The 230,686-nt window shown below is 58.6% G+C and carries 204 protein-coding genes, 4 tRNA genes, 3 riboswitches and 1 other annotated feature (1 of these 212 cut by a window edge); of the genes, 126 read left to right on the forward strand and 82 right to left on the reverse strand.

All coding sequences use genetic code 11. The annotated features are described in order from the left end of the window. Positions 1–169 precede the first annotated feature (169 nt). Positions 170–1,195: an ABC transporter permease subunit gene (locus tag G5171_RS07900; RefSeq protein WP_337073556.1), complete on the reverse strand. Its 1,026-nt coding sequence runs from the start codon at positions 1,193–1,195 to the stop codon at positions 170–172. A 740-nt stretch (positions 1,196–1,935) separates the two neighbouring features. On the opposite strand from G5171_RS07900, the gene G5171_RS07905 reads away from it, so the two are divergent. The 8 genes from G5171_RS07905 (at position 1,936) to G5171_RS07940 (ending at position 11,085) form a co-directional block, all read left to right on the forward strand. Next, complete coding sequence (locus G5171_RS07905) at positions 1,936–4,491, forward strand: TonB-dependent receptor (protein WP_337073555.1); 2,556 nt, start codon at positions 1,936–1,938, stop codon at positions 4,489–4,491. 108 nt (positions 4,492–4,599) lie between these two features. Beyond that, a complete protein-coding gene (locus tag G5171_RS07910) occupies positions 4,600–5,364 on the forward strand; it encodes a DUF3450 domain-containing protein (RefSeq protein WP_100654455.1) in 765 nt (254 codons plus the stop codon). Next, the gene (locus G5171_RS07915; protein ID WP_216979404.1) at positions 5,361–6,734 is read left to right on the forward strand and encodes a MotA/TolQ/ExbB proton channel family protein; all 1,374 of its coding nucleotides are present in this window, start codon (positions 5,361–5,363) and stop codon (positions 6,732–6,734) included. Before G5171_RS07910 ends, G5171_RS07915 begins: the two co-directional genes overlap by 4 nt. A 10-nt stretch (positions 6,735–6,744) precedes the next feature. Then, positions 6,745–7,272 (forward strand): MotA/TolQ/ExbB proton channel family protein, encoded by a 528-nt coding sequence (locus G5171_RS07920; protein WP_005338936.1) that lies wholly within the window; start codon positions 6,745–6,747, stop codon positions 7,270–7,272. A gap of 67 nt (positions 7,273–7,339) precedes the next feature. Then, entirely contained in the window at positions 7,340–7,747 is a 408-nt protein-coding gene (locus G5171_RS07925) for an ExbD/TolR family protein (RefSeq protein WP_005338933.1), read from the forward strand. Between the two features lie 16 nt (positions 7,748–7,763). Next, positions 7,764–8,399, forward strand: coding sequence for an energy transducer TonB (locus tag G5171_RS07930; RefSeq protein ID WP_005343441.1), 636 nt, complete (start codon positions 7,764–7,766; stop codon positions 8,397–8,399). Between the two features lie 11 nt (positions 8,400–8,410). Further along, positions 8,411–9,652: a tetratricopeptide repeat protein gene (locus tag G5171_RS07935; RefSeq protein ID WP_421260032.1), complete on the forward strand. Its 1,242-nt coding sequence runs from the start codon at positions 8,411–8,413 to the stop codon at positions 9,650–9,652. A 512-nt stretch (positions 9,653–10,164) separates the two neighbouring features. Then, positions 10,165–11,085 (forward strand): L,D-transpeptidase family protein, encoded by a 921-nt coding sequence (locus G5171_RS07940; protein WP_421260033.1) that lies wholly within the window; start codon positions 10,165–10,167, stop codon positions 11,083–11,085. Between the two features lie 92 nt (positions 11,086–11,177). On the opposite strand, the gene sppA is transcribed toward G5171_RS07940, so the two are convergent. Then, on the reverse strand, positions 11,178–13,022 hold the full coding sequence (sppA, locus tag G5171_RS07945) for a signal peptide peptidase SppA (protein ID WP_421260034.1): 1,845 nt from the start codon (positions 13,020–13,022) through the stop codon (positions 11,178–11,180). Positions 13,023–13,340: 318 nt separating this feature from the next. Here sppA and G5171_RS07950 point away from each other — a divergent pair, with 318 nt between their 5' ends. Next, positions 13,341–15,380, forward strand: a complete 2,040-nt coding sequence (locus G5171_RS07950; protein WP_421251354.1) for an FAD-dependent oxidoreductase — start codon at positions 13,341–13,343, stop codon at positions 15,378–15,380. A 114-nt stretch (positions 15,381–15,494) separates the two neighbouring features. Continuing rightward, positions 15,495–16,043 carry an NAD(P)H nitroreductase gene (locus tag G5171_RS07955; RefSeq protein WP_216977101.1) on the forward strand — a complete coding sequence of 183 codons (549 nt, stop codon included), beginning with the start codon at positions 15,495–15,497 and terminating at the stop codon, positions 16,041–16,043. Between the two features lie 383 nt (positions 16,044–16,426). Here G5171_RS07955 and G5171_RS07960 read toward each other — a convergent pair whose 3' ends face one another. From G5171_RS07960 to G5171_RS07970, 3 genes are all read right to left on the reverse strand, one after another. Beyond that, positions 16,427–16,981 (reverse strand): sugar O-acetyltransferase, encoded by a 555-nt coding sequence (locus G5171_RS07960; RefSeq protein ID WP_421251353.1) that lies wholly within the window; start codon positions 16,979–16,981, stop codon positions 16,427–16,429. Positions 16,982–17,143: 162 nt separating this feature from the next. Beyond that, positions 17,144–18,022, reverse strand: coding sequence for a 50S ribosomal protein L11 methyltransferase (prmA, locus tag G5171_RS07965; RefSeq protein ID WP_421251352.1), 879 nt, complete (start codon positions 18,020–18,022; stop codon positions 17,144–17,146). 537 nt (positions 18,023–18,559) lie between these two features. Continuing rightward, positions 18,560–19,576 (reverse strand): zinc-binding alcohol dehydrogenase family protein, encoded by a 1,017-nt coding sequence (locus G5171_RS07970; protein ID WP_421251351.1) that lies wholly within the window; start codon positions 19,574–19,576, stop codon positions 18,560–18,562. Between the two features lie 100 nt (positions 19,577–19,676). Here G5171_RS07970 and G5171_RS07975 point away from each other — a divergent pair, with 100 nt between their 5' ends. After that, positions 19,677–20,549: a LysR family transcriptional regulator gene (locus G5171_RS07975; RefSeq protein WP_005358412.1), complete on the forward strand. Its 873-nt coding sequence runs from the start codon at positions 19,677–19,679 to the stop codon at positions 20,547–20,549. 1 nt (position 20,550) lies between these two features. Here G5171_RS07975 and G5171_RS07980 read toward each other — a convergent pair whose 3' ends face one another. The 14 genes from G5171_RS07980 to torC form a co-directional block, all read right to left on the reverse strand. Further along, positions 20,551–21,978 carry a PTS transporter subunit EIIC gene (locus tag G5171_RS07980; RefSeq protein WP_421251350.1) on the reverse strand — a complete coding sequence of 476 codons (1,428 nt, stop codon included), beginning with the start codon at positions 21,976–21,978 and terminating at the stop codon, positions 20,551–20,553. Between the two features lie 89 nt (positions 21,979–22,067). Continuing rightward, positions 22,068–23,525 carry a sodium/pantothenate symporter gene (panF, locus tag G5171_RS07985; RefSeq protein WP_288727386.1) on the reverse strand — a complete coding sequence of 486 codons (1,458 nt, stop codon included), beginning with the start codon at positions 23,523–23,525 and terminating at the stop codon, positions 22,068–22,070. Then, positions 23,515–23,778 (reverse strand): DUF997 family protein, encoded by a 264-nt coding sequence (locus tag G5171_RS07990; RefSeq protein WP_227341303.1) that lies wholly within the window; start codon positions 23,776–23,778, stop codon positions 23,515–23,517. Before G5171_RS07990 ends, panF begins: the two co-directional genes overlap by 11 nt. 207 nt (positions 23,779–23,985) lie before the next feature. Then, positions 23,986–25,326, reverse strand: a complete 1,341-nt coding sequence (accC, locus tag G5171_RS07995) for an acetyl-CoA carboxylase biotin carboxylase subunit (protein ID WP_216951972.1) — start codon at positions 25,324–25,326, stop codon at positions 23,986–23,988. Between the two features lie 15 nt (positions 25,327–25,341). Then, complete coding sequence (gene accB / locus G5171_RS08000) at positions 25,342–25,797, reverse strand: acetyl-CoA carboxylase biotin carboxyl carrier protein (RefSeq protein ID WP_216979391.1); 456 nt, start codon at positions 25,795–25,797, stop codon at positions 25,342–25,344. A 36-nt stretch (positions 25,798–25,833) separates the two neighbouring features. Beyond that, positions 25,834–26,283 (reverse strand): type II 3-dehydroquinate dehydratase, encoded by a 450-nt coding sequence (gene aroQ / locus G5171_RS08005; RefSeq protein WP_216979390.1) that lies wholly within the window; start codon positions 26,281–26,283, stop codon positions 25,834–25,836. A 284-nt stretch (positions 26,284–26,567) separates the two neighbouring features. After that, the gene (gene acs / locus G5171_RS08010) at positions 26,568–28,514 is read right to left on the reverse strand and encodes an acetate--CoA ligase (RefSeq protein ID WP_216979389.1); all 1,947 of its coding nucleotides are present in this window, start codon (positions 28,512–28,514) and stop codon (positions 26,568–26,570) included. Positions 28,515–29,002: 488 nt separating this feature from the next. Beyond that, positions 29,003–31,441, reverse strand: coding sequence for an EAL domain-containing protein (locus G5171_RS08015; RefSeq protein ID WP_421251359.1), 2,439 nt, complete (start codon positions 31,439–31,441; stop codon positions 29,003–29,005). Positions 31,442–31,633: 192 nt separating this feature from the next. Then, positions 31,634–32,257, reverse strand: coding sequence for a hypothetical protein (locus tag G5171_RS08020; RefSeq protein WP_421251348.1), 624 nt, complete (start codon positions 32,255–32,257; stop codon positions 31,634–31,636). After that, a complete protein-coding gene (locus G5171_RS08025; RefSeq protein WP_421251347.1) occupies positions 32,247–33,386 on the reverse strand; it encodes a hypothetical protein in 1,140 nt (379 codons plus the stop codon). Before G5171_RS08025 ends, G5171_RS08020 begins: the two co-directional genes overlap by 11 nt. A 170-nt stretch (positions 33,387–33,556) precedes the next feature. Then, the gene (locus tag G5171_RS08030; protein ID WP_227341296.1) at positions 33,557–33,925 is read right to left on the reverse strand and encodes a hypothetical protein; all 369 of its coding nucleotides are present in this window, start codon (positions 33,923–33,925) and stop codon (positions 33,557–33,559) included. 7 nt (positions 33,926–33,932) lie between these two features. Then, positions 33,933–34,601: a molecular chaperone TorD gene (torD, locus tag G5171_RS08035; protein WP_337073545.1), complete on the reverse strand. Its 669-nt coding sequence runs from the start codon at positions 34,599–34,601 to the stop codon at positions 33,933–33,935. 99 nt (positions 34,602–34,700) lie between these two features. After that, positions 34,701–37,193, reverse strand: a complete 2,493-nt coding sequence (torA, locus tag G5171_RS08040) for a trimethylamine-N-oxide reductase TorA (protein ID WP_421244664.1) — start codon at positions 37,191–37,193, stop codon at positions 34,701–34,703. A 27-nt stretch (positions 37,194–37,220) separates the two neighbouring features. Next, entirely contained in the window at positions 37,221–38,387 is a 1,167-nt protein-coding gene (gene torC, locus G5171_RS08045) for a pentaheme c-type cytochrome TorC (protein WP_337073543.1), read from the reverse strand. Positions 38,388–38,532: 145 nt separating this feature from the next. Here torC and torR point away from each other — a divergent pair, with 145 nt between their 5' ends. After that, entirely contained in the window at positions 38,533–39,246 is a 714-nt protein-coding gene (gene torR / locus G5171_RS08050; protein WP_337073542.1) for a two-component system response regulator TorR, read from the forward strand. Positions 39,247–39,282: 36 nt separating this feature from the next. Here torR and G5171_RS08055 read toward each other — a convergent pair whose 3' ends face one another. Then, positions 39,283–39,687, reverse strand: coding sequence for a GFA family protein (locus tag G5171_RS08055; RefSeq protein ID WP_337073541.1), 405 nt, complete (start codon positions 39,685–39,687; stop codon positions 39,283–39,285). 37 nt (positions 39,688–39,724) lie between these two features. Then, the gene (torT, locus tag G5171_RS08060; protein ID WP_337073540.1) at positions 39,725–40,771 is read right to left on the reverse strand and encodes a TMAO reductase system periplasmic protein TorT; all 1,047 of its coding nucleotides are present in this window, start codon (positions 40,769–40,771) and stop codon (positions 39,725–39,727) included. Between the two features lie 70 nt (positions 40,772–40,841). On the opposite strand from torT, the gene torS reads away from it, so the two are divergent. After that, positions 40,842–43,667 carry a TMAO reductase system sensor histidine kinase/response regulator TorS gene (torS, locus tag G5171_RS08065; protein WP_216949583.1) on the forward strand — a complete coding sequence of 942 codons (2,826 nt, stop codon included), beginning with the start codon at positions 40,842–40,844 and terminating at the stop codon, positions 43,665–43,667. A 48-nt stretch (positions 43,668–43,715) separates the two neighbouring features. Here the strand turns inward: torS and G5171_RS08070 are convergent, their stop codons facing one another. Then, complete coding sequence (locus tag G5171_RS08070; RefSeq protein WP_201938297.1) at positions 43,716–44,000, reverse strand: hypothetical protein; 285 nt, start codon at positions 43,998–44,000, stop codon at positions 43,716–43,718. A 324-nt stretch (positions 44,001–44,324) separates the two neighbouring features. Here G5171_RS08070 and glyA point away from each other — a divergent pair, with 324 nt between their 5' ends. The 14 genes from glyA (at position 44,325) to G5171_RS08140 (ending at position 58,463) form a co-directional block, all read left to right on the forward strand. Further along, positions 44,325–45,578: a serine hydroxymethyltransferase gene (gene glyA / locus G5171_RS08075; RefSeq protein WP_040068624.1), complete on the forward strand. Its 1,254-nt coding sequence runs from the start codon at positions 44,325–44,327 to the stop codon at positions 45,576–45,578. A 79-nt stretch (positions 45,579–45,657) separates the two neighbouring features. Beyond that, positions 45,658–46,134, forward strand: a complete 477-nt coding sequence (locus G5171_RS08080; RefSeq protein ID WP_337073539.1) for a hypothetical protein — start codon at positions 45,658–45,660, stop codon at positions 46,132–46,134. Between the two features lie 135 nt (positions 46,135–46,269). Continuing rightward, entirely contained in the window at positions 46,270–46,719 is a 450-nt protein-coding gene (gene nrdR, locus G5171_RS08085) for a transcriptional regulator NrdR (protein ID WP_005338880.1), read from the forward strand. A 199-nt stretch (positions 46,720–46,918) separates the two neighbouring features. Beyond that, positions 46,919–48,028, forward strand: a complete 1,110-nt coding sequence (gene ribD, locus G5171_RS08090) for a bifunctional diaminohydroxyphosphoribosylaminopyrimidine deaminase/5-amino-6-(5-phosphoribosylamino)uracil reductase RibD (protein ID WP_005343507.1) — start codon at positions 46,919–46,921, stop codon at positions 48,026–48,028. 55 nt (positions 48,029–48,083) lie between these two features. After that, on the forward strand, positions 48,084–48,737 hold the full coding sequence (locus G5171_RS08095; protein ID WP_005358459.1) for a riboflavin synthase: 654 nt from the start codon (positions 48,084–48,086) through the stop codon (positions 48,735–48,737). A gap of 148 nt (positions 48,738–48,885) precedes the next feature. Then, a complete protein-coding gene (ribBA, locus tag G5171_RS08100; protein WP_216979379.1) occupies positions 48,886–49,995 on the forward strand; it encodes a bifunctional 3,4-dihydroxy-2-butanone-4-phosphate synthase/GTP cyclohydrolase II in 1,110 nt (369 codons plus the stop codon). Between the two features lie 203 nt (positions 49,996–50,198). Next, complete coding sequence (gene ribE, locus G5171_RS08105; RefSeq protein WP_005338866.1) at positions 50,199–50,669, forward strand: 6,7-dimethyl-8-ribityllumazine synthase; 471 nt, start codon at positions 50,199–50,201, stop codon at positions 50,667–50,669. A 14-nt stretch (positions 50,670–50,683) separates the two neighbouring features. Continuing rightward, positions 50,684–51,097, forward strand: a complete 414-nt coding sequence (nusB, locus tag G5171_RS08110) for a transcription antitermination factor NusB (protein ID WP_005343514.1) — start codon at positions 50,684–50,686, stop codon at positions 51,095–51,097. 57 nt (positions 51,098–51,154) lie between these two features. Continuing rightward, positions 51,155–52,114, forward strand: a complete 960-nt coding sequence (thiL, locus tag G5171_RS08115) for a thiamine-phosphate kinase (RefSeq protein ID WP_026034998.1) — start codon at positions 51,155–51,157, stop codon at positions 52,112–52,114. Further along, positions 52,111–52,605, forward strand: a complete 495-nt coding sequence (locus G5171_RS08120) for a phosphatidylglycerophosphatase A (RefSeq protein ID WP_421251343.1) — start codon at positions 52,111–52,113, stop codon at positions 52,603–52,605. Before thiL ends, G5171_RS08120 begins: the two co-directional genes overlap by 4 nt. A gap of 487 nt (positions 52,606–53,092) precedes the next feature. Beyond that, entirely contained in the window at positions 53,093–54,817 is a 1,725-nt protein-coding gene (locus G5171_RS08125; protein ID WP_245132875.1) for a dipeptide ABC transporter ATP-binding protein, read from the forward strand. Positions 54,818–54,887: 70 nt separating this feature from the next. Further along, the gene (locus G5171_RS08130) at positions 54,888–56,444 is read left to right on the forward strand and encodes an ABC transporter substrate-binding protein (RefSeq protein WP_164536188.1); all 1,557 of its coding nucleotides are present in this window, start codon (positions 54,888–54,890) and stop codon (positions 56,442–56,444) included. 99 nt (positions 56,445–56,543) lie between these two features. Next, positions 56,544–57,518 carry an ABC transporter permease gene (locus G5171_RS08135; RefSeq protein ID WP_005343520.1) on the forward strand — a complete coding sequence of 325 codons (975 nt, stop codon included), beginning with the start codon at positions 56,544–56,546 and terminating at the stop codon, positions 57,516–57,518. A 3-nt stretch (positions 57,519–57,521) separates the two neighbouring features. Continuing rightward, complete coding sequence (locus G5171_RS08140; protein WP_019445927.1) at positions 57,522–58,463, forward strand: ABC transporter permease; 942 nt, start codon at positions 57,522–57,524, stop codon at positions 58,461–58,463. 73 nt (positions 58,464–58,536) lie between these two features. Here the strand turns inward: G5171_RS08140 and dxs are convergent, their stop codons facing one another. The 3 genes from dxs to xseB are packed head-to-tail and all read right to left on the reverse strand — an operon-like array spanning position 58,537 to position 61,569. Further along, positions 58,537–60,405 carry a 1-deoxy-D-xylulose-5-phosphate synthase gene (gene dxs / locus G5171_RS08145; protein WP_421244659.1) on the reverse strand — a complete coding sequence of 623 codons (1,869 nt, stop codon included), beginning with the start codon at positions 60,403–60,405 and terminating at the stop codon, positions 58,537–58,539. Between the two features lie 21 nt (positions 60,406–60,426). Beyond that, complete coding sequence (gene ispA, locus G5171_RS08150) at positions 60,427–61,317, reverse strand: (2E,6E)-farnesyl diphosphate synthase (protein ID WP_005343523.1); 891 nt, start codon at positions 61,315–61,317, stop codon at positions 60,427–60,429. Further along, positions 61,318–61,569, reverse strand: a complete 252-nt coding sequence (gene xseB / locus G5171_RS08155) for an exodeoxyribonuclease VII small subunit (RefSeq protein ID WP_005338838.1) — start codon at positions 61,567–61,569, stop codon at positions 61,318–61,320. It abuts the gene before it with no gap. A gap of 211 nt (positions 61,570–61,780) precedes the next feature. Between xseB and pomA the strand changes: the two genes are divergently transcribed. From pomA to greA, 3 genes are all read left to right on the forward strand, one after another. Then, the gene (gene pomA / locus G5171_RS08160) at positions 61,781–62,539 is read left to right on the forward strand and encodes a flagellar motor protein PomA (RefSeq protein WP_005358490.1); all 759 of its coding nucleotides are present in this window, start codon (positions 61,781–61,783) and stop codon (positions 62,537–62,539) included. 8 nt (positions 62,540–62,547) lie between these two features. After that, positions 62,548–63,441, forward strand: a complete 894-nt coding sequence (locus G5171_RS08165) for a flagellar motor protein MotB (protein ID WP_421251342.1) — start codon at positions 62,548–62,550, stop codon at positions 63,439–63,441. A gap of 156 nt (positions 63,442–63,597) precedes the next feature. Next, entirely contained in the window at positions 63,598–64,074 is a 477-nt protein-coding gene (gene greA, locus G5171_RS08170; RefSeq protein WP_041207974.1) for a transcription elongation factor GreA, read from the forward strand. A gap of 50 nt (positions 64,075–64,124) precedes the next feature. Here greA and G5171_RS08175 read toward each other — a convergent pair whose 3' ends face one another. Both G5171_RS08175 and yhbY read right to left on the reverse strand, forming a co-directional pair. Beyond that, positions 64,125–64,709: a hypothetical protein gene (locus G5171_RS08175; RefSeq protein WP_041207975.1), complete on the reverse strand. Its 585-nt coding sequence runs from the start codon at positions 64,707–64,709 to the stop codon at positions 64,125–64,127. Positions 64,710–64,812: 103 nt separating this feature from the next. Beyond that, complete coding sequence (gene yhbY, locus G5171_RS08180; protein WP_033114153.1) at positions 64,813–65,109, reverse strand: ribosome assembly RNA-binding protein YhbY; 297 nt, start codon at positions 65,107–65,109, stop codon at positions 64,813–64,815. Positions 65,110–65,206: 97 nt separating this feature from the next. On the opposite strand from yhbY, the gene rlmE reads away from it, so the two are divergent. The 15 genes from rlmE to pnp all read left to right on the forward strand — a co-directional run bounded on the left by rlmE (position 65,207) and on the right by pnp (position 80,610). Continuing rightward, positions 65,207–65,836 carry a 23S rRNA (uridine(2552)-2'-O)-methyltransferase RlmE gene (gene rlmE, locus G5171_RS08185; protein WP_033114154.1) on the forward strand — a complete coding sequence of 210 codons (630 nt, stop codon included), beginning with the start codon at positions 65,207–65,209 and terminating at the stop codon, positions 65,834–65,836. Between the two features lie 45 nt (positions 65,837–65,881). Then, complete coding sequence (ftsH, locus tag G5171_RS08190) at positions 65,882–67,834, forward strand: ATP-dependent zinc metalloprotease FtsH (RefSeq protein ID WP_041207977.1); 1,953 nt, start codon at positions 65,882–65,884, stop codon at positions 67,832–67,834. A gap of 60 nt (positions 67,835–67,894) precedes the next feature. Continuing rightward, entirely contained in the window at positions 67,895–68,740 is an 846-nt protein-coding gene (folP, locus tag G5171_RS08195; protein ID WP_421251341.1) for a dihydropteroate synthase, read from the forward strand. Positions 68,741–68,755: 15 nt separating this feature from the next. Further along, a complete protein-coding gene (glmM, locus tag G5171_RS08200; RefSeq protein WP_005338823.1) occupies positions 68,756–70,090 on the forward strand; it encodes a phosphoglucosamine mutase in 1,335 nt (444 codons plus the stop codon). A gap of 131 nt (positions 70,091–70,221) precedes the next feature. Further along, positions 70,222–70,986, forward strand: a complete 765-nt coding sequence (gene tpiA / locus G5171_RS08205) for a triose-phosphate isomerase (protein ID WP_421251340.1) — start codon at positions 70,222–70,224, stop codon at positions 70,984–70,986. Beyond that, a complete protein-coding gene (gene secG, locus G5171_RS08210; protein WP_005343541.1) occupies positions 70,987–71,313 on the forward strand; it encodes a preprotein translocase subunit SecG in 327 nt (108 codons plus the stop codon). It abuts the gene before it with no gap. Positions 71,314–71,320: 7 nt separating this feature from the next. Beyond that, positions 71,321–71,405: transfer RNA gene (locus tag G5171_RS08215), tRNA-Leu, on the forward strand. Positions 71,406–71,496: 91 nt separating this feature from the next. Beyond that, positions 71,497–71,573 (forward strand) — tRNA-Met (locus tag G5171_RS08220). A 166-nt stretch (positions 71,574–71,739) separates the two neighbouring features. Continuing rightward, the gene (gene rimP, locus G5171_RS08225; protein WP_005343544.1) at positions 71,740–72,198 is read left to right on the forward strand and encodes a ribosome maturation factor RimP; all 459 of its coding nucleotides are present in this window, start codon (positions 71,740–71,742) and stop codon (positions 72,196–72,198) included. A 14-nt stretch (positions 72,199–72,212) separates the two neighbouring features. Beyond that, on the forward strand, positions 72,213–73,712 hold the full coding sequence (nusA, locus tag G5171_RS08230; protein WP_005343546.1) for a transcription termination factor NusA: 1,500 nt from the start codon (positions 72,213–72,215) through the stop codon (positions 73,710–73,712). Between the two features lie 24 nt (positions 73,713–73,736). Next, a complete protein-coding gene (gene infB / locus G5171_RS08235; protein WP_005343549.1) occupies positions 73,737–76,442 on the forward strand; it encodes a translation initiation factor IF-2 in 2,706 nt (901 codons plus the stop codon). Positions 76,443–76,497: 55 nt separating this feature from the next. Then, positions 76,498–76,935: a 30S ribosome-binding factor RbfA gene (rbfA, locus tag G5171_RS08240; protein ID WP_005338799.1), complete on the forward strand. Its 438-nt coding sequence runs from the start codon at positions 76,498–76,500 to the stop codon at positions 76,933–76,935. Position 76,936: 1 nt separating this feature from the next. Further along, positions 76,937–77,887: a tRNA pseudouridine(55) synthase TruB gene (gene truB, locus G5171_RS08245; protein ID WP_005343551.1), complete on the forward strand. Its 951-nt coding sequence runs from the start codon at positions 76,937–76,939 to the stop codon at positions 77,885–77,887. Positions 77,888–78,031: 144 nt separating this feature from the next. Further along, the gene (rpsO, locus tag G5171_RS08250) at positions 78,032–78,301 is read left to right on the forward strand and encodes a 30S ribosomal protein S15 (RefSeq protein ID WP_005338797.1); all 270 of its coding nucleotides are present in this window, start codon (positions 78,032–78,034) and stop codon (positions 78,299–78,301) included. A gap of 167 nt (positions 78,302–78,468) precedes the next feature. Beyond that, entirely contained in the window at positions 78,469–80,610 is a 2,142-nt protein-coding gene (gene pnp / locus G5171_RS08255) for a polyribonucleotide nucleotidyltransferase (protein ID WP_337073533.1), read from the forward strand. A gap of 226 nt (positions 80,611–80,836) precedes the next feature. Here the strand turns inward: pnp and G5171_RS08260 are convergent, their stop codons facing one another. Next, positions 80,837–81,925, reverse strand: coding sequence for a ketoacyl-ACP synthase III (locus G5171_RS08260; RefSeq protein WP_184234440.1), 1,089 nt, complete (start codon positions 81,923–81,925; stop codon positions 80,837–80,839). Positions 81,926–82,150: 225 nt separating this feature from the next. On the opposite strand from G5171_RS08260, the gene G5171_RS08265 reads away from it, so the two are divergent. The 3 genes from G5171_RS08265 to G5171_RS08275 all read left to right on the forward strand — a co-directional run bounded on the left by G5171_RS08265 (position 82,151) and on the right by G5171_RS08275 (position 85,785). Next, entirely contained in the window at positions 82,151–83,092 is a 942-nt protein-coding gene (locus tag G5171_RS08265) for a LysR family transcriptional regulator (protein ID WP_337073532.1), read from the forward strand. A 127-nt stretch (positions 83,093–83,219) separates the two neighbouring features. After that, positions 83,220–83,828: a LysE family translocator gene (locus G5171_RS08270; protein WP_421260035.1), complete on the forward strand. Its 609-nt coding sequence runs from the start codon at positions 83,220–83,222 to the stop codon at positions 83,826–83,828. A 97-nt stretch (positions 83,829–83,925) separates the two neighbouring features. Then, the gene (locus G5171_RS08275) at positions 83,926–85,785 is read left to right on the forward strand and encodes a U32 family peptidase (RefSeq protein ID WP_337073531.1); all 1,860 of its coding nucleotides are present in this window, start codon (positions 83,926–83,928) and stop codon (positions 85,783–85,785) included. A 67-nt stretch (positions 85,786–85,852) separates the two neighbouring features. Here G5171_RS08275 and G5171_RS08280 read toward each other — a convergent pair whose 3' ends face one another. Continuing rightward, positions 85,853–86,326, reverse strand: a complete 474-nt coding sequence (locus G5171_RS08280) for a methylated-DNA--[protein]-cysteine S-methyltransferase (protein WP_227341259.1) — start codon at positions 86,324–86,326, stop codon at positions 85,853–85,855. Further along, positions 86,323–87,867 (reverse strand): AlkA N-terminal domain-containing protein, encoded by a 1,545-nt coding sequence (locus G5171_RS08285; RefSeq protein WP_421260067.1) that lies wholly within the window; start codon positions 87,865–87,867, stop codon positions 86,323–86,325. The genes G5171_RS08280 and G5171_RS08285 overlap by 4 nt, the downstream gene beginning before the upstream one ends. 408 nt (positions 87,868–88,275) lie before the next feature. Here G5171_RS08285 and G5171_RS08290 point away from each other — a divergent pair, with 408 nt between their 5' ends. The 6 genes from G5171_RS08290 to G5171_RS08315 all read left to right on the forward strand — a co-directional run bounded on the left by G5171_RS08290 (position 88,276) and on the right by G5171_RS08315 (position 92,141). Beyond that, a complete protein-coding gene (locus G5171_RS08290; RefSeq protein ID WP_005343572.1) occupies positions 88,276–88,665 on the forward strand; it encodes a type IV pilin protein in 390 nt (129 codons plus the stop codon). 1 nt (position 88,666) lies between these two features. After that, positions 88,667–89,086, forward strand: a complete 420-nt coding sequence (locus G5171_RS08295; protein ID WP_337073529.1) for a GspH/FimT family pseudopilin — start codon at positions 88,667–88,669, stop codon at positions 89,084–89,086. Further along, on the forward strand, positions 89,083–89,475 hold the full coding sequence (locus G5171_RS08300; RefSeq protein ID WP_159143122.1) for a type IV pilus modification PilV family protein: 393 nt from the start codon (positions 89,083–89,085) through the stop codon (positions 89,473–89,475). The genes G5171_RS08295 and G5171_RS08300 overlap by 4 nt, the downstream gene beginning before the upstream one ends. Next, positions 89,469–90,017: a PilW family protein gene (locus G5171_RS08305; RefSeq protein ID WP_216979366.1), complete on the forward strand. Its 549-nt coding sequence runs from the start codon at positions 89,469–89,471 to the stop codon at positions 90,015–90,017. The genes G5171_RS08300 and G5171_RS08305 overlap by 7 nt, the downstream gene beginning before the upstream one ends. Next, entirely contained in the window at positions 90,014–91,645 is a 1,632-nt protein-coding gene (locus tag G5171_RS08310) for a DUF7305 domain-containing protein (protein WP_337073528.1), read from the forward strand. The genes G5171_RS08305 and G5171_RS08310 overlap by 4 nt, the downstream gene beginning before the upstream one ends. A 94-nt stretch (positions 91,646–91,739) precedes the next feature. Continuing rightward, positions 91,740–92,141, forward strand: coding sequence for a VOC family protein (locus tag G5171_RS08315; protein ID WP_159143128.1), 402 nt, complete (start codon positions 91,740–91,742; stop codon positions 92,139–92,141). 118 nt (positions 92,142–92,259) lie between these two features. Here the strand turns inward: G5171_RS08315 and G5171_RS08320 are convergent, their stop codons facing one another. From G5171_RS08320 to G5171_RS08335, 4 genes are all read right to left on the reverse strand, one after another. Further along, positions 92,260–93,738, reverse strand: coding sequence for a carboxypeptidase M32 (locus G5171_RS08320; RefSeq protein ID WP_201944365.1), 1,479 nt, complete (start codon positions 93,736–93,738; stop codon positions 92,260–92,262). 138 nt (positions 93,739–93,876) lie between these two features. Continuing rightward, a complete protein-coding gene (smrA, locus tag G5171_RS08325; RefSeq protein ID WP_005338734.1) occupies positions 93,877–94,458 on the reverse strand; it encodes a DNA endonuclease SmrA in 582 nt (193 codons plus the stop codon). A 189-nt stretch (positions 94,459–94,647) separates the two neighbouring features. Next, positions 94,648–94,827, reverse strand: coding sequence for a DUF3149 domain-containing protein (locus G5171_RS08330; protein ID WP_005338733.1), 180 nt, complete (start codon positions 94,825–94,827; stop codon positions 94,648–94,650). 121 nt (positions 94,828–94,948) lie between these two features. Next, a complete protein-coding gene (locus tag G5171_RS08335; protein ID WP_040068559.1) occupies positions 94,949–95,851 on the reverse strand; it encodes a TraB/GumN family protein in 903 nt (300 codons plus the stop codon). Positions 95,852–95,939: 88 nt separating this feature from the next. Here G5171_RS08335 and G5171_RS08340 point away from each other — a divergent pair, with 88 nt between their 5' ends. Next, the gene (locus G5171_RS08340) at positions 95,940–96,272 is read left to right on the forward strand and encodes a DUF1904 family protein (protein WP_139739995.1); all 333 of its coding nucleotides are present in this window, start codon (positions 95,940–95,942) and stop codon (positions 96,270–96,272) included. Between the two features lie 82 nt (positions 96,273–96,354). Here G5171_RS08340 and G5171_RS08345 read toward each other — a convergent pair whose 3' ends face one another. The 5 genes from G5171_RS08345 to G5171_RS08365 all read right to left on the reverse strand — a co-directional run bounded on the left by G5171_RS08345 (position 96,355) and on the right by G5171_RS08365 (position 102,482). Next, positions 96,355–97,182 (reverse strand): SDR family oxidoreductase, encoded by an 828-nt coding sequence (locus G5171_RS08345; RefSeq protein WP_421251337.1) that lies wholly within the window; start codon positions 97,180–97,182, stop codon positions 96,355–96,357. A 140-nt stretch (positions 97,183–97,322) separates the two neighbouring features. Beyond that, complete coding sequence (locus G5171_RS08350; RefSeq protein WP_005343605.1) at positions 97,323–98,771, reverse strand: OprD family outer membrane porin; 1,449 nt, start codon at positions 98,769–98,771, stop codon at positions 97,323–97,325. A gap of 500 nt (positions 98,772–99,271) precedes the next feature. Then, complete coding sequence (locus G5171_RS08355) at positions 99,272–101,209, reverse strand: methyl-accepting chemotaxis protein (RefSeq protein ID WP_421260036.1); 1,938 nt, start codon at positions 101,207–101,209, stop codon at positions 99,272–99,274. Between the two features lie 106 nt (positions 101,210–101,315). Then, a complete protein-coding gene (locus G5171_RS08360) occupies positions 101,316–102,200 on the reverse strand; it encodes a DMT family transporter (protein WP_337073524.1) in 885 nt (294 codons plus the stop codon). 205 nt (positions 102,201–102,405) lie between these two features. Continuing rightward, positions 102,406–102,482, reverse strand: a tRNA-Arg gene (locus G5171_RS08365). Between the two features lie 482 nt (positions 102,483–102,964). Then, a riboswitch (cyclic di-GMP riboswitch) is annotated at positions 102,965–103,052 on the forward strand. A 98-nt stretch (positions 103,053–103,150) separates the two neighbouring features. On the opposite strand from G5171_RS08365, the gene G5171_RS08370 reads away from it, so the two are divergent. The 5 genes from G5171_RS08370 to G5171_RS08390 all read left to right on the forward strand — a co-directional run bounded on the left by G5171_RS08370 (position 103,151) and on the right by G5171_RS08390 (position 115,085). Then, a complete protein-coding gene (locus G5171_RS08370; protein ID WP_216979362.1) occupies positions 103,151–105,748 on the forward strand; it encodes a glycosyl hydrolase family 18 protein in 2,598 nt (865 codons plus the stop codon). A gap of 621 nt (positions 105,749–106,369) precedes the next feature. Continuing rightward, positions 106,370–106,457: riboswitch (cyclic di-GMP riboswitch) on the forward strand. A gap of 99 nt (positions 106,458–106,556) precedes the next feature. Next, positions 106,557–109,169: a glycosyl hydrolase family 18 protein gene (locus tag G5171_RS08375; RefSeq protein ID WP_421260037.1), complete on the forward strand. Its 2,613-nt coding sequence runs from the start codon at positions 106,557–106,559 to the stop codon at positions 109,167–109,169. Positions 109,170–109,242: 73 nt separating this feature from the next. Continuing rightward, complete coding sequence (locus tag G5171_RS08380; RefSeq protein ID WP_337073523.1) at positions 109,243–112,224, forward strand: M66 family metalloprotease; 2,982 nt, start codon at positions 109,243–109,245, stop codon at positions 112,222–112,224. Between the two features lie 79 nt (positions 112,225–112,303). Beyond that, positions 112,304–114,220 carry a glycoside hydrolase family 19 protein gene (locus G5171_RS08385; RefSeq protein WP_421213548.1) on the forward strand — a complete coding sequence of 639 codons (1,917 nt, stop codon included), beginning with the start codon at positions 112,304–112,306 and terminating at the stop codon, positions 114,218–114,220. 789 nt (positions 114,221–115,009) lie between these two features. Further along, positions 115,010–115,085 (forward strand) — tRNA-Ala (locus tag G5171_RS08390). 171 nt (positions 115,086–115,256) lie between these two features. Here the strand turns inward: G5171_RS08390 and G5171_RS08395 are convergent. Next, positions 115,257–117,440: an ExeM/NucH family extracellular endonuclease gene (locus tag G5171_RS08395; RefSeq protein ID WP_421260038.1), complete on the reverse strand. Its 2,184-nt coding sequence runs from the start codon at positions 117,438–117,440 to the stop codon at positions 115,257–115,259. 294 nt (positions 117,441–117,734) lie between these two features. Then, positions 117,735–117,823, forward strand: a riboswitch (cyclic di-GMP riboswitch). Between the two features lie 116 nt (positions 117,824–117,939). On the opposite strand from G5171_RS08395, the gene G5171_RS08400 reads away from it, so the two are divergent. Continuing rightward, positions 117,940–120,966 carry a glycosyl hydrolase family 18 protein gene (locus tag G5171_RS08400; protein ID WP_421251331.1) on the forward strand — a complete coding sequence of 1,009 codons (3,027 nt, stop codon included), beginning with the start codon at positions 117,940–117,942 and terminating at the stop codon, positions 120,964–120,966. Between the two features lie 139 nt (positions 120,967–121,105). Then, a complete protein-coding gene (locus G5171_RS08405; protein WP_216979357.1) occupies positions 121,106–122,050 on the forward strand; it encodes a chemotaxis protein CheV in 945 nt (314 codons plus the stop codon). A 76-nt stretch (positions 122,051–122,126) separates the two neighbouring features. On the opposite strand, the gene G5171_RS08410 is transcribed toward G5171_RS08405, so the two are convergent. Next, positions 122,127–123,281, reverse strand: coding sequence for a flagellar assembly protein FlgT (locus G5171_RS08410; protein WP_005343626.1), 1,155 nt, complete (start codon positions 123,279–123,281; stop codon positions 122,127–122,129). A 218-nt stretch (positions 123,282–123,499) separates the two neighbouring features. On the opposite strand from G5171_RS08410, the gene G5171_RS08415 reads away from it, so the two are divergent. Together G5171_RS08415 and G5171_RS08420 are read left to right on the forward strand one after the other, a co-directional pair. Beyond that, a complete protein-coding gene (locus G5171_RS08415) occupies positions 123,500–124,120 on the forward strand; it encodes a FlgO family outer membrane protein (RefSeq protein WP_337073767.1) in 621 nt (206 codons plus the stop codon). 10 nt (positions 124,121–124,130) lie between these two features. Further along, positions 124,131–124,556, forward strand: coding sequence for an LPP20 family lipoprotein (locus tag G5171_RS08420; RefSeq protein WP_005338717.1), 426 nt, complete (start codon positions 124,131–124,133; stop codon positions 124,554–124,556). 73 nt (positions 124,557–124,629) lie between these two features. On the opposite strand, the gene pheA is transcribed toward G5171_RS08420, so the two are convergent. Beyond that, positions 124,630–125,802 (reverse strand): prephenate dehydratase, encoded by a 1,173-nt coding sequence (gene pheA, locus G5171_RS08425; RefSeq protein ID WP_021230338.1) that lies wholly within the window; start codon positions 125,800–125,802, stop codon positions 124,630–124,632. Positions 125,803–125,840: 38 nt separating this feature from the next. Further along, positions 125,841–125,962 (reverse strand) — a sequence feature (Phe leader region). Positions 125,963–126,132: 170 nt separating this feature from the next. On the opposite strand from pheA, the gene G5171_RS08430 reads away from it, so the two are divergent. From G5171_RS08430 to G5171_RS08510, 17 genes are all read left to right on the forward strand, one after another. Beyond that, positions 126,133–126,744 (forward strand): HAD family hydrolase, encoded by a 612-nt coding sequence (locus G5171_RS08430; protein ID WP_005343633.1) that lies wholly within the window; start codon positions 126,133–126,135, stop codon positions 126,742–126,744. An 18-nt stretch (positions 126,745–126,762) separates the two neighbouring features. Then, positions 126,763–127,041 carry a DUF6482 family protein gene (locus G5171_RS08435; RefSeq protein WP_421212695.1) on the forward strand — a complete coding sequence of 93 codons (279 nt, stop codon included), beginning with the start codon at positions 126,763–126,765 and terminating at the stop codon, positions 127,039–127,041. A gap of 79 nt (positions 127,042–127,120) precedes the next feature. Continuing rightward, positions 127,121–127,957 (forward strand): hypothetical protein, encoded by an 837-nt coding sequence (locus G5171_RS08440; RefSeq protein WP_319919339.1) that lies wholly within the window; start codon positions 127,121–127,123, stop codon positions 127,955–127,957. A 107-nt stretch (positions 127,958–128,064) separates the two neighbouring features. After that, a complete protein-coding gene (locus tag G5171_RS08445) occupies positions 128,065–128,637 on the forward strand; it encodes a DUF3157 family protein (RefSeq protein WP_421260039.1) in 573 nt (190 codons plus the stop codon). Positions 128,638–128,825: 188 nt separating this feature from the next. Continuing rightward, positions 128,826–129,476: a porin family protein gene (locus tag G5171_RS08450; protein WP_216979351.1), complete on the forward strand. Its 651-nt coding sequence runs from the start codon at positions 128,826–128,828 to the stop codon at positions 129,474–129,476. Positions 129,477–129,656: 180 nt separating this feature from the next. After that, positions 129,657–130,604, forward strand: a complete 948-nt coding sequence (locus G5171_RS08455; protein WP_005343644.1) for a YbgA family protein — start codon at positions 129,657–129,659, stop codon at positions 130,602–130,604. Between the two features lie 69 nt (positions 130,605–130,673). Next, the gene (locus G5171_RS08460; protein ID WP_421260040.1) at positions 130,674–131,561 is read left to right on the forward strand and encodes a MerR family transcriptional regulator; all 888 of its coding nucleotides are present in this window, start codon (positions 130,674–130,676) and stop codon (positions 131,559–131,561) included. After that, a complete protein-coding gene (gene phrB, locus G5171_RS08465) occupies positions 131,558–132,979 on the forward strand; it encodes a deoxyribodipyrimidine photo-lyase (RefSeq protein WP_421260041.1) in 1,422 nt (473 codons plus the stop codon). Before G5171_RS08460 ends, phrB begins: the two co-directional genes overlap by 4 nt. 1 nt (position 132,980) lies before the next feature. Next, positions 132,981–133,409 carry a nuclear transport factor 2 family protein gene (locus G5171_RS08470; RefSeq protein ID WP_139410959.1) on the forward strand — a complete coding sequence of 143 codons (429 nt, stop codon included), beginning with the start codon at positions 132,981–132,983 and terminating at the stop codon, positions 133,407–133,409. Beyond that, complete coding sequence (locus tag G5171_RS08475) at positions 133,406–134,140, forward strand: SDR family NAD(P)-dependent oxidoreductase (protein WP_421260042.1); 735 nt, start codon at positions 133,406–133,408, stop codon at positions 134,138–134,140. The genes G5171_RS08470 and G5171_RS08475 overlap by 4 nt, the downstream gene beginning before the upstream one ends. Continuing rightward, positions 134,137–135,396 (forward strand): NAD(P)/FAD-dependent oxidoreductase, encoded by a 1,260-nt coding sequence (locus G5171_RS08480; protein ID WP_421260043.1) that lies wholly within the window; start codon positions 134,137–134,139, stop codon positions 135,394–135,396. Before G5171_RS08475 ends, G5171_RS08480 begins: the two co-directional genes overlap by 4 nt. Then, complete coding sequence (locus G5171_RS08485; protein ID WP_319919345.1) at positions 135,393–136,175, forward strand: DUF1365 domain-containing protein; 783 nt, start codon at positions 135,393–135,395, stop codon at positions 136,173–136,175. Before G5171_RS08480 ends, G5171_RS08485 begins: the two co-directional genes overlap by 4 nt. Next, positions 136,175–137,431 (forward strand): class I SAM-dependent methyltransferase, encoded by a 1,257-nt coding sequence (locus tag G5171_RS08490; protein WP_421260044.1) that lies wholly within the window; start codon positions 136,175–136,177, stop codon positions 137,429–137,431. Before G5171_RS08485 ends, G5171_RS08490 begins: the two co-directional genes overlap by 1 nt. Positions 137,432–137,433: 2 nt before the next feature. Next, positions 137,434–137,910, forward strand: a complete 477-nt coding sequence (locus tag G5171_RS08495) for a DUF2878 domain-containing protein (protein ID WP_421260045.1) — start codon at positions 137,434–137,436, stop codon at positions 137,908–137,910. Beyond that, complete coding sequence (locus G5171_RS08500) at positions 137,907–138,128, forward strand: TIGR02450 family Trp-rich protein (RefSeq protein WP_005338671.1); 222 nt, start codon at positions 137,907–137,909, stop codon at positions 138,126–138,128. Before G5171_RS08495 ends, G5171_RS08500 begins: the two co-directional genes overlap by 4 nt. Further along, on the forward strand, positions 138,085–138,627 hold the full coding sequence (locus G5171_RS08505) for a chalcone isomerase family protein (RefSeq protein ID WP_421260046.1): 543 nt from the start codon (positions 138,085–138,087) through the stop codon (positions 138,625–138,627). The genes G5171_RS08500 and G5171_RS08505 overlap by 44 nt, the downstream gene beginning before the upstream one ends. A 14-nt stretch (positions 138,628–138,641) precedes the next feature. Beyond that, the gene (locus tag G5171_RS08510; protein WP_421260047.1) at positions 138,642–139,181 is read left to right on the forward strand and encodes a DUF3833 domain-containing protein; all 540 of its coding nucleotides are present in this window, start codon (positions 138,642–138,644) and stop codon (positions 139,179–139,181) included. Positions 139,182–139,256: 75 nt separating this feature from the next. On the opposite strand, the gene nqrM is transcribed toward G5171_RS08510, so the two are convergent. The 9 genes from nqrM to G5171_RS08555 all read right to left on the reverse strand — a co-directional run bounded on the left by nqrM (position 139,257) and on the right by G5171_RS08555 (position 147,136). Further along, positions 139,257–139,481, reverse strand: coding sequence for a (Na+)-NQR maturation NqrM (gene nqrM, locus G5171_RS08515; RefSeq protein ID WP_216951909.1), 225 nt, complete (start codon positions 139,479–139,481; stop codon positions 139,257–139,259). A gap of 9 nt (positions 139,482–139,490) precedes the next feature. Further along, positions 139,491–140,531 (reverse strand): FAD:protein FMN transferase, encoded by a 1,041-nt coding sequence (locus G5171_RS08520; RefSeq protein WP_421260048.1) that lies wholly within the window; start codon positions 140,529–140,531, stop codon positions 139,491–139,493. A gap of 3 nt (positions 140,532–140,534) precedes the next feature. Next, positions 140,535–141,758, reverse strand: coding sequence for an NADH:ubiquinone reductase (Na(+)-transporting) subunit F (gene nqrF, locus G5171_RS08525; RefSeq protein WP_005343670.1), 1,224 nt, complete (start codon positions 141,756–141,758; stop codon positions 140,535–140,537). A 32-nt stretch (positions 141,759–141,790) separates the two neighbouring features. After that, on the reverse strand, positions 141,791–142,387 hold the full coding sequence (gene nqrE, locus G5171_RS08530; protein WP_005343672.1) for an NADH:ubiquinone reductase (Na(+)-transporting) subunit E: 597 nt from the start codon (positions 142,385–142,387) through the stop codon (positions 141,791–141,793). Between the two features lie 3 nt (positions 142,388–142,390). Beyond that, a complete protein-coding gene (locus G5171_RS08535; RefSeq protein ID WP_005343673.1) occupies positions 142,391–143,023 on the reverse strand; it encodes an NADH:ubiquinone reductase (Na(+)-transporting) subunit D in 633 nt (210 codons plus the stop codon). Continuing rightward, complete coding sequence (locus G5171_RS08540) at positions 143,016–143,804, reverse strand: Na(+)-translocating NADH-quinone reductase subunit C (RefSeq protein ID WP_005343676.1); 789 nt, start codon at positions 143,802–143,804, stop codon at positions 143,016–143,018. Before G5171_RS08540 ends, G5171_RS08535 begins: the two co-directional genes overlap by 8 nt. Further along, positions 143,794–145,023: an NADH:ubiquinone reductase (Na(+)-transporting) subunit B gene (locus tag G5171_RS08545; RefSeq protein WP_005343679.1), complete on the reverse strand. Its 1,230-nt coding sequence runs from the start codon at positions 145,021–145,023 to the stop codon at positions 143,794–143,796. Before G5171_RS08545 ends, G5171_RS08540 begins: the two co-directional genes overlap by 11 nt. Before the next feature lie 3 nt (positions 145,024–145,026). Next, positions 145,027–146,370, reverse strand: a complete 1,344-nt coding sequence (locus tag G5171_RS08550) for a Na(+)-translocating NADH-quinone reductase subunit A (protein ID WP_005343681.1) — start codon at positions 146,368–146,370, stop codon at positions 145,027–145,029. Positions 146,371–146,821: 451 nt separating this feature from the next. Further along, on the reverse strand, positions 146,822–147,136 hold the full coding sequence (locus G5171_RS08555) for a BolA family protein (protein WP_216979343.1): 315 nt from the start codon (positions 147,134–147,136) through the stop codon (positions 146,822–146,824). A gap of 203 nt (positions 147,137–147,339) precedes the next feature. Between G5171_RS08555 and G5171_RS08560 the strand changes: the two genes are divergently transcribed. From G5171_RS08560 to G5171_RS08580, 5 genes are all read left to right on the forward strand, one after another. Then, positions 147,340–148,473, forward strand: coding sequence for a methyltransferase (locus G5171_RS08560; RefSeq protein WP_421260049.1), 1,134 nt, complete (start codon positions 147,340–147,342; stop codon positions 148,471–148,473). Positions 148,474–148,490: 17 nt separating this feature from the next. After that, positions 148,491–149,075, forward strand: coding sequence for a YajG family lipoprotein (locus G5171_RS08565; RefSeq protein WP_005343685.1), 585 nt, complete (start codon positions 148,491–148,493; stop codon positions 149,073–149,075). A gap of 2 nt (positions 149,076–149,077) precedes the next feature. Then, positions 149,078–149,653, forward strand: a complete 576-nt coding sequence (locus G5171_RS08570) for a peptidylprolyl isomerase (protein ID WP_337073776.1) — start codon at positions 149,078–149,080, stop codon at positions 149,651–149,653. Between the two features lie 173 nt (positions 149,654–149,826). Then, positions 149,827–151,206, forward strand: a complete 1,380-nt coding sequence (locus G5171_RS08575) for an AmpG family muropeptide MFS transporter (protein WP_421251319.1) — start codon at positions 149,827–149,829, stop codon at positions 151,204–151,206. 156 nt (positions 151,207–151,362) lie between these two features. After that, positions 151,363–152,205, forward strand: coding sequence for an outer membrane protein OmpK (locus G5171_RS08580; protein WP_204385165.1), 843 nt, complete (start codon positions 151,363–151,365; stop codon positions 152,203–152,205). Positions 152,206–152,312: 107 nt separating this feature from the next. Here the strand turns inward: G5171_RS08580 and G5171_RS08585 are convergent, their stop codons facing one another. Continuing rightward, complete coding sequence (locus G5171_RS08585) at positions 152,313–152,795, reverse strand: YajQ family cyclic di-GMP-binding protein (RefSeq protein WP_421260050.1); 483 nt, start codon at positions 152,793–152,795, stop codon at positions 152,313–152,315. Positions 152,796–152,995: 200 nt separating this feature from the next. Here G5171_RS08585 and G5171_RS08590 point away from each other — a divergent pair, with 200 nt between their 5' ends. After that, positions 152,996–153,949: a ketopantoate reductase family protein gene (locus G5171_RS08590; RefSeq protein WP_421260051.1), complete on the forward strand. Its 954-nt coding sequence runs from the start codon at positions 152,996–152,998 to the stop codon at positions 153,947–153,949. A 37-nt stretch (positions 153,950–153,986) separates the two neighbouring features. Beyond that, positions 153,987–154,547: a DJ-1 family glyoxalase III gene (locus G5171_RS08595; protein ID WP_421260052.1), complete on the forward strand. Its 561-nt coding sequence runs from the start codon at positions 153,987–153,989 to the stop codon at positions 154,545–154,547. A gap of 110 nt (positions 154,548–154,657) precedes the next feature. Here the strand turns inward: G5171_RS08595 and G5171_RS08600 are convergent, their stop codons facing one another. Next, on the reverse strand, positions 154,658–154,864 hold the full coding sequence (locus tag G5171_RS08600) for a hypothetical protein (protein ID WP_005338629.1): 207 nt from the start codon (positions 154,862–154,864) through the stop codon (positions 154,658–154,660). 131 nt (positions 154,865–154,995) lie between these two features. Here G5171_RS08600 and dinB point away from each other — a divergent pair, with 131 nt between their 5' ends. The 6 genes from dinB (at position 154,996) to rlmM (ending at position 161,611) form a co-directional block, all read left to right on the forward strand. Further along, positions 154,996–156,051 (forward strand): DNA polymerase IV, encoded by a 1,056-nt coding sequence (gene dinB / locus G5171_RS08605; RefSeq protein WP_421260068.1) that lies wholly within the window; start codon positions 154,996–154,998, stop codon positions 156,049–156,051. Positions 156,052–156,117: 66 nt separating this feature from the next. After that, positions 156,118–158,259, forward strand: a complete 2,142-nt coding sequence (locus G5171_RS08610) for a methyl-accepting chemotaxis protein (RefSeq protein ID WP_421260053.1) — start codon at positions 156,118–156,120, stop codon at positions 158,257–158,259. A gap of 284 nt (positions 158,260–158,543) precedes the next feature. Continuing rightward, on the forward strand, positions 158,544–159,464 hold the full coding sequence (locus G5171_RS08615) for a transcriptional regulator GcvA (RefSeq protein ID WP_005338622.1): 921 nt from the start codon (positions 158,544–158,546) through the stop codon (positions 159,462–159,464). Then, positions 159,457–160,086 carry an alpha/beta family hydrolase gene (locus G5171_RS08620; RefSeq protein WP_421251317.1) on the forward strand — a complete coding sequence of 210 codons (630 nt, stop codon included), beginning with the start codon at positions 159,457–159,459 and terminating at the stop codon, positions 160,084–160,086. Before G5171_RS08615 ends, G5171_RS08620 begins: the two co-directional genes overlap by 8 nt. A gap of 51 nt (positions 160,087–160,137) precedes the next feature. Beyond that, complete coding sequence (locus G5171_RS08625; protein WP_421251316.1) at positions 160,138–160,524, forward strand: DUF423 domain-containing protein; 387 nt, start codon at positions 160,138–160,140, stop codon at positions 160,522–160,524. After that, positions 160,517–161,611, forward strand: coding sequence for a 23S rRNA (cytidine(2498)-2'-O)-methyltransferase RlmM (rlmM, locus tag G5171_RS08630; RefSeq protein ID WP_139405780.1), 1,095 nt, complete (start codon positions 160,517–160,519; stop codon positions 161,609–161,611). The genes G5171_RS08625 and rlmM overlap by 8 nt, the downstream gene beginning before the upstream one ends. A gap of 80 nt (positions 161,612–161,691) precedes the next feature. On the opposite strand, the gene G5171_RS08635 is transcribed toward rlmM, so the two are convergent. The 7 genes from G5171_RS08635 to queF form a co-directional block, all read right to left on the reverse strand. Then, complete coding sequence (locus G5171_RS08635) at positions 161,692–162,150, reverse strand: hypothetical protein (RefSeq protein WP_421260054.1); 459 nt, start codon at positions 162,148–162,150, stop codon at positions 161,692–161,694. Positions 162,151–162,267: 117 nt separating this feature from the next. Next, positions 162,268–163,275, reverse strand: coding sequence for an isocitrate dehydrogenase (locus G5171_RS08640; protein ID WP_005349723.1), 1,008 nt, complete (start codon positions 163,273–163,275; stop codon positions 162,268–162,270). A gap of 159 nt (positions 163,276–163,434) precedes the next feature. After that, positions 163,435–164,235, reverse strand: coding sequence for a flap endonuclease Xni (gene xni / locus G5171_RS08645; RefSeq protein WP_421260055.1), 801 nt, complete (start codon positions 164,233–164,235; stop codon positions 163,435–163,437). A 135-nt stretch (positions 164,236–164,370) separates the two neighbouring features. After that, entirely contained in the window at positions 164,371–165,726 is a 1,356-nt protein-coding gene (gene ppnN, locus G5171_RS08650) for a nucleotide 5'-monophosphate nucleosidase PpnN (RefSeq protein WP_236279851.1), read from the reverse strand. Between the two features lie 148 nt (positions 165,727–165,874). Continuing rightward, entirely contained in the window at positions 165,875–167,485 is a 1,611-nt protein-coding gene (locus G5171_RS08655) for a GGDEF domain-containing protein (RefSeq protein ID WP_005343715.1), read from the reverse strand. Between the two features lie 79 nt (positions 167,486–167,564). Then, the gene (locus G5171_RS08660; protein WP_421251315.1) at positions 167,565–169,844 is read right to left on the reverse strand and encodes a hypothetical protein; all 2,280 of its coding nucleotides are present in this window, start codon (positions 169,842–169,844) and stop codon (positions 167,565–167,567) included. A gap of 177 nt (positions 169,845–170,021) precedes the next feature. Continuing rightward, positions 170,022–170,870, reverse strand: coding sequence for an NADPH-dependent 7-cyano-7-deazaguanine reductase QueF (gene queF, locus G5171_RS08665; protein WP_421251314.1), 849 nt, complete (start codon positions 170,868–170,870; stop codon positions 170,022–170,024). 204 nt (positions 170,871–171,074) lie between these two features. Between queF and syd the strand changes: the two genes are divergently transcribed. Further along, positions 171,075–171,623 carry a SecY-interacting protein gene (syd, locus tag G5171_RS08670; protein WP_421251313.1) on the forward strand — a complete coding sequence of 183 codons (549 nt, stop codon included), beginning with the start codon at positions 171,075–171,077 and terminating at the stop codon, positions 171,621–171,623. Positions 171,624–171,715: 92 nt separating this feature from the next. Here the strand turns inward: syd and G5171_RS08675 are convergent, their stop codons facing one another. The 5 genes from G5171_RS08675 to G5171_RS08695 form a co-directional block, all read right to left on the reverse strand. Beyond that, positions 171,716–172,501, reverse strand: coding sequence for a Zn-ribbon-containing protein (locus G5171_RS08675; RefSeq protein WP_216979331.1), 786 nt, complete (start codon positions 172,499–172,501; stop codon positions 171,716–171,718). Positions 172,502–172,504: 3 nt separating this feature from the next. Beyond that, positions 172,505–172,801, reverse strand: a complete 297-nt coding sequence (locus G5171_RS08680; protein ID WP_216979330.1) for a DNA-binding protein — start codon at positions 172,799–172,801, stop codon at positions 172,505–172,507. Positions 172,802–172,884: 83 nt separating this feature from the next. Further along, positions 172,885–173,121 (reverse strand): DUF2789 family protein, encoded by a 237-nt coding sequence (locus G5171_RS08685; protein WP_337072508.1) that lies wholly within the window; start codon positions 173,119–173,121, stop codon positions 172,885–172,887. A gap of 74 nt (positions 173,122–173,195) precedes the next feature. Further along, the gene (locus G5171_RS08690; protein WP_337072509.1) at positions 173,196–173,495 is read right to left on the reverse strand and encodes a DUF3301 domain-containing protein; all 300 of its coding nucleotides are present in this window, start codon (positions 173,493–173,495) and stop codon (positions 173,196–173,198) included. A 105-nt stretch (positions 173,496–173,600) separates the two neighbouring features. Next, complete coding sequence (locus tag G5171_RS08695) at positions 173,601–174,641, reverse strand: DUF3549 family protein (protein WP_005343761.1); 1,041 nt, start codon at positions 174,639–174,641, stop codon at positions 173,601–173,603. Positions 174,642–174,917: 276 nt separating this feature from the next. Between G5171_RS08695 and G5171_RS08700 the strand changes: the two genes are divergently transcribed. The 6 genes from G5171_RS08700 (at position 174,918) to ptsG (ending at position 181,332) form a co-directional block, all read left to right on the forward strand. Continuing rightward, positions 174,918–175,253, forward strand: coding sequence for a YqcC family protein (locus G5171_RS08700; RefSeq protein WP_124930029.1), 336 nt, complete (start codon positions 174,918–174,920; stop codon positions 175,251–175,253). Next, positions 175,250–176,023 (forward strand): tRNA pseudouridine(65) synthase TruC, encoded by a 774-nt coding sequence (truC, locus tag G5171_RS08705; protein WP_041234083.1) that lies wholly within the window; start codon positions 175,250–175,252, stop codon positions 176,021–176,023. Before G5171_RS08700 ends, truC begins: the two co-directional genes overlap by 4 nt. Positions 176,024–176,113: 90 nt before the next feature. Next, a complete protein-coding gene (locus tag G5171_RS08710; RefSeq protein ID WP_421260056.1) occupies positions 176,114–176,554 on the forward strand; it encodes a flavodoxin in 441 nt (146 codons plus the stop codon). A 541-nt stretch (positions 176,555–177,095) separates the two neighbouring features. After that, entirely contained in the window at positions 177,096–178,415 is a 1,320-nt protein-coding gene (locus tag G5171_RS08715; RefSeq protein ID WP_288728294.1) for a maltoporin, read from the forward strand. 91 nt (positions 178,416–178,506) lie between these two features. Then, positions 178,507–179,478 carry a MalM family protein gene (locus tag G5171_RS08720; RefSeq protein WP_216979326.1) on the forward strand — a complete coding sequence of 324 codons (972 nt, stop codon included), beginning with the start codon at positions 178,507–178,509 and terminating at the stop codon, positions 179,476–179,478. A gap of 423 nt (positions 179,479–179,901) precedes the next feature. Then, complete coding sequence (gene ptsG / locus G5171_RS08725) at positions 179,902–181,332, forward strand: PTS glucose transporter subunit IIBC (protein ID WP_005338586.1); 1,431 nt, start codon at positions 179,902–179,904, stop codon at positions 181,330–181,332. A 168-nt stretch (positions 181,333–181,500) separates the two neighbouring features. Here the strand turns inward: ptsG and G5171_RS08730 are convergent, their stop codons facing one another. The 4 genes from G5171_RS08730 to map all read right to left on the reverse strand — a co-directional run bounded on the left by G5171_RS08730 (position 181,501) and on the right by map (position 186,524). Then, the gene (locus G5171_RS08730) at positions 181,501–181,884 is read right to left on the reverse strand and encodes a DUF3461 family protein (protein WP_005343775.1); all 384 of its coding nucleotides are present in this window, start codon (positions 181,882–181,884) and stop codon (positions 181,501–181,503) included. Positions 181,885–182,012: 128 nt separating this feature from the next. After that, complete coding sequence (dapD, locus tag G5171_RS08735; protein ID WP_033116099.1) at positions 182,013–182,840, reverse strand: 2,3,4,5-tetrahydropyridine-2,6-dicarboxylate N-succinyltransferase; 828 nt, start codon at positions 182,838–182,840, stop codon at positions 182,013–182,015. A gap of 173 nt (positions 182,841–183,013) precedes the next feature. Next, the gene (gene glnD / locus G5171_RS08740) at positions 183,014–185,650 is read right to left on the reverse strand and encodes a bifunctional uridylyltransferase/uridylyl-removing protein GlnD (protein WP_421260057.1); all 2,637 of its coding nucleotides are present in this window, start codon (positions 185,648–185,650) and stop codon (positions 183,014–183,016) included. Positions 185,651–185,735: 85 nt separating this feature from the next. Then, the gene (gene map / locus G5171_RS08745; RefSeq protein ID WP_005343779.1) at positions 185,736–186,524 is read right to left on the reverse strand and encodes a type I methionyl aminopeptidase; all 789 of its coding nucleotides are present in this window, start codon (positions 186,522–186,524) and stop codon (positions 185,736–185,738) included. Between the two features lie 372 nt (positions 186,525–186,896). On the opposite strand from map, the gene rpsB reads away from it, so the two are divergent. The 17 genes from rpsB (at position 186,897) to accA (ending at position 206,180) form a co-directional block, all read left to right on the forward strand. Continuing rightward, entirely contained in the window at positions 186,897–187,625 is a 729-nt protein-coding gene (rpsB, locus tag G5171_RS08750) for a 30S ribosomal protein S2 (protein WP_005343780.1), read from the forward strand. A 104-nt stretch (positions 187,626–187,729) separates the two neighbouring features. Further along, positions 187,730–188,611, forward strand: a complete 882-nt coding sequence (tsf, locus tag G5171_RS08755; protein ID WP_005343781.1) for a translation elongation factor Ts — start codon at positions 187,730–187,732, stop codon at positions 188,609–188,611. Between the two features lie 71 nt (positions 188,612–188,682). Further along, the gene (pyrH, locus tag G5171_RS08760) at positions 188,683–189,417 is read left to right on the forward strand and encodes a UMP kinase (protein WP_005343782.1); all 735 of its coding nucleotides are present in this window, start codon (positions 188,683–188,685) and stop codon (positions 189,415–189,417) included. Between the two features lie 48 nt (positions 189,418–189,465). Then, positions 189,466–190,023: a ribosome recycling factor gene (gene frr / locus G5171_RS08765; RefSeq protein WP_005343783.1), complete on the forward strand. Its 558-nt coding sequence runs from the start codon at positions 189,466–189,468 to the stop codon at positions 190,021–190,023. A gap of 72 nt (positions 190,024–190,095) precedes the next feature. Beyond that, positions 190,096–190,872 carry a polyprenyl diphosphate synthase gene (gene uppS / locus G5171_RS08770; protein ID WP_005343784.1) on the forward strand — a complete coding sequence of 259 codons (777 nt, stop codon included), beginning with the start codon at positions 190,096–190,098 and terminating at the stop codon, positions 190,870–190,872. Positions 190,873–190,899: 27 nt separating this feature from the next. After that, positions 190,900–191,757: a phosphatidate cytidylyltransferase gene (locus tag G5171_RS08775; protein ID WP_041234088.1), complete on the forward strand. Its 858-nt coding sequence runs from the start codon at positions 190,900–190,902 to the stop codon at positions 191,755–191,757. Next, entirely contained in the window at positions 191,757–192,950 is a 1,194-nt protein-coding gene (gene ispC, locus G5171_RS08780; RefSeq protein WP_005343786.1) for a 1-deoxy-D-xylulose-5-phosphate reductoisomerase, read from the forward strand. Before G5171_RS08775 ends, ispC begins: the two co-directional genes overlap by 1 nt. Continuing rightward, positions 192,950–194,302, forward strand: a complete 1,353-nt coding sequence (rseP, locus tag G5171_RS08785; RefSeq protein WP_005343787.1) for a sigma E protease regulator RseP — start codon at positions 192,950–192,952, stop codon at positions 194,300–194,302. Before ispC ends, rseP begins: the two co-directional genes overlap by 1 nt. A gap of 34 nt (positions 194,303–194,336) precedes the next feature. After that, entirely contained in the window at positions 194,337–196,868 is a 2,532-nt protein-coding gene (bamA, locus tag G5171_RS08790; protein WP_337072516.1) for an outer membrane protein assembly factor BamA, read from the forward strand. Between the two features lie 149 nt (positions 196,869–197,017). Beyond that, positions 197,018–197,530: an OmpH family outer membrane protein gene (locus G5171_RS08795; protein WP_005338563.1), complete on the forward strand. Its 513-nt coding sequence runs from the start codon at positions 197,018–197,020 to the stop codon at positions 197,528–197,530. Positions 197,531–197,533: 3 nt separating this feature from the next. Beyond that, a complete protein-coding gene (gene lpxD / locus G5171_RS08800; RefSeq protein WP_337072518.1) occupies positions 197,534–198,553 on the forward strand; it encodes a UDP-3-O-(3-hydroxymyristoyl)glucosamine N-acyltransferase in 1,020 nt (339 codons plus the stop codon). Positions 198,554–198,577: 24 nt separating this feature from the next. Continuing rightward, positions 198,578–199,039, forward strand: coding sequence for a 3-hydroxyacyl-ACP dehydratase FabZ (gene fabZ / locus G5171_RS08805; RefSeq protein WP_005338559.1), 462 nt, complete (start codon positions 198,578–198,580; stop codon positions 199,037–199,039). Positions 199,040–199,062: 23 nt separating this feature from the next. Further along, positions 199,063–199,854, forward strand: coding sequence for an acyl-ACP--UDP-N-acetylglucosamine O-acyltransferase (lpxA, locus tag G5171_RS08810; RefSeq protein WP_421260069.1), 792 nt, complete (start codon positions 199,063–199,065; stop codon positions 199,852–199,854). Continuing rightward, positions 199,847–200,986 (forward strand): lipid-A-disaccharide synthase, encoded by a 1,140-nt coding sequence (lpxB, locus tag G5171_RS08815; protein WP_216979322.1) that lies wholly within the window; start codon positions 199,847–199,849, stop codon positions 200,984–200,986. Before lpxA ends, lpxB begins: the two co-directional genes overlap by 8 nt. 119 nt (positions 200,987–201,105) lie before the next feature. Next, the gene (rnhB, locus tag G5171_RS08820) at positions 201,106–201,696 is read left to right on the forward strand and encodes a ribonuclease HII (protein WP_227341172.1); all 591 of its coding nucleotides are present in this window, start codon (positions 201,106–201,108) and stop codon (positions 201,694–201,696) included. A 38-nt stretch (positions 201,697–201,734) separates the two neighbouring features. Continuing rightward, positions 201,735–205,214: a DNA polymerase III subunit alpha gene (dnaE, locus tag G5171_RS08825; protein WP_337072519.1), complete on the forward strand. Its 3,480-nt coding sequence runs from the start codon at positions 201,735–201,737 to the stop codon at positions 205,212–205,214. A 15-nt stretch (positions 205,215–205,229) separates the two neighbouring features. Next, positions 205,230–206,180 (forward strand): acetyl-CoA carboxylase carboxyl transferase subunit alpha, encoded by a 951-nt coding sequence (gene accA / locus G5171_RS08830; RefSeq protein ID WP_005343800.1) that lies wholly within the window; start codon positions 205,230–205,232, stop codon positions 206,178–206,180. Between the two features lie 288 nt (positions 206,181–206,468). Here accA and G5171_RS08835 read toward each other — a convergent pair whose 3' ends face one another. Further along, complete coding sequence (locus G5171_RS08835) at positions 206,469–206,651, reverse strand: DUF3545 family protein (protein WP_337072520.1); 183 nt, start codon at positions 206,649–206,651, stop codon at positions 206,469–206,471. A 159-nt stretch (positions 206,652–206,810) separates the two neighbouring features. Further along, positions 206,811–207,761: a transaldolase gene (gene tal / locus G5171_RS08840; RefSeq protein WP_139443195.1), complete on the reverse strand. Its 951-nt coding sequence runs from the start codon at positions 207,759–207,761 to the stop codon at positions 206,811–206,813. 701 nt (positions 207,762–208,462) lie between these two features. Between tal and G5171_RS08845 the strand changes: the two genes are divergently transcribed. Then, on the forward strand, positions 208,463–209,893 hold the full coding sequence (locus G5171_RS08845; protein WP_041234090.1) for an alanine/glycine:cation symporter family protein: 1,431 nt from the start codon (positions 208,463–208,465) through the stop codon (positions 209,891–209,893). A 62-nt stretch (positions 209,894–209,955) separates the two neighbouring features. Here G5171_RS08845 and G5171_RS08850 read toward each other — a convergent pair whose 3' ends face one another. The 3 genes from G5171_RS08850 to G5171_RS08860 are packed head-to-tail and all read right to left on the reverse strand — an operon-like array spanning position 209,956 to position 213,882. Further along, on the reverse strand, positions 209,956–211,971 hold the full coding sequence (locus G5171_RS08850; protein ID WP_421260058.1) for a transglutaminaseTgpA domain-containing protein: 2,016 nt from the start codon (positions 211,969–211,971) through the stop codon (positions 209,956–209,958). Beyond that, the gene (locus tag G5171_RS08855; protein ID WP_421251309.1) at positions 211,958–212,953 is read right to left on the reverse strand and encodes a DUF58 domain-containing protein; all 996 of its coding nucleotides are present in this window, start codon (positions 212,951–212,953) and stop codon (positions 211,958–211,960) included. Before G5171_RS08855 ends, G5171_RS08850 begins: the two co-directional genes overlap by 14 nt. Then, on the reverse strand, positions 212,953–213,882 hold the full coding sequence (locus tag G5171_RS08860; RefSeq protein WP_421251308.1) for an AAA family ATPase: 930 nt from the start codon (positions 213,880–213,882) through the stop codon (positions 212,953–212,955). Before G5171_RS08860 ends, G5171_RS08855 begins: the two co-directional genes overlap by 1 nt. 360 nt (positions 213,883–214,242) lie before the next feature. Here G5171_RS08860 and G5171_RS08865 point away from each other — a divergent pair, with 360 nt between their 5' ends. The 3 genes from G5171_RS08865 (at position 214,243) to dtpB (ending at position 218,612) form a co-directional block, all read left to right on the forward strand. Continuing rightward, positions 214,243–215,415 carry an MFS transporter gene (locus G5171_RS08865; protein WP_421260059.1) on the forward strand — a complete coding sequence of 391 codons (1,173 nt, stop codon included), beginning with the start codon at positions 214,243–214,245 and terminating at the stop codon, positions 215,413–215,415. A gap of 18 nt (positions 215,416–215,433) precedes the next feature. Beyond that, positions 215,434–216,396: an HTH-type transcriptional regulator YidZ gene (gene yidZ, locus G5171_RS08870; RefSeq protein WP_421260060.1), complete on the forward strand. Its 963-nt coding sequence runs from the start codon at positions 215,434–215,436 to the stop codon at positions 216,394–216,396. Positions 216,397–217,106: 710 nt separating this feature from the next. Beyond that, a complete protein-coding gene (dtpB, locus tag G5171_RS08875; protein ID WP_058058896.1) occupies positions 217,107–218,612 on the forward strand; it encodes a dipeptide/tripeptide permease DtpB in 1,506 nt (501 codons plus the stop codon). A 62-nt stretch (positions 218,613–218,674) separates the two neighbouring features. Here dtpB and ruvX read toward each other — a convergent pair whose 3' ends face one another. The 7 genes from ruvX to metK form a co-directional block, all read right to left on the reverse strand. Beyond that, entirely contained in the window at positions 218,675–219,097 is a 423-nt protein-coding gene (gene ruvX, locus G5171_RS08880) for a Holliday junction resolvase RuvX (RefSeq protein WP_005343821.1), read from the reverse strand. A gap of 43 nt (positions 219,098–219,140) precedes the next feature. Next, on the reverse strand, positions 219,141–219,695 hold the full coding sequence (locus G5171_RS08885; protein WP_236344878.1) for a YqgE/AlgH family protein: 555 nt from the start codon (positions 219,693–219,695) through the stop codon (positions 219,141–219,143). 203 nt (positions 219,696–219,898) lie between these two features. After that, positions 219,899–220,849, reverse strand: coding sequence for a glutathione synthase (gene gshB / locus G5171_RS08890; protein ID WP_042055145.1), 951 nt, complete (start codon positions 220,847–220,849; stop codon positions 219,899–219,901). 182 nt (positions 220,850–221,031) lie between these two features. Further along, positions 221,032–221,763, reverse strand: coding sequence for a 16S rRNA (uracil(1498)-N(3))-methyltransferase (rsmE, locus tag G5171_RS08895; RefSeq protein ID WP_005343824.1), 732 nt, complete (start codon positions 221,761–221,763; stop codon positions 221,032–221,034). 119 nt (positions 221,764–221,882) lie between these two features. Further along, entirely contained in the window at positions 221,883–222,587 is a 705-nt protein-coding gene (locus G5171_RS08900) for an endonuclease (RefSeq protein ID WP_421260061.1), read from the reverse strand. A gap of 74 nt (positions 222,588–222,661) precedes the next feature. After that, positions 222,662–223,189, reverse strand: a complete 528-nt coding sequence (locus tag G5171_RS08905) for a SprT family zinc-dependent metalloprotease (RefSeq protein WP_279497899.1) — start codon at positions 223,187–223,189, stop codon at positions 222,662–222,664. Positions 223,190–223,257: 68 nt separating this feature from the next. Beyond that, positions 223,258–224,409 (reverse strand): methionine adenosyltransferase, encoded by a 1,152-nt coding sequence (gene metK, locus G5171_RS08910; protein WP_421260062.1) that lies wholly within the window; start codon positions 224,407–224,409, stop codon positions 223,258–223,260. 349 nt (positions 224,410–224,758) lie between these two features. Here metK and tkt point away from each other — a divergent pair, with 349 nt between their 5' ends. Together tkt and G5171_RS08920 are read left to right on the forward strand one after the other, a co-directional pair. Further along, positions 224,759–226,750, forward strand: coding sequence for a transketolase (gene tkt, locus G5171_RS08915; RefSeq protein WP_005338517.1), 1,992 nt, complete (start codon positions 224,759–224,761; stop codon positions 226,748–226,750). 179 nt (positions 226,751–226,929) lie between these two features. After that, positions 226,930–227,556, forward strand: a complete 627-nt coding sequence (locus G5171_RS08920) for a hypothetical protein (RefSeq protein WP_216949510.1) — start codon at positions 226,930–226,932, stop codon at positions 227,554–227,556. A gap of 219 nt (positions 227,557–227,775) precedes the next feature. Here G5171_RS08920 and G5171_RS08925 read toward each other — a convergent pair whose 3' ends face one another. Beyond that, a complete protein-coding gene (locus tag G5171_RS08925) occupies positions 227,776–228,804 on the reverse strand; it encodes an NAD(P)H-quinone oxidoreductase (RefSeq protein ID WP_216949509.1) in 1,029 nt (342 codons plus the stop codon). A 135-nt stretch (positions 228,805–228,939) separates the two neighbouring features. Between G5171_RS08925 and G5171_RS08930 the strand changes: the two genes are divergently transcribed. Then, entirely contained in the window at positions 228,940–229,812 is an 873-nt protein-coding gene (locus G5171_RS08930) for a LysR family transcriptional regulator (protein WP_219263312.1), read from the forward strand. A gap of 145 nt (positions 229,813–229,957) precedes the next feature. Beyond that, positions 229,958–230,686, forward strand: the 5' portion of a protein-coding gene (gene hchA, locus G5171_RS08935; protein WP_421260063.1) for a glyoxalase III HchA. Its footprint extends 135 nt past the window's final position; only the first 729 of its 864 coding nucleotides appear in the window; it begins with the start codon at positions 229,958–229,960; its stop codon lies off the right edge, out of view.

The following is a 230,686-nucleotide window of genomic DNA, read 5'->3' on the forward strand; positions in this document are numbered from 1 at the left end:
GATATCGGAGACGATATGGCGTGATATCAGCATCGGCATGGCAATAGAGGTCTGGTTCATGGTCAGTCTCCAAACCGCACTCGGGGATCAACAGGAGGCGCAACGCAGATATCGGAGACGATATGGCGTGATATCAGCATCGGCATGGCAATAGAGGTCTGGTTCATGGTCAGTCTCCAAACCGTACGCGCGGATCAACCAGGGCCACGCAGATATCGGAGACGATATTGCCTATCAGCATCAGCATGGAGGTGATGGCCAGAATGCCCATGACGGTGGGGTAATCCCGCTCGACGATAGCCTCGTAACCGAGCAGGCCGATGCCGTCGATGTTGAAGATGGTCTCGATGAGGAAGGAGCCGCCAAAGAAAACGGTGAGCACAGACCCCAGGTGACTGGCGATGGGGATCAGGCTGTTGCGCATGGCATGGTCGGTGACCGCCTTGCGAAACGGCAGTCCCTTGGCTACGGCGGTACGCACATAATCGGCCGACAGGTTCTCCATCAGGCTGTTTTTCATAGTCATGGTGAGGATGGCGAAATCGCCGATGGCGTAGGCGATAAGCGGCAGCAGGGCATGGGCAAAGACAGTGCGGATCTGATCCCAGCTGCTCTCCATGTACTCAAAGTCGTCCCCCGGAAAACCGCCCATTGGCAGCCACTCCAGATGGAAGGCGAAGACGGTGATGAGGAAGATCCCCACCACGTAGGCGGGCAGGGCATAGGCCATGTAGATAAGCATGGAGCTTAACGAGTCGAAGCGACTGTTGTGCCTGAGCGCCTTGGCCACCCCCAGCGGAATGGAGACCGCATAGCTCAGCAGAAAGGTCGCCAGTCCAAAGAAGGCGGTGACCGGGAGCCGCTCCTTGATGAGACCCCACACCGGCTCGTAGTAGCGGGTCGATTCGCCCAGATCCAGCACCGCCAGCTTCTGCAGCCACTCCCAGTAGGCGACCAGCATCGGCTTGTCGAGACCATAGAAGGCCTTGAGCTCCTCGATCTGCTCATCTGAGAGGGCCTGCGCCCCCTTACTGCCGCTGGAACGGCCGGATTCATTCTGGGAAACCTGGGCTTGCAGCAGCATGCGTTCGACCGGTCCGCCCGGCACGAAACGGGTGATGGTGAAGACGAGCAGGGTGATACCGAGAAACGTCGGGATGATCAAAAGCATCCGGCGTAGGAAATACGACAGCATGGTGGAACCTCGTCCTTGTTGTTCTTTTTTGCGGCCAGTCAAATCCGGTGACGGGCCTGTCCTTCCTGGCATTACGCGCTGGATTGGTTGCCAAACAGCAGACAATCCGCTTGGCCACTGTAAAAGCTCTGCAACAAAAATCAAGTACAAGGAAATGGAAAACTGGGACAAATGACCCGCTGAGACCAAAAGCACCGAAAAATGACGTTTTTTCTCTGAAAAGTGAAAATCAAAACAAAACGCTACTGCTCAACATTATTTTAAAAAATATAAACAGCTGTTTGTTTGAATCTTGTGTTTATTTATGTGATTGAATTTTAAGTGCTTTTCTTTCTGCTGCCAAAGAAGGGAAAACGATATCATCTCGACAAATTTATCTATCTCCCCCATCGGAGTGGTCAGTCACAATAATAATTAAAATAGAGTTTTATTCTTATTTTTGCCAATAAATCGAAATAAGATATAAAGAGACAGCACGTAAACAAATAAGTTCATCAACTTTTAATTCAGCGTCTTTTACATGTTTTAACAACGATTTCACATTGCGCGGGATGTTTTTGGCAGAATTATTCACTAATTATGCCGGTCAAAATTAATACACTCCGCTTATTCCACATCTCACCCTCCCGATCCCCCCACTCCATTGACGTCGCCAGTCAAAGATTGATAAGCCTTACGCATCGCTCCAAAGAGGGCGGTATCAGGAAGCAAACAATAAACAACCAGGAAGGATATAAGCGATGCTTAGGAAGAGCAGAATCTCTGCTGCGATTGCGTTCGCCTTGGCGAGCCTTGCGGCGGCCCCATCCGTATCTGCCGAAGAAGGGCAGAACGTCGAAAAACTGCAGAAAATCAAAGTCACTGGCTCCCGTATCTCTCGTGTTGATGTTGAGGGGGCGACTCCGGTTGTCTCTGTCAGCAAGGCCCAAATTGAACAGTCTGGCCAGCAGACTGTGGCTGATTATCTGAAACAGGCCTCCTACAACTCCTTTGGTGGTTTCTCCCCATCCTCCGGTAGCTCTGCCCAGTCACAAGCCACCGTAGGGCTGCGTGGCCTTGGTGAAGATCGCACACTGGTGCTGCTCAATGGCAAGCGTATCGCCGGTTCTCCCTCCATGGGGGGCACCGCCATCAACCTCAACACCATCCCCATGGCGGCCGTTGAGCGGGTGGAAGTCAACCTGGACGGTGGCTCTGCCCTGTATGGTTCTGATGCCATCGGTGGCGTTATCAACGTGATCCTCAAAGAGGGTTTTGAAGGCTTGTCATTCCAGGGGCGCGTCGGTTCACCGACCGAGGAAGGTGGTGACGAACAGAGTGGTTCCATCGTCAGCGGCATTTCGGGTGAGAAAGGTTCCCTGATGATGGTCTACGAGCATGATGTCAAAGACGAAATCTATTACAAGGATCGTGATTATCTGGCCAAGCAGGGGGCTGAGTCTCCTAGCCTCTATGGTCGCAATATCAAGGGAGTAGACGCGGCAACTGGCAAGACCGTAACCCATACTCTGAATGGGGTCGACTGTGAAAGCACCGGCGCCGGTTTTGTCACCAAGGGTACGGCTTGCCGCTTCGACTTTGCCCAGGTCGCAGCCAAGACCGCCTCGCGTACTCGCGACACCGTCTATGTCAACGGCCGTTACCATATCAACGACAATGTGGATTTCGTGCCACAGATGATTGGTTCCCGGGTCACCAGTTTTGGTCGTTTCGCCCCTGCTGCCGGTGCCTTCACCGTGGATGGCTCCACCCCTGAAAGTGCTGCAGTCCTGTCTGCCAACAACTTCAGCACCGCCAAGGCTGCGACGGTTTACTACCGCTTCAACAACGTCGGTCCCCGTGACAACGAAGTGACCGACTTGACCGGTACCCTGAACCTGGGTTTTGAAGGGGTGGTTCCGACCGAGGCGGTTGGCGATCTGGAGTGGAATGCCGGTTACATGTACTCCAAAACAGATAACCAGAGTATTGGTAATGGCTATGTATTGGAGCCGGCAGTTCAGACTCAGGTAAACAGTGGAAACTTCGTCAACGGCAGCTTCTCCGCTGATGCCACCAAGGATCTCTCTTATACCACCAGCCGCAACTCCAAGATGGATTTCTTCCAGTGGTATGGCGGTCTGGGTTGGGAGATGGGCGAACTGCCTGCTGGCCCGGTCAGCTGGTATCTGGGTGCCGAGTATAACGATTGGGTTTACTCCGACACCTACGACAGCCAGTCCGAAGCGGGTAACGTACTGGGTTCATCCGGCAACTCTGGTAGCGGTGTGCGCGATGTGTTTGCCACCTACATCGAGAGCCTGATCCCCATCACCGAGCAGATCGAGCTGAACCTGGCGGGTCGTTACGACAAGTACAGCGACTTTGGCAGCGCCTTCTCGCCCAAAGCGAGTCTGCGTTATCAGCCGCTCGACCAGCTGATGTTCCGTACCTCCTGGTCCCAGTCTTTCCGTGCGCCGGGTCTGAATGATCTCTATGCGGCGGATGCCCAGTCAGCGGACTTTGCCAAGGACTATGTCTACTGCCAGGCCAATGGTATTGCCAACTGTTCCGAAGAGCAGTACGAGACAACGCGCCAATCCAACAAGAACCTGAAGGAAGAGACCGCCAATACCTTCACTATCGGGGCGGCCTACAATCCGCTGGACAATCTGAACCTGTCGCTCGATTACTACTACATCAAGATTGATGACGTGATCCAGCTGGCTACCACCCAGACCCAGTTCTATCAGGAGCTCAATACCGGCAGCAACCCGAACGTCATTCGTGACGCCAACGGCGATGTCGAGAAGGTCTATGCCGGCATGGTCAACCTGGGGCAACTCAAGACCAGTGGTATCGACTTCAAGGCGGACTACAAGTACGACTTCAACTCCTTCACCCTGCGTTACGACTTTGGCAGCAGCTACATCCTGAAATATGAGGAAGGTCTGTTTGCTGGTGGCCCAATGGTTGACAAGAAGGGCTGGAATGGCAAACCCGACTTCCGTTTCAACTCCGGGATCGGTGCCAACTTCCCGCAGCTGTGGAATCTGGATACCTACCTAAGCACCAACTATATCGACTCCCAGAGCCAGGACTATGTGGATGGCAAGGAAGAGGGCCATATCGCTTCCAACACCATCTGGAACCTGAACGTCGCGGTCGATACCAGCTGGAATGCCAAGATCCAGACCGGCGTGAAGAACATGTTCAACCGCGGACCTTCCCTGTCAAATGATGGTTACACCTACGATGAATACCTCTACAGCATTGACGGACGGGTCTACTACATCGACTACACCCAGAAGTTCTAATCAACCCCGTTGATATACAACCTCAGCCGGCCCGGTCGGGCCGGCTGTGCCCAACGTCCAAGGAAGTTACGGAGATAGGGTAATCCTATGAAGACAAGGACCATTACAATGAAGAAAGCGCTCCTTGGCAGCCTGGTTTCGGCCGCCTTGTTGACCAGCTTCAATCTGAGTGCCGCCACTGCCGGTCAGGCCGTGGACGCTCAAGCCGCCACCGACAACGCATCCAAAGTTTCCCAGCAGAAGATCGACAGCTATGCCGAATCTGCCGAATCCGCACTGGCCCAGTACAAGGCTGCCCTGCGTCAGGTCGACAGTCTGCGCACCTACAACGAGCAGGTGAGCAAGATGGTCGAGTCCCAGAGCGCCGAGCTGGCGTCGATGCAAAAGCAGATCGCCCAGATTGATCAGACCAGCACCGAAGTGGTGCCCTTGATGCTCAAGATGATCGACTCCCTTGAGCAGTTTGTGTCACTGGATCTGCCGTTCCAGAAGGTCGAGCGCGAGGACCGCGTGGCGGCTCTGACCGACCTGATGAACCGGGCCGATGTCACCATCTCCGAGAAATACCGCAAGATCCTGGAGGCCTACCAGATCGAGGAGGGCTTCAGCCGCACCATTGAGGCCTACAAGGCGAGCCTGGACAAGGATGGCAGCGAGAAGACCTACGAGTTCCTGCGCGTTGGCCGCATCGCGCTGCTTTATCAATCCCCGGATGGCAATGAAACCGGGATGTGGAACAAGAAGACTCGCCAGTGGGAAGAGTTGCCCCAGGAGTATCGCAGTGCGGTTGAACAGGGCCTTCGCATCGCCAAGAAGCAGGCGCCTCCCGCGCTGATCAAGCTGCCGGTTCAAACTGCGGAGAAAGCATCATGAAAGGAATCAAACTTGCTATTGCCTCCCTGATTGCGGGAGCAACCCTGGTCACCCTGCCGGTGACCGCCGCCGAAAAACCGGTGGATCTCAATGCGCTGCTGAACCAGGTCAAGGCCTCCAGCCTGAGCGAATCCCAACTCAACAAGGAGCGGGAAGCCCGCTTCCTGGCTGACAAGAACGAGCAGGGGGCGCTGCTGGCCAAGGCCAAGGCCGAGCTGGCTGCCGAAACAGCCAAGGGCGAGCAGCTCAAGGCGACCTTTGATGCCAACGACAAGCAGCTGACCGAACTGACCGAAACCCTGCGCCAGCGTTCCGGCAACATGGGCGAAATGTTTGGTGTGCTGCGTCAGTTTGCCGGGGAGTTCAAGGGGATCTTCAACGCCTCCGCTCGTCGGGTCGAGCATCCGGAGCAATCCGCCCTGCTAACCCGTCTGGCCGAGAGTAAAGAGCTCCCCTCCAGCGATGATCTGGAAGCGTTCTGGACCACCACCCTCAGCCGCATGGTGGACGGTGGCAAGGTGAGCCAGATCCCGGCGACCGTGGTCTATGGCGAAGGCAACCAGGCCGAGAAGACCGTCACCCAGATCGGCGAGTTCAATACCGTCTCCGAAGGCAAGTACCTCACCTTCGTGCCGGAGACCGGCAAGTTCGAGCAGCTCTCCCGGCAACCGGAGAAGAGTGTGCTCGCTCCCATCGCCGAGTTTGAACAGGGCGGTGGCGGGGTCAAGCCCATCTTTATCGACCCGTCTCGCGGCGTGATCCTCTCCCTGCTGGTGCAGTCACCGACCCTCAAGGAGCGTATCGATCAGGGTGGTTCCGTGGGTTATGTGATCCTGGCATTGGGGGTCATCGGTACCCTGCTGGCCATCTTCTGCGGTATCCGCCTGTCGCTGATCGGCTCGTCCATGCGCAAGCAGCTGAAATCCGATCAGATCATCAAGGGCAACCCCATTGGTGACATGCTGGGGGCTTACCAGAACCATCGCGGTGACAATATCGAGGATCTGGAGTCCAAGCTCGACGAGATCATCCTGCGCAACGTGCCCAAGTTCGAGAAGGGCATCAGCCTCATCAAGCTGATCGCCTCCGTCGCGCCGCTGCTGGGCCTGCTCGGTACCGTAGTGGGGATGATTGCCACCTTCCAGGCCATCACCCTGTTCGGTACCGGCGATCCCAAGCTGATGGCGGGCGGTATCTCCGAGGCGCTGGTGACCACCATGCAGGGTCTGGTCGTCGCGGTGCCCATGCTGTTCCTCTACACCATTGTGCAGACCCAGAGCCGTCGTCTGATCCAGGTGCTGGAAGAGCAGAGCGCCGGTTTCGTTGCCCGTTATCAGGAACGTCTGCACGCCTCCAAAGCCGCAGCGTAAGGAGTCACCCATGTGGTTCTGGTTGATTGAAGAAGTCGAGTCGGTCCGCCGGTTTTTGGGATTGGGGGGCGATGTACTGGTCGCCCTGTTCTTCCTGACCCTGATGATGTGGGCCCTGTTGCTGGAGCGCTGGTTCTATTTCATGGCGGTCTACCCCAAGCAGGTGAAGCAGACCAAGGCGACCTGGCTGGCCCGCACCGATCATCTCTCCTGGTCTGCCAAGCAGATCCGGCGCGAGCTGGTCTCTCGGGTTGCCATGGCGGTGGACAAGGGGATGCCGGTCATCAAGGTACTGATCGCTCTCTGCCCGTTGATGGGATTGCTCGGTACCGTGGTCGGGATGGTGCAGGTGTTTGACACCCTGGCCATCACTGGCACCGGTTCGCCGCGGGCGATGGCATCGGGGATCTCCAAAGCAACGGTACCGACCATGGCGGGCATGATCGCCGCCCTTTCCGGCCTGTTTTTTGTCAACCAGCTCGATCACAAGGCCAAACTGGCGGTGCAAAAGCTGGAAGACAACCTGAAACACGGTTGATGCAGGATGCATACCCCCGGCGAGGCATGGCCTGCCGGGGGCACAGAACAAGCAAGGAGTTTCTGCTATGAGAAAACGTTACAGCGACAGCGGTGCTGACGAGGCGGCTATCGATTTGACCCCCATGCTGGACATAGTGTTCATCATGCTGATCTTCTTCATCGTCACCACCTCCTTCGTCAAGGAGTCCGGTGTCGAGATCAACCGTCCCAGTGCCAGCACGGCCGAGACGGTGAAGAAGGGCAATATCATGGTCGCGGTGCGCGAAAACGGTCAGGTCTGGGTCGACAAGCGGGTGGTCGAGGTGGGGGCGGTGCGCGCCAACATCGAGCGGCTGCGGGCCGAGAACCCGGAGAGCGCCGTGGTGATCCAGGCCGATAACGAATCCCGTTCCGGTCTGGTGGTGCAGGTCATGGATCAGATCCGCATGGCCGGTGTCCAGAACATCTCCATCGCGGCAGACAAGAGCAGCTGATGCCGGAGAGAGACCTATGAGATACCTGATATCGTTGGCGGTCTCCTGTGTGGTGGTGTTCTTTCTGTTTCTGGGAATGAACAAGCTGATCACACCGGATCACCGGGAGCTGGTGGAGAAGGATGACGTCACCATGACCGATTTCATCCGCCTCAAGCCCCAGGAGACCCTGCAAGAGAAACAGCGGGAGCTGCCCAAACCGCCGCCGCCCAAGCGTCCGCCGCCGCCTCCCGAGATGGAGGTGGCTAGCACGGATCGGCCGAAGATGGAGAGCGCGCCGATGGACATGCCCAAGCTCGACATCCCGGTCAATATCGGTGGTGGCAACGCGCTGGGTGCCTACAGCACCGGCGGCGGTGGTGGCGGCGTCGGTGGCAACAACGGCGCCATTCCGCTGGCAACCTTCGAGCCCATGATGCCCCGCAAGGCGGCACTGGCGGGGCTGGCCTCTGGCAAGGTGCTGGTGGAGTTCACCGTCACCGAGCGCGGTACCGTCAGCAACGTGCGGATCGTCAAGGAAGAGCCGCGCAGTTATGACCTCGGCAAAGAGGCGCGCAAAACCATCGCCAAGTGGACGTTCAAACCGGCCATGGTGGATGGCAAGCCGCAGGCGAGCCGTATGCAGCAAGAGATCGAGTTTGCGGTCAACTAAGGAAGGTGGCGATGAACAAGTTACACAAGATGATCCTCGCCCCGGTCGCCATGGCGGTGCTGCTCAGCACCGCCAGTTGGGCCGCCGAGCAGCCGGCCCTGTCGGATCGGGCCTATCGGGCGGTCAACAAGGCGCAGGAGCTGATCACTGACAAGCAATACGGTCTGGCGAATGCCAGATTGCAGGAGGCACTCTCCAGCGTGGGTGATCGGGTCTACGACAAGGGGGTCATATTGCAGACTCTCGGTTTCGTAGCCGCCCAGCAGGAGAAATACGGTCAGGCGACCAAGTACTTTGCCGATGCCATCGCGACAGGCGGCCTGCCGCCACCGGTGGCCCAGCAGGTGCGCTACAACCTGGCCCAGCTCTATATGGCTGAGGGTAATTATCAGGGCTCGATCAAGACCATGAAGGAGTGGTTTGCCAACCAGGGCAAAGATGACAAGCCCAACTCCCATGCCTATATCACGCTAGCCAACGCCCACGTGCAGCTCAAGCAGTACCGTGACGCGATCCCGGCGGTGGATCAGGCGATCAAGCTGTCGGCAGGTAAAGCGCCGGAGTCCTGGTATCTGCTGAAGATGGGGGCTCACTACGAGCTGAAACAGTACAAACCGGCGACCGAGGTGCTGACCTCTCTGGTCAACATGTTCCCGGAGAAGAAGAAGTACTGGACCCAGCTGTCGGCCATGCATATGCAGGCAGGCAACGATACCAAGGCGCTGGCTGCGCTGGAGTCTGCCTATAACCTCGGCATGTTGACCGAGGCCGCCGAGCTGCAGCGCCTCGCCAACTACCTCGCCTTCACCGGTATTCCCCATCGCGCCGCCCGGGTGATGGAGAAGGGGATGAAGGACGGGGTGATTGAGCAGAGCGCCAGCAACTACAAGACCCTGGCCAACTACTGGCATCAGGCCAAGGAGCTGGATCCGGCCATCGACACCCTGGCCAAGTCCTACCAGCTGGCCCCGAGCGCCGAATTGCAGCTGAAAATGGCGCGCATGATGATCCAGAGCAAACGCTATCAGGATCTGGTGGCGCTGGCCGCCAAACCGGCAGCCAATGCCAATGGTGAACAGCGGGCGGATCTCAAGTTCCTGACCGGTGTCGCCTATTTTGAGCAACAAAAGCCGAAGGAGGCCCTCAACGCCTTCACCCAGGCGGCTCAGAATGGCAACGTCAGCGGTCGGGCATCTCCGTGGATCAGCTTCCTCAAAGAGCAGAGTGGCACCGGAGAGGCAGCCGTCCAGTAATTCCAATGACAACTACCTGTAGTCCCTTTTATGGTTGCCTGGTGGCTCCATTAACCGCTCTTCGGAGCGGTTTTTTTATGGTGGCAGCCAGCACCGGCGGGTGGCCGACGCACGGTTTTATCCCTCTTCATCCCAATAAAGAGCCTCCGTCGACATTGGTCTATCTCCCCGGATGCGACAAACGTTTTAACCACTGCTGCAACCGTGAAGCAAGGTGGCGCTGCGCTGTGGTTGACTGGGGCTGGAGTGGCTCGCTGCCCGGCGGGCCGTGCCATTCATCTTTCACTCAGCTGCGACTTGCCAGTGTGGCTTTTGCCCTGTTGATAAGCGTCACATCGAAAACGGCTACTTTTAACAAGAAAAGCAACATATGGAAGTTGAAATTTTGGCCGACTCGGGAAAGAATGCGCGCTCGGTTATTTGGCGCCGTGGTGCAGGTTGACCCGCCACCGGCAGACCGAAGATAAGATGGCCTCCGGCCCATTTGGTACAGGAAACCACACAGGAATTTTATGAACCCCCTTCGCACTGCCGCTTCGGCCCTTTTATGCACACTTGCGCTGATCAGCCAGCAGGCTGCCGCCGTCGAGTACCGTCTGCCTGCTGCCAACAGCCGTCTGATCGGTGAGAATCTGGAATATGTGGTGCCTGCGGACAATCGTCCGCTGGAGCAGATTGCCTCCGAGTTTCAGTTGGGTTTGACCAATATCATGGAAGCCAACCCGGGCGTTGATCCCTATCTGCCGAAGGCGGGTAGCACCCTGATCATCCCCCACCAGCTGATCCTGCCCAACGCGCCCCGCGAAGGGATCGTCATCAACGTTGCCGAGATGCGCCTCTACTACTACCCGAAAGGGAAGAACGTGGTGGAAGTACTGCCCATCGGCATCGGTCAGCTGGGGGTAAACACCCCGGAGAACTGGATCACCAAGGTAGAGCGCAAGCGCGCCAACCCGACCTGGACCCCGACCGAGAACATCCGTCGCCGCTATGCCGCCCAGGGCAAGACCCTGCCGGCAGTATGGCCAGCGGGTCCGGACAACCCCATGGGTCTGCACGCCCTCTACATTGGCAACCTCTATGCCATCCACGGCACCAACGCCACCTTTGGCATTGGTCTGCGGGTGAGCAGCGGCTGCGTACGTCTGCGTGCCGACGACATCAAGTATCTGTTCGACAACGTGCCGGTCGGTACCCGCGTCCAGTTCGTCAACCAGCCGGTCAAGACGACAGTCGAGCCGGATGGTGGTCGCTACATGGAAGTGCACGAGCCGCTGTCACGCACCGAGGAGGAGTTCAACTCCACCGCCTCCGTGCCGCTCCCGATGACACCGGCCATCACCCGCTTCATTGCTCACGCCGAGTCTGACTCCTACGTGGTCAAGCAGGTGCTGGAACAGCGTACCGGTATGCCGACCCGCCTCAATCCCTGATTGGGCAAATTGGCAGTGCCGCGCGCACTGGCTGAATAAAGAAAACGGCGACCAGATGGTCGCCGTTTTTTTATGGGGGAGTCACCGCTTGCTTACTGCACGCAGACCGGGCAGAAGGCGTAGGTGCCTTGCGGATCGTTGAAGCGGGTGAGCGGGTCGAGACTGCGGTTCACTTCCACCAATGCTTTGCCAAATCCAGCCGGCAGCCAGCTTTGCAACTGGGGGGCCAGCACTTGGGCACTGCTGTCAAACAGCTGGCGCAGGAACTTGTCCTTGGTGGACTCCTCCTGCTCGATGGGGGTCACCTGCCACTCCTTGAGGTTGGCCAGTTCGGCGGCGGCCTTGATGGCGTCATCCAGATTGCCGAACTCGTCCACCAGACCCAGGGCCTTGGCATCCTCACCAGTCCAGACACGACCTTCGGCCGCTTTCTCGGCCTCTTCCGGGCTCAGACCACGACCCTTGCTGACCAGACCGATGAAGCGCTGATAGGTATCTTCCACGCTCAGCTGGATTGCCTGACCGACGTGATCCGGCAGGGCGCGGGTCGGGCCGACGCCGACGTAATCTGTGGTGCCAACCCCGTCGGTATGCACGCCGAACTGGGCCAACGCCTTGTCGATGGTGGCGAACATGCCGAATACCCCGATGGAGCCGGTGAGGGTGGTCGGGGAGGCGAAGATCTTGTCCGCATCGGCGGAGATCCAGTAGCCACCGGAGGCGGCATAGCTGCCCATGGAGACCACTACCGGTTTGCCTGCCTGTTTCAGGGCCAGCAGCTCGGCGCGGATCTGCTCGGCGGCGAAGGCGCTGCCGCCCGGACTGTCGACCCGCAGGACCACGGCTTTGACCTTGTCATCGCGGCGGGCATCGGCCAGCAGGTCGGAGAGGCTGTCGCCACCGATGGTTCCGGCAGGCTGGACGCCATCCATGATGGCGCCGCTGGCGACCACCAGACCCACCTCATCCTTGCCGCTCTGGGGATATTGTTCCGGAATGGCAGCCAGATACTCTTTCAGGCCGACCCCTTTCCAGCCGTGGTCGTCCGCTTCACCCACCTCTTTAATGACCGCCTGGGTCATCTCGTCGCGGGTGGCCAGCTGATCCACCAGACCGTTGTCGAGGGCGTAGTTGGCGGCATTGCCACCGGCCTTGCGCAGCAGCTCGAGGAAGCGCTCCTTGCCCGGCGCGACCGCATCGGGTTCGATCTCCCGCTGCTCGGCTACGTCAGTCACATAGGATTGCCACAGCTGATCCAGCCAGCGCTGGTTCGCCTCTTTGCTCTCGGGGGACATCTCGTCACGGGTATAGGGCTCGACGAAGGATTTGTAGGTGCCGACCTTGAATACATGCGGGGTGATGTTGAGCTTCTCCAGCGCCGACTTGAAGTAGGTCTGGTAGACCCCAAGCCCCTCTATTACCACGGCTCCACTCTGGTTGAGCAGCACGTGATCGGCGTGGGCCGCCAGCAGGTACTGGCCTTGAGTGTAGAAGTCGGCCATGGCGATCACCGGTTTGCCGCTCTCCCGGAAGGAGTCGATGGCACTCGCCACCTCCTGCAGTTTGGTGAAGTTGGCTCCCTGCAGCCCTTGTGGCTTGATCACCAGCGCCTTGATGCGCTCGTCATCCTTGGCACTCTTGATGGCCCACAGCAGGTCGGAAAGAACGATCTCGCTCGGCTGCTCGTCGCTGCTGTCCATCTGGCGCAGCAGTTGTACGGTGGGATCTGTCTGGGAGCGTTGCTCCACCAGCACGCCGTTGAGATTGAGGGTCAGCGCCCCTTCGATGGGCGCCTTGGGAGCCTCTTTCTGGCTGACGCTGAAGACGATGACCAGCACTACGATGAGAAACAGCAGATTGACCAGCATCAGCCGGGTGAAATTGAGCAGGCGCCACAGGCTGCGGAACAACCAACCCAGACCTTTGAAAATAGACATAGTCGCGTTATCGCCCTGTTAATGGGTAGAGAAGAGCCATTATTAACCAGTTGCGGGCGAAATTGCCATTTCCGACTGGCGGATCCCGCCTATCTTCGTTCAGGGCACGGCTGTTCGCTGAAAAATTGTCCAAACATTTGTTTGAAAAAGAATTTTCGATTCTTTACTCTAGCCTCAGTTTGATAACAAAAAATTAACTGGAGGCATCGTGAGCCGCTATCCGACCCTGCTGACCCCGCTCGACCTTGGCTTTACCCAGCTGCGCAACCGGGTGTTGAGCGTTGTTCCATGCACCCTGGCCTTAAAGAGGAAGGCATCATGAGTCGCTATCCCCATCTGCTGACGCCCCTTGACCTCGGTTTTACCCAGCTGCGCAACCGTGTGTTGATGGGCTCCATGCATACCGGCCTCGAAGAGGAGAAGGGCGGTTTTGACAAGCTGGCTGCCTTTTATGCCGAGCGCGCCCGTGGTGGAGTAGGCCTTATCGTCACCGGCGGCATTGCCCCCAATCTGCGCGGTCGGTTGGTGCCTCACGGTTCCCAGCTGAGCTTCCCCTGGCAGGTGAGCAAGCACAAGAAGGTGACCAGCGCCGTGCATCAGGAGGGGGGCAAGATAGCGCTGCAGATCCTCCATGCCGGTCGTTACGCCTATCATCCGTTCAGTCTGGCACCGAGCGCCCTCAAAGCCCCCATCTCCCCGTTCAAGCCACGCGCCATGAGCGAGCGACAGATCCGCGGTACCATTCGCGACTTCGCGGCTACAGCCGCGTTGGCCAAGGCGGCCGGTTATGACGGCGTCGAGGTGATGGGCTCGGAAGGCTATCTCATCAACCAGTTCATCTGCGAGCGTACCAACAAACGCACCGATGGCTGGGGCGGCAGCAGCGAAAACCGGATGCGCTTTCCGGTGGAGATTGTCCGCGCCATTCGCGAGCGGGTCGGCACCGACTTCATCATTATCTTCCGCCTCTCCATGCTGGATCTGGTGGAGCAGGGCTCGACCCTGGAAGAGGTGATTGCCCTTGGCAAAGCGCTGGAAGCGGTGGGGGTGACCCTCATCAACACCGGTATCGGTTGGCACGAAGCGCGTATTCCCACCATCGCCACCAGCGTGCCGCGCGGCGCCTTCAGCTGGGTGACAGCCGAGCTGAAAAAGCATCTCAAGGTGCCGCTTATCACTACCAACCGGATTAACACCCCAGAGGTGGCCGAGCGGATTCTGGCGGGTGGCGAGGCGGATATGGTCTCCATGGCGCGCCCCTTCCTAGCTGATCCCGAATTTGTCATCAAGGCGGCCGAGAACCGGGCGGACGAGATCAACACCTGCATCGCCTGCAACCAGGCTTGCCTCGACCATGTCTTCAAGCAGAAGCGCGCCTCCTGTCTGGTCAATCCCCGTGCCTGTTTCGAGACCGAGCTGACCTTTGGCCGCGTGCCCCAGCCCAAAAAGCTGGCGGTGGTGGGAGCTGGCCCGGCCGGGCTGGCGTTTGCCTGCTACGCTGCCGAGCGCGGTCATCAGGTGAGCCTGTTCGATCAGGCCAGCGAAATCGGCGGCCAGTTCAACTTCGCCAAGCAGATCCCGGGCAAGGAGGAGTTTCACGAGACTCTGCGCTATTTCGCCAAACGGCTGGAGAAGTGCGGCGTCGAGCTCTATCTGGGCCAGCGCCAGAGTGCCGAGAGCCTGCTCAGCGGCGGTTTTGACGAGGTGATCCTCGCCACCGGTATCCGTCCGCGTACCCCCAATATCCCGGGGATCGAGCATCCCAAGGTGATGAGTTATCTCGATGTATTGCGGGATCACAAACCGGTCGGCCAGAAGGTGGCGGTGATCGGCGCTGGCGGCATCGGCTTCGATGTGGCCGAATTCCTTGTGGAGAAAAGGGTCGAGAAGAAGGTGGAGATGGATGCCGATGGGCACCGTGATCACTGGCTCAAGGAGTGGGGCATCGACAAACAGCTTGGCGAGCGCGGTGGCCTCACGGCTCCTGAAATCGACGCCCCCGAGCGCCAGATCTGGCTGCTCCAGCGCAAGGAGAGCAAGGTGGGTGATGGACTTGGCAAGACCACTGGCTGGATCCACCGTACCGTACTTAAGAACCGCAAGGTGCAGATGCTCTCCGGGGTGCAATATCTGGGGATCGATGACGAGGGCTTGCACATTCAGGTGGGCGAGACCAAGCAGTGTCTGCCGGTGGATCAGGTGATCGTCTGCGCCGGGCAGGAGCCCCTCAAGGAGCTTCAGGCGGGTTTGCAGGCAGCAGGCAAGCCGGTGCATATCATCGGCGGAGCTGACGTGGCTGCCGAGCTGGACGCCAAGCGCGCCATCCGGCAAGGGGCCGAGCTGGCTGCGGTCATCTAGCCAACTGTGCCCTCTTGTCCTTTTTAGTGCGATAAACCCCTGAGCCTCAGGGGTTTTCTTCATTCGGTGCTGTGCTAAGGTAGCGCCATCATTGCCCCAGAGAAGGAATTGCCCATGGATGCCCTCACCCTGTTGCTCAACCGCCACTCCTGTGGCCGTCTCGCCGATCCCGCCCCGAGCGGTGAGGTACTCGACAATATCCTCAAGGCGGGTCTGCGCGCGCCGGATCACGGCACCCTGACCCCCTGGCAGTTCATTCTGTTTGAAGGGGAGGGGCGCGAGCGGCTGGGCAAGCTGCTGGCCGAGGCGGCCCGTGTCCGTGGCGAAGATGAAGAGAGCATCAAGAAGTGCAGCGAAGCGCCGCTGCGGGCGCCCTTGGTCATCGCCGTGGCAACCCGTTATCAGAAGCACCCCAAGGTGCCGAAACTGGAGCAGGAGCTCTCTGCCGGGTGTGCCCTGATGGCGATGCAGATGGCGGCGCAGGCGCAGGGCTTCAACGGTATCTGGCGCTCCGGCTGGTTTATCTTCGACGAGCAGATCAACAAGGGATTGGGACTGGCGGCAGAGGATCAGCTGGTGGGTTTCCTCTATCTAGGTACTCCCATGCTGGAAGCACGCAAACTGCGTGAGCTGCCGCTCGATGAGTTTGTCCGCCGTTTCTGACTTTTCGGCCACGTTGCGGTTGAGAGAAGCAAAGCCTCGAGAAATCGGGGCTTTTCTGTTTAACCGTGAATAGTAACCAGAGAAATTGGAGAAAATAAATGGCTCAAAGAGGCTTCGCACGCCATAGCAGGTAATTATTTAAATAGTGCGATGTAACTCGCAATCCTGTTGTATTTCACTATGTAAAACGTTTGCGTGTTCGCTAATATCTCCCTGCCAGTTTAGAAGGGCACTCCTTCTAATTTTTCTGCGATGAGAGTCGCAATTCCGTAGCACCTTTTTAAACAGCCCAACGTCTTCGTGACATTGGGCTTTATTTTTTATGGGGTGTCGGGGCTGTTGTGAGCTGATGGCGATATCGGCATACAACCCGGTTGGCAGCCTTATGCCCTGTTTTTGGCTGGCAGGATCCGGGCCGGGCTGCCGACTACCCGAGCTCCGGCCGGTACATCTTTGGTGACTACGGCACCCGCGCCGACGATCGCCTCTCGCCCTATGGTTACACCGGGCAGCAAGATGGCGCCGCCCCCAATCCAGACCTTGTCTTCAATGGTGACCGGCAGCGCCGTCTCTGTTCCCTGAATCCGTTCGTCGGCCTCCAGCGCATGGGCTGCGGTATAGATCTGCACGTTTGGCCCAATCATCACATGGGCGCCGATGCGAATGGGGGCATTGTCCAGCAGGGTAGCCCCCATATTGATGTAGGAGTCCTTGCCCAGGTGGATGTGGCGGCCATAGGTGCAGTAGAGGGGCGGGCAGATAAAGGCATTCTCTGCCAGTTCGCCAATCAGCTCCGCCAGTAGTGCCCGCTGCTCAGCCTCATCTTCCGTCTGATTGAAACGGCGATAGCGCCGTGCCGCCTCCCGGCGCAACTGGGCCAGCTCGGGTGCCATGCAGTTGTACGGTTGGCTGCTAATCATCTTCTGGTATTCGGTCATGGCAGGGCCTCAATGATGTGGAGGAACGATGTTAATCCCTCATTGGCCAGAGAAGCGTGAACCTTCCCCCAGAGTGAGAAAAGGGAGAAACAACAAGAGCACCCGCGGGTGCTCTTGTTTAATAAAGGTGTTGACTTGCCGCCTTGAGAGCGGGAGCTATGTTTAGCAGTGTTTGCGGCCGGAGAGGCGGCACCACTCCTCCTTGACGGCGGTCGGGTCCATCTCGAACCACTGGCCGTAGATGGTTTCCAGCTCCGGAGCCTGACTTTCCAGCACGCCGGAGAGGGCCATCAGGCTGCCCGCTTTGCCGTGGCCGGCGATCAGCGGCGCCAGTTCGCGCAGCGGGCCGGCCAGAATGTTGGCGACTACCACGTCCGCTTCGACGTCTTGTGGCTGGTCGGCCGGCAGATAGAGTTCAATCTGGTCGGCGACGCCGTTGCGTGCAGCGTTGTCGCGGCTGGCCTGAATCGCCTGCGGGTCGATGTCGATGCCGATGACGCGGGCGGCACCCAGTTTCAGGGCGGCGATGCCGAGGATGCCGGAGCCGCAGCCAAAGTCGACCACGGTTTTACCGGCCAGATCCAGCCCGTCCAGCCACTGCAGGCAAAGCGCGGTGGTGGGGTGGGTACCGGTACCGAAGGCCAGACCCGGATCCAGCATGACGTTGACCGCATCGGGGTTTGGCACGTCGCGCCAGCTCGGGCAGATCCAGAGCCGCTCGCCGAACTGCATGGGGTGGAAGTGATCCATCCACTCGCGCACCCAGTCCTTGTCCTCCAGCTGCTCCACCTTGTAGCCCACGTCTTCACCGAAGATCTGCTGGAAGAAGGCGATGGTGGGGGCCGGATCGGTTTCGGCGTCAAACAGCCCCATCACTTCGGTCTCGCCCCACAGCGGGGTTTCGCCCGGCATGGGTTCATAGACGGGCACATCCTTGGCATCCATAAAGGTCACCGCCTGGGCACCACGCCCCAGCAGCATGTTGCTCACCTTGTCTGCGGTCTTGGCAGTGGCGTTGATTCGAATTTGTATCCAGGGCATGGCGTCGACTCTTCATAAATGTGAAACCGCGAGATTCTACCATCATGGGGCAGTGCTGTCGTGGTTTGCCCATGACGTGGAGGGATACGGGGGCTTTTGCCGGATTGGCACGGTTCCTGTATTGCTCTATGCAGGCGAAGACGACCGGTTTTCGCTGAACGCTTTGCTCAAGTTCCGTCATCTTTCACTGCCACCCTCGGGTGGCATTTTTTTATCTGCACTCCTTTGCCTGGTAAACAGTCTGCCAGACAAAAAAAGAGCAAGGTCGGCACCTTGCTCAAGGATGTACTGACGCCGTTTTGGCGCATTCATGCTGCTGTTGGCACGCCAGATGCAAAGACTAATATGTCCTGCATAAGGATATGTGTGTGATTGTTACCCCAATGTTCAGGTATTCAGGCCATTTCTCGCGAAATGGCCTCTTTTTTGGCTGATTGTTGGACGTTGGCCTGCTACTGGCTGTCATGAGTGCCGCTGGTTGTGCCCGTTTGGGGCATCTCCTTGGTGAACTTATCCCATCATGGTGCGTTGGAGGGCTTAGTTGGCAAAGCCGCTCATGTCGATCACCAGCTTGCCTACCATGCGGCCTGCTTCCACCTCGGCATGGGCCTGAGCCAGCGTGATCGGGGTCAGCGAGGGGATGGTTCTGGTCAGGGTGGTCTGCAGTACTCCTTCATCGACCAGTGCCGCCACCCGGCCGAGCAGGTGGTGCTGTTCGATCATGTCCGGCGTCTGGAACAGGGAGCGGGTGAACATGAACTCCTGGCTGAAGGTGACGCTCTTGCTCTTGAGCAGGGAGAGATCCCACGGCTCGCTCGATTCGGCGATGGTGCAGATATGGCCAAACGGGCGGATCAACCCCGCCATGGTGGCCCAGTGTTCGGCGGTGGCGTTGGTGCAGAAGATAGCATCGACCTGAGTGATGCCAAGGGCGGTCAGCTCCTCCTGCAACTTGTGGTGGTTCACAACCTGATGGGCGCCCATTTCGAGGCACCACTCGCGGCTCTCGGGGCGGGAGGCGGTAGCAATTACCTCCATGCCTGTGAGTTGGCGGGCCAGCTGGATGGCGATGGAGCCCACGCCACCGGCGCCGCCGATGATCAGCAGTTTGCCACGGCTCTCGCGGGTGAGGGCAAAGCGCTCGAACAGGGTCTCCCAGGCGGTGATGGCGGTGAGCGGCAGGGCGGCGGCCTCCACATCGCTCAAGGTGGTGGGGGCGATCGCGGCTATGCGCTCATCCACCAGTTGCAGGGCGCTGTTGCTGCCCGGGCGGCTGATATCACCGGCATACCAGACTCGGTCGCCCGCCTTGAACAGAGTAACTTCACTGCCGGTGGCGATCACTTCCCCCACCGCATCCCAACCCAGTACCCGGGGCGAGCTTTCAATTTTGGCCTTGGGGGAGCGCACCTTGGTATCTACCGGATTGACGGAGGTGGCGGTGACCCGCACCAGCAGATCCCGCGGGCCTGGAACCGGATCGGGCAGGTTGGCGGCGATAAAGCAGTCGGGGTGGTCGCTTGGCAGATAGTGAGTCAGGGCAATGGCTTTCATGGTTTTTCCTTTCAAATCGCGGTGTTCGGGATTGCCACTCACTCTAGTCTGGTTGATTATCAAGATTAAGATGGGTAATCGGTAAAGACTGTTTGAATATATGAACAATGTCGATCTGGAGTTGATGGGACTGTTTGCCACCGTGGTGGAGCAGGGGAGCTTTACCCGGGCCGCCGAGCTGCTTGGTATGCCCAAGTCATCGGTGAGCCAGAAGATCTCACGGCTCGAATCCCAGCTCGGGGTGCGGCTGTTGCAGCGCACCACCCGCAGGTTGAGCTTGACCCCGCAGGGGGAGCTCTATGTGGAGCACTGTCAGGGGCTGCTGGCACTGGCCCGCAGCGCCAATCTGGCGATGGCACGGCTGCGCTCGGCCCCGGCGGGGCGGGTGCGGATCACTGCCCCCGAGGCGACCGGTACTCTATTGCTTGGCCGGATCCTCGCCGAGTTTCGCGCCCTCTATCCCGAGGTGGTGCTGGAACTGACCCTGAGTGACGAACAGCTCGATCTGGTGGGGGAAGGTTATGATTTGGCGCTGCGGGCGGCACCGCTGAAAGACTCCAGCCTCATCTGTCGGCGTATCGGTCAGGTGGCGCGCCATCTGGTGGCGGCTCCCGCCTATCTGGCGGCCCACGGCATGCCGCAACAGTTGAGCGAGCTGGGCCGTTATGCCTGTCTGGTGCACTCGGCCATGCCGGTGTGGCCATTGCAGGAGGGTGGCTGGCGGCCGCAGGGGGCCTGTGTCAGCAACAGCTTGCTGGCGCTGCGGGAGATGGCGCTTCATGACGGGGGGATTGCCCTGTTGCCCCACCATGTCTGTGAAGGGGATTTGGCGGCGGGGCGGTTGCAGAAGGTGTTGCCGGATCAGCCGATTCCGGCCAACCCGTTTTACCTTATCTATCCGAGTCGGGAGCATCTGGCTCCCGCCCTGCGCACCCTGATGGATTTCGTGGCCGAGCGGTTGCCGTTCGCCTGAGTTACCAGCTGCTCTGGCTGGCCGACTCCTGATTGGGTTTGAGGCCGAGGGGGACCGACTGGCGCTCCGCCAGCATGCGGATCTGCCCTTCAATCAGGCTGGCGCTGGGGCCCAGCACCAGCACCAGCTGGTGGTCGTTGAGCTGGATCCAGGAGAGGCAGCCCAGGCCCAGCAGGCGAGATTCATCCACCAGTGAAATATCGCGCACCCGCAGGCTGAGGCGGGTGATACAGACACTCATCGCCACCAGATTGTCCATCCCGCCCAGCACCTTGAGGTACTGGATCGCCAGCATCTGCGGGTCGGAGGGGGCAACGCTGGCAAGGCGCGGATGCTCCACCGCGATGGGCTTGCTCGGCATGCTGAGGGGGGCACGCTCCAGTAGTTGATAGAAGAGCAGGCTATAAGCGACGAAGAACAGGATACCGACCGGAATGAGCCAGAAGCTGTGCTCCCCTGCCTGATAGCTCAGCACCAGATCCAGCAGACCGGCGGAGAAGTAACTGCCCACCTTGATGCCGAGCGCACTGCAAACGGCGAGCGAGAGCCCCGTCATCAGGGCGTGGGCGAGAAACAGCCAGGGGGCGGTAAAGGCGAACAGAAACTCGATGGGCTCGGTGATACCCACCAGTGCCGAGGTGAGCGCCAGGGTGAGCAGCAGCCCGCCCTGCGGCAGCCGCTGCATCCGCTGGCGGTGCAGCCAGATGGCAAAACAGGCGCCCGGCAGGCCGAACATGATGATGGGGTAGAGACCGGCCACATACCCTTCATGAAGTGGCTGTGCGGTGGCCAGCGCCTGCAGGTTGCTCTCGCCAAGGCCGATGACGCTGCCCAATACCTGATGCAGGCCGAGCGGGATCAGCAGCCGGTTGAGGGTGCCGTAGCAGAAGGCGCCAAACGGCGTGGTAAGCAGCTCGGAGGTGAGCAGGGTCAGCCCGCGCTCCAGTGGCGGCCACAGCAGCGAGAGGGGAATGGCGATCAGCAGGCAGGCCAAGGCAGACACCAGCAGGCTGGGAAACTCCCCCCTAGCGATCAGCAGCCAGCGGGGCAGGGTTTGCTGGTGAACCCAAGGGTAGATGATGGCAGTGGTGAGCCCTGCCAGCAGGCCGCAGATCATGTCGGCGTGCAGGTTGGGGGCTAGCGTATTGAAAGCGGTACTGAGCAGCAGGAAGTTGACCGCACCCGCCAGCGTCTGTCCGCCCAGCTCCTGCCGACTCAGGCCAAAGGCGATCGCCACCGCATAGATGAGCGGCATCTGGCTGAAGATCGCCTGACCGGTGAGGGAGAGCACCGCCAAATCGAGCACGTCGGGTTGCCCAAGCCGGTAGATCAACGCCGCCATCGGCAGGATGGAGACGGGCAGCAGCAGGGCATAACCGAGCCGCTGCAGGGCTTGAGTAACGACTTGTCGAGTGGCTTTAACGGGCATACAGCGGCTGCGTTCTGTGACTTGGCGCACAGTTTAACCGGAAAACACCTATTTGGGGATATTTTTGGAACCCCTAATTTATATTTTTATTATTTCTGCCCGAAAAGCTCGCGCACTTCCCGCGAGGGCGGTGCCGTTAAAAGGCTCACCGTGATAAAGACCATCAGCGCCAGCGTGAGGCTTGGCACGATGGCATGCAGGCCAGCCAGCTTGATCCCCCACTGACTCAGTACCCCATAGCAGACGATGCCGCTGACCATGCTGGCCAGTGCGCCCGGGCCGTTGGCCCGTGACCAGTAGAGACCGAGCACCAGCGGCCAGAGGAACACCGCCTGCAGGCCGCCAAAGGCGAGCAGGTTGAGCCAGATGATCATCTCGGGGGGCTGCAACGCCGCCAGCAGCACCAGAGTGCCGAGGATCAGGGTGCAGAGCAGGGAGAGGCGGGGGATGCGCACCTCCAGCTTCTCCTGCTTTGGACTCAGATAGTTGAGGTAGAGATCTTTCACTAGAGTGGCGGAAGCCTGGATCAGCTGGGAGTCGATGGTGGACATGATGGCCGCCATCGGCGCCGCCAGAAAGACCCCGGCCAGCCAGGGGGGCAGCACTTCCATCATCAGGGAGGGCATGATCTTGTCCGGGCTGTCCATGCCCGGCAGGATGGCGCGACCCAGAGCGCCCGCCAGATGCATGCCAAACATCAGCAGGGCGCTGACCACGGTGCCGATCAGAATGCCACGATGGAGCGCCTTGCTGTCGCGATAACCAAAGCAGCGCAGCGCCGAGTGGGGCAGCCCCACCACCCCGACACAGACCAGGATCCAGAAGCTCAGCATAAAGGGCTGGGTCAGCATGTCGCCGGCCCCTTGCGGGCTCACCAGCTTGGGGTCGATCTCCCTGAGCTGGTGGATGAGGTTTGGCAAGCCGTCACCGGCGACCAGAATCCCCGCCAGCAGGGCGCCGGTGCCGATCAGCATGATGATCCCTTGAAGGGCATCGGTCATCACCACGGCGCGAAAACCGCCGATGATGGTGTAGAGCAGCACGCAGCTGGCAAACAGCATCAGCCCCTGCTGGTAGGAGAGGCCGGTGGCGGTCTCCAGCAGGCGGGCGCCGCCGATGAATTGCACCACCATGGTCGCGATAAAGGCGAGGATGATAGTAACGGAGCCGAGGATCACCACCGCCTTGCTCTGGTAGCGGGCCCACAGCATGTCGTTGATGGTCACCGCATTGACCCGGCGGGCGATGATGGCGAACTTCTTGCCAAGCACCCCCAGAGTGAGCCAGACGGTGGGCAGCTGGATCATCGCCAGCAACACCCAGCCCAGACCGATCTTGTAGGCCGCGCCCGGCCCGCCGATGAAAGAGGAGGCCGAGGTGTAGGTGGCCACCAGGGTCATCGCCAGCACCAGCCCGCCCATGCTGCGGTTGCCGATGAAGTACTCCTGGACGAAGTTGCCTTCAGCTCTATGACGGCTGGCCCAGAAACCCACCCCCAGCACCAGCACCAGATAGATGAAGAGCGGAAGCATCAGCTCAAGATTCATGGGATGACTCCTTGCCGGAAGGGGCTGGGGTATCGAGGGGGATCTCCACAAACAGTCGATCCACCATCAGGGCACATAGTGCGATGAACAGCAGTGGCATCGCCACGCAACTGAGCAGGAACCAAAGGGGAATGTCCCAGCATTCGATCTCTTCCGGGATCAGATAAGCCGTGCCATACCAGGCAAGAAAATAGAGTAGGGTCAGCAGCAGGCAGAAAGCTGCTTCCCGGCGGGCGAGAGCAAAACGGTTCACCTTGGCCTCCGACAATTTTGAGGGGCGCAAGGATAACAAAAAAGGGCCATGTCGCCATGGCCCTTTTTCAGCAGAGGCTCCTTGCGGAGCAGACTTCCACCGGAAGTCCGGTCTCTATCAGAGATCCTTACAGACCCAACTTCTTGTGCAGATAGTGGGCGTTGGTACTGCCACCGTGCAATGTCATCGGGTCTCTATCAGCGATCCTTACAGACCTAACTTCTTGTGCAGGTAGTGGATATTGGTGCCCCCGTGCTGGAAGTTTTCGTCTTTCATGATCTCTTTTTGCAGCGGTACGTTGGTCTTGATCCCTTCCACTACCAGCTCGTCCAGCGCATGGCGCATGCGGGCGATGGCAATGTCACGATTCTCGCCGTAGCAGATCAGCTTGCCGATCATCGAATCATAGTGGGGCGGTACCTTGTAACCGGCATAGATGTGGGAGTCCCAACGCACGCCCAGACCACCCGGCGCGTGGAAGCGCTGCACCAGACCCGGAGAGGGCATGAAGGTGGCCGGATCTTCCGCGTTGATCCGGCACTCGATGGCATGACCACGGATGCGGATATCCTGCTGGGTGATCGACAGGGGCTGACCGGCGGCGATGCGCAGCTGCTCCTTGATCAGATCGATACCGGTGACCATCTCGGTGACCGGATGCTCAACCTGGATACGGGTGTTCATTTCGATGAAATAGAACTCGCCGTTCTCGTACAGGAACTCGAAAGTACCCGCACCGCGGTAGCCGATCTCGATACAGGCGCGCACACAGCGCTCGCCGATGAACTTGCGCATTTCGGCGGTGATGCCGGGTGCCGGCGCCTCTTCCACCACCTTCTGGTGGCGACGCTGCATGGAGCAGTCGCGCTCGCCCAGATAGAGGGCGTTGCCCTGGCCGTCTGCCAACACCTGAATTTCGATGTGGCGCGGGTTTTCCAGGTACTTCTCCATGTAGACCATGTCGTTCTTGAAGAACTGGCCTGCTTCGGATTTGGTTAGGGCAATGGCGGAGGCTAGCTCGGCCTCGCTGCGTACCACGCGCATGCCACGACCACCGCCGCCACCGGCAGCCTTGATGATCACCGGATAGCCGATGCGCTTGGCAATAGCGGCATTGCGCTTGGTGTCGTTGTCCACCGGACCGTCAGAGCCCGGTACACACGGTACGCCTGCCTTCTTCATCGCTTCGATGGCGGAGACTTTGTCACCCATCAGGCGGATGGTCTCGGCGCGCGGGCCGATGAAGATGAAGCCGGATTTTTCGACCACTTCGGCAAAATCGGCGTTCTCGGAGAGGAAGCCGTAACCCGGGTGGATGGCCACGGCACCGGTCACCTCGGCGGCGGCGATGATAGCCGGAACGTTGAGGTAGGAGTCGGTACTGGCTGGTTTGCCGATACAGATGGATTCGTCGGCCAGCAGCACATGTTTGAGCTCCCGGTCGGCGGTGGAGTGAACGGCCACTGTCTTGATCCCGAGCTCTTTGCAGGCGCGCAGGATCCGCAGGGCAATTTCACCGCGGTTGGCGATGACTACTTTGTCCAACATGGGTGGCGATTTCCCTTATTCGATGATGAACAGCGGCTCGTCAAATTCGACGGCCTGACCATTTTCAACCAGGATCGCTTTGATCACACCGGCCTTGTCAGACTCGATTTGGTTCATCATTTTCATGGCTTCGACGATGCACAGGGTATCGCCGACATTGACTTGCTGACCCACTTCCACGAACGGCTTGGCTTCCGGGCTGGAGGAGCGGTAGAAGGAGCCAACCATGGGAGAGCGCATCAGGTGACCGCTCGGTGCGGCATCTGCGGCCGGCGCAGCGGAAACCGGGGCGGCGGCTGGAGCGGCAACCGGAGCGGCTGCTTGCTGCATGATCATCTGCGGTGCGGCAGTGACCTGGCCTGCGAAGTTGCGGCTGATGCGAACGGACTCTTCACCTTCGGAGATCTCCAGTTCGGCGATGCCGGACTCTTCAACCAGTTCAATCAGCTTCTTGATTTTGCGGATATCCATTAGCATTCTCTTTCTTCTTTATCTGATCAGTGATTATCAAGCCGCGTGCAGATGGCGCACGGCCGCGGTTAAAGCGAATTGATAGCCATCGGCCCCCAGACCACAAATGACCCCTTTGGCGACATCAGACAGATAGGAGTGATGACGAAACGGCTCCCTGGCATGAACGTTTGACAGGTGAACCTCGATAAAGGGTATGGCGACACCCAGCAGCGCATCGCGGATGGCGACGCTGGTGTGGGTGAAGGCGGCTGGATTGATGATGATGAAATCCACCTGACCCATGGCCTGATGGATGCGGCTGACCAACTCATGTTCGGCGTTGGATTGCAGATGTTCCAGAGTGACACCGAGTTCGCTGGCGTTGAGCTTCAGATCGGCGACGATCTCATCAAGCGTCTTGCTGCCGTAGATGCCCGGTTCCCGTTTGCCCAGCAGATTCAGGTTTGGTCCGTTGAGCAGGAGAATACGGTGATTTTGCGACATATTGAGTGCATCCTCGATGATAATGCTGCTATCTGTCAGCTATCTTGTGGACTACCAGAAATCTAGCCATTTTCTGCGCAAATCGGTGTGCCCTGGCACACAGATTTCGCAATTATATTGATTTCGTGAAAATTAGCAGCATTTTACTGGTCTAATCTCTACATCTGACTATTTATTGAACGCTCCTCCCTGTGCGTCCAGTTTCAGCGGCTCAGGCTGTTTGTACCGCTGTAGAAGCAACAAAGCCGGCACAAGGCCGGCTTTGAACAAGAGTTGGCAGGAGATCAGGCTGCTTCCGACTTCTCGCGGATCAGCTTGTCCACCACACCCGGATCCGCCAGGGTGGAGATATCCCCCAAACTGTCGGTTTCGCCGGTGGCGATCTTGCGCAAGATCCGGCGCATGATCTTGCCGGAGCGGGTCTTCGGCAGCCCCTCCGCCCAGTGAATGACATCTGGCGTGGCGATGGCGCCAATCTCCTTGCGCACCCACTCCTTCACCTCTTTGTGCAGCTCGCGGCTCGGCTCTTCCCCGGCGATCAGGGTGACATAGGCGTAGATGCCCTGACCCTTGATCTCGTGAGGAACCCCTACCACCGCCGCTTCGGCGATCTTGGGATGGGCCACCAGCGCCGATTCAATTTCGGCGGTACCCATGCGGTGGCCGGAGACGTTCAGTACATCATCCACCCGACCGGTGATCCAGTAGTAGCCGTCCTCGTCGCGACGGGCACCATCGCCGGTGAAGTAGCGGCCCGGGAAGGTGGAGAAGTAGGTCTGCTCGAAGCGTTCGTGATCCCCGAACACGGTGCGCATCTGACCCGGCCAGGAGTCGGTGATCACCAGGTTGCCCTCGGTGGCTCCCTCCAGCGGTTCGCCCATGTTGTCGACCAGCGCAGGCTGTACGCCGAAGAACGGTTTGGTAGCCGAACCCGGTTTCAGGTCGGTGACGCCGGGCAGCGGGGTGATGAGGATGCCGCCAGTCTCGGTCTGCCACCAGGTATCGACGATGGGGCAGCGCTCGTCGCCAATGGTGCGGTAGTACCACTCCCAGGCTTCCGGGTTGATGGGTTCACCCACTGACCCCATGATGCGCAGGCTCTGGCGGGAGGTGCCGGTGACCGCTTCGTTGCCCTTGGCCATCAGGGCACGGATGGCGGTCGGTGCGGTATAGAGGATGGTGACCTGATGCTTGTCCACCACCTGACTCATGCGGTTGGTGGCCGGGTAGTTGGGCACCCCTTCGAACATGATGGTGGTGGCGCCGTTGGCGAGCGGCCCGTAGACCAGATAGGAGTGACCGGTGACCCAGCCCACGTCGGCGGTACACCAGTAGATATCCTCTTCGTGGTAGTCGAACACATATTTGAAGGTGAGGGTGGCATAGACCAGATAACCGCCGGTGGTGTGCAGCACCCCTTTGGGTTTGCCGGTGGAGCCGGAGGTATAGAGGATAAAGAGCGGATCTTCGGCATTCATCGCTTCGGGTGGGCAGTCGCTGCTGACGGCTGCGGTTGCTTCGTGCCACCAGATGTCGCGGTGGCTGTGCCAGGCGATATTGCCACCGGTGCGCTTGAGCACGATCACCTTGTTGACCTGGGTATCCGGGTTGGTGAGCGCTTCATCCACATTCTTCTTGAGTGGTACCGGGCGGCCACCACGCAGCCCTTCGTCGGCGGTGATCACGATGCGGGAGCCCGAGTCGATGATGCGACCAGCCAGCGCTTCCGGCGAGAAGCCGCCGAATACTATGCTGTGTACCGCGCCGATGCGGGTACAGGCCAGCATGGCGATAGCTGCTTCCGGTACCATGGGCATGTAGAGGCAGACCACATCGCCGCGGTGTACCCCCTGAGCTTTCAATACGTTGGCAAATTTGCACACTTCGGCGTGCAGCTCGCGGTAAGTGAGTTTGCGATCTTCGGCGGGGTTGTCCCCTTCCCAGATGATGGCAACCTTGTCGCCCCGTTCGGCGAGATGGCGATCGAGGCAGTTGGCGGAGACGTTGAGCTGGCCATCTTCAAACCATTTGATGGAGACATGGCCCGGATCGTAGGAGGTGTTTTTGACCTTGCTATAGGGTTTCATCCAGTCGAGGATTTTTCCCTGCTCTCCCCAGAAGGTCTCGGGATCCTCGACGGAGGCCTGATACATGGCGGCGTAGTCGCCCTTGTCTAGCAGTGCATTGCTGCTGATGTGGGGTTTGACCGGGTAGACCTTGCTCTCGCTCATCTGTCACTCCTTTGAATACATACTTTTAATAATTAAGTAACAACTTATACCTTTGGTCGAGGGGGGCAATTAGACTTTTGGATAGACAGCAACATTTGGTTACAGGGTAATGGGTGACACTCACGCGGTGAGTGGGTAAAAAGGTGTTTTTGATTGATAGAGGTTGTTATGTTCTCTCTGTTGCTCTGTGCATCCCTGTGGCAGTTTGATGCGCCTGTTCTTGCAGACAAGCCTCCCAAAGAGTTTGCTATTACACACCAGGAGCCGTCACAGACTGTACGGGATCGGGTTGCTGAGCAGCTTGGTCATGCATGGCAGGACAAAAAGCCGGGAGCCAGGTTTTCCCTCAGTGAGCCAGGCTCCCGTTACTCGGGTGACTCACCGCTCACTCGCATGGCCAATGACCGGGATAACGGTGGTGTTCCTACCCTGACGTTTGGAAAATAGTTTGATTGTCCAGTCGTTGGCCGTTCGTTTCCCTGATATCGCTACTGCTGAACGCTTTGGCAATGCAAGCGTTCGTGCATCTGTTCTACATGCAGCGGTTTACTGAACAGGTAGCCCTGCCCCTCACCACAATTAAGTGACTGCAAGAAGGTATATTGTGCTCGAGTTTCAATACCCTCTGCCGTAACCTCCATCTCCAGACTGTCTGCCAGACTGATGATGGTGCGGCAGAGCTCCCTGCTATTCTTGTCCTCCGGTAAAGCCTGCACGAATGCCCGGTCGATCTTGATGCGATCAATCGGCAGAGTCTTGAGCAGGCTCAGCGACGAAAATCCGGTGCCAAAGTCGTCGATGGCAATTTGAACCCCCAGATTTTTCAGCCGGGTAAAGAGATCTAGGCTCTGATCAACCCGTTGTATGATGCTTTCCGTTACTTCAATCTCCAGTCGCTCAGGCGGAAACCCTGTTTCGGCAAGAATAGTTGCGACCTGTTCCACATAGCCGGGTGAGCGCATCTCTCGCACCGATACATTAACTGACAAGCGGGGCACCGGCAGGCCGGCGGCCAGCCAGTTTCTTCCCTGTGCACAGGCATTGCGCATTACCCATTCGCCAATTTTTTCGATGAGGCCGCACTCTTCTGCAACCGGAATAAAACGGGCTGGATTGATCAGTCCCTCATTGGGGTGCTTCCAGCGCAAGAGTGCCTCCAGCCCACTCAGATGACCGCCGGCAAGATGAGTCATGGGCTGATAGAGAATACAAAGCTGTTCAAGCTCGAGAGCTTTGAGTAATCCCTGTTCAATTTGCATTCGTTCTCGAGCCTGTTCCGCCATATATGGGGTGTAGAACTGGAAGCCGTTACGACCCTGGCTCTTCGCTTCATACATGGCGTTGTCGGCGGCACTGATCAGTGTCTCAGGGGTGGTTGCGTGGTCCGGATAGATAGCGATGCCGATGCTCGCCGAGATAGCAACCTGCTCATGGGACAGTTCGACCGGTTCACGCAGCGCAGTCAGCAAAGTATTGGCGAGTGTTATCAGCTCGTCAGGTGCTTCCAGATAGGGGATGAGCACCAGAAATTCGTCCCCACCCAAGCGGGTAGCCAGCTCATTCGGTTGCAGGCAATTTCGGATCCGTTCTGCCAGTCGCTTGAGCAGTTCATCGCCCACCCCGTGCCCCAGACTGTCGTTGATCAGTTTGAAACCATCCAGATCGATAAAGAGTAGTCCCAACCGCTTGTTGTTGAGTTGTGCGGTTTTCAGTTCAAGAGTCAGTCGCTCCTGCAGCAGATGGCGATTGCCGAGTTCGGTCAGGGGATCGTGATAAGCGAGATGATTCAGCTCGGCTTCCACCTTGCGAATGGCGCTGATGTCGGAGAGGGCAATTACATAGTGAGTGGTGTTGTTGAAGTTGTCGTAGACGGCACTAATCTGCTGCCATGAAGAGAAGTAGCTGCCATCTTTGCGTAAACAGGCCATTTCGCCATGCCAGGCATTATTGTCCGGATGCAGTTGATGCCATGGTGAGTCGAGGTCGGTATAGCGTCTCGGATGTATAACGATTCCAGGATCTTGGCCTATTACCTCCTCGGCATCATATTGCGTCAGCATGGTGAAAGCCGGGTTGACCGAAATGATACGGTGATTGTTGTCCAGAATAATAATTCCCTCGGCCGTAGTATCGAAAACCACGTTGGCCTGATGGAGTCGCTCCTCCTGACGCCGCCGGGCCGTCGCGTTGTGGATCACGCCCATCACTCTGTGGCCGATGGATTCCGTGGCTGCAACATGATCGGCATGAATATCAACCCAGTGACGTTCATTTAAGGGAGTGATGAAGCTCAGGGTGAGATGGATGGGCTCTTTCCTTTGCAGAACTGTCCTGAGCTGCTGGCCTGATTCAGGTTCAAAGCAGTCAATGAAAGCCTGCAGCCCTCCCTTGAACTGGTGAGCTGGTATGCCAAGCAGTGGTTCAATTTCGCCATTAAACAGCAATCTATCCTCTGCAACATACCACTCCCACACGCCAATTTGTGCCGCTCTCATAGCCAGTTGCAGCCGCTGCTCTGTTTCGTACTGTTCGGTAATATCGCGCACTATGGCGAGGATACCGCTCGGCTTGCCACTGTCGTTCCACATCGGACTATAGGTTGCCTGCCACCGTCTTGCGCTGCTGCCATGTGCCGCTGTTTGCCCCGTGATGGCGATATTCACGTAGGGCCTACCGTGGCGCAGGATTTGCCGGAACATGGGCTCCAGTACTGGAGCCAGCTTGGGCACAATCTCTCTCAGATGTTTGCCCTTGTGTTCCTCTATGGTCTTGCCATTGATATCAGCCAGTACCTGATTGACTTTGCAATAACGGAAATGGCAGTCAAAGACACCTATACCCAAGGGGGCTGTATTCAGTAGTTGTTCGAGTATGCTCTGATCTGACAGCGTGGGCAGAATTGTTTCGGTATCGGCCTTGAAAAGCATTCCATCCATGATGGCTCCCGGCATTGATTTATTTGTCATTTAACGGTTTTAAGTATGGCACGAACCTTTTTTTGGGGGGGAGGAATAACCTTATCTCATTGTTATATATGGTAAGTCTTGGTGATGAAATCCATTTGGAGGCGGTGAGGTGTGAAAGGCAATCACAGCGGCGCGATTTCCGCTCAAGATGTATTAAAGGCTTAATTGATAGCGCAGGGTCAGGCTGATGGTGGGTTGCCAGTCACTCTCTTTCATCAGCCACTGTTTCGCGCCCGCTTCCAAGCCAAGCTTCCACTGATTCCATGTCCAGCTACGTTCCAGCGTCATTCCCCATTCGCGCCATCCCTCTTCGCTCTCATATGCGGACATGTATGCCTGGTCGCCTCTTGTCAGCCATAGATTGAAGGATACGTTGGCAGGCAGCGGAAGCGAATGTTCCATATACCACAGCTGGCCATAGCGACCGGTTACATCATAAAGCTGGCCAATGCTGAGCTGGTGTTCGTCATCCAGTTGCCAGCCCATGCGCCATAACGCACCAAAGCGGGAGTGATCCGCCACCACCATCGGACTGATCCCTAAGGCGATAAAGCTCTGTTTATAAAGGGATAACGCAACGCCTGCGCTTTGGCCATCAATAAAGACAAGGCCCATCTGTGTTTCCCGTTCATAGCCGAGCCAGAGCTGTACCGTGGAGTCGGCCCCCGCTCCCGCGTTGCTGCTGTCGAGTTGCCATTGGCTACCCACAACCAGCGCCCTGGCCGAGAAAGGCAGCATCAGGGGAATGAGCAGCAGTAACCCGCTCTTATTTGCCATACAGTCTCTGCCAGTCCCGATCCTGATGCATTCCCATCAGATGACAGATGATGCCGGAGCGCTGGAAAGCATAAATAAGCAGTACGCTGGCAGTGCAGAGCAACATGATAAGGCCAAAACTGTTGGGCAGTATGGTGCCCTGACGGGCAGTCCACCACAGTAGCAAGGGGCCCCACAGATGGACGAAGATGCTCTTGTGGAAGATGAATACGGTCAGCGAGTACATACCGATCCAGTTGAGTGGTCGCCAGCAGAGACGGATATTGTGTTGGTGTAGCCAGAGCACGGTACCGATCACCAGAAACTCCATACCCCAGATCCCGGCTCGGCCGATCATGTCCAGCGCCAGTTCGTGTTCATTGGCGTAGATGTCGTTGAGCTCGACCGTGCTTGTCTCGCCGAACATGAGATAGATGGCCAGCGCCACCAGTGACAGCGTCAGCACCAGACGGTTGAGGCGATCTCGCCATTGTGGGCGCTGATGCCAGCACCAGCCATAGAGAAAGCCGAAGCAGCCACTGGCCATGAAGAGGTCGAGACGGGCATCCAGCTCATAGTCGGGGTGAACGTGCAGCTTCATCCAGCTGTCGATATGGCCGAGCAACTCCTGTACGCCGAGTTGATCCAGCAGCAGGCTTAGAAGGGTCAGCAGGAGCATGCCGCGGATGCCGAACCAGGCATACACCATGGAGAAGAGCGCCAGCAGGCACATCCAGAGCATGACCGGGTAGAACGAGATGGCCTCGCCGAAATTGGGGGCGATGACCAACCCTTCGACATAGAGCATCAGTATGATGCTGGCAAACAGGGCCAGCTTGCTGCCCAGCTGCGGCTTGAAGTTGGCCTGATCGCGGCGGCTCAGGTTGAATGCGGCCAAGGCCAGGTAGATCTGGCTTACCCAGGGGATTAACCAGGCTGATGCGTGTGCTGTCAGCTGATCCATGGGTAGCAGGTGTCCCGCCATTGCCTTGTGTGACACATAGAAGCTGTCCCACAAGGCATGCTCCCGATTGAAGAAATCGATGTACCAGTAGTTGAGATAACCGGTGTAGTGCTCAAACACTGCCATGAAGATGACCAGCCCGCGCAACAGATCGAGGCCTGTGATGCGCGCATCCTGTGGAGGCATACTATTGCTCCTGTGTAGTGTGGCGAAAGGAGCGGCACTATATCGGCTTTTGTGAAACTGAACGGGAGCTGAATGTAAGCAAATGTTACGGGGGGCTGTACCGATGTGCTTGTAATGACTGGGAAGAGCCTGACCTGGCTGTCATGATTTGCAATATTATTGGCTGTTTTTTAGCCTTTCTCTCGGCCAAATGCCTGAATACCGCGCACAAATACCAGCCAGCCGAGCAGGTGGAACGGGAGGGCGAGTAGGTAGAGCAGCAGGAAGTGCGACTCGCTGCCGCTGCTGTTGATGAAGTCGATCCAGGCGGCCAGCAGCGCCAGCATGCCGGCAATCTGGAAGCGGCGGCGCAACACCACCTCGACGCCGAGATTGGCAAGGTAGAGGGTGAGCAGGATGCCGGCAAAGCCGGTAAGCTGGGCGGTGCCGTAGAGCTCGCGATCCGGGTTGAACAGCAGCGCGATCAGGGGAGTAATGCCCTGATCCAGCGGGATCAGGGCCAGCAGCCAGCATGCAATCAGAAGCAGGGCTGTTTTCATCGCGGCCTCAGTCGGCGGACGGTGCCGGTTTGACCAGAGAGAGGTAGTTAGCATCCATCTTGAGGAAGACCCCCAGCAGACGGGCACTGGCGCCGTAGAAACCAAATCGGTCGGCGGCGCGACAGGCGCTTTCGAACTTGTCAAACCAGCCCAGCAGATGACCGTGCAGCAGTGCTTCCTGCTCGTCGAGCCAGCGTTCCCGCTCGGCTGCGCTCTTGGCTTCCGCCGCGCGGATGATGAGATTGCCCATCAGATCCAGCTCGATGGCCAGATGATCCGCAGGCTCCTTGTATTTGTCGCTGACATTGATACCAAGGCGATCGAGGCGGGCCTGCATCCCGGCCATCGGGGCCTGCATCAGCAGCTTGGCATCGCCACGATAGAGCGATTCGTAGGGCAGGGCGCCCTGTTTGGGATCCACCAGAAACAGGCCGGCGAAGTCGGCAGCGAGTTCGAGTTGGCGATCCGGGCGCACCAGCAGGCGGGCGATGGCATCGTTGAGCTCGGCCACGGCTTCGCGCATCGGATCCAGGGTGGAGAGGCTTTTCAGGAAGCTTCGCACGTCATAGGTGTCATATTCGGCGATCTGCTCATCACTGAGTTCGGCGGCGAACAGGGTGGAGAACCACCAGTAGAGTTCGGCCCGGCGTTCGCTGGTAGCCATAAATTCCTGCATTTTTCCTCCGTGGATGGCAATCGGGAGCCTTGATGGCTCCCGATTCTAACGACTTTAAAAATAAAGGAAACTCAAGGGGGCGCTTTCGTCCCCCCGGGGTCAGAGTGCCGGGAACATGGGGTCGATGCCCTTGGCCGATTCCGGCGCGCCGAAGGCAGTGACGGCGGGCGCCTGTCCGCGGAACTTCTCGATCTCCACCAGCGCGGTGTGGGCCGTGGTGGCCTGCGCCAGGCTGGAGGAGCCTATGTCGGCGGTCAGCACGTTGGGATCGCCGTAGGTACAGAGAGTCCCTACCTTGCCGCCCTCTTGCGGGCCATACCAGGCTCCTTCCTGTATCCGGACTACGCCGGGGGCGTAGTCATCGCTCACCACCAGCCCAGCCAATACCTGACCGCGGCCGTTGAACACCCGCACCAGATCGCCGTCCTTGAGGCCGCGGGATTTGGCATCCTGCGGATTCATGTAGACAGGCTCGCGACCCTGCACTGTGTAGGTGGCGCGATAGTTGTCGGAGGAGCAGAGCTGGCTGTGCAGCCGTTTGTCCGGGTGGCAGGATTGCAGGTGCAGCGGGTACTGCTTGCTGCCCGGCCCGCCGTGTGAGCGCTCGTAGGGCTCGATCCAGACCGGATGGCCCGGGCAATCCCCATAGCCGTAGTCGGCAATGGTCTTGGAGTAGATCTCGATAAGGCCAGACGGGGTACCGAGGGGTTCCAGATCCGGCTCCTGACGGAACGACTCGTGACGCACCCAGGGCTGGCCTGCCGGGAAGGTGACGAAGCCTTCCCCGTGCCAGAACTGGCTGAAACGGGGCAGACGGATGCCGATGCCGCGGCCCTGCAGGCGGGCATCGTCATAGATGCTCTGGATCCACTCCAGCTTGCTCTTGCCGCCGGTGAATTCGACCTCGCGACCGAAGCGACGGCAGAGATCGGCGAAGATGTCATAGTCATCGCGCGCCTCGAACAGCGGCTCCACCACCTTGTACATGGCCAGAATGCCCGCGTTGGAGTGAGAACCCCACTGCTCGATGTCGTCCCGCTCATAGGTGGTGGTGGCGGGCAGCACGATATCGGCGAAACGGCAGCTGGCCGTCCACTGGTGATCGATGCTGACCACGGTTTCCAGCTTGCGCCAGGCGGCGACCATCTTGTTGCGATCCTGCTGGTGGTGGAACGGGTTGTTGCCGCAGAACACCGCCATCTTCATGTGGGGGTAGGTGATGGTCTGGCCGTTGAAGGCGATCTGCTTGCCCGGATTGAGGATGCAGTCGACGAAGCGGGCCACCGGAATGTATTTGGAGTAGCCCTTCCAGTCGCCGTCATGGAGTGGTTTAACGCCGGGAATGACCGAGCTGAAACCTGACATGATAGGGCCGCTGGAGGTGATGGTGCCCGCCCCGTTGTAGTGCCAGCCAAAGCCGTAACCGCCCCCCGGCAGGCCGATCTGGCCAATCATCGAGGCCAGTACCACCAGCATCCAGGCGTACTGTTCGCCGTGGTGCATACGCTGCACGCACCAGCCGCCGATAAGCTGGGTACGGCCGCTGCTCATGGTGCGGGCCAGCTCGCGGATGGTTTCGGCTGGTACGCCACAGATGGCGGCGGCCCACTCTGCGTCCTTCACCTGACCATCGCTGGTGCCCAGCAGGTAGGGCAGGAACTTGTCAAAACCGGTGGTGTAGTCTTTCAGGAACTTCTCGTCGTGGCGCTTCTCGCTGTAGAGGGTGTGGGCGATACCCAGCATTAGCGGCACGTCGGTCTGCGGATTCAGGGTCACCTGATCGCAATTGAGGTACTTCTGGGTCTTGGATTTGACCGGATCGACACTGATCACACGGATCTCGCCCTTGGCCACCTTCTCTTTCAGCTGCGCCCAGTAGTCGTAGACGCTGTGATCCGGCACCAGCCAGCCCACCTGCAGGTTCTTGATGGGATCTGAGCCCCAGATAACGATGGTCTTGCTGTGTTCCAGCACCAGCGGCCAGGAGGTCTGCTGCTCGTACACCTCCATGGCGCCCGCCACGTGGGGCAGGATCACCTGGGCGGCACCGGTGGAGTAGTCACCGGCCTTGGCCAGATAGGTGCCGTGCAGGTTCATGGCACGCCCCAACATGGCGCCAGCAGAGTGCAGCTTGCCCACTGACTGCCAGCCGGAGTGGCCGGCATAGAGGGCGCTCGGGCCATAGGTTTTCTGCACCCGCTCCAGCTCGTGATAGAAAAAATCGAGCGCCTGAGACCAGGTGACCCGCACGAAGCGGTTCTGGCCGCGTTCGCTGGTGTTGGACTGGTGCCCCTTGCGCAGCCAGTCCAGCCGCACCATGGGGTAGCGGATGCGGGAGGGGTTGTAGACCACTTCACTCAAGGCCTTGAGCATGTCGGTGGGGTGCTTGTCGTGCTCGAACGGCAGGGTCTCGACCCAGCGGCCATCGACCACCCGGGCACGGAAGGCGCCCCAGTGGGAGCCGGACTGCACCAGTTTTTCGCCGGACTCGGCGGCCATCACGGCGCGACCGAGCAGGGAGGGGCCGATCAGGGCAGAGGCACCGCTGGCCAGCAAGCCACCCAGAAAACCACGACGGGAAATATTGATCATCTTGTTATTCCTCTTTCGAATCCGGACTTAGTGGCTGCCCTGACCACCGGTATCGGCGGCATGGTTTTGCAGGTATTTGAGCAGGGTGCGCTCCTCTTCCTTGCTCAGGCGATAGTAGGCAGACATCGCCTTGAGTCCCGAAATCCAGCCGTTGGCAGTGAAGTGAGCGGGATCCGGCGCGCCGTGGCAGGAGTTGCAGGTGGATTTGTACATCTCGCCGGCGTAATCCCAGATCGGCTTGAGCGAGGACTCAAAGCCCTTGCCATCGACCCAGGCCTGCACCTGAACCTGTTCCCACTTGATATGGGTGGCGCTGTCGGTCTCCTGTTTGAGCACTTTCTCGCTCGCTTTCAGTTCGTCACGGATGGTGGCGACGAAGACCCGCTTGCCCATGTATTCGCTCAGCACCCGGCCCTTGCCATCGCTCTCGCGCCACCCTTCGATGGTCACCTTGAGGCGATCGCCGCTGCGGTCTACGACGTCGATGCGGGAGGCGGGCAGCAGTTTGCCGACCGGGTCGGTACTCTGTTCGCTGGCGTAGAGATCTTTTTCACCCAGGTTGTAGAGGGTCTCGGTGGCTGGCGCCTCTTGCGCGTCGTTGACCAGGGTGGCGTAAGTGGCCCGGAAGCCGCCCGCCATGTTGGGCAGTTCGTGGGCGATGCCCTTGTGGCACTCGATGCAGTTCATGTTCTTCGCCGCCGCATCTTTCATCGCCAGCGCGGCCGCCGGGGACTGCTTGGCGTGATCCATGTTGTCGTAGCTGTGGCAGGACTTGCAGGTCTTGGAGTTCTGGCGGCTCATCCGTGCCCACACCTTCTCCGCCAGATGCAGGCGCCGGTCCTCGAACTTCTCCCGGGTGTCGATGCTGTGGCCTATGTACTCCTGATAGAGGTCGTTGGCCGCCTCCATCTTGCGGGCCACCTTGCCGACAAAATCCTTCGGCTGATGACAGTCGGTACAGACCGCCTGTACCCCGGAGGCATTCTTGAAGTGGATGGACTCCTTGTACTCCGGATAGACGGTGTCTTTCATGGAGTGGCAGGAGATACAGAATTCGAGGCTGCTGGTTTTCTCAAAGCCATAGTGCAGGCCGACGGTGCCCGCGAGGGTGACGCCGACGCCCACCAGAAGCAGCGCCAGTACCGACCAGCGACGGCTGGGGGTGCGCAGGAAGTGCCACAGTTTTTTCATCATGCTCTCTCACATCACTTTTTTGATGGGAGCCATGATAGGGAGGCGTTGTGAACAGGGCTGCCGCCACAAATTAATGAAATAGGGGTATTTATGACAAAATGTGAATAGAATAATCCTCCCTTGTCGACCATCGTGAACCCTGCCCATGAGCTACCACATTCTGGTTGTTGAAGATGATGCGGTTACCCGCGAGAAGCTGACCGGCTATTTCGAGCGGGAGGGCTATCGGGTGACGGCGGTCGAAAACGGCCAGGAGATGCGCGCCATGCTGGCAGAACAAACGGTCGATCTGGTGATGCTGGATATCAACCTGCCGGGGGAAGATGGTCTGCTGCTGACCCGTGAACTGCGGGCGCGCAGCACGGTGGGGATCATTCTGGTCACCGGCCGCAGCGATGCGGTGGACCGGATTGTCGGCCTCGAGATGGGAGCCGATGACTATGTTACCAAGCCATTTGAGCTGCGGGAGTTGCTGGTGCGGGTCAAGAATCTGCTGTGGCGGATCTCGCTGGCGGCCGCCGCACCGAGCGAGCCTGCGGTGGCTGACGATGCGGTGCGCTTCGGCCCCTGGCGTTTTGACATTCCCCGCCGTCAGCTCAGCAAGGACGGGGTGCCGGTTCGTCTGACCAAGGCCGAATATGAAGTGCTGGTGGCCTTTGTCGCCCATGCCGGGCGGGTGCTCAGTCGGGAGCGGATCCTGACCCTCATCAGCCATCGCGGCGATGGCCCGAGCGATCGCACCATAGACGTGTTGATCCGGCGGCTGCGCGGCAAGATGGAGCCGGATCCGCGGGATCCCCAGCTGTTTGTCACCGTTCATGGTGAAGGCTATCTGTTTGCCGGTGAGATAGCCTCCTGAGCCCGTTACGGTGGCCTTGACCTGTTTGACCGGGTATCAGACCGGCGGGCGGGTATCAAATTGCGGGCAGTCATCGTCAATCTGGTGCCAGGGCGCCTTGGAGCCGACAAAGATGTGAAACGCGGGCCGCTGGCTCGGCACGTCGTCCAGTACCCCGAGGCGCAGGTTGATCTTGCCGCTGCTGCTCTTCTGGCTGAACAGGCTGGAGCCGCAGTGACGACAGAAGGCCAGGGTGGTCTCTGCCGATTTCCGGTAGCGGCCGATGGCCTCTTCCCCCTTCACTATGGTGACCTTGTTGCCATCCAGTCCGCCGACCGAGGCGTAATCTCCCCCCGAAAACTTGCGGCATTCGCTGCAGTGGCAGTTCCCCATATAGTCGAACTGATCCGGCAGGGTCAGGGCGACGGCGCCGCACAGGCAGCTGGCATGTAACTCTTTCATCTCTTCTCCTTGAGTGGGCTAATCGGATTTGGAACGGCTATTCGACCCGATAGACGGGACGAAAAGCGCCATCCGAGAGGGAATCTGCGGGGGCGGCCAGCGGTGCAGAGAGCGTCAGAATGGGTGGCCCCATCACCCGCGGGCACTGCTCGGTATTGGCATCAGGGTGTTGTAGCAGGCAGACAGCCTGAGCGACCGCAAGGCGCCCCTGCAGCCGCATCTGATCGCTGTTGGCGGCCAGGATCTTGCCCCGGCGCAGGCCTCGCTGTACTCCGTGGCTGAAGTAGGTGCTCAGCACCTGGGGTCTGTCGAGATGGCGCTGCGCCAGCTCGTTGACCGCCACTTCGGCGGCGATGGCGCCTCCCACCAGATAGTCGAGGTCGGGATAGCGAGCCAGCGTCTGCTGCACCAGCGTGCGCTGGATTTCCCGGCTGTTGTCGCCGCGCTCGGTGGTGACCAGCTTGATGGCGCTCCCCTTGATGGCGTCGGCAAAGCCCGGCTCGACGAAGTTGTTGCCGCCGCTTGCCTGCGGGCCGGGGAAGAGGGCGACCGAGACCGGCTTGCTGCCGGCGGGGTGACGCTGCGCCAGCCAGTGGCCGATTTGCCAGCCCATCTGGTACCAGGAGACCCCCACCTTCGCCTGCACCAGACCGCTGGGCAGATCGTTGACCAGTCCAAAGACCGGCAGCGGCGTGACCTTGATTGCCTCGCGCAAGCCCTGATAGCTCACCGCGCCGAGCAAGATGGCATCGCTCCCTTCCTGCACGCAGCGCAGCAACTGCTGGCGCTGCTCGGCGAGGGCTCCATAGCCCCCCGCTTCGTGGATCTGCAACTTGACTCCCAGCCGCTTCGCCTCGTCCACCATGCCCTGATTGACCGAAAGCCAGTAGGCGTCGCGCAGATGGGGGTAGAGGGCACAGAGGGTCAGCGGTTTGGTTGCGGCGGCGGGTTCCGGCCACTGCTGGCGCACCGGCTGGCCGCTGAATTCGCCGCCGGGCCAGATATCGACCGCAAAGGCGAGGGCGGCGCGAGGCAGCGTGAGCAACCACATGAGCAACAACGGGGAGAGATAGACGCTTCGCATGGCCAGGGGTTTTGTTAAAGTGTTGGGCCATATTATCCGGTCAAAGCCGACCACAACCAAGGGACTTCCCGTGAGAATCTTTTCCGGCCTGGGTGGCAAGTTGCTGCTGGCCTTCTCCTTGATGGCATTACTCACACTGAGTGCCTCCCTGCTGGGTTGGGTGGGGCTTAGCCATCTGCGCCAGCTGGAGCAAGGGGTGCAGCAGACTCTGGCCGATCAGGAGCTGGCCCGCACGCTCTCTCGCCTCAGCGGCGAGATCCAGAGCGCGTCACGGCTGCTGGCCACCGCAACCAGCGAGCAGGAGCGGGAGCATCAGGGACGCCTGCTCACCCTGCAGGGGCAACAGCTGCAACAGGTACTGGCGCAACTTGGTCGTGGGCAGGGTTCAACAAGCCTCGATCAGCTCAGTCAGAGCATCATCGGCAATCTGGGCCAGCAGGGCTGGCTGGTGGGGGAAAGATTGACCCTGATGGCGCAAGGGGAGGCGCAGCGGGCCCGTCTGGTGGCGGCGGCCGGGCAGATCGCCGAGCTGGCGCGCAGCCAGATGGAGAACGCCGAAACCGTGATGGTGGCGGGGTTGGGTTCCCTCTACCAACAACAAGGTGCGCAGGCGACTCGGACGCTGGACCGCCTGCTGGAGCAGGATCTCGACTGGCTGGAGCAGATGACCGAGCTGCGTCATCGCACCCTGATGCAGCAGCAGCGCATCGAGGAGATGTGGCGCAGCGAACGACAGGAACAGTTGCAAACGCTATTGCAAGAGGGGCAGCGGGAGCTGGCCATCTTGCAACTGCGGGCCGGGGCGGTGACCGACCCGGCACGCCGTCAGGCGGTGGAGCAGGCGCTGACCGTGCTTTCGCAGAGCGACAAGCTGGTGCAACTGCGCAGCGACTGGCTCGGCAAGGGGGAGGCGCTGCGGGTGCTGGCCAATGCCAATGAGGCCCTGATGAGCAGCCTCAACCAGCAGGTCGGAGAGCTGGTCAGCCGTGCCCGCGATTCGCTGGGGCAGAGCCAGCAGGCGCTAAGCCAGCGCCTCAGGCTGCTGGAGCAGGCGCTGATGGCCATTGGCCTGCTCACCCTGCTACTACTGATGCTGCTGATGTGGCGCATGGTCTATGGCCGGATCGTCTGGCCACTGCAACGGGCGGTGGCGGGGATGAGCCGGTTGGCGCGCGGGGATCTGGCCCCCCTTGAGCCGATCGCCAGTACCGGGCGCGATGAGCTGGCGGAGCTGGGGCGGGCCCTGCAGGTGTTTCGTGACAATGCGGTGGAGCTGGGCCGCTATCAGCGCGAGCTGGAGTCGCGGGTCGAGGAGCGCACTGGCCAGCTCAGCCACGCCAACGAGCGGCTCAATGAGGAGGTGGAGAAGCAGCGGCAGGCCCGCGCCGAGGCAGAGCAGGCCAACCGCGCCAAGTCTGTGTTTCTCGCCACCATGAGCCACGAGATCCGCACCCCCATGAACGGCATTCTGGGTGGCCTGACACTGCTGGAAGATACCCACCTGAGCGATACCCAGCAGCGCTATCTGGCCGCCATCGAACACAGTGGCGAATCCCTGCTGGAGATCCTCAACGACATTCTCGACTACTCCAAGATAGAAGCGGGCCATGTGGAGGCGCGCCGCGAACCCTTCCCCCTGTTCCAGCTGGTGGATGAGCTCAGCGCGTTGTTCCGGCCAAAGGCAGAGGCCAAGGGGGTCACTCTGGCGCTGGAATATGCGCCCGAGCTGGCGCCTGTGGTCGAGGGGGATCTGGGCAAACTGCGCCAGGTGCTCGGCAACTTGCTCGGCAATGCGGTCAAGTTTACCGCCCGTGGCCAGATTACCCTGACGGTAGCGCCTCTTGCCTGCCAAGGCCCTTGCGCCGAGCCCTGCATCCGCTTCGTGGTGCGCGATACCGGCCCCGGCATTCCGGCCGATGAGCAGGAGGCGGTGTTCGAGGCGTTTCGCCAGCGCAAGCGTGATATAGGCCATCAGGGCGGCACCGGGCTGGGTCTGGCGATTAGCCGCAAGCTGGTGGCCGCCATGGGGGGCGAGCTTATCCTTGCCAGCGAACCGGGCAAGGGGTGTGAATTCAGCTTCAGTTTGCCGTTGCAGCGTTCGAGCGCCCAGTTGCCTGCCGAGGCGCAACCGCTGCACCTTGGCCAGTCCCGTGACATCCTGCTGGTGGAGGATAACGAGATCAACCGGCTGGTGGCGCAAGGCATGCTGACCCGCCTCGGCCATCGCGTCACCCTGGCGGAGGATGGTCGCAGTGCGCTGGCGCTGGTGACTGAGCGCCCCTTCGAGCTGGCGCTGCTCGATATCAATCTGCCCGATATGGACGGGATGACCCTGCGCGAGGATCTGGCCGCCATCAGCGAGGAGATGCATGAGCGGCCGCTGCCCGCCATCGCCATCTCGGCCCAGATGTATCCGGAGGATATCCGCCACTGCCTTGCCGCCGGGTTTGTCGATTTTGTCGGCAAGCCGGTACGGCTGGCGGTGCTGGCGAACGCCATAGATCAACTATTTCGGCAAGAGGGCGCCGCTATCGAGCCACAGGTGCAGTTATCAGTAGCCGTGCCCCCAACTAACCACCCCGAGTGTGCCAATCCGGTGCTGGATGCCGATCTGCCCCTGCTCGGCATGGCGCGGATCCGTCAGCTGGTCGCGCTGTTTGAGTCGCAAGGGCGGGTGTTGCTGGATAAGTTGGCTCAGGGTGAGGGAAGTGAGCAACGTCAGCTGGCGCACAAGCTCAAGGGGAGTGCGCTGGCGCTGGGGTTGACCGAATTTGCCAGCCACTGTGCGGCTCTTGAGGCGGGAGGCGGGGAGCCTGCGGCAATCGGGGCGCAATTTGACGCGGCGGTGAGCGGGTTGCAGCAGTGGCTGGCGGCCAACAGGGATGCGCCGTTCTGATCCCTGCTGGCGATGCACAACGTTCAGAGGGGGCCAGCCCCTGCGCCGTTATTCGCTCTCGCGAAACAGCACCTGCTTGCACTTGGCACAGACCCATTCCCGGCGAAAATCGGTCAGGTGCACCATGCCCACCTCCAGCAACTCGTGGTGGCCGCAGTGATAACAGAAGATGATGTCGCCATCGACTGATTCAGGGTGGGCCGCCAGATAGTCGGCTTTGGTGGGGAGCTGCTCCCACGAGGTGGTGGGGACATGCTTGCGTTGGCTGGTGTAGTAGACCCAGTAGAACAGAAAAAAGACAGCCAGGATCACGAATGTCAGCAGATGGTCCATCTTGAACTCCTCCGGTTAGGTGCAGCCCCTCGGATGCATGGCTGCAATCAGCTTCATCATCATTAAATTTGTTTCGAATGAATATGTTACAAGATGGATAAAGAGGGCGTTGTGATCCCCTTCGGGTTTTGCCCGCCCGCAGCGGGATGAAAAATGTGTCGTTTGGCGGAGCGGCCAGGGTATTGAACGGGGAGGGAATCTTGCTTTTTACAACATAAATTCAACATTTTTTTAGGTGGTTGGACTGTCTCTTTGATCCAGCTCACGTTACAATGCCCGCGCCCACTTCACCTAACGCGCAAACGATTTTCAGGAGAGAAACGGATGTTGAAACGTGACATGACCATCGCCAATTATGATCCGCAATTGTGGCAGGCCATCACAGACGAAACCCGTCGTCAGGAAGAGCATATCGAGCTGATTGCGTCTGAGAACTACACCAGCCCCCGTGTCATGGAAGCCCAGGGCTCCCAGCTGACCAACAAGTACGCCGAAGGTTACCCCTCCAAGCGTTACTATGGTGGTTGCGAGTATGTGGATGTGGTCGAAACCCTGGCCATCGAGCGTGCCAAAGAGCTGTTCGGTGCCACTTACGCCAACGTGCAGCCGCACTCCGGCTCCCAGGCCAACAGCGCCGTTTACATGGCTCTGCTGCAGCCGGGCGACACCGTACTGGGCATGAACCTGGCCCACGGAGGTCACCTGACCCACGGCTCTCCGGTCAACTTCTCCGGCAAGCTTTACAACATCATTCCCTACGGTATCGATGAGTCCGGCAAGATCGACTACGACGACATGGAACGTCAGGCTGTCGAGCACAAGCCGAAGATGATGATCGGTGGCTTCTCTGCCTACTCCGGCATCGTTGACTGGGCCCGCATGCGCGAAATCGCCGACAAGGTCGGTGCCTACCTGTTCGTCGACATGGCCCATGTGGCTGGTCTGATTGCCGCTGGCGTCTACCCGAACCCGGTTCCCCACGCTCACGTGGTCACCTCCACCACCCACAAGACCCTGGCCGGCCCGCGCGGTGGTCTGATCCTCTCCGCCGCTGACGACGAGGAGCTCTACAAGAAGCTCAACTCTGCCGTCTTCCCGGGTGGCCAGGGTGGCCCGCTGATGCACGTCATCGCCGGTAAAGCCGTTGCCTTCAAAGAGGCGCTGGAGCCGGAGTTCAAGACCTATCAGGCTCAGGTCGTCAAAAACGCCAAGGCGATGGCTGCCACCTTTATCGAGCGCGGTTACAAGATCGTCTCCGGTGGTACCGACAACCACCTGATGCTGGTTGACCTGATCGGCCGCGAGCTGACCGGTAAGGATGCTGACGCTGCACTGGGCAAAGCCAACATCACCGTCAACAAGAACTCCGTGCCCAACGACCCGCGCTCCCCGTTCGTCACCTCCGGTGTGCGGATCGGTACCCCGGCCATCACCCGCCGCGGTTTCAAGGAGGCCGAGTCCATCGAGCTGACCCACTGGATCTGCGACGTACTGGACAACCACGACAACGATGCCGTGCTGGCCACCGTGCGCGAGAAGGTGCTGGATATCTGCCGCCGCTTCCCGGTTTATGGCTGATAAGTCAGACCATCCAGTTTGAGACCAATGCCACCTTCGGGTGGCATTGTTTTTTCTGGCGTTGGGCAACACGAGATGGATGAGATTGAACCACGAAGAGAAGTTACCGAGCGAAGAGGCACACTCCTGCGCAGAGCGGGACAAGGTGCTGGAGGCGGAGCTTCGGCTGGCAATCCGCGCCCAGTATCACTTTCGTGCCAGTGAGCAGGGGCTGCTGGCATGGGATGTACGGCGGTTGGTGCGACTGAGCCGTGATCTGCCGCGGCAGGCGGTGGCATTGAGCGACATTGCCGAGCTTGACCGTGATCACTGGTATGGCCATGGCAGCGCCACTCCTACGGTGCGCAGCGTAGTCGAGCACTGCCAGCTCATCATGGCGGCGGATCTCGCCTACCCGATCATTCTCGACAGCGCCGGTCGGGTGATGGATGGCATGCACCGGATAGGCAAGGCATTGATGCTGGGTCATGACTATATCGATGCGGTGCAGTTTACGGTCGACCCAGCCCCCGATTATCTGGGTTGTGATCCTGATACTCTGCCTTACGACGAGTGAGTTGCCCATTAGTGATAACGAACAGAAAAATCACGCTTTTCCGCTTTTTACCACGGTTGGATGGCCGTGTTACACTGGCCGACCTAGATCCTGGCCCGCCGGGCCGGTCCCTGTTCCATTAACGCCGGAGGTCCGATGCATTGCCCATTCTGTAGTGCGGTTGATACCAAGGTGATCGATTCCCGTCTGGTGGCAGAAGGCCATCAGGTGCGCCGCCGTCGTGAGTGTCTGCTCTGTCACGAGCGTTTTACCACCTTCGAGATGGCCGAGCTGGTGATGCCCCGCGTCATCAAGTCCAACGGCTCCCGCGAGCCGTTCAACGAAGACAAGCTGCGCGCCGGCATCCTGCGGGCGCTGGAGAAGCGGCCGGTGAGCATGGAGGCCATCGAAAAAGCGGTCAACCATATCAAATCCCGCCTGCGTGCCACCGGCGAGCGCGAAGTCGCCTCCGAGCTGGTGGGCAATCTGGTGATGGATGAGCTCAAGAGTCTGGACAAGGTGGCCTATATCCGCTTTGCCTCCGTCTATCGCAGCTTCGAAGATATTCGCGAGTTCGGTGAAGAGATCGCCAAATTGGAGAAATGATGGTATCGGATGGGCAAGTGGATATCCACTTCGCCCCTCTCTACCTCAGGACACGAAGATATTCGCGAGTTTGGCGAAGAGATCGCCAAGCTGGAGAAGTAAACCGCCATTCTCACCCATGTTGCCGCGTCCGATCACGCTGCGCTAATCGAACCTACGATACTGCGTAAAGTCGAGATGTGTTGTCAAAGGAGCCCGAATGTTTAGTCAAGATGATTACCAATGGATGAGTCGGGCCCTCGAACTGGCCCGCCGCGGCCGCTACACCACGGCCCCCAACCCCTGCGTCGGCGCCGTGCTGGTCAAAGATGGCGTGGTGGTTGGCGAAGGGTGGCATCAGAAGGCGGGCGAGCCCCATGCCGAGGTCTATGCCCTGCGCGCCGCCGGTGACAACGCCCGTGGCGCCACCGCCTATGTAACCCTCGAACCCTGCTCCCACCACGGTCGTACTCCCCCCTGCGCCGAAGCGCTGATCAACGCCGGCGTGGCCCGGGTGGTAGCAGCCATGGTCGATCCCAATCCCCAGGTGGGCGGACGTGGCCTGCGGATGCTCTCCGAAGCGGGGATCAAGACAGATTTCGGCCTGCTGGCGAGCGAAGCCGAAGCGCTCAACCCGGGCTTTTTCAAGCGGATGCGTACCGCCTTCCCGCGGGTGACCGTCAAGTTGGGAGCCAGCCTCGATGGCCGCACCGCCATGGCGAGCGGTGAGAGCCAGTGGATCACCTCCCCCGATGCGCGCCGCGATGTGCAACGACTGCGGGCCCGCCACGATGCGGTACTCTCCAGCGCTGAAACCGTGCTGGCCGATGGTGCCTCCCTGACCGTGCGCTGGGACGAGCTTCCCCCCTCGGTCAAGGCGAGCTATCCCAAAGAGACCCTGCGCCAGCCGCTGCGGGTCATCGTCGATTCGCAAAACCGCCTTACCCCGGATCTGCCGCTGTTCCAGAGCGAGAGTCCGGTGCTGCTGGCCCGTCACAAGGCGTCCGGCGAGTGGCCCGAGTGGGTGCAGCAGCTGGAGCTGCCGCTGCTGGATGGCAAGCTGGATCTGGTCAGCCTGTTCATGTTGCTGGCCAAACAGAACGTCAACTCGGTGCTGGTCGAGGCGGGCCCGCGGCTCTGCGGCGCTCTGCTGGAAAAAGGGCTGGTGGATGAGCTGGTGCTCTATCAGGCTCCCAAACTGATGGGTGACGAAGGGCGCGGCCTGTTCCATCTGCCGGGTCTGACCCGGCTGTTCCAGGCCCCCAAGCTTGCCATCAAGGATGTGCGCATGGTGGGGCCGGATATTCGCATTACCGCCAAAATAGCCTGATTTATCAATGTTCAAGGGGGCATAATCAGTCCCCGTCATCAGCAAGGTGATCTGCATGTTTACCGGAATTATCGAAGCGGTGGGAACCCTGGCCGAGCTGCGCCGTCAGGGCGATGACATGGCCCTCACCGTCCACGCACCAGGTCTGGATTTTAGCGACGTCAAACTGGGCGACTCCATCGCCACCAACGGCGTCTGCCTCACCGTGGTGGCGCTGGGCGACAAGAGTTATACCGCCGACGTGTCGCTGGAAACCCTCTCCCGTACCGGTTTTGCCGCCGCCAGAGTGGGCGATCGGGTCAACCTCGAGAAGGCGCTGATGCCCACCTCCCGCCTCGGCGGCCATCTGGTCTCCGGCCATGTGGATGGGGTAGGGGAGGTGAAAAGCGTCTCCAGCAGCGGCCGCGCCATCGAGTACTGGATCAAGGCGCCGGGGGAACTCTCCCGCTACATCGCCGAGAAAGGCTCCATTGCGGTGGATGGCATCAGCCTCACCGTCAACGCGGTGCAGGGGGACCTTTTCCGCCTGACTATCGTGCCCCACACCGCGCAGGAGACCACCATCGCCAGCTGGAAGCCGGGTCACAAGGTCAACCTCGAGGTCGATCAGATCGCCCGTTATCTGGAGCGGCTGATGATGGGCAAGAGTCAGGAGAGCAGCGCCTCCACCCTGACTCTGGACAAGCTGGCCAAGGCCGGTTTTCTCTGATGGTCGGGGTGTTGGCCCCGACCAAAACGATTTTCTGTGATCCCGCTCCGATTGAAATGGGGCCATGCGCCCCAATCTAGAGCAACATACACACGCATTTGCGTTGAGCCTGCGGGCTCAACCCCCAAGCACACTGATGGAGTAGCCCATGGCGCTGAGCACAACCCAGGAAATCATTGCCGATATCAAGGCTGGCAAGATGGTGATCCTGATGGATGACGAGGACAGGGAGAACGAAGGGGACCTCATCATGGCCGCCTCCTGCGTCCGTCCGGAGGATATCAACTTCATGGCCCGCTACGGCCGTGGCCTCATCTGCCTGACATTGACCCGGGATCGCTGCAAGCAATTGGCGCTGCCGCTGATGGTTGATCGCAACAATGCCCAGTTCTCCACCGCTTTTACCGTCTCCATCGAGGCGGCGGAAGGGGTGACCACTGGTATCTCAGCCGCCGATCGTGCGGTGACCGTGCAGGCGGCAGTGGCGCCCAATGCCAAGGCAGCCGATCTGGTGCAGCCGGGCCACATCTTCCCGCTGATGGCGCAGGATGGCGGCGTGCTGACCCGTGCCGGCCACACCGAAGCGGGCTGCGATCTGGCCCGTCTGGCCGGTTTCGAGCCTGCCGCCGTCATCGTCGAGATCCTCAACGAAGATGGCACCATGGCGCGCCGTCCGGATCTGGAGCTGTTCGCCGAGGAGCACGGCATCAAGCTTGGCACCATCGCCGACCTTATCGAGTACCGCAACCAGCACGAGACCACGGTCGAGAAGGTGGCCGAGTGCAAGCTGCCCACCGAGTTTGGCGAGTTTGACCTCATCACCTTCCGCGACACCATCGACAATCAGGTTCACTTCGCCCTGAAAAAGGGTGAGGTGCAGGCTGATCAGCCGACCCTGGTGCGCGTCCACCTGCACGATGTGCTGAGCGATCTGCTGCTGACCGACCGCCATGCAGCACGCAGCTGGCCGCTGCCTAAATCCATGGCCCGCATCGCTGACGAAGGCGGCGTGCTGGTGATCTTGGGAGCGGAAGCACACGGCGCCGAGCTGCTGGCCCGGGTCAAGGGCTTTGAAGCCGCTGACAAGGGACTGGCACCGGAAGGGGCCAAGTGGCAGGGCACCTCGCGCCGGGTTGGCGTGGGTTCCCAGATCCTCAAGGCGCTCGGCGTGAGCAAGATGCGCCTGTTGAGCTCGCCGAAGAAGTACCATGCCCTCGGCGGTTTCGGTCTGGAAGTGGTTGAGTACGTCGGCGAGTAAAGCTCTACCAGAGAAGTACCACCCCCTTCCGGGTGGTTTCGGTCTGGAAGTCGTGGAATTCACCGGTGAGTAAGCGCGCCGGACTGGTTAAATCGCGATCATGGCCGTCTATTGCGGCCATGGTTTTTGTCGTGGGTCTGTTGTGCTAGAATGTGCGCACTTTTGACTCCGGCCCTTTTGATTGCACAGATACAGGATTTCCAATGAAGGTTATCGAAGGAAATATCGCCGCTCCTGAGGCGCGCGTTGCTATTGTTGTTGCCCGTTTCAACAGCTTCATCAACGACAGTCTGGTGAACGGCGCGGTGGACGTACTGAAGCGTCAAGGTCAAGTGCAGGACAGCAACCTGACACTGGTAAAAGTGCCGGGCGCGGTTGAAATGCCATTGGTCATCAAGAAGCTGGCCAAGAGTGGTCAATACGACGCCATCGTGGCGGTCGGTACTGTCATCCGTGGCGGCACCTACCACTTCGACCTGGTGGCAAACGAGAACAGCAAGGGCATGGCCCAGGTAATGATGGAATATGAAATTCCCGTTGCCTTCGGTGTGCTGACCACTGAAAACATTGAACAAGCCATCGAGCGTGCAGGTACCAAGGCGGGTAACAAGGGTGCAGAGGCTGCACTGGCAGCGCTCGAAATGATCAACGTCCTGAAAGAACTGGACGTGTAACGAGGAGAAGTACATTGAAACCGTCTGAGCGCCGTAAAGCCCGCCATTGCGCCACCCAGGCCATCTACCAGTGGCAGATGACCAAGGCTAACGTGGGTGACATCGAAGAGCAGTTCAAGATCGATCAGGACACCAAGGGTGTAGACCTGAACTATTTCCGCGATCTGCTGTTTGGGGTAGCCCTCCACTGCAGCGAGCTGGACAAGGTGTTTGCACCTTTCCTCTCCCGTCCGCTGGAAGAAGTGGACATGGTGGACAAGGCGATCCTGCGTCTGGCGACCTACGAGCTGACCCGTCGTGATGATGTACCGCCGCGCGTGGTCATCAACGAAGCGATCGAGCTGGCCAAAGCTTTTGCTGCCGATGACAGCCACAAGTTTGTCAACGGTGTACTGGACAAGGTGATCAAATCACTGAACAAGCGTTGATCCTGCTGTCCGTCAGCATCTAAGAGAGGAGCCAGCTTATTGCTGGCTTTTTACTGTATGGGTGAATTTGAGCTGATTGATAAGTACTTCAAGGTCCCCCACGCCCGCAAGGACGTGGTGATGGGCCCTGGAGATGACTGTGCCCTGCTGACCCTGCCCCCCGATACCCAGCTGGCGGTAAGCACCGACACTCTGGTGAGCGGCGTACACTTCTTTCCCGACATGGATCCGGTGGATCTCGGCTACAAGGCGCTGGCGGTCAATCTCTCCGATCTCGCCGCCATGGGTGCCGAGCCACGCTGGGTGTCGCTGGCGCTGACCCTGCCTGCCATCAACGAAGGTTGGGTTGCCGGTTTTGCCGAAGGGTTTCTGGAGCTGGCCGAGTACTACAACGTGGCGCTGGTGGGCGGAGACATGACCCGCGGGCCGCTCTCCATCACCATCTCGGTGAAGGGGTCGGTGCCTGCCGGTCGCGCCCTGATGCGCAGCGGCGCCAAAGCCGGTGACGGCATCTATGTGACCGGCACTTTGGGAGATGCCGCGCTGGCGCTTTCCCACCTGCTGGGCAAACGCACCCTCAACGAGAACCAGCTGGCAGCTGTGCTGCCACGGCTCGACCACCCCCATCCCCGCATTCTGGCCGGTCAGGCGCTGCGCGGGCTGGCGGGTAGTGCGCTGGATCTCTCCGACGGTCTGGCATCAGATCTCGGCCATATCCTCAAGGCCTCCGGCGTGCGTGCCCAGATCGATCTCGATCTGCTGCCGCTCTCGCCGGTGTTGCAGGATGCGGTGAGCGAGCAGGAGGCGTGGCAACTGGCGCTGGCCGGTGGCGATGACTACGAGCTCTGCTTCACCGTACCGGAGGAGCACCGCGGCGCGCTCGATACGGCGCTGGCCCACAGCGGGGTCAAGTTCAGCCGCATCGGCCGCATCGTGGCGGGCGAGCCGGGCATCGACTATCTGCGTGGCGACCAAGCGGTCGAGCTGCAACTGAAAGGGTGGGATCACTTCGCATGAGTTTGTTCAGGATAAAGCCCGAGCTGACACGACTGGATCTGAAAAATCCGCTTCACTTTTTGGCGGTGGGATTTGGTTCCGGTCTTAGTCCCAAGGCGCCGGGCACCATGGGCACCCTGGCGGCCATTCCGCTCTATCTGCTGGTGAGCGGGCTGCCGACCTATTGGTTTATCGCCTTGCTGGCGGCGGGTTTTGTTGTGGGGATCCGTATCTGCCAGAGCGCCACCGATGCCATCGGTATGCCGGATCACGGCGCCATCGTCTGGGACGAGGTGATCGGCTTTGGCGTCACCATGATCGCCGCGCCAGCCGGTTGGGAGTGGGTGGTGGCGGGCTTCGCGCTGTTCCGGTTGTTTGATGTGCTCAAGCCCTGGCCCATCTCCTGGTTTGATCACCGGATCCACGGTGGCCTGGGCATCATGCTGGACGATCTGATCGCCGGCCTGTTCGCCCTGTTTTGTATGCAATTACTGGCATTTTGGCTCGGCTGAGAGCCACCTTCCGGGGGATGACCGTTCTGGCATCCCCCGATTTATATCTGCTTAATTTTCATTCATCGGCATATGCTGCCGTTTATCATCCATTTCACATAAATATTCACTACTCATTCGGGGCTGGTGATTGTTTTGGAAATAGTGATAAATGCTGCTTGTTGCGTTGTTGTTGAAATTAAAGTAATGATACCCATAGATGTACGGACGCACCGGCCATTTTTGTGATGAAAATCATCATTTATCTCTGCAGAATTGGTGGTTATCTGCACAAAACATTGCGGAATTGTATAACTCAATCATTTACACCCGTGGTCAAACCGTCTAAGTTACTCGCGGGTTATTCCAAAAAAATGCAAAAAACCCGCCCGGATCGCTGGTTTCGCTGCCTCATGGATTGAGCAAATATTGCCCAAGGTAACAACCGGCATCTGCGGCTGATTTACGGACGAATTATTTGGGACGGATGTCCCCCGCAGAGGTAAACATGTCCTTGCTCGAAGTAAAGAACTTGCGGATCGAGTACCCCTCCCGCTACGGGGTGCTGACCGCGGTGAAGGATCTCTCTTTCTCTATCGAAAAGGGTGAGATTGTCGGAGTGGTTGGTGAATCCGGCGCCGGCAAGTCCACCATCGGCAACGCCGTTATCGATCTCCTGAGCCCGCCGGGTCGCATCGCCCGTGGCGATATCTATCTCAATGGCGAGCTTATCTCCGGCAAGAGCCAGAACGAGATGCGGGCCATCCGTGGCTCCCGTATCGGGTTCATCTTCCAGGACCCCATGACCTCCCTCAACCCGTTGTTCACCGTTGAGCATCAGCTGGTGGAGACCATTCTGGCCAATACCGACCTCTCTCGCGAAGCCGCTTTTGCCAAGGCATTGGAGCTGATGGGGGCGGTGGGTATTCCGCAGCCGGAGCTGCGCATCAAACAGTATCCGCACCAGTTCTCCGGAGGCATGCGTCAGCGGGTGGTTATCGCCATCGCGCTCTCCTGCGATCCGGAGCTGATCATCGCCGACGAGCCGACCACGGCGCTGGACGTCTCCATTCAGGATCAGATCCTCCAGCTTATCCGCGCCCTCTGCAAAGAGCGTCAGGTGGGCTGCATGCTGGTGACCCACGACATGGGCGTTGTCTCCAACGTTACCGACAAGGTGGCGGTGATGTATCGCGGCGATCTGGTGGAGTTCGGCCTGACCGAACAGGTACTGGGCAGCCCCAATCACCCCTATACCCGCAGCCTCATCTCGGCGGTACCCCGCTCCGATGTGAAGCTGGTGCGTTTCCCGCTGGTCTCCTATATCGAGGATGCCAGTGCGCCGGATACCAATATCGACCTCAAGACCCACTGGCTCGGCCAGAGTCAGGACGAGCGTGCCTATGAAGGGGCGCTGCTGCGGGTGGAGAACGTCGATCTGAAGTTCGTCACCAAGGACTCCATCTTCCCGAGCCGCCGCCAGTATGTGCGCGCCTGCAACAACATCAGCTTCGAGATCTTCGAAGGGGAGACCTTCGGTCTGGTGGGGGAGTCGGGCTCCGGCAAATCGACCATTGCCCGCGCCATCACCGGTCTCTATCCGCCTGATACCGGCAAGATTTTCTTCGAGGGGATCGATTTGACCGCCCTCAAGAGCGAGCGCGAGCGTCGCCCGCTGCGCCGCCAGATGCAGATGGTGTTCCAGAACCCCTATTCGTCGATGAACCCGCGGATGAAGGTGCGCGACATCATTGCCGAGCCGATCCGCTTCCATCAGCTGGCGAGCAGCGAGAGCCAGATTGAGGGGATTGTCGGCGATCTGCTGGATCACGTGGGTCTCGGCCGTGGTGCCGGGGTCAAGTATCCCCACGAGTTCTCCGGCGGTCAGCGCCAGCGCATCTCCATTGCCCGCGCCCTGGCCACTCGCCCGCGCTTTCTCATCTGCGACGAGCCGACTTCGGCGCTGGATGTGTCGGTGCAGGCCCAGATCCTCAACCTGCTCAAGGATCTGCAGCAGGAGCTCAAGCTCACCATGCTGTTTATCAGCCACGATCTGCCGGTGATCCGCCAGATGTGCGACCGCATCGGGGTGATGCAGCACGGTCATCTGGTGGAAGTGGCCGAGACCGAGAAACTCTTTACCAATGCCGAGCATGAGTACAGCCGCAAGCTGATCTCCCTCATGCCGGAGTTCAAGGGAATGTCCCGCGAGGGGCTGGAAATCGCAAGCTAGGAGAGCGCCGGTGCGCCGGTCTGCTTGTCAAAAAAAGTGTCATAAGAAAGCCAAAAGCATGGAGAACAAGATGAAGAAAGGATTGTCCAAGATTGCCCTGGCGCTGTTTGCCGCCGGTTTCGCCTTCAGTGTCTCAGCCGCTGATATCAAGGTGGGTGTCGCTTCTGACGCCACTTCGCTGGATCCGCAGGAGCAGCTCTCCGGTCAGACCCTGGAGATGTCGCACCTGGTATTCGATCCCCTGATGCGTTACACCCAGGACCTGCAGTTCGAGCCCCGTCTGGCCGAGAAGTATGAGCGTATTGACGACAAGACCGTCCGCTTCCACCTGCGCAAAGGGGTCAAGTTCCACTCCGGTAACGACTTCACCGCTGACGACGTGGTGTGGACCGTCAACCGCCTGAAATCCTCCGTCGACTTCAAGGCGATCTTCGATCCCATCAGCGAAGTGAAGAAGGTCGATGACTACACCGTCGATCTGATTACCGCCAAGCCCTTCCCGCTGGTGCTGCAGACCGTCACCTACATCTTCCCGATGGACTCCAAGTTCTACACCGGCAAGACTGAAGCGGGCAAAGACAAGGCCGAGATCGTCAAGAATGGCGACTCCTTTGCCTCTACCCACGTCTCCGGTACTGGCCCGTTCACCGTCAAGTTCCGCGAGCAGGGTGTGAAGCTCGATTATGCCCGCAACGCCAACTACTGGGACAAGGCCTCCAAGGGTAACGTCGAGAACCTGACCGTGGTGCCGATCAAGGAAGATGCGACCCGTGTTGCAGCCCTGCTGGGTGGCGACGTGGACATGATCTATCCGGTTGCGCCGAACGATCTGGAGCGCGTGAAGAATGGCAAGGACTCCCAGCTGGTTACCCTGTCCGGTACCCGTGCCATCATCATCGAGCTGAACCAGAACACCAATCCGGCGCTGAAAGACAAGCGCGTGCGTCAGGCGATCAACTACGCCATCAACCAGGTGGGTATCGTCGAGAAGATCAACAAGGGCTTCGGTACCCCTGCTGGCCAGTTGAGCCCGAAAGGCTATGCCGGTCACAACGAGGCGCTGGTGCCCCAATATGATCTGGCCAAGGCCAAGGAGCTGATGAAAGAGGCCGGTTACGAGAAAGGCTTCAAGATGACCTTCATTGCCCCCGCGGCCCGCTACGTCAACGACGTCAAGATTGCCCAGGCTGTCTCCGCCATGCTGGCCAAGATCAACATCAAGGTGGATCTGAAGACCATGCCGGTAGCCCAGTACTGGCCCGAGTTTGACAAGTGTGCCGCGGACATGCAGATGATCGGTTGGCACTCCGACACCGAAGATACTGCGAACTTCTTCGAGTTCCTGACCTTCACCAAGGATGCCAAGACCGGTATGGGCCAGTACAACTGCGCCGGTTATGCCAACGCCGAAGCTGACAAGCTGGTGATGGATGCCAACGCCGAGACCGATCCGGCCAAGCGTGCCGAGATGCTGAAGAAGGTCGAGGCCATGGTGATCGAAGATGCTGCCTACGTGCCGTTGCACTGGGAAGATCTGGCCTATGGCGCCAAGAAGAACGTCGATATCAAGCCGGTAGTCAACGTGATGAACTTCCCTTACCTGGGTGACCTGGTGGTCAGCAAGTAAGAGAACGTCGCAAGGAAGGACGGGGCGGGGTGGTCTGCTGGCCACTCCGCCCACTAACAGAAGCCTGTGCCACGACACAGGCCACGTAGAAGGACAAGCATGTTTACATTCCTGCTGAAACGGTTCTATCAGGCCGTGATAGTGATGTTCGTCATCAGCCTGGTCGCCTTCTCCATCCAGGATAACCTGGGTGACCCGTTGCGCGAGCTGGTGGGACAATCCGTCTCCGAAGCCCAGCGTCATGAGTTGCGCGAGAAGATGGGCCTCAACGATCCCTTCCTCATCAAATACAGCCGCTTTCTGAAAAATGCGGTGCATGGGGATTTGGGCACCTCCTATTTCTTCAAGCGACCCGCTCTCGAGGTGATCCTCGACAAGCTGGTGGCTACCCTTGAGCTGGTGTTTGCCGCCGCGCTCATCATCGTGGTGGTCTCCATTCCACTCGGTGTCTATTCGGCGATCCGCCCGCGCAGCATACCCACCAAGATCATCATGGCGGGGAGCAGTATCGGTATCTCGATCCCTGTGTTCCTGACCGCCATCATGCTGATGTACCTCTTCTCCATCCAGCTGGGCTGGCTGCCAGCCTATGGCCGTGGCGAGACCCGTAACCTGCTGGGCTGGGAGTCGGGCTTCTTCACCTGGGATGGTATCAAGCACCTGATCCTGCCGGCGGTGTCGCTCTCTTCCATCATGTTGCCGCTGTTTATCCGCTTGGTGCGCTCCGAGATGCTGGAGCAGCTCTCCTCCGAGTACGTCAAATTCGCCCGCGCCAAGGGGCTGGATAACAACAAGGTCTACTATCAGCACGCTCTGAAGAACACCATGCTGCCGGTCATTACCGTCGGCGGGGTGCAGATCGGCACCATGGTGGCCTACACCATCCTGACCGAGAGCGTGTTCCAGTGGCCGGGCACCGGCTTCCTGTTCCTTGAGGCGATCCACCGGGTCGATACCCCGCTGATCACCGCCTACGTCATCTTCGTGGGGCTGATCTTCGTGGTGACCAATACCCTGGTCGACCTGCTCTACGGGTTGATTAACCCGACCGTTAACCTGACCGCCAAGGGGTAACAGATGACTAATGCTGTAACTGCAAGCCCAAGCCGTTGGGCACGATTCAAGAACTCTGACATCGTCTACTACTTCCTGCGGGACAAGGTAGCCATGTTCAGCTTTGCGGTGTTTGTGGTGTTCGTGCTGGCGGCGCTGCTGGCGCCTTGGCTCGCCCCGCACAACGTCTATGACCAGACCAGTTTTGATCTGATGGATGCCGAGTTGCCCCCCTCCTGGCTCGAAGGCGGCGAAGAGCGCTTCTGGCTCGGTACCGACAACCAGGGGCGGGATATCTGGAGCACCATCCTCTATGGCGCCCGTATCTCTCTCACTATCGGTCTGTTTGCTGTGGCCTTGCAACTGGTGCTCGGTATCGTCATTGGTCTGATTGCCGGTTATTTCGGTGGCCGCATCGACAACCTGCTGATGCGCTTTGCCGATGTGCAGCTGTCGTTCTCCACCATGATGGTGGCGATCATCATCTCCGCTATCTTTCAGGCAACCTTTGGCTCCGAGTTCTACTCGAAGTTCGCCATCATGATGCTGGTGGTGATCATCGGTATCGCCGAGTGGCCGCAGTATGCCCGTACCGTGCGCGCCTCTGTGCTGGCGGAGAAGAAGAAGGAGTATGTGGAGGCGGCCAAGGTGATGGGGTTCCGTGCCCCGCGCATCATGTTCCGCCACATTCTGCCCAACTGTTTGTCGCCCATTCTGGTGATCTCCACCGTGCAGGTGGCCAACGCCATCATGAGTGAAGCGGCGCTCTCCTTCCTTGGTCTGGGGATGCCGGTTGATCAGCCCTCGCTCGGTTCGCTTATCAGCGTCGGCTTTAACTACATCTTCTCCGGCTCTTGGTGGATCACCGCCTTCCCGGGCATCTGCCTGGTGGTGTTGGTGCTGGTCATCAACCTGTTGGGTGACTGGCTGCGGGATGTGTTTAACCCCAAGATCTACAAAGGGTAATCTAGGTCAGAAACACAAAATAAAAAGGGCGCCAGTGAGGCGCCCTTCTTTTGCTTGATAGCTTTAAGCGTTATCAGGCTTGCAGCCAGCTTTCGATGCTGCGCTGGATGCCTGCATCGTCCAGACCGAGCAGGGCATAGATCTCCTGCTGGGTGCCCTGTTCGACGAAGCGATCCGGCAGGCCGAGGTTGAGCACCGGCTTGCACTGCTTGCTGCGCATCAGCAGTTCGTTCACAGCCGAACCGGCGCCGCCCATGATGGCGTTGTCTTCCAGAGTGACAAACTGATCGTGGCTGGCTGCCAGCGACAGCACCAGCGCCTCATCTATCGGTTTGACGAAGCGCATGTCCACCAGGGTGGCATCCAGTGCCTCTGCGGCCGCTTTCGCGTGGTGCAGCAGGGTACCAAAGGCCAGAATAGCGGTGCCTTTGCCCTCTCGCAGGATACGTCCCTTGCCAAGCGCCAGTGCCTGCATTTCTGACGAGATAGGGGCGTCGCTCAGGCTGCTGCCGCGTGGGTAACGCACAGCGACAGGGCCCTGATGGAGATAGCCGGTATAGAGCATCTGACGGCACTCATTCTCATCAGATGGCGTCATCACCACCATGTTGGGCACGGTGCGCAGGAAGCTGATGTCGAACGCCCCCTGATGGGTCGGGCCGTCGGCGCCCACCAGACCGGCCCGGTCGATGGCGAACAGCACCGGCAGATCTTGCAGCGCCACATCGTGGATCACCTGATCGTAGGCACGCTGCAGGAAGCTCGAATAGATGGCGACCACCGGCTTCTTGTCGGCGATGGCAAGACCAGCGGCAAAGGTGACCGCGTGTTGCTCGGCAATAGCCACGTCGAAGTAGCGATCCGGATATTGCTGGCTGAATTTCACCAGCCCGGAGCCTTCACGCATAGCGGGGGTGATACCGACCAGCTTCTCGTCTTTGGCTGCCATATCGCACAGCCACTGGCCGAAGATGGCGGAGAAGGTGGGCTTGGCGCCACTTGCCTTGGGCAGGGAGCAATCGTCAGGATTGAACTTGGGCACAGCGTGATAACCGATGGGGTCTTTCTCCGCCGGCTCGTAGCCCTTGCCCTTCTTGGTTTTGACGTGCAGCAGCTGCGGGCCCTTGAGGTTGCGCATGTTGCGCAGGGTCTCGACCAGCGCCTCGATATCGTGACCGTCGATGGGGCCGATATAGTTGAAGCCGAACTCCTCGAACAGGGTGCCGGGCACCACCATCCCCTTGAGGTGCTCTTCGGCCCGCTTGGCCAGCTCCTTGACCGGTGGCAGCCCCGCCAGCACCTTCTTGCCGCCTTCGCGGATGGTGGTGTAGAGCTTGCCGGACATGACCCGGGCCAGATGGTTGTTGAGCGCGCCGACATTCTCGGAGATGGACATCTCGTTGTCGTTGAGGATCACCAGCATGTCCTTGTGAACATCGCCGGCGTGGTTGAGCGCTTCGAAGGCCATCCCTGCGGTAATGGCACCGTCACCGATCACTGCCACCACCTTGCGACCCAGCCCTTCGCTCTCGGCGGCGACCGCCATGCCGAGCGCCGCACCGATGGAGGTGCTGGAGTGGCCGACGGAGAGCACGTCATACTCGCTCTCGCCACGCCAGGGGAAGGGGTGCAGACCATCCTTCTGACGGATGGTGTGGATCTGATCTCGGCGCCCGGTCAGGATCTTGTGGGGATAGGCCTGATGTCCCACATCCCAGATCAGCCGATCGAACGGGGTGTTGTAGACATAGTGCAGGGCCACGGTCAGTTCGACAGTACCGAGACCGGAGGCAAAGTGTCCGCTGGAGCGGCTGACTGAGCGCAGCAGATATTCGCGCAGCTCGTTGCACAGCACCGGCAGCCGATCTTTGGGCAAGGAACGCAGCTCTATCGGGGTGTCCGCGAGAGCTAGGTTGGGGAAATTGCTAATATCAACGCTCATATTGTTACTGTTATCCAGCGTTTAGTGGGTTCGCTCGATGATGTAATCGGCAAACGCTTCCAGAATGTCGGTATTGTAGGGCAAGGATTGCAGGGCTGTTAAGGCTTTACCGTGCAGTTCGCGAGCCAGCTCACGGGCATTTTCGAGTCCGAGCAGGGCCGGATAGGTACTTTTCTCCAGCGCCAAGTCAGAACCTTGTGGCTTGCCCAGGGTGGCGGTATCACCTGTGATGTCGAGGATGTCATCCTGCACCTGGAAGGCCAGCCCGATGGCTGCTGCGTAGGTTTGCAGGGCCGCCAGCGTGGCGTCATCGACATCGGCTTTGCACAGGGCGCCGAGCGCCACGGCACACTCAATCAGCGCACCGGTTTTGTGGCGGTGTACCTGCTCCAGCTCGGCGAGCGAGATCTGGCGCCCTTCGGCCTGCAGATCCAGCGCCTGACCGCCGCACATACCGAGATAGCCGGAGGCGCGGGCGAGGGTACTCAGCATCCGCACCCGGTTGGCCATCAAGGTATCGGGCATGGGGTGATCGGCCAGAATGGAGAATGCCAGGGTCTGCAGCGCATCACCGGCCAGAATCGCGGTTCCTTCGTCAAACGCCTTGTGAACGGTTGGCTGGCCGCGACGCAGGTCGTCGTTATCCATGGCGGGCAGGTCATCGTGTAGCAGGGAGTAGGCGTGGATGCACTCCACGGCAGCCGCGGGGCCATCCAGCAGCTCGCTCTTGACGCCCAGCATCTCGCCGACCGCGTAGACCAGAAACGGGCGAACCCGCTTACCGCCCAGCAGCAGGCCATAACTCATGGCATCGCGCAGGCGCGGTGCCATGGCGGGCAAGGATTCAAGTTGTGCTGACAGACAGTCGTCAATACGCTGACGATGCAGACGGGAAAAATGGTCCAGCGCCACTCACTCCTCTCCTTGTTCTGGCTGGAAGGGGGCGAGCTGGTCACTGCCATCGGCTTGACTGAGCAGGATCTGGATCTTCTGTTCGGCCAGTTCCAGCTTCTGCTGACCGGCCCGAACCAGATGAACGCCCTGCTCGAACTGCTTGAGTGCCTCTTCCAGGGGTAGGGAACCTTGTTCCAGCTGATGAACGATGGTTTCCAGCTCTTCCAGAGTGGCATCAAAACTCAGACGGTCGATTTTTTTACTGGCCATGTCCATCCTCGGGGATTGAAAAAAACGGCTTATATTAACATCGACCGTCCACAGGGGGGAGGCAGAAAAGCATCGCCCCCTCAAACTCTCGCTAAACTGGCCGATAATGAGCCATCATTCTCAGTGGGTGCATGCTTGCCGCATGGGTCGCAATAGCAGAAAATTCAACAGACTATAAATAGACATAAGAACCGGTGACAGGAGTAGGGACGTGGATCTAGGCAGTCTGATAGGGATAGTGCTGGGTTTCGGGGTGGTGGTGTACGGCATGCTGCTGGGTGGCCCCATGAGCATGTATGTGGATATGCCATCGGTCTACATCACTGTATTGGGCTCAATCTTCATCGCCATGATGAAGTTCAACCTTGGCCAGTTCCTGATGGCATTCAAGGTGGCGGGCAAAGCCTTTATGTATAAGGGCGACAAGCTTGAAGACCTGATTACCAAAGCCGTTGAACTGGCTGACGCGGCTCGAAAAGGGGGCTTTCTGGCGCTGGAGGCCGCAGAGATCCCCAATGCATTTATGAAAAAAGGGATCGACATGCTGGTCGATGGCCACGATGCCGATGTGGTGCGTGCCGTGATGGAAAAGGATATCGACCTGACAGCCGAGCGCCATGTCATTGCCATCAAGGTCTTCCGTACACTTGGGGATCTGGGCCCTGCCATGGGGATGATTGGGACCTTGGTGGGGTTGGTGGCCATGTTGGCCAACATGAGTGACCCCAAGTCGATCGGCCCGGCGATGGCGGTGGCCTTGCTTACCACTCTGTACGGTGCGATAGAGGCCAATATGTTGGCGATCCCGATTGCCGATAAGCTGGAGCTGCGCAGCGGAGAAGAAAAGCTCAGTCGTACCCTGATCCTCGATGCCATTATGGGGATTCAGGATGGCCAGAACCCGCGGGTGATCCAGTCCATGCTGCAAAACTATCTGAACCAGTCCAAGCGTAATACCGGCACCGAATAGGAGGGAATATGTCTGATTGCAAATGCCCGCCTCCCGGCTTGCCCGGTTATATGGGTACCTTCGCCGACCTCATGTCCCTGTTGATGTGCTTTTTTGTGCTGCTGCTCTCGTTTGCCGAGATGGATGTGCAGAAGTTCAAGCAGATTGCGGGTTCTATGGAGAAGGCATTTGGGGTACAGAACATCCTCGAGGTGAAAGATATCCCAAAGGGGACCTCGGTAATTGCTCAGGAGTTTCGTCCCGGCCGTCCCGAACCAACCCCGATTGATACCGTGATGCAGCAGACCATCGATCTGACCCAGACTGAGTTGGATTTTTTGCCCGGTGAGGCCGAACAGGCTGGTGGTCAGGACAAGAGTGATGGTAAGCAGACGGGGGGCGATACTGCGCAGGATGCGAAGAAGGCGCAAGAACAGTCCAATACTCTAGCAAAAGCGCTGGCAGAGCAGATGAAAGATCAGATCCAGGATGGCGCTATCGAGATTGAGGCGCTGGGCCAGCAGATCATCATCCGGATCAGGGAAAAAGCGTCGTTCCCGGCCGGTTCGGCATTTCTGCAACCCCAGTTCTGGCCAGTCATTCGCAAGGTCGCGACCCTGCTCAAGGATGTGCCGGGTGAAATCACCATCTCCGGTCACACCGACAACGTGGCGACTGAAGATGAGCTGTTCCAGTCCAACTGGGAGTTGTCATCGCAGCGGGCGGTGGCGGTGGCGCACCAGATGCTGAAGGTCCCCGGTTTTGATCAGGGGCGATTGGTGGTGCAGGGGATGGCGGATTCCCAGCCATTGGTGCCCAATACCACCCCGGAAAATCGTCGGATGAACCGGCGGGTGGAGATCGCCATCATGCAGGGCAAGCCGACCGTTTCGGCGCCAATTTCCGTACCGGAAGGGAAGTAAGCGAGGGGAATGTCGATGATGCAAGTGGGATCTGCATCAGGGAGCTGACATGGATTTTGTGCCGGCTTCATATTAAGATGCCTCATCCGAACCGACTGCTGCGGCTTTCTTGCTGATCGCCGCAGCTTCTATTTTCAAGCAACCCAGGTTTCGACTATGAACCATACTCCGATGACTGTTCGCGGTGCTGAGAAGCTGCGCGAAGAGCTCGAATATCTCAAGACCGAGCTGCGTCCCCAGATTATCGAAGCGATTGCCGATGCCCGTGAGCACGGTGATCTGAAGGAAAACGCCGAATACCATGCTGCCCGCGAGCAGCAGGGGTTCTGTGAAGGCCGCATTCAGGAGATTGAAGCCAAGCTCTCCAATGCCCAGGTGATCGATGTCACCAAGATGACCAACAATGGCCGCATCATTTTTGGCGCGACCGTGACCCTGCTCAAGAGTGAGACAGAGGAAGAGGTTGTCTACCGCATCGTGGGTGATGATGAGGCCGACATCAAACAGAACCTTATCTCCGTCAATTCACCGATTGCCCGTGCCCTGATCGGCAAGGAAGTTGACGATGTGGCCATCGTCAAGACTCCGGCTGGTGACGTGGAGTACGAAGTGCTGGAAGTCGCTTATCTCTAAGCGCTGCAGTATTTGATGGGACAGGGGAGCGGGTGCTCCCCTGTTTCTCTTTACCCAGCCTGATAGGCCTCGGTAAAGGCATCCTGATGACGTTGAAACAACCAGTGGCGCAGGCGTTCTATGTCGCTTTCGCTCATCTGGAAGCTGATCGCCCAGGTGGCGCTGGCCGGGTTGGATTTGATTAACCTGACCAATCGTCCCTGCAGTGGCAGAGGTTCCTCCTCATCGAGACAGAGTTCGCCGTTGAGCTGTGTATCCGCCACCATGCCGAGAGGCATGTGCTCGACGATGAGCCCGTTGAGGGAGAGGCTGAGCACCTGATAGTGCCCCTGCTCGGTACGCAACCGCGCTTTCTGGCTGAGTCGCCAGGCGCGAGGGCGGGCAAACCCCAGCTCCCTGATCACCGGAGCAGATAGACGTGGCTCGATAAAGCCATCTTCTCTTTGGGTAAAGGTGAGGGGAAAGCGTAGCTGGTGTCCTGCGAAGCGGGCTTCGAGAACGAGATTGTCGGCTTTTTGCAGCAAGCCAAGCATGGGGCCGTCGAGGTGACCACTCAGGAGATGACTCTCCTGATTGCTCCCCAAGTCCCGCAGCATGGCCAGCTCATCGTCGGTTAGAATTTGATGGTGAGCCATAGCGCGTGTCCGGAAGTATTCATCGCAGGTTAAGGGGTTGGCGACTACTTTGGCAAGCGACTCGGGAAGAAGTGGAAGAAGGAAAGAGCTGCGCTCTTTCCTTTTATTTGCGGGGCAGCTGGATCTTGGGTTCGTTGGCCTGACGATAAATGGTCAGCACATGGCCCATGCTCTGTACTTTGACTGAACCGGTTTCACGGACGATGGCATCCATAACCAGTTGTTTCATCTCACGATCTTCAGACGCAACCTTAACCTTGATCAGCTCGTGATGGTTCAGTGCCAGATCGATCTCAGCCAGTACGCCTTCGGTCAGACCATGCTGACCCAGCAGGACGACAGGTTTGAGGCTGTGGGCAAGGCCCTTGAGGTACTGTTTCTGTTTGTTGTTGAGAATCATCGCAATTTCTTCATAAGTCAGGGTTGAAAGGGGCGTATTCTACCCCCACTTAGCCCTTAATACTAATAACCCTTGTGGTTTTTTAAAGTCGATTATCATGACCCAGAAAAAACATTCCCCCAGTTCAACCCGCTGGTTAAAAGAGCATTTTGACGATCAATACGTCAAAAAAGCCCAGAAGTTGGGACTGAGATCCCGTGCCGTGTTCAAGATCGACGAGATCCAGGGCAAGGACAAACTGCTCAAGCCGGGCATGACGGTGGTGGATCTGGGGGCGGCCCCCGGTGGCTGGTCCCAGTTCGCCATCGACCAGGTCGGTGACAAGGGGCGGGTGATCGCCTGCGATATTCTGCCTATGGATTCCATCGCCGGTGTCGATTTCCTTCAGGGCGACTTTCGGGAGGAAGCTGTACTGGGCGCGCTGCTGGAACGGGTCGGCCCGGACAAGGTAGATGTTGTCATGTCCGACATGGCGCCGAACATGAGCGGTACCCAGCAGGTGGATCAGGCCCGTTCCATGTATCTGGTCGAACTGGCGCTGGACATGTGCAATCAGGTATTGCGCGGTGACGGCAGTTTCGTGGTGAAAGTGTTTCAGGGAGAGGGGTTTGATGCCTATCTCAATGAAATTCGTCAACTTTTTACCACTGTCAAGATTCGTAAACCAGACTCGTCCCGCGCTCGTTCACGGGAAGTCTACATTGTGGCTACCGGTTTTAAACTGTAGTACCCTAACCTTCATCGTTAACTGTCAGTCTGCGAGGTTACTGATTTGAGTGACATGGCGAAAAATTTAATCCTGTGGCTGGTCATCGCCGTCGTGTTGATGTCGGTGTTCAATAGCTTCAGCCCCAGCGATACCTCAAGTCGCCAGCTGGACTATTCCAGCTTCGTTAAAGAGGTGACCCAAGAGCAGATCCGTGAAGTGCGGATGGACGGTAAGGTCATTAATGGCGTCAAGCGTACTGGTGAGCGTTTCACCACCATCATTCCGGCGCCGGATCCCCAGCTCCTCAACGATATGCTCAATCACAACGTCAAAGTGATGGGCGAGAAGCCGGAAGAGCCGTCTTTGCTGACCTCTATCTTCATCTCCTGGTTCCCGATGCTGCTGCTGATCGGTGTCTGGGTCTTCTTCATGCGTCAGATGCAGGGCGGCGGTGGCAAAGGTGCCATGTCGTTTGGCAAGAGCAAGGCTCGCCTGATGAGTGAAGATCAGATCAAGACTACCTTTGCCGATGTAGCTGGTTGCGATGAAGCCAAGGAAGAGGTGAAGGAGCTGGTCGACTATCTGCGCGACCCGAGCAAATTCCAGAAACTGGGTGGCAAGATCCCGACCGGCGTACTGCTGGTAGGCCCTCCCGGTACCGGTAAAACCCTGCTGGCCAAGGCCATTGCGGGTGAGGCCAAGGTGCCTTTCTTCACCATTTCGGGTTCCGATTTCGTGGAGATGTTCGTCGGTGTCGGTGCCTCCCGGGTACGTGACATGTTCGAGCAGGCCAAGAAATCTTCCCCCTGCATCATCTTCATCGATGAGATCGACGCCGTCGGTCGCCAGCGTGGCGCCGGTCTGGGCGGTGGTCACGATGAGCGTGAGCAGACTCTTAACCAGATGCTGGTCGAGATGGATGGCTTTGAAGGCAATGAAGGCATCATCGTCATTGCTGCCACCAACCGTCCTGACGTACTGGATCCTGCACTGCTGCGTCCGGGCCGTTTCGACCGTCAGGTTGTGGTTGGTCTGCCAGATGTTCGTGGTCGTGAACAGATCCTGAAAGTGCACATGCGCAAGGTTCCGCTGGCTGATGACGTCAACCCGGCGCTGATTGCCCGTGGTACCCCAGGTTTCTCCGGTGCTGATCTGGCCAACCTGGTCAACGAAGCAGCGCTCTTCTCTGCTCGCGAGAGCCGCCGTGTGGTCTCCATGGCCGAGTTCGAGAAGGCGAAGGACAAGATCATGATGGGCGCAGAACGCCGCTCCATGGTGATGAAAGAGTCCGAAAAGGAGATGACGGCCTATCACGAAGCGGGTCACGCCATTATCGGCCGCGTGGTGCCGGATCATGATCCCGTCTACAAGGTCTCCATCATCCCGCGTGGCCGTGCGCTGGGCGTGACCATGTACCTGCCTGAACAGGATCGCTGGAGCCACTCCAAACAGCATCTGGAGTCCATGATCTCCAGCCTGTATGGCGGTCGTCTGGCGGAAGAGCTGATCTACGGAGCCGAGAAGGTATCTACCGGTGCGTCCAACGACATCGAACGAGCTACCGACATCGCACGCAAGATGGTGACCCAGTGGGGTATGTCCGAGCGTCTCGGCCCGATGCTTTATGCGGAAGAAGATGGCGAGGTGTTCCTCGGTCGCAGCATGGCCAAGGCCAAGCACATGTCAGACGACACTGCTCGTATCATCGATGCCGAAGTGAAGCAGGTCATTGATCGCAACTACGACCGCGCCAAGCAGATCCTGCTGGATAACATGGATGTGCTGCACAGCATGAAAGATGCGCTGATGAAGTACGAAACCATCGATGCCAAGCAGATCGATGATCTGATGGCCCGTCGCGAGGTTCGTGCCCCGAGCAACTGGCACGACGAGCACGGAGATACGCCACAAGGCGGATCAACTGTTGCCGCCGAGCCCAAGCCGGCAGCTGCGGACGAGAGTGCTCCGGTTGCGGATGCCAATATCGACAAAGCCAACGACATCCCGGCTAAATAAATCCTGTTGTTGAAAACCCCGGGCTTGCCCGGGGTTTTTATTTTGCGAATGGAAGTGAAGATGCAGCTGATTAGCAAGGGGCTTAGCCTCTCTCTCGAACGTCCCCATGTGATGGGGATCCTCAATGTGACGCCCGACTCCTTCTCCGATGGTGGTAATTTCAACCAGCTTGAACGGGCAATGGCCCATGCGCGCCAGATGGTCTCTGACGGTGCGACCCTCATCGACATCGGTGGCGAGTCTACCCGCCCTGGCGCGCCCGATGTGAGCGAGCAGGAGGAGCTGGACAGGGTCATTCCTGTCGTGGAGCAGATGGCCCGTGAGCTGGATGTGATGATCTCCCTCGATACCTCCAAAGCTTCTGTGATGCGGGAGGGTTGCAAGGCGGGAGCCCATCTGATCAACGATGTGCGGGCACTGCAGGAGCCTGGAGCACTGCAGGCAGCGGCCGAGGCTGCTGTGCCTGTCTGCCTGATGCATATGCAGGGGCAGCCGAGAACCATGCAGGTCGAGCCCCATTATGACGATCTGATCGGAGAGGTGCGCGCCTTTTTTGAGCAGCGCATTGCCGCTTGTCTGGCAGCCGGGATCCAACGCGAAGATCTGTTGCTGGATCCGGGATATGGCTTTGGCAAGACCCTTGCACACAACTATCAGCTGTTGGCGGCCCAAAAGGAACTGCTTGATTATGGCTTGCCGCTATTGGTGGGGATGTCGCGAAAGTCTATGATAGGCAACCTGCTGGGCCGTCCGGTGGATGAGCGTCTGGCGGGCAGTCTGGCATGCGCCCTTATCGGCATGCAGCATGGGGCCCGCATCATCAGGGTACACGATGTACGGGAGACCATGGACGCATTGCGCGTCGGTTGGCTGGCAATGACGGGACAAGATTTTATTTCCAGATAATAAAGAGAACAGACAATGGCAAGAAAGTATTTCGGCACAGATGGTGTGCGCGGCAAAGTCGGCGAATACCCGATCACCCCTGACTTCGTGATGAAATTGGGTTGGGCTGCAGGCAAAGTGCTCTCCAAGAAGGGCACCAAAAAGGTGCTGATTGGCAAAGATACCCGTATCTCCGGTTACATGCTGGAATCCGCGCTGGAGGCGGGGCTCTCCGCGGCAGGCCTTAAGGCCATTCTGATGGGGCCCATGCCCACCCCGGCGGTTGCCTACCTGACTCGCACTTTCCGTGCCGAAGCTGGCATCGTCATCAGCGCCTCCCACAATCCATTCTATGACAACGGCATCAAGTTCTTCTCCGCCGACGGCACCAAGCTGCCTGATGATGTCGAGCTGGCTATCGAAGCCGAGTTGGATCACGAGCTCAAGTGTGTCGAGTCGGCCGAACTTGGTAAAGCGGTGCGCATTGATGATGCCGCCGGTCGCTATATCGAATTCTGCAAGAGCACCTTCCCCTCTCACATGAATCTGGATGGGGTGAAAATGGTGGTGGACTGCGGTCATGGCGCTACTTACCACATTGCGCCGTCGGTTTTCCGCGAGCTGGGTGCTGAAGTGATCACCATGGGCTGTGCCCCGGATGGCCTCAATATCAACGATGGTGTTGGTTCGACTGCGCCTGACGCTCTGGTTGCCAAGGTGCTGGAGTGCAAGGCTGATCTGGGGGTTGCCTTTGATGGTGACGGTGACCGTCTGATCATGGTTGACCATACCGGCTATCTCATCGACGGTGATGAAGTGCTCTATATCATCGCACGGGATGCCTTGCGCAACGGTCGTCTCAAGGGCGGTGTCGTCGGTACCCTGATGGCCAACATGGGTCTGGAACTGGCGTTGCAGACACTGGGTATCCCATTTGCCCGTGCCAAGGTAGGCGACCGCTACGTGCTGGAGATGATGGAAGAGAAGGGCTGGCGTATCGGTGGCGAGAACTCCGGTCACATCATCTGTCTTGATCAGACCACCACGGGTGATGGCATCGTGGCCGCTTTGCAGGTGCTCACTGCCATGCGTAGTGCCGAGATGCCGCTAGCCAAGCTGCGCTCCGGCATGAGCAAGTTCCCGCAGGTACTGGTCAATGTTCGTTTTGCCGAAGGCAAGGATCCGCTGGCCGCTGATGCTGTCATGGCTGAGGTTGCCAAGGTGGAACAGGAGCTGGCTGGTCGTGGTCGCGTACTGTTGCGTAAATCCGGTACCGAACCACTGATCCGGGTCATGGTCGAAGGCGAACATGAACAGCAGGTGCGTGACATGGCTCAACGCATCGCCAAACAGGTCGAGTCGGCGTTTTAATGAACAAATAGGGCGGCTTTTTAGCCGCTCTGGTTGTATCTTGTTCAAACGATTCGAAAATTTAAAAATAGCACTTGTCAGCTGAGCATCCTCTGGATATTATCAGCCCCGCTTTCGCAAGGGAGTTGCCGATGGGACATCGCAAACCGTTTGTAGCAGCCAACTGGAAGCTGCACGGTAGTAGGTCGCAGTTAGAGCAGTTTACGAGTCAGTGCCTGAGCGGTGTTGACGAAAAAGTAGATGTAGTTCTCTGTCCTTCCCATGTGCATCTCGATTTTAGCGCTTCGCTGCTCAATGAGCAGAAGGTGATAAAGTTGGGGGCTCAGAATGTGAGTCAGCACGCTACTGGCGCTTACACCGGGGAAATCTCGTGTCAGATGCTGGTTGAGGCAGGGTGTCGTTACGTATTGGTAGGACACTCCGAGCGCAGGCGTCTCTTTGGTGAGACCAGTTTTATCGTCGCAGAGAAGTTTGCGGCAGCTAGAGCGGCAGGCTTGATTCCCATCCTCTGTTTGGGTGAGTCAGGGGCGGCTAGGCAGGCGAGAAGAGCCTTCGAGGTGATAGCTGAAGAGCTGGATATCGTCATAGAGAAAAATGGCGCGATGGCTTTCGATAATGCTATCATCGCCTACGAGCCGATTTGGGCTGTAGGTACAGGTAAATGCGCCACACCCGAGCAGGCACAAGAGGTTCATTCCTTTATACGTGGTCGCTTGGCGGAGGATACTCCGGTAATAGGTGAGAAAGTTAGGATCATCTATGGTGGGAGCGTAACGCCGAGCAATGCGAGAGATTTGTTTGCCCAACCCGACGTAGACGGCGGATTGATTGGCAGAGCGAGTCTTGATAGCGATGCGTTTTTAGGAATTGTTGAAGCGGCAAAGGGTGCAAGTTAAATGTACGAGATTCTTTTGGTCGTTTATCTGCTGGTTTCACTGGCTCTGATTGGTCTGGTGATGATTCAGCAAGGTAAAGGGGCTGATATGGGCGCCTCCTTCGGCGCAGGGGCATCGAATACTGTATTCGGCTCCAGTGGTTCAGGCAGTTTCCTGACCAGAACAACAGCGATTTTGGCTACTCTGTTTTTCGTAATCAGCCTGGTGCTCGGCTCTATGTCCAGCAACAAGGTAAAACAGGGTAGTGAATGGGAAAATCTGCAACAAACCCAACAGGTTGAGCAGACCAAAGCGCCAGTGAAGAAAGATACTGACGTTCCCGAGTAAGAGTTTTGCCGTGGTGGTGGAATTGGTAGACACGCTATCTTGAGGGGGTAGTGCTCTAGGGTGTGCGGGTTCGAGTCCCGCCCACGGCACCAATTAAGTAGTGACCCGGGTGACCGGGTATATTATAGCCAGTCAGTCTTGTATCGAGAGAGTGAAGTGGCTATAATCTCGCACGATTTCGGACGCGGGGTGGAGCAGCATGGTAGCTCGTCGGGCTCATAACCCGAAGGTCGTCGGTTCAAATCCGGCCCCCGCAACCAAATTTCACGCATTTCCTACGCTCAGGAAGGCGGTCGCTGCGAGGCGACAATCAGGGTAAAGCGCCAAGCCCCGATTTGACATCGGGGCTTTTTGTTATGTGCAATTTACTCTGAATCGTTCTCTATCTGGGCTTTATGCCCTTTTTTTGTTTTTCGGAGGGTGACTTTGGCTACGTTGGAACAACGTTTGACCGATCTGCTCGAGGCTCCGGTCGTTGCCTTGGGTTTTGAACTTTGGGGTATTGAGTTTATCCGTGCGGGTAAACACTCCACCTTGCGCGTCTATATCGACGGTGAGCAGGGTGTGACCGTTGAAAACTGTGCTGAAGTCAGCCATCAGGTTGGCGCCATCATGGACGTTGAGGATCCCATCACCGAGGAGTACTACCTCGAGGTATCTTCCCCAGGTCTGGATCGTCCGTTGTTCAAGGTTGCCCAGTTCGAAAAATACGTTGGCCAAGAGGCGGCGGTAACGCTTCGGATGGCAACAAACAACCGCCGCAAGTTCAAAGGCGTAATCAAAGCTGTTCAGGGCGACATGATCACCCTGACGGTAGATGGTAAGGACGAAGTGTTGGCTTTCACCAATATCCAAAAAGCGAACATAGTGCCGAACTTTGGTTAACGAGGCTATCGGATATGAATAAAGAGATTTTGCTGGTCGTTGACGCTGTGTCCAACGAGAAAGCTGTACCCCGCGAGAAGATTTTCCAGGCTCTGGAGACTGCGCTGGCGACTGCGACCAAAAAGAAATATGAAGGCGAGATTGAAGTTCGGGTCGAGATCGATCGCAAGACCGGTGACTACGACACCTATCGTCGCTGGCTGGTAATCGCAGATCAAGCCGCGATGGAAAACCCCTATGCTGAAATTACCCTGGAAGCGGCGCAGATTGATCAGCCAGAAATCCAGATCGGCGAGTATGTTGAAGACCAGATCGACTCTGTGACCTTCGACCGTATCACTACCCAGACCGCCAAGCAGGTTATCGTGCAGAAAGTGCGCGAAGCGGAGCGTTCACAAGTAGTTGATCAGTTTAAAGATAAAGAAGGCACCATCATCAGTGGTGTCGTCAAGAAGAGCAACCGCGACAACGTCATCCTGGATCTGGGCAGCAATGCTGAAGCCGTGATCTTCCGTGATGACATGCTGCCGCGTGAAACCTTCCGCCCGGGTGACCGCGTTCGTGGCCTACTCTACGCAGTACGTCCAGAAGCCCGTGGTTCTCAGCTGTTTGTCAGCCGTTCCAGCCCGGACTTCCTGAAAGAGCTGTTCCGTATCGAAGTACCGGAGATCGGTGAAGAGATGATCGAAATCATGGGCGCTGCCCGTGATCCGGGTTCCCGCGCCAAGATCGCGGTGAAGACCAACGATCGTCGTATCGACCCGATTGGTGCCTGTATCGGTATGCGTGGTGCCCGTGTGCAAGCTGTCTCCGCCGAGCTGAGTGGTGAGCGCGCCGACATCGTGCTGTACGATGACAACCCGGCCCAGTATGTGATCAATGCCATGGCACCTGCCGATGTGGCCTCCATCATCGTTGATGAAGACAACCACACCATGGATATCGCCGTGGAAGCTGCCAACCTGGCCCAGGCTATCGGCCGCAATGGTCAGAACGTGCGTCTGGCCTCCCAGTTGACCGGTTGGGAGCTGAACGTGATGACCGTCGAGGACATGCGTGCTAAGCACCAGGCCGAGAACGACCGCATCATGAACCTGTTCACCAGCACCCTGGATATCGATGACGATTTTGCCGGTCTGCTGATGGAAGAGGGCTTCTCGACTCTGGAAGAGATCGCCTTCGTGCCGGTTAACGAGTTGCTGGCTATCGACGGTCTGGATGAAGACATGGTCGAAGAGCTGCGCAAGCGTGCCAAAGATGCCCTGACTACCCAGGCGCTGGCCAAAGAGGAGTCTTTCGATGGCGTCGAGCCGTCCGAAGAGCTGCTCAATCTGAACGGTCTGAGTCGTGAACTGGCATACGCTCTGGCGGGCCGCGGCGTGGGTACCCTGGAAGATTTGGCTGAGCAAGGTATCGATGACCTTGCTGGTATTGAAGGGCTGACTGCCGAGAAGGCGGGTGAGCTCATTATGGCTGCTCGCAATATCTGTTGGTTCGGAGAAGAGCAGTCTTAAGTAAGATCAAACGGAGGAAAATGAATGGCAGAAGTATCAGTCAAACAACTTGCCACTGACATCGACACACCGGTTGATCGTCTTCTCCAGCAGTTTGTCGATGCCGGTATCAGCAAGAGCAAGGCCGACGACATGGTCAGCGAGTCTGAAAAGCAGACTCTGCTGGCACACCTGAAGAAACAGCATGGAGGTGACGAGGTCGCCGCTCCTGCCCGCATGACTTTGCAGCGCAAGACCAAGAGCACCATCAGTGTTCAGGGAACCGGCGGCAAGAACAAAGAAGTGCAGGTGGAAGTTCGCAAATCTCGCACCTATGTAAGACGCTCGGCGCTGGAAGAAGAACAGCGTCAGGCGGAAGCCGAGGAAAAAGCGCGTTTGGAAGCAGAAGAAAAAGCTCGTCGCGAAGCCGAAGAGAAGGCTCGCCTCGAAGCTGAAGAGAAGGCTCGCCGTGAGGCTGAGCAGGCTCGTCGTGAAGCTGAGGAAAAGGCGCGGATCGAGGCACAACAAAAGGCTCGACAGGCTCAACAGCCCGCCAAAGCAGCCAGTAGCACAGCTCAGCAAGAGGCAGAAAAGATGGCCAAGCGCGAAGCAGAAGAACTGAAGCGCCAACAGGAACAGACAGCTTTGAAAAAAGCTGAAGAACTCGCCGCGAAGAAAGCCGAAGAGGCTCGCATCATGGCGGAACAGAACGCAGCCCGCTGGGCTGAAGAAGAAGCTGCTCGTGCCAAAGAGAGCAGCGATTATCACCTGACAACCAACAAGCATGCGCAAGCTGCAGAAGACGAGCTGGATCGCAAAGAAGAGACCAGCCGTCGTACTGCCGCTGCCGCTGTCAAGGCACCGAAAAAGGCGGGTCGTCGCGATGATGATCGCAATGATCGCAACTCCCGTGATCCGCGTGCCCGTAAAGGCAAACGTGGCAAGGTCGCTACCCCGAACGCCATGAAGCATGGCTTCAACAAGCCGGCTGCCGTGGTGAACCGCGACGTTGTCATCGGTGAGACCATCACCGTGGCCGAGCTAGCCAACAAGATGGCCGTCAAGGGCGTTGAAGTCATCAAGGCGATGATGAAGATGGGGGCCATGGCCACCATCAACCAAGTGATCGACCAGGAGACCGCTCAGCTGGTCGCCGAGGAGATGGGTCACAAGGTTGTGCTGCGTCGTGAGAATGAGCTGGAAGAGGCGGTACTGTCCGATCGTGACGAGACCTCCGAAGCCAAGCCGCGCGCACCTGTCGTTACCATCATGGGTCACGTTGACCACGGTAAGACCTCGCTGCTCGACTACATTCGTAAAGCCAAGGTTGCTGCTGGCGAAGCCGGTGGTATTACCCAGCATATCGGTGCTTACCACGTCCAGACCGACAGTGGCATGATCACCTTCCTGGATACCCCGGGTCACGCGGCGTTTACCTCCATGCGTGCTCGTGGTGCCAAGGCGACCGACATCGTGGTCCTGGTTGTTGCAGCTGACGACGGCGTGATGCCGCAAACCATCGAAGCAATCCAGCACGCCAAGGCGGCCGGTGTGCCGCTGGTTGTTGCGGTCAACAAGATCGACAAGCCTGAAGCGGATCCGGATCGCGTCAAGACCGAGCTGGCCCGTTACAACGTCATGTCCGAAGATTGGGGTGGAGACTGCCAGTTCGTGCACGTATCTGCCAAGTCCGGTCAGGGTATCGACGATCTGCTGGAAGCCATCCTGATCCAGGCTGAAGTACTGGAGCTGAAAGCGGTGGTTGACGGTATGGCCAACGGCGTCGTGATCGAATCCTTCCTAGATAAAGGTCGTGGTCCGGTTGCTACCGTACTGGTACAAGAAGGTACTCTGCGTCAGGGCGACATCGTTCTGTGTGGTCTCGAGTACGGCCGTGTTCGCGCCATGCGTGACGAACTGGGTCGCGAGATCAAGGAAGCGGGTCCGTCCCTGCCGGTGGAAATCCTGGGTCTCTCCGGCGTTCCCTCTGCCGGTGACGAAGCCACTGTTGTCCGTGACGAGAAGAAAGCCCGTGAAGTGGCGCTCTATCGTCAGGGCAAGTTCCGCGAAGTCAAGCTGGCTCGCCAGCAGAAGGCCAAGCTGGAAAACATGTTCGCCAACATGACCGAGGGCGAAGTGTCCGAAGTAAACGTGGTGATCAAGGCCGACGTACAAGGTTCTGTGGAGGCGATCTGCGATGCGCTGGTCAAACTCTCCACCGACGAAGTGAAGGTGAAGATCGTGGGTTCCGGCGTAGGTGGCATCACCGAAACCGACGCGACCCTGGCTGCTGCTTCCAGCGCCATTCTGGTTGGTTTCAACGTTCGTGCCGACGCGTCTGCGCGCAAGGTCATCGAATCCGAGAGCCTGGATCTGCGTTACTACTCCGTCATCTATGACCTGATCGACGAAGTGAAGCAGGCCATGAGCGGCAAGCTGGCCCCTGAGTATCGTCAGGAGATCATCGGTCTGGCTGAAGTGCGTAGCGTCTTCAAGTCGCCGAAGTTCGGCGCCGTTGCTGGCTGTATGGTTACCGAAGGTGTGGTCAAGCGTTCCAACCGTATTCGCGTTCTGCGTGACAACGTGGTTATCTATGAAGGCGAGTTGGAATCCCTGCGCCGCTTCAAGGATGACGTCAACGAAGTTCGCAACGGTTACGAGTGTGGTATCGCGGTCAAGAACTACAACGACGTGCGCGAAGGCGACCAGATCGAAGTTTACGAGACTGTTGAAATCCAACGGACTCTGTAAGCCGAGAGTTAGACAAAATAGGGGGCCGCGGCCCCCTTTTATCGCAGGATAGAATATGGCCAGAGAATTCAGCCGGACCCGTCGGGTCGGACAGCAGATCCAGCGTGAAATCGCGCTGATCCTGCAGCGCGAGGTGAAAGACCCGCGCATCGGCATGGTGACTGTTTCCGATGTGGAAGTGTCCCGTGACCTCAACTATGCCAAGATTTACGTCACCTTCTTGCAGCTGGAAAATGATGCCGAGCGCATCAAGGAAGGCTTGCAGGGTCTGACCGAAGCAGCCGGATATATCCGTAGTCTGCTGGGCAGTGCCATGCGTCTGCGCGTGGTGCCCGAGCTGCGTTTCTACTACGACCAGACCCTGGTCGAGGGGATGCGTCTCTCCAACCTGGTGACCAACACTGTGCGCGAAGACAAGCGTCGCATGGCCGAATCCGGCCGTGACGAAGAAGCTGAATCCGCACCGGATGACACAACTGAGGATAAAGCCTGAGATGTCTCGAAGACGTCGTTTCAAGGGCCGTGATGTGCACGGCATTCTGCTGCTGGACAAGCCGACCGGCCTGACCTCCAACGATGTGTTGCAGAAGGTCAAGCGCATCTACAACGCCGCCAAGGCCGGTCACACCGGCGCACTGGATCCGCTGGCGACCGGCATGCTGCCGATCTGCCTCGGCGAGGCCACCAAGTTCTCCCAGTATTTGCTGGAAGCGGACAAGCGCTATGAGGTGACCGCCAAACTGGGCGAGCGCACCAACACCAGCGACTCTGATGGTGAGGTGGTCTCCACCCGTCCAGTGAACGTGGCTGTCGGTACCCTGATTGAGGCGCTGGACCAGTTCCGCGGCCCCATCATGCAGGTGCCCTCCATGTACTCTGCGCTCAAGCACAACGGCCGTCCGCTCTACGAATATGCCCGCGAAGGCATCGAGATTGAGCGTGAAGCCCGTCCCATCACCGTATTCGAGCTCAAACTGCTGAGCTTCGAAGGTGATGAAGTGCGCCTTGAAGTGCACTGCAGCAAAGGCACCTACATCCGCTCTCTGGTGGATGATCTGGGTGAAGTGCTGGGTTGTGGCGCCCACGTGACCCAGTTGCGTCGTACCCAGGTGGCCAGCTATCCGTACGAGCGGATGCTGACGCTGGAGCAACTCGAGTGCATCTTCGAGCAGGCCAAGGCCGAGAGCATCCCGCCGCGCGAGCAGCTGGATCCGCTGTTGCTGCCGATGGACACCGCCGTAGCAAGCTTGCCCGAGGTGAACATGCTGGCGGTTGTGGCTGCCTATGTGAATCAGGGCCAGGCCGTGCAGGTGGCGGGTGCGCCGCAAAGCGGTCAGGTTCGCATGACGGTCGGCCCGGAGCGCGAGTTCATCGGGGTTGGCGAGATTGATGATGATGGCCGCGTCGCTCCCAAGCGACTGGTGCGTTATCACGACGAGGAGTGATCCTCAGGCGGTATCAGAACGTCTTTCCCGTTTCGCCTCTTTATCGTTGCGAAAAGGGGCGGGGACGATTATGATACCGCCCTCATTTCACGGCTGAATTAGAGATTGGCTGTGAACCTTTAAACACTCTACTGGAGTATTACCATGTCTCTAAATGCTGAGATCAAAGCTCAAATCGTTGCTGACAACGCTCGTTGCGCCAACGACACCGGTTCCCCCGAAGTGCAAGTTGCCCTGCTGACTGCCCAGATCAACCATCTGCAAGGTCACTTCAAAGAGCACTCCAAGGACCACCACGGTCGTCGCGGTCTGCTGCGCATGGTTTCCCAGCGTCGTAAGCTGCTGGACTACCTGAAGCGTAAAGATTCCGAGCGTTATGCTGCTCTGATCGCCAAGCTGGGTCTGCGTCGTTAATCGACCATCAGATTTCGCGAAAAAGGGGAACCGTCAGGTTCCCCTTTTTTATTGCTCTTCAAGCCGTTGCCTGCCTCACAGAATTCGCGTCGCCGCTTACCTTTTGCATCGAATCAAGTATACTTGTGCGCGAATTTAAAGAGCCAAATTGTAAAAAGGAAATTCACGTGAATCCTATTGTAAAGTCATTCCAGTACGGTCAACACACCGTCACACTGGAAACCGGTGTGATGGCCCGTCAAGCCACTGCGGCCGTTATGGTCAGCATGGACGATACCTGCGTATTTGTGACCGTAGTCGGCAAGAAAGAGGCCGATCATGGCCGTGATTTCTTCCCGCTGACCGTCAACTACCAGGAGCGTACCTATGCTGCTGGTCGTATCCCGGGTGGTTTCTTCCGTCGTGAAGGCCGTCCGAGCGAAGGCGAGACTCTTATCTCCCGTCTGATCGACCGTCCTATTCGTCCGCTGTTCCCGGAAGGCTTCCTCAATGAGGTTCAGGTCGTTGCGACCGTCATGTCCGTGAATCCGGCCGTATCCCCCGACATCGTTGCCATGATCGGTGCATCTGCTGCACTGGCCATCTCCGGTATCCCGTTTGGCGGCCCGATCGGTGCTGCTCGCGTGGGTTACATGAACGGTCAGTATGTGCTGAACCCGACCACTACCGAACTGCCGCAGAGCGATCTGGATCTGGTGGTTGCCGGTACTGCCAATGCCGTGCTGATGGTTGAGTCCGAAGCGGCCATCCTCTCCGAAGAAGTGATGCTGGGCGCCGTGGTATACGGTCACGAGCAGATGCAGACCGTGATCAATGCGATCAACGAGTTTGCCGCTGCCGTCGGCACCAAGCCGTGGGACTGGACTCCGCCTGCCGTCAACGAAGCGCTGAAAGCCAAGGTTGCCGAGCTGGCGAGCGCCGAGCTGGGTGAAGCCTACCGCATCACCGAGAAGGCTGTTCGTTACGAAACAATCGCTGCCATCAAGGGCCGTGTGGTTGAGCAAGTTATCGCGTCAGGCGTGGAAGAAGATGCCAAGAAGATTGGCGAAGAGTTCCACAGCCTGGAAAGCCGCATCGTTCGTGGTCGTGTCGTACGTGGTGAGCCGCGTATCGACGGTCGCGATCCGGAAATGATCCGTGCCCTGTCTGTCGCTACCGGCGTATTGCCCCGTGCTCACGGTTCTGCCCTGTTCACTCGTGGTGAAACCCAGGCTATGGTCGTTGCGACCCTGGGTACCGAGCGTGACGCCCAGAACATCGACGAGCTGACCGGCAACCGTGCCGATCGCTTCATGCTGCACTACAACTTCCCGCCATACTGCGTCGGTGAGACCGGCATGATGGGTAGCCCGAAGCGTCGTGAAATCGGTCACGGCCGTCTGGCCAAGCGCGGCGTTGCTGCCGTGATGCCGAGCGCCGCCGAGTTCCCGTACGTGGTGCGCGTGGTCTCTGAAATCACCGAATCCAACGGCTCCTCCTCCATGGCGTCTGTCTGTGGTTCCTCCCTGGCGCTGATGGATGCCGGTGTGCCGATCAAGGCCTCCGTCGCCGGTATCGCCATGGGTCTGGTGAAGGAAGAAGAAGGTTTCGTCGTGCTGTCTGACATTCTGGGTGACGAAGATCACCTGGGCGACATGGACTTCAAAGTAGCCGGTACCACCGAAGGTGTGACCGCGCTGCAGATGGACATCAAGATCGAAGGCATCACCAAAGAGATCATGGAGATTGCCCTGAAGCAAGCTCGTGGCGCCCGTCTGCACATCCTCAAAGTGATGGATGAAGCAATCCAGGCTCCCCGTGCCCAGATCTCTGATTTCGCACCGCGTATCCACACCATCAAGATCAATCCTGAGAAGATCAAGGACGTGATCGGTAAGGGTGGTTCCGTGATCCGTGCGCTGACCGAAGAGACCGGCACCAACATCGAGCTGGATGATGACGGTACTGTACGTATCTCCGCCGTGGCCAACGAAGCTGCCATGGAAGCGATCCGTCGCATCGAGGCCATCACCGCCGAGATCGAAGTGAACCGCATCTATGAAGGTAAAGTTGTCCGTCTGGCCGATTTTGGTGCATTCGTCAACATTCTGCCGGGCAAAGATGGTCTGGTACACATCTCCCAGATCACCGACGCTCGCGTGCAGAACGTGGCTGACCATCTGACCATCGGTGACGTGGTCAAGGTGAAGGTACTGGAAGTGGACCGTCAGGGCCGCGTACGTCTCTCCATCAAGGAAGCGAACGCTCCGACTGATGCAGCCCCGGCTGCTGATGCTCCGGTTGCTGCCGAAGCGCCTGCCGCAGAGTAATCTGTCCTCCTGAACCGGATTCTCCGGTTGCAGTAAAAAGTCCGGCGCCCTTTGGGGCGCCGGACTTTTTTATGCGCTCAGACTCATCACGCCGAAGTTGGCTCTCTGCTCAGGATGTGGTGGGCATTGCCGGAGCCTCAAGAGGTCAGGTTAGAAAAGTGTCGCGAAGGGGGAGGGAGAGCGGTGTGGGAGAAAGGAGCCTGAGGATTCAGGCTCCTGATAAGGATCAGGCCTCGTTGGCGTGGGCCTTCTGACACCCTTCGACGGCGTGAGCAATCAGTTCCAGTGCGCTCTGGTCGCACGGTGGCAGCTCGGCCTCGCACTTGTTGATAGGGGTAACACGATCGCCCCACTTGATGATGGCTGCGCCCCAGGTCAGGCCGGCACCGAAGGCGGCAGTCAGCAGATAGGAATTCGGCTTGACGCGCCCCTGCTCCAGCGCTTCGCACAGGGCGATAGGTACGGTGGCTGCGGAGGTGTTGCCGTAGTTTTCGATGTTGACCATCACCTTCTCCATCGGCGCATTCATCCGTTTGGCGAGGGTCTCGATGATGCGGATATTGGCCTGGTGCGGCACGATCAGGTCGACCTGCTCCGGCGCAATACCGGCCTGCGCCAGCACAGTGCTGGTGGCCTCACCCATGCCGCGCACAGCACGTTTGAAGATCTCCGGCCCTTCGAAGTTGAAGGTGAACAGGCCATCGATATCGGCAAAACGCACCCGGTCGGTACCGAAGTTCGGTACATGCAGGATCTCCCGCGCTTCGCTGTCGCAACCCAGCTTGTTGGCGATCAGGCCACACTCCTGCTCGCTTGCCTCTATCACCACGGCACCGGCACCATCGCCAAACAGTACGGCGGTATCGCGGCGTGCCCAGTCCAGCAGGTAGGTGAGGCGCTCGGCGCCAATCACCAGCACCTTCTTCATCATGCCAGTCTGCACCAGCGAGGTAGCGACGGAGAGGGAGTAGACGAAACCGGTGCAGGCCGCGTTGAGGTCAAACACGGCGGCGTTGACGGCGCCCAGCTTCTTTTGCACCGCAGAGGCGGCGCTTGGCAGCAGGTTGTCCGGGGTGGCGGTGGCCAGGATGATGCCATCGAGATCGCTGGCTTCCAGACCGGCGCAGGCCAGTGCGCGGCGACCGGCCAGGGTGGCGAGATCCGAGGTGCTGACATGGGAGATCCGGCGGGCCTTGATGCCGGTGCGCGGATAGATCCACTCGTCTGATGTATCCATGATGGTGCTGAGGTCGTCGTTGGTCAGCACGGAGGGAGGCAGGCATTTGCCCCAGCCGGTGATATTGGCGTATTTCATCTTGTTACCGCTTCTCAAGTGGATCGCCCGCGGGCGGAAAATCGTGCAATTATGCCGTACGAGACAACCACTGTCATCTTGTGGTCATGGTTATGTGCAGGGGGCTCAGCTGTGCCATCTGGTCGCAAAGGGCTGCAACGTGCGGAATATGGCTGGAAATTTTGCTTAAAACGCGGGACTCATCTGCCCTAAGATAGGCGTTTCACCACCGATGAGGGTATCTCCTTGCTCAGAGCCAATCTCAACTTGTTGCCGACCCTCAAGGTGCTGCTGGAGACCCGCAATATCAGCCGCGCCGCCGAGCTGTTGCACCTGAGTCAGCCCTCCATCAGCAAGCAGCTTGCCCAGTTGCGCAGCGAGTTTGATGACGAGTTGCTGGTGCGGGAGGGGCAACGCTGGCTGCTGACGCCACGGGCCGAACTGTTGGCCGCCCAGCTGGCGGATTCTCTCGGTGCGCTGGAGCGGCTCTACGAGGCGCCCGGATTTGACCCGAGCCGCTGCGAGCGGGTATTTCGGCTCGCCTCCTCCGATTATGTGGCCCAGCATATCCTGCCCGATATCTGTGCCGCGCTCGCCAAAGAGGCGCCGTTGGCGGCGCTGGAGTACAGCCTGTGGGACAAGCGTCAGCTGCCGCAGTTGTGGCAGTCCGAGCTGGATCTGGTCTCCACCATCACCGAGCAGGTACCGGATCAGATCCGTGGTCTGCATCAGGGGGAAGATCGGCTGGCGGTGCTGATGGGATGTCACCACCCGCTGGCAGGCAAGACACTTAATCTCGATGACTATCTCGCCTGGCCTCACCTGCAGGTGAGTGGCGGTGGCGACAAGGACAGCCCGGTGGAGCAGGTGTTGGCGCCGCAGGGACTGAGTCGGCGCTGGTTTGCCAGAGTTCCCTTCTTTCAGGCGGCAGTGGAGGTGTTGCTGCGCACCGATTGCCTGATGACCACCCCGGCCCATATCGCCTGGCAGCTCTCCTGTGGCCATGAGCTCACCTTTGTCGATCTGCCCTTTGCTACCCGCGACCAGCAGTATCATCTGCTGTGGCATCAGCGCCACCATCAGGATCCAGCCCACCGCTGGTTTCGCGAGCTGGCCTACCCCTTCCTGCGGGATCATCTGCAACGCACCGTTGGCGAGAGTCGCAAGCTGCTCGATCTCGGCGGTTAGCCCCGGTCAGTTGTGTGGCGTTATAGCCATGGGTTATGGAATCTATTCATAACTTTCACTACTGGCATAATGGCTCAGCCCGTACCCTGAGTACAGGTCATCATATCGAGCACAAAAGAGGAAAAGCATGGAACTGACGAGTTGGCTGGCACTGGCCGCAATCTGCGTGATGGGGGCCATCAGCCCGGGGCCGAGTCTGGCGCTGATCATCCGCAACACGGTGCAGGGCGGGCAGGGGCATGGCGTCGCTACTGCGCTTGGCCACGGCCTCGGGGTTGGTATCTATGCGCTGGTCACGGCGCTCGGCCTTTCCATTTTGATCACCCAGACACCGATCCTGTTTGATTTGATCCGCTACGGCGGCGCCGCGTTTCTTGCCTGGCTCGGGGTGAAAGCCCTGCTGGCAAAACCAGCCAGTGACGAAGGGAATGAAGAGGTACATCAGTTGCGCGGTCGGCAAGGGGCCTTTGAAGGTTATATGGTTGCCTTCCTTAACCCCCAGCTGGCGGTTTTCTTCATCGCCCTGTTCAGCCAGTTTGTGCGGGCCGATACCGGCTGGAGCGAAGGGGGCATCATGATGCTCACCGCGGGCGGGATCGATGCCGTCTGGTACGTGCTGGTGGCGCTGGTGCTCTCCCGCGGGCCGGTGCTGGCGTGGCTTAAAGCCAAATCCTTTGTGATCGATAAGGTGAGCGGCCTGGTGCTGCTCGGGCTGGCACTCAAGGTGGTTATCTAATCCTGCATTTTGCGGATACCTTAAGCGGGATCAAGGCACGCGGGTGGCGAATGGGCTAGAGTAGCGCCCATTTGCTGTCCGCCCTGATCCCGAGACTATGCACCAGAACAAGCACCCTTTAAGCCACAATAACCGGTTGGAGCTGCTGGCTCCGGCCAAGAACCTCGCCTACGGCATAGAAGCCATCAACCATGGTGCCGATGCCGTCTACATGGGTGGCCCTGCCTTCGGCGCCCGCAGTGCGGCGGGCAACTCCATCGAGGATATCGAGGCGCTGGCGCGCCACGCCCACCGTTTCGGTGCCCAGGTCTTTGTCGCCTTCAATACTTTGCTGCACGATCACGAGCTGGAGCAGGCCCGGCGGCTGACCCACCAGATCTACGAAGCCGGTGCCGATGCGCTGATTGTGCAGGATATGGGGCTGCTGGCGCTGGATTTGCCACCTATTGCGCTCCATGCCAGTACCCAGACCGACAACCGCACGCCGGAGAAGGTGAAGTTTCTGCAGGATGTGGGTTTCTCTCAGGTGGTGCTGGCGCGCGAACTGTCCCTTGCGCAGATCCGCGAGATCAGCGCGGCGACCAATGTGCAGCTGGAGTTCTTTATCCACGGCGCGCTCTGTGTCTCCTACAGCGGCCAGTGCAACATCAGCCATGCCCGTACCGGCCGCAGCGCCAACCGTGGCGAGTGTGCCCAGCTCTGCCGTCTGCCCTGCTCGCTGCAAAAGCCGGATGGCGAAGTGCTGGTGGCCGACAGCCACCTGTTGTCCCTCAAGGATATGGATCAGACCGACAACCTGGAGGCCTTGATCGAGGCGGGGATCCGCTCCTTCAAGATTGAAGGGCGACTCAAGGGGCTCGACTACGTCAAGAACGTTACCGCCTGGTATCGGCAGAAGCTGGACGCCATTCTGGATAGTCGCTCCGATCTGGTGGCCGCCTCTGCTGGCCGTTGCAGCTACAGCTTCACGCCTGACCCCAAAAAGAGCTTCAACCGCGGCAGCACCGACTACTTCCTCCATGGTCGCCAGCAGGGGATCGACTCCACCAAGAGCCCGAAATATGTGGGCGAACCGCTGGGGCGGGTTACCAGGGTGACCCGTGACGGTATCGAGATTGATGGCAAACAGGTCACCCTCAACAACGGCGACGGTTTGGGCTTCTTCAAGCCGAACAACGAGCTGGTGGGGATGCGCCTCAACAAGGTCGAAGGTAAGCAGTTACTCCTGTCAGAACGCATGCCGGGGCTAAAGGTGGGGACCGAAATCTACCGCAACCACGATCAGGCGTTCAGCAAGATGCTGGAGAAGGCGAGCGCGGATCGCCGCATCCGGGTCGATATGGTGCTGGCAGAGTGCGATGAGGGCGTGAGCCTCACGCTCACCGACGAACAAGGCATCAGCGCCGCGGTGACACTTCCCTGTGACAAACAGCCTGCCGACAACCCGGAGCGGGCGCTGCAACAGGCGCGGGATCAGCTTGGTAAACTCGGCAATACCCTGTTTGTGGCGCGCAAGATTGAGTTGGCATTCACTCACCCGCTGTTTATCGCTGCATCACAGCTCAACGGTTTGCGCCGGGATGGCATCGCCGCGCTAGAGGCGGCGCGGGTGGCCAGCTACCAGCGCCCCGAGCGACGGATCGCCCTGCGGGATATAAACTATCCCCAGCACCGTCTCTCCTACCTTGGCAACGTGCTGAACAGCGCCGCCGAGCAGTTCTTCCGCGAACACGGGGTGGAGCGCATCGCTCCCGCCTATGAGGCGAACAAGGAGGAGCGGGAAGTGGTGCTGATGATCACCAAGCATTGCATCCGCTACAGCCAGAACCTCTGCCCGAACGAGGTGCCCGGTCTCAAGGCCGAGCCGCTGGAACTCAAGATGGGTAAAGACACCTTCCGCCTGCGTTTTGACTGCAACCGCTGCGAAATGCATGTGATGGGCAGCCTGAAACGCTGAGCAATGAGCCCCTTTCTCCGTCCGGAAAGGGGCAGTTTTTTATCGCAGGTTCTCTGCCTACCCTCCTTTAATTGCCCCTCTCCAGCGCCAGCAGTGCTTTTTTGATCTCCAATCCCCCCGCATAGCCGGTCAGGCTGCCGTTTTGGCCGATCACCCGATGGCAGGGGACGATGATCGAGAGCGGATTGCGGCCATTCGCCGCGCCCACAGCCCGCACCGCCTCTGGCTTGCCGATGGCGCGGGCAATATCGCTGTAGCTGCGGGTCTCGCCATAGGGGATGTCGCACAGCGCTTGCCACACCGCCTGCTGAAAGGCGGTGCCACGGGCGGCAAGGGACAGGGAGAAGCGCTGCAAGCGACCGGCAAAATAGGCGTCAAATTCGGCGAGGAAGGGAGCCAGCTCTTCGTGATCTTGCTGCCAGCCACTCATATCGGGCAGTGCCCGCAGGCCCGCCACAAAGTCCACGTGCACCAGACCAGATTCATTGATGGCGACCAGCAGATCGCTGCAGCGGGTCGGCAGGATATCGTAGCGGATCATGGGGTTATCTCCTGTTGTTGGCTATCCTGCTGGTTTTTGTTGCCAGTGGCACGGAGTAGCAAATCGGGCGCTTCACTCATGGCATGCCACAGCCAGCTGGCCGCATAGCTGCGCCACGGCTGCCATGCTGCGCTTTGCGCCAACACCTCTTTTACCGGCAGCTTGGTGCCGCCGCCGAGTGCCTTTTGCAGCACCAGATCGGAAGCGGGGAAGGCATCGGTATCCAGCCCGCAGCGCAGCCGCCAGTAAGAGACCGTCCACGGGCCTATGCCCGGCAGCGCCAGCAACTGCTCGTCACTGGCTGTCGTGAGGGTCAGCTCGCCGCTGGCCAGCGCCTGTGCCACGCCGCGCAGGGTACGAATGCGGCTGCCGGGCATGCCGATACCGTCGAGATCGAGTTCGCACAACTGGGCGGGGGGCGGCAGTTGCGCCATCCCGAATTGCGCCTCGGTGCGAGCCACCAGCCGCCCGAGTATGGTGATGGCCCCCTTGACCGAGACCTGCTGGCCGACGATGGCGCGCAGCATCACCTCGTACTCGTCCCAGCCACCCGGCAGCCGTACGCCGGGCCAGCGCGCCAGCAAGCGGGAGAGCAGAGGATCCTGAGCGAGCAGATCGCCGATCCGCTGCATATCGGCATCGAGATCCCACATCCTGCGCACCCGATAGAGCAGATCGGGCAGCGCCGCGAGCGGCAGATTATGAACGGTGAGTTGCAGGCTGTGCCCCTTGCCCTGCGCGATGCGCACCAGCGCGACCTGATTACCGACCTGGTAGCGCCGCTCATACACCTCGCCATCTACCCGCTCCAGCCCGGGGATCGCACGCAGCCGGTAGAACGCCAGCATGGCCGCCACATCATATGGGGGGCGGTAGGGCAACTGCAGCGTCAGCGTTGCGCCGCGCGGCTCCGAGCCTATGTGCTCTGGCGCGTCACCGTGCTGCTCCTGCTGGCGCAGGGAGCGCGGGGCCAGTCCGTAGGCGTTGAGCCAAGCATCATTGAAGCGGCGGATGCTGGCAAAGCCGGCGGCAAACGCGATGTCGGTAATGGGCAGCCCTGTTTCGGTCAGCAGCCGTTTCGCGAGCAGCAGGCGGCGCGTCTGCTCCACCTGTTTTGGTGAGGCGCCGAGATGTTGCTCGAACTGGCGGCGCAGGGTGCGTTCGCTGATCCCTTCCTCAGTGGCCAGTTTGGCGAGCGTGCCCTCCGCCAGCTCTCCGCGATCGATGCGTGCCAGCAGACGTGCCAGTTCAACCGGCAGATCGCCACGGGCGGCGGGGGCCAGCTCAGGGCGGCAGCGCAGGCAGGGTCGCAGCCCATACTGCTCGGCGGCCGCGGCGCTTTGGAAGTAGCGCACATTGTGCTCGTGCGGTGGCCGTGCCGGGCAGACAGGCCGGCAGTAGATGCCGGTCGAGAGCACGCCGGTAAAGAAGCGGCCATCGAAGCGAGCATCGCGGGCGAGCCGTGCGGCGTGACACTGTTCGCGGCTGAGGGTGTTGATCACCTCATCCGGTGACGACTCAGGGCTTGGCTTTGCATTCATGGTGTTGGCGGCGTTGCTGGAATAGATGGCAAGAGAGTAAGGGGGCTCGGGGGCCATGACTAGCCAGAAACGGACAGGGATAGCAAAAATTGGCCGAAGTTTTTTTACTCTTTCGTTGCACGGTTGGGTTTCACTCTTCGCTCCGTTGTTGTCCATTTGGCAAGGCTCGGCAGAAGAGCTCATAACGGATGGGGTCGGAGGCTCGATTGGCCTAGCTTTATTTGCTTAGCGAGATTAGTGGCGGCGAAAACTGCTTATAAATTAATAACAGATCACATAATTATCTTTTTTACATTGAATGTGGTGATTTTGTGTTGTTCAATTGAGTCAGTTAATTTTTTGTGATTATTAAGTCATCACATCTGCGGCCCAAGGCCGACCAATAACAACACTTGCCAAGGATGATAAGTGAACGACTGTAAGGCATGGCCCCATTGCCGGGGGTTTAGTCTGATCGAGTTGTTGATTGCCATGACGGTTGTCAGCATTCTCGCGGCCATCGCGTTGCCAGCGTATCAGGGTTATCTGCAACAGGGACGTCGTTACGAAGCACAGCAGCAATTGCTGGAGCAGGCGCTCGCCCTCGAACGTATCTATACCCAACAGGGCCGTTATCCCGACACGTTTGCCACCCCTTCCAACACGGATTTTTACCAGTTCAGCTACAGCCAGCAAGATGCTGGCGACTATCTGCTCAAAGCCATTCCAACGACGCGACAACAGGATGAGTGCGGCACTCTGACGCTCGATCAGACCGGTTATCGCGCGGCCAATCGTCATGACTGCTGGGGATCATAAGATGAACGAGCGCGGATTTACCCTGATTGAGTTGATGATCACGGTCGGCATTGCCGCCATCTTGCTGCTGGTTGCAGTGCCCTCCATGAGTCAGCGCCTCGCGGCCGAACGACTCGATCGCAGTGCGACCGAGCTCGCGTCAGCCTACCGCTTTGCCCGCAGCGAAGCGGTCAAGCTGACCCTGCCGGTGGTACTGCAGGGCACCGAGAACGGTGGCTGGGAGGTGATGGCTGACAGCAAGTTGCTGCGTCAGGCGGCAGCACCTGCTGGCGGCGTGGTGATCAAGCCGTTTGACCCCATCAAGATCGCGCCAACCGGCAGTAGCAGCCACGCCGAGATCACTCTGGCCAATCGCCTCGGAGATCAGCGCGTGCTCTGTGTGGCGCCGAGCGGCCAGCTGCTGCACGGGAGCTGCTCATGAGACACACCGCGCCTGCTCGCCAGCAGGGTTTCAATCTGGTGGAGATCATGGTCTCCATGGTGTTGGCGGTGATGGTATTTCTCGGTCTCGCCAAGGGGCAGGTGGTCTCGTTGCAGCAGGCGCACTATAGCCTGCAGAGTACGTTGGCCACGATTGAGGCGAGCAACAGTGTGGAGCAGATCTGGGGTTCGCTGTGTGAAGTACAGCGCAAGCCGGAGCGGTTCACCCAGGGCGATTTTCTTGCCCGCTTCACCCTGCACGAGGGCCACCAGCTGGTGCTGCCTAGTCGCTACAGCGACCACTTTGTGGTCGCCATCGAGTGGCGTGATGCGCGGATCTCCGGTGCCAGGCGGGTTGAGCTGAACGCAGGATTTCCGCCACTATGCTGAACGTTCCCTTCCGACAGCGAGGTGTCAGTCTCGTCGAGCTGATGATCTCCATGGTGCTCGGTCTGATGCTGATGCTGGCTATTTTTGCCGGTTACGTGCCTATCAAGAGCACGGTTGAGCAGAGCAAGGCGCTGGAGCAGGCGAACGAAGTGCTGCGCTTTGCCACTCTCACCTTTACCAACAGCGTCAAGCAGGCGGATCAGCTGATAGCGGTCACCCCTGATCGCCTGACGCTGGCTTTCAAGGTAGAGGGGGGCAGTCCGGTGCTCTCCTGCCTTGGCAACCAGAAAACCGCCGATTTTACCGAGCAGTACCGCTTCACGCCGCCGGTACTCAGTTGCGATGACGGGGATGGCCCGCGCCTGTTGCTGGCCCATCTTCAGGATCTTGAATTCGGCCAGCAGGGGGCGCTGGTCAATATCCGCATCTTGCCCGAAGGGCTGCCGAGCTATCTGGCGCCTGGGGTAGAGGTGCAGGTGGCACGCCGCAAGGCGGTCTGGGCGGCAGCACTGGCCACATCCGGTGCAGGGGGAGCAGGATGAACAAGGGATTGCAGGGGCAGCGAGGAGCCGTATTGCTGGTGGTGCTGGTGGTGAGCCTGCTGTCGAGCCTGCTGGTGTTTACCAGCATTCAGGAGAACCAGCTGCAAACCCGCCTGAGCGGCAATTTTCACAAGAAGATCAATGCACAGCTCAGTGCCGAGCAGGGGATGAACGACAGTTATCGCGCCCTGCATCAGGCGCTCGGCTCCGAACCACGGATAGAGTGGGATCAACTGGTGCAGAAGGTGCCAGGCAAGGGGGAAGGGGCCATGGCGGGCAGCCGCTTTCGCATCGATCAGCTGGATGCTTCTACAGGCAGCAAACTGGCGTTGCAGAGCCATGGCCGTTATCTGGAGGGCAATGCCAGTCTCAACGCGCTGTTTGCCCTCAAGCGCGAGCCCGGCAATCTCATCTTTCAGGATTCGGTAGTGGCATGCGAAGGGCTAAGCCTTTCCGGTAGCGGTTTTATCGACAGCTATGATTCGCGCAAGGGAGCGTACAAGGAGTCTGTTTCCGGGACCCTTAATCAGGGGCAGAACGCCAAGGTGGCGACCGTCAGCGACAAGGCCAATGTGGTGCTCGCCGGGCACTCCCCCATCTGGGGTGATGTGCGGGCGACCGGCTCGGTGACCTTGAAAGGTTCTTCACCTGTTGCGGGTAATGTACTTGCTGGCGGCGATATCACCATTTCTCCCTCTGATGGGGTCGTCAGGGTTGAGGGCAGCGTGAACGGGAGTGGAAATTTTGCCTTGCAAGGGGGGCATATTGCCGGAGCTGTTGCGATCAATGGGGATGTTTCTATGGGTCATGGCACCAGCATTGCTGGCGACAAGTTGAACTATGGTGGGAACGGGGCATTCCTTGATGCCAAGCATCAGAAGTATCTGGAGCCCCAATACCGAACTCATCCCAAGCTACCGCCTGTTGCCGGGCAGGTGTGTGACCCGCTCAATGTGGCCGCGCTGCCCAAATCGTTCCCCCCTGCAACATTGCCCATCAATGGCCCGCTGACGCTCGGGGCCACCCAGCAGATGGTGCTGACCACGGATCCTGCCACCGGCTCGGTCACCAGCAGCAACCAGCAAAAGCCCGGGCTGCCGTTCCCCGGCAAGGGGGAGCTGTTTGGCAAGGAACAGACCATTTACAAGCTCGACAGCCTCAATATGGGGGCCGATGCCAGTCTCACCATCAAGGGGGATGTGGTGCTGCTGATCGACAAGGATTTCACCATGACAGGCAGCAACAAGTTGACGGTGAGCGAGGGGAGCAGCCTGACCCTGATCGTCAGCGGTAAGGTCGATCTTGGGGCCGGTGCCGAGGTGACGGCAGCCAAACAGGGGCTGACCGCTGGCGGTACGCCCGCTATCTCTATCTATTCCGCGTATAGCGGCAAGGATGGGGTCAAGCTGTCGGGCAATACGCCGCTCTATGCCGCTCTCTATGCCCCGCTCACCGAGATGAAGATCAGCGGAAGTGGCGGTCTGTACGGGGCGGTGCGGGCAAAACACTTGACCGAGAGTGGCGCGGGCGGTGTGCACTATGACGAGGCGCTGGGCATGGCAGATCTGGGGGACGATCAGGGGCCGCCTCCGACGTTGGCACTGCGGCAGTGGCACTTTGTGCAGTGAGGCTGGCGAGCCGCTAAAAAGGATCGAATGGGGCGCGCAACTGTGAGAAGGTGGAGATCTGTCCACCCAGTCGTTCACTGTTGAGGAGTGCTCCATGCCAGGCCCAGCTCGTGCCGGTGCCCTGATCTATGCCAAGGATCCGGGCCTGCTGACCCACTTTTACCGTACATTGCTGCAGATGGTGGTCTGCAGTCAGGATGAGCAGTTGGTGGTGCTGGAAAACAGCGATATCCAGCTGCTGATCCACGCCATTCCCGAGCCTTATACCGGGCAAGTTGTTATCAAGCGGCCGCCGGAATTGCGGGAAGAGGGGGCCATCAAGCTGTTCTTCACCGTCTCCAGCCTCGCCTGGGCAGAAGCGAAGGCGGCGGATCTCGGCGGCGGCCTGCTGCCACAGCAGTGGACGGGGCCCGGCTTTGTGGTGCGCAACGCCTTCGACCCTGAGGGCAATATCCTGCAACTGCGCGAGTTGCTGGGTTCCCCTGATCCTCTCTGAATTTTCTCTTTTTACAGCATGGTTGTGGCGGCGTGCTGTGCCATGCACCGCCATAAAAACGGGGCCCTGTAGTGGTCAACTAAAAGGGCCCCGTCTTTTGTTACCCGTGTAGCAAGCATCACTTCAGATAACGCTGTTCCAGATGCTGGCGCAGCCAGTGCGGGTTGAGCGCTTCACCGGTGGCGCGGCGCACCAGCTCGTCGGTGCTGTGCAGGCTCCCCTGTGACCAGATCTGGCGCCCGAGCCAGCCGAAGATCTCCGGCAAGCGACCCGCCGCGATCACCTCCCCCATGCTGCCCAGCTCTTTTTCGAGGGCAAAACGCAGCTGGGCGGCATACATGGCGCCCAGGGTGTAGCTCGGGAAGTAGCCGAACGAGCCGTCGGTCCAGTGAATATCCTGCATGCAGCCATTGCGGTAGTTGCCCTTGGTGGAGAGCCCCAGCCACTGCTGCATCTTGGCGTCCCACAGCTCGGGGATGTCGGCCACCTCGATCTTCCCTTCCACCAGATCGCGCTCCAGCTCGTAGCGCAGGATAACGTGGGCCGGATAGGTCACCTCGTCCGCATCGACCCGGATAAAGCCCGGCTCGACCCGGCTGTAGAGCTTGGCCAGATTGTCCGGCGCAAACGCCGCCTGCTCGCCGAAGTGGTGACGAATGCGTGGTGCCAGCAGCGCGAGGAAGGCCGGATGATGCCCCAGCTGCATCTCGCAAAACAGGCTCTGGCTCTCGTGGATCGCCATGGAGCGGGCCTCGGCCACCGGCTGACCCAGCAGATGGCGCGGCAGCCCCTGCTCGTAACGGGCGTGACCGGTCTCGTGCACTATGCCCATCAGGCTGGAGACAAACTCCTGCTCGTTATAGCGGGTGGTGATCCGCACGTCGGTCGGCACGCCGCCACAGAAGGGGTGACTGCTCACATCGAGCCGGCCGTGGGCGAAATCAAAGCCGAGCAGTCCCATCACCTCCTGACCGAGCGCTTGCTGGGTCGGGATGGGGAAGGGGCCTTGCGGCAGCAACAAGGCATCGCCCTTTTGTTGTTCACTCACGGTCAGGATAAGATCCGGCAACCAGCTGGCGAGATCGCCGAAGATTTGATCAAGTCGTGTGCTGGTCATGCCCGGCTCATAGAGGGCCAGCATGGCGTCGTAGGGGCGCACGCCAAGCGCATCGGCCCGCAGCTGCGCTACTTCACGGGAGAGTTTCACCACCTCCTCGAGATTGGGAGCAAAACCGGCCCAGTCGTTGTTCTTGCGCTGGCTGCGCCAGGCGTGCTCGCACTTGCTGCCGGCGAGCGACAGCGCTTCGACCAGCTCACCGGGCAGCAGGCTGGCATCTTGCCACTGGCGCTTGATCTCGCCGAGGTTGGCACGTTGCACTTCATCGAGCGGCTCACTCTCGGCCTTGGCAATCCAGTCGCCCAGCTCGGGAGCGGTGCGCTTCTGGTGGATCAGCAGACCGAGTTCGGCCATCGCTTCGGCGCGGGCATCGTTGCCCCCTTCCGGCATCATGGCCGCCTGATCCCAGCCGCAGATGGCGGCGAGGTGGCTAAAGCGGTGGATCTGCTGCTGATGTTGTTCAAGCTTTTGATATGACATGGGATTGTCCTTGTTATCGTCCCTGATGGTATGCCGCCCCGTACCTGGCATGATCGGGGCCGTTCGATGCTAACACCGCCGCTGCATCGTTGACCACCTTAGCGCAGGTGGGCCAAAGGCGTGGTGGCGAGCGGCGGATTAGCCGAGCCGCTTCTGGTGCCGTTCGCGGTTTTCTGCTTTTTTGCGTTCGCTTTTACGCAGCAGCACGTATAGAGCACCGCTGCCGCCGTGGCGACGCTCGGCGCTGTGGATCGCCATGACGGCGGGCAGTTGCGGCAACCAGGCGCTGACATAGCTTTTCAGCAGGGCGCGCGGGGTGCTGCGCTCCCCCTTGCCATGCAGGATAAGCAGGCAGCGGATATCCCGGACTTCACAATCCGCAATGAACTGCACCAGCGTCTGGCGCGCTTCGTTGAGGGTTTTCTGGTGCAAGTCCAGGCTCGCCTGCAGCTCGTATTTGCCGAGCCGCAGCTTCTTGTAGACCCCCTCCTGCACCCCATCACGCTTGAAGCCGACGATTTCGTGCGGATCGCGCATCTCGATGGCCTCCATGGTGAGGTGGTCGAGGGCGAGTTGCTCGGCGGTGGCAGCCTGACGGCGAGCGAGCTGCGCCTCGGTCGGGGCGGATTTGGCCGCATGGGGATGGATATTGTCGCTGCGAATGGGCCGCACGTCGGCCACTTCATTCATGAATAGCGAGAGTTCGTCGTTATGAGACACGGCAGGCTCCCCATAAGAAAAAGTGGGGGCCATTATAACGGCCGCAACCGGCACAGAAAACGGGGAAAGGGGCAGGGGGGATAAGGGAGGGCCGGCATGGACACTGGTGCATCCTGTCCCGGGAATCACAGTCGCGAACCATAAAACAGCACAGGCGGTCAGTGTGAACTGCCGCCTGTGGTCAGAGGATTATTTTCCCTCTTTGGGCTGTTGAGAATGGGGTTGCTGTGAATGAGGCGGTTGCGAGTGCATCACCTTGTAGATGAAGTAGGCCGCGTAAGAGCTGATGAGCAAGAAGGTGCCGATTATCACCAGCATCGACATCAATCCCACGCTGTTGCCAAACATCAGGTCCAGCCAAAAGTCCATTTTATTGCTCCTGTCACCCGGTTGATGACAGGCATGATAAATACCTCTTTGCCCCGTCCGGGATGATCCCGATCAACTCCCTTTCAGGTTGTTTAATAACCAGTTCGTTCTGTGATCGTTCTCACTGGACTCTTTGTTCTTGAGCTTGTGCCGGGCTAGGGGTGGTGAGTGGAGTAATGTGCCACCCCTGCTGCTCCAGCAGCGCCAGCAAACCCTGTTCGCCGTAAAGGTGCAGGGCGCCTACCACGATAAAGCTCTCGTTGGGCAGGGTGGACCATTTCTTCAGCCAGTTGTGGTTGCGCTCGGCCAGCAGGGTCTGCTCCATCCAGCTCTGTAGCGCGGGGGGAGCCATCTCCTCCTTGAGCAGATTGATCAGCGTCGCCTCATCCCCTTGCTGCCACGCCTTCATCACGGCGGCGAAACCTGTCTCCAGCATTGGCAGCTCATCCAGGGTACTGGCAAGCATCAGGGTCTGGTTGTCACCCACGCTGGCCAGATAACCGAGCTGCTCCAGCAGGGTTTCAAAACCCACTACCGGTTTGCCCTCTTTGGCAGCCCGGGTGGCAAAGTGCTGGTCTATCCCGAGCTCACTCTTGAAGTCGGAGCGGGCCATGGCGGCCTGGGTCAGGGTAATGGCGGCAAACCAGGGGCGCAGGGTGGCGAGGGTAGCCTCGTCGATGCCATAGCGGGCGCCCGCCATCAGGGTCCGTTGATAGAGTTCGGCAGGCAGATGATCCTTGAGCGGCTTGCCATCCACCAGTCGGGTGAGGGAGCCGGTCTGTTGCCACTGATCCGGCGTGATGCTGTTCATGTCCACCTCCATCACCAGAGCGCGACTCTGCAGCCAGGCACGCTCCACCGGCTCGGGCAGAGGATAGAGTGAAGGCTTGCCCGCATGGATGGAGCCCAGCAGCCAGTGTTGCTGGTTGCCCTTGCTCACCCGATAGAAGGCGGGATCGGCAAAGGCGTGCAGCGGTAGCAGCAGGCAGAGCAGGAAGGCAAAGAGGGTGCGATGAAATCTCATGGGGATCCTTAATATGCGCCGGGTGACTTCTCTTGCTGACAATAACTCCTATGATAAGTCCTCATTTCAGATAACCAAGAGGTTTGCCATGCCCCATCTTCGTTTTCGCGCCGTGACGCTCGATACCCTGCAACAGGTGAGCGGCCCGCTGCTGGCCGACCTTTGCGAGCTGACCGGCGGCAAGCCGGAGTTTGTCACCATGGAGCGGATTGATAGCTGCTGGATACGCAACGGCGAGCCAGAGGCGGGTTTTCCGTTTGTCGAGCTGCACTGGTTCGAGCGGCCACAAGAGATGCAGGACGCCGCCGCGCGCCTTATCACGCGCCATTTGAAGCAGGTGTTGGGGGAGCAGACTTATGTGGTGGTGCAGGTGATTCCCTTGGTCAAGAGCGCCTACTACAGCAATGGCGAGCACTATTGAAGAGAGGGTAAAACCAGGTTGGTGATGCCGCTATACAGCTAGCCCAATCCGGGCGGCAGGATGTTTGCCGCCCATCACGGGATCAGGCCGATTTGGCCAGCAGTTTGTCGAGCCAGCGAGTGGGCAATACCCTTCGCAAGAAGGCAAACAGCCGGGTTGGAGTGGTCACCGGATAGCGCGCCTTGGGATGGGCGTGGGTCAGCGCATGGAGCAGCGGCGGGATGCAGGCTTCGCTGGAGAGGGTAAAGCCGCTGGTGGCCCCCTCTTTTTCCAGCCGCGTCAGGGTCTGACGGTAGGCCGACTGATGACGGCTCTGGGCCGGATCGATGTGGCGCAAGAAGGCGCTGCGGGCATTGGCACGAAAACGGGTATCGATAGGACCCGGTTCAATCAGGCTGATATGTACCCCGCTGCCCGCCAGTTCGAGGCGCAGGGTGTCACTATAGCCTTCCAGCGCAAATTTGCTGGCGTTGTAGGCGCCGCGATACTTCATGGCAACCAGCCCCAGTACCGAGCTGTTCTGTACTATCCGACCCTCTTTGGCCTCCAGCATCGGCGGCAGCACCTGACGGATCAGATGGTGCCAGCCAAACAGGTTGGTATTGAACTGCTCCCTGAGCGCCTCGGTGGGCAGATCTTCCAGCGCCCCGGGTTGGCCATAAGCGCCGTTGTTGAACAGGCCATAGAGGCGCCCGCCTGCCAGATGGAGCGCCGCACTGGCACCCAGCTCGATGGAAGCAGGGTCCGCCAGATCCAGTTGTACCGCCAGCAATCCCTGTTGTTGCAGACGGGCCACATCTTCCGCCTTGCGCGCCGAGGCGATCACGGTAAAACCGTGCTGCCCGAGCGCCAGTGCGGCAGTGAGGCCAATACCGCTGGAACAACCGGTGATCAGAACAAAACGGGGCATGATGGCGTCCTTGTGACTGTTGACAAAGCGTACTGGCAGGTGAGTGGATAAAACCCTTATCCGGCTCGCATGTTAGCCTGCCAACCGGCAAAAAGAAAACCGGGCCAAGTGGCCCGGTTTGCTGACATCGTCTTGCCTGATTACATGAAGGTAAGCGGCATGATGATGTGGAACTTGACGTCGTGCTCGGAGGCGAAGATGTTGGGGTAATCGGTCCAACCGCCGCCCTGGCTGATGTCGTTGTTGTAGTCGGTGTAGTGCAGTTTGAACAGGGTGCCTTTCAGCTTGCCATCCTGCACGGTATAGGTGACATCGAAGTTGGCTGCCCATTCGGTATCTTCACCGTTGGCTGCTTTCTTGCCTTGACCGGTTTCGATATCCCAACCGTAAGCACCGGATACACCGACGGACCAGCCAGGAGCACCAACCAGATCATCCAGAGAGCGGGTTACACCGAAGAACAGCGCTTTTTCGTTGTTGGCGTTCCAATCGGAGCGGGAATCCCACCAAATTTCGTTGGCGCCCTGGGAGTTGGCGTAGCCACGGGTCAGGCGAGGCAGGTAGTTACCTTCCGCACCTTCAGCCTTGGTCCACAGACCTTCCAGACGGAAGCCGTAAGGGCCCATGCCCCAGGCGGCTGTCAGAGCTTGTTGCCATGCCAGACCGTCATAAGTTTCGATCTGGGAAGCGCCCTTGGTGTAGGTCTCGGTCTCGGAACCGTAGAACTGGTAGCTGGTGGAGAGGCCGCCCAGTACGTCAAACTTGTGAGCCAGTTTGAAGTGGTAGCTATCCATGTAGCCTTCGGACTGACCGAAAGAACCGGTCACAGCAGTGCCATTTTCGAAGGTGTAACGGGCTGCGATACCGTGGATGTAGTCGATGACGTTTTCATCAGCGAACGGATCCATCCACGCTTTGGCACGGGAGAAGACCTGAGTCTCTTTGTACCAGGGGGCCTTGTACTCGTCAGCGATGGCGTAGGTCAGGTAGAGGCCGCCGAAGTTACCTTCGACTTGACCACCACGATAGGTACCCGGCTGATAAGACCAGTTAACACCGATTTGGCCAGGGACATACAGCTGGGTATAACCACCCTTGGCAGTGATGCCGCCGTCCAGGAATTTCAGCTTCATCGCTGCGTTGGAGAGGCTGAAACCACCTTCAGGGGAGCCATCTTTGGCGTTGTTGCCCCAGGTGCGGCCAGCGAAGGAGAATTCGTTCTCCTGGTTGACCGGGTGATTTTCGGTAACGGCCAGGTCATAAGCACCGAAGCCGCCCAGATCCAGACCTACTGTGTCCCAGGCATAACCGGAGTTGAAGTTAAGAGCGGCTTGAACGGTGGCATGGCTCAGGTTGGACTGGTACTTGCCTTCTTTCTTGGCGGCAGTCGGGTCACCATCGATGCGCTGACGATCACGCTGGAAGTAGAACAGACCACCGGTCAGTTTGGAGTCTTTCACGAAGGTTTCATAGGATTGGCCGTAATCCGGACTCATCATATCCTGAGCTGCCAACGCCATACCGGGGGCGACCAGAGCGGCTACCACAGCGGCACTCAAAGCGGCGCGCTTGAAGATCACTTTTTCCATTTTATTGCTCCTGATTTTATGGACTTAGCTTTTTTCCGGCAGTTGGCATCAGGCCTACCGCTCGGTATTGGCATTGCAATCAAAACCCCGAAGGGCAAAAAAATCTTCTCTCGGTTACCTGCAAACCCGGATGTCTTGGCACATCTCGTCGTTGGCAGTCCTGATCATCACATGTTGTTTTTTTGTGTTCCGATTCTTGGCTACCGGACAACTCCAAGAGTACGTTCGCGGTGCGAAATATCAATGAAAAGTTCCCTCAACATTTCAAAAGTATGACCGAGTGCAAATAATCATGGGCAAGGTTGTAAACAGCCTCATGGCAGGTATCACGGTGATGAGAGCGTTTTCTTGAGGCTGTAGCCAGCGCCAGCGCGGGTTTTCATCCGATACGGGTGAAGAGGGGTCAGTTAACCTGCCGGTAACAGATAATTTTGTGCTACAAAAAAACTTTCCCTCTGGTTGAGGGAAAGTGATCTGGTGGGATGCGGCGCGAATAGGGGTCAGCCTTGCTGACCAAGGATCCGGGGGATCTGTTGCGCCTGATGATGGATATGGGATGAGACCTGTACAGAGAGCTGACTCACCTGACGGGCATGCTGATGAATACGGGCGATCAAATCGGCAAAACTGGCCAGCTTGTGTTCCTGACTTTTGGCGTTGTCGGCGCCCTGCAGGGCGATCACTGCGGTGTTGCGGGCGATCTCCCGCACCGCCTGGGTGGTCTGGCGCAGTTGTTCAGCCTGCGCCCGCTGGCGGCTTGACTCGCTGGTGATCCGGTTCAGCACGGCACCAAGCTGTTCACCGGATTGGGTCAGACGTCCCAGAATATCGGTGATCTGGTTGAGGGACTGCTGGGTATTGGCCGAGAGATGGCGCACTTCATCGGCGACCACCGCAAAGCCGCGTCCCTGTTCCCCTGCGCGAGCCGCCTCGATGGCGGCGTTGAGGGCCAGCAAGTTGGTCTGCTGAGCGATATGACCGATCACATCGACAATGGCCGTTACATCGGCAACCGAGCGGGTGAGTGCTTGCAGCGCCTCATCGCTCTCGTCAATCGCCAGTCCGGTCTGATGAGTGGCGTGCAGCATGCTACCCACCAGATCTTCGCTCTGGCTCATCGCCTGTTCGTTATGGTGGGCATGCCGGGCGATGTCGGCGGCGACCTGATGGACCTCTCCGGCCAGCTGGTTCAGCTCATCCATCATCTGGCCGCTCTCGTCGACCACCTGTTCGGTAGTGCGGGTGCTGTGGTGGATCTCGTCAACCTGACTGACCATCCCTTGCAGACTGAGGGATACCGCTGACAGCTGTCCCTCTTTTTGTTGCTGGTCCTGGTGCAGGCGACCGATTAGCCGGTTGTAGCTGGCAACAATATCGGTCAGCTCGTTGCGATCGTGCCCGGCAGGCAACGGCTCGGCCTGCCCCGTCTGATCGAGCTGCAGAAAGGCTCCGCGCAGTCGCAACAAGGGGGCGAGCAGCCAGCGTCGTTGCACCAGCGCAAACAGCAGGGCAACCACCACTAGGCAGAGCGCCAGCGTGCCGATGATGGTGGCCAGCTCCTGATTGACGGCTTGCCGCTCGCGGGCAAGTTGTTCCCCCATCTGTCTGGTCGCTTGCAACATCGCCATGATGTCTTGCTGCACGGTCTGGCGGCCAGCCTGTTGCTGTTGTAGCGCCGTGCGGCTGTTGGCCAGCTCCTGCGGATAGCGGCCCAGCAACGAGCGTAATTCACTGCGCGGTTGATCCCCCAGCTCCTTTCGCACCGGCTCCCCCAGAGTGAACTCATCGGCGGGCGCCTCTTCATACAGACCGAGCAGCGGCAAGGCTTGCAGCGCTTGCGCCTGTTTTTGCAGTGCCTCCAGCTCGAAGCGGATCCCTTCGAGCAGCTTCTCATTGCCTTGCTCCATATAGCTTTGGCGCAAATGGGCGAGGCGCGGCAGGCCCGCCAGGATCTCGGCTGCACCGCGGCGATATTGTTGTGCCGCAGCAGATTGTTCCGTGCTGGCGCCTTGCTCCCCATAGCGGATCAGTGCCATGGCCTGGCTGCCCAGTTCACTCTCCGCATGTTGCAGCAACAGCTGGCTGTTGCCCGAGAGCTTGCCTGCGGCCTGATAGTCGTGAGCGATGCGCTGCGCCATCTGTTCGAGTTGCTGTTTGAGCGGGGCCGCCACGGCATCATCCTGAGCGGCCAGCGAGGAGAGCGCTTGCTGGCGGATCTTCTCTGCCGCGGTCAGTTGCTGCGGATCGCCGCTGTTGAGGTAGTCACGCAGACTGTTTTGCAGGGTAATGGTCACCAGTTGTTGCAGCGTTTCGTGCTGGCGCTGGGCTTGACTGGTACGGGCAAGCTGTTGCCAGCCGTGGTAGAGAGCCAGTGCCTGTCCTCCCGCGACCAGTAGCAGAACCAGGGAGGAGAGGGAGGCGTAGTGGGCGATTTTCACGGGGTTATTCCTGTCAGCGCAGACCATGGGGGAGCATGGCCCGAGCCTAAACAGGGATGATGGCGCTTTTATGACAAGGCGGGTCAAGTGGCCCCATGTTGCCGATTTAACTGGATGAGGAAGCCTGCGCGCTATTACGTTGGCCCAGCATACCGAGCAGGGCGCCGCCCATAATAAGTGCTCCGGCCAGAAGATGGCGCGGGGTGAGCGCTTCACCATTGAGCAACACCAGCAGCAAGGTGCTCAGCAGCGGTGTCAGGTAGGCAAGCGCCCCGATCCGGCGAGGATCGCCGTCTCGCAGTGCAAGATACCAAGTAACGAAGGCCGCCCCCATGGGGCCCAGCGCCAGCCCGATGATGAGGAGCCAGTCACTGGTGGGGAGCTGCGCGAGCGGCAGAGGCCCTTCGAGCAGACGGGCAAGCAGCAGCGCCAGCAAACCTGCGGGCAGGCAGGCTGCCGCAGTGACAACGGCGGGGGCTGGCGGCAGACGGCGTGATAATACCGAGTAGGCTCCCCAGACGACTGCCGCGCCCAGTGCCAGCAGGTATCCCGGCAGATAGGCCTGCTGCAGTTGCAGCTCGCCATTGACCATCACCAGCATGGAGCCCGCGAGACCAAAGGCGCCAGCCAGCAGGTGACGGGCATGGAGTGGATGGCCTGGCAACAACAGCGGGGTGAACAGAATGATGCAGAGCGGCCAGAGGTAGTTGATGAGGTTTGCTTCCAGCACCGGGGCATGACGAAAGCTCATAAAGAGCAGCAGATGGTAGAGCAGCAATGCCGCAACCGTCACCAGCCAGGTAATCGGACGAGCACGCCATTGGCGCCAGAACGGCAAGGCCCCGACCCCGCAGAAAAACAGCACCAGCCCGACCAGTACCAGCGGTGACACGCTGGTGACTCGTGACGTCAGCGCCGCCAGCGAGGCCCACAGCACAATGGTCAGCAAGGCAAAACCGGTGGATCTATCCCACCAGGAACAACCGGACATCCAACACTCCTTTGCAAGATGAAGCAGCTGGCTTTGCTCGAAGGCTCAGCCAAAGAGAAGCAGTCTATCAGAGAGAGGGCATATGCCGAATGCCGTACGAATACAGTTGCTTGTGACTCGGTGAAAATTTTGATGGCGCAAGCAGAGTGCTGCTAGACGCTGTCCCCATCGTCAACGAGATGAGTGAATGCGAAAGGGGGATTGGTGGCGTCCCAGGCAGGATTCGAACCTGCGACCTCGCCCTTAGGAGGGGCGCGCGCTATCCAGCTGTGCCACTGGGACGTGCGCGCATTATATAAAAATGCCAATAAAAATAAACAACTGCGTATGTCTGTCTATCCAGTTGCTTACATTATGACCGGATTGTGTGTTTGTTATCTCGGCAGGTCAGATAAACAAATTCGTTGAGTCTGGATCACCAAGGATGGCAGGAGGGAGGTGATGGTGTGGGCGGGGTTTGATTTTTTATGCAATTAATTAACTTTAAATTTTGCTGCAGCAGTTCGGGCGGGACTATCTCTTGTTGTGCTCTGCTATCAGATGTTGATCTTTTTCTTATTTATCTGTGCTCGATTTAAAAGGGTTTATTTATCAATTATTTATTTGCTTTTTTCGACTGAGTTTTCCCTTCTATTTTAAAGGTGACGCATGATGCAGCGACCAAGCGGCAGGTATGGCTAGCAGGGGAGGATAATAGTCTTGTTTGCGTAGTTATATAAATTGCCATAGAGTTAATTTGCGATTAGTTATCGCCGAAAATAAAGTTGTGACAAGGGCAAACCGATTGAAAAGTCGGGACGCAAAGCCTCCGGTCTAAAGGCGCTGTTGATCTGGGATAGCGGGGCCACCACAGTGTTATGTTGACTGCCTTTGCCAAGGGGTAGTCGTGTTTGTGCTGTCTGTCGTGTTGTGTCGCCCTTTCGTTTGTCCATAACGTAAAGGAAAACAATATGCTAAGTCCAAAACCCACATTGCTGGCCATGATGGTCGGCTCCCTGCTTGCCTCATCCGGCGTTTATGCGGCCGCTCCGAGCAAACCCACCATCGGCTGGGGTCCCACCAAATTTGCCATTGTGGAAGTCGATCAGGCGGCAACCTCTTACAACAATCTGGTCAAGGTGAAGGATGCCGCCGATGTGGAGGTGAACTGGAACCTCTGGAGCGGCGATCTGGGCCAGAGTGCCAAGGTATTGCTCAATGGTCAGGAGGTGTGGTCCGGCCCCTCCACCGCAGCGGGCAGCGCCAAATTCAAGGTGAAGAAAGGGGGGCGCTACCAGATGCAGGTGGCGCTGTGCAACGCCGATGGCTGTACCCTCTCTGATGCCAAGGAGATCGTGGTCGCCGATACCGATGGCAGCCATCTGGCGCCACTCAAGGCTCCGCTGCAGGAGAACAACAAGCCCTACGCCAACAAGTCCGGCAAGGTTGTAGGGACTTACTATGTGGAGTGGGGAGTCTATGGCCGCAAGTTCACAGTGGACAAGATCCCGGCCCAGAACCTGACCCATATCCTCTATGGTTTCACCCCCATCTGCGGTGGGGATGGCCTCAACGACAGCCTCAAGGAGATCGAAGGGAGCTTCCAGGCACTGCAACGGGCGTGTGCCGGCCGGGCCGACTTCAAGGTGGCGATGCACGATCCTTGGGCCGCCATCCAGATGCCGCAAGGCAACCTCACCGCCCATGATGAGCCCTACAAGGGCAACTTTGGCGCCCTGATGGCGCTCAAGCAGGCCTATCCGAATCTCAAGATCCTCCCCTCGGTCGGTGGCTGGACCCTCTCCGATCCCTTCTACTTCCTCGGTGACAAAACCAAGCGCGATGTGTTTGTCGGCTCGGTGAAAGAGTTCCTGCAGACCTGGAAGTTCTTCGACGGTGTGGATATCGACTGGGAGTACCCGGGCGGACAGGGTGCCAACCCGAAACTGGGCAGCCCGAGTGATGGTGCCACCTACGTGGCCCTGATGAAGGAGCTGCGGGCCATGCTCGACGAGCTGGAGGCCGAGACTGGTCGCCAGTATGAGCTAACTTCCGCCATTGGAGCGGGGGGCGACAAGATCCAGGATGTGGACTACAAGGCGGCCCAGCCCTACATGGACCACATTTTCATGATGACCTACGACTACAACGGCGCATGGAGCAACACCGAACTGGGTCACCAGACCAACCTCTATGCAGCGAGCTGGGACCCCGATACCAAGTACACCACCGACAAGGCGGTCAATCAGCTGCTGGCGCAGGGGGTTGACCCCGGCAAGCTGGTGGTCGGTGCCGCCATGTATGGCCGTGGCTGGACTGGCGTGAGCGGCTATCAGGGCAACAACCCCTTCACCGGCAAGGCGACCGGCAAGGTGAAAGGCACCTGGGAGGACGGGGTGGTGGATTACCGCGACATCGTCAACAACCGGATGGGGGCTGGCTGGGAGAAGGGCTACGACGAGGTGGCCGAGGCGCCCTATCTGTTCAAGGCGGCGACCGGCGATCTCATCACCTATGACAACGAGCGCTCGGTCAAGGCCAAGGGGCAGTATGTGCTGGCCAACAAGCTCGGTGGCCTCTTCTCCTGGGAGATCGATGCCGACAACGGCGACATCCTCAACGCCATGCATGAAGGGCTGGGCCATGGCGAGGGGACGACTCCACCTACCAACAAGCCGCCGCTGGCCAACGCGGGCAGTGACCTCAAGGTGACCGGCCCGACCGAGGTGACGCTGGATGGTTCAGCCTCCCACGATCCGGAAAACAGCGCCCTCACCTATAGCTGGAAGCAGATCTCCGGGCCGCAGGCTGCCCTGCTCGATGCCACTCAGGCCAAGGCCCGTGTTGTACTCGATGCCGTGTCCGCCGACATCAATCTGGTGTTCGAGCTGACGGTGACCGATGATCAGCAGTTGAGTGCCAAGGATCAGGTGGTGGTGACCAACAAGGCGCCGCAGGCCAATCTGGCGCCTGTGGTGAGTCTACCTGCCACGGCCTCTGTGGAGGCGGGCAAGCAGGTGACCATCAAGGCGACCGCCTCCGATCCGAACGGTGATCCACTCACTTATCAGTGGAGTGTGCCGGCAGGCATCACCGCAACGGGTCAGAGCAGCGCCACCCTGGTGGTGACTGGCCCGAGCGTCACCAGCGACACCGGCTATGACCTGAGCGTCACCGTCTCCGACGGCGGACTGGATGCCAGTGCGGCAACCCGTCTGACGGTCAAGCCGGCCAGCAGCAGCGGTGGTTGCACGGCGACCGATCCGGATGCGGTCAATTGGCCAGTCTGGAAAGCGGCAAGCACCTATAACAGCGGCGACAAGGTGAGCCATAACCAACTGGTGTGGCAGGCCAAGTACTGGACCCAGGGCAACGAGCCTAGCCGCACCGCGGATCAGTGGTTGCTGGTGAGCAAGGTGCAACTGGGTTGGGATACCAATGTGGCCTACAACGGTGGCGAGCTCACCACCCATAACGGTCGTCAGTGGAAGGCGCAGTACTGGACCAAGGGCAATGAGCCCGGCAAACACGACGTCTGGCAGGATGTGGGAGCCGCCAGTTGTAAATAAGCATTGAATGGTGGCGGGGCATGCCAGTCATGCCCCGTTTTTTCTCCCCGCTTCGCCACATTCTGGCGGGTCTGCCAACCGGTTTCCCCACCCAGATTCTCTTTTGTGCCTGCAAAGCAGCCCTTCCGGGCTAGTGATTAATGCTCTCCCCGATAGCTGGCATCTGTGCCGCACGTTGCCCTTTGCCAGCCATTGAGGCTGTTAATAAGCCAGACCATTCCGGCCAGTGGCAAGGCATAAATCGTCAAACGAACAAATTTGTCGTATCTGGATAACCGGGTGCGTGAGGGCAATTCGCTGGGCATGAAGACACCTGCTGGCCATGCAAAGCGGCGATTATAAATTCATTAGTTGCGATACAGATGGGTCTTTTGTCGCATATTGTTCTTACTCATTGATTTTTCTCAATTTGGTGTGATGCAGATCAAAAAAATGGTGTGAGGTATCTGGTTGGAGGTGATGAGATTAGGTCTGCATATCCGGCTGTTTTTTTAAACATTAATTTCTTGAAAGTGGGTAATTGTCGGGGTTGGTAACTGGTGGGCTGGCAATGGTCCGATTTGCTTACTTATCAGAATTACCCTACAGTCAATCGGCGATTATTTATCGCCAGAAATAACGTTGTGACAAGGGCAAACCGATTGAAAAGTCGGGACGCAAAGCTTCCGGTCTAAGGGTCAAGACGACCTAGGATAGCGGGGCCACCACAGTAGTATGCAGGCTGCCTTTGCCAAGGGGTGGCCGTTTTTGTGTCACCTGTCGTGTTGCGTTGCCCTTTCGTTTTTCCAATAACGAAAAGGAAAGCAATATGCTAAGTCCAAAACCTTCACTGCTGGCTATGATGGTCGGCACCCTGCTCGCCTCCTCCGCCGCTTATGCGGCAGCTCCCGGCAAACCCGCCATCGGTTGGGGCCCCACCAAGTTTGCCATCGTCGAAGTCAACCAGTCCGCGACCGCTTATAACGAGCTGGTCAAGGTGAAGGATGGCGCCGATGTGACCGTCACCTGGAATCTCTGGAACGGCGATATCGGCCAGAGTGCCAAGGTGCTTCTGGATGGCAAGGAAGTCTGGTCCGGTCCCTCTTCCGCCGCGGGTACCGCCACCTTCAAGGTGCACAAGGGGGGCCGCTATCAGATGCAGGTCGCGCTGTGCAACGGCGATGGCTGCACCCTGTCTGATGCCAAGGAGATCGTGGTCGCCGATACTGATGGCAGCCACCTCGCACCGCTCAAGCCAGCCCTGCAGGAGCACAACAAGCCTTACGTCAACAAATCCGGCAAGGTGGTCGGCACCTACTATGTGGAGTGGGGGGTCTATGATCGCAACTTCACCGTGGACAAGCTGCCAGCCCAGAACCTGACCCATATCCTCTATGGCTTCACCCCGATCTGTGGCGGTGATGGCCTCAACGACAGCCTCAAAGAGATTGCCGGCAGCTTCCAGGCGCTGCAACGTGCCTGTGCCGGGCGCAAGGATTTCCAGGTCGCCATTCACGATCCCTGGGCTGCGCTGCAAAAAGGGCAGGGGTCACTGGTCGCCTGGGATGAGCCCTACAAGGGTAACTTCGGCAATCTGATGGCTCTCAAGCAGGCTTATCCGGACCTGAAGATCCTCCCCTCCGTCGGTGGCTGGACCCTTTCCGACCCCTTCTTCTTCATGCATGACAAGGCCAAGCGTGACGTGTTCGTCGCCTCGGTCAAGGAGTTCCTGCAGACCTGGAAGTTCTTCGACGGTGTCGATATCGACTATGAGTTCCCGGGCGGCGACGGTGCCAACCCCAATCTGGGGGACAAGACCAAAGATGGTGAAACCTATGTGCTGATCATGAAGGATCTGCGCGCCATGCTCGACGAGCTGGAGGCCGAGACCGGTCGCACCTATCAGCTCACCTCCGCCATCGGTGCCGGTTACGACAAGATTGAGGATGTGGATTACAAGGCTGCCCAGCAGTACATGGACCACCTCTTCGTGATGAGTTACGACTACAACGGTGCCTGGAGCAATACCTCCCTGGGTCATCAGGCCAACCTCTATCAGGCTACCAACGGCTCGGCCAACAAGCGCTACAACACTGATGCAGCGGTGCAGCAACTGCTAGCGCAGGGGGTCGACTCCGGGAAGCTGGTGATCGGTGCCGCCGCCTACGGTCGCGGCTGGAAAGGGGTGAGCGGCTATCAGGGCAACGATCCTTTCACCGGCACCGCCACCGGAAAGATCAAGGGCACCTGGGAAGATGGCGTGCTGGATTATCGCCACATCGTTAACAGCCATATGGGCGCAGGCTGGGAGTACAACTACGACGAGACTGCCGAAGCGGCGACCCTGTTCAAGCCCTCCACCGGCGAGCTGATCACCTATGACGACGAGCGCTCGGTCAAGGCGAAAGGCCAATACGTGCTGGCCAACAAGCTGGGCGGGCTCTTCTCCTGGGAGATCGATGCCGACAATGGCGACATCCTCAACGCCATGCATGAAGGTCTCGGTCACGGCGAAGGGGTCACTCCGCCAGCCAACAAGCCGCCGGTTGCCAATGCGGGCAGCGATCTGAGTGTCACCGGCCCGACCGAGGTGACGTTGAACGGCTCCGCGTCTCACGACCCGGAAAATGGCACCCTCACCTATAGCTGGAAGCAGGTCTCCGGCCCGCAGGCCGCTCTACTTGATGCCACTCAGGCCAAGGCCCGGGTTGTACTCGATGCAGTGTCCGCCGACATCAATCTGGTGTTCGAGCTGACGGTGACCGATGACCATCAACTGACCGCCAGGGATCAGGTGGTGGTGACCAACAAGGCGCCGCAGCCCAACCTGCCTCCGGTGGTGACTTTGCCTGCCAGCGTCAAGGTGGAAGAGGGCAAGCAGGTGACCATCACTGCCAAGGCATCCGACCCCAACGACGACGAGCTGATCTATCAATGGCAAGTGCCTGCCGGTATCACGGCGACCGGCCAGAACAGCGCCACCCTGGTGGTCACCGGCCCGGCGGTGGATGTTGAAACCGGTTATGACCTCTCTGTGACCGTCTCCGATGGCGCACTCGATGCCAACGCGGCCACCCGTCTCACCGTCACGCCAGTCAACGAAGGCGGTGAGGGGGGCTCTTGCAACACCACCGACCCGGAAGCGGCCAACGTTCCCGCATGGCAGGCCAGCAAGGTCTACAACGGCGGTGACAAGGTGAGCCACAACCAGCTGGTATGGCAGGCCAAGTACTGGACTCAGGGTAATGAGCCGAGCCGCGCCGCCGATCAGTGGGCGCTGGTGAGTCAGGTTGATCTGGGTTGGAACGCTGCCGTTGCCTACAACGGCGGGGATCTCACCAACCACAACGGCCGTCAGTGGAAGGCCAAGTGGTGGACTCAGGGCAATGAGCCGGGCAAGCACGATGTCTGGCTGGATATCGGGGCAGCAAGCTGTAACTGAGGCCTCCTCACCGATGACGGGGCATGGCGACATGCCCCTCATTCCCGGTAGCAATATGAACGAGAACCCGACAATGACCACAAATGTGACCCGAATCGCTGCCCTCATCATGGCAACCCTGGCGGCTGGCCCCCTGTCTGCCACCACCTCGCCCCTGATATTCAATGACACGACCCCGCAAAGCGATCTGGCGGGTAGCCTGGGTGCCAGCGTGCAGTTTGCCCAGAGCCAGATCCTGCCTTCCCATCCCAAGGAGGGGGATCGCCAACCCATCCTGACCAGCCTGCGCAAGAGCCTGCTGCTGGTGCAACCGCTCCAGGCCAACGGGGTGACCCCCATGACGGTGGAGGTCCGTGACGGCAGCGGCAAGCTGCTTGGCACCCTGACCTTGTCACCGCCATCGGCGCTGCCCGAGACGGTCTACCATCTCGCGGGGGTTCCCGAAGGCGGAGTGAGCTTCGTCCCGGAGAGCGGCAGCACTGCCATCATCAGCAGCAGTGCTGATTTGGCCAAACTGAGCGACAAGAGCGGCGCCTTCCTCAAGGAGCGGCTGACTGGGCGTGCGCTGGTGGAGATCCAGACCGCCGACGGCCGCTGGGTTCGGGATATCTACCTGCCCGTGAGCCCGGAGCTGGAGGGCAAGATGGTGCGGATCCGCTCCAGCGCTGGTTATAACTCGACTGCTTTCTATGGCGAGCGACAGGTGACCGTCTCCCGTGGCCAGACCCTGCAGTTCAAGTTTGCCAAGGGGCAGTGGTTCCGTGAGGGGGAGCTGGAGAACAACCGCATCACCTATGCCCCGGATACCTGGAGTGGCGAGCTGCCCGCAGAGTGGATCCTGCCCGGACTGAACCTCTCCGTTCGTCAGGGCAATCTCAGTGGTGAACTGCGTGACATCAAGGTCGGCGCCCCCGGCGAGCTGCTGTTGCACACCATTGACATCGGCATGCTCACCACACCACGGGAGCGCTTTGCCTTTGCCAATGACAAGGAGGCCCATCGCGAATACTTCCAGACCATTCCGGCCAGCCGGATGATTGTCAGTCAGTATGCACCGCTCTCCCTGCCTGAGGTGATGCTGCCCAACGGCACATTGCTGACCGACTTTGACCCGAGCGAGGGGGGTTGGCATGGCGGCACCATGCGCCAGCGCATCGGCAAGGAGCTTATCTCCCACGGTATCGACAATGCCAACTACGGCATCAACAGCAGTGCCGGTGAAGGGGAGGGGAGCCATCCCTTTGTGGTGGCCCAGCTGACGGCGCACAACAGCCGCGGCAAATATGCCAATGGGGTTCAGGTGCACGGTGGGTCAGGTGGCGGTGGCATCGTCACACTGGATGATTCGCTGGGCAACGAGTTCAGCCACGAAGTGGGCCATAACTTCGGCCTTGGCCACTATGTGGATGGCTTCCGTGGCTCGGTTCATCGCAGTGCCGATCAGCTCAACTCCAGCTGGGGCTGGGACAGTGACAAACACCGTTTCATCCCCAACTTCTCGCCGACCCGCACCAATGAGGATGCCTGTCTGGATGGCCAGTGCCAGCCACCGTTCGATGGCCGCAAGTTTGGCTACGATGCGATGGCGGGCGGCAGCCCCCTCTCTGGCGCCAACCGTTTCACCCTCTATACCCCCAATTCGGCCGCCATCATCCAGCGCTTCCTGGAGAGCAAGGCGGTGTTCGATGCCAACTCGGCCACCGGCTTTAGCAAGTGGAACAGTGCGACGGCCAGGATGGAGCCCTATCAGCACACAATCGAGGGGATCGAGAAGGTCGATGCCCCCATGGATGCCCTGAGCGAGGCCGGACTGAGTGCCCTGCTGGCGGATTACGGCTTGGTCAGGGTCGCCATGTGGGACGGTCGCTGGACTCGTGATATCCGGGTGCCGATTGCCTCTGCGGACAACCGTGGGCGCAGTCTGACCATCGATCACGGGGCCGGTTACAACAGTCGCCTCTTTATTAACGGCAAGGAAATTGTGGTGAACCGGGGCTTCAAGAAGAGCTTCACCTCGGATGGCCAGAGCTGGGTGGAGGTCTCCCCCATCGATACCAAGGTTGCGCGCAAGCCCGAGCAGTTCGGCGTGCCGGTGACCACCCTGGTAGGCTATTACGATCCGCAAGGAGCCCTGCGCAGCTACATCTATCCGGCTCTGCACGGCGCTTACGGCTTCACCTATCCGGATGACAGCAACACCCTGTCCGGCAATGACTGCCAGTTGCAGGTGGAGACCCGCGATGGTCTGCAGCGCTTCAGGCTGGCCAATCACAGAGCATCCAGCAGTGTCATGAACAAGTTCCACATCAACCTGCCCACCGCCAGCGAGCCCGGTCGCGCCACTATCCAGTGCCGTGGCCAGACACTGGTACAGCAGAGCTTGTTGCCACCGCAGCAGACACTCTCCTTTACCGTCAACGGGCGGCCGCTGGAGCAGGGCGTGGTTGAGAACCAGCCTCCGGTAGTGACCGTACCGGCGCAGCTTGGCAGCGTCGGCGGTGAGTGGCTGACCATCACTGCCGAGGCGAGCGATCCCGAGGGCGATGCGCTCAGCTACCGCTGGCACTTCCCGACGGGCTGGCAGGTAGAAGGCGAGACCAGTGCCAGCCTGCGTCTGCTACCGCCGGCTGTCACCACTAGTGAGCAGCATGAGCTGAGTGTGAGCGTCTCGGACGGGGTACATCAGAGCGAAGGGCGCGTCGTGCTGACGCTGGCGCCCGTGGTCGACGGCTCTTGCAACACCACAGATCCGGAAGCGGCCAACGTTCCCGCATGGCAGGCCAGCAAGGTCTACAACGGCGGTGACAAGGTGAGCCACAACCAGCTGGTATGGCGTGCCAAGTATTGGACTCAGGGCAATGAACCGGGCCGCGCCGCCGATCAGTGGGCGCTGGCGAGTCAGGTTGAGCTGGGCTGGAGCGCGACCGTTGCCTACAACGGCGGGGAGCTGACCAACCACAACGGCCGTCAGTGGAAGGCCAAGTGGTGGACTCAAGGCAACGAGCCGGGCAAGCACGATGTCTGGCTGGATGTCGGGGCGGCAAGCTGCCCTTAGGTTGAGTCCATGATGAAGATGGCGGAGCCTGTTCAGGCGGGTTCTGCCTTTTGCCACAAAACCATAGAGAGCAACAATAATGAAAAAAAACCGCATCACCCTTCTGCTTGCCAGCATGATGCTGAGCGGCCACCTGTGGGCGGCCGAGGCATACGACATCAACAAATCCTATCCGGGCGGCAGCCAGGTCAATTACAACGGCCAGGTTTTTGAGGCCAAGTGGTGGGTCAACCCGGGGCAGACTCCGGGCATGGCGGCCGCCAATGAGTGGGATACCCCGTGGAAGCTTGTTGGCGAAGGGGAAGTGACCCCGCCGGATACCGGCGGCGATGACAAGCCCAATCCGCCGACGCCAACCCCGCCGGATGGCAGCACCACCCCCGTCTATATGAGCCAGGCCGAGCTGGATGCCAAAGAGAAGGCGCTGACCGACTTCCCGGCGATGGAAGCGGTCAAGGCTTCCATCGCTACCCGTGACAATCTGGTGGTCGAGGCGGTGCAGCCGGGCCGTGCCGACAACCCGGGCAACGTCAAGCGGGTCGAAAGCCTGCTGAGCGAGGGTCAGTTCAACTACCTCTTCCCGCTGCGCGCCCCCGAGTACACCTATCGCGGCCTGTTGCAGGCGGCGGCCAAGTTCCCAGCCCTGTGCAGCGACTACAGTGATGGCCGCGATGCCGATGCTATCTGCCGCAAGACGTTGGCAACCATGTTCGCCCACTTCGCCCAGGAGACAGGCGGCCATGAAAACTGGCGCCCGGAGGCCGAGTGGCGTCAGGCGCTGGTCTATGTACGCGAGATGGGATGGAATGAGACCATGCGCGGCGGTTACAACGCCGAGTGCCGTTCCGATGTGTGGCAGGGTCAGCAGTGGCCGTGCGGTACGTTCGACAATGGCGAGTTCAAGAGCTACTTTGGTCGCGGCGCCAAACAGCTCTCCTACAACTACAACTACGGCCCCTTCTCCGAGGCGATGTTCGGCACGGTGCGCACCCTGCTCGACCGCCCCGATCTGGTGGCCGACACCTGGCTGAACCTCGCCAGTGCGGTGTTCTTCTATACCTATCCGCAGCCGCCCAAGCCCTCCATGCTCCATGTCATCGATGGCACCTGGCAGCCGAATGACCATGACAAGCAGAACGGTCTGGTGCCGGGCTTCGGGGTCACTACCCAGATCATCAACGGTGGGGTGGAGTGCGGCGGTCCGGTCGAGCACGCCCAGTCCCAGAATCGCATCAACTACTACCGCGAGTTTGCCAACTACCTCGGAGTGGCGGTGCCATCCGACGAAGTGCTGGGTTGCAAGAATATGAAGGTGTTTGACGACAAGGGCGCCGGTGCCTTGCCCATCTATTGGGAGCAGGACTGGAGCTATGTGGCAGAGAACCCCAACGGCGGCAAGAGCTATGCGTGCAAGCTGGTGGGCTACCAGACCCGCTTCAGCGCCTTCAAGGCAGGGGATTACAGCCGCTGCGTTCAGCACTTCTATCCGGAGGTGGTGATCGAGGATAACGGCGGTGGCACCAACCTGCCACCGGTGGCCAATATCACCGGCCCGGCGCAGGCCGAAGGTGGCAGCAAGGTAACGCTCTCTGGTCAGCACTCCAGCGATCCGGAAGGCAAGCCGCTCTCCTATGCCTGGACTATTCCGGCTGGTGCTTCAGCCCCGGCACTGGATCAGGTGACGCTGGAGTTGACTCTGCCCAAGCCGGCCAGCGATACCAAGCTGGAGCTCAAACTGACGGTCACAGATGAAGGTAATCTGAGCCGCAGCACCACCCATAGCCTGCTGGTGAAAGGAGAGGAGGGGGGCGTAACGCCGCCTGACTATCCGGCCTATAAAGAGGGGACTCCCTACAAGGCAGGCGAGCGGGTCAGCAATGGCGGTGCCAGCTACGAGTGCAAACCGCACCCCTATACTGGCTGGTGTGCCGGTGCCGCCTGGGCCTATGAGCCGGGCAAGGGTACGGCCTGGGCCGATGCCTGGATCAAGCTCTGAGCCGTTTCAGGGTTACAAGGCTTGCCGACAAGCCAGCGCACTATCTGGTGCAATGACAATCCGGAGCAATAAAAGATGGGGCCTGCGGGCCCCATTCTTGTTTGGTGGAGTTCAGGTTTGGCCGTGGAACATCTGGCCCGGACAGGACAGCGCCTCGAGAGGGCTGTGTGATGATGTGTGTTGTTTTTTTATTACATTTTTCGTGAAAGGCTTTCAGCAATTATTTGCCGTAGCGGAAGTAGTATTCACGGGTGGAGGGGGCATAGGCATCTTTCTCTACAACGCCGTTCTTGGTGGTTGCACCGCGCAGGTGGAACAGGACTGCCAGATTCTCAAACATGGTTTACCTCATCGCTCTGTCATTTATGGTTATGGTGTGTGACCTGGGTCACGGTTTGATCCTATGGTCATTTGTGAGCCAGATCAACTTTCTGTGTTGTAAATTTACAAAAATCATGGAAAGGGTTTTCATATGCAATGCCCTTTATGGAAAGGCTTTCCCGAGGTGACGGGGGAGAAGCTGATTACCAGCCAGCATAGAGAGGTCTGAGAGCGGGAGCGTTGCACGGGGAAAGAGGCTTGCTGCACGGCCTCTCCTTTATAGGTGCTTGAGCCGATTTGTGACATAAAACAGAGAGATAGCACGCGTCTTGCTGGTAAAAACAGCGAACTGCTGCAATTTTGACTAAACGAATCAGTCGTGGTTATTTTAGGGTTGACAGCAAAGCGGGTGATGCCTATCATGCGCCTCCGTTGCCGGAGATAACTTCGTCAGCGCCGAGGTGAGTTGGGGTTATAGCTCAGCTGGGAGAGCGCTTGCATGGCATGCAAGAGGTCCGCGGTTCGATCCCGCGTAGCTCCACCAAATTCTTGTTACAAGAAGCAAAAAGGCCACCGCATCGCGGTGGCCTTTTTGTTTTCTCTATCATTTATTTTCTCCATACGTCCGCGTCTTTCATTTGTAAATCCAATGACCTGAATGAAAAAGCCCGCGAGACTCGCGAGCTTTGCTTGCACTATTCAGATACGCCAGTGGTTAACGGCGACGTCGCCAGGCCAGTGGCAACAGGGCCAGCAGGCCGAGTCCCAGTGCACCACCGCCTGAGGAGGTGTCCGGTTTGGTGGCATCGCTCTCCAGTCTCAGGTCGACGATGATGGGATCATGGTCGGAGGCACTGAAGGGGTTGTCAGACTTGAGCAGGGAGCCGGTGTACTGGCTGCCGTATTCGAACAGGGAGCTCTCGAAGGAGTTGATGTGCCAGTCGGCGACACCTGCCACCTTGCTGGCCAGCGCCGGGTTGGCGAGGGCGTAGTCCAGGGTGCCCAGCTCCCCGTCGTAGCTGTAGGAGATGGCTTTCTCCTTGTTGAATTTGACGTTGAGATCGATCAGGCCGTAGCTGCGAGTCACTTCGCGACCGAGCTGTTCATAGGACTGCTCACCGATAAAGGTGTGGGAGGCCGATACGATCTTCCGCTCGCTGGTGGCCGGGTTGTAGTCGGTCAGTACCCGGATCGGATCTTCCTTGGCGTAGGAGTTGAAGTCGCCCACCAGCAGCACCTGGCCCGGCAGTTTGCTGACCGCTTTACCCAGCACCTTGGCGGCAGAGACTCGGAACTCGGTGCACTTGCCCTGCAGATCGGCCGGTTCTGTCTTGCCATCGCCATTTTCGTAGCAGCCTGACCCCTTGGATTTGAGGTGGTTGACCACCAGCGTCAGCGGCTCCTTGCTCTTGGCGAGGGTGAAGGTCTGAACCAGCGAGTCGCGCTGACCGGCTGTCTTGGCCACACCACCAGTGGTGTAGCGCTGCTCCGGCAGCTTGATGACGCTGGCATCTCCGCTGGGGGTGAGCAGGGCAGGACGGTAGATCATCGCCACCATGATGGCGTCACCGCCGAAGAACTTGCCATCGGTAAGGGCACTGACCGGCAGACGTACATAGGCGTAGTGTTTGCTCGCATCCTTCTGCTGTTCGTTGAGGCGGGTCACCAGATTGTGGAGGGCCGAGTTATCCTCGAAGCCGTTGTTCTCCATCTCCATCAGGCCGAGCAGATCGGCATCCATTGCTGTAATGGCATTGACGATCTTGGTGCGCTGTTTCTCGAACTCGGGCTGGCTCTTGGCACCCCGGTTGCAACCTTTGGTGCTGTCGGCATCCGCCTGATCCTTGCACAGGATATTAAGTGCACCGCCGATGCTGGAGTGACTAGTGAAGTAGTTGAGCACGTTGAAGCTGCCGATCCGCAGATCGCTGCCAGAGAGGCGAGCCGGTGCGTCTTGACGATCCTCTTCAGGGCTGCGCAGCAGGGCACCGGCAGTCAGGGTGACATCGCTCGGTACCACCAGACGGAAGGCATCCTTGTTGTAGACGATCACCCCTTCCAGCCCGGTCAGTTGATCACCGATACGCAGATAGCCCTGATCGGCATCCCAGCCCGAGAACCAGGGCAGTACGCCATCCGGCGCTTTGTAATCAGACTCGACCACCAGACGGTTGCTGCCATTTTTGGCAGCCAGAGCGACCGCTTCCGGACTGCTGGCAACATGGATCTGGGTCGGCTTGAGCAGCGGCGCCTTGTGTGAGAGTTCGACGTTGTTGCGATAAACCTTGTAGTCGAAACCGTAGTTGCGGGTCAGATGGAGATCGCTGCTGCTGTTGAGCCGTACCCGCATCCCTTCGTGGCGATTGAGCGCCTGTGCCAGCGTCTCTCCTTCATTGACCTGCAATATGCTGGTCGGCACATTCAGCCCTTGTGCTGTGACCTGCAGGCGGGCTTTGCTGGATTCGAAGGTAGGCTTGAGCTGGGTGCCGCCGTAATACTCCTCGACTTTGGCTTCGAGGCAGAGTTCTGCCCCCGGTTTGATGTCGGCATAGTTAGTCGCAAACTCCTTGTCGTTCAGATAGACAAAGATGCCATCGGAGGTCTCCGGATTACCATCACCCACCGGGTCTGTCAGATAGAAACCCTTGGTCAGACTTTGGCCCAGCGCCGTCACGATACCGCGAACATTGAAGGTCCCGGGGCTTATTTTGCCGGTTACATTACCGTTTTTGTCGGTCACCGTGTCGGTCGCGAACTGGCTACCTGAGCCAGTTCCCTGAATGGTCGGGATCGGGGTGAGTTGCGCCGGATCGGTGGGACAGACGAAGGCGGCATGGGCGCCGGGTGCAGCGAGGGCCAGCCCCACAGCCAGAGACAGTAGGGTGCGAGTACCTTTCATAGGTGTTCCTTTTTTATTTTTGCCAGTGTTTCCATAGCCTTGGTCGCTGACCAAGGGCGCGCATTGTCACATTTTCGGCATATCGTACCAGTGAGCCAACGCACATTACCGGGATACAAATGAGCGCAATTCGGCGTTTTTTGACTTGGCTAACACTCTGAAATTACTGATGAAAAACTTACCAATGGGCGTGGTGGGAAATGTGATCCCGCTGGCAACCACATATTTTTCTTCGAGAATGAAGATTGAGACACTGCGGGTTGATTCCTATACTCGACTTGTTCCTCACGGAACCCAGGTAAAGGGCAAACCGGTCGAAATGCCGGGACGCAAAACCTCCGGTCTGCCGATCAGACGATGATCCAGATAGCGGGGTTTCCCCGGGTGAAGAGGCTGTGTGCGGCGAGTCCATGGCCGGTAGTCTCCCGTCTTTCACGCAGGTTGCGTTTGTGCTTTGCCTTGGTCACCAATGCCAAGACAAAACAAGGAAGATAACAATATGCAACAGTTCCTGAGGCCCAGCCGGCTTGCCGTGCTGGTGGCCATCGCTGCCATGCCCGCCTGGGCGCAGGCAGCTTATCCCGCCTACAAGGCCGGTACTGCCTACAAAGCCGGTGATATCGTCAGCAATGCCGGCGCCCTCTATGAATGCAAAGAGTTCCCCTACTCGGGCTGGTGCGGGGCATCACCCTATCACTATGAACCCGGTGTCGGGGTGGTCTGGGCGGATGCCTGGAAGCTCTACGGCGGCGAAGTGCCGCCACCTGCGCTCGGTGTGGCCGTCAGCTCACCGGCTACCGGTGCCAGTTTCAACGAAGGGGCCAGCGTGGTGCTAGCGGTGACCCTGAGTGGCCCGGTCACTGCGCTGGTCAAGGTCGAATACCTTGTCGACGGCAAGCTGGTCGCCACGGCCAGCGCCTCGCCCTGGGGGGCCAGCTGGAGTGCTGCGGGCGTTGGGGCGCACGCCCTGAAAGCGCGGGCGCTGGATAAGGATGGCAAGGTTCTGAGCGAAGCTGATTCGAGCTTCAACGTTGCAGCCGTGGTAGCGCCAGAGGCGCCCAAGGTGAGCATCAGCAGCCCGGCCAGCGGTGCCAAGGTGACCCTGGGTCGCAGCGTGGCGGTGAGCGGCAACGTCACCGATGCCAACAACGATGTGGCCAAAGTCGAGCTGTTTGTCGATGGCAAGAGGGTAGGAGAAGACAATGCCGCCCCCTGGCAGGTGAACTGGACGCCCGATGCCAAAGGCAGTGCCGCCCTCAAGCTGGTCGCCACCGACAAGACCAATCTGGTTGGCGAGTCGGCGGCAGTGAACGTCACTGTCGAGGAGGCTGCGCTGCCACCTTCCGGCGGCAACCTCTCCTGCGATATCCGCCAGATCTATCGTCCTGATGGCTACGAGTGCATGGGGGATGACCATGCCCGCCGGGTCATCGGCTACTTCACCTCCTGGCGCACCGGCAAGAATGGCCTGCCCGCCTATCTGGTGAGCGACATTCCGTGGAGCAAGATCACCCACATCAACTACGCCTTCGCGGCGGTGGACGAGCAGAGCCACACCATCAAGGTGGATGACTCGGCGACCAAGATGACCTGGGATGGCGTGCCGGGAGCCGAGATGGATCCGGAGTTCGCCTACAAGGGGCACTTCAACCTGCTGTCGAAGTTCAAGAAGCAGTATCCGGACGTGAAAACCCTGATCTCGGTCGGGGGCTGGGCCGATACGCGCGGCTTCTACACCGCCACCACCAAGGGCGACTGCTCGGTCAACACAGATGGCATCAATGCGCTTGCCACGTCTGCGGTGAGTTTTATCCGTCAGTACGGTTTTGACGGGGTCGATATCGACTACGAATACCCCACCTCCATGAAGGATGCGGGCAACCCCAACGACTTCCCGCTCTCCAACCAGTGCCGCAGCAAGCTGTTTGCCAACTACAAGGTGATGATGCAGACCCTGCGCAGCAAGCTGGATAGGGCGGGCAGCGAGGATGGCCGCAAGTACATGCTGACCATCGCCTCGCCAGCTTCCGCCTATCTGCTGCGCGGCATGGAGAACTTCCAGGTCACCCAGTATCTCGACTATGTCAACCTGATGACCTACGACTTCCACGGTGCCTGGAACCACTTTGTCGGCCACAACGCCGCCCTGTTTGACAACAAGGCTGACGCCGAGCTGGCGCAGTGGGGCGTTTACACCCAGAAAGAGTTTGGTGGCATCGGTTACCTCAACGCAGCCTGGTCTGCTCACTACTTCCGTGGTGCACTGGCGGCCGGCAAGATCAACGTGGGTGTGCCTTATTACACCCGTGGCTGGCAAGGGGTCAGCGGTGGCACTCACGGCCTGGCCGGCAAGGCAGCCCTGCCGAGTCAGAGTGATTGTCAGCCGGGTACCGGTGGCAGCACCATTCCGTGCGGCAACGGGGCGGTCGGCATCGACAACATCTGGCACGATCTGGACAAGAACGGCAAGGAGATCGGCGGTGGCGCCATCCCCATGTGGCATGCCAAGAACCTGGAACACGCAGCCGACTTGGGGATCACCACCATGCCGAGCTACGGTCAGGCCTGGGGTCTGGATCCCAACAACCCGGCGCACGTGATGCAGGGCAAGTATGTCCGCTACTACGACGACAAGGCCCATGCCCCCTGGTTGTGGAACGAGGAGAAGAAGGTGTTCCTCTCCACCGAGGATGAGGAGTCCATGGGTCACAAGCTGGACTACATCGTCAATCGTGGTCTGGGTGGTGTGATGTTCTGGGAGATGGCGGGTGACTATGCCTACGATCCGGTGAAAAAAGAGTACGGTATGGGGGATACCCTGACCACGCTCGCCTACGACAAGTTCGCCAAGGCGACCAAGTACAACACCAAGCAGAACGATCTGGCTGCGCCAACTGCCCAGCTCGACATCGCTGTGAGCCTCTCCGGCTTCAAGGAGGGTGATTCCAACTATCCGATCAACCCGACCCTGAAGCTCACCAACAACTCGACCCAGACCATTCCGGGCGGCACTCGCATCGAGTTTCTGGTACCCACCTCTACCTCCGACACCATCACTGACCAGAGCGGGGTGGGGCTGAAAGTGGTGGAGAGCGGTGGCAACCAGAACTCTGACGGGATTGCCAACGAGAAGGATTTCCACAAGGTGGCTCTGACGCTGCCGACCTGGAAAGCCTGGACGCCGGGCAGCGATGTGGAAGTGGCGATGACCTACTATCTGCCGGCAGCCGGTGTGCCGAGTGGCATCCGCATCATCAGCGGCAGCCAGACTGCGGGTCTCAAGGCCGAGTTCCCGACCCTGCCGGAGGCCGTACTGGGTTCGGGCGGTGGTGAGGGCGGTGCGACCTGCAGCAGCCAGAACATCAATCCGGCGGCCTACAAGGCTTACCCGACCTGGCCGCAAGGGGATCATGCCAACGCTGGCGATCGCATCACTCACAACAAGGTGGTGTGGCAGGCCAACTGGTGGACCAGCAGTGAACCCAAGGCCACCGATGGCAGCTGGAAGTCTGTATGTAGTTATTGATTTTGAAATCAATGAGATAAGTGAGGCTTCGGCCTCACTTTTTTTATCTGGGTGGTTGCTCTGGTTGAAAATGCGCCTGCCTTTCCTGGCTGGCTGCCTCTATACTAGAGTCGATTAATAATCAGATGGATATCAGCGTATGGCGAGTATATTGGATTCCGTTGATCAACGAACTCAACTGGTAGGGGAAAACCGCCTTGAGTTGTTGATGTTTCGTCTCGGCACCCGCCAGATGTTCGCCATCAACGTCTTCAAGGTGCGGGAAGTGGTCAAATTACCTCATCTCAGCAAGATGCCCGGCTCCCATCACAACATCAGCGGGGTGGCCAATATCCGTGGTACTTCTATTCCGGTGATCAACTTGCGCAGCGCTATCGGCATGCGCCCCATGCCCATCGACAGCGAGTCCAACCTCATCATCACCGAATACAACCGTACCATTCAGGGCTTTCTGGTGGGGCAGGTGGCCAATATCGTCAACATGACCTGGAAGGATATCCTGCCACCGCCGCGCTCTGCGGGGCGTGCCAACTACCTCACCGCCATCACCCGCATCCCGGAAGACGGGGTCGATCAGATCGTCGAGATCATCGACGTGGAGAAGGTGCTGGCGGAGATCATCACCTATGACATCCGCATCTCCGAAGAGGTGCTGGATCGGGAGATCCTGCCGGAAATGCATGGTCGCAAGGTGCTGATTGTCGATGACTCCAGTACAGCCCGTACCCAGGTGCGTGAGACCCTTGGTCAGCTGGGGCTGGAAGTGATCGAGTGCCAGGATGGCTTGCAGGCGCTGACCCTGCTCAAGGGATGGTGCGATGCAGGCAAGAAGGTGACCAACGAGATCCTGTTGATGATCACCGATGCCGAGATGCCCGAGATGGACGGCTACCGGCTGACCCACGAGGTGCGCAGTGATCCGCGCATGTCCGATCTCTTTATCACCCTCAATACCTCCCTGAGCGGCAACTTCAACGAAGCCATGGTCAAGAAGGTGGGCTGTGACCGCTTTATCTCCAAGTTCCAGCCTGACCTGCTGGTAGGCGTTGCGCAGGAGCGGCTGCGTCAGGTGCTGGGAACCTGACCGATACCAACCCGCTAGTCAGCCATACCAATGAGAAGCTCGGGAGATGCCATTCGCTGGTAACTCCCTTGCTCCGTTATTCCAATACTGCCAAATCCCCATTCTGGATGTTGAACGGTGAATATTTGTTCTGGCTGCTGATGATGGCGCCATCGTCGAATACCTGCACCACCTCGAACAGACCGTCGGCCGGGTTGCGCATCATGCGCGACTTGCCGTAAGGGTCGATGAAGTCGGCATTGTGCTGGATGCGAAACTGGTCGCCGAGCTTGACGCCGTTGCGCCGTCCCAGATTGATGTAGGGGCCGCGTTCGTTCTGGCCGACCACCCGGGCGGTGACCGGGGCGCAGGTAAGCTGGGCCACCAGATCCTGAGCGGCTTGCTGCAACTGGTAGTTGACCTCTTGGCCGTAGCTCGATTGCCAGAACTGGCCGCTGCTGCTGCCCACCTGATCCCGCTTGCCAAAGGTCCAGGTGGCGCGCCCTTCGTAGACCTTGCGGTTGATCAGGCTGCCGTTGATGCCGTCGAACAGGTAGAGCTGCATGCGAAAGTTGCGCACGGGATCCTCATACCAGCTGGTCAGCTGGTTGCCCTGTGGCTCGATGGAGAGATCATCGATGCTGCCGAGTACCAGATACTGGCTGTCGGTGCGCAGGCTAAGCGCCTTGATCTCTTCGAGGGCGCTGCGATCTCCCTGTTGCAGGTGGAGCGGATCAATGCGCAGGTTTTCATCCAGCCACTGGCGCACCGCGACCCCTTGCGGTGCGTTGGCGAGGGTTTCGAACAGCCGGCGCGAGAGATTTTCCGGCATGTCGTCCATGGCGCCATAGCTGGCCTGATCGGGGTAGCGCAGGCGTAGCCTGACCAATGTCAAATCCTTGGCGAAGTGCTGGGTCTGGCAGATCTGGCGCTCGGCCTGAATGTCGGCCACTAGCGTGATATACATGCGACCGTTGCGCACCTCTTCCCGCTTGAGCCGGTACTGGCGAATGTCGCCGCCGGAGCGGATCTGGATCTGCTCGGATCGCAGGCTGCCATTTTCCAGACGCTGGACGCTGGAAACGGCCGCGCCGCTAGCCAGCAGCGCCTGACGCAGGGCGTCGCGGGTCGCCTGCTCGCGGGCATAGACCTCATCGCCCCCCAGAATGGCGGCGCTGCCCTGCGCTTCGATAAGCTCGGCGCGGGCGCTCAGGCTGGCCAGCAGCAGGGTCAACAGCAGCGGTAATTTCATAACAGATACCTTGATTAGGCGACTCGTAGCCCCTTCTCTTGAAGAGGACATGGCGGGCCGACATGGATCACACCAGTTGTTCGATGACGTTTTTCTGACCATCCGCCAGAGATTGGCTCAACAGCGAAGCTTTCAGCAAGAATCATGCCTCATTCCCGGCTCAAGGTTTGTCCGGCGCGTCCGATAATAAGTCAGGTGCAGATACAGGAAAGGTATCCATGAACAAACTCATCACGGCGTTGGCGCTCGCCCTGGCATTGACCGGGTGCGGCTCCGACCCTATCAATCGGGATCTGGGTGACCCCCGCCAGGCGGCGCAGGGGATGGAGCTCAACTGGCTGGTGGCGCGTATGACCGATCAGCTGATGGAGCGCAAATCGCTGACCACCCTGACCGAGCCCATCGCGGTAGCCTCATTCGTCGATCTCGATACCCTGCAGGATACCAACTGGATGGGGCAGCAGATTGAGGAGAGCTTTATCTACGAGCTCAACCGCCGCGGCGAGGTGGTGGTGGACTTCAAGCTGACCGGTAGCATCAAGGTGACGCCACAGGGTGACTTTGTTTTGAGCCGCAACTACAAGGAGCTCTCTTCCCGCCTGCCCATCTCCCGCATTCTGGTCGGCACCTTCAGCCGCAACAGCAAGGGGATCCTGGTCAACGCACGCATCATCGACATGCGTACCAAAATGGTGGAGACCACGGCTCAGAGCTTGATCCCGCAAAAATATCTGTTCGGTGCCAACAATTCGTTTGGTCGGGCATCGATCAATCGCGGTTATCTGATGCGTGACAGCCAGGCGCGGCCGGGCGGTCATCTGGTCAATCTGACCCCGTGAGGAGCGAGTCATGAAGATCCTGTTTGGTTGCCTGTTGGCACTCTTGCTCACCGGTTGCAGTGGTAACCGGGTCGTGGATTACACCCAGGGTGGCAAGCCCGATGATTTTCCGGTGCTCAAGGCGGTGGGGTATGCGGTGATCGACATCCAGCCCGGCCCTTCCCAGTCTGAGAAAATGTTGCAAGCCATTCGCGCTTCAAAGATGGATGCTTATCGCGAGCTGGCCGAGCAGCTCAATGGTCAGCAGGTCCGCGGCCAGAGCAGCTATCGTGACTTGACCCAGACCTCCAACTCGCTCGATGTGTCGGTAGCAGGCGTGGTGCGCGGTGCCCGGGTGGTGGCCTCTTATCCACGCGGCAACACCTATGCCACCGAGATGGAGCTCGATACCCGCGCCCTCTACAACATCAATCAGCTGATGGCTGGTCAGTTCTGAGTTATTGCCTGACCTGAAAACAGACATCAAAAAAAGGCGAGCAGGGTGCTCGCCTTTTGTTGTTGTGGACTGGTTAGCTCCCCATCAGCACCGGCGGCACTGCGGTGGGTTTCACATCCTCGCTCGGGTAGCAGCCAAGCACCTTGATATAGCGAGTGATTTTGGTCAGCTCCACCAGTGCTGCCTGCATCGCCGGGGTCTGCAGGTTGGCGGAGACATCCAGGTAGAACATCTCTTCCCACGGGTTGCCCTGCACCGGACGGGACTCCAATTTGGTCATGTTTATCTCGTGGTTGCGCAGTACCAGCAGCGCTTCCACCAGCGAGCCCGGTTTCTGGGAGGTGGACATGATGAGGGTGGTCTTGGCCGGGATCTGCGGTGCCACGTCGATGGGCTTGCGCGCCACCACGATAAATCGACTGTAGTTCTCTTTCTGGTTGGCCAGCTGCTCGGCCAGCACGTCCAGGCCATAGAGCTCGCCACCAGCGGCGCTGCCGATGGCTGCCGCCTCTGGGCTCGCCAGCTCTTTGACCTTCATCATGGCGCTGGAGGAGGAGTCGCAGATCTCGTGACGGGCTCCTTCCAGCTTGCTCAGATAGTGGGAGCACTGCTGAAACACCTGCGGGTGGGCATAGAAGGTCTTGATGCGGCTTAACTCGGTCGGCACGGCGGTGAGAATGCAGTGCTCGATGGGGTAGGTGAGCTCACCAACGATGGAGAGGCTGGTATGCTGCATCACGTCATAGACTTCGTTGATGGAGCCCGAGCTGGTGTTCTCGATGGGTAGCACACCGAAGGCGGCGCGGCCTGACTCCACCGCATCCAGCACTTCGCGGAAGTTCTGGCAGTTCACCTCGATCACCTGATCCTTGTAGCGCGCCAGATATTTGCGGGCGGCGAGGCTGGAGTAGGAACCGCGTGGCCCCAGATAGGCGACGCTGGTCATCGGCTCTTGCTGCTCCGGGTTGAGCAGGCTCTGCAGATAGGCCTGCTGGGAGAGCACAGAGTCTTCGATGATGGTGTGATAGATACGGGTGATGTACTGGGCATCCAGCCCCAGCACGCGCCCTTTCTGGATCAGGGCGACCAGCAGCTCCTGCTCCCGCTGGTGATCACGGATGGGGCGCGGGTTGGCTTGCTTGGCACGGGCGACCTCGATGCTGAGGGTCTTGCGTTTTGCCAGCAGGGCAAGCAGCTCCTGATCCAACCGGGTGATGTCTTGTCTGATCTCGTCGAGCGTTGCCATGATTGTTCCCTATCCAAGTAATCGATTGATATTAATGCAAAAAAAAGCCTCCGCTAGGGGAGGCTCGATTCGTCTTTGCTTTCTGTTCACACGACGACAGGCCTTCCCTTAAGCGGGCCTGATAAACGAGAAAGCAAAGAAGAATGGTGCGTGCATAGGTGTGTCCTTGAAGTAACGTCATAACCATTAAGGGATTTGCCGCTGCGATGCAAGTAAAACTTGCCCGCAGGCTGGGATGGGGGCAGGGTATCCGGTTAAGAAAATGGCGTATAAGCGATGTTCTATTGACTCTGTTTTGATGATTGCAACCCAGTGGGGGAGGTAAAGACGATGGCGATTATTTTCGATCTGGGACGGGTGGTGGTGAGCTGGGATCCGGTAGGCATAGTGCGTTCGGTGCGTGGCCCGCAAGGAGCCGAACAGTTGGCCGAGCAGCTCTTTAACCACCCGGACTGGCTAGAGGTAGACAGAGGCACCATGTCACTCCACACCATGGCCCGGGAAGCACAAGCGCGCACCGGCCTCTCGGTGGCGGAGAATCTGGCCATTTTACAGGCAGTTCCCGCCTCCCTGCAGCCAGATCCCGCTATGCTAACCCTGATAGCCGAGCTGCACGGAGCGGGCCATTCGCTCTATGCCCTCTCCAACATGGGGCATGCCAGCATCGACTGGCTGGAGCAGCACCAGGCTTTCTGGCGCTTTTTCAGTGGCAAGGTGGTCTCGGCGCGGGTGCGGATGATGAAGCCGGAGCCGGATATCTATCGCTATCTGCTGGTGTCGTTCGATCTCAAGCCGGCAGAGTGCATCTTCATTGATGACAGTCCCGCCAATATTGCGGCCGCCGAGGCCCTCGGCATCAGGGGGATCGTCTTTACCGACGTGGCGAGTTGCCGTCAGCAACTGGGTGAGTTGGGCTGTTTGCCTGTCACTGACAAGGGGTGATGCCCCTGTGGGAGCACTATGGAGCATGGCCGGTTTCGCAATTGGCTCAGTCACTATCCCGAGGCAACCCTGATTATCGCCTGCAAGGATGGCAGCGGTTATCAGCTCTGTATCGAGGCGGAAGGGGAGTATCTCTGTCTGACCGACAGCGAGGGGGAGCACCTGACCTTCACCTCACTGGATCAGGCGCAGGGTTTTTTGCGAGCCCATCGGGTACATCAGGCCAGATTGCGAGTGTATGACGCTCAAGATGTTGATTTTACGGATAAATCACGGGAAATAATCATCAAGTTTTAATTTTAACCTGACTCTGTAAGGGCCTATTCAGCTTGTTTCCCGCACAATAAGCCACCTGTTTATCATCCGGAGCTGTTTAATGGATGCCAATGTTGTTGTCTTGAATCAGGGATATGATCACTCTTTTCAAGCCAGGGAGCTGCAGCTGATTGAGCAACTGGCAAATTTTGACGAGCTGATAGTCTCTTTTTCGGGGCGGTTGGAGTCCTGTTACAGCATCGATCTGTGTCGTGCCAGCGGCGTCAAGATCCGCGCCATCACCCTCGATAATCCGACCCGCAGCCGCAGTGAGGTGGCTCGGGCCCGGCGTTATTGCCAGCGTTACGGTATCGACCACTGGATCATCAAGAGTGACGAGATCATCTTTTGCGATCGCCTGCCGAATATGGAGGGGTTGATCGATCCGGTTCGCCGCATTGGTGAGTATGTGCAGGCTCGTCCGGAATGGGCTCATCTGCCGTTGCTGGTCCCGGCCGCGGTGGAGGAGCGTGATGACTATCTTGCCCAGTTCGGCTCACTGCCTGCCAACACCATCTGGTTTTTTGCCGATAACGGGGTGATGAGCCGTGATTTTCGCTATGGCTTCAACAAGCGTCAGCTCGGTCGTTGGGGCAAAGGGAGCAACGGTTGTCTCAGCAATCGCTTCACCAATCCACGGCAGTTGAAGCAACGTTATCTACGAATGGTGGATCAGGCCGAACAGATGCTGGCCGACATGGGGCTGGATGAGGCGCAGGTCTTTTTCCATACCCTGTGCGACTGCTCTACCACCCTGGCCCGGGTGCGTCTGCCCGAGCATCAGCGTGCTCAGGCCTTTGATATGCAATCGGATATTCTCTCTGCCCTCAAGAGGACCGAGTTCGATCTGGTGACTCTGGATATGGCGCACAAAGAGCGGCACGATCTCGCCATCTAGCCCGTGGGCAAGCGACGCCGGAGCCAGAACGTGAGTGCTGTCATAGGCAAGGAGGGGGGCGACTGTTTATACTGTCGCCCTTTCACCCGTTACCGAGTGTTCATGCCATGAAAGCTTTCTCCCGTTTGCTGGTTGCTCTCTGTCTCTCGCCCGTGTTGGCGCAGGCAGCTCCTGTTACCCAGGTGACCCTGCCTGATGGTCGGCAGGTTCAGCTCAACGATGACTTTACCTGGGAGTATCTGGTGGTCAAACCGGCCGAACCCGTGCAGGGTATAGCTGCTGATGGGAAAGCGGGGGCCGTGGTGGCGGTTGCCGCCTCGGTACTGACCGAGCAGGCCAAGGCCAACCCCGAATTGCTGTCACAAGCGGCACGCGACGGTGTGGTGGTCAAGCTGGACAAGCTCGAGGGATCGGATCCGTTGGCGCTGACCTTTATGGTGAGCAATACCGGCACCCGCAATGTGGTCGGGGTGCGTGGCATGGTGACCCTGTTCAGTGCTGACGGAGTGCAGCTGAGCCGTCAGGAGGCCCGTTTCTGGGTTGCCGAGAACCGCCTGCCGGAGACCTATCTGCGCAAGGGGCAAGTCCGTCCGTCGTTGGCCCTCGAGATCCCCCGTCCTGCCGGATTGACCGGGCAGCCCTTGGTCAGGGTCGAAATTGATGAGGTGGTCTTCCGCTGATTTGGTGTTGTCCGGCCCATGCAAACCGATTGGGCCGGCAATTTGTTACCCCTGACATCTCGGGAAATATCTGCTTACATCTGACATGGTTTTGCAACAGCTTGCCGCTCGGCAAGCCGGGATGCTGACCGCACAATGACTCCATACCAGCTCGCTAGCAACGGGCCCAATCACATGGAGTTATCATCATGAAAAAAGCAACTGTATCTCTTCTGGTTCTGGCCGGTTTCGCCTCTACTTCCGCTCTGGCACAGGATGCGTTCAGCTACGCAAAGGGCGGTTTGACCTGGGCGCACACCAAGTCTGATTACCTGAGCCAAGACAGCGCTGCATTTCCCCGTGATGCTGCCAGCAAAGGTACCCGTGATTTTGGTGGTCTGAGCCTGGACCTCTCAAAGAGCTTTGGCTCCAACTTCTACGGTCGTGCCGGAACCGAATTCACCTCCCGCAACGACGGCAATGACAGCATGTCCATCTCCAGCCTGGGTATCGGTGTCTTTACCCCGCTGAGCACAGGACTCAATCTCTATGGCGAAACCGGTTTGATGGGCTATCAACTTGAGCGTGAGCTGGCCAAGAACAACAAGGGATGGGACGAAGTGGCTCGCAAGGATAGTGGCAGCATGTACGGTGAAGTGGGTCTGCGCTACGACATCGGCGACATCGAGCTTTCCACGGCTTACCGTTACGCCAACATGACCGATGATATGCATGACTTCAAGGTAGGCGGTGCTTACAAGCTCAACCAGAACTGGGCGCTGACTGCCGACTACACCTATCGCAGCTGGGATCTGCAGAAAGGCTCCATCTCCAGCCTGGGTGTGAAATACAGTTTCTAATCCCCCTTCCAGTAGTCCGTAGTGTCTTGATTTTTACCCATGGCGTTCGCCATGGGTTTTTTCGTTTTCCAGTGATCTCTTTTTTCTCCTTGTGTCGTATCAGTCGGCGATAGTTATACAACTTCCATTTTTTTGTATAACTGCTATAACTGAATCAAGGTTTATACAAGGAGTGCCATCATGTACAAGATTAAAGTCGGTATCAGTGCTTGCCTGCTGGGACAAGAGGTGCGTTTCGACGGGGGCCACAAGCGCTCCAGCTTCTGCGAACGGGATCTTGGCGCTCACTTTGACTATCACCCCGTCTGTCCCGAGATGGCTATCGGTCTGGGGGCGCCTCGCGCCGCCATCCGGCTGGTCAAGCGCAACGGCGAGATCCGTGCCGAGGCGAGCAATGGTAGCTTCGATGTCACTGAAAAGCTGATTGCGTTCAGCGAGCAGAAGGCACGCCAGCTCGACTTCATCTCCGGCTATATCCTCTGTGCCAAATCACCCAGCTGCGGTATGGAGCGGGTCAAGGTCTATGGCGCCAACAATGAGGGGAGCGCCAAGGAGGGGATCGGCCTCTTTGCCAAGGCGTTGATGGAGGCCAACCCCCTGTTGCCGGTGGAAGAGGATGGCCGGCTCTGTGATCCCATCCTGCGGGAGAATTTCGTGCTGCGGGTCTTCGCTTACCACGACTGGCAGCAGCTCTGTGCGCGTGGTATCACCGCCTCTGCGCTGATCCGCTTCCACTCCCGCTACAAGTATCTGGTGCTCTCCCACGCCACCACCCACTACAGGGCGCTCGGCAAGCTGCTCGGCAATCTGGGCAAGTCCACCAATTTGCAGGAGGTGGCCGACAACTACATCAAGGGATTGATGACCGCGCTGACCCTGCGGGCCAACCGTCGCAGCCACACCAATGTGCTGATGCACCTGCAGGGCTACTTCAAGCGGGTGCTGACCCCGGCCCAGAAGCAGGAGCTGGCCGATACCATCGACAAGTACCGCACCGGCATCTTCCCCTTGCTGGTGCCGCTCACCTTGATCCGCCACTACCTGCGCGAGTACCCCAATCCCTATCTCGCCGAGCAGGTTTATCTCAATCCGCACCCCGATACGCTCAAATTGCGTTACGGGCTCTGAATCCGTTCTGTTGCCTCGGCGCATGGTTTGCATCGGGGCGCTTTACACCTCTGTTTGATGGACGTTGTCATGTCTGATTTATCGCAAGAAGTTGCTCCTCTGGCTGATGAGGGGATCTACCCCATTCGCGAGGTCTCCCGTCTCACCGGCGTCAACGCCGTGACCCTGCGTGCCTGGCAGCGCCGCTATGGTCTGGTGCAACCGGCCCGCACCGAAAAGGGCCACCGCCTCTACAGCGAGCAGGATATCCGCCAAATCGGCGAGATCCTGAGCTGGCTGGAGCGGGGTGTGAGTATCGGGCAGGTGAAGGGGCTCTTGAGCGAACCCCATTCCGAGCCAGTGAGCGATCACTGGCAGCAGACCCTGGAGCAGTTCAGTCAGGCACTGCTTGCCTTCAATCAGCGCAAGGCGGAGGCCGAGCTCAGCGATCTGTTGGCTAGCTATCCGTTCGAACTGGTGCGCAGCCGGATACTGCAACCGCTTGTGGAGCGGCTGCTGGGGTTGTGGCGCGATCGGCCGGATGGCGAGTTGCTGCAACAGGTGTGGCTGGGCTGGCTCCATACCCGCTTCGCCCGCCACCTGATCGAGCAGGAGAAGGGCGTGCCGATTACGCTGGCGAGCTGGGGACAGGTTGGCCCCCTCGATCTGGTGTGGGCTGCTTACGAGCTGATCGGTCAGGGTTATGAGGTGCAACTGCTGGGGGCGGTGGAGCCCCGCCATGCCAGCCTGCTTGAGGGACGTGCTGCCACCCCTTGGTTGGTGCTGCTGGGGGCAGGGCTCGGTAAGCAGGAGCTGGCTACCGGCTGGCCCGCCGGCACGCGCCTGTTTGGTGAGCTGGGGCGCCTCTACGACGATGAGTGGCTTAAAGCCCATGGCTGGCAGGCGAGCCTTGCCGAGCTGATGGCGGATGCCCCAGATGCTGCTGGCACCAGCGGACGCGGGAGGAAAGAATCATGAAACTGGTCTGGTTTCGCAATGATCTTCGCCTTGCCGACAACCCCGCGCTGCGGCATGCCTGCGCTGGTGATGAGCCGGTCGCCGCCCTCTTTATCATCTCCCCCACCCAGTGGCAGCAGCACAAAATGGCCCCCATCCGTCAGCGCTTTATGTTTGCGCAGGTGAATGAATTGGGCCGCGAGCTGGCGGCGCTCGGCATCCCGCTTCATCTGCTGCGAGTGGAGACCTTTGCCGAGGTGCCAGCAGCGCTGGCAGATCTTTGCCGCGAGCTGGGCGTAACCCAGCTCTACGCCAATCAAGCCATCGAGATCGATGAGCTGCGTCGTGACCACACCGTCACTGCCGCACTGGCAGAGCAGGCGGTGAGCTGTCACTGGTTCAACGGCTGCTGCGTGTTGCCGCCGGGGCGTGTGCTGACCGGGTCGGGGGAGATGTTCAAAGTCTTCACCCCCTTCAGCCGTGCCTGGCTCAAGGCTCTCGACGAGGATGGTTTTGTCATTCATCGGGCGCCGACACCGCGTGGCGAGCCGTTGCCGTGGCAGCCGCTGGCCGAACGTGCGTGGGTTGATGAGGCTCTCGGCGAGCTGACGCCTGATCCCCGCTGGCCAGTGGGGGAGGCAGAAGCTCTGCGCCGTTTGAACATTTTTCTGGAGCGTGCCGTGGTTGACTATGGCGAACAGCGTGATTTTCCAGCCATCGCGGGCACGTCCGTGCTCTCCCCCTATCTGGCTGCGGGCATCATCAGCCCGCGCCAGTGTGTGGCGGCGCTCCAGCAGCGCCTTGGCTACCGGCCCCAGTCCAAGGCCCAGCCCGGCTTTGTCTGGCTCAATGAGCTCATCTGGCGCGAGTTCTATCGCCACCTGCTGCTGCTGATCCCGACTCTCTCCATGAATCGCCCCTTCAAACCAGAGACGGCAGCCTTGCCGTGGAGCTGGGATCCGGATGCCTTCGCCGCCTGGTGCGAGGGGCGCACTGGCTACCCCATCGTCGATGCTGCGATGCGCTGTCTCAACACCACCGGCTGGATGCACAACCGGTTGCGGATGATAGTGGCGAGTTTTCTTACCAAGGATCTCCATATCCACTGGCGGCTCGGGGAGGATTACTTCATGAGTAGACTGATCGACGGGGATCTGGCAGCCAACAACGGTGGCTGGCAGTGGGCGGCGGGCACCGGTGCCGATGCGGCACCCTACTTTCGGGTTTTCAACCCCACCACTCAGGGGCAACGATTTGATCCACAAGGGGAGTTTATCCGTACTTGGGTAACTGAACTGGCCGATATTCCCGCCGCTTACGTGCATCAGCCCCACGACTGGCTACGGCTCAAGAGGCGGCAGGATTATCCGGCCCCCATGGTGGATCACGCCATTGCCCGGGTGAGAGCCATCGAGATGTTTCGCTCTCTGGAGAAATAGGATGAACGAGCCGCTGGCCCGCTTTATTGGCCTCTATCAACAACTGGACAAACAGCAGTTGCACCGCTTGCCCGAGGTCTATGCCGAACAGGTGGTCTTTATCGATCCGGCTCACCGTATCGAGGGGCTGGCGGCCCTTGGCGACTATTTTGCCGCCCTCTATCAGCGTCTCGCCTACTGCCGTTTCGTCATCACCAGTCAGCAGCAGCAAGGGCCACAGGCCTGGCTCGGCTGGACCATGACCTTCTCTCACCCCAGATTGCGTGGTGGTGAGCCGGTGACGGTGGAGGGGGCCACCCGCCTCGAATTCGACGAGGCGGGCAAGGTGTGCCAGCACAGGGACTATTTTGACCTGGGCGCCATGCTCTACGAGCAGTTGCCGTTGCTCGGGCCAGTGGTTCGCACCATCAAGATGAGGCTTGGCGCATGAGCGGCCGAGTGCTTATCACAGGCGCGACCTCCGGCATAGGTCGCCAGTTGGCGCTGGATTACCGGCGCGCCGGCTGGCAGGTGTGGGGTTGTGGCCGCGATGGCGAACGGCTGCAGGCGCTGGGGCTGGATGGCGTGACGCCGCTGCAGTTCGATGCCCGGGATCTGGCCGCAATGAGCGGGGTGGCTGCTATGCTGCCATCCCTCGATCTGCTGATCCTCAACGCAGGCAACTGCGAGTACATGGATGTGGCGGAGGGGTTTGACAGCGCGCTGTTTGCCCGAGTGATTGAGACCAATCTGACCGCCACCGGCCATGCGCTGGCCGCCTTCTTGCCGTTGCTCGGGGCTGGGTCACGGCTGGCCATCGTTAGCTCGTCGGTGAGCTGGCTGCCGCTGCCTCGGGCCGAGGCCTATGGCGCCTCCAAGGCTGCCCTCGACTATCTGGCGGATACCTTGCGCCTCGATCTGGCCAGCAAAGGGATCGGGGTGACCCTGATCCGCCCCGGCTTTGTCCAGACGCCGCTCACCGCCAAAAATGATTTTCCCATGCCCTGTCTGGTGACGGTGGAGCATGCCTCTCGCGCCATCATGGACGGGCTGACCGCTGGTCGTCACCAGATCCACTTTCCCCGCCGTTTCATCTGGTTGCTGCGCCTGCTTGGTGCGCTGCCGGTGGGGCTCTGGCTGCGCCTTGGCCGCGCACTCGTATCGAAAGGAAGCCATTCATGAAGAAAAAGATCGCCATCGTCGGTTCAGGGATCTCGGGGCTCACCGCCGGTTTTCTGCTCCACAAACTCCATGACATCACCCTGTTCGAGGCGGCTCCGACCCTGGGCGGCCACACAGCGACCGTCGATGTGAATCAGGCTGGCCGCAGCTATGCCATCGACACCGGCTTTATCGTCTTCAACGATCGCACCTACCCCAACTTCTTGAAGTTGCTGGCGCGGATCGGCATGGCGCGCCAACCGGCCGAGATGAGCTTCTCGGTGAAGAGCCCGGAGGGGCTGGAGTATAACGGCCACAACCTCGACACCCTGTTTGCCCAGCGCAGCAATCTGTTGAGCCCGCGCTTCTACGGCTTCGTTGCCGAGATCCTGCGTTTCAACCGGGAGGCGCGGGCCTGGCTGGCGGATGGTCAGCATCAGGGGGCTGGCCCCGAGCTGACTCTGGGGGATTTTTTGCTGGCGGGGGAGTTTAGCGACTACTTCGCCCGCCACTACATCTTGCCGATGGGGGCGGCGATCTGGTCATCGACCCTGGCCGATATGCGCGCCTTCCCCCTTGGCTTCTTCCTGCGCTTTTTTGCCAACCATGGCCTGCTGGATGTGGCCAATCGCCCCCAGTGGTACGTGATCCCGGGCGGCTCGCGGGAATATATCGGGCCACTCACCGCGGGTTGGCAGTCGCAGATCCGCCTTGCTTGTCCGGTGCAGAGCGTACGGCGGGAAGCGGATGGGGTGGTGATCCAGAGCAGTTACGGCGAGGAGCGGTTTGACGAGGTGATCTTCGCCTGCCATAGCGATCAGGCGCTGGCGCTGCTGGCGGATCCCGGCGAGCGGGAGCTGGCCATCCTCGGCGACATGCCCTATCAGGCCAACGATGTCTGGCTCCATACCGATGCCCGCTGCCTGCCCACCCGCCGCAAGGCATGGGCCAGCTGGAACTATCAGCTCGATGGCAACGACGAGGCGCGGCCGCTGGTGAGCTACAACATGAACATCCTGCAGGGGGTGAACTCGCCGGAGCCCTTCTGCGTCAGCCTCAATCCCAAGGGCAAGGTGGATGAGAGCAAGGTGCTGCGCCGCTTTGTCTATCACCATCCGGTGTTCAATCAGGCCTCCATCGCCGCCCAGCAGCGCCGCGCGGAGATCTGCGGCCAGCAGCACACCCACTTCTGTGGCGCCTACTGGTACAACGGCTTCCACGAGGATGGGGTACGCAGCGCGCTGGACGTCGCCAGGCGCTTCGGGGCCGAGCTATGAACGGCGCCACAGTGGCCACCGAACATGAGCGTGCCGACGAACTGGCTGGCGTCACCAGCGCCATCTGGCAGGGCTCGGTACGCCACCGCCGTTTTGCGCCGCGGGCTCACGCCTTCTCCTACAGCCTCTTTATGCTGGGGCTGGATCTCGACGAGCTGCCGCAGCTCGATCAGGGGCGCTGGTTCGGGGTTGAGCGAGCTGGGCTGCTCTCGTTTCACCGCGACGACTATCTCAAGGGCAGCGAGGGGTGCCTCAAGCAGGCGGTGTGGCATAAGGTGAGCGAGCTGGGTGGCGATGCCGACCCCGAGGGGCGGGTGCTGCTGCTCGGCAATGTGCGCTGTCTGGGGTTCTACTTCAGCCCGGTCAACTTCTACTTCTGCTACCGGCAGGGCGAGGCGCGCTATCTGCTGGCAGAGGTCTCCAACACCCCCTGGAACGAGCGTCACTACTACCTGCTGGATCTGGCGGCGCTGGCGCCCCATGACAAGGATTTTCACGTCTCCCCCTTTATGGGGCTGGCGATGCGTTATCACTGGCGGATCAGGCCGCCCGCGCAGGAGACTCTGATCCATATCGAGAGTCATCCCGTATCCGGTGAAGCCAAGCTGTTTGACGCAACCCTGGCGCTCACGCGCGAACCCTTGTCACGCAAGGGGCTGGTGGCCCTGCTGGCCCGCTGGCCATGGATGACTATGAAGGTGCTGCTCGGGATCTACTGGCAGGCCCTGCGTCTTTTTATCAAACGAACCCCGATTTTTACCCATCCGGAGAGCCGCTAATGGAACTTGCTCAATCAACCCTCTCTGCCTCTTTCATCGACAAGGGGGCAAGACAACTGCTGCTCAATCTGCTGGGTCGCCTCGAACATGGCCAGCTGCTGCTGCGGGATGGCGGTGAGCGCCACAGCTTTGGCGTCGCGGGTACCGATCTGCATGCCGAACTGGTAGTGCAGGATCCGACCTTCTATCGTCGCCTGCTGCTGGGGGGCAGCATTGCCGCCGGAGAAACCTGGGTGGAGGGACTCTGGACCAGCCCGGATCCGGTGGCGCTGGTGCGGCTGCTGGCCCGCAATCTGACCCTACTCGACTCCCTCGAACGGCGCCTCGGCTGGCTCAGCTTCCCCTTCAACAAGGTGCGCCACTGGCTCAACCGCAATACCCTGACCGGTTCGCGCTCCAACATCGCCGCCCACTACGATCTCGGCAATACCCTCTATCAGGGCTTTCTCGACAGCCATATGCAGTACTCGAGCGCCATCTACCCGAGCGCCGAGGCCACTTTGGAAGAGGGTCAGCAAGCTAAGTTGCGCACCATCTGCGAGCGGCTGGAGCTGGGGCCTTACGATCATCTGCTGGAGATCGGCACCGGCTGGGGTGGCCTCGCCGTCTATGCCGCCCGCCACTATGGCTGCCGGGTGACCACTACGACTATCTCCCGGGCCCAGCATGACTATGCCAAGGAGTGGATTGCGCGGGAGGGGCTGGGGGATCGCATCACCTTGCTGCTGGAGGATTACCGCAAGCTGGAGGGGACGTATGACAAGCTGGTCTCCATCGAGATGATCGAGGCGGTGGGCCACGCCTTCCTGCCCGACTATTTCCGCCAGCTGTCGCGGCTGCTCAAACCCGGTGGCCGTCTGCTCATTCAGGCCATCACCATCGCCGATCAGCGCCACGCCCAGTATCTGCGCGGGGTCGATTTTATCCAGCGTTACATCTTCCCCGGTGGCTGCCTGCCGAGCGTCTCCCAGATGGCAGGGTTGCTGGCGCGGGAGACCGACATGCAACTGGTACGGTTGCACGATCACGGCCATCACTATGCCCGCACCCTGGCTCACTGGTGCGATCGCTTTCTGGCGCTGGCGCCCGAGCTGCCCAAGCTCGGTTACAGCCAGGATTTCATCCGGTTGTGGCACTTCTACTTCGCCTATTGCGAGGGGGGATTCTGGGAGCGCAGCATCAGTCTGGTGCAGCTGGAGGCCGCCAAGCCGGGGCCCGCTGGCTGGTCGGGTGATGTGCCAGTAAGCGGTCACTGACCATGTGGCAGTGGGCTCACCTGCTGGGGTTCAACCTCTACTGGTTGCTGGCGGTGAAGTGGCAGCAGCCGGGCCCGCTGCTGGCAATGTTGCTGCTGCACTTTCTCTTCTCACCCAGCCGCCAGCGTGACTGGCGGCTGCTTCCCATCGCGGTTGCCGGCTGTCTGCTGGATGCTCTGCTCTGGCAGCTCGGCCTGTTCCGTTTCCCGTCCGGTTTTCCCCTCTGGCTGGTGCTGCTCTGGCTCGGTTTTGCCCTGACGCTGGCCCACGGTATGCGCTGGCTGCTGCGCTTGCCTCGCTGGCAGCAGGCTCTGTTTGGTGTGTTTGGCGGTGCCTCCTCCTATGTGGCGGGGGCTGCCATGGGGGCAGTAAACTTACCCTGGGGCATCTGGATCAGTTCGGCGCTGCTGGCAGTGATCTGGATGTGGTGGTTACCCGTACTCCTGTGGGTAATGGTCAAGCTGGAGGGTGAGTCATGACAAACACCTTTTCGACCGACTCGTTGCTGTTTTCCAAATGGACCAAAGAGAGCCAGCATGAGCTGACTGATCGCTTCTATCTGGTGGTTGCCTGCCAGCGGGATGCGCAGGGGCAGCTGGTGCAGGTGGTGATGCAGGATATCAACACCCTGCAGGAACAGGAGATGGACTGGCATGAACTGGAAGACCCCAACCACTGGCATATGGGGTGGAATTAACCCGCTGCTGCTGGCGATTACGCTCTTTGCTGCAACCGCGGTGCAGGCTTCTGCCGCCCCCTGGCAGCAGCTGCGCCCGGTCGGGCAGGGGGAGATGAACTGGCTCTGGTTCAAGCTCTACGATGCCACCCTCTACAGTGCGAGCGGGCGCTATCAGCCCGGTCACTATCCGCAGGCCCTGACCCTCACCTATGCCAGATCCATCGAGCGGGAAGACCTGCTGAGCGCCACCGCCGCCGAGTGGCAGCGGCTCGGTCTTGGCTCCGACGCCGAGCGTCAGCGCTGGCTCGGCCAGCTCGCAGCACTCTGGCCCGATGTGCAGGCAGGCGACAAGCTCACCTTCTATGTCGACAAGGGGGGGGCAGGCCACTTCTGGTGGCAGGAAAAACCCCTCGGCACTCTGGCCGATCCACATTTTTCGGCCGCTTTTCTCGCCATCTGGCTGGCTGACAATAGCCGCGATCCTGCCCTGACCCGCCGCCTGCGTGGCCAACCCTGAACATGGAGTCTTTGATGTCCTTCTATCGTGCATACCGCTGGTTGTTGTTGCTCCCTTTTTTGCTGCTGAGCGGCTGTGGTGCCAGTCTCGATGACTATCGGGGGCAGGGGCCAAACTGGGATCTCGCCCGTTTCTTCAACGGTAAATTAGTGGCTCACGGCCTGGTAACCGACCGCAGCGGCGAAGTGACCAGTCGCTTTCGGGTAGAGATGGTGGGGCGCTGGCAGAACGGCAAGGGAGAGCTGTTCGAGCAGTTCTACTTTGACGATGGCCGCCAGCAGACCCGAACCTGGTATCTGAGCAAGGGGGCTGATGGTCACTGGCGCGGTACCGCTTCCGATGTGGTGGGAGAGGCGGTGGGTAAAAGCGAAGGGTTCGCCCTCAACTGGCGTTATCAGCTCGATCTGGCGCTGCCGGATGGCGAGGTGGTGCGGGTGAGCTTCGATGACTGGATGTATCTGCTGGATGAGGATCGACTGATCAATCGCGCTGCTATCAGCAAGTTCGGCATCCATTTGGGGGAGGTGATCCTCTATATCGAGCGAAAATTATGACCGGCCTACACTGCATGAAAGCCAATAAAAAAGCGCGCCACCAGCGCGCTTTTGTTTATCGAGAAATCAGGGTCATCAGATGATGCGGTTCTCTTCCAGCATCTTGCGACGGGCCTCTTCCTTGGCCATCTTCTTCTTGCGATTGTCGCAGGGTTCCGGGCAATCGCACTCTTTCTCGATGCCAACGCTCCCCAGACCGCCACAGGAGCCGGAGATGGATTTTTTCTGGAAGATATAGCCGATAGCCATGGCGGCTATCACCAGCATGAATACCCCGAAGGTGATCAGAAAAACCTGCATCTATCCTCCCTATTTCCTGACCAGATACTGTTTGAACGCATCGGAGTAGGCCTCTTCAAAGCCGTTGTCCGTCTTGGTGATCACGAAGATCGCCAGGCCGCGCTCGTTGGCATAGGCCAGGCTCTTCTCCGGTCCCATGACCATGAATACGGTCGCCAGCCCGTCTGCGGTCATGCAGGAGGGGTGGAGCACGGTGACCGACACCATGCGGTGCTGGATTGGCTTGCCGGTGCGTGGATCTATGGTGTGGGAGAAGCGCTGGCCATCCATCTCATAGTAGTTGCGATATTCACCCGAAGTGGCCACACCGTTGTCACCCGGAACGATCACCTCCTGCACCGAACCGGCATTGGCTGTCGGCTTTTCGATGGCAACGCGCCAGGGGTGTCCCTTGCCGTTGACGCCATTGATCCGCAGCTCGCCGCCGATCTCTACCAGATAGTTGCGCGCACCCAGAGACTCCAGATACTCGGCTACCTTGTCGACACCAAAGCCCTTGGCAATGGCGGATAGATCAACGTAGAGGTCGGGAATATCCTTTTGCAGGGTATCGGCATCGACCGAAGTGATGACGTGCAGGTTGCCCAGGCCGGTCTTCTGACGGGTCTGGGTGATCAGCTCCTCCGATGGTATTTTGGTCGGTCGCTTGTCCGGACCGAAGCCCCACAGATTGACCAAGGGGCCGACGGTGACGTCAAGCGCCCCCTGGCTCTCACGGCCAATATGAATGGCTTCTGTTATGACCCGAGCCGTGTCCCGTGATACCACTACCGGTGTCGAACTGTGGTGCTGGTTGAAGCGCGACAGCTCGGAATCGGGACGATAGGTGGACATCTGATCGTTGACTCGCTCCAGCAGTACGTCGACCTCGGCCTGAAACTTGGCCGCATCGCTGATGACGTTGTCCGCCACCTTGATGGAGTAGTAAGTGCCCATGGTGCTGCCGGTGATATGGATCTCCGGTTTCGACTGGACCGTGCTTTCCTGACCGCACCCTGTCAAGAAAAAGGCTAGCCCGAAGGCTAGCCAGGTTTTTACAACGCTGTTCATGGATTAACCACCAAAATCATCCAGCAGGATGTTCTCGTCCTCAACGCCCAGATCTTTGAGCATGTTGATGACGGCTGCGTTCATTACGGGAGGTCCACACATGTAGAACTCGCAATCTTCCGGCGCTTCGTGGTTCTTGAGATAGTTCTCGTAGAGCACATTGTGGATGAAGCCGGTGTAGCCATCCCAGTTGTCTTCCGGTTGCGGATCGGACAGGGCGACGTTCCAGGTGAAGTTCTCGTTCTCGGCCGCCAGCATGTCGAAGTCTTCGACATAGAACATCTCGCGCTTGGAACGGGCACCGTACCAGAAGCTCATCTTGCGCTTGGACTTCAGGCGACGCAGCTGGTCGAAGATGTGGGAGCGCATAGGCGCCATACCCGCACCACCACCGATAAAGACCATTTCTGCATCGGTATCCTTGGCGAAGAATTCACCGAACGGACCGGAGATGGTCACCTTGTCACCCGGCTTCAGGCTGAAGATGTAGGAGGACATCTGTCCCGGAGGGGCAGTCCAGTTGCTCGGGGGCGGTGTGGCGATACGCACGTTCAGCATGATGATGCCGAACTCTTCCGGATAGTTGGCCATGGAGTAGGCACGGATGATCGGCTCATCGACCTTGGACTCCAGATCAAAAATCTTGAAGCGATCCCAGTCACCACGGTACTCCTCGGGAATATCGAAGTTCTTGTAGTAAACGTGGTGAGCCGGCGCTTCGATCTGGATATAACCACCGGCGCGGAACGGCACGCTCTCGCCATCGGGGATCTGCAGCTTGAGCTCCTTGATGAAGGTGGCCTTGTTATCGTTGGAGATAACAGTACATTCCCACTTCTTCACCCCGAATATCTCTTCCGGCAGTTCGATGTCCATGTCGCCACGAACGGTGACCTGACAGGCAAGACGTTCGCCGTGACGGGCTTCGCCCTTGCTGATGTGATCCAGTTCGGTCGGCAGGATGTCGCCGCCACCGGATTTCACCCGTACCTTGCACTGGCCGCAGGAGCCACCGCCGCCACAGGCGGAAGAGACGAAGATACCGTTGCCGGCGAGTACGCCGAGCAGCTTGCCACCTGCCGGGCTGGTCACAGCCTTGGCCGGGTCACCATTGATGCTGATTGTCACGTCGCCCGCGGTCACCAGCTTGGACTTGGCGAACAGAATCACTGCCACCAGTGCCAGCAGGATCACGGTAAACATGACCACACCCAAAATAATTTCCATCTATCGTTCCTTTCTGATTGCAGGAAAGCCGATTACAGGGAGATACCAGAGAAGGACATGAAGCCCAGCGCCATCAGACCGGCGGTGATGAAGGTGATGCCCAGACCACGCAGGCCTTCCGGAACATCGGAGTACTTCATCTTCTCGCGGATACCCGCCAGCGCAACGATCGCCAGCATCCAGCCTGCACCTGAGCCTACACCGTAGACCACAGACTCCACGAAGGTGTAGTCACGCTGCACCATGAAAGAGACGCCACCGAAGATGGCGCAGTTCACGGTGATGAGCGGCAGGAAGATACCCAGGGCGTTGTAGAGAGCCGGGAAGTACTTGTCCAGCGCCATCTCCAGGATCTGCACCAGCGCCGCGATCACCCCGATAAAGGTGATGAAGCTCAGGAAACTCAGATCCAGGTCAGGGGAGAGGGCTCCGGCCTTCAGCACGTAGTTGTAGATCAGGTTGTTGACCGGTACGGCGATGGTTTGCACCACGATAACGGCAATACCCAGACCCATGGAGGTCTTTACCTTCTTGGACACTGCCAGGAAAGTACACATCCCCAGGAAGAAGGAGAGTGCCAGGTTTTCGATAAAAATCGAACGAATCAACAGACTCAGATAATGTTCCATACCTTAATCCTTCGCCTCCACCTGCTTGGGATCCTTGGTGCGCACGCCCCAGATGATCAGACCAATGATGAAGAATGCACTCGGCGGCAGCAGCAGCAGGCCGTTGGGTACATACCAGCCACCGTTGTTCACCAGCGGCAGCAGCTCGATGCCGAACCAGGTGCCGGAGCCCAGCACTTCACGCACGGTCGCGACACTCAGCAGAATGGCGCCATAGCCCAAACCGTTACCGATACCGTCCAGGAAGGAGGGGAGCGGCGCGCTCTTCATGGCATAGGCTTCGGCGCGGCCCATCACGATACAGTTGGTGATGATGAGGCCGACGAAGACCGACAGCTGCTTGGAGATGTCATAGGCATACGCCTTGAGCACCTGGTCAACCACGATAACCAGCGAGGCGATGATCGCCATCTGGGCAATGATCCGCACGCTGTTCGGGATCTGGTTGCGGATCAGGGAGATGAACAGGTTTGAGAAGGCGGTGACCGCCATGACCGCAAGGGTCATTACAAACGCTGTCTTCATCTGGCTGGTAACCGCCAGTGCGGAACAGACACCCAGCACCTGCAAGGCGATGGGGTTGTTGCCCAGCACTGGAGTCAACAGCAACTTTTTCATTTCGCTCTTGTCAGCCATTGTTGATTTCTCCTGCACGAACCTTGGCCAGGAAAGGACCGAAGCCCTTTGGACCCATCCAGAAGTCAAAGGTATGCTGTACACCGTTACCGGTCAGGGTGGCGCCGGAGAGACCGTCGATCTCGTGCTCGGAGCCCGCCGGAGCGTGACCCTTGATGACGCGCAGCGCCGGCATGCCATCCTGATCGAACAGCTTCTTGCCAACAAACAGCTCGCGCCAGGCCGGATTCTCGATTTCACCGCCCAGACCCGGGGTTTCACCGTGGTCATAGTAGGTGATGCCCTTGATAGTCTGGCCATCAGCGGCAACGGCGACGAAAGCATACATGGTAGACCACAGACCCTGACCGTAGATGGGCAGGATGATGTTGTCGATCTTGCCATCGGCATCCTTGGCGAAGAACACCGGAACCAGCTTGGAGATCTGGCGCAGGCCAGCCTTGTCCTCGGCAGCAGCCAGACGGATGTTTTGCGCCGGATCTTTGGCCGCCTGTTTGGTATCGAAGTTGTCGGCATCGCCGTCAACAAAGTTACCGGTGGCGAGATCCACCAGACGGGCTTCGATCTTGTCGCCATACAGCTTGGCCAGATCGCGCTTGGCTACATCGCTGATGTCCACGCCGGCTACGGAGAGAATATTGCTCTGTTTATCCAGCGCCTTGTTCTCCTCTTGGGTAGAACGCAGGCCAACGGCAGCAACGGATACCACGATGGAACAGGCCAGACAGAGGCCGGTGACCACGCTGATGGTGCCGAAGGTTGAGTCTTTATTAAACGCCACGAGCAATCCTCCGCTTGATGTTTGCCTGAGCGACGAAATGGTCAAACAGGGGAGCAAACAGGTTTGCAAACAGAATGGCCAGCATCATGCCTTCCGGGAACGCAGGGTTGACCACGCGAACCAGCACGACCATCACGCCGATCAGGGCGCCATACCACCACTTGCCCTTGTTGGTAAAGGCGGCGGAGACGGGGTCGGTTGCCATGAAGGCCATACCGAAGGCGAAGCCACCCAGTACCAGATGCCAGTGCCACGGCATGTTGAACATGGGGTTGGTATCGGAACCGATGACGTTGAACAGCAGGGAAGTGGCGATCATACCGACCATCACGCCGGCGATGATGCGCCAGGAGGCGATGCGCATGTAGACGATCATGGCTGCGCCCAGCAGGATCATCAGGGTAGAGACTTCACCAATGGAACCCGGCAGGTTGCCAAGGAAAGCGTCCATCCAGCTGATAGCCTGACCGGTGGCACCGTTGATCAGCGCCATCTGGCCGCCCTGAGCCCACTGGCTCAGCGCGGTTGCGCCGGAGTAGCCATCAACGGCAACCCAGACTGCGTCACCGGAGATTTGGCCCGGGTAGGCGAAGAACAGGAACGCACGACCAGCCAGCGCAGGGTTCAGGAAGTTTTTGCCGGTACCACCGAACACTTCCTTGGCCATTACCACACCGAAGGTGATGCCCAGAGCAGCTTGCCACAAGGGCAGCTCGGGCGGCACGATCAGGGCAAACAGGATGGAGGTCACGAAGAAGCCTTCGTTGATCTCGTGCTTGCGCACCATGGCGAACAGCACTTCCCAGAAACCACCGACAAAGAAGACGGTGATGTAGATCGGGAAGAAGTGGGTGGCGCCAATCAGCATCTTGCTGCCGATACCGGCAACAGCCGGATCGAGGGAGGCACCCAGCATGGTGGCCAGGGCATATTGCCAGCTGCTGGCACCGGCTGCCGAGCCCATGTGGGCAATGGCGGCGATGGCCTGGTTGCCAACGTTGTACATGCCCCAGAACATGGCCGGGAACACGGCCAGCCACACCATGATCATCATGCGCTTCAGATCGAGCGCATCACGGACGTGGGCGGCATTGCGGGTAACGGTACCCGGGGTATAGAACAGGGTATACGCCGCTTCGAACAGGGCGTAGTACTTGGCGTACTTTCCACCCGGTTCGAAGTGATGTTCCATATTTTCAAGAAGTTGCTTGAAACTCATCGCTTAACCTTCCAGTTCAATCTTGGTCAGGCACTCACGCAAGATAGGGCCGTACTCGGTCTTGCCGGGGCAAACGAAAGTACAGAGGGCCAAATCTTCCTCATCCAGCTCCAGGCAACCCAGTGCTTGCGCACCGTCGGTATCGCCGGAGACCATATCCCGCAGCAGCAGGGTAGGCAGGATGTCGAGTGGCATCACCCGTTCATAGTTGCCGATAGGCACCATGGAACGGTCACTACCGTTGGTAGTGGTGGTGAAGTTGATAAGGCGACCCTTCATCAGGTGAGAGAGGGTGGTGCGGGTGATGGAGAACTTGTTGGCGCTGGGGTTGATCCAGCCCAGGAACTCTTTCTCACGACCCTCGCCCAGTGCACAGACCTGATTGTGGTAACGACCCAGATAGTCGTGAACACCATCAGCCTTGGCGCCGCTCAGCAGGGAACCGGAGATGACGCGGTTTTCATCGGCACGCAGCTCATTGTTGGTGAGCTGGCTGATGCAGGCACCCAGACGGGTACGCAGCAGACGCGGTTTGAGCACGTTCGGGCCAGCCAGGGCGATCACCTTGTCGGTATAGATCTGGCCGGTGGTGAACAGCTTGCCGAACGCGATCACATCCTGATAGTTGATGTGCCACTGCACCTTGGTGCTGCTGACCGGATCCAGGAAGTGGATATGGGTACCAGGCAGACCGGCAGGATGCGGACCGACGAAGATCTCTTCTTTGACCTGAGCCAGCGGAGAGTGGGGCAGGCTGCCTTCGCCTTTACAGACATAGACGGTGCCGTCGGTCAGACGAGTCAGCACGGCCAGACCGTCTAGAAACGCCTGAGACTGCTCTTTGATGATCAACTCTGCGTTGGCGGCCAGCGGGTTGGTGTCCATCGCGGTCACGAAGATGGCGCGCGGGGCTGAGCCTACCGCAGGGACTTTGCTGAACGGGCGAGTGCGCAGTGCGATCCACTGGCCTGATGCAACCAGGATCTCTTGCACCTTGCTGCGCTCGAGCTTGGCCAGCTCGGAAGAGGCAAAATGCTCGAAGGTCACCTGCTCATCGGAGCCGTCGAGGTCGATGACCACAGACTGGAGCACACGTTTGGCTCCACGGTTGATCTCTGAAACTACGCCGGTGGCGGGGGCCGTGAATTTAACGCCGGGATTCTTCTTGTCTTCGAAGAGCTCCTGACCTTTGATGACGCGATCACCTACTTTGACGAACATAGTAGGTCGCATCCCCACGAACTCCTCGCCCAGTGTAGCAACACGGGTGATGGCGGGGCCATCGTAGATTACTTGCTCTGGCGCACCCAGCACGGGGATGTCCAGTCCTCTTTTGATTGTAATCATACTTAATTGCACTACCGTTACGGGAAGAGAGGTTGGTTAGCGCCGAGAAATACATCACGACGGGTGGTTGAATGAGTCGCTGTTGTGGCTGCGCCGGGTGGTCAGGCTCAACAATTATTCAACATGCGAGGTCACTCAAAAGCGCTTGAGTCTACCACTTAAGGCCCATTTTCTGCCATGCCAAATAGGCAAAATCCCTGCGTCATCACAAAATTAACCTGCAATGAATAACCCCTGAATTCCTTGTAAGCTGTGGTTTTAAAGGTTTTTTTATTTTAATACCCCAATGTGGGTATGTTTGTGTAAGGCTGTGACTCAGCTTCTAGGGAAAACTGAATTAAATACCTATTTATGGTTGTCAGGATCAGCAGGCTGGCGGCTTTTTGTTTAATTTTTGTGTGTTTGTCACCCATAGGGCGGTGGGGCAGCGCAATGGGTAACAGCCAGCCGATCAGGAGTGCGAGGGGTTGCCTACACAAGCTGGTGTGCGTGGTGCCTTACCCTTCTCCTGCCACTCGCTTGCCGTGTAGGTATGCAGTGCAAGTGCATGGACAGCGCCGGCCAGCTCATCGGCCAGGATGGCGTTGACCTGACGATGGCGAGAGAGAAGGCGCTGACTCGCAAACTGTTCGCTGACGATCACCACCTTGAAGTGACTCTCTGAGCCCGGTTCCACGCGATGCATATGGCTCTCATTGATCACTTCCAGCAGAGTGGGGGAGAGGGCTGCCGTCAGCTTGGCTTCAATCAGTTGTTGGATAGTCATAGGATCAGCTTCCAGAGTGAATGTCGGACCATTCTATCGGCTGTCTGGGTGTGGAATAAGCCCCCGCAAAAGGAAAATCACCTGCTATCCGTTCATTGGCACGCTCCGAACTGGTGAAATTCCTGCTCCTCGCTAGAATAGCGCCACTTTGCGTCGCACCTGGCGCCTGTATCCATGAATGAAGCCGAGGTTGGACTCTTCTTATGCAAACCCTTCTCGACACTCCCCATTGCCGACTCACGCTCTACCGCTACCCACGCCAGAGTCAGGAGACCCTGCAAGCCTGGGATGCAGCTGACGAATATCTGATCAACACTCTGGCGGAGTCCCCCCTCGAGCAGGCGGGCCCCGTCATCATCATGAATGACGGTTTTGGCGCGCTGGCCGCCTATCTGCATCCGCACTCCCCCTGCTGCGTCACCGACTCCTACATCAGTGAGCGGGCGACCCTGGCCAATCTGGCCGAAAACGGACTGGATGCGGGTGGTATCCGCTTGCAGGATGCGCTGGCGCCGCTGCCCGATGCTCCTGCGCTGGTGGTGATCAAGGTCTCCAAATATCAGGCACTGCTGGAGCAGCAACTGCTGGCGCTGCGGGAGGTGGTGACACCGGCAACCCGCGTTATCGCTGCCGGCAAGGCGAAGGATATTCATACCTCCACCCTCAAGTTGTTCGAGAAGTATCTGGGGCCTACCCGTACCTCGCTGGCCTGGAAGAAGGCGCGCCTCATTCACTGCGAGCCGCAGGCCGGGCAACCCGAGCTGGCCAACCCCTTCCCGACCGTGTGGCCGCTGGAGGGGAGTGGCATGCTCATCCACAACCATGCCAATGTCTTCTCGCGCACCAGTCTCGATATTGGTGCCCGCTTTATGCTGGACAATCTGCCCATCCACAGTGCCCGCAAGGTGATCGATCTGGGCTGTGGCAATGGGGTGCTGGGTCTGTCGCTGCTCGCCAAAGACAGCGAGGTGGAGGTGACCTTTATCGATGAATCCTATATGGCGGTTGCCTCGGCACAGCTCAACGTCGAGCACAATCTGCCTGATGCTCTGCCGCGAGCCCGCTTTATGGTCAACAACTGTCTCGACGGGGTGGCGGTCGGTTCGGCGGATCGGATCCTCTGCAATCCCCCCTTCCATCAGTTGCAGGCGATCACCGATCATATCGCCTGGCAGATGTTCAGTGATGCGCACTGGGTGTTGCCTCGCGGAGGGGAACTCTGGATAGTAGGCAACCGTCATCTGGACTATCACAACAAACTCAAGCGCTTGTTTGCCAACGCACAAGTCGTTGCGTCGAACAGCAAATTCGTTATTTTGAAAGCCATCAAACGCTAAAGCCAAAGGAAACCATGATGAAAAAGTCACTCTTGCTGCTGGCCGCCCTGATGCTGGGCGGGTGTGCCACTCATTGGCCGGAGACGGCGCTGCTCAATCCGCAGGTGATCCCCGCCAACCAGCAATATTACTCTGGCAATCGCATCACCATGGAAGGGGTAGACAAGCGTGAGGCTGCCTATGTCTTCTCCATCAAACACAAGGAGAAAGCGCCGGTGCTGGTCAACAGCGAGCGCCCGCTCAATCTGCTGATGGCCGAACGGCTGGCGGAAGGACTGCGTAGTCAGGGTCTGGAAGTGGGCAACAGTGGTACCACCAACCTGACGCTGGTGATCTCCAGTGCCGCGGTCAATGTGGAAGAGAAGACCTTTACCTATGTCACCAAGTCCCGTGTCAGCCTGCAGGTGATCGCCGATTTCCAGGGTAACCGTCTGACCAAGCAGTTCAACATGTCCTCCAGCAAGGAGAGTCCGAGCGAGCCAAGCATGGCCGATCTCGAGTCTACACTGAACCTGCAACTGGGTAGCGTGCTGCAGCAGATCATGGCCGATGAGGCGCTGCGCGGTTACCTTAAAGGTCAACCGAACGGCGCAGGGGTCTGATGATGAAAAAACTCTGGTTGCTGGCCATGTTGATCGCCCCGCTGGCGTTCGCGGGTCCGAAAGTCAGAATGGAGACCAACCACGGCAATATCGTGGTGGAGCTGGCGTCCAAGCAGGCGCCCCAGACGGTGAAAAACTTCCTGCGCTACGTGGCTGATGGCAGCTATGACGGCAGCATCTTCCATCGGGTGATCCAGGATTTCGTGGTGCAGGGTGGGGGCTACAACCAGCAGTTCCAGCAACTGCCAACTTATGAGCCGGTGGTCAACGAGTCTCGCGGTGGCTTGCCCAACAAGCGCGGCACCATCGCCATGGCCCGCACCCAGGCAGTCGACAGTGCCACTCGCCAGTTCTACTTCAATCTGGTCGACAACAATAACCTCAACGCCGGTGGCTCTGCGGGTTATACCGTGTTCGGCCAGGTGGTGCAGGGGATGGAAGTGCTGGACAAGTTGGCCCAGGTTCAGACCGGTTACAGCCCCATTCTGCGTGCCAACGATGTGCCGACCAGCCCCATCATTCTGAAGAAGGTGGTATTACTGGCAGAAACCCCGACAGACAAGAAAGCGGGCAAGTAACTCTCGCCAGACAGAGTGCGTCACTTCGCACTCGTCAGGCCACAATACAAGGCTCATCCCCTCCGGGATGGGCCTTTTCTCTGGCCAGGCTTCTTGCGCCTATCTCCTTACCTGCCTTGGCTATCTGTCATCAACCTGCCAAAATGACGCACTTTTCCAAAGTCGTCAGGTAGTTGAATATGATCCGCACACCGAGTTGGCGGGAATCGCTAGCCGTTTATCTCGAAGCTCGAGTACTCATTCTCTTTGCCATGGGCTTTTCATCGGGTCTGCCGCTGTTGCTTGTATTTGGCACCCTCTCATTCTGGTTACGCGAGGCAGATGTCAGCCTGACCGATATCGGTTACATGAGCTGGGTGGCGCTGGCCTACGGCTTTAAATGGTTGTGGTCGCCGCTGGTGGATCGTATGCCATTGCCACTGCTCTCTACCCTGTTGGGGCGTCGTCGTAGCTGGATGTTCTTCTCCCAGCTATTGATCGCGGCTGCGTTGGTAGGGATGGCGTTTTGTGATCCCAAGAGCGGGTTGACTCATTTGGCCTTGTTCGCCCTGCTGGTGGCCTTTGCCTCGGCGACTCAGGATATCGTGATCGACGCCTATCGCATCGAATCCGCGCCCGAGCGACTGCAGGCTGCGATGGCGGCCTCCTACATGACTGGCTACCGGTTGGCGATGATCATCGCCGGTGCCGGCGCATTGGCGCTGGCAGCCTGGTTTGGCAGCAACAGCGGCTATGACTATCGTGGCTGGCAGATCACTTATCTGGTGATGGCCGGTCTGATGTCGCTTGGGATGATTACCACCCTGTTCTGCCATGAACCGGATATCGATCTGGCCGGTCAGGGCAGGCAACAGGCTGAGCGCAAGGCGCTGCTGCTGGAAAAGGGGTGGCCCGCTCCCTTGGCAAGTGCCGGAGCATGGGGTTATGAGGCGGTCTGGAGTCCGTTTGCCGACTTCTTTCGCCGCTATGGTCGCTCGGCGCTGCTGATCCTGTTGCTTATCGCCTGTTATCGGATTGCGGATGTGGTGATGGGGGTGATGTCCAACAGCTTCTATGTGGATATGCAGTTCAGCAAGACCGAAGTCGCCACTATCACCAAGGTGTTTGGCGTTATCATGACGCTAGTGGGGGCGGCACTGGGGGGCGTGCTGGTGATGCGGTTTGGCACGCTGCGGATCCTGTTTCTGGGGGCGCTGCTCACCGCCAGCACCAATCTGCTGTTCGCTCTGCTCAATCAGGTTGGCCATAATCTCGAGCTGCTGACCCTGATTATTTCGCTGGATAACCTCAGCGCCGGCATCGCCACTGCGGCGTTTGTCACCTATTTGTCCAGCCTGACCAATGTGGCATTTTCGGCGACTCAGTACGCACTGTTCAGCTCGGTGATGTTGTTGCTGCCCAAGTTGCTAGCCGGTTTTTCGGGACAGGTGGTGGAGCTGATTGGCTACAGTGCTTTCTTCGTCGGCACCAGTCTGTTGGGCTTGCCTGTGTTGTTGTTGATTGTGCTGGTCGCCCGCAAGGGGAGTGAGTTGTTCTCAGATGCTGACAAATAGCAAGCGTTTGCGTAGAATCGGGGGTGATTAGATTCACACTTCCGGATAAAGTTCCCGAGAAGTTGTTTCACCCCCAATTTTATTTGATTAGAATTCCTCTCGCTCCTTGTGGGCAGGCTACGGAAAACCTCAACTAACGCACAAGAGACCAATAAAATGGCCAAATTTACCAAGACTCTGATCGCTGCCGGTCTGCTGGCTGCCGCCGCTACTCCGGCCTTTGCTGCTGACTACAGCGGTGACATCCACAAGAATGACTACAAGTGGATGCAGTTCAACGTAATGCACACTATCGACCAGCGTCCTTTCACTACCGGTGAAGAGGACTACAACGATACCTATTTTGAAATGGAGTTCGGTGGTCGCTCCGGCCTGTTTGACCTGTACGGTTACGTCGACGTATTCGATATTTTCGACTCCCGTCACAGCAATAAACACCATGGTCAGAACCTGTTCATGAAGTTTGCACCGCGTATGTCTCTGGATGCGCTGACAGGTAAAGATCTCTCCTTTGGTCCTGTGCAAGAGCTTTACATTGCCAACCTGAACAACGTTGGTGACAAGCAGATGGAAAACCAGCTGGGTCTGGGTGCCGATGTGATGGTTCCCTGGTTTGGCAAGGTTGGCATGAACCTGTATGCACGTCACGCCACCGAGAACCAGTTCTTCACCGAAGAAGAAGGTGAGTGGAACGGTTATCAGTTCTCCATGAACTGGTTCAAGCCTTTCTATACCTTCGGCAACGGCAGCTTTGTCTCCTACCAGGGTTATCTGGATTATCAATTCGGCCTGGATACCCATGACCGTGCTGACCGTACCAGCGACAACCTGGCTACCTTCCACGGTATCTACTGGCACTCCGATCGCTACGCGGTTGGTTATGGCCTGAAGTATTTCATGGATGCCTACGGTACCAAAGATGGCTCCAAAGCCTACGACGGTACCCCGTGGAAGAGCACCGGCTTCAGCCACTACTTCTCTGTTACCTACAAGTTCTAATAAAACTTGGGGAACAAAAAACCGGAGCATTTGCTCCGGTTTTTTTATGGCCGCGATTTAGATAGCGTGGCGCGAGTCATCAAGTGCGCCACGGCTGAGTGGATAAATCAGTCGCGGAAGTTCTGGAACTGCATCGGTTGACCCAGTTCGGCGCCACGGACCAGTGCTATGGTCTCTTGCAGATCGTCACGCTTCTTGCCGGTGACACGTACTTCATCACCCTGGATGGCGACCTGTACCTTGATTTTGGAGTCCTTGATCAGCTTGACCAGCTTCTTGGCGATCTCTTTCTCGATCCCCTGCTTGAATTTGACGGTCAGGTGGAAACGCTTGCCGGAGTGAACCGAGTCACCCACTTCCATGGAGCTGTTTTCGATGTTGCGCTTGAGCAGGGCGCCGCGCAGGATTTCGACCATCTGCTTGAGCTGGAAATCGGCATCGGCTTCCAGTTTTACCTCTTCCTTGTTCAACTCGAAGCTGGCTTCTACCCCACGAAAATCGAAACGGGTGGCCAGTTCACGATTGGCGTTGTCGACAGCGTTCAACACCTCGTTCATTTTGACTTCAGAGACAATATCGAATGACGGCATAGCCGGAGCTCCTCATGTTGCGTTATCGGGGGGCAAATCTACCAGAAAACGGGCAAATTTGCTGATTTTGATGGGGTTGCTCTGCTAGAATCCCCTGCGCACAGGACGGGTGGACCCGTTAGTGTCCACCAGCGACATCTTCACTTATCCCCGGTAACAGGTTGAGAGGATTGCAACCCTTACCCTGACAGAGTCACACCATGCCAAGCGGATTAAAAAATTCCCGACAGCCCGTTATTCCACCCGTTACTCCGAAGTGGTCACTGTTGGGTTGTGGCGCCCTCGGCGGCGTTTTTGCCTCCCTGCTGACCCAGAGTGGTCAATCCACCCGTGTCTTGTTGCGCGAACATCATAAGTCCACGCTCCATCCGGGGATCGATTTCACCTCGCTGGAGGGGCATGTCCAGCTGCTCAATATCGAGCGCGGATTTGTCAGCAAACCCGGCAAGATCCAGCGTCTGCTGGTGATGACCAAGGCCAGTCAGGTGATTGCCGCACTGACGCCGCTGGTGGGTAAGCTGGATGCCGGCGTGCCGATCGTCTTGCTGCACAACGGGATGGGCATTGCCGAGCAGGTGATCGAGATGTTCCCGCACAATCCGGTGATTGCCGGTGTCACCAGCCATGGCGCCATGCAGTGCGGCCATTTTGTCTTCCGTCATACTGGCAAGGGTGAAACCTGGCTTGGCCCGATCAACGACGCCGCCAAGGCCCATGCTGCGCTCGCGGACGAGCTGGCGCTGGCACTGGGTCAGGCTGGTTGGGATGAACAGGTATTGGTGCGCCAGTGGCAAAAGCTGGCCATCAACTGTGCCATCAATCCCCTGACGGCCCTCTACAAGCTGAAAAATGGCGAGCTGGCGGGCCCCCGTTTTGCCGATGCCCTGCAGCAGATCTGTGTGGAAGTGGCGGATGTGATGTGCGCCGAAGGGATTGCGACCACGGCTGAGGAGCTGCAGCGCCGGGTGATGACAGTGGTGGAACTGACCGCTGACAATTACTCCTCCATGTATCAGGATATGGAGCTGGGACGAGAGACAGAGATTGAGGCCATCACCGGTTTCCTGCTGGCCAAGGCTGCCCGCCATGGCATCGCCGTACCGGTCAATCAGGGGCTTTATCAGGCAATCAAAGAGAAGAGTCAGGGCGCCTGACCTTTTACATGGCAGAGCAAGCGGCAAGGAGGCGAACGTGAGTGTATTGGTGCTGGTGGCCCCCGGGTCGGAAGAGATAGAGACGGTCGCCATTGTCGATACGCTGGTGCGAGCCAGCATCGAGGTAGTGCTTGCCTCTTGTTGTCCGCATGGTGAGCGTCAGATCAAGGCATCTCGTGGGGTACAGCTGGTTGCCGATTGTCATATCGACGAGCTGACCCGTCGGGACTTTGAAGCCATCGTGGTACCCGGTGGTCTGCCCGGCAGCGAAGTGATCCACGATACCCCGCTGGCCATCGATCTGCTCAAAGAGCAGGCCGCTCTTGGTCGCTGGCGTGCTGCCATCTGCGCCGCTCCGGTGGTGGTGTTGCAATATCACGGTCTGCTGGAGGGGGCCATCGTCACCTGTCATCCCGGCTTTCAGTCCCAACTGGAGATATCGCAGCTATCACATGAGCGGGTAGTCAGGGATGAGGCTCATCGCCTTATCACCAGTCAGGGGCCGGGCAGTGCCATTGAGTTTGCCCTTGAACTGGTTCGGGTGCTGCGCGGGGATGACGTGGCTACCGCCGTGGCTGGCCCTATGGTGCTGCCTTGAGCGCACTCTGCTGCAGAATCAAGCTGGCCATGCTTTGAAAACGGGCCCCGGTCATCTTGATCGGGGCCCGCTTGTTATCTGCCGTTGTCGGTCACGCCATCTTGTCCGGCTCAGTAGTCGTACTGTGAGCACTGTTTTTTGTTGTACTCAGTTTTCCAGCGTGCCAATTCTTGCTCTGTGCCGAGCTTGTCCCCTTTCTTGATAGCCTGTTCCAGTATCTCAATTCGGTCGTAGAGCCAGCGGCACTCTGCCGTCGGGTTGTTCTTGCCGATGCCGGTCAACGGCAGTAAACAGAGTCCCAGCCAAAGATATTTCATCCCGAACGCTCCTTGTCATTGTGGTGGTAAAGGTCTCCTTGGAGTCTACTATTTTAGCCGCAACGAGAGAGATAGAGCTGCGGTTATCCTTGGGGTAAGATGATGCCATGTCTGTTTATTTATACAGTGGTATGCGCAAGATCATCCATATCGATATGGACTGCTTTTTTGCCGCGGTGGAGATGCGGGACAATCCGGCGTTGCGGGAGGTGCCGCTCGCCATCGGTGGGGCCTCCGAGCGGCGCGGCGTCATCTCGACCTGCAACTATGTGGCGCGCCGGTTCGGGGTGCGTTCCGCCATGCCGAGCGCGCTGGCGAAAAAACTCTGCCCGCCGCTGGTACTGATCCCTGGGCGAATGGCGGTGTACAAGGATATCTCCCGTCAGCTCAGGGCCATTTTCCTGCGCTATACCGATCAGGTTGAACCGCTGTCACTGGACGAGGCTTACCTCGATGTGACCCACAGTCGTTGCTGTGGCGGCAGCGCCACCCTGATGGCGCAAGAGATCCGGCAAGCCATCGTCACTGAACTGGGGTTGACCGCCTCGGCCGGAGTGGCCCCCAACAAGTTTCTCGCCAAGCTCGCCTCTGAGCAGCGCAAGCCTGATGGTCTGTTTGTCATTCGTCCCGACGAAGTGGCCGAATTTGTCTGCCAGTTGCCCCTCGGCAAACTGCCCGGGGTGGGGCGCAAGACTGCCGAGCGGCTGGAGGTTCAGGGGCTCTACACCTGTGAGGATGCGCGGGCCTTGTCGGCACAAGAGCTGTGCAGCCGTTTTGGCAAGCTGGGGGAGATGCTGACGACCCGGATCTGGGGACTGGATGAACAGCCGGTGCAGGCGCACCGGATCCGCAAAACCATCGGGGTGGAGACCACCCTTGCGAGCGATCTCTGTGAAGAAGCCGCCTGCCTGACGGTATTGCAGCAACTGCTGCCGGAGCTGGAGCGGCGATTTCAGCTGGCGTGTCCTGCCGAGCAGGTGATGGGGCAGGGGATTAAACTCAAGTTTGCCGACTTCCACCAGACCACCGTCTATCGCAGTCAGGGTGGCTATCAGCCAGCCTTGTTCGTTCCCCTGCTCAAAGAGGGGTTACAGCGGGCGCAAGGGCGTTCGGTTCGCCTGCTGGGCTTGGTGGTGGGTTTGCCAAAAGAGGGTGAAGTTAATCAACTCTCGCTGGATTTGCTGTGAGAGAGTTAAGTTTTTGTTTATAAAGTCGATAATCTATCCATATCTGTATGACGTAGGAATATTGGCATGAGCGCTCTTTCTGTCCAGGGTCGGATTACCCTGATCGCCGGTTGCTGTCTGTTGGTGACAGCCGCCGCTCTGGTTGCCTCTTCGATTTACAACGCGAACAAGATGCAACAGCAGGTGCGGCAAGCCACCATGCACGAGGCGCAGCAGTCTGCCGAAAACTGGATGAAGGCGATGGGCTCGGAGCAGGCGGCCAAGGTGACCAGCTATCTCGATGAGGCCTATTTCCGCGCCAGTTTGCTGGCGGAGAGCGTGTTGTTCCAGCGCAAGAATGCGGCCGAGAACTTTGTCCATTCGGAGGCGCTGCGCAGCGCCGTCAATCAGCAACTGCACGATGCCGTTGCCTCATCGACCAATCTGCTTGGTGTCTATGCGGTGTTCGAGCCTGACCAGCTGGATGGGGAAGACAGCAACTATCAGGGCTCAACGGCGCTGGGTTCCAACGACAAGGGGCGTTTTTCCAGTTACTGGGCCTATGACAACGGCAATATAGAGCCGGAAGTGCAGAATGAGGATGTACTGGCCGATGAGAGCCCGACCGAGGCTGGTGGAATCGAAAACGAGTGGTATCGCTGCAGTATTCGCACCCGTGCCCTCTGCCTGCTGGAGCCCTATCTGGACGATGTGGGCGATAAACAGATATTGATGACCTCGGTGACGGTCCCGCTACTGGAGCAGGAGACCTTGCTGGGGATGGTCGGGGTCGATATCTCGCTGGCCACTTTGCAGAGTCTGGTCAGCACCATGGACAAGGAGCTCTATGAGGGCAAGGGCAGAATCTTGCTGGTCAGTCACGAGGGGCGCGTGGCGGGAGCCGATGAGTTCGATGTGACCATGGGGCGTGGGCTGGATCAGAAGTATCAGGGGCTGGCCAGCGAGCTGAAAGGCTGGCTCAGTCAGGGTCAGGAGCTGACTCGTTGGAGCAGCGATGGCACCCTGTTGCAGACCTTTGTCCCGGTATCCATGCGTGGCACCGACCGTAAATGGGGCATCTACATTGAATTGCCACGGGCCGTAGTGCTGGCCTCGGCCCAGCAACTGCAAGATGAGCTGGCCAGTGAGGCCAATCGCAGCGTGGTTTCGCAGTTGTCAATCGGGGTGCTGATCTCGCTGGTGGCCCTGAGTTTTATCTGGTTGATGGCGCGCCAGATTGTGGCGCCCATCCGCGCTGTAGTTGCCCGCCTCAAGGATATCGCCAGTGGTGAGGGGGATTTGACCCAGCGTATCGAGATCCAGCGGCAAGACGAGATCGGCGAGCTGGCCAAGTGGTTCAACAGCTTCCTCAACAAGTTGCAATCCACCATCAGTCAGGTGATTGATACCGTCTCCGGTACGCGCAACAGTGCCGAGCGAGCCGCGCAAGTGGCCGAGCGCACCAGCAGTGGCATGCAGGCCCAGTATCAGGAGATCGATCTGGTGGCGACGGCATTTGAGGAGCTGAGCGCCACGGCGTTGCAGGTCTCCGGTAATGCCGGCTCGGCGGTGGCGGCCGCCAACACCACTGACGCTGCAGCGCAAGAGGGCAAATATGTCGTTGCCGACACCCAGGAGGCGATGCGCAAGCTGATGACCATCATCAACGATGCCCAGCCGGTGGTGGAGCGGCTCTCGGCCAACAGCGACAACATCAATGACATTCTCACCGTGATCCAGGGTATTGCCGAGCAGACCAACTTGCTGGCGCTCAATGCGGCCATCGAGGCTGCGCGGGCCGGTGAACAGGGTCGTGGCTTTGCCGTGGTGGCCGATGAGGTGCGTAATCTGGCCGGTCGCACCCAGAATGCCATCGTCGAGATCCAGACTCTGATCAGCCAACTGCAATCCGGTACCGGCGCCGTGGTCAAGGCGATCCGAGATGGTCATGGTCAGGCTGACGAGACGCTTGCCAAGGTAGATCTCTCGGTACAGGTGCTGGAGCAGATTATCCAGTCGGTCTCCACCATCCATCAGATGAACGAGCAGATTGCCCGGGCGGCGCAGGAGCAGAGCCGGGTGGCGGACGAGATCAACCGCAACGTCAGCAACATTCGCGATGTGAGCCACACCATTCGGGCCGAGGCGGCGACCTCCGCCGAAAATGGTCGCGAGCTCTCTGCGCTGGCGGACAAGCAGCAGCAGCTGGTGGGGCAGTTCAAGGTATAGAAGGGATGAAAAAAGGCGCCATCCAGCTGGAGGCGCCAAACACATTCAGATGACAGACTGGGTCAAACCGGTGAGATTTGAGCCCCTCTTCCCGCAGAGGAAGAAACACAACACCACAATCGCAGTCGAAAGACTCACTAAAAACACATGTAAACCAACACGTAGTAGAAAATGTGAGCCATATGACGACTGATTGCTGGGCGAATTATGTTTATTCACTGGTCGACCCGCAACCGACAAATTATAATGCGCCCCATTAGAAAAACTCATCGTCGGCTGGTGTCATGTCTCGTCGTTTACCCCCGCTCAATGCCCTCAAGGCCTTTGAAGCAGCGGCTCGTCACTTAAGCTTTACCCGCGCAGCAGAAGAGTTGTTTGTGACTCAGGCTGCCATCAGTCACCAGATCAAGGCGCTGGAGGAGTATCTTGGCATCAAGCTGTTCCGCCGAAAAAATCGCTCCTTGTTGCTGACCGAAGAGGGGCAGGGCTATTTCCTGGATATCAAGGACATCTTTGCCTCCATCTCTGAGGCGACCGACAAGCTGCTGGCCCGCAGTGCCAAGGGGGCGTTGACTGTCAGTTTGCAGCCGAGTTTCGCCATCCAGTGGCTGGTGCCGCGGCTGGTCAAGTTCAGCGAGCGCCACCCCGATATCGACGTGCGGATCAAGGCGGTCGACCTGGATGAAGGCTCCCTCACCGACGATGTTGATGTGGCTATCTACTACGGGCGCGGCAACTGGCCGGGTCTGCGCTCGGACAAGCTCCATACCGAATACCTGATCCCGGTCTGCTCCCCCTTGCTGCTGACCGGGCCCAAGCCACTGCGTACGCCGCAGGATTTGACCCTTCATACTCTGCTGCACGATACCTCCCGCCGCGACTGGAAGGCCTGGTTTCGCCAGCTAGATATTGATGCACCCAACGTCAATCAGGGGCCCATCTTCAGCCACTCTACCATGGTGATCCAGGCGGCGATCCACGGCCAGGGGGTGGCGCTTGGCCACAGCGTGCTGGCACAACCCGAGATTGAGGCTGGCCGCCTCATCTGTCCGTTTGAGCAGGTGCTGGTGAGCAAAAATGCCTTCTATCTGGTTTGTCAGGAACAACAGTCGGATCAGGGCAAGATCGTAGCCTTCCGCGACTGGATGCTGGAGCTGGTGGAGCAGGAAGAGGCCCGCCGCAGGGCAAGGCTCGCCGATGCCTGATGTGATCCGCGAGGGGGCTGTTGATGCCCCCGTTCGCATTTTGCTGGCCCACGGGGCAGGCGCGGGGATGGATCACCCCTTTCTTGCCGAGTTGTCACGCCTGCTGGCCGGGCCGGATATCGAAGTGGTGCGCTTCAACTTTCCCTACATGGCCAAGCGAGCACAGGATGGCAAGCGCCGCCCGCCTGACAGGGCGCCTGTGCTGCTTGCTCATTGGCGCGACATGATCCGTGAGTTTGCCCATCCACGGCTGTTTCTGGCGGGCAAGTCGATGGGCGGGCGGATGGCGGCGGAACTCTATCGTGAAGGCGAGGGTGAGATGAATGCTGCAGGATTGCTCATTCTCGGGTATCCTTTCCACCCTCCGGCCAAGCCCGACAGCTGGCGAGGCGAGGTACTCAAGCATATTGCAGTGCCAACCCTGCTGTTGCAGGGGGAGCGCGACATCTTCGGTAGTCGCGCCGAACTGGCCGATTTCCCCTTCTCACCCGCCGTATCGGTCCATTGGTTGACCGATGGTGATCATGGTTTCAAACCGCGTAAAGCCAGTGGCGTGAGTGAGCAGGATAATATGCAGCATGCAGCGGCGGCCATCAGCCATTTTGTGGCCCGGCACGGATAGCACGAGAGGGTTGGCTTTATTGCCAGCCTCGATGAGAGAGGGAGAGTGAGGATGCAGATCCATCGACATTGGCTGATACTGGCCGGTCTCTTCGGGTTGACGGCCACCATGCTGGGGGCTTATGGCGCCCATGGATTGGCGGCGACCGGCATTACACCCGAGCGTCTGGCGGCGTTCAATACCGCCGTGCAATATCAGTTTTTTCACGCATTGGCCCTGCTGGTTCTGGGCTGGTGTGGTGTGTGCAGCAAGGTGATCCACCTGGCTGGCACCGCTTTTGTGCTGGGGATCATCGGATTTTCCGGCAGTATTTACGCCATGGTGCTGCTTGGCAGCAAGGGGCTGGGATTGATTACCCCGGCCGGTGGCCTCTGTTTTATGTTGGGATGGACGGCCCTGATCTGGGCCGGCTGTCGTCTTGGAGGAAAAAATGAATAATCTGCTGCTTTATTGCCGCCCCGGTTTTGAGAAAGAGGCGGCTGCAGAGATCACCGAGCGTGCCGGTAACATGCAGTGCTACGGTTTCGCCCGGGTCAAGGACGACAGCGGTTATGTGATCTTCGAACTGTATGACGAGGAGCAGGCGGACCTGCTGGCTCGCAAGCTGCCATTCCGGGAGCTCATCTTCATCCGCCAGATGCTGGTGGTCACCCATGAGCTGAAGGAGCTGGATGTCGCGGACAGGATCTCCCCGATCCTTGAGGCGGTGAGTGACTACACCATTTGCGGCGATCTGCGGGTCGAAACCGCGGATACCAACGAAGCGAAAGAGCTGTCAGCCTTCTGCCGCAAGTTCACCGTGCCGCTGCGTCAGGCGCTGCGCAGCAACGAGATCCTGACCAAGAAGGAGACGCCGAACCGTCCGGTGTTCCACGCCTTCTTCATGGCCAATGATCACGTGTTGCTGGGTTACTCCTACTCGTTCAACAACTCCGGATTCCACATGGGGATCCCGCGCCTGCGCTTCCCGGCAGATGCGCCGAGCCGCTCCAGCCTCAAGCTGGAGGAGGCGTTTTACGTGTTCGTGCCGCGGGAAGAGTGGGATGTGCGTCTCTGCTCAGGCATGAAGGCGGTGGATCTGGGCGCCTGCCCGGGTGGCTGGACCTATCAGCTGGTGCGCCGTGGCATGATGGTGACGGCGGTCGACAACGGCATGATGGCCCAATCCCTGATGGATACCGGTCAGGTCAAGCATATCCGGGATGACGGTTTCGTCTGGCGTCCGAGCAAGAAGAACACCTACTGGCTGGTGTGCGACATGGTCGATAAACCGGCGCGGGTCGTTCACATGATTGCAGACTGGTTCCGTGAGGGCGACTGCCAGGAGGCGATGTTCAACCTTAAGCTGCCGATGAAGAAGCGTTATGCTGAATCGGTACATAATATCGAAGTGCTGCGCGAGATGCTCAAGGAGATCGACAACGCGTTCGTGATCCAGGCCAAGCAGCTCTATCACGATCGAGAAGAGATCACCGTGCATGTTTACAACAAGTACTGGGTCTCCAAACTCGAGCCCAAGGCGTGATGTAGCCGTTCAGCCCGTACGATAAAAACCAAGACCGACAGGGAACCCTGCCGGTCTTTTGCTATTCAGGGCTCAAAAAATCAGAAACGGTAATCGAGGCGCAGGGAAGATTCGTCGTCGGTCACCTTGATCTCTATCTGCAGCGGGATGGTTTTGTCGACCGGATTGAATTGCATCTTTATCCCGTCTCCTCTCAGCCTGAGGGCGGTGTTCATTCCGCCAGCCTTAAACTTGACCTTGGGTCTGAAGCGTTCGACCGACAGACTGACGCTCTTTTCCGGGGTCAGATTAAGCTGCGGGTAGGAGGTGATCTTTTGATTACCAAAGTTGTCGGTGGAGACTTCAATACCAAACGACAGGGGGTTGGGGGCCTTGAGCAGGTCGTTGGTATCCAGGCTTGAACGCCATACCTCGGTGGCAGTCCGTTTTTCCTGCTGCGGCAGTTTGGCGGTTTGGGTCTGTTGATCCTGCTCGAAAGCACTGGCAGTACCACAAACCAGCATCAGACCCGAAACCAGATAGCACCCGTATCCCTTCATGAAAAACACTCCCTGTTCTTCTTCTCTATTGAACATAGTTGCTGTTCGGGGAGTGGCAAAGGATTCGGAAATATAAAAAAGGGAGCAGAAACTCCCTTTTAAAATCAATGAATTAACTCACAGACGATCGATGATGGCCTGGGTGAATTCGCTGGTGGAAGCCGTGCCACCCAGATCGCGGGTGACCCGATCACCGGATTCGATGGTGGCTCGTACTGCTTCGCGTATCCGCTCTGCTTTATCCTGCATGCCGAGGTACTCCAGCATCTGGATGGAGGCGAGGATCACCGAGGTCGGGTTGGCGATATTCTTGCCAGCTATGTCAGGCGCAGAGCCGTGGACCGCTTCGAAGATGGCCGCGCCATCGCCGATGTTGGCGCCGGGCGCCATGCCAAGGCCGCCAACCAGACCGGCGCAAAGATCCGAGAGGATATCGCCGAACAGGTTGGTGGTGACCATGACATCGAAACGCTCCGGATACATCACCAGATTCATGCAGGCGGCATCGACGATCATCTCCTCGCTCTGGATATCCGGGTAGTGGCTGGCGATTTCACGGGCCACTTCGAGGAACAGGCCGGAGGTCGACTTGAGGATGTTGGCCTTGTGGATGATGGTGACCTTCTTGCGCCCTTCCTGACGGGCCAGCTCAAAGGCGAACTTGACGATGCGCTCGGCCCCTTCGCGGGTGATGATGCTCATCGCCTCGGCACTCTTGTTGTCATCACTGCGCTTCTGGCCTGCACCCGAGTACATCCCTTCGGTGTTTTCACGCACCGTGATGATGTCGATGTTGTCGTAACGGCTTCTGGTGCCCTTGAAGGAGATGACCGGACGCACGTTGGCGTAGAGGTTGAATTTCTTGCGCAGGGAGACGTTGATGGAGGTAAAACCGCCGCCGACCGGTGTGGTCAATGGCCCTTTCAGGCTCACCTTGTTCTTCTCAATCAGATCCAAGGTAGCCTGGGGCAGCAGCTCGCCATGCTTCTCGAGGGCAACCAGACCCGCATCAGCGTATTCGTACTCAAAGTCACAGCCCGCATGGGTCAGGATCTGGATGGCTGATTCAATGATGCTGGGGCCGATGCCGTCGCCGGGGATCACGGTAATTTTTCTTTTGGACATGAGAGGGTTCCACTTCCAGGGTATAGGGGAGGATGGGGCTGCTTTATAGCATTTACTCAGCAAACCAACCACATTCCTTTACATTCTACTCACTTTTATCAACAGCGAGGGTGAGTCTCGTCATGGTTCACGCCCTTGTCTGCATTTTTGTTCGGCCATTTAGTCCGGCTGGGGCGGGTAGCGGATGTCCCGCAGGTTGAATCCTAGTGGAATATCCCGCTGCAAGCGCACCAGCCGCTGGGTCAGCAGGGCCTCATCCTGATGTTGGCGCAGCTTGATCAGTGGCTTGGCGGCGTCCTCTTGCTGGCAGGCCTCGAGCATGGCTGCCAGATTGCCATATTGCTGCAACAGCTGGGTGGCGGTCTTGGGGCCAATCCCCGAAACCCCCTTGATATTGGAACCGCTGATACCGGTCAGGGCCCAGAAGTCGACCAGCTGAGCAGGGGTTACCCCATATTGCTGCTGGACGAAGGCCGCATCCAGCCAGCGCTTGTTGAAGTAGTCGCGCACCCGGATCTGCTGGCAGATCAGTTGGCAGAAGCCCTTGTCGGTGGAGATGATGGTCGCCTGATGGCCATGGCTGGCGATGCCACTGGCGAGGGTGGCGATAAGGTCATCCGCTTCATCGGTCTCGGAGAGCAGTGCATCGACACCGCACTCCCAGAAGGCATCCTGCAGGGTCGCCAGCCCTTCACGCAGTTCGGGGGGCATGGGAGTTCGCCCCTCCTTGTAGGCCGGATAGACCTCTTTGCGCCAGCTATGCACCTCGCCATCAAACACGGCAATGACATGGGTTGGCTCGCTATTGGCCAGCAGCTTGCGGCAGGTATTGATAAGGTTGGCGCGGGTTGCAACCAGCGCCTGGGCAGGGGTCAGTGCCTGTTGGGCCTGTACCGCGTGCAGACGGCGAATGAGATTGAGGGCATCGATGATAAGCAGGTGTGGCCGGATAGTTGACATGGGGCACTCTTGGCGGTCGGGACGCCCCATTGTAACAAACCGCTCGCCTTATGGGGGATTGATGGCGGTCGGGAAGGCATAGCGCCAATAAAGAGGGGCGCCGCTGCGCCCCTCTGTCGATGATGTATCTGTACCCTAGCGGACGATTTCGTAGCAGGGCACATACTGGCTGCCCGGCAGCTTCATCCGCTGCTGCTTGACGAAGCTCTCCAGCAGTTTGTCCATCAGGTGCATCAGCTCCTTGTCGCCGTGCAGCTTGAAGGGGCCCTTCTTCTCGATGGCGCGAATGCCCCCTTCCTTGACGTTGCCGGCGACGATGCCGGAGAAGGCACGACGCAGGTTGGCGGCCAGCAACTGGGGCGGCTGGTTGCGGTGCAGATCCAGACTGGCCATGCTGGCGTGATCCGGTTCGAAGGGGAGCTGGAACTCCGGCTCAATCTTGAGGGACCAGTTGAAGGAGTAGGCATCACCGACCGATTTGCGGTATTCGCGGATTTTCGGCATCGCCTCCTTCATCACTCGAGCCACTTCCGGTGCATCGCCGACAATGATCCGGTAGAGCCTGGTCGCCGGTTCACCGAGGGTCGCCTTGATGAAGTCGTCGATGGCACGGAAGTAGTCGGCACTCTCTTTCGGGCCGGTCAGGATGATGGGCATCGGCTGCCGCTCGTTGGCCGGATGCATCATGATGCCGAGCAGATAGAGCAGCTCTTCGGCGGTGCCGACCCCGCCCGGGAAGATGATGATGCCGTGGCCGAGGCGCACGAAGGCTTCAAGTCGCTTCTCGATATCCGGCAGGATCACCAGCTCGTTGACGATGGGGTTGGGCGGTTCGGCCGCGATAATGGAGGGCTCGGTCAGGCCGATGTAGCGCCCGTTGCGCACCCGCTGTTTGGCATGGCCGACGGCGGCCCCTTTCATCGGGCCCTCCATGGCGCCAGGGCCACAGCCGGTACAGATGTTCAGCTCACGCAAGCCCAGTTCACTGCCCACGGCGCGGGTGTACTGGTACTCGATCTCGTTGATCGAATGGCCACCCCAGCAGACGATCAGGTTGGGATCGGCGCCTGGCAGAATCACCTTGGCGTTGCGCAGGATGGCGAACACCACATTGGAGATATGGGTGGAGTTGGTCAGATTGACCTGGCGGTTGGATTCGAGCTGATTGGAAACATAGAGAATGTCGCGCAGCACCGAGAAGAGGTGCTCCTGAATGCCGCGAATGATCTCGCCATCGACAAAGGCGTGCTCGGGGGCATTGAACAGTTCCAGCTTGACCCCGCGCTCGCGCCGGATCACATGAATATCGAACGATTTGAAGCGCTCCAGGATCTCCTTGGAGCTGTCGGTATGGCTACCGGAATTGAGCACTGCCAGCGAGCAGTTGCGAAACAGTTGATAGATATCGCTGGAGGCAGTCTGCTTGAGGCGATCCACCTCAAGCTGTGACAGCAAATCCATGCTGCCAACGGGATTGATGTGCGTAATCATAGGTTCCCCTTTACTCACTTGTTATCGTTGTGTTTTTTCCCTGGGGAGAAAAGGGATGCTATGTTGCATCCCCTGAGTTCGATAGTAGTGGTAACAGAGGGGGGAGGGAAATAGGGAGACGACTGTTCGCTGTTTTTTTAGCCACCACTCAGGCCAGTGTCACTTGATCCCGACCTGCGTTTTTGGAGTGGTAGAGCGCCTTGTCGGCCCGTTCGAACACATCGGAGGGGTTGTCACCATCCTTGAAGAGGGTAGCGCCGATGGAGATGGTGATCTCCACCTTGGCATCGCGAAAACGGAACGGGATGCTCTTGATGGTCTGGCGCAGGGTCTCCAGCGGCTTCTGGAACTTGTCAGGGTTGATATTGGGCAGCAATACCACGAACTCTTCACCGCCGAAACGGGCGATGAAGTCGGTGTCACGTAGTGCACTCTGCAGCGCCTTGGCGACGACCTTCAACGCCTTGTCACCGGCCATGTGGCCATAGTTGTCATTGATGTTCTTGAAGTGATCGATATCGATGATCGCCATACAGAGCGGGGTTCGGTAGCGCAGCCAGCGTTTGTACTCCTGCTCCAGACGCTCGTCGAGGGCGGCCCGGTTGTGTACCTGGGTCAGGCTGTCGAGGAACAGCTTGTGCTTTTGAATGGTAAGGCGCTTCTTGTATTCGGCGGTCTCATCCTTCATCAACCTCAGTTTGGACTCCATGGTGGAGAGACGGGTGAGCAGGTGGCGTTCCCGTGCAGCGGTACTTTCCCGTTCTTGCAGCAGCAGATTGATGGCACCCATATGGCCGGAGATGGCACGCTTGAGCGCATCGATGGAGTTATGACTGGCCAGCGAGTGGTCGATGGCCTGCAGTTCGCAGACCAGAGCTTCGCGAGTTTCACGGGTTTCATTCTGTAGTGCACGCCCTTCGTCGAGGGATTCGGTAAAGCCGACATGCACTGCTGACAGGCTCTCGTTGAGGGAGCTGAGAAAGGCGCGTGAGGCTTTGCGCTCCTCGCGGGTGCCCTCGATGATAAGTTCGATGACCTGCATACAGGTCTCTGCCAGCATGGCAGGATTGATGCCGATTAGCAGTTGACGGCGGATATCCCCGAGGCTCTCGCCAATTGAGCCGGCGAAATCAAGTTCGGTGATGAGCCGCTGCAGTTCGTCTGCGATACGCGCATGATCTTTGAGATCAAACGTTTCAGCATCAGGTTGAGGGTCACAACCGGGCTCGCTCTCTTGTTGGGGAGCTGAAGATCCTGACAGTGGCTGGCTTGGCAGCAGCTGGATCTTGATTGCCTGCTGATAGAATTCAAGCAGGCGAATCACCTTCTTTTGATGATCTGCAATACCATAGCCGGCGGGGCTTTTCAGAAATTCCTTGAGGGATTTTCGGGTCTCTTCCGGGAAGCCCTTGATGGTTTTTAGCTGTTTTGAGCCGAGATCAATGGCTGCCTGGGTCAGGGTGAGCGACTCTTCCAGTGCATTGCTGTGTTGCTGCAGCAACTTCTCGATGGCAAGTAGCTCTGTATCCAGAGAGGTGAATGCGGGATTGCTATCCAGTCTCTGCTTGAGTTTGGCGAAGCGATTATCCAGCTCGCGATCGAAGCCGCGGCAAGAGAGCATCAGCTTGTTGATAAACTGGATGCCACGAGCTCGTTCTGCGTCGGAAAAGGAGAGAACGCCGTCGAGCTCCAGCTGTTTTTGCTGGAGGGATTCCCTGAGCCTGGCCAATTGTCCTGCTACGGCAGCGATGTCATTCATTATCAGGTCGCCCTGTTGTCATTATTGTTTTTGGTGTTGGATAGCAACAGTGGCCGAACCCGAGGTTGAGCGTCGTCTGTCATCTATTTGCCGGCTGGCCTTCAGCCGCTTGCATCCTTGCGAGGCTGGGCCAGTTAACCCATTGCTTTTCATGAGAAGAATTGACTTTTACCAGCCCCTTGTCAATTGCCATCAAGCCGCATTGCCACACATCCCCATTAAAAAATGCAGCCTGCTGGCAATCGATGGCGGCGAGCTCCAGCCAGGCGTTTTGCCGGTATTTTTCACTGAGCTGAATGGCTCCCGACAGGGCGAGATAGCAGAGGTCAAACAGGCCATTGTGATCGAGTGCGGTCGCCGCCTTGGGCAGGAAGGGGTGGCTGACAATCCCCAGGCTTATCTGGCGATCCAGTGCGTATTGGCAAGGGAAGGCGGCGACGGCGGTTAGCAGGTCTCCCGCAAGTTGATGCAGGTTTGTCACGTGGCGCTGCGGCACAACGTAGAGCATGTGCCCTTCCCGCAAGTCATAGATACGGCCATCTTGCGGGGTCAGGGTATCCATATAGATGCCGAACGCCTGCTCGATTTCACGGCTGACCTGATAGCCGTGGCGCTCGAGGGTGTTGACCATAAAGGGCACCCTGAACAACAGGTAGTGCAGCTTGTCATCGAATTCGCTGTGCTCTTCGCTCAGATACCAGCGCTCCGATTTCAGCTGGCGTTTTGCCATCTCTCGTGGCCAGCGATTCATCAGCCGCTGCCAGTTGGCAAGTCCGGAACGGGGTTCGATCAGCAGGGCCTCGCCAGTGCGTTTCAGTTGCAGACGGGCGGTACGCAATTTGAGCCAGAGGGTGAAGAAGAGATAGATGAAGAGCGCCAGCAGCAGGCTGGTGGTAATGCTCGACCAGAGATAGCGCTCCTGCTGGTGCTGGCTGTTGTTAAGCTGCTGCTCCAGCTCCTTGATGTGTTGTACCCGTTCAACCTGGACATAGTTGTCGCGGATCGCAGCCTGCTCCTGATCAATTTCCTGCTGGCGAACCTCTTCTCCCAAACGATGGAAGCGCTTGTAGCTGTCGAGGGCCTGGTGCAGGTATCCCTTCTGCTCATACGCAAGTGACAACAGACGGAATACTTCGTACTGGCGGCGAGAGTCGCCTACCTGATTGGCCAGTGCCCGGGCATTTTCCAGCTGCAGGATGGCGATGGCCGCCTCCTGCTTCTTCAGATAGAGCTCGCCGAGCAACAGCAGGGTATCGATCAGCGGCTCTTTGGCATCGCCCAACTCGTGGGACTGCCGGGCTGCATTGAGGTAGTTGCCGGCCAGCGAGAGGTTACCGCTTTGCAGATAGGTTTTGCCAATCTCGTACTTGAGCAGAGAGGCCTGCGGCCGACTGCTTCCCTCATCGAGCAAATCCAGCGCATTGAAGAAGTAGACCAGCGCCATATTGAGGTCGCCCTGATCACGGTTGAGTCGGGCCAGCACGATAAGTGAGTCGCATAGCAGTGACGGATTGCCGATGGAGTGAAAATAGTTGGCCGCTTCATTGGCATATTGCAGCGCTTTCTGGGGCTCCTGCTCTTGCTGATAGAGTTTGACTATCTGGTTGGAGAGCAAGCCGAGAAAGAGCGGGTCGTTGAGATTCTTGGCCTGCTGCTGGGCATCGATATATTCACCCAGTGCCAGCTGGGGTTGTTGCAGCACACGATAAAGGTCGCCGCTGATGGCGCTGACCCAGGCGCTGGCAAGAGGATTGGCGGCTTTGGCAGCCCAGATCCTTGCATCCGCCAGATGGGTCTTGGCGTCTTCAAGATGCTGATTTTCAATCTCGTAGCTGGTGCGTTGCAGGCGGCTATAGATCTGTAACTGGCTCTGTTTGAGGTCGGGACGGGCCAGCTGTTCGTCCAATTGTTCCAGCAGGATACGGCTGTTGTTCTGGCCATCTTGCCTTAGCCCCTGGCTACGGATTTTGAGATAGAGGGCGTGGGCCTTGAGTTCGGGTTGGCGTTCTCTCTCCGCCAGCTCCATCGCCTTGTCGAGGGTTTGCTGGGTAGCTTGATATTGGCCAAGCTGGATTCGGCACTCCCCTTCAAGCAGGTGTGCTCCGATGGTTTGCGAAACGGTGCTGTAGCTGAGCAGAGGCTCGCGATAGCCGAACTCCTGACGATTACTGATGATTTGCTGGGGATTATTGGCCGCACGCGTCAGAAAGGCGGAGGTGATCTGAACACATCTGGCAGGGTCGGTCAGCACCAGTGATTGGGCCTGTTGCAGATCCAGGGATAGTTGCTCCTTGTCCAGATCCAGATTTGGAGCGGACAGAGAAGACATCATCATAGCCAGAAAAAACAGTTGATTCATTGGATTAAGGACGGCGCAGAGGTGTTGGCATGTTATCCAAGCCCACCCCTGCGAGTCCAGCGTTTACTGATGGTGTACTAAGGCTCCTTTGTAGCCAGGTGCATCAAGGTGCCAGCAGGGTTGATATAGCAGGGTGCTCGGGTGTGATACCGGGCAGCCCTTTATCAACCTCTGCTCTTATTGACGGATCAGACGCAGGTTGGTGGGCACGGCTTCGAAATCGGAGCGGAACGGGTTGATGTCGAGGCCACCGCGACGGGTATAGCGGGCATAGACGGTCAGCTGCGCGGGCTGGCAGTAGTGTTTGAGGTCGATAAAGATCCGCTCGATGCACTGCTCGTGGAACTCGTTGTGCTGGCGGAACGAGATGAGGTAGCGCAGCAGCTTCTCCCGATCGAGTTTCGCCCCCTTGTAGCGGATCACTACGGATCCCCAATCCGGCTGGCTGGTCACCAGACAGTTGGATTTGAGCAGGTGGCTGTGCAGGGTCTCCTCTACCTGCTCGTTACCGGCTGCCCCTTGCAGCAGGGATGCATCAAACTCGTAATGGTCTACCTCGATATCCTGCTCATCGATGCACTCGCCAGGCAGCAGGGCAATCTGGTGCGGCGCCTTGTCGAGTGGGAACAGGGTGACCTTGACGGTCTCGCCCGCATAGGCACTCAGATCCTTGGTCAGCATGGCGGCGACTGCCTCGATAGAGTCGCAACGGGTCTGGTTGAAGGAGTTGAGGTAGAGCTTGAAGGATTTGGATTCGATCAGATTTGCACTGGTGGCCGGAATGGTCACTTCACCCACCGCCACCATCGGCTTGCCTTTGGCATTGAGCCAGGAGAGCTCATAGAGGGTCCAGACATCGCAACCGCTAAAGGGCAGGTCATCGCTCAGCTGGAGATCATCCCGGTTCAGGCTGCGGGGAACCGGCTGCAGCAGGGAGGGGGTGTACTGGCTGATGTAATCGGATTGCTGGCCCAGGCTCAGGCCGGTCAGGGCGCTGGCCCCGGCGTATCTATCTTGTTTGCTCACAGGGTTGCTCACGTAATCTGTTCATGATGAGTGGAATGAAACGGGCCATTGCAGGACCGGATGGTTGCAGCCGTTTGGCTTGGGCGTCGGCTTCTCTGTATCCCGGGTTCTGTTTCCCGGGTCACAAGGTCGGCTGGCAACCTTGTCTGTTACCGGGTTTGGTGGTGCAATAGCGGACTTTGCCAGCAATTGTGGGGATTTTCGATGTCGGATCAAGTTTTGTCTGCCTTGGAGCACTTTTTTGCCCGCTGGCAACGGGATGGCGAGGCCAGACGAGGCCTGCCCCTGTGCGAGTGGGAGGCGGACTGGCGTTCCCCCTGCCAGCTTGGGGAGCCCGCCGATGGTCGGGTTGCCTGGCGTCCTCACCATCGCTCCGAGCCTGCCGACTTTACAGCCATGGCCGATGCCCTTGAGCTGACGATTCATCCCAGCGCTATCGCCCTGTTCGGGCACTGGTTCAGCCGCCCCATCCCCTGCCTTTTCAAGGGGCTGCGCCTTGAACTGATCCTGCCGTGGAACGAGGCGGATCTCGACCTGCTCAAGGAGAACCTCATCGGTCACCTGCTGATGCTGCGCAAGCTAAAACGAACCCCCTCCATCTTTATTGCCACCACCCGCAACGAGATGACGCTCATCTCGCTGGATAACGAGAGTGGTCAGGTGTGGCTGGAGTGGCTCGATTCCGGCCGTCGGCTGCCGTTGGCTCCCTCCTTAGCTGCGTTTCTGGAGCGGCTGGAGACGTTGCCGCAATAGCACCTGCTTGAGCCAAGGTTACCCATCGGAACGAAAAGAGCCTTGCCATGCGGCAAGGCTCTTTTTTATGGGGTTGCGTACAGGGAACGCGCTTAATCCTTGAAATCCCAGGAGAGGTTGGAGACCAGACGGCAGCTGTCGCACTTGAAGTCGAAGATCTCGTGCAGCGGCGCTGCCAGCGCCCACTCACCGCCACAGCTTGGGCAGGGGCGCGCTTTCTCGTCGGCGGCACTCAGCCCGCCTACCCGGTAGAGGTAGTAGTAGGTGGGGATGCCGCTCAGCACTTCCAGCCGTTTGGCCAGATCGCTGCCGCGCCGGTAGAGGCGGCTGCCCACTTCGCCGATTTCGTGCAGTGCCGCATGTTCGGCGATAGAGCCGTTCATCTGCAACTGATCGCACGCTTCCCAATCCTCTTGCCACTTGATGATCTGTTTCTGATCGCCGTTGGCGACCGCGGGTAGTTGGTAGAGCGGAATGGGGGCGAAGTGGTCGCCACAGCGCAGCGGCGAGCAGGTGTGCAGGAAGCTGGTATAGAGCAGCATCCAGCTCGGCCGCTCGCCCTGCTGGCCACAAGGGTCGGTGCTGTCGGAGAGCAGGTCCGCCCCCTGCAGCTGGAGTTTAGGCGCCAGCAGCCCGGCCTGGTTGAGCTGATGCTCGGCCAGTTTGACCTGCTCGCTCTGGTTGTCCGGATGCAAACTATCCTGCTCCGGGCAGACCACCCGACTGACGAAATAGCCGTCGTGCATGCTGGTGGGGAACTCCCGCCCGAGGATCTGACCCTGATAACGCAACATGTCGAGGTAGTTGACGATGGCCCGCTCGGCTTCGCCAAGGGAGGTATCGCGGTAACACTCAAAGCAGAGTTCGACGATATACATGGTTCAGCTTTGCCCCTGCTGGATGAGCAGATCGGTCAGGCGATCCACCTTCTGTTCGATGCGCGCGAGCTGCTCGGCGAGTTGCTGCAGGGTGAGCGGCGGTGCTGGCTGGGGTGCCGCTTCGGGCAGGCTCTCGCTCTCGGAGGTCGCGACGGGCTGCTGCTTCCACTGGCTCAGCACTTTCAGCAGCTCGGCCATCGGCACAGGCTGGGTGAGGCGGGCCTTGATCATGGCGGTAGTGGGCGTCAGGCCCTTGGCGGCCAGCTCGTTGGCAATTCGGATGATCTCGTGGGCGGACATAAGCATGCTCTGGGTGAGAAGGAGGGATCGATATCGGGGCGGGATCTTAACCAAAGCCGACAGGGGAGGAAAGGGGAGGGCGGCTAGCGGGGCTGGCGCAGCATCACATCGAGCTGGTCGATCGCTTCGCACCAGTCGGAGTCGTTCCACAGGGCATCGCGCAGAAAGCTGGCTTGGGCGGCGTTCCAGAAACCGGCCTCCGGCAACAGGGTTTCATTGTCGAGGTGATGGTCGTGCACAAAACGGTGCAGGCTCAGCTCGTCATTTGCCATCCCTAGCTGGGCAAACAGGGCTGGCAGATCGTGGATAAGGGGTTCCATCTCGTCTCTCCCTTTGTTTAATCCCTGAGATTATAGACAGGCACAGCCTCTGGGCGCAGAGACGAGATTGGGGATCAGGCAGAGGGGATGCGATGGGGTGGCAGATCAACGCCCACGACGTGCAGCCCCTGCATCTTGAGGATGCCCTGATAGTGGCTCTCGCCATCGCTGGAGAATTCAAATTGATAGTGGGTCAGCAGCCGCAGGGGATGGCGCGCCAGCTCCCGCCGATGGCGAGCCAGCGACAGCAGTTGCAGATCATGGTGCTGGCAGTAGCGGCGCATGTATTGCCAGGCAACTTCTGCCTGTTGGCGTTGCAGCCAGAACAGGCCGGCTACGGCAATCAGCAACAAAATTCCGAGCATCTCTCCCATAGGCGGGCTTCCTTATCGTGAGGTCGATAACCGGGAGTCCTGCTCGGCACTCCCGATCTTCTTTTCTATTTCCCGCTGTGTTGCCTCGTGGCGTGAGGCGAGGGATCAGGCCGAGGCAAACAGACGGCCGATAGCCTTGCCCAGCGCCTCGCTGCGGTCGGGGTCGCGCAGTCTGGCCAGCATATCATTGCGCAGGGCCGGTAAAGTGACCAACTCGGCAAAAACCTGATTGAAGAACTGGGTCGGTTGTAGCGCCAGCTGTTCCAGATAGTGGCTGAGCAGATTGGCATCTTTCAGATCTGGCCAGAGCCGACCGGCAATGGCGAGCAGCAGCGCCGGGCTTGGCTGGGTTTGCAGCAGGGTCAGCAGCTTGTTGGTGCGCAAGGTGCTGCCGGGGCAGGAGGCCATGGCGCGGCAGAGGTAGGCCAGGGTCTCCGGGTTGGGGGCGGCGCACTCCTGCTCCTTGCCGATCCGCTCGAGCAGGGCGCCTTGTACTGCCGGCGGCAGCGGGGCGTTTTCAAGGCTCTGGCAGAGGGCGTAGAGCGGCTCTTGCGGCAGTTTGGGCAGCGCCTTGCAGATCAGCGCCAGATTACGCTCATCATGGAGTCGCTCCGCCAGATCGGCAAAGCCCTGCAGACCCAGTGTCTGCCAACCGGTGTCGTTTGGTGCGGCCAGATAGTGGCAGAGGGCATCGTAATAGGCAGAAGGGGCCTGTTCCAGCTGGCGCGCCAGCTTGGCGTGCAGACTGGCCATCTTGGCCTCCGCCGGACGGAAGGTGTAGGGATTGTCGGCCAAGCGCTGGGCTTTTTCCTCGTCCAGATCGCCGGTGAGCTTGTAGCCCAGGGTCTCTACCACCTGATCCATGAACAGCTTGGGGCCGTTTGACATCAGCAGGCCGCGCTCATCGAGGGCGAATTTGAGGAACCAGAGGTAGTGGCGAGACTCGCTCGGCTGGAAGAAGTGCACACCGAGCCAGGCATGCTGTTGCAGCGGCCAGGGGTAGGGCTCCTGCTGCTGCTCGATGCGGACAAAGGTATCGCTTGCCAGTGGGCGCACCTGGCGGCCCATGTCAAATAGCTGGAACTGGGTGCCAGCCTGAGTCAGAAATTCGGTCAAGGTATTGATGGCAGTAGGTGTCGCAGACATGGTGAGATCCGGCTAATGGTGATGCGGGCCGATTATAAGGCCCTTGCCGAGGATAGCCAGTGGCAGCAGACACGCGTTGCGGCAGATATCAACATGGCAGGCATGCGGGCGGAGGTGTATAGTATCGCCCTTTTTTAACGGCAGCAGGCCGCACTGGCTGCCGTGTATGTCGATGAAGTGGCTGAACCGCCTGTGCTACGCGACTGAATGTATCTGCATCCTGACTGATCCTGTCGGGTCGGTAAATCAATCTGTGGTTATGAGGAAGATAGCGAGATGAATCAATATTTGCTGGTAGCTGGCCTGTTGGGGGAACTCACCGCCGAGTTGCAGCGCCTTGAGCGCTGGCAAGCTGACCATCCCGGTGACGAAGCCCTGGCAAGCACCCTGCCTTTTTGTGTCGATACCCTGAGCTTTGATCAGTGGCTGCAGTTCGTGCTGATCCCGCGCATGGAGCAGCTGGTGATGTTGCAGGCGCCGCTGCCCACCAGTGTCTCCCTCTATCCCATGGCCAGCGAAGTCTATAAAGAAGAGCTGGCCGAGGCAGAAGCACTGCTGCGCCTGATCGCCCGCTTCGATCTGCTGCTCTCCGGCAAAGTGATCGAACAATGATGCCAGTGCAAACCCGAGAAGAGAGTGACCTGAAGCTTACCCTGCTCTATCAGGATGAGTGGCTGGTAGCGGTCAACAAGCCTTCCGGTCTGCTGGTGCATCGCAGCTGGCTCGACAAGGGCGAGACCCGCTTTGCCATGCAGATGACCCGGGATCTCATCGGTGGTCGCCACGTCTATCCGGTGCATCGCCTCGACCGGCCCACCTCCGGCGTGCTGCTGTTTGCGCTCGATCCGGTGATTGCCCGCGCACTGACCGAAGCCTTTACCCAACGTCAGGTGCACAAGGAGTACCTGGCACTGGTGCGTGGCTGGGCGCCCGAGCAGGGGGTGATCGACTATCCACTCAAGGAGCAGCTGGACAAGATTGCCGATGCCATGAGCAACCCGGATCGCCCGGCGCAGGATGCCGTCACCACCTTCCGTCGCCTGCATCAGGTCGAGCTGCCCCACGCAGTCTCCAAGAAGCACCCCACCAGTCGTTACAGCCTGGTCAGATTGTTCCCGAAGACCGGCCGCAAGCATCAGCTGCGCCGCCATATGGATCACCTGTTCCACCCCATTGTCGGGGATACCACCCACGGGGATGGGCGCCATAACCGTTTCTTTCGCGAGCACTTTGGCTGCGAACGGCTGCTGCTGGTGGCCCGCACCCTGAGCTTTACCCATCCGGTGCTCAAGGTGCCGATGCGGATCCAGGCGCCGCTCGGTCAGGATGTGCTGCGCCTGTTTGCCGAGCTGGGCTGGCCCGCCAGCGAGAGCGACTACTAAGCGCCTGATCCTCAGCCCTGAACCGGTGGCATCTGACGCCAGCTTGCTGATAGAGTTGCTTAAAAGAGTGACTCACGCGGGGAGCAGAGAATGGCACAGATCGATATCGTGGTAGGAACTGTCTACGGCGCAGCCATGCTGGTGGCCGAGACCTTGGCAGATGAGCTGGAACGCAAGGGGCATCACTGTTCTCTGCACGAAGAAGCACGGCTGGCGGACATTGACCCCGGCCGTTTTTTATTGCTGGTCAGTGCCACCACCGGGCAGGGGGACATTCCTCCCAATCTGCAGCCCTTTGCCAGTGAGCTGGCTGACAAGGCACCCTGGCTCAAGGGACTGCGTTATGCCCTCATCGCCATGGGTGACAGCAGCTATGAAATCTTCTGCGGAGCAGGCCGTCGGCTTGATGGCCTGTTGCAAGAGCTGGGGGCCACGCGAGTGATTCCCCCGCTGGAACTGGATGCGACCGTGCACGATGAACCCGAACAGGTGGCACTCAGCTGGTTGAAAAAGTGGGATATTCAGCCCTGAATATTCTCTGAAATAGAGCCATATCAATCTCCTGTTCCTTAACCAGCAGGGGATTGTTATTGGCACAAAACCATCTCATTCAGTAAGTATATTTCCCATGTTTATTGTCGATAGTAACTGAGGGGTATTCTCCCTTTTTAGCACTTCCTCATCGTAACGGTTTCAAGCGCACCACAGACCCCTCATCCAAATAAAAGTTCAATCTTGAAAGCGATCTCAGTCATGTTTTTGTCATCCGATCGTAAAATAATGACTTTGGTTCTATCGCAAATTAATCAATGATAACGCTTTCAGGTTGGTTCACATTGCTGGTTGTCTTCATTTATTGGTTTTTTATTTCCTGTTTTGGCGTTTCTTTACTTGTCATTGTCGCCGCGATAGCTCGCCGAGCGATTTGTCGCCATTTTGTGAGTCGCTTCATATTTGTCGCGAAATACGCTCCCTATAATCAACCTCGATTATCACCAACAGGATTACGTGGTGATAAAACGTTGAATATTCAGGATCACACTCCTCACTGCGGGAAATAAGGAATATGACAATGAAAATGAAGTGGCTCCCGATTGCAGCAGCTGTTACTGCCGCCCTGGCTTCCCAAGCCGCCTTTGCCGTAGATTTCCACGGTTACTTCCGTTCCGGTGTCGGTGTTTCCGGCGACGGCGACATGGTTAAATACAACGTCAATAAAGTTGGCCGTCTGGGTAACGAAAATGATACCTACGGTGAAGTGCAACTGGGTCAGGAAGTGTTCAACAAAGATGGCAAGACTTTCTATGTTGATTCCATGTTTGCCATGGCTTCCAACGGTTCAAATGACTGGGAAGGTACCGGTACTGTTTGTAACTTCGATGCCAAGCAGTGCAATGGTGATTCCGACTTCGCTCTGCGTCAGTTCAACGTACAAGCCAAAGGTTTGCTGAACTTTGCTCCTGAAGCAACCTTGTGGGCTGGTAAGCGTTACTATCAACGCCATGACATCCACATCTCCGACTTCTACTACTGGAACATCTCCGGTGCTGGTGCTGGTATCGAAGGCATCCAGGCTGGTCCGGGTAAAGTTTCTTTCGCATGGGTACGTAACGATCGCAGCGCTGCTGATGTGTTTGGCCAGTACACCCAAACCGGTGTGGATGCCAACGGTAACCCGACCTATCAGAAGAATGAAGATCTGAACGTCAATACTCTGGATCTGCGTTATGCCGGCATTCCGCTGTGGACCGACGCGTCCCTGGAGCTGGGCGTGGATTACGCTCTGGTCAATGAGACCAACGATCAGAAAGCACTGAAAAAGAATCCGCAAGACGGCGTGATGCTCACTGCTGAACTGACCGCAGGCATCCTCGGCGGTTTCAACAAAACCGTGCTGCAATACGGTACTGAAGGTTACTCCAAGACCATGGCTTTCTACGGTGATGGTTCCTGGTACGGTGCTGAAGCGAAAGACGGTGCCGATGGTTTCCGTATCATCAACTGGGGTGTGGTGCCGATGGGCAACTCCTGGGAGATGGGTCACCAGCTGGTCTACGGTGTAGGCAACGAAATGTGGGATGGCAACGACAAGTATGAAACTATGTCTGCTGTTATCCGTCCGATGTACAAGTGGGATGACTTCAACAAGACCATCTTTGAAGGCGGTTACTTCAAGGACAACAACAAGTCTACCAATGGCAGCGAAGACAAAGATGCTGGCTACAAGCTGACTCTGGCTCAAGCCTGGTCTGCTGGCTCCAGCTTCTGGGCCCGTCCGGAAATTCGTGTGTTCGCCTCCTACCTGGCTAACGACGAAGACAAGAAAGTCTTCGAAGGCAATACCTCCAAAGACACCTACCAGTTCGGTGTTCAAGCGGAAGCTTGGTGGTAAGCAAAAGTTTAAGTTAAGTTAGTGACTGCCCCCTTATGGGGGCAGTTTTGTTTCGCCGGATCACGGCCACCGGATTATGGAGATCAGAAAAATGAAACGGGTAAAGATGTCTATTGCAGCCGTAATCACTGCGCTATTAACCGGTTGTGCCGGAAACATGGTTGTTCCCCTGCAAGAACATGGCTCGATCTTGAGCGATGCAGATCAAGCCAAGCAAGCGTTGGCCAAAGCCTCAAGCTGCTGTGTGGCGTTTAAAGATTTCAGTTATGCCCCCTTGCCTGAAGGTGAGACCTTGCTTGCCATCGATGGCAAGCAACCCACTTTTCAGTTTGATGAGGGAATGAGTTACTTTGCGGCTTATCGCCTGCCGACCAACACCGGCAATCTGGCGATCAGCCTGGCATCACAGGTGAGCAAAACCGTGATGGTGCCCAAGGTCATTATGCTGGATGCCGAGTTCAAGGTGACCCGTGTACTGGGTGAGTCAGTATTCAGTTATCAGCCTGCTCACCTGCTCGATAACGACCGTATCGAAGGGCGTCTCTTTGTTGACCGCAGCATGCCTGGCAACCCGGCCAGCGAAACATACATGATCGTCTATGCGCCTGCGGACCAACTCTCTGGCAGCACAACAATCCTGCATCCATCAAAAGCGTTTGCCCGTGCTAATGGTACCGTTGAGCCTGATATCAAGGATCCTGTGATCCCGCACTCTCCTTGGGGTTTGGTGCAGATCAAAGTCAAAGATATGGCCCGTGGGAGTGGCCTTGAAGCGGTATTCAAACCCGAATATGCCGACAAGGTGGCCATGAGCCAGGGTCAGCAGGTTGCCGCGATAGCGACGACTGCAGCCGTTACCACAACTGCAACAGCTGCGGTCGCAGCCAAACCTGCTCCTGCCATGCTGAGTGAAACAGAAGCCTTCTACCAGAGCCAGATCGAAAAAGCGGTCAAGGCGGGGGATATCGACAAGGCGATGAAGCTGGTGAACGAGGCCGAGCGGGCTGGTTCAACTAAGGCAAAAAGCGTGTTTATTGATGCGGTCAAGCGCTCGCAAAAATAGAATAATACGCCCCTTTGCTGGTCAGATATATTTATTGAGGCCTCCCTTGTTGGAGGCCTTTTTAATCGGTAGACTGTAATAAATAAAAATCATGCCGTTACATTGAGTTACAATGGGTTTCCATCTGATATAAATGGCATTATTAAAATACAAAGTGAAACTGCTATTTATATGTTTTTATAATAGAGTGATAATGCAGATTATTAACTCACATTGGATGAGCTTTTTAGCCGCTAAACAAGTTGTGATCTTCCCTCCAAATTCAATATTCCCCCGTCTTCGAAAGCAGCAATTTATGACCCGCTGGGTTATATTCTGATGGTCAAAATAAACAAGCCCGACTCGAAGATATCTGAATGAATCAGTGCTTATTTCATCCAGATAGATCGTTCAGGGACGACAATCCATTCAGGAGCGCACACAATGTTCAAAAATGCTTTCTCTAATCTGCAAAAGGTTGGTAAGGCGCTGATGCTGCCAGTATCAGTCTTGCCAGTCGCAGGTATTCTGCTGGGGGTGGGTGCTGCCCACTTCAGCTGGATGCCGGAAATTGTCTCCCAATTGATGGAGCAAGCCGGTGGTTCTGTATTTGGCCAGATGGCCCTGCTGTTCGCAGTGGGTGTTGCTCTTGGCTTTACCAATAACGACGGTGTATCCGGTCTGTCAGCCATCGTTGGCTATGGCATCATGGTCGCAACCCTGAAGGTCATGGCACCTGTGATGGGTGTTGAAACCATCGAAACCGGCGTGCTGGGTGGTATCCTGGCCGGTGGTATCGCTGCCTGGGCGTTCAACCGTTTCTACAAGATCCAGCTGCCAGAGTACCTGGGCTTCTTCGCGGGCAAACGTGCCGTACCCATCATCACCGGTTTCCTCTCCATCGGTCTGGGTGTGATCCTGTCCGTGATTTGGCCGCCAGTGGGTGGCGCCATCGGTGCCTTCTCTGACTGGGCTGCCAACCAGAACCCGGTACTGGCCTTCGGTATCTACGGCGTGGTTGAGCGCTCCCTGATCCCGTTCGGTCTGCACCACATCTGGAACGTACCGTTCTTCTATCAGGCTGGTACCTGCGTCAACGGTGCCGGTGAAACTGTTCACGGTATCATGACCTGCTTCCTGACTGCTGATGACGCGTCCCGCGCTGCCGGTAACGGTTTTGGTCAGCTGGCTGGTGGCTACCTGTTCAAAATGTTCGGTCTGCCTGCTGCTGCGTTCGCCATTGCTCACGCTGCCAAGCCGGAAAACCGCGCCAAGATCGTTGGTATCATGGCCTCTGCAGCCCTGACCTCTTTCCTGACCGGTATCACCGAGCCGATCGAGTTCTCCTTCCTGTTCATCGCTCCGGTTCTGTACGCAATCCACGCTGTACTGGCTGGTCTGGCTTATGTGCTGACCAACTCTCTGGGTATCGTACACGGTCACACCTTCTCCAACGGCTTCATCGACTTCGTGGTGCAATCACCGCGTGCCGACAACATGCTGCTGCTGGTTGGTCTGGGTCTGGTTTACGCGGCTATCTACTACGTCGTATTCAGCTTCGTTATCCGTGCCATGAACCTGAAAACCCCGGGTCGTGAAGACGAGACTGCTGAAGAGGCTGTTGGCCAAGGCAAAGACGAGATGTCTGCTGCTCTGGTTGCCGCCTTCGGTGGTAAAGAGAACATCGCTTCTCTGGATGCCTGCATCACCCGTCTGCGTGTTGGTGTGAAAGATGTTGCCAAGGTTGACCAGGCTGGTCTGAAGAAACTGGGTGCTGCCGGTGTGGTTGTAGCAGGTTCTGGCGTACAAGCCATCTTTGGCACCAAGTCCGACAACCTGAAAACCGATATGGATATCTGGATGAAGAGCAACTAATTCAGTTGCCTGACATCAGGTTCTGGAAGAGGGAGGCGCATGCCTCCCTCTTCTTTTTGTCCGCTGGTAAATGACTTGCGTCGGAGGCGGTAACTTGGCGGCTGGTTAGTGCAGGCTGCAGTAATAAAAAGAGCGCCACCAGGGCGCTCTTTTGTCGAATCGGTGTGGCTAGAGTTTCTCGAGATCCCGCTCGATTTCGCTGATCTTGTTCTGCACCACTTTTTCCAGATGGCGCAGGTCGCGCAGGATCTTCTGTTTGATGTCCGGATCGGCCTGCAGATGGATACCCTGGGTCAGGCTGTCGAGTTCATCTACCACGTATTTGAGGTTGGCGTTGATCTCGGTGACATCCTTGTACTCATGGGTACCGGAGTCGACCAGCATGGTCTTGCGCTGGCGGGGATACTTGAATTTGACACTCTTGGCGAAGAACTCGCCCTTCTGCTTCTTGAAGTAGATCTTGAGGATGTCGTGGTTGGCCTCCTGGCGCAGGGTATAGCTGTCGACGGAGGTGGGATCCTGGATCCCCAGGCTCTTGAGATTCTCGTACATCAGGCTTCCTCGGTTTGAAACGATCCTGTCCCATCCATCTTAACCGATGCCTCATGGCTTGCATGTGACAGGGGCGCCAAAATCAAAAGGGCGCCATAAGGCGCCCTTTTTCATCACAGCAATGCTGATTACTCGTCGATGGAGCGCAGCAGGGCGTTGATGCCGACTTTGGCGCGAGTCTTGGCATCGACCTTCTTGACGATCACCGCCGCGTAGAGGCTGTATTTGCCGCATTTGGATGGCAGGGAGCCGGAGACGACTACGGAGCCAGCCGGTACGCGGCCGTAGTGGATCTCGCCGGTTTCGCGGTCATAGATTCGGGTGGACTGGCCGATGAAGACGCCCATGGAGATGACGGAACCTTCCTCGACGATCACCCCTTCAACCACTTCGGAGCGAGCACCGATAAAGCAGTTGTCTTCGATGATGGTGGGGTTTGCCTGCAGCGGCTCCAATACGCCACCAATGCCGACGCCGCCGGAAAGGTGCACGTTTTTACCGATCTGGGCGCAGGAGCCCACGGTGGCCCAGGTGTCGACCATGGTGCCTTCGTCAACGTAGGCGCCGATGTTGACGTAGGAGGGCATCAGCACAGTGTTGGGCGCGATGAAGGAGCCTTTGCGAGCGGTCGCCGGCGGTACCACGCGTACACCGGCAGCCTTGAACTGCTCTTCGGTGTAGTTGGAGAACTTGAGGGGAACCTTGTCGTAATATTGGGCGTCGTCGCCCTTGATGATGCCGTTGTCGTTGATACGGAACGAGAGCAGTACCGCCTTCTTCAGCCACTGATGAACAACCCACTCACCGGCGATCTTCTCGGCAACCCGGGCCTTGCCGGAGTCCAGCAGCTCGATGACTTGCAGGATGGCGGATTTGGTAGCGCTGTCCACAGTGCTCGGGGTAATGGTGTCGCGGCGCTCGAAGGCCGCTTCAATGATCTGTTGCAACTCGGTCATGACAGGTTTCCTTTAAAAAATTCTGTTTGTTGTATCACACTTTTCCGACTGTTTTTAAGTGGCTGACCGGAATTCTTCCGGCCAGCGACCATTTCTTTCATATTTCTCAGCCAACCATTTGTTTGGTATGGGAAAATGGAGGTGAAAACAGCCTCTTTTGAATCAGAACGCACTCACTCCATAGCAAATTGCTGCGGATTGAGCTGATGCACCAGCCGCTCTTCCAGCTGCAGTTGTTGCTCCGGTGTCAATGGCTCGCCATCGAGGCTGGTCAGACTGAAAAAGTCCTCGACCCGTTCGCCAAAGGTGGCGATCTTGGCGGCGTGCAGCGACAGGCCACACTGCTGGAATACCGCGCCGATCCGCGCCAGCAGACCGGGAGTATCGAGGGCGGTCAGCTCCATCAGGGTGTGGCGGCTCTCCCCCTTGTGCGGCAGAAAAACGACCCGGGTTGGCACGCTGAACTGGCGGTGGCGCCGTGACAGCGGCTTGTTGCGCAGTACCAGCTTGCCCGGCTCCTGCAGCGCTTTCTCCAGCGCCTTCTTGATGGTAGCGGTGCGGTTGGGACTGATGGGTTCGCCATTGGGCTCAAGCACCACAAAGGTATCGAGCACGAAGTTGCTGCGCGAGTTCATGATCTGGGCGTCGTGGATGTTGAGGTTCTTCTGATCCAGCGCCGAGGCGACGGTGGCAAACAGATTCGGGGTATCGCGGCAGTAGATAAACACTTCGCTGCCACCGCGGGTCGGGTGTTTGCCGATCAGCACCAGCGGCGCCGGGTTGTCGCCATGCTCGATGATGTGGCGGCAGTGCCAGGCGATCTGCTCCGGGCTGTGGCGCAGGAAGTAGTCGGCTTTGAAATCGCCCCAGAGCTGATTGATCGCCTCTTCCGATACATCCCGTTGCGCCAGCAGTTGCTTGGCCTGACGCTGGTTTTCGCGAATGCGCAGCCGCATGTCGGGCGGGTTCTCCAACCCCTGGCGCAGCGCCTTCTGGGTCGCGAAGTAGAGCTCCCGCAGCAGGGTGCCCTTCCAGTCGTTCCACAGGGTGTCGTTGGTGGCGCAGATATCGGCCACGGTAAGGCAGTAGAGCAGGTCGAGGTGCTGCTCGTCCCGTACCTTCTGGGCAAAGTCGGTGACCACCTCGGGGTCGTAGATGTCGCGGCGCTGGGCGGTGACCGACATCAGCAGGTGGTGGCGCACAAGCCAAGCGACCAGTCGGCTCTCGTAGCGATCGAGGCCATGCTGTTGGCAGAACTCCAGTGCATCGACGGCGCCAAGTTCGGAGTGATCGCCACGCCGCCCCTTGGCGATATCGTGGAACAGGGCAGCGATGCTGAGCAGCTCCGGTTTGCGCAGTCGTGTGAACACCTCGTGGCAGAGCGGGTGGCTCTGGCGGTTGGCCGGGTTGGGAAAGCCGTGAATATTCTTGAGCAGCCGGTGGGTGTGCTCATCCACCGTGTAGGCGTGGAACATGTCGAACTGCATCTGGCCGACGATGAGGTTCCATTGCGGCAGATAGGCCGCCAGAATGCCGTACTTGTGCATCAGGGTGAGCGGCAGCCCGATGCCGTTTGGGTGGCGCAGCAGCGCCATAAACAGGCGACGGCAGTCGGGCAACTCCTGCAACCAGCAGTTCAGTTTGCGGCGCGCCTCGCGCAGTTGGCGCAGGGTGGCCGAGTGGATGCCCGCAATCTCGGGATGCTGGGCCATCTGATAAAAAAGGCGCAGGATGGCGGCCGGTTCACGGGTAAACAGCTCCGCATCCACCGCATCGATGAGGCGGCCACGGAGCTGGAACTCATTGGAGAGGCGGCGTACATCCATGGCGGTGTTGCCGAGGATCGCTTCGTCAAACAGCTGCAGCAGCATCTCGTTGAGCTCGGAGACCCGCCGTACCGTCTGGTAGAAGCGCTTCATCATCTGCTCGACCGGGGTGTTGCCTTCCCCCTCGAAGCCCAACATCTGGGCTACGGTGCGCTGGCGATCGAACAGCAGGCGGTTATCCCCCTTGTTGATGGCCATATGCAGGGCAAAGCGCACCTTCCAGAGGAAATTTTGGCAGTCGAGCAGCTCGCGGTACTCGGCACGGTTGAGAAAGCCGTGACTGGTCATCTCGAACAATGTGGTGGCACCGAAGTGGCGACGGGCGACCCAGGCGAGGGTTTGAATATCGCGCAGGCCGCCCGGATTGCACTTGAGATCCGGCTCCAGCTTGTAGGCGGTACCGAGAAACTGCTGGTGCCGCTCCGCCTGCTCCTGGCGCTTGGCGCGAAAGAAGGCTTCGCTCGGCCAAAAGTGCTGGGGGCCGGTCGCCTCCTTGAGCTGCAGGAATCCCTCCTTGCGGCCGGTGATGTAGCGCGCCTCAATGAGGTTAGTGGCGACCGTGATGTCGGCCTTGCCCTGCTCGATGCACTCCGCCACGTTGCGCACCGCCTGACCCACCTCCAGCTTGAGATCCCACAACAGGGTGATGAACTCGCCAATGCGTAGTCCCAACACTTCGTCCAGTTCGTCGCCGTCATAGAGGATCAGCAGGTCGATATCGGAGTGGGGGTGCAGCTCGCCGCGGCCATAACCGCCCACCGCGATGAGGGTGAGGTCACTCTTGTCGAAGCCAAACTTCTGCCACAACCGGCAGAGTAGCTGATCCATATATTCGGAGCGGGTAGCGACCAGCTCGATGATGTTGTCACCGGCATCAAAACGGGCATGCAGCCAGCCGAGAAAGCGACTCAGGTACTCTTTGCAGTTATCGCGGGTGAGTTGGTCGTCGGGTAACAGATGAGGGGAAAGCAGGCTGGCGTCCATGGCATCTCACACACAAAGTGGCAGGCATCTGGCTGAAACAGGCAGTAAAAACCCCGGCGCTTTTCACAAGGGCCGGGGTTCGATGTTAGCTGTGTTTGATGAAGCGGTCGATAGTGTCGTCCGGGCGCAGGGTGAGCACCTCGCAACCATCCTCGGTCACCAGCAGGGTGTGTTCCCACTGGGCGGAGTCGCCGCCATCCTTGGTAGTCACGGTCCAGCCATCCTTCGGATTGACCTTGCAGTGGTACTTTTTGCTGTTGACCATCGGCTCGATAGTGAAGCACATGCCCGCTTTCAGCTCCTGCTTGCCGCTGTTGCGGTAGTGGAGGATCTGCGGCTCTTCGTGGAACTCGGCTCCGATGCCGTGACCGCAGTAGTCACGCACCACGGAGAAACCTGCCTTCTCGACGATGGGCTGGATTACGGCGCCAATCTCGGTAATACAGGCGCCCGGACGCACCTTCTTGATGGCGGCGTAGAGGCTCTCTTGCGCAACCTTGCAGAGCTGACGGCGCAGCGGGGTGGTCTCGCCCACGATGAACATGGCGGAGGTGTCGCCGTGGTAGCCATCCTTGATGACGGTGATGTCGAGGTTGATGATGTCGCCATCACGCAACTTCTTGTGGTTCGGGATGCCGTGGCAGATCACATCGTTCACCGAGGTGCAGATGGATTTCGGGAAACCGTGGTAGTTGAGTGGAGCCGGGATTGCCTGCTGCACATCGACGATGTAGTTGTGGCAAAGGGTGTTCAGTTCGTCAGTGGTGACGCCAGCTTTGACGTGGGGCGCAATCATGACCAGCACATCGGCGGCCAATTGGCCGGCAACGCGCATCTTTTCAATCTCTTCCGGTGTCTTGATTTTAATGGACATGGGATCTCTCTTGCGGCCTGCCGCTGGGCCTGCGAGGGCGGACAGGACAGGTAATGAAAAATAGATGCGTTTGCAATCAGGTCAAAATTTTATCCGCAACCCCCGCGTACTTCCAGTGTGATTGTCATCACAGCGTCAAATGGCAGTCGCAACCTCCTTTGGAGGGATCCAGATTTACACCTGTTTAGAGTGTCGGCCGGTGGTGTCCGGAACAAAGTTATGGTATAAAGCGCGCCGGAATGGGGAACTTGCGTCCACCATTTCATCACCCTTACTTAAACAACACACACACATCGACACATATGCCGGGGTGCCTTAACGGGTCGGTTATATGGGATGTGTGGAGGCCTAACCCCAATACAGAGGTATAAAATGGCTAAAGTTTCTATGCGCGACATGCTGCAAGCCGGCGTTCACTTCGGTCACCAGACTCGTTACTGGAACCCGAAAATGAAATCCTACATCTTCGGTGCCCGCAGCAAAGTTCACATCATCAACCTGGAAAAAACCGTTCCGATGTTTGACGATGCCATGAACTTCATCAGCTCCGTAGCTGCCAAGAAAGGCAAGGTACTGTTCGTAGGTACCAAGCGTGCCGCGTCTGAAGCCGTAAAAGAAGCCGCTGAGCGTTGCGACCAGTTCTATGTTAACCACCGCTGGCTGGGCGGCATGCTGACCAACTGGAAAACCGTTCGTCAGTCCATCAAGCGCCTGAAAGATCTGGAAACCCAGAGCCAGGACGGTACCTTCGACAAGCTGACCAAGAAAGAGGCGCTGATGCGTACTCGCGAAATGGAAAAGCTGGAGAAGAGCCTGGGTGGTATCAAGAACATGGGCGGCCTGCCTGATGTTCTGTTCGTTGTCGATGCAGACCACGAGCACATCGCTATCAAAGAAGCCAACAACCTGGGTATCCCGGTAGTTTCCATCGTTGATACCAACTCCAACCCGGACGGCGTTGACTATGTCATCCCGGGTAACGACGACGCTATCCGTGCCGTACAGCTGTACCTGAATGCTGCTGCTGACACCGTACTGGAAGCTCGCGAGCAGGACATCGTTGTTCAAGCCGAACAAGATGGCTTCGTTGAAGCTGAGTAATTGATAAGGTCTGCAAAGCCCTTATTAACCAAGCTGATGTAATTGGTTAGCAGGGGCCCTTGTGGCCCCTGTTTCTTGTCAATTCAAGACCGAGGATACTGGACATGGCAAACATTTCTGCCGCCCTGGTAAAAGAACTGCGCGAGCGCACCGCCGCTGGCATGATGGATTGCAAAAAAGCACTGGAAGAGGCCAACGGCGATATCGAGCTGGCCATCGAGAACATGCGTAAATCCGGTCAGGCCAAAGCTGCCAAGAAAGCTGGCCGTATCGCTGCTGAAGGTGTGATCTTCGCCCGTACCGAAGGCAACGTTGCTGTCATGATCGAGCTGAACTGCGAGACTGACTTCGTTTCCAAGGATGCCGGTTTCCTGGCCATGGGTCAGAAGATCGTCGAGATCGCTGCTACCCAGAAGATCGCTGATGTTGACGCGCTGAAAGCCGCTGATTTCGGCAACGGCGAATCCGTCGAGCTGACCATCACCAACCTGATCGCCAAGATCGGTGAGAACATGAACCTGCGTCGCGTGATGCTGGTTGAAGGTGACAACCTGGGCACCTACGTTCACGGTTCCCGCATCGGTGTTATCACCAAGCTGACCGGTGGTTCCGACGAACTGGCTAAAGATCTGGCCATGCACGTTGCTGCCAACAGCCCGCAATTCGTCAAGCCTGAAGACGTATCTGCTGAAGTCGTTGCCAAAGAGCGCGAAATCCAGATCGACATCGCCATCAACTCCGGCAAGCCGAAAGAGATCGCCGAGAAGATGGTTGAAGGTCGCATGAAGAAGTTTACCGGTGAGGTTTCCCTGACTGGTCAGCCGTTCGTGAAAGATCCTTCCATGACTGTTGCCGAGCTGCTGAAGAAAGAAGGCGCTGACGTTGTCTCCTTCACCCGTTTCGAAGTGGGCGAGGGCATCGAGAAGCAAGAGACCGATTTCGCTGCTGAAGTTGCAGCTCAAATCGCGGCCGCTCAAAAGGCCTAATCGAACCGGTTTTTCCGTTTCCCCAGACCGCGACTTATGTCGCGGTCTTTATATGACCAGGAATCAGTGACATGAGTACCAATCCCAAACCTGCATACAGACGTGTTCTTCTGAAGTTGAGTGGTGAAGCCCTGCAAGGATCCGAGGGTTTCGGCATTGATCCGGCAGTGCTGGAGCGGATGGCCCAAGAGATCAAAGAGCTGGTTGAGCTGGGTGTTCAGGTCGGTCTGGTCATCGGTGGCGGCAACCTGTTCCGTGGTGCCGGTCTTGCCAAGGCGGGCATGAACCGCGTGGTGGGCGACCACATGGGTATGCTGGCAACCGTGATGAACGGTCTGGCCATGCGTGATGCCCTGCATCGTGCTTATGTGAATGCCCGTCTGATGTCTGCTATCTCCCTCCAGGGGGTCTGTGACTCCTACAGTTGGGCCGAGGCAATCAGCCAGCTGCGTGCTGGCAAGGTAGTGATCTTCTCTGCCGGTACTGGCAATCCCTTCTTTACTACCGACTCGGCAGCCTGCCTGCGCGGGATCGAGATCGAAGCCGACGTGGTGCTGAAAGCCACCAAGGTAGATGGTGTATACAACGAGGATCCGGTCAAAAATCCGGATGCCGTCCTGTACCACGAATTGAGTTATGATGAAGTTCTTGAAAAAGAGCTCAAGGTGATGGATCTTGCTGCCTTTACTCTGGCACGTGACCACGATCTGCCGATCCGCGTGTTCAACATGAACAAGCCGGGCGCCCTGCGCCGGGTTATCATGGGTGAGCCGGAAGGTACCCTGATCCATTACGTCAGCAAATAAAATAGATGCGAGCCGCATGGCGGCTCGTTCGCCAAAAGGAAAACCGCTGTGATCAACGAGATTAAAAACGACGCCAAGGAGCGCATGGGCAAGAGTGTCGAGTCACTCAAGACCCAGATGTCCAAGATCCGTACTGGCCGTGCTCACCCGAGCCTGCTCGACGGCATCCAGGTTGAGTACTACGGTGCGGCCACTCCGCTGAAACAGTTGGCCAACGTCGTGGCTGAAGATTCTCGCACCCTCTCCATCTCCGTCTTTGACCGTTCCATGATCCAGGCGGTCGAGAAGGCGATCCTGACCTCCGATCTGGGCCTGAACCCCTCCAGCAATGGCCAGTCCCTGCGGGTGCCGCTGCCGCCGCTGACTGAAGAGCGTCGCCGTGACCTGACCAAGGTTGTGCGTGGTGAAGCAGAAAATGCCCGTGTTGCCGTGCGCAACATTCGCCGCGATGCCAACGCTGATCTGAAAGCGCTGCTGAAAGAGAAAGAGATCTCAGAAGACGATGACCGTCGCGCCCAGGAAGAGATCCAGAAACTGACTGACTCCTACATCAAGCTGGTCGATGAGGCCCTTGCTGCAAAGGAGAAGGAGCTAATGGAAATCTAAGCGCCTGAAAGGTATATTACGAGCGCCGTGTAGTGCCCCTGCACGGCGCTTTTGTCTTTGTGGGAGAAAACCATGTCGCTTTTGGCTGCGTTGGGTGATTGTGCCAACTCGTCTTTACCCCGTCACGTCGCCATCATCATGGATGGCAATGGTCGCTGGGCACAGAACCGTGGCAAGATGCGGGTTTATGGTCATAAGGCTGGCGTCAAGTCAGTGCGCGAGGCCGTTACCTTTGCTGCGCGCGCCAAAATCGAGGCATTGACCCTGTTTGCATTCTCCAGCGAGAACTGGCGCCGCCCGGAAGGGGAGGTCAGCGCTTTGATGGAACTGTTCGTTACCGTGCTGGGCCGTGAGGTGAACAAACTTCACAGTCACGGGATCCGGCTCAAGGTAATTGGCGATACTGCTCGCTTCAGTGAGCGGTTGCAGGCCAAAATTGCCAAGGCAGAAGCCTTGACCGCCAATAACAAGGGATTGACCCTGAATATTGCGGCCAACTATGGTGGCCAGTGGGATATCGCTCAGGCTGCCCGCAAGCTGGCTAAAGCAGTGGCGGCCGGTGAACTGGCCGCTGACGACATTGATGAATCCATGTTGACCCGCGAGGTTTGCATGGCCGATCTGCCACCCGTGGACCTGTTGATCCGCACCGGTGGTGACCATCGCATCAGCAACTTTGTATTATGGCAGCTCGCCTATGCCGAGCTCTACTTTACCCCGGTGTTGTGGCCCGATTTCAACGAGGCCGAGTTCAGTGAGGCCGTTGCCTCCTTTGTTGCCCGCGAACGCCGCTTCGGCTGCACGGGTGAACAGATCCGGGAATTGATCGCCGAGCAGCAGACCGGCTAAACCCCGCTCCCAAGAGAGAGGTTTCTTTTGCTAAAACAACGAATTATTACTGCTTTGATGTTGATCCCCCTGGTATTGGGGGCGCTTTTCTTTCTGCCATTGAAGTTTTTTGCCCTGTTGGCTGCGCTGGTCTTTTTGCTGGCCAGCCGTGAATGGAGCGGCTTTGTCTCTGCCGCCCCGCAACAATGGTTACCCATCGTATTCTGCCTGTTGCTCGGGGCAAGCCTGTTCTGGTTGCCGGTGGAGCAGCTCTGGACTCCCCATCTGCATCCGCTGGTGATGGGCGTGCTCTGGACCGCGGTAAGCTGGTGGCTGCTGGGTCTGCTGCTGGTGCTGCGCTATCCCCAGAGCGCCAAGCTGTGGAAGGAGTCAATCTGGCTCAAGTCCCTGTTTGGTCTGGTGACCCTGGTTCCCTTCTTCTGGTCGCTGGTCGCCATTCGTGGTTACAACTTTTACCATGACCCCATGATGGGAGCCTGGATCCTGCTCTTCGTCATGGGGCTGGTCTGGGCGGCAGATTCTGGCGCGTATTTTTTTGGCAGGGCGTTTGGTAAACACAAGCTGGCACCGGCCGTCAGTCCGGGCAAAACCATTGAAGGGATGTGCGGTGGGCTCTTTACCGCCAGCCTGCTGGCCATCGGCGTCACCTGGTGGATGGGGTTTGTTCCTGCCAAGATGGTTATCGTGCTGTTCTGCTCCTTGCTGGCGGTGCTTGCTTCGGTACTCGGCGATCTGACCGAAAGCATGTTCAAGCGTGAAGCGGGAATCAAGGACTCCGGCACCCTGCTGCCAGGTCATGGTGGGGTGCTAGATCGGATTGATAGTCTGACTGCTGCTCTGCCAGTGTTTCTCCTCAGTTATCTGCTACTCAGTCAGGAGTTTTGATGCGCAACCTGGTTATTCTGGGGGCTTCCGGCTCCATCGGTCAGAGTACCCTGAAGGTGCTGCGCCACAATCCGGGCAGTTGGCAAGTGCTGGCGTTGACCGCTGCCCGCAACGTGAATGCCATGTTGCGGGACAGCCTCGAATTCTCTCCCCGTTTTGCCGTGATGGTCGATGAGGATGCCGCCCGTGAACTGACTGTCCGCCTGAAAGCGCACGGCAGTGCCACCCGAGTGCTTTGTGGTGCTCAAGCACTGTGCGAAGTAGCCGCTCATCCCGATGCCCATAGCGTGATGGCAGCCATCGTTGGTGCGGCAGGCCTGGCCCCGACCATGGCTGCGGTGCGCGCCGGCAAGCGCATTCTGTTGGCCAACAAGGAGGCGCTGGTAATGTCCGGTGCTTTCTTCATGGAGGCCGTGCGCGAGCATGGCGCCGAGCTGCTGCCCATCGACAGCGAGCACAATGCCATCTTCCAGTGTTTGCCGACCGCTGTGCAGCGTCAGCCCGGCTTTTGCGATCTGGCGGCGGCAGGGATCAGCAAGATTTTGCTTACCGGTTCCGGCGGCCCGTTCCGTTACACCGAGATCAGCGAGCTGGCCAAGGTGACGCCGGCGCAAGCCATCGCGCATCCCAACTGGTCGATGGGGGCCAAGATTTCGGTCGACTCCGCCACCATGATCAATAAGGGTCTGGAGTACATCGAGGCGCGCTGGTTGTTCAATGCGGCCCCCGAGCAGATCCAGGTGGTGATCCACCCGCAGTCTGTGATCCACTCCATGGTGCAGTATAAGGATGGCTCCGTGCTGGCCCAGCTTGGCAATCCGGATATGTGTACCCCCATCGCTCATGCGCTGGCTTATCCCAATCGCATCCCCTCCAGTGTGGAACCTTTGGATTTCTTCAGTGTCGGAGAGTTCAGCTTTATCCGGCCTGATTACGAACGCTACCCCTGTCTGGCGCTGGCCATCAATGCCTGCCAGAAGGGACAAGCGGCGACCACTGCGCTCAATGCAGCCAACGAGGAGGCGGTTGCCGCCTTCCTGGCCGGGCGCATCGGCTTTATGGATATTGCCCGGATCAACGAGGCTGTGATGCTGGCGCTGGAGAGCAGCGCCGTCGGCTCGCTCGATGATCTGTTTGCCCTGGACGGTGCGGCAAGAGCCCGTGCTCACACTTTGATTGAGGAGCTTGGCTGATGGGTGGTGTGTTGTGGAATATCGGCGCCTTTGTCGTTGCGCTGGGCCTGCTGGTCGCAGTGCACGAGTTTGGCCACTTCTGGGTGGCCCGTCGTTGTGGCGTCAAGGTTGAGCGTTTCTCCATCGGTTTTGGCAAGGCCATCTGGCGCCGGATGGGCAAGGATGGCACCGAGTACGTGCTGGCCCTGATCCCCCTCGGCGGTTACGTCAAGATGCTGGACGGCCGGGTGGACGAGCTCAAGCCCGGTGACGAGCAGTACGCTTTCAATCACAAGAGTGTCTGGGCGCGGATGGCAATCGTGGCTGCCGGTCCCATGGCCAACTTCGTGTTTGCTCTGGTTGCCCTCTGGTTGATGTTTATCATCGGGGTGCCAAGCGTCAAGCCGGTGATAGGTGAAGTGCGTCCGGCATCCATCGTGGCCGAGGCGGGTGTGCTGCCCGGGATGGAGATTGTCGGGGTCGGCGATGAACAGACTGGTGACTGGGAGAGCGTCACCTACGCCCTTATCAGCCATTTGGGTGACGATGCAGTCACCCTCAAGGTGCAAGCGCCCAATACCAGCTATGCCACTGACAAAACCTTGTCGCTGACCGGCTGGACCTTCGATCCGGATAAAGAGTCGCCCATCGGGAGTCTGGGGATCGTTCCCCTGAGTGGTAAAGTGCTGCCAGTCGTGGCTGCCGTGGTGGCCAAGAGTGCCAGTGAAAAGGCGGGGCTGCAGGTTGGTGACCGTATCAAACAGGTCGGCGATCAGCCAATCACCGCCTGGACCCAGTTTGTCGAGCTGGTGCAGCAGGCACCGGGCGAACCTCTGCAAGTGGTGGTTGAGCGCAACAACAGTGATCTCAACGTGACTCTGACCCCGGATAGTCGCAAGGTGCAGGGTAAGCTGGTTGGATTCGTCGGTCTCTCGCCGCAACTGGTTCCATTACCGGATGAATATCGAATTCTGTTACAGTATGGGCCTTTGCAAGCGCTGTGGCAGGGGGCCGACAAGACCTGGAGCCTGATCACGCTCACCTTTGACATGATCGGCAAGCTGGTAGCTGGCATAGTGTCGCTAGACAACCTGAGCGGCCCTATCTCGATAGCCAAGGGTGCTGGTAGCAGTGCCGACTATGGTCTGGTCTATTTCTTGAGTTTTCTGGCGCTGATCAGCGTCAACCTGGGGATCATCAATTTGTTTCCCCTACCGGTGCTGGACGGTGGCCATCTGGTCTATTTCCTTATCGAAGCAGTCACCGGCAAGCCGGTCTCAGAGAAAATACAGGAAGTGGGTTTCAGGATCGGTGCCGCCATTCTGATGTTATTGATGGGCATTGCGCTGTTTAACGATTTCGCTCGCCTCTGAGGCCAGAGCATCAACAAGGACACATAAGAACAAAATGGCTGTTAAAAAAGCATTGGTGTTGAGTTGCCTGCTGGGTGCCAGTTTCCTGGCCCAGGCGGCCCCTGCCTCTTTTGTGGTGCAAGATATCCAGGTCGACGGTTTGCAACGGGTGACCCTGGGGGCCGCACTGTTGAACCTGCCGATCCGGGTCGGTGATACTGTCGACTCCGTGGCGCTGGCCAGTGCCATCAAGAAGCTTTACGCCTCGGGCAACTTTGAGGATGTGAAGGTTTACCGTGACGGCCAGGTGCTGCAGGTGATGGTCAAGGAGCGTCCGACCATCTCCAGCATCGAATTTTCTGGCAACAAGGATATCAAGGAAGAACAACTGACCCAGAGTCTGGAGTCTTCCGGTATCCGTGTCGGCGACCCGCTGGATCGCACCGTACTGACCTCCCTCGAAAAGGGGTTGGAAGATTTCTACTATGGCGTGGGTAAATACTCTGCCAAGGTCAAGGCCATTGTCACCCCGTTGCCGCGCAACCGGGTTGATCTGAAGTTTACCTTTGTCGAAGGTCAGGCTGCAAAAATCCAGCAGATCAACATCGTCGGCAATAGCGTCTTCCCGGAAGAGAAGCTGCTGGCCCAACTCTCCCTCCGTGACGAAGTACCCTGGTGGAACTTCACCGCCGATCAGCGTTACCAGAAGCAGAAGCTGGCCGGTGATATCGAAACGCTGCGCTCCTACTACATGGATCGCGGCTACATCCGCTTCCAGCAGGAGTCCACCCAGGTCTCCATGACCCCGGACAAGAAGGGAGTCTATGTCACCCTCAACATCAAGGAAGGGGATCAGTACAAGGTCTCCGGTGTCCAGCTCAAGGGCGACCTGATTGATCGCGGTGGCGAGATGAAGGGGTTGATCCCGATCGCTGCTGGCAGCACCTACTCCGCCAGCCAGGTGACTCACACCGAAGAAGTGCTCTCCAAGTTCCTTGGTCGTTACGGCTACGCCTATCCGAAAGTGGTCACCTTCCCGCAGGTCAATGACAAGACCAAGGAAGTTGAGCTGATCGTCAACGTAGAGCCTGGCCCCCGTGTCTATGTGCGCAACATCAACTTCAGCGGTAACGCCACCACTGAGGATCAGGTGCTGCGTCGCGAGATGCGCCAGATGGAGGGCACCTGGCTCTCCTCCGACAACATCGAACAGTCCAAGAGCCGCCTCAATCGCCTTGGCTACTTCGAGAGCGTCGAAGTGGACACCAAGCGGGTGCCGGGCAACGATGACCTGGTTGATCTCGACTTCAAGGTCAAGGAGCAGCCTGCAGGTTCCATCAACGCCGGTATCGGTTACGGTACCGAATCGGGTCTAAGCCTGCAGGCGGGGATCTCTCAGAATAACTTTATGGGGACCGGGAAGACGGTCTCCATCAACGCCAGTACCAACGACTACTCCAAGAACGTTGATCTGAGCTACAACGATCCCTACTTCACTGTGGACGGCGTTAGCCTGGGTGGGCGACTCTACTACAACCAGTTCCGTGCCGATGACGCCGATATTGTCGATTACGAGAACGAAACCATCGGTTTCCGTCTCTCCAGTGGCTTCCCGGTCAACGAGTTCAATCGACTTGACTTCAGTACCGGTATCGAGAGTACCAAACTGAGCCGCCCGTCGTTCAATGCCCAGAACTATCAGGAGTGTCTGAAAGACAACCCGGATACCAATGGCAACACCTACTGCTGGGATCAGTGGAACGATAATCGCCAGTCGGTGCAGATGGATCAGTTCTGGAATATTTACTCCCAGGACGGCTCCAACCTCGACTTCGTCACCGTCGATATGACTGCAGGCTGGACCCGTTCCACCCTGAACAAGGGGATGTTCCCGACCTCTGGTGATCGTCAGCGTATCAACGCCAAGGTGACCGTGCCGGGCATGGAGTTGCAGTACTACAAGCTCTCCGCCGAAGATGCCCACTACTTCCCGCTTGATGCAGATCACAGCTGGGTAGTGATCGGCAAGGGGCGGGTCTCCTACGGCAATGGTTATGGTGATGACAGCATGCTGCCGTTTTTCGAGAACTACTATGCCGGTGGTTTCGATACGGTACGTGGCTTCAAGAGCAATACCATTGGTCCCAAGGCCATCTACAAAACTTACAACAAGCCGGGCTCTGGCAGCTGTACCGGCAATCAGCCATGCGAGACCGGTTATTACGAAGGTTCCGACACCTCGGTGGGTGGTAACGCACTGGCGGTGGCCTCGTTCGAACTGGTCTTCCCGACCCCGTTCGTCTCCGAGACCTATCGTCCGCAGATCCGGACCACGGCATTTGTTGATGCGGGTACCGTCTGGAGCACCGATTTTGCCAATGGTGCCTACCCCTGTGCTGCCGGTTCGGATTGCAACTATTTGAGTCAGGACTACTCCAATCCGGGTAATATCCGTGTCTCTGCAGGTGTCTCCTTGCAGTGGCTCTCACCGATGGGACCGCTGGTGTTCGCCCTGGCCAAGCCAATCAAGAAATACGAAGGGGATCGTACCGAAGTCTTCTCCTTCAACATCGGTCGTACTTTCTAAGCAGAATATCGCCCCCACCCATGCGGTGGGGGTCTTCAATGATGGGACGCGCGGTATGCGTGCCTCACCAGGTAACAAGACGGTGTCAATGCCGCTTGCATAATCGGGTAAATCAGGTAGCCCTCGCCATGAGGGAACAAGGAGTAAGTGTGAATAAAGCGTTGAAAGTAGCTGGTTTGAGCTTTGCACTGATGGCTGCCGGCATGGGTTCTGCCTTCGCTGAGACCAAGATCGCCGTGGTTGATATGGGCGAAGTCTTCCAAAAGCTGCCCCAGCGTGAAGCCGTTGCAGCCAAGCTGAAAGGCGAATTCGAGCCGCGCATGCGTGAGCTGCAGAAGCTGGAACAGGAAGGCCAGAAGCTGGTCGAGAAGTTCCGTAAGGATGAAGCCTTCATGAGCGCCGAGCAGAAGAAGCAGAACCAGGAGAAACTGGCCAAGCTGCAGATGGAGTTCAATCAGAAGCGTCAAGCCTTTGAGCAGGACAACGGCCGCCGTCAGTCCGAAGAACGCAACAAGATCCTGACCAAAGTGCAGGCTGCCATCGATTCCATCGCCAAGAGCAATGGTTACGATCTGGTGCTGGAGCGCAATGCCGCCCCGTATGCCGCCAGCAAGCTGGACATCTCCGGCCAGGTTATTTCTCAGGTAAGCAAGAGCAACTAATTGATGGCATTCACTCTCGCACAGCTGGCCCAGCAACTGGGGGCCCAGGTCCATGGCGACGGAACCCTGGAAATCCGCAAGGTAGCGACACTGGAAAAGGCCGGGGAGGGTGAGATTACCTTCCTGTCCAACAAGAAGTACCGCTCTTATCTGGAGCAGAGCAAGGCGACTGCCGTGCTCATCACAGAGGCGGATCTCCCTTTCTGTCCCACCAATGCGCTGGTGCTCAAGGATCCCTACGTGGGTTTTGCCCGGGTAGCCCAACTGCTGGACACCACCCCGCAGCCGGCCATGGATATCCATCCGAGTGCCGTCATCGCGGCTGACGTGCAACTGGGCGAGAGAGTGGCCATCGGCGCCAATGCGGTGATCGAATCCGGTGTCGTGCTGGGTGATGATGTACGCATTGGCCCGGGCTGTTTTGTTGGCAAAAATACCCAGCTGGGAGCGCGCTCCCGGCTGTGGGCCAACGTCACCCTCTATCACAATGTTACCATGGGCACCGACTGTCTGGTTCAATCCGGCACAGTGATCGGGGCCGATGGTTTCGGTTATGCCAATGAACGTGGCGAGTGGATCAAGATCCCCCAGCTCGGCGGCGTGACCATTGGCAACCGGGTCGAGATCGGTGCCTGTACCACCATTGACCGCGGTGCGCTGGAAGATACCCGCATCGCTGACAACGTCATCATCGACAACCAGTGCCAGATCGCCCACAACGTTGAGATCGGCTACGGCACCGCCGTGGCGGGCTCCACCGTGATGGCTGGTAGTCTCAAGGTCGGCAAATACTGTATCATTGGCGGCGCTTCCGTCTTTAACGGGCATATGGAGATCTGCGACCAGGCCACCGTCACCGGTATGGCCATGGTGATGCGACCCATTACCGAGCCCGGTGTCTACTCTTCCGGCATCCCTCTGCAAACCAATAAAGAGTGGCGCAAGACCGCCGCCCGGGTGATGCGTATCGAAGAGATGCACAAGCGGTTAAGCAAGCTTGAGAAGAAGCTGGATCAAGAATAATCACGATTGGTATAGGGTACTGTTTTGACTACTGAAAAGAAGAGCCTGGGTATCCAGGAAATCATGGATCTGCTGCCCCACCGTTATCCGTTTCTGATGGTGGATCGTGTAGACGACTACGAGATCAGCGATGAGCGCAAAACCCTGCGTGCCATCAAGAACGTCTCGTTCAACGAGCCGATCTTCCAGGGGCACTTCCCGGCCAAGCCGGTGTTCCCGGGTGTGCTGATCCTGGAAGCGATGGCACAGGCCACCGGTATCCTGGCCTTTACCATGGTGGGCAAGCCGTCTCCCAACGAACTCTACTATTTTGCCTCAATCGACAATGCTCGCTTCAAGCGTCCAGTCGGCCCCGGTGACCAGCTGGTGCTCGACGTGGAGTTCCTGAAAGAGCGTCGCGGTATTGCCAAATTCACCGGAGTCGCTACCGTCGACGGTGAAGTGGTCTGTACTGCCGAGCTGATGTGCGCCAAACGCGAGGTTTAACACACGTGATCGACCAGACTGCCATCATTCACGATACTGCCATCATTCACGATACTGCCATCGTCCATGAGTCTGCCGTGATCGGTAAAGGGGTTGAAATCGGCCCCTTTTCTGTCATCGGCGCCGAGGTGGAAATCGGTGATAACACCTGGGTAGGTTCCCATGTGGTGATCAAGGGCCCGACCAAGATTGGTCGTGGCAACAAGATCTTCCAGCACACCTCCATCGGTGAGGATTGTCAGGACAAGAAGTACGCCGGTGAGCGCACCTTCCTCGAAATTGGCGACAACAACGTCATTCGCGAGAACTGCACCTTCCACCGTGGCACCATTCAGGATCAATCCCTGACCAAGGTGGGCAGCGGCAACCTGTTCATGGTCAACGTCCACGTTGCCCACGACTGCATCATCGGTGACAACTGCATCTTCGCCAACAACGCTACCCTGGCGGGTCACGTGGTGATCGGTGACTTCGTGATCTTTGGGGGGCTCTCCGCCATTCACCAGTTCGGCCGCGTCGGTTCCCACGCCTTCGTCGGTGGCTGCGCCGCCCTCAACAAGGACGTGCCGCCTTATGTGATGGCCGCAGGCAACTACGCCAAGCCGTTCGGGGTCAACTCCGAAGGGCTGCGTCGCCGTGGTTTCAGCGCCGAGGCTATCTCTGTTGTCAAGCGCGCCTACAAAGAGATCTTCCGCTCTGGCAAGACCATCGAAGAGGTGCTGCCGGTGCTGATCGATATGGCGCAAGCCGAACCGGCCGTCCAGCTCTATGTGGACTTCCTCAAAGACAACGAGCGCGGGATCATCCGTGCCTGATCCGGTTCGTATCGGTATCGTCGCCGGAGAAGTCTCCGGCGACATTCTGGCTGCCGGTCTGGTGCGCGAGCTGCAAGCCCGCTACCCGGACGCGCAGTTTGAAGGGATCGCCGGGCCGCGCATGCAGGCGCTGGGCGTCAAGGCGCTGTTCGAGATGGAAGAGCTCTCCGTCATGGGGATCACCGAGGTGCTTGGCCGTCTGCCGCGTATTCTCAAGGTCCGTCGCGAACTGCTGCGTCACTTTATTGCCAATCCGCCCGATATCTTCATCGGCGTGGATGCACCGGATTTCAATATCGGAGTGGAGCTGAAACTGCGCCGCGCCGGTATCAAGACGGTTCACTATGTCAGCCCCTCGGTGTGGGCCTGGCGCCAGAACCGCATTCACAAGATCAAGGCCGCTACCGACATGGTGCTCGCCTTCCTGCCCTTCGAGAAAGCCTTCTACGACCGCTTCGACGCCCCTTGCCGTTTTGTCGGTCATACCATGGCGGACGATATTCCATTGGTGCCGGATCAGGCCGCCGTGCGTCGCAATCTCGGTATCGATGCCAATCGCCGCTGGCTGGCGGTGCTGCCGGGCAGCCGCACCGCAGAAGTGGGCTTTATGTCCCCCCTGTTTCTCGAGGCCTGCAAGCACCTGACGGTGCGCTATCCGGATCTCGGTTTCATCGTGCCGCTGGTCAACCAGAAACGGCGCGAGCAATTCATGGCCATCAAGGCCGAGCTGGCGCCGGATCTCGAGATGGTGCTGCTGGAAGGGCAGGGGCGCGAGGCGATGATCGCTGCCGACGTGGTGATGCTGGCCTCTGGCACCGCGGCGCTCGAAGCCATGCTGGTGAAAAAGCCGATGGTGGTGGGCTACAAGCTCAAGCCCTTCAGCTACTGGCTGGCACAGCGACTGGTGAAGACTGAATTTGTCTCTCTGCCCAACCTGCTTGCGGGTCGCATGCTGGTGCCGGAACTGATCCAGCACGAGTGCACCCCGGAGAATCTGGTGGAAGAGGTGAGCAAGTACTTCGAGCACGACAACAGTGTGCTGGTCAACACCTTCACCGAGCTGCACCAGCTGATCCGCTGTAATGCCGACTCGCAGGCCGCCGACGCGGTGGTGGATCTGCTCGGCAGATAACGCTATTTCGGACCGTCGATTGCGCCGCGCTACCCGTTAATCCGTTTTCCGAGTGGTGATGTCGCGCCAGTCGACCCCTGTCAGGCCCCACGGGGCCTGTTTTGATTCAAGGCTACAAGATGATGATCGATATTCCTGACGACAAGCTGGTTGCCGGTGTGGATGAAGTGGGTCGCGGCCCGCTGGTGGGTGACGTGGTCACCGCCGCGGTCATTCTCGATCCCGCCAACCCGATTGTCGGACTGGCTGACTCCAAGAAGCTCTCCGAGAAGAAACGGCTGGCGCTATTTGACGAGATCAAAGAGAAAGCGCTCGCTTGGGCTATCGGTCGCGCCACTCCGGAAGAGATCGACGAGCTCAACATCCTGCATGCCACCATGCTGGCGATGCAGCGCGCCGTAGCAGGGCTGAAGGTGACGCCCGAGCTGGTCTTTATCGATGGCAACCGCTGCCCGGCATTGCCGATGGAATCGCGCGCCGTGGTCAAGGGTGATAGCCTGGTGGCCGCCATCAGTGCCGCTTCGATCCTTGCCAAGGTAACCCGCGATGCGGAGATGACCGAGCTGGACAGCCGTCATCCCGAGTATGGTTTTGCCCGCCACAAGGGGTATCCGACTGCTGAGCACCTCGCCATTCTGGCCGAGCGTGGCCCGCTGCCCGAATATCGCAAGAGCTTCAAACCGGTGCGCCGCGCACTGGGGATCGAGTAGACCATGCCATTTAGTTTGAGCAGCGAGAGGAGATGACGATGGCTGAACCCCGTTTTATCCACCTGCGAGTCCACTCCGACTTCTCCATGGTCGATGGCCTGCAGAAGATCAACCCCATCGTCGGGGCTGCAGCGGCCAACAACATGCCGGCGTTGGCGCTGACCGATCAGATGAACATGTGCGGTCTGGTGCGCTTCTATGGTGCTGCCCACGGCAAGGGGATCAAACCCATCGTCGGTGCCGACTTCTGGGTGCAGAGCGACGAGCTTGGCGACGAGCAGTTCCGCCTCACTCTGCTCGCTATGGACAACGACGGCTACCAGAACATCACCCTGCTTATCTCTCGCGGCTACCAGCGCGGCCACGTGCAGGGGCGCCCGGTTATCGACAAAAGCTGGCTCGCCGAGCATGCCAAGGGGGTGATCGTCCTCTCCGGCGGTCGTGAAGGGGATGTGGGCAAGTTCCTGCTCAAGGGTAACCGGCAGATGACCGAGCAGTGCCTCGCCTTCTACCAGACCCATTTCCCCGATGCCTACTACCTCGAGCTGCTGCGTACCGGTCGACCCGACGAAGAGGTCTATCTGCACATGGCAGTGGCCATTGCTACCGAGTTCGAGCTGCCAGTGGTCGCCACCAACGAGGTGGTGTTCCTTAACGCCGATGACTTCGACGCCCACGAGATCCGGGTGGCCATCCACGATGGCTATACCCTGATGGACAAACGCCGTCCCCGTCGCTACAGCCCCCAGCAGTACCTGCGCAGTCAGGAGGAGATGGCGGAGCTGTTTGCCGATATCCCCGAAGCGCTGGAAAACACGGTGGAGATCGCCAAGCGCTGCAACGTGACGGTGCGTCTCGGCGAATACTTCCTGCCCAACTTCCCGACCGGCGACATGACTACCGAAGATTTTCTGGTGGCCAAGTCGAAAGAGGGTCTGGAGGAGCGTCTCGAGTTCCTGTTCCCGGATCCGGCAGTGCGGGCCGAGCGTCGTCCCGAGTATGACGAGCGTCTCGACATCGAGCTGAAAGTGATCAACCAGATGGGCTTCCCGGGTTACTTCCTCATCGTGATGGAGTTTATCCAGTGGTCCAAGGACAACGGCATTCCCGTTGGTCCGGGCCGGGGCTCGGGGGCGGGCTCTCTGGTGGCGTACGCCCTCAAGATCACCGACCTCGATCCGCTGGAATTTGACCTGCTGTTCGAACGTTTCCTGAACCCGGAGCGGGTATCAATGCCCGACTTCGACGTCGACTTCTGCATGGACCGACGGGATGAAGTGATCGAGCACGTCTCCGAGATGTATGGCCGGGATGCGGTCTCCCAGATCATCACCTTCGGCAGCATGGCGGCCAAGGCGGTGGTGCGAGACGTTGGCCGGGTGCTGGGCCACGCTTACGGCTTTGTCGATCGCATCTCCAAGCTGATCCCGCCGGATCCGGGGATGACGCTGGCCAAGGCGTTCGAGGCCGAGCCCAAGCTACCCGAGCTTTACGAGCAGGATGAGGAGGTCAAAGACCTCATCGACATGGCCCGCCGCCTTGAAGGGGTGGTGCGCAACGCTGGTAAACACGCCGGTGGCGTGGTGATCGCGCCTACCAAGATCACCGACTTTGCGCCGCTCTACTGCGATGACGAAGGCCATCACCCGGTCACCCAGTTCGACAAGAACGATGTGGAATACGCCGGTCTGGTGAAGTTCGACTTCCTCGGTCTGCGAACGCTCACCATCATCGACTGGGCGCTCGGCATGATAAACCCGCGTCTTGCCAAAGAGGGCAAGCCGCCGGTGGACATCGCCGCCATCCCCATCGATGACAAGAAGTCGTTTGACCTGCTGCAGCGCTACGAGACCACAGCGGTATTCCAGCTGGAATCCCGCGGCATGAAGGATCTCATCAAGCGGCTGCGCCCCGACTGCTTCGAGGATATGATCGCACTGGTGGCCCTGTTCCGACCGGGCCCGCTCCAGTCAGGCATGGTGGATAACTTCATCGACCGCAAACACGGTAATGAAGCGATCTCCTATCCGGACGAGAAGTGGCAGCACGAGAGCCTGAAACCGATTCTTGAACCGACCTACGGCATCATCCTCTATCAGGAGCAGGTGATGCAGATTGCCCAGACCCTGGCAGGCTATACGCTGGGTGGCGCGGACATGTTGCGCCGGGCGATGGGTAAGAAAAAGCCCGAGGAGATGGCCAAGCAGCGGGCCGGTTTCGAGGAGGGCGCCATCAAGAATGGCGTCGACGGCGAGCTGGCGATGAAGATCTTCGATCTGGTGGAGAAGTTTGCCGGCTACGGCTTCAACAAATCCCACTCCGCCGCCTATGCGCTGGTCTCCTACCAGACCCTCTGGCTCAAGGCCCACTTCCCGGCCGAGTTCATGGCAGCGGTGATGACCGCCGATATGGACAACACCGACAAGATCGTAACCCTGGTGGACGAGTGCCAGCGGATGGGGCTGACGGTGATCCCGCCGGATGTGAACACCGGTCGCTATCGCTTCTCGGTCAACGAAGATGGTCATATCGTCTACGGCATCGGGGCGGTGAAGGGGGTCGGTGAAGGCCCCATCGATGCGATCTTGAGCGCCCGGGATCAGGACGGCCCGTTCCGCGACCTGTTCGACTTCTGCAACCGGGTCGACATCAAGAAGCTTAACAAGCGGGTGATGGAGAAGCTTATTCTCTCCGGCGCCATGGACCGGCTCGGCCCACACCGTGCCGCCTTGATGGCGACGCTGGAGGAGGCGATGCGTGCCGCCGAGCAGCACGCCAAGGCGCAGGCGGTGGGGCAGGTCGACATGTTTGGCGTGCTGACCGAAGAGATTGACGACGTCAAGAAGGCGTTTGCCAACGTGCCACACTGGCCTGACAAGGTGTGGCTGGAAGGGGAGCGCGAGACCCTCGGGCTCTATCTCACCGGTCACCCCATCAACCAGTACAGCGGCGAACTGCGTCGTTATACGTCGGGCCGGTTGTGCGATCTGCACCCCACCTCCCGCGATACCGTGACCACGGCGGCTGGGCTGGTGATTGCCGCCCGCAGCATGGTGACCAAGCGTGGCAACAAAATGGGGATCTTCACCCTGGACGACCGTTCCGGTCGCCTCGATGTGACCCTGTTCAGTGAAGCGCTGGAAAAATATGAAGAATTGATGCAAAAAGACCGCATTTTGGTGGTTTCTGGACAGGTCAGCTTTGATGACTTCTCCGGTGGCCTTAAAATGTCGGCCCGGGAATTACTGGATATCAATGATGCGAGGGAGCGTTTTGCCAGAGCAATCCGCATCTCCCTCGATGAACAGCGTATCGATGATCGCTTTTTTCCGCGTTTGTGCGAGATTTTGGAGCCCGCCCGTGCCGGAGTCTGTCCGGTTCAGGTAAACTATCGTCGCCCCGGTTCCCGGGTGCGATTGACGCTCGGTACCGAGTGGCGGGTGACGCCCACCGATCAACTGTTAGATGACTTGCGCGTCCTGCTTGGACGAGAGCGGGTCGAGTTGGTTTTTGATTAGAGGTTCTAAGGCCCTATGAGTCTTTTTCTGGATTTTGAACAGCCGATTGCCGAGTTGCAGGCGCAGATTGATGAGCTCAAACATGTGAGTGAAGGCAATCACGCCGTGGATCTGAAAGACGAGATCCGCCGGCTGGAGAAGAAAAACGAAGAGCTGACCAAGAAGATCTTCGGTGATCTGGGGGCCTGGCAGGTATCCCAGATGGCGCGTCATCCCCAGCGCCCTTACACCCTCGATTATATCGAGCAGATCTTCACCGATTTCGACGAGCTGGCCGGTGATCGTGCCTATGCCGATGACAAGGCTATCGTCGGCGGTATTGCCCGTCTCGACGGCGAGCCGGTGATGGTGATTGGTCACCAGAAGGGTCGCGAGACCAAAGAGAAGATCAAGCGTAACTTCGGCATGCCGCGTCCGGAAGGGTACCGCAAGGCCCTGCGTCTGATGGAGATGGCCGAGCGTTTCAAGATGCCGATCATCACCTTTATCGACACCCCGGGCGCTTACCCCGGCGTCGGTGCCGAAGAGCGTGGCCAGTCCGAAGCGATTGCCCGCAACCTGAAAGTCATGGCCGGCCTGACCGTGCCGGTGGTCTGCACCGTAATCGGTGAAGGCGGCTCAGGTGGTGCGCTGGCTATCGGCGTGGGTGACCGCGTCAACATGCTGCAGTATTCCACCTACTCTGTCATCTCGCCGGAAGGGTGTGCCTCCATCCTGTGGAAGAGCGCCGAGAAGGCTTCTGTGGCTGCTGAAGCGATGGGTATCACTGCCCAGCGTTTGAAAGAGCTGAAACTCATCGACAACATCGTCGAAGAGCCGCTCGGCGGTGCCCACCGCGATGTGGAAAAGATGGCTAAAAACCTCAAGGCCCGCATCAAGCAGGATCTGGACGCTCTGCGTCCGCTTGATACCGAACAACTGCTGGAGCAGCGCTACCAGCGTCTGCTGGGCTACGGCTACTGCTAAGCTCGCAATCGTGAATCCCGAGATCCAGGCCCCCGTCATCGACGGGGGCTTTTTATTGCGGTTGATCTGCCATTCAGATGAGTGCCCCAACGCGCCCTGGAATGGCGCAGTTCAGTCTTCGCGAGTGAGGTGCATGGTTGGTATGCCATGCTGTTGGTGATGGCTGCCAGTAGCCTACAGCATCCTTTGGCATCGCTGGCGATGGCATGACAAGCCACGTGATCATCCGATTGCGGCATAAAAAAGCGCCCCGGATGTACGGGGCGCTTTTACAGGTATTAGGCAGTCTTACAGATCAATGTCGTCTGTCAGACCCTCGTAGGCGATATCAATGGATTGCAGCTCCTTCTGCAAACGGTGCTTGTCTTTCAGCGCTTCGATCTCGCGCCATTTACGTTTTTTTCCCGTTGTCCCGCGGCTACGTGAACCGAGTTCAACTACCTCGTCATAATCGAAGTTGAACATTTCCATGGCTCCCTCCTTGGCTTTTATCGTTTTCACCACCCGTATAACATAACGAATCTGAAATTAAAACGTTTTCGTGACGACTCTATGACAGCGCTAAAAAAGCCCATGAAAAAAACCGGGCCCCTTGGTAGGGGCCCGGTTTTTTTCATAAAAATTAATCGATTACAGGCGGCTTGCCAGCATGGTTTCCAGCTTGCCCTGGTCGATGGCAAACATGCGGATACCTTCGCCCAGCTTCTCGTGAGCCATGGCGTCCTGGTTCAGTTCCCAGCGGAATTCGGCCTCGGTCATCGGGGTCGGTTTGGCCTTGCGCTCACCGGTGTAGTCCAGTTTACGTACCACGGCCCCTTCGGTCTTGCTCAGCTCTTCCAGCAGGGCCGGGCCGATGGTCAGGCGGTCGCAACCAGCCAGTTCCAGGATCTCGCCAGTATTGCGGAAGCTGGCGCCCATCACCACGGTCGGGTAGTCGTGCTGCTTGTAGTAGTTGTAGATGGAGGTGACGGAGACCACGCCCGGATCTTCGCTGGCGGTGTAGTCACGGTTGTGCTTGGCCTTGTACCAGTCGAGGATGCGACCCACGAACGGGGAGATCAGGAAGGCACCTGCTTCGGCACAGGCACGGGCCTGGGCGAAGGAGAACAGCAGGGTCAGGTTGCACTGGATACCCTCTTTCTCCAGTACCTCGGCGGCACGGATCCCTTCCCAGGTGGAGGCCAGCTTGATCAGAATGCGGTCGTTGCTGATACCCGCTTCGTTGTAGAGACGGATCAGCTTGCGGGCCTTGGCGATGCTGGCTTCGGTATCGAAGGAGAGACGGGCATCCACTTCGGTAGAGATACGGCCCGGAACGATCTTCAGCACTTCCAGACCGATGTTGACGGCCAGCTTGTCGCCCGCGTCGATGATTTGCTGTGCCTTGTCCTGGCTCTGGGCTTTGGCCCATTTGATGGCGTCTTCGATCAGCGGAGCGTACTCGGGGATCTCGGAGGCCTTCAGAACCAGAGAGGGGTTGGTGGTGGCATCGATGGGCTGATAGCGTTTGATGGCTTCGATATCACCGGTGTCGGCAACAACAGTGGTCAGGGCTTTCAGCTGGGTTAATTTATCGGCCATAGCGAATATCATCTCTTAATGAGGGAGTAATCCCTGGGTTGCGGGCTTGAGACGGTGGTTCTGAAATAAAATTACAGGATCTTGGTGCCTCAGGCTCAGAAAAGCGCGATGGGGGCGGCCCATCGTCATTGCCTGCCTAATTAATACTGATGTGCTGCATCCTGCAATAGGGGCGCTTGGTTGTTAAACATTCAGGCTGTTGAGTTATCCCGTTTTATGGCGTGAAACTATATGATTAGTAAGGTTTTTTACATTTCCCTTCGACCTCGCTCCGGTTTGCTTTCAGCTGAACTTTTTTAGCCAATATCGATATTTGTGTCGTCGATCACATAAATTATCTCGCTACGTACTTGAAATTTAATTACAGAGAAAACGTTTGGCGAAATGTCGCCGTCTGAAAGCCATTTCATGCAAGCGTTTGCGTTTTCGGATAGCTCATCAGGGATATATCAAAATGGTTCTCTTATGGGGCTTAATGGTGGTCTGTCTGATTGAATTATTGAGTTTGTTGAAAGTTTGCGATTTAAATGGAGCTTTATGGGCTTTTACCGTTCGTTTTTTGTGTCTCGCGTGACCGGGATCACTATTCCGGGCTCTCCCGCTGTGCTAGATTCCGCCCCTTTAGCGAAACGCTAATTAAACGACAGACAGAAAACGGTCAGCGCAGACTGACCATGGATGTGAATAACAACGAGAGAATTATGGACACCTTGATTGCGATGCTAAACGACCTGATGTGGGGAGCCGTGCTCATCTACCTGCTCATCGGGGTCGGTATCTTTTTCACCTTCCGCCTGGGTTTTATCCAGATCCGTCACTTTGGCCACATGTTTTCCGTGCTGAAAAACAGCCGTAAATCGGACAACGCAGGCATCTCCTCCTTCCAGGCCCTCTGTACCAGCCTTGCCGCCCGAGTCGGCACCGGCAACCTGGCCGGTGTGGCTGTCGCTATCTATCTGGGTGGCCCCGGCGCCATCTTCTGGATGTGGCTGATTGCCTTTATCGGCATGGCGACCGCCTTCGTCGAAAGCACCCTGGCCCAGCTCTACAAGGTCAAGGATGAGGATGGCAACTACCGTGGTGGCCCGGCCTACTACATGGAGAAAGGCCTTGGCATGCGCTGGATGGGGGTGGTCTTCTCGCTCTGCCTGATCCTGGCGTTTGGTCTGGTGTTCAACGCGGTGCAGGCCAACTCCATCAGTCTGGCGATGAAGGTGGCGTTTGGCATTCCTGACTGGGTCAGCGGTCTGGCGCTGGTGGCACTCTCCGGCCTGATTATCTTCGGCGGCATTCGTGGCATTGCCCGTTTTGCCGAGCTGGTGGTGCCCTTTATGGCGCTGGCCTACATCCTGCTGGCGCTGGTGATCGTGGCGATGAACATCACCGAGTTGCCCCATGTCTTCATGCTGATCATCAAGTCTGCCTTCGGGATTGAGCAGGCAGGCTCGGGTGCGCTGGGTTATGCCATCTCCCAGGCGATGATCAACGGTATCAAGCGCGGTCTCTTCTCCAACGAGGCGGGCATGGGCTCTGCGCCCAACGCCGCGGCGACAGCCACTCCCTATCCGCCGCACCCGGCCTCCCAGGGTTATGTGCAGATGCTGGGGGTCTTTATGGACACCATCGTAATCTGTAGCTGTACCGCCGCCATCATCCTGATGTCAGGTCAGTTTGAGCCGGGCTCCGGTGTGACCGGTGTCGAGCTGACCCAGCGTGCGCTCTCTTCCCAGATTGGCAGCGGTGGCAACATCTTTATCGCGGCAGCCATCTTCTTCTTCGCCTTCACCTCTATCGTGGCCAACTACTCCTATGCCGAAACCAATCTGGTGTTCCTCGAGCACAACCACAAGGGCGGCCTGATGCTGTTCCGGATGTTTGTGCTGGGTATGGTGATGTTCGGCTCTGTGGGCGAGTTACCCACTGTCTGGGCCATGGCGGATGTTTCCATGGGACTGATGGCCATCGTCAACCTGGTGGCGATCCTGCTGCTCTCCGGCGTCGCCATCAAGCTGGCGAAGGATTACAACGACCAGCTCAAGCTGGGCAAGGTGCCCACCTTTGATGCCAACAAGTACCCGGAGATCCGCTCCCAGCTGGAAGAGGGAATTTGGGACAATCCGACCAAAAAATAACAAGCGGTGAATCAAACCTCTTGATTAAAACCTGAAGGGGGAGCCGGTGGCTCCCCCTTCTTTTATGGCGCACTCGTTGGCTGTTGATCCCAGCGCTGGGCGAGCTGTCTGACACGCCGTCGCAACTGGCGCCAGCAGCGCCTTTGTTGTCGGTCGCTGAGAGGGGCATAACGCCAGCGGCGATAGAGCCACGCACTCTTTAGCAGAGGATGGGCAAGGTCAGGACGCAGCCGCGCCAGTCGCTCGCACCATGCCCCCATGCTCTCGGCGGGCTGGGGTGAGTAGCCGCTGCGTTTGCCCCGTTTGAGCAGGGGCTGCCAGATGCGCCGCGCTGGCGGCAGGCGCGCGGGCAACAGCAGGGGCAGGCTCACCAGCAGGGCGACCAGCATCAGGCTCGCGAGGATCAACCAGGGAGTGTGCGCTGCCAGTGCAGGCCAGCGCAGACCGATTTGCTGCCAGAGCTGGCCCGCATCGTAACCAATCACCCAGCGACTCCACTGGTAGTCGATATTGTTGCCCCACCAGCGCAGCTGATTGAGCAGGGCCCAGTTGCGATAACGCTGCAAAGCGAGGGGGTCGGCAGCGGTAAACTCGTCGCTCAGCGCTTCCCTCACGCCGCCTTCAATACGCTCCGGTGCCACTGCCGCCGTGGGGTCGATTCGCCGCCATGTTCCTCTTTCATCGAGATACTCCACCCAGGCATGAGCATCGAACTGGTGTACCGCCAGATAGTTGCCCCTTGGATTCCACTCACCGCCGAGATAACCGGTGACCAGCCGTGCCGGAATACCGGCAGCGCGCAGTACGAAAGCGGTTGCCATGGCGTAGTGGCCGCAAAAGCCGCGCTTGGTATCGAACAGGAACTCATCCACCCCGTCACGGCCAAGCCGTGGCGGGGCCAGAGTGTAGTAATAGGATTGGCTGCGAAACTGCGCGAGCAGGGCGGCGACCAGCTTGGCGCGTTCTGGATAGCGCACAGCCAGCCCTTGGCCGTGAGCTCGCGCTCTCGGGTTGCCCCCGGCTGGCAGTTGCAGGTTGCGCTGGGCGGCTTGGCTATCATCCTCGATCTGTGCTTCGCCGCGGCCAATGCGATAGCGTATCGCCATCTCGCCGCTCCCCTGCCGATAGAGGGTGTTGAGAGGCGTGAGCATTACCGGTCCCGCCAGCAGGTGCGGTTCGCTCAGAGCAAAGGCCCAGCGGTGGCGCTGGGGCTCGGCGATCACCTCGTAGCTCCCGGCGGGTAACGGACTATCTGCCAGTTGAGAGTTGGTCTGAGAAGAGGATGCCAGAAGGGGGAGCCCGGTTTGCACCGGCACTGTCTGCTGCCATGCCCTGACCTCGGGGCTCAGCAACCAGCGCTGGCCATCGAAAATTTCTTGGCGCATCACCGGAAAGTAGCGCTCGCGGGCCGGGGGCGGGCCATCGGCAAAGGTGACCCGAAAGGCCAGTTCCGAGGAGTTGACCAGTTCGCTGATATCGCCGGGGGCCAGCTCTTCCGAGAGCCCCGACAGGGCGCGGCTGGTGGTGGGCATCTGCCAGAGGGGCGGGAGCCTTGGCAGCAGCAGAAACAGAGTGATGAGCAGGGGAAGCGCCAGCAGCAGGGTACCACCCGCACTGCGCCAAGGCCGTTTCTGTTCGGGGGCGACGGCGGCCACCAGCGCGGTTACTGCCAGCCAGAGTGCTACTGTCATTCCGGCCGTCCAGCCGATGCTTTGGCGTTGTACCAGCGCCAGCGCGATGAGGAAGAAGGCGAGCTGTAGCACCTGCTCGATATCCCGCTCGCGCCGCACTTCGATCATCTTCAGGCTATAGCCGATCCAGAGCAGATTGATCAGGGCGGGCAGGGTGCCCAATGTGCGCCACTGCAACCCCAGCAACACCACGGTTGTGATGGCCAGCAGCGCCAACCAGCGGGCAGGCAGGGGCGGCCAGCCGCGCCACAGCATCATGGCCCGGACGCCGAGGGTCATGGCGCCTACTGCCATCACCCAGAGCTGCAACTGTGGCCAGAGCGCCGCGACCAGCAGCAGCTGTTGCAGGGCGATGAGTGGTAACAGGCGGCGGTTATCGAGCAGCATCGGGCGCGCTCTTCGGTGGTGTTGCATCGAATTGGGCCAGTGCCAGCAGGCAGCGCTGCACAAAGGCGGCGCCGCTATCGGGTCCCAGCGTCTGGTTTGCCAGTGTCAGGGTAAAGGGGATGCCCCGCTTGCCGTAATCTGCGCACCACCAGGCCAGCACTGCCAGCCGCTGCTCCAGCTCCCCACCCGCGATCCGCAGCAAGGTGAGGTGAGTGTCATCCTGCTGTGGCTCATGGAACTGTTTGGTCAGCAGGCCGCGCCCCTGGGCAAGTTGCTTCCAGGCGACTCGGCTCAGTGGTTCACCGGCCTGATGTGTTCGCAGGGTATCAAAGTCACCGAGAGTGGCCGGAGCGGGTTGGCCCTGATGCCCCTCGTTTTGGGTCGCATGTTCCCCTCTTAGCGCGCCGAATGCTGGTTTGGGAGAGAGCCAGCCCTCCAGTTGCAAGTCCAGCAGGGACCAGCAGCGAAACAGGCCGAGAGGGTAGCGGCTTTCAACCCGCAATCGACCAAGGTGCAATGGCCCGCGGCGCGAGCCCGATACGGGTAGGATAACTGTGCTGGGCACCGCGTCGGCCTGTGCCAGCCAGAGGGTGCCTTCGTTGAGGCTAAACCGGAGCGCCTGCACCGGGCGAGGGCTCTGCACCAAGATACGGATCGGCAGCTGGCTACCCGCTTCCCCCAGCACCAGCGGGCCACCCAGCAGCTCCAGCCCCAGCAGGTTGCGGTGGGTGAGCCACATGGCGGCCATAAACAGGCTGCCGAGGCAGTAGGCCAGCAGCAGTACCAGATTGTTCTGGTAGTTGGTGCCGAGCAGATAGATGGCGAGCAGCACCAACAGATAAAGCAGCCCCATGCGGGTGGGGAGGATAAAGAGGCTGCGGGTACCCAGCGTGATCTGGCGGGCCGGGGGAATGCGGCGGTCGAGCCAGCGTCGCTGCCAGCGGGCTCGCCACTGCTGCCAACGGTTTAGCAATTTGCTCATCAGGGATTGTCCGGATCGACCCGGGCCAGCAATCGCTGGCTAAGGGGACAGGCTTCGCCGTGTTGCACGCCAAAGCTGCCCCGCAGCCGATGCTCGGCCACATAGGGAAAGACTGCCTGCACATCCTCCACCGTGACAAAGCGCCGTCCCGCAACCAGCGCCCAGGCCCGGCTCACCGCCAGCAAGGTCTGGGCTGCACGGGGGGAGAGGGGCTGTGGCAGATCCCCATCAAAGCGGCTCTGGTGCACCAGCGCCAGCAGGTAGTCGAGGGTGGCATCGGAAACATGGATAGCATCACCTTCCGCTTGCAGGGCAGCCAGCTCTGCGGTATTCAGCATGGCGGGTAGTGGGCCGCTCGGCTGGTTGCCCCGCAGCAACTGGCGCTCCGCCTCTCGCGGCGGAAAACCCAGCGAGAGTCGCACGGCGAAGCGGTCGAGCTGGGACTCCGGCAGCGGATAGGTGCCCGCCTGATCCGCCGGATTCTGGGTGGCGATGACGAAAAATGGATCGGGGAGTGGGTGCGTGTGGCCCTCGATGCTCACCTTGCCCTCGGCCATCGCCTCCAGCAGGGCGCTCTGCACCTTGGGGCTGGCACGGTTGATCTCGTCCGCCAGCAGTACCTGGGTGAAGATGGGGCCGGGGTGAAAGCGAAATGTTTGCTGCTGGGGGTCAAAGATCTGCAACCCCAGCAGGTCGGCGGGGAGCAGATCGGCGGTGAACTGCAACCGCCTGCATGCCAGCCCCAGCACCTGCGCCAGCGCGTGGGCCAGGGTGGTCTTGCCCATGCCGGGCAGATCCTCGATCAGCAGATGACCGCGCGCCAGCAGGGTTACCAGCGCGATTTTCAGTTGCAGCGGCTTGCCCAGAATGACTTGCTCCAGTGCCGCCAGCAGCCCGGCAATCTGTTCTTCTTTTTTCATACCCGTCATACACATTCCCTGTATTGCGTTGCCCCTACAGCTTATACGCCCGCAAAGCCGAAGGCGGATAACTGGTGGGCGGTAAAAGTGAGGCGATGAGATGGCAATGAGCGGGAGGTGACCCGGTTTATTGCTGTGTCTGGTCGATTAAATATGGCCGCTCAGGCACGCAACTTAATATGATATTTCCTGATTGGAATGTACCGATCGCCATCTCTTCACTAGGTGAGGGCGGTGGGCGCCCATATAGTTGCCCCCATTGCGACGCGCTGCGTTGCTACCTTTGTCACCACCTTGGCCCCGCCAACTTTTGCTCTATGTTGCTGCCATCTGGCGGGGGTAGGCGGGTCAATCTGTTATGGAGTATCCATGCCTGTTTTCCTGTTGTGCACTTTTCTGATGATCATCCTCTATCCGGTCGGGATCGATCTCTATCTGGTCGCCGTGCCCAAGATTGCCGATGCCCTGCAGGCGAGCGAGGCGCAGATCCACACCGCCTTCTCTATTTATCTGTTCGGTATGGCGGCCACCGTGCTGCTGGGGGGGATGATTGCCGATCGCTACGGGCGGCGCTGGGTGGTGCTCGGGGGCACCCTGATTTTTGTCCTCGCCTCGCTGGTGGCAGGCAATGCGGAGGGGATTGGCCAGTTCTATTTCGGCCGTTTCTGGCAGGGAGTCGGGGCCGGTGCGCTCTATATCATGACCTTTACCGTGCTGCGGGACGTGCTGTGTCAGGAGCGGCTGGCGATGGCACTTTCAATGATTAACGGGGTCATCTGCGTGATCCCGGTGCTGGCGCCGGTGCTCGGTTACCTCATCCTGTCCCATTTTGACTGGCGCGGGATCTTCGTGGCGATGGCGCTGGTGGCTGCCATCAGCGGTCTGGTGAACTTGTTGCTGCTCAAGGAGACCCGTCCGGCTCGGCAACCGGGGAGTGGTGCTGCGCTGCCCTTTGCCCTGCTGCGCTCCCCGCGCTTTATGTTGCTATCCCTGCTGACCAGTGCCAGCGTGACCGCCATTTTGGTCTATGTCAGCGTCTCGCCGCTGATCCTGATGAAGGAGTTTGGCTTCACCACCGAGCAGTACTCCATCGTGATGATGGTGATGGCTGGCGTGAGTATGTCCACCTCCTTCCTGACGCCGCTGCTGTTGCGCTGGTTGGGCAAACAGAAAGTGCTGGCGGTGTCTCATCTCTCCTATCTGCTGGCGGCGTGCTCACTGATCGGCAGCTGGCAGACGGGGGGCGATATCCATCTGCTGCTGCCGGGATTTGCGCTGGTCTGTGTCGGGTTCTCCTGCGGCTTCGGGGTGGCGATGGGGGAGGCGCTCGATGGTTGTCAGCACAATGTGGCATTTGCCAGCGCCGTGCTCTGCATCATGCAGATCAGCCTCTCCGGCCTCTATATCTGGTTGCTTGGCCGGCTCGGCTTTACTCCGACCGAGATGCTGATCTGCGCCCTGCTGCTGGCACTGCTCAGTTACCTGGCTGTCAAAGGGCTGTTACCATGGCTCGCGCTTCGTGAAGTGCGGTCGCAGGGCTGATGGAAGATGAGAGGGGATATGCGCAATCTGGGTGAACTCGATTTGAACCTGCTGGTGGTCTTCAAGTACCTGATGCAGGAGCGCAGTGTGGCAGGGGCGGCCAAAAAGCTCTGTGTCACTCCGTCGGCGGTGAGCAAGTCTCTGGCCAAATTGCGGGAGTGGTTTGACGATCCCCTGTTTGTGCGGGTACGGCAGGGGTTGCAGCCCACCAACCTCTCCCTGACCCTGGAGGAGGAGCTGAAGGTCTGGTTCCAGCTAACCGACAGCATCACCTCGCTCAATAGCGAGGCGATCCCAGACGGTGCCCGCTTCACGCTGGTGATGGAGTCCCCCTTCTACATCAGCTTCCTGAGCGATTTGCCCATGACCATCTACCAGAAGTACCCCAACTCGGTGGTCAGGATGCTGGGGTGGGATCACCACTCCCTCAACGACATCGTCAATGGCGATGCAGATCTCGGCTTCTGCGCCCGCGAGACCCATGGCCGCTCTCAGGCCAAGGTCAACCGCTTGCCTTATTACATCGATCACGAGGTGCTGTTCACCGATCGCCCGGTGGTTTTTTTGCGCAAGGATCACCCATTGCTCGAGCAGAAGTGGTCGCTGGAGAACTTTCTGGCCTGCCCCCAGATCAGCATGGTGTGGGAAGCGAACGATACCTGGGCTCTCGACAGTCTGCTGGAGGACGAGGGGCTGAAGCGGGAGGTGCCCATTATGGTCTCCAGCTTCGAGCAGGCGCTGCATATTGCCTCCCAGTCGAGTCACGAGCTGATTGCGGTGACCCCTTCCTACTGCGGTGGTTATGCCAGTCGGCATCATGGCAATCTGATCGCCATGCCGCTGCCGCTCCCCGAGAAGCTCTACGCCCAGTTGGAGATCGCCTTCATCCTGCTGTGGCACAAACGGCACAATCAGGATGCCAAGGTGATGTGGCTGCGCAAAGAGATCCGGCGGCTCTACAATGACGAATCGCCACGCTAATGTGAGCGTGACGGTGCCCATTGATCAGCCGGAGCCATCTGCTCCGGCTTTTGTTGTCGTATCGCCCGGATGAGTGGGCTTTTGCACGACTTAAGTGCCGAGATCGGGTTCAAAATGTGTGCCATTCAACTCTCTTTATGCACATATTGGCCTTGGTTGCACGTCTCGAGGGAAGCTCTTTTCACGAAAAAAATTCATGTTGTTTCATTAGAAAACTTCACTGATGGTCACTTTTAAAGTGTGATCGACCATTAAGTTCCTGTATTTGCAGTGATATAGCATGACTCCCCTTGGAATGGCGGGGTTAGATAGCGCCTGCGTAGGTGACTGCCAGTAGAGCGCGGCGTGAGCCAGCCCCACAGGTCGTCTGTGGCCGTGTCATGCCCCGGCTATCTGGCCACCAGCCATGAGTGATGGAGCAGAGGGGAATAAGCATCAAGGTTGATAAACCGGCTTGAGTGAAGGGATGCAGCAAAGGTAGAACCCGGAGCCGGTAACTGTACTGGGAGACGCCACTCACCATCCCCCGATAACCCGTAATTGAAACCGGCTAGATGAAAAACACCTTTCATCGAACGGGGCCCGTGCACCCGAAAATAGCCAGATTGGCAGGCTGACAGTGCTCCCCGTTATGGCAATGGTGGGCAAAAAAATAGTGCGGCAGCCACCACCAGATTAATAAAAATAAATCTCAGCAAAGGCAGGTTGATATGCGTCCAGCAACAGCACCCACAGGGTTGTTACAACAACCCAAACCCTTCTTTATGATATTTTTCGTCGAACTCTGGGAGCGCTTCGGTTATTACGGCGTGCAGGGGATCCTGGCGGTTTTCTTTGTGCAGCAACTGGGATTTTCCCAAGAGCAATCCTTTATTACCTTCGGTGCCTTCTCGGCGCTGGTATATGGCCTGATCTCGGTTGGTGGCTATGTCGGCGACCATGTGCTCGGTACCAAGCGCACCATGGTGCTGGGGGCCGTGGTGCTGGTGATAGGCTACTTTATGACCGGTCTCTCTATCTATAATCCCGACCTGATTTTCTATGCGCTGGGCACCATTGCAGTTGGTAACTGCCTGTTCAAGGCCAATCCGGCCAGCCTGCTGTCAAAATGCTACCAGCCAAAAGATCCGCGGCTGGATGGGGCTTTTACCCTGTTCTATATGTCGATCAATATCGGCTCCCTTATTTCCCTCTCGCTCGCGCCGGTGATTGCCGATCACTACGGCTACACCGTGACCTATAACCTGTGCGGGGTGGGGCTGATTATTGCGCTGCTCACCTTCTTTGCCTGCCGCAATATGGTCAAGGATATTGGCTCCGAGCCGGATCACCTGCCACTTAATTACAGCAAGCTGCTGCTGGTTATATTGGGCTCGGTAGCCATGGTCTTCTTTTGCGCCTGGCTGATGCACCACGTGGTGATCGCCAACATGGTGTTGATGACGGTGACCATCGCCGTGGTGATATTCTTTTTTCGCGAGGCATTCAGGCTCGACACAGTGGGCCGCAACAAGATGTATGTGGCCTTCGTGCTAATGCTGGAGGCGGTGCTCTTCTATGTGCTTTACGCCCAGATGCCGACTTCACTGAACTTCTTTGCCATCAACAACATGCATCACGAGATGCTGGGCATGAGCGTCAACCCGGTCAGCTTCCAGGCGCTCAACCCCTTCTGGGTGGTGGTGGGCAGTCCGGTACTCGCGATGATTTATACCCGGATGGGCAGCAAGGGGCGGGATCTCACCATGCCGCTCAAGTTCACCCTCGGGATGTTCTTCTGCTCGCTGGGATTTCTGACGGCGGCGGCATCCGGCTGGTGGTTTGCCGATGAGCAGGGGCTGACCTCCCCCTGGTTTATGGTGCTTATCTACCTGTTCCAGAGTCTGGGAGAGCTGATGATCAGTGCGCTGGGACTGGCGATGGTCGCCGCGCTGGTGCCACAACGCCTGATGGGCTTCATTCTCGGAATGTGGTTCCTGACTCAGGCGATGGCGTCCCTGCTGGGTGGCTATGTGGCGACCTTTACCGCCGTGCCGCAAGGGATGACGGATCCGCTGCAAACCTTGCCCATTTACACCGGTGTGTTTGGCAAGATCGGGATGGCGACTCTGCTGATTGCGGTAGTGATGGGGCTGATGGTGCCCTGGCTCAACCGGATGATGAATGCGACGCCGACCGAAGCCGAAGGGCTGGTCGCGGGTCAATCACAGGCGTAATGAGGGGAGGATAGTGCGAGACAAGGCAAGGGCAAGGCGCCCCTTGCCTTGCTATTGATGGTTTAGTTGTACTGCTCCTCCATCCAGGCTTCGACGATCAGCTGCGCCGAGACGCCATCCACACTGCCTTTTTCCAGCGCGCGATAGCCACCTCGCTCAAACAGCCGGGCACGGGCATCTGTGGTGGTGAGTCGCTCATCCTTGAACTCCACCGGCTTGCCGAAGCGGCCATGCAGCCGGTTGCCAAACTTGCGCGCCCGAACCGTGATCTCCTGATCGGTGCCATCCATGTTCAGCGGTAAACCGACCACCAGCAGGTCCGGTTGCCACTCCTTGAGCAGCTTCTCAATCTCGTCCCAGTTGGGGATGCCGTCGTTGGCCTTGAGGGCGCGCAGAGGTTGGGCTGTGCCAGTCAGCTCCTGACCGATGGCGACGCCAATGCTCTTGGTGCCATAGTCAAAGCCCATGATGCTGCGTGATGACATAACTGATAAATCCTCGAAATAGAGAGCGGAGCGGGCCAGCCGATCAGCTGTGGCCGACGTCGCTGGAGAGGTGAACCGGATTCACCCCTATGCTGGCGGCGGCTTGCTGCCAACGTTTGTGAATGGGGGTTTTGAACACCAGATCCGGATTGGGGGGGATCACCAGCCAGGCGCCGTCTACCAATTCCTGCTCCAGCTGACCGGCACTCCAGCCTGCATAGCCAAGGGCCACCAGCCAATGGGCAGGGGCCTCGCTCGTACCCAGAGTTTCCAGAATATCCTTGGAGGTGGTCACCATCATCTCATCCCCCACCTGCAGGGTGGAGTTGAAACCGGGGCGGAAGCTGTGCAGCACGAAGCCGCGATCGGCATGAACCGGCCCTCCTTGCAACACCGGTTGCTTGAGCTCCGGACTGGCGGGTGGGTTCAGTTTGAGCTGGGTCAGCATGGTTTCCAGCGACATCTCGACCGGAATGTTGACCACCAGCCCCATGGCGCCCTCTTCGTTGTGCTCGCACAGATAGACCAGCGAGCGCTCGAAATAGGGATCCGTCAGGCTTGGCATGGCAAGCAGGAAGTGATTTTGCAGTGTTTGCATAGAGGCCAAATAGTGCAAAGGTATTTGAGGTCAATTATGGCAGTTGATCCCCATGGGAAAAACCGCTTTTTGGGGCTGGGTGAGATCCCGCCCCTTGCCGGATTGCCTTGAAACAGAGAGGGGGGCGCCAGCCCTCCCTCTCTGTTTCCGGGCTTGTCAGGGGCGGGTTACCCCCTGAACAGGCCGGTTAGCCTGCCCAGCGATTATTTGCCCAGCCGACGCTCGATGGCATCCATCAACATGCCGGTGATGTGCACATCGAAGGCCGCTTCAATCTCGCGAATGCAGGTCGGGCTGGTGACGTTAATCTCGGTCAGCCGATCGCCGATGATGTCTAGGCCGACGAAGATGAGGCCTTTCTCTTTGAGGGTCGGGCCTACCGCGCGGGCGATGGCCCAGTCCGCTTCGCTCAGGGGACGGGCTTCACCACGGCCACCGGCCGCCAGATTGCCACGGGTCTCCCCTTGCGCCGGAATACGGGCGAGGCAGTAGGGAACAGGTTCACCGTCCACCACCAGCACCCGCTTGTCGCCCTCCTTGATGGCGGGCAGATAGGTCTGCGCCATACAGTACTGGCTGCCGTGGGCGGTCAGGGTCTCGATAATCACGCCGACGTTGGCGTCATCTTCCTTCATGCGGAAGATGGAGGCGCCGCCCATGCCGTCCAGCGGCTTGAGGATGACGTCCTTGTGTTTCGCGTGGAAGGCGCGCAGCTTGTCGGCGCGGCGGGTTACCAGCGTGGTCGGGGTGTGCTCGGCAAACCAGGCGGTGTAGAGCTTCTCGTTGGCGTCACGCAGGCTCTGCGGCTTGTTGACGATAAGGCAACCCTCATCCTCTGCCCGCTCCAGCATGTAGGTGGCATAGATAAATTCGGTGTCGAACGGCGGATCCTTGCGCATCAGGATCACATCGAGGTTGGAGAGGGGCTGATCCACCACCTCGCCCAGCTTGTACCAGTCGGCATAGTCATATTTGACGGTGAGCGGGCGCATGGTGCCAAAGGCGCGACCAGCTTCCATGTAGAGATCCTTCATCTCCAGATAGAAGAGCTCATAGCCGCGCTTTTGCGCCTCTTCGAGCATGGCAAAGCTGGAATCTTTCTTGATGTTGATGGCCGAGATGGGGTCCATCACGATGCCGAGTTTAATGGTCATCCGAATATCCTTCTTGTGGCTCGATTGCGAGTGAGATTCTTAAAACCTGTTCAAAGTCTGTCGCGAGAGGTCGTCAGCAAGGTAAAGAGCAGCGCAGGAACCGGAGCGTATAGACATAGGTGAGGATTCCGAGCAGCGCATGAGCCTTGATCACGACCTCGCAGTAAGACATTGGACTGGTTTCAAGCGAGATCGCCAAAGCGGCACTGCAGCGCAGTTATCGCCGTCAGGGCGGCGGTTTCGGTGCGCAGCACCCGCGGCCCCAGCAGCATCTCTTTGAAATCTTCCTGCACGGTACGGGCGATCTCGTCGCTCGACAAGCCCCCTTCCGGGCCAATCAGCAGGCGCACGCCGTGCTCGGGAACGGGCAGGGTGTTGATGCTGTACTCGGCGCGCGGGTGCAGGTTGAGCTTGAGCTCCTTGGTCTCTTCCGCCAGCCAGGCGTCCAGCTCCATCGGCATGCGCACCTCTGGTACTACGTTGCGGCCGCACTGTTCGCAGGCGCTGATCACCACCTTCTGCCACTGTTCACGCTTCTTCTCCAGTCGATCGGCTGGCAGCTTGACGCCGCAGCGCTCGGAGAAGAGCGGGGTGATGCAGGTGACGCCCAGCTCCACCGATTTCTGGATGGTGAAGTCCATCTTGTCGCCACGGCTGATCACTTGACCGAGGTGAATGGCCAGCGGTGACTCCACTGATTGGACGTCGCAGCTGTCGATGGTCACTTCCACCGACTTCTTGCCAACGCTGGCGATGGTGGCGGGATATTGATTGCCATCGCCGTTGAACAGCTCGAGCTGCTGGCCTGGCTGCATGCGCAGTACCCGGCCGATATGGTTGGCGCCGTCTTCCGACAGGGCGATGGTCTGGCCAACTTGCAGGGTGGCCGGTTCATAGATACGTGGAATGCGCATGGCTGCTTGTCAGTCTCTTGCTTGGAAACCCTTTATATCCTGCGGCAAGCAAGGCTCACGCGGCAGAAGGGAAGGGTTTCATGATTAGGAGGGGCGATCCCCTCCCTGGTCAAATGGGGTTATTGGCACTGCTTTTCAATAAAGGGATTGGTATTGCCCTGCAGCGTGCCGATGCGGCGGTTGCGCTCGCACTCCCAGCCTTCTGCCGGGTACTGGCGATCCCAAGCTTCGAACAGTTTACGCTGTTGCGCTGCCAGACGCAGCCCATACTGCTCGCTCATGTAGAGGTAGGCGCGGGCGATCTGACCCCGCACCGGCCCCTTGGGCGGCTGCACCCGGCGCTCCTTGAAATCCACCAGCATCTGGCACTGACCGTACTGATCCGGCTTGCCGTTCCAGTCGGAGAAGCGGTAGTTGGCCCGATCGCCGTTCACTTCGCCAATGGCGGGGAAGAGGTTGTGCATGTCCCCCTCCATTTTGTTGAACTCGGGACTCGCTTTTTCGCAGTTCTTGCGACCGCCATCCTGCCAGCACTGCAGCTGGTGGCCGAACTCCCAGGCTGGTACCACGTGTTCCCACTCGATGCGGGCGGCGCGTTTGGCCTGCTTGCGCGGCTCGTAACCGCAGCTGGCGAGATCCGGGCTCATCTTCTTGCCCTGATAGTCGATGTCGCAGCCGCAGTAGAAGGTGGTGACCGCAGGCTGGCTGCGATAGAGCTTCACCAGCTCCTGCTTGGCTTCGCGAAAGGTCTGGGCGTGCAGGGGGGCGCTGAGCAGCGGCAAACCGGCCAGCAGGGTCAGGGCGAGGGAGGAGATGAAACGCATGGGGTTCCTTGCAAAACGGGGTGATTGACGAACGATGGCGGGCACCCTACCACAGGGGCGCGACACACGCTGGCTTACTGCTCTGGCTCCGGCCGTTCCCGCTCCAGCGGCTGCTTGCAGCGACGACAGTGATAGCGGGCCTCGCCGCGCACCACCTTGTTGTGGCGGCGAATAGAGAGCTGATGCTGCTGGCAGTGACAGCGATAGGGCACGGTGCGCTGGGCCAGTACCGCCAGATCGAAGCTGTGGGTAGTTCTGGGCTCAAGGCCGAACACCTCCCGCATCACCGATTGCCACTGGCGGCCGTGGGGCAGTACCCGGCTTTTGCCGCGACCTTCACCCCACAGGGCATAGACCAGCAGATGGGCCACCTCGTGGGGCACCACCTCATCCAGAAACGCCTGCTGGTTGGCCTGATAGAGGGCGGGATTGAAGCGCAGCTCCCAGGTTTGCAGCCGCGCCGATCCCGCCGCCCGGCCCCGCATATTGCAGTAGATCCGCGGACGGGGGAAGGGGCGGCCAAGGCGCGCCTCGGCCTGCACAAAGCAGGCTTCTACGCGTTGTTGCAGCAGGGCGACAAGCTGGGAAGGGGTGGCAGACATCAACATCTCGTCAAATGGCGGATAAGCAAAAGGGGAGCCAGGCTCCCCTTTTATCACAACAGCGAGCCTTACAGGCCAGCGGCGGAACGCAGCAGTTCGGCCTTGTCGGTCTGCTCCCACGGGAACTCGTCACGACCGAAGTGACCGTAGGCAGCGGTAGCCTGGTAGATCGGGCGTTTCAGATCCAGCATTTCGATCAGGCCATACGGGCGCAGTTCGAAGTACTCGCGCACCAGCTTGACCAGCAGCTCTTCGGCGACCTTGGCAGTGCCGAAGGTCTCGACGCTGATGGAGGTCGGCTCGGCCACGCCGATGGCGTAGGAGATCTGGATTTCACAGCGATCGGCCAGACCGGCGGCAACGATGTTTTTGGCAACGTAACGGGCGGCGTAAGCAGCGGAGCGGTCAACCTTGGACGGATCCTTACCGGAGAAGGCGCCACCACCGTGACGAGCCATGCCGCCGTAGGTGTCGACGATGATCTTGCGACCGGTCAGACCGCAGTCACCCATAGGGCCGCCGATAACGAAACGGCCGGTCGGGTTGATGAAGTATTTGGTGTCCTTGTTGACCCACTCGGCCGGCAGCACCGGCTTGATGATCTCTTCGCGTACCGCTTCAACCAGATCCTTGTGGCTGATGGATTCGGCGTGCTGGGTAGACAGAACAACGGCATCCACACCGATGATCTTGCCTGCGTCGTCGTAGGCGAAGGTCAGCTGGCTCTTGGCATCCGGACGAAGCCACGGCAGGGTGCCGTTCTTGCGCACTTCAGCCTGACGCTTCACCAGCAGGTGAGAGTAGGTGATGGGGGCCGGCATCAGCACGTCGGTTTCGTTGGTGGCATAGCCGAACATCAGGCCCTGGTCGCCAGCGCCCTGCTCCAGCGGATCGCTGCGGTCAACGCCCTGGTTGATGTCCGGGGACTGCTTGCCGATGGCGTTCAGCACGGCGCAGGAGTCAGCATCGAAGCCCATGTCGGAGTGGGTGTAGCCGATTTCACGTACGGTATCACGCACGATCTCTTCGATATCAACCCAGGCAGAGGTGGTTACTTCACCGGCCACCATGACCATACCGGTCTTGACCAGGGTCTCGCAGGCAACGCGTGCCTTGGTATCTTGCTTGAGGATGGCGTCCAGTACCGCATCGGAGATCTGGTCCGCAATCTTGTCGGGATGGCCTTCGGAGACCGACTCGGAAGTAAACAGCTTTGCCATGATAAGAGTCTCAGCTTGTCTGGGTTATCGCCACGGCAATAACCGGATGAATAGGATGGTGTAGAGGTATCTACATCTGGACGTCTATTTTAATTAGCGCCCCCCCCGATTGCCAGCACTATTTTGTTGCGCAGTGTCCAATGGGTCACAAGCGGTGCTCTCCTATCCCGAAAGGGATGGAAGTCAAACGTTTTTCTCTGGTTGCTTTGGTCAATAGAGGGCAAGAAAAGCGATTGTCCTCCCAAAGCCACTTTATTCATCCAGATAATATTTGCACGCCGCGCGCCCTGCTGGGACAATAACGCGCCTTAATCTTGGCCATCAAATGAAGCAATCGCAGGAGATTCAGATGCCTTCTCGTAAAGAGCTTGCCAATGCCATTCGTGCATTGAGTATGGATGCCGTTCAAAAAGCCAACTCCGGTCACCCGGGCGCCCCCATGGGAATGGCGGATATCGCCGAAGTGCTGTGGCGTAGCCACCTCAGACATAACCCGAACAACCCCAAGTGGGCCGACCGCGACCGTTTCATTCTCTCCAACGGCCACGGCTCCATGCTGCTGTACTCCCTGCTGCACCTCTCCGGTTATGACCTCTCCATCGACGATCTGAAAAACTTCCGCCAACTGCACTCTCGCACCCCGGGTCACCCGGAGTACGGCTATGCACCGGGCGTTGAAACCACCACTGGCCCGCTGGGTCAGGGCATCACCAACGCCGTTGGTATGGCGATCGCCGAAAAAGCCATGGCTGAGCAATTCAACCAGCCGGGCCACGACATCGTTGACCACTACACCTACGCCTTTATGGGCGACGGCTGCCTGATGGAAGGTATCTCCCACGAAGCGTGCTCCCTGGCAGGTACTCTGCAACTGGGCAAACTGATCGCGTTCTGGGATGACAACGGTATCTCCATCGACGGTCACGTAGAAGGCTGGTTCACCGACGACACCGTCAAGCGTTTCGAAGCCTACGGCTGGCACGTAATCCCGGCTGTTGACGGTCACAGCCCGGAAGCCATCAATGCCGCCATCGAAGCCGCCAAGGCCGAGACCGGCAAGCCTACTCTGATTTGCTGCCGCACCATCATCGGTTACGGTTCTCCGAACAAATCCGGTTCTCACGACTGCCACGGCTCACCGCTGGGCAACGACGAGATCGCCGCGGCTCGCGCATTCCTGAAGTGGGACCACGCTCCGTTCGTTATCCCGGCCGATATCGCTGCCGAGTGGAACGCTCAGGAGAAGGGCGCTGCACTGGAAGCCGACTGGGCTGCCAAGTTCGCCGCCTATGAAGCCGCTCACCCGACGCTGGCTGCTGAATTCAAGCGCCGCACCGCTGGCGAACTGCCGGCCAACTGGGCTGCTGAATCCGCCAAGATCATCGAAACCCTGCAAGCCAACCCGGCCAAGATTGCGACCCGTAAAGCGTCCCAGAACTCTCTGGAAGCCTTCGGCAAGCTGCTGCCGGAGTTCATGGGCGGCTCTGCCGACCTGGCTCCGTCCAACCTGACCATGTGGTCCGGCTCCAAGTCCCTGACCAACGACGATGCCTCCGGCAACTACATCCACTACGGTGTACGCGAGTTCGGTATGTCCGCCATCATGAACGGTATCGCCCTGCACGGTGGTTTCATCCCCTACGGCGCAACCTTCCTGATGTTTATGGAGTACGCTCGCAACGCCCTGCGCATGGCCGCCCTGATGAAGCAGCGCGCCATCTTCGTTTACACCCACGACTCCATCGGTCTGGGTGAAGATGGCCCGACTCACCAGCCGGTTGAGCAGATTGCCTCCCTGCGTCTGACCCCGAACATGAGCACCTGGCGTCCGTGTGACCAGGTTGAATCTGCCATCGCCTGGAAACACGCCATCGAGCGTACCGACGGCCCGACCTCTCTGATCTTCTCTCGTCAGAACCTGGCCCAGATGGACCGTACCGCCCAGCAGCTGGCTGATACCGCCAAGGGTGGCTACGTGCTGAAGGATTGCGCCGGTACTCCGGAGCTGATCCTGATCGCCACCGGTTCCGAAGTGGAACTGGCCGTTGCCGCCTATGAGCAGCTGACTGCCAAGGGCCGTGCCGTGCGCGTGGTCTCTCTGCCGTCTACCGACGTGTTCGACGCTCAATCTGCCGAGTACAAAGAGTCTGTCCTGCCGTCCTCCGTCACCAAGCGTGTGGCCATCGAAGCGGGCATCGCTGACTACTGGTACAAGTACGTTGGTTTCGGCGGCAAGATCATCGGTATGACCACCTTCGGTGAGTCCGCACCGGCCGAGCTGCTGTTCAAGGAATTCGGCTTTACCGTGGAAAACGTGGTTGCGACCGCTGAATCCCTGTAATTCCTGAAGATTGGGCCAGCTTGACCCAATAGCTGGAAAATAAACGCCCTCCATCGCAAGATGGGGGGCGTTTTTATTGGCACAGGAAAATAGTAAATTAAAAATATATTTCAATGCCTGAGAGTTGATAGTACTTTTTCTTGATGATTGATCTTCATTGTCTTAATAAAGGCTAAGCTATGGTTATAAGAGGTTGGGTTATTATAGTTGTTGTTTTTGTATTTTTATTTTCCCCTGTTGCTTTATATGTAAATACATTTGGCGGAGATTTGTCACAAGACCACTCTCGATGGGCCGAATTTGGCTCGGCAATTGGAGGTATCTATGCACCAATACTCGGATTTATTACGTTAGTAGTTTTGATTCGTCAGCTTTCTTTACAGAAACAGATGAATGACCAGTATTATTTGCAGCAAGCACGAGAAGATATCGAGTTTTATGCATCGCAGTTATCTAATATTCTTGATGAATCACTGGTCGGTAATGTGCCGTTGAGGGCTGTACTTCACGAAAAGTTTATGTTTTGTAGCCCTGAACATCTATGTTCAATGGATATGAAGAATATTGCCATTGATATTCATAGGGTAATGCCACAGGCACTTGATATATGGGCAGCCATATACCCTGTATTAATAGGGCTATCTGCGGTTGATGACTCATTATTTAAAATGACATTGGCCTCTTCAAATCAAAAACTAGTTGCATTACTCAGTTTTGAAATATGTGTGGCTTTGGATAATTTGCATTTTTGTCGTACTGATGGGAAAAGCGGTTTTACATATATTTTTAACCAAAAATTGCAGTAGAGCTATCTAAATAGCTCGTAGGTTCGATTAGCGAAGCGTAATCGGACGTTCGCGTTTTTAAGACGATGCCATAAAAATAATATCCCACCCTGTTACCAAAAAATAGACCGGCTATCAGCCGGTCTATTTTTATTTATCGCACCCCTTACGCCTGCGGCGGGGTGCTTTCAGCACTGGACATCACCGCATCCATCTCGGCCTGCTCCACGATGGGCTTTATCAATCTGACGACAACGGCGCCATGGTTAATACCAGCTTGCCGATATGACGGCCTGAATCCAGCAAATGGTGGGCGGCGGCGGCCTCATCCAGCGGGAAGGTCTGGTAAACCTGCGGTTTGACCTCGCCGCGTTCGATAAATGGCCAGACATGAGTTTGCAGCTGGGCGATCAGATCGGCTTTTTCCTGCGGTGTCCGCGAGCGCAGGGTAGAGCCGATATGGGTCAGCCGCTTTTGCAGCATGGGAAACAGATCGAGATTGGGGGCGGCGCCCGCAATAATGCCGATCTGGACTATGCGGCCATTGATGGCGGCCGCCGCATAGTTGCGCGCGACATACTCCCCGCCAATGATATCGAGAATGATGTCGGCGCCATGGCCATCGGTGGCTGCATGCACGGCCTCGACAAAATCCTCCTCCTTGTAGAGTACGGCCACATCCGCGCCCAGCTTGATGCTGGCGGCCTGCTGTTCGGGTGAGCCGACCGTGGTGATGATTTTGGCGGCGCCAAATGCCTTGGCCAGCATGGTGGCGGTCGTGCCGATGCCGGAGGCGCCGCCATGGATCAAGATAATGTCGCCTTTTTTGAACTGACCCCGTTCAAACATATTTGACCAGACCGTCATAAAGGTTTCCGGCAGCGCCGCGGCTTCGACAAAGCTTAATCCGGGCGGCAGGGGCAGGACATTGCTCTGGTGGGCGACGCTGTACTCGGCATAGCCGCCACCCGAAATCAGCGCTGCGACTTTGTCGCCAACCTTGAGATGCTCCACCTGCTCCCCCTTGGCGACCACGACCCCGGCGACCTCCAGCCCGGGAATATCCGATGCCCCTGCCGGAGGCGGGTAGAGCCCTTTGCGCTGCATCACATCCGGCCCATTGATGCCGGTCGCATAGTGCCGGATCAAAACCTCATCGGGCTTGGGCGCCGGTGTGGCGCGGGTGGTCAGTTGCAAGACATCGGGGCCACCTGGCTGGGTAATTTCTACCGCGCTCATGGTGGCGGGAATGGAATAGGCGTTATGCATCAGCGGCTCCTTGTAACGAGGTGATATGAGGTTCCCCGAGTTGGATGAGCACCAAGATAGTGGAGATTGCTGATGAATAAACGCAGTATTATCCCTCACCTGTAATGCAAAAATGCATTTCAACCGGGAGTCGTGATGAACTGGGATGATGCGAAAATTTTTCTGGCGTTGCATCGGGAAGGGAGCCTGAGGGGCGCCGCCCGTGTGGTCGGGGTCGATCAGGCCACCATTGGCAGGCGGATTGCCGCACTGGAGCATCGTCTGGCGGCCACGCTGTTTCTCCGCACATCCAAAGGGTATGTGCTGACTCATGTCGGAGAGATAGTGCTGACCAGCGCCCAGCAGATGGAGCTGGCAGCCATTGATTTTGTGCGGGCGGCGCAAGGGGTCGACAACCGCCTGGTTGGGGAGGTCAGTGTGGCGACCACAGACACCCTGGGGATGGATTTTCTGATACCGGCCCTGACCGAGCTGCATCAGCGTTATCCCGATATCAGGGTCATCCTCAATACCTCGACCCAGGTGGTCAATCTGTCCCTGCGGGAAGCGGATATCGCGATCCGGACGGTGAAGCCGGACAATCCCGACCTGATTATTCGCAAGCTGGCCTCCTGGCCGGTCGGGTTGTATGCCTCCGCCGACTATCTGGCTCGCCATGGCATACCCGAAGCGGGCACCGGTTTTGCGGGCCATTCGCTGGTGGTGTATGAGCCCCACTGGCAGAGCGCGCGCTCGCCCATGATGCTCGAAGAGGCGGCCGAGGGGGCCACGGTCGCTGCGGGAGTCAATACCAGCCTGATGCTGCGTCAGGCCCTGTTGATGGGGCTGGGGCTTGGCGAGGTGGCGGTTCCGCTCGCCGAGCAAGCCGGGTTGGTGCGGGTCTGGCCCGAGCGGCAGTTACAGCAATCCTACGATGTGTGGTTGGTGACCCATCAGGATGTGCAGCATGCCGCGCGGGTCAGGGCTGTCATGGATGCCATCGTCAGGGCATTTGCCGCGATGGCCTAAGTCTGGCGGGGATTCTGTTCAGGTTTTGTCGCAGCGTGGTCACACCTCTTGCCATAGTCATGGCGGTTGAGGGAAAACCCTCATTTACTTGGTCTCTGACAGTCAATACTGTGAGACCGAGTCCACCACTACTGGAGCCTGACCCATGACCGACATGCTTGTTGACGATAAACAACCGACCCCGGATCCGGCAGAGCAGAATGCCTTCTTCCCGTCGCCCTACTCCCTGAGCCAGTTCACCTCGCGCAAATCTGACCTTGCCGGGGCCGACTATCCCGCTCCCTATCGGGAGGGGCGCTGGAAGATCCTGCTGATCGGGGCCGATGAGCGTTATCTGCCCACCGACAACGGCACCCTGTTTTCCACCGGCAACCATCCGGTCGAAACCCTGCTGCCCATGTATCACCTCGACAAGGCGGGCTTTGCCTTTGATGTGGCCACCCTCTCCGGCAATCCGGTCAAGTTCGAGTGGTGGGCAATGCCCGGCGAAGACGAAGAGGTGTTGGGGCTCTATGCCAAATATCAGGCGCAGTTCCGCCAACCGGCCAAGCTGGCCGATCTGCTGAAAGAGGCGCTGACCGCCGACTCGGACTATATCGGCGTCTTTATTCCCGGCGGCCACGGCGCCCTGATGGGGCTGCCGGAGAGTGCCGAGGTGAAAGCGCTGCTGGAGTGGGCGATGGCTAACGATCGCTTCATCATCTCCCTCTGTCACGGGCCTGCTGCGCTGCTGGCGGTGGCCAATCCAGAGACCTTCGCGGGCTACAAGATCTGCGCTTTCCCCGATGAGCTGGATGCCCAGACCCCGGCAATTGGTTATATGCCTGGCCACCTTACCTGGAAGTTTGGCGAGAGGCTCAAAGAGATTGGCTTT

This window comes from Aeromonas sp. 600774 (assembly GCF_049175075.1).
Classification (GTDB): Bacteria; Pseudomonadota; Gammaproteobacteria; order Enterobacterales; family Aeromonadaceae; genus Aeromonas; species Aeromonas veronii_A.

What these genes read in the sequence shown, in the direction of transcription:
- G5171_RS07900 (WP_337073556.1), bottom strand. Translation starts at nt 1,195, where the DNA reads ATGCTGTCGTATTTCCTACGCCGGATGCTTTTGATCATCCCGACGTTT.
- G5171_RS07905 (WP_337073555.1), top strand. Translation starts at nt 1,936, where the DNA reads ATGCTTAGGAAGAGCAGAATCTCTGCTGCGATTGCGTTCGCCTTGGCG.
- G5171_RS07910 (WP_100654455.1), top strand. Translation starts at nt 4,600, where the DNA reads ATGAAGAAAGCGCTCCTTGGCAGCCTGGTTTCGGCCGCCTTGTTGACC.
- G5171_RS07915 (WP_216979404.1), top strand. Translation starts at nt 5,361, where the DNA reads ATGAAAGGAATCAAACTTGCTATTGCCTCCCTGATTGCGGGAGCAACC.
- G5171_RS07920 (WP_005338936.1), top strand. Translation starts at nt 6,745, where the DNA reads ATGTGGTTCTGGTTGATTGAAGAAGTCGAGTCGGTCCGCCGGTTTTTG.
- G5171_RS07925 (WP_005338933.1), top strand. Translation starts at nt 7,340, where the DNA reads ATGAGAAAACGTTACAGCGACAGCGGTGCTGACGAGGCGGCTATCGAT.
- G5171_RS07930 (WP_005343441.1), top strand. Translation starts at nt 7,764, where the DNA reads ATGAGATACCTGATATCGTTGGCGGTCTCCTGTGTGGTGGTGTTCTTT.
- G5171_RS07935 (WP_421260032.1), top strand. Translation starts at nt 8,411, where the DNA reads ATGAACAAGTTACACAAGATGATCCTCGCCCCGGTCGCCATGGCGGTG.
- G5171_RS07940 (WP_421260033.1), top strand. Translation starts at nt 10,165, where the DNA reads ATGAACCCCCTTCGCACTGCCGCTTCGGCCCTTTTATGCACACTTGCG.
- sppA (WP_421260034.1), bottom strand. Translation starts at nt 13,022, where the DNA reads ATGTCTATTTTCAAAGGTCTGGGTTGGTTGTTCCGCAGCCTGTGGCGC.
- G5171_RS07950 (WP_421251354.1), top strand. Translation starts at nt 13,341, where the DNA reads ATGAGTCGCTATCCCCATCTGCTGACGCCCCTTGACCTCGGTTTTACC.
- G5171_RS07955 (WP_216977101.1), top strand. Translation starts at nt 15,495, where the DNA reads ATGGATGCCCTCACCCTGTTGCTCAACCGCCACTCCTGTGGCCGTCTC.
- G5171_RS07960 (WP_421251353.1), bottom strand. Translation starts at nt 16,981, where the DNA reads ATGACCGAATACCAGAAGATGATTAGCAGCCAACCGTACAACTGCATG.
- prmA (WP_421251352.1), bottom strand. Translation starts at nt 18,022, where the DNA reads ATGCCCTGGATACAAATTCGAATCAACGCCACTGCCAAGACCGCAGAC.
- G5171_RS07970 (WP_421251351.1), bottom strand. Translation starts at nt 19,576, where the DNA reads ATGAAAGCCATTGCCCTGACTCACTATCTGCCAAGCGACCACCCCGAC.
- G5171_RS07975 (WP_005358412.1), top strand. Translation starts at nt 19,677, where the DNA reads ATGAACAATGTCGATCTGGAGTTGATGGGACTGTTTGCCACCGTGGTG.
- G5171_RS07980 (WP_421251350.1), bottom strand. Translation starts at nt 21,978, where the DNA reads ATGCCCGTTAAAGCCACTCGACAAGTCGTTACTCAAGCCCTGCAGCGG.
- panF (WP_288727386.1), bottom strand. Translation starts at nt 23,525, where the DNA reads ATGAATCTTGAGCTGATGCTTCCGCTCTTCATCTATCTGGTGCTGGTG.
- accC (WP_216951972.1), bottom strand. Translation starts at nt 25,326, where the DNA reads ATGTTGGACAAAGTAGTCATCGCCAACCGCGGTGAAATTGCCCTGCGG.
- accB (WP_216979391.1), bottom strand. Translation starts at nt 25,797, where the DNA reads ATGGATATCCGCAAAATCAAGAAGCTGATTGAACTGGTTGAAGAGTCC.
- aroQ (WP_216979390.1), bottom strand. Translation starts at nt 26,283, where the DNA reads ATGTCGCAAAATCACCGTATTCTCCTGCTCAACGGACCAAACCTGAAT.
- acs (WP_216979389.1), bottom strand. Translation starts at nt 28,514, where the DNA reads ATGAGCGAGAGCAAGGTCTACCCGGTCAAACCCCACATCAGCAGCAAT.
- G5171_RS08015 (WP_421251359.1), bottom strand. Translation starts at nt 31,441, where the DNA reads ATGCTTTTCAAGGCCGATACCGAAACAATTCTGCCCACGCTGTCAGAT.
- G5171_RS08020 (WP_421251348.1), bottom strand. Translation starts at nt 32,257, where the DNA reads ATGGCAAATAAGAGCGGGTTACTGCTGCTCATTCCCCTGATGCTGCCT.
- G5171_RS08025 (WP_421251347.1), bottom strand. Translation starts at nt 33,386, where the DNA reads ATGCCTCCACAGGATGCGCGCATCACAGGCCTCGATCTGTTGCGCGGG.
- G5171_RS08030 (WP_227341296.1), bottom strand. Translation starts at nt 33,925, where the DNA reads ATGAAAACAGCCCTGCTTCTGATTGCATGCTGGCTGCTGGCCCTGATC.
- torD (WP_337073545.1), bottom strand. Translation starts at nt 34,601, where the DNA reads ATGCAGGAATTTATGGCTACCAGCGAACGCCGGGCCGAACTCTACTGG.
- torA (WP_421244664.1), bottom strand. Translation starts at nt 37,193, where the DNA reads ATGATCAATATTTCCCGTCGTGGTTTTCTGGGTGGCTTGCTGGCCAGC.
- torC (WP_337073543.1), bottom strand. Translation starts at nt 38,387, where the DNA reads ATGATGAAAAAACTGTGGCACTTCCTGCGCACCCCCAGCCGTCGCTGG.
- torR (WP_337073542.1), top strand. Translation starts at nt 38,533, where the DNA reads ATGAGCTACCACATTCTGGTTGTTGAAGATGATGCGGTTACCCGCGAG.
- G5171_RS08055 (WP_337073541.1), bottom strand. Translation starts at nt 39,687, where the DNA reads ATGAAAGAGTTACATGCCAGCTGCCTGTGCGGCGCCGTCGCCCTGACC.
- torT (WP_337073540.1), bottom strand. Translation starts at nt 40,771, where the DNA reads ATGCGAAGCGTCTATCTCTCCCCGTTGTTGCTCATGTGGTTGCTCACG.
- G5171_RS08070 (WP_201938297.1), bottom strand. Translation starts at nt 44,000, where the DNA reads ATGGACCATCTGCTGACATTCGTGATCCTGGCTGTCTTTTTTCTGTTC.
- glyA (WP_040068624.1), top strand. Translation starts at nt 44,325, where the DNA reads ATGTTGAAACGTGACATGACCATCGCCAATTATGATCCGCAATTGTGG.
- G5171_RS08080 (WP_337073539.1), top strand. Translation starts at nt 45,658, where the DNA reads ATGAGATTGAACCACGAAGAGAAGTTACCGAGCGAAGAGGCACACTCC.
- nrdR (WP_005338880.1), top strand. Translation starts at nt 46,270, where the DNA reads ATGCATTGCCCATTCTGTAGTGCGGTTGATACCAAGGTGATCGATTCC.
- ribD (WP_005343507.1), top strand. Translation starts at nt 46,919, where the DNA reads ATGTTTAGTCAAGATGATTACCAATGGATGAGTCGGGCCCTCGAACTG.
- G5171_RS08095 (WP_005358459.1), top strand. Translation starts at nt 48,084, where the DNA reads ATGTTTACCGGAATTATCGAAGCGGTGGGAACCCTGGCCGAGCTGCGC.
- ribBA (WP_216979379.1), top strand. Translation starts at nt 48,886, where the DNA reads ATGGCGCTGAGCACAACCCAGGAAATCATTGCCGATATCAAGGCTGGC.
- ribE (WP_005338866.1), top strand. Translation starts at nt 50,199, where the DNA reads ATGAAGGTTATCGAAGGAAATATCGCCGCTCCTGAGGCGCGCGTTGCT.
- thiL (WP_026034998.1), top strand. Translation starts at nt 51,155, where the DNA reads ATGGGTGAATTTGAGCTGATTGATAAGTACTTCAAGGTCCCCCACGCC.
- G5171_RS08120 (WP_421251343.1), top strand. Translation starts at nt 52,111, where the DNA reads ATGAGTTTGTTCAGGATAAAGCCCGAGCTGACACGACTGGATCTGAAA.
- G5171_RS08125 (WP_245132875.1), top strand. Translation starts at nt 53,093, where the DNA reads ATGTCCTTGCTCGAAGTAAAGAACTTGCGGATCGAGTACCCCTCCCGC.
- G5171_RS08130 (WP_164536188.1), top strand. Translation starts at nt 54,888, where the DNA reads ATGAAGAAAGGATTGTCCAAGATTGCCCTGGCGCTGTTTGCCGCCGGT.
- G5171_RS08135 (WP_005343520.1), top strand. Translation starts at nt 56,544, where the DNA reads ATGTTTACATTCCTGCTGAAACGGTTCTATCAGGCCGTGATAGTGATG.
- G5171_RS08140 (WP_019445927.1), top strand. Translation starts at nt 57,522, where the DNA reads ATGACTAATGCTGTAACTGCAAGCCCAAGCCGTTGGGCACGATTCAAG.
- dxs (WP_421244659.1), bottom strand. Translation starts at nt 60,405, where the DNA reads ATGAGCGTTGATATTAGCAATTTCCCCAACCTAGCTCTCGCGGACACC.
- xseB (WP_005338838.1), bottom strand. Translation starts at nt 61,569, where the DNA reads ATGGCCAGTAAAAAAATCGACCGTCTGAGTTTTGATGCCACTCTGGAA.
- G5171_RS08165 (WP_421251342.1), top strand. Translation starts at nt 62,548, where the DNA reads ATGTCTGATTGCAAATGCCCGCCTCCCGGCTTGCCCGGTTATATGGGT.
- greA (WP_041207974.1), top strand. Translation starts at nt 63,598, where the DNA reads ATGAACCATACTCCGATGACTGTTCGCGGTGCTGAGAAGCTGCGCGAA.
- G5171_RS08175 (WP_041207975.1), bottom strand. Translation starts at nt 64,709, where the DNA reads ATGGCTCACCATCAAATTCTAACCGACGATGAGCTGGCCATGCTGCGG.
- yhbY (WP_033114153.1), bottom strand. Translation starts at nt 65,109, where the DNA reads ATGATTCTCAACAACAAACAGAAACAGTACCTCAAGGGCCTTGCCCAC.
- rlmE (WP_033114154.1), top strand. Translation starts at nt 65,207, where the DNA reads ATGACCCAGAAAAAACATTCCCCCAGTTCAACCCGCTGGTTAAAAGAG.
- folP (WP_421251341.1), top strand. Translation starts at nt 67,895, where the DNA reads ATGCAGCTGATTAGCAAGGGGCTTAGCCTCTCTCTCGAACGTCCCCAT.
- glmM (WP_005338823.1), top strand. Translation starts at nt 68,756, where the DNA reads ATGGCAAGAAAGTATTTCGGCACAGATGGTGTGCGCGGCAAAGTCGGC.
- tpiA (WP_421251340.1), top strand. Translation starts at nt 70,222, where the DNA reads ATGGGACATCGCAAACCGTTTGTAGCAGCCAACTGGAAGCTGCACGGT.
- secG (WP_005343541.1), top strand. Translation starts at nt 70,987, where the DNA reads ATGTACGAGATTCTTTTGGTCGTTTATCTGCTGGTTTCACTGGCTCTG.
- nusA (WP_005343546.1), top strand. Translation starts at nt 72,213, where the DNA reads ATGAATAAAGAGATTTTGCTGGTCGTTGACGCTGTGTCCAACGAGAAA.
- infB (WP_005343549.1), top strand. Translation starts at nt 73,737, where the DNA reads ATGGCAGAAGTATCAGTCAAACAACTTGCCACTGACATCGACACACCG.
- rbfA (WP_005338799.1), top strand. Translation starts at nt 76,498, where the DNA reads ATGGCCAGAGAATTCAGCCGGACCCGTCGGGTCGGACAGCAGATCCAG.
- truB (WP_005343551.1), top strand. Translation starts at nt 76,937, where the DNA reads ATGTCTCGAAGACGTCGTTTCAAGGGCCGTGATGTGCACGGCATTCTG.
- rpsO (WP_005338797.1), top strand. Translation starts at nt 78,032, where the DNA reads ATGTCTCTAAATGCTGAGATCAAAGCTCAAATCGTTGCTGACAACGCT.
- G5171_RS08260 (WP_184234440.1), bottom strand. Translation starts at nt 81,925, where the DNA reads ATGAAATACGCCAATATCACCGGCTGGGGCAAATGCCTGCCTCCCTCC.
- G5171_RS08270 (WP_421260035.1), top strand. Translation starts at nt 83,220, where the DNA reads ATGGAACTGACGAGTTGGCTGGCACTGGCCGCAATCTGCGTGATGGGG.
- G5171_RS08275 (WP_337073531.1), top strand. Translation starts at nt 83,926, where the DNA reads ATGCACCAGAACAAGCACCCTTTAAGCCACAATAACCGGTTGGAGCTG.
- G5171_RS08280 (WP_227341259.1), bottom strand. Translation starts at nt 86,326, where the DNA reads ATGATCCGCTACGATATCCTGCCGACCCGCTGCAGCGATCTGCTGGTC.
- G5171_RS08285 (WP_421260067.1), bottom strand. Translation starts at nt 87,867, where the DNA reads ATGAATGCAAAGCCAAGCCCTGAGTCGTCACCGGATGAGGTGATCAAC.
- G5171_RS08295 (WP_337073529.1), top strand. Translation starts at nt 88,667, where the DNA reads ATGAACGAGCGCGGATTTACCCTGATTGAGTTGATGATCACGGTCGGC.
- G5171_RS08300 (WP_159143122.1), top strand. Translation starts at nt 89,083, where the DNA reads ATGAGACACACCGCGCCTGCTCGCCAGCAGGGTTTCAATCTGGTGGAG.
- G5171_RS08305 (WP_216979366.1), top strand. Translation starts at nt 89,469, where the DNA reads ATGCTGAACGTTCCCTTCCGACAGCGAGGTGTCAGTCTCGTCGAGCTG.
- G5171_RS08310 (WP_337073528.1), top strand. Translation starts at nt 90,014, where the DNA reads ATGAACAAGGGATTGCAGGGGCAGCGAGGAGCCGTATTGCTGGTGGTG.
- G5171_RS08315 (WP_159143128.1), top strand. Translation starts at nt 91,740, where the DNA reads ATGCCAGGCCCAGCTCGTGCCGGTGCCCTGATCTATGCCAAGGATCCG.
- G5171_RS08320 (WP_201944365.1), bottom strand. Translation starts at nt 93,738, where the DNA reads ATGTCATATCAAAAGCTTGAACAACATCAGCAGCAGATCCACCGCTTT.
- G5171_RS08330 (WP_005338733.1), bottom strand. Translation starts at nt 94,827, where the DNA reads ATGGACTTTTGGCTGGACCTGATGTTTGGCAACAGCGTGGGATTGATG.
- G5171_RS08335 (WP_040068559.1), bottom strand. Translation starts at nt 95,851, where the DNA reads ATGAGATTTCATCGCACCCTCTTTGCCTTCCTGCTCTGCCTGCTGCTA.
- G5171_RS08340 (WP_139739995.1), top strand. Translation starts at nt 95,940, where the DNA reads ATGCCCCATCTTCGTTTTCGCGCCGTGACGCTCGATACCCTGCAACAG.
- G5171_RS08345 (WP_421251337.1), bottom strand. Translation starts at nt 97,182, where the DNA reads ATGCCCCGTTTTGTTCTGATCACCGGTTGTTCCAGCGGTATTGGCCTC.
- G5171_RS08350 (WP_005343605.1), bottom strand. Translation starts at nt 98,771, where the DNA reads ATGGAAAAAGTGATCTTCAAGCGCGCCGCTTTGAGTGCCGCTGTGGTA.
- G5171_RS08360 (WP_337073524.1), bottom strand. Translation starts at nt 102,200, where the DNA reads ATGTCCGGTTGTTCCTGGTGGGATAGATCCACCGGTTTTGCCTTGCTG.
- G5171_RS08370 (WP_216979362.1), top strand. Translation starts at nt 103,151, where the DNA reads ATGCTAAGTCCAAAACCCACATTGCTGGCCATGATGGTCGGCTCCCTG.
- G5171_RS08375 (WP_421260037.1), top strand. Translation starts at nt 106,557, where the DNA reads ATGCTAAGTCCAAAACCTTCACTGCTGGCTATGATGGTCGGCACCCTG.
- G5171_RS08380 (WP_337073523.1), top strand. Translation starts at nt 109,243, where the DNA reads ATGACCACAAATGTGACCCGAATCGCTGCCCTCATCATGGCAACCCTG.
- G5171_RS08385 (WP_421213548.1), top strand. Translation starts at nt 112,304, where the DNA reads ATGAAAAAAAACCGCATCACCCTTCTGCTTGCCAGCATGATGCTGAGC.
- G5171_RS08395 (WP_421260038.1), bottom strand. Translation starts at nt 117,440, where the DNA reads ATGAAAGGTACTCGCACCCTACTGTCTCTGGCTGTGGGGCTGGCCCTC.
- G5171_RS08400 (WP_421251331.1), top strand. Translation starts at nt 117,940, where the DNA reads ATGCAACAGTTCCTGAGGCCCAGCCGGCTTGCCGTGCTGGTGGCCATC.
- G5171_RS08405 (WP_216979357.1), top strand. Translation starts at nt 121,106, where the DNA reads ATGGCGAGTATATTGGATTCCGTTGATCAACGAACTCAACTGGTAGGG.
- G5171_RS08410 (WP_005343626.1), bottom strand. Translation starts at nt 123,281, where the DNA reads ATGAAATTACCGCTGCTGTTGACCCTGCTGCTGGCCAGCCTGAGCGCC.
- G5171_RS08415 (WP_337073767.1), top strand. Translation starts at nt 123,500, where the DNA reads ATGAACAAACTCATCACGGCGTTGGCGCTCGCCCTGGCATTGACCGGG.
- G5171_RS08420 (WP_005338717.1), top strand. Translation starts at nt 124,131, where the DNA reads ATGAAGATCCTGTTTGGTTGCCTGTTGGCACTCTTGCTCACCGGTTGC.
- pheA (WP_021230338.1), bottom strand. Translation starts at nt 125,802, where the DNA reads ATGGCAACGCTCGACGAGATCAGACAAGACATCACCCGGTTGGATCAG.
- G5171_RS08430 (WP_005343633.1), top strand. Translation starts at nt 126,133, where the DNA reads ATGGCGATTATTTTCGATCTGGGACGGGTGGTGGTGAGCTGGGATCCG.
- G5171_RS08435 (WP_421212695.1), top strand. Translation starts at nt 126,763, where the DNA reads ATGGAGCATGGCCGGTTTCGCAATTGGCTCAGTCACTATCCCGAGGCA.
- G5171_RS08440 (WP_319919339.1), top strand. Translation starts at nt 127,121, where the DNA reads ATGGATGCCAATGTTGTTGTCTTGAATCAGGGATATGATCACTCTTTT.
- G5171_RS08445 (WP_421260039.1), top strand. Translation starts at nt 128,065, where the DNA reads ATGAAAGCTTTCTCCCGTTTGCTGGTTGCTCTCTGTCTCTCGCCCGTG.
- G5171_RS08450 (WP_216979351.1), top strand. Translation starts at nt 128,826, where the DNA reads ATGAAAAAAGCAACTGTATCTCTTCTGGTTCTGGCCGGTTTCGCCTCT.
- G5171_RS08455 (WP_005343644.1), top strand. Translation starts at nt 129,657, where the DNA reads ATGTACAAGATTAAAGTCGGTATCAGTGCTTGCCTGCTGGGACAAGAG.
- G5171_RS08460 (WP_421260040.1), top strand. Translation starts at nt 130,674, where the DNA reads ATGTCTGATTTATCGCAAGAAGTTGCTCCTCTGGCTGATGAGGGGATC.
- phrB (WP_421260041.1), top strand. Translation starts at nt 131,558, where the DNA reads ATGAAACTGGTCTGGTTTCGCAATGATCTTCGCCTTGCCGACAACCCC.
- G5171_RS08470 (WP_139410959.1), top strand. Translation starts at nt 132,981, where the DNA reads ATGAACGAGCCGCTGGCCCGCTTTATTGGCCTCTATCAACAACTGGAC.
- G5171_RS08475 (WP_421260042.1), top strand. Translation starts at nt 133,406, where the DNA reads ATGAGCGGCCGAGTGCTTATCACAGGCGCGACCTCCGGCATAGGTCGC.
- G5171_RS08480 (WP_421260043.1), top strand. Translation starts at nt 134,137, where the DNA reads ATGAAGAAAAAGATCGCCATCGTCGGTTCAGGGATCTCGGGGCTCACC.
- G5171_RS08485 (WP_319919345.1), top strand. Translation starts at nt 135,393, where the DNA reads ATGAACGGCGCCACAGTGGCCACCGAACATGAGCGTGCCGACGAACTG.
- G5171_RS08490 (WP_421260044.1), top strand. Translation starts at nt 136,175, where the DNA reads ATGGAACTTGCTCAATCAACCCTCTCTGCCTCTTTCATCGACAAGGGG.
- G5171_RS08495 (WP_421260045.1), top strand. Translation starts at nt 137,434, where the DNA reads ATGTGGCAGTGGGCTCACCTGCTGGGGTTCAACCTCTACTGGTTGCTG.
- G5171_RS08500 (WP_005338671.1), top strand. Translation starts at nt 137,907, where the DNA reads ATGACAAACACCTTTTCGACCGACTCGTTGCTGTTTTCCAAATGGACC.
- G5171_RS08505 (WP_421260046.1), top strand. Translation starts at nt 138,085, where the DNA reads ATGAACTGGAAGACCCCAACCACTGGCATATGGGGTGGAATTAACCCG.
- G5171_RS08510 (WP_421260047.1), top strand. Translation starts at nt 138,642, where the DNA reads ATGTCCTTCTATCGTGCATACCGCTGGTTGTTGTTGCTCCCTTTTTTG.
- nqrM (WP_216951909.1), bottom strand. Translation starts at nt 139,481, where the DNA reads ATGCAGGTTTTTCTGATCACCTTCGGGGTATTCATGCTGGTGATAGCC.
- G5171_RS08520 (WP_421260048.1), bottom strand. Translation starts at nt 140,531, where the DNA reads ATGAACAGCGTTGTAAAAACCTGGCTAGCCTTCGGGCTAGCCTTTTTC.
- nqrF (WP_005343670.1), bottom strand. Translation starts at nt 141,758, where the DNA reads ATGGAAATTATTTTGGGTGTGGTCATGTTTACCGTGATCCTGCTGGCA.
- nqrE (WP_005343672.1), bottom strand. Translation starts at nt 142,387, where the DNA reads ATGGAACATTATCTGAGTCTGTTGATTCGTTCGATTTTTATCGAAAAC.
- G5171_RS08535 (WP_005343673.1), bottom strand. Translation starts at nt 143,023, where the DNA reads ATGGCTGACAAGAGCGAAATGAAAAAGTTGCTGTTGACTCCAGTGCTG.
- G5171_RS08545 (WP_005343679.1), bottom strand. Translation starts at nt 145,023, where the DNA reads ATGAGTTTCAAGCAACTTCTTGAAAATATGGAACATCACTTCGAACCG.
- G5171_RS08550 (WP_005343681.1), bottom strand. Translation starts at nt 146,370, where the DNA reads ATGATTACAATCAAAAGAGGACTGGACATCCCCGTGCTGGGTGCGCCA.
- G5171_RS08555 (WP_216979343.1), bottom strand. Translation starts at nt 147,136, where the DNA reads ATGACTATCCAACAACTGATTGAAGCCAAGCTGACGGCAGCCCTCTCC.
- G5171_RS08560 (WP_421260049.1), top strand. Translation starts at nt 147,340, where the DNA reads ATGCAAACCCTTCTCGACACTCCCCATTGCCGACTCACGCTCTACCGC.
- G5171_RS08565 (WP_005343685.1), top strand. Translation starts at nt 148,491, where the DNA reads ATGAAAAAGTCACTCTTGCTGCTGGCCGCCCTGATGCTGGGCGGGTGT.
- G5171_RS08570 (WP_337073776.1), top strand. Translation starts at nt 149,078, where the DNA reads ATGAAAAAACTCTGGTTGCTGGCCATGTTGATCGCCCCGCTGGCGTTC.
- G5171_RS08580 (WP_204385165.1), top strand. Translation starts at nt 151,363, where the DNA reads ATGGCCAAATTTACCAAGACTCTGATCGCTGCCGGTCTGCTGGCTGCC.
- G5171_RS08585 (WP_421260050.1), bottom strand. Translation starts at nt 152,795, where the DNA reads ATGCCGTCATTCGATATTGTCTCTGAAGTCAAAATGAACGAGGTGTTG.
- G5171_RS08590 (WP_421260051.1), top strand. Translation starts at nt 152,996, where the DNA reads ATGCCAAGCGGATTAAAAAATTCCCGACAGCCCGTTATTCCACCCGTT.
- G5171_RS08600 (WP_005338629.1), bottom strand. Translation starts at nt 154,864, where the DNA reads ATGAAATATCTTTGGCTGGGACTCTGTTTACTGCCGTTGACCGGCATC.
- dinB (WP_421260068.1), top strand. Translation starts at nt 154,996, where the DNA reads ATGCGCAAGATCATCCATATCGATATGGACTGCTTTTTTGCCGCGGTG.
- G5171_RS08610 (WP_421260053.1), top strand. Translation starts at nt 156,118, where the DNA reads ATGAGCGCTCTTTCTGTCCAGGGTCGGATTACCCTGATCGCCGGTTGC.
- G5171_RS08615 (WP_005338622.1), top strand. Translation starts at nt 158,544, where the DNA reads ATGTCTCGTCGTTTACCCCCGCTCAATGCCCTCAAGGCCTTTGAAGCA.
- G5171_RS08620 (WP_421251317.1), top strand. Translation starts at nt 159,457, where the DNA reads ATGCCTGATGTGATCCGCGAGGGGGCTGTTGATGCCCCCGTTCGCATT.
- G5171_RS08625 (WP_421251316.1), top strand. Translation starts at nt 160,138, where the DNA reads ATGCAGATCCATCGACATTGGCTGATACTGGCCGGTCTCTTCGGGTTG.
- rlmM (WP_139405780.1), top strand. Translation starts at nt 160,517, where the DNA reads ATGAATAATCTGCTGCTTTATTGCCGCCCCGGTTTTGAGAAAGAGGCG.
- G5171_RS08635 (WP_421260054.1), bottom strand. Translation starts at nt 162,150, where the DNA reads ATGAAGGGATACGGGTGCTATCTGGTTTCGGGTCTGATGCTGGTTTGT.
- G5171_RS08640 (WP_005349723.1), bottom strand. Translation starts at nt 163,275, where the DNA reads ATGTCCAAAAGAAAAATTACCGTGATCCCCGGCGACGGCATCGGCCCC.
- xni (WP_421260055.1), bottom strand. Translation starts at nt 164,235, where the DNA reads ATGTCAACTATCCGGCCACACCTGCTTATCATCGATGCCCTCAATCTC.
- ppnN (WP_236279851.1), bottom strand. Translation starts at nt 165,726, where the DNA reads ATGATTACGCACATCAATCCCGTTGGCAGCATGGATTTGCTGTCACAG.
- G5171_RS08655 (WP_005343715.1), bottom strand. Translation starts at nt 167,485, where the DNA reads ATGAATGACATCGCTGCCGTAGCAGGACAATTGGCCAGGCTCAGGGAA.
- G5171_RS08660 (WP_421251315.1), bottom strand. Translation starts at nt 169,844, where the DNA reads ATGAATCAACTGTTTTTTCTGGCTATGATGATGTCTTCTCTGTCCGCT.
- syd (WP_421251313.1), top strand. Translation starts at nt 171,075, where the DNA reads ATGTCGGATCAAGTTTTGTCTGCCTTGGAGCACTTTTTTGCCCGCTGG.
- G5171_RS08675 (WP_216979331.1), bottom strand. Translation starts at nt 172,501, where the DNA reads ATGTATATCGTCGAACTCTGCTTTGAGTGTTACCGCGATACCTCCCTT.
- G5171_RS08680 (WP_216979330.1), bottom strand. Translation starts at nt 172,801, where the DNA reads ATGTCCGCCCACGAGATCATCCGAATTGCCAACGAGCTGGCCGCCAAG.
- G5171_RS08685 (WP_337072508.1), bottom strand. Translation starts at nt 173,121, where the DNA reads ATGGAACCCCTTATCCACGATCTGCCAGCCCTGTTTGCCCAGCTAGGG.
- G5171_RS08690 (WP_337072509.1), bottom strand. Translation starts at nt 173,495, where the DNA reads ATGGGAGAGATGCTCGGAATTTTGTTGCTGATTGCCGTAGCCGGCCTG.
- G5171_RS08695 (WP_005343761.1), bottom strand. Translation starts at nt 174,641, where the DNA reads ATGTCTGCGACACCTACTGCCATCAATACCTTGACCGAATTTCTGACT.
- G5171_RS08700 (WP_124930029.1), top strand. Translation starts at nt 174,918, where the DNA reads ATGAATCAATATTTGCTGGTAGCTGGCCTGTTGGGGGAACTCACCGCC.
- truC (WP_041234083.1), top strand. Translation starts at nt 175,250, where the DNA reads ATGATGCCAGTGCAAACCCGAGAAGAGAGTGACCTGAAGCTTACCCTG.
- G5171_RS08710 (WP_421260056.1), top strand. Translation starts at nt 176,114, where the DNA reads ATGGCACAGATCGATATCGTGGTAGGAACTGTCTACGGCGCAGCCATG.
- G5171_RS08715 (WP_288728294.1), top strand. Translation starts at nt 177,096, where the DNA reads ATGAAAATGAAGTGGCTCCCGATTGCAGCAGCTGTTACTGCCGCCCTG.
- G5171_RS08720 (WP_216979326.1), top strand. Translation starts at nt 178,507, where the DNA reads ATGAAACGGGTAAAGATGTCTATTGCAGCCGTAATCACTGCGCTATTA.
- ptsG (WP_005338586.1), top strand. Translation starts at nt 179,902, where the DNA reads ATGTTCAAAAATGCTTTCTCTAATCTGCAAAAGGTTGGTAAGGCGCTG.
- G5171_RS08730 (WP_005343775.1), bottom strand. Translation starts at nt 181,884, where the DNA reads ATGTACGAGAATCTCAAGAGCCTGGGGATCCAGGATCCCACCTCCGTC.
- dapD (WP_033116099.1), bottom strand. Translation starts at nt 182,840, where the DNA reads ATGACCGAGTTGCAACAGATCATTGAAGCGGCCTTCGAGCGCCGCGAC.
- glnD (WP_421260057.1), bottom strand. Translation starts at nt 185,650, where the DNA reads ATGGACGCCAGCCTGCTTTCCCCTCATCTGTTACCCGACGACCAACTC.
- map (WP_005343779.1), bottom strand. Translation starts at nt 186,524, where the DNA reads ATGTCCATTAAAATCAAGACACCGGAAGAGATTGAAAAGATGCGCGTT.
- rpsB (WP_005343780.1), top strand. Translation starts at nt 186,897, where the DNA reads ATGGCTAAAGTTTCTATGCGCGACATGCTGCAAGCCGGCGTTCACTTC.
- tsf (WP_005343781.1), top strand. Translation starts at nt 187,730, where the DNA reads ATGGCAAACATTTCTGCCGCCCTGGTAAAAGAACTGCGCGAGCGCACC.
- pyrH (WP_005343782.1), top strand. Translation starts at nt 188,683, where the DNA reads ATGAGTACCAATCCCAAACCTGCATACAGACGTGTTCTTCTGAAGTTG.
- uppS (WP_005343784.1), top strand. Translation starts at nt 190,096, where the DNA reads ATGTCGCTTTTGGCTGCGTTGGGTGATTGTGCCAACTCGTCTTTACCC.
- ispC (WP_005343786.1), top strand. Translation starts at nt 191,757, where the DNA reads ATGCGCAACCTGGTTATTCTGGGGGCTTCCGGCTCCATCGGTCAGAGT.
- rseP (WP_005343787.1), top strand. Translation starts at nt 192,950, where the DNA reads ATGGGTGGTGTGTTGTGGAATATCGGCGCCTTTGTCGTTGCGCTGGGC.
- bamA (WP_337072516.1), top strand. Translation starts at nt 194,337, where the DNA reads ATGGCTGTTAAAAAAGCATTGGTGTTGAGTTGCCTGCTGGGTGCCAGT.
- lpxD (WP_337072518.1), top strand. Translation starts at nt 197,534, where the DNA reads ATGGCATTCACTCTCGCACAGCTGGCCCAGCAACTGGGGGCCCAGGTC.
- rnhB (WP_227341172.1), top strand. Translation starts at nt 201,106, where the DNA reads ATGATGATCGATATTCCTGACGACAAGCTGGTTGCCGGTGTGGATGAA.
- dnaE (WP_337072519.1), top strand. Translation starts at nt 201,735, where the DNA reads ATGGCTGAACCCCGTTTTATCCACCTGCGAGTCCACTCCGACTTCTCC.
- accA (WP_005343800.1), top strand. Translation starts at nt 205,230, where the DNA reads ATGAGTCTTTTTCTGGATTTTGAACAGCCGATTGCCGAGTTGCAGGCG.
- G5171_RS08835 (WP_337072520.1), bottom strand. Translation starts at nt 206,651, where the DNA reads ATGGAAATGTTCAACTTCGATTATGACGAGGTAGTTGAACTCGGTTCA.
- tal (WP_139443195.1), bottom strand. Translation starts at nt 207,761, where the DNA reads ATGGCCGATAAATTAACCCAGCTGAAAGCCCTGACCACTGTTGTTGCC.
- G5171_RS08845 (WP_041234090.1), top strand. Translation starts at nt 208,463, where the DNA reads ATGGACACCTTGATTGCGATGCTAAACGACCTGATGTGGGGAGCCGTG.
- G5171_RS08850 (WP_421260058.1), bottom strand. Translation starts at nt 211,971, where the DNA reads ATGCTGCTCGATAACCGCCGCCTGTTACCACTCATCGCCCTGCAACAG.
- G5171_RS08855 (WP_421251309.1), bottom strand. Translation starts at nt 212,953, where the DNA reads ATGAGCAAATTGCTAAACCGTTGGCAGCAGTGGCGAGCCCGCTGGCAG.
- G5171_RS08860 (WP_421251308.1), bottom strand. Translation starts at nt 213,882, where the DNA reads ATGACGGGTATGAAAAAAGAAGAACAGATTGCCGGGCTGCTGGCGGCA.
- G5171_RS08865 (WP_421260059.1), top strand. Translation starts at nt 214,243, where the DNA reads ATGCCTGTTTTCCTGTTGTGCACTTTTCTGATGATCATCCTCTATCCG.
- yidZ (WP_421260060.1), top strand. Translation starts at nt 215,434, where the DNA reads ATGCGCAATCTGGGTGAACTCGATTTGAACCTGCTGGTGGTCTTCAAG.
- dtpB (WP_058058896.1), top strand. Translation starts at nt 217,107, where the DNA reads ATGCGTCCAGCAACAGCACCCACAGGGTTGTTACAACAACCCAAACCC.
- ruvX (WP_005343821.1), bottom strand. Translation starts at nt 219,097, where the DNA reads ATGTCATCACGCAGCATCATGGGCTTTGACTATGGCACCAAGAGCATT.
- G5171_RS08885 (WP_236344878.1), bottom strand. Translation starts at nt 219,695, where the DNA reads ATGCAAACACTGCAAAATCACTTCCTGCTTGCCATGCCAAGCCTGACG.
- gshB (WP_042055145.1), bottom strand. Translation starts at nt 220,849, where the DNA reads ATGACCATTAAACTCGGCATCGTGATGGACCCCATCTCGGCCATCAAC.
- rsmE (WP_005343824.1), bottom strand. Translation starts at nt 221,763, where the DNA reads ATGCGCATTCCACGTATCTATGAACCGGCCACCCTGCAAGTTGGCCAG.
- G5171_RS08900 (WP_421260061.1), bottom strand. Translation starts at nt 222,587, where the DNA reads ATGCGTTTCATCTCCTCCCTCGCCCTGACCCTGCTGGCCGGTTTGCCG.
- G5171_RS08905 (WP_279497899.1), bottom strand. Translation starts at nt 223,189, where the DNA reads ATGTCTGCCACCCCTTCCCAGCTTGTCGCCCTGCTGCAACAACGCGTA.
- metK (WP_421260062.1), bottom strand. Translation starts at nt 224,409, where the DNA reads ATGGCAAAGCTGTTTACTTCCGAGTCGGTCTCCGAAGGCCATCCCGAC.
- tkt (WP_005338517.1), top strand. Translation starts at nt 224,759, where the DNA reads ATGCCTTCTCGTAAAGAGCTTGCCAATGCCATTCGTGCATTGAGTATG.
- G5171_RS08920 (WP_216949510.1), top strand. Translation starts at nt 226,930, where the DNA reads ATGGTTATAAGAGGTTGGGTTATTATAGTTGTTGTTTTTGTATTTTTA.
- G5171_RS08925 (WP_216949509.1), bottom strand. Translation starts at nt 228,804, where the DNA reads ATGCATAACGCCTATTCCATTCCCGCCACCATGAGCGCGGTAGAAATT.
- G5171_RS08930 (WP_219263312.1), top strand. Translation starts at nt 228,940, where the DNA reads ATGAACTGGGATGATGCGAAAATTTTTCTGGCGTTGCATCGGGAAGGG.